This is a genomic window from Nocardiopsis sp. NPDC057823, assembly GCF_042797335.1.
Classification (GTDB): domain Bacteria; phylum Actinomycetota; class Actinomycetes; order Streptosporangiales; family Streptosporangiaceae; genus Nocardiopsis; species Nocardiopsis changdeensis.
In genome coordinates this window covers 143225-322698 of sequence record NZ_JBHVLR010000005.1, presented here as the reverse complement: position 1 = coordinate 322698, position 179474 = coordinate 143225, and the positions used below count along the sequence as shown (strand labels likewise).

Sequence of the window (179474 nt, the reverse complement as noted above, 5' to 3'; positions counted from 1 at the left end):
CCCCCCCCCCCGCGCCCCCCCCCCCGCCCCCCCGCGGCGGGGAGGACGGCCTCCCCTGGAGAAAAGGTACTGCCCGAACCGTCCGGGGGGAGCGATTCGCGTACTTCCGACACGCCTTGTTCACCGACGCGCGGGAGGGCGAACGCGAACGGCCCCCCTCCCCCGCCGCCGACAGGGGAGAAGGGCCGGGTCCAGTGGACCGCCAGGGACTAGTCCCAGTCCAGGCCGCCGCCGGTCTGGTACTCGATCACGCGGGTCTCGAAGAAGTTCTTCTCCTTCTGGAGGTCCATCATCTCGCTCATCCACGGGAACGGGTTCTCCGTCTCGCCGAAGATGGGCGCCAGGCCGATCTGCTCGGCGCGGCGGTCCGTGATGAAGTGCATGTACTTCTCGCACAGCTCCGAGTTGAGGCCGAGGATGCCGCGCGGCATCGTCTCGCGCCCGTAGGCGACCTCCAGCTCGCACGCGTCGGTCAGCATCTGCCGGACCTCCGCCTGGAACTCCTCGGTCCACAGGTGCGGGTTCTCGATCTTGATCTGGTTGATCACGTCGATGCCGAAGTTCAGGTGGATCGACTCGTCGCGCAGGATGTACTGGTACTGCTCGGCGATGCCGACCATCTTGTTCCGGCGGCCCAGCGACAGGATCTGCGCGAAGCCGGTGTAGAACCACATGCCCTCGAAGATCACGTAGAACGCCACCAGGTCGCGCAGGAACGCCTGGTCGGCCTCCGGGGTCCCGGTGCGGAACTCCGGGTCCTCCAGGTTCTGCGTGTACTTGAGCGCCCAGGCGTCCTTCGCCGTGATGGACGGGATCTCCCGGTACATGTTGAAGAGCTCGCCCTCGTCCAGGCCCAGGCTCTCGCAGATGTACTGGAAGGTGTGCGTGTGCACGGCCTCCTCGAACGCCTGGCGCAGCAGGTACTGCCGGCACTCGGGGTTGGTGAGCTGGCGGTACACCGCCAGGACGATGTTGTTCGCCACCAGCGACTCCGCGGTCGCGAAGAACCCCAGGTTCCGCTTGAGCATGAGCCGCTCGTCCTCGGTGAGCCCGTCACGGGACTTCCACAGCGCGATGTCGGCCTGCATGGCGACCTCGGTGGGCATCCAGTGGTTGTTGCACCCGGCGAGGTACTTCTCCCAGGCCCACGTGTACTTGAGCGGGAGGAGCTGGTTGACGTCGGCGCGGGCGTTGATCATCGCCTTGTCGTCGACGTTGACGCGCGCGGCGTCGCGCTCGATCTCGCCGAGGCCGCTGGCGGCGCTCGCGGTGTTCTCAGAGGTCGCGGTCATGTGTCTTTCCTTCTCCGGGAGGGCCCGGAAACGCATCGTGGGGCTTGGGGCGGGCCGCCCTCCCCTGTCGGGGGGAGGGCGGCCCGGATCACGTCGACGGGTCCTACTGGCAGGCCTCGCACTCGGGGTCGTCGATGGAGCAGGCCTGCCCCTCGACGATCTCGAACTCGTCCACCTCGTCCGGCTCCCGCACCGGCTCGGCGACGGGCGCCGGGCGCGCGGCCGTCGCGGGGGCGGGGGTCGGCGCCGGGGCGGCGGCCGGGGTCGGGGTGGCAACCGGGGCCGCCGGGGTGGCCGAAACCGCGTTCAGCCGGCCGTCCGTCCCCTTGATCGTGCTCTTCTCCACGTGGGTGGCGCTCTGCGACCGCAGGTAGTAGGTGGTCTTGAGGCCCGAGCGCCAGGCGCGCCGGTAGAGGGCGTCCAGCTTCTTGCCGCTGGGGGCCGCCATGTACAGGTTGAGCGACTGGGCCTGGTCGATCCACTTCTGGCGGCGGGCGCCGGCGTCGACCAGCCAGTCGGGGTCGACCTCGAACGCGGTGGCGTACAGCGCCTTCAGGTCGTCCGGCACGCGGTCGATCAGCCCGAGGCTGCCGTCGTGCAGCTTGAGCTGGGAGACCATGTCCTCGTCCCACAGGCCGCGGGCCTTGAGGTCGCGGACCAGGTAGTCGTTGACGACGGTGAAGTCGCCGGACATGTTCGACTTGACGAACAGGTTCCGGTACACCGGCTCGATCGACTGGCTCACGCCGGTGATGTTGGCGATGGTCGCGGTGGGCGCGATCGCCATCACGTTGGAGTTGCGCATGCCGGTCTTCTTGACCTTCTCGCGCAGCGAGAACCAGTCGAGGGTCTGGCCGCGGTCCATGTCGAGATCGCCGCCGCGCTCCTTGGCGAGGAGCTTGACGGAGTCGATCGGCAGGATGCCCCGGCTCCACAGCGAGCCCTCGAAGGTCTCGTAGGCGCCGCGCTCGGCGGCCAGCTCCATGGAGGCCTCGATGGCGTGGTAGCTGATCAGCTCCATGCTCTCGTCGGCGAACTCCACGGCGCCCTGGGAGGCGTAGGGCAGGCGCAGCTTGAACAGCGCGTCCTGGAAGCCCATCAGGCCCAGGCCCACGGGGCGGTGGCGCATGTTGGCGCGCTCGGCCTCGGGGATCGTGTAGAAGTTCACGTCGATGACGTTGTCGAGCATTCGCACGGCGGTGCGGACGGTGCGGCGCAGGCGCTCGGTGTCGATGCCGTCGGGGCCGACGTGCTGGGCCAGGTTGACCGAGCCCAGGTTGCAGACCGCGACCTCCTCGGCGTCCGTGTTGAGCGTGATCTCGGTGCACAGGTTGGAGGAGTGCACCACGCCGACGTGCTGCTGCGGGGAGCGCAGGTTGGACGGGTCCTTGAAGGTGATCCAGGGGTGGCCCGTCTCGAACAGCATGGTGAGCATGCGGCGCCACAGGTCGACGGCGCGGACCCGCTTGAAGACCTTGATGCGGCCCTCGTCGGCGGCCTTCTCGTAGGCGGCGTAGGCCTCGGCGAAGGCGGTGCCGTACAGGTCGTGCAGGTCGGGGACCTCGTTGGGGGAGAACAGGGTCCACTGGCCGTCCTGCTCCACCCGCTGCATGAACAGGTCCGGAACCCAGTTCGCGGTGTTCATGTCGTGGGTGCGGCGGCGCTCGTCGCCGGTGTTCTTGCGCAGGTCGAGGAATTCCTCGATGTCGATGTGCCAGGTCTCCAGGTAGGCGCACACCGCGCCCTTGCGCTTGCCGCCCTGGTTGACCGCGACCGCGGTGTCGTTGGCGATCTTCAGGAACGGGACGACGCCCTGGCTCTTGCCGTTGGTGCCCTTGATGTGCGAGCCCAGGCCGCGCACCGGGGTCCAGTCGTTGCCCAGGCCGCCGGAGTACTTGGACAGCATCGCGTTGTTGCTGATGCCGTGGAAGATGGCCTGGAGGTCGTCGCCGATGGTGGTGAGGAAGCAGGACGACAGCTGGGCGCGGACCGTGCCGGAGTTGAACAGGGTGGGCGTGGACGCCATGAAGTCGAACGAGGACAGCAGCTCGTAGAACTCGATGGCGCGGGCCTCGCGGTCGTCCTCGTTCAGGGCCAGGCCCATGGCGACGCGCATGAAGAACGCCTGCGGCAGCTCGTACCGGGTCTCGTCGCTGTGCAGGAAGTACCGGTCGTACAGGGTCTGGAGCCCGAGGAAGGTGAACTGCTCGTCGCGGTCGGCGTGCAGGGCCTTGCCCAGGCGCTCCAGGTCGAACTTGGCCAGGGCCGGGTCGAGCTGGCCCAGGTCGATGCCGCGGCTGATGTACGCGGGCAGGTAGGTGGCGTAGCGCTCGGCCATGTCGGTCTGGGTGGCGGCGTCGGGGGCCCCGGCGATGAAGCTCAGGGCCTCGCTGCGCAGCTTGTCCAGCAGCAGGCGGGCGGCGACGTAGGAGTAGTCGGGGTCGACCTCGACGTAGCTGCGGGCGGCCATGATGAGGGCCAGCTCGACCTCGGAGTCGGGGATGCCGGGGTACAGGCCGCGCCGGGCCTCCGCGAGGACCTTCTCCGCCGAAACACCGGCCAGTCGCGCACAGGCCTCGGTCACCACGTGCTCGATCCGGTCGAGCGCGGCGGGGGGCGCTCCCTCGGTGGCCGGCTCGGGCCGAACGGATGCGGGCGCGGCCTCGACGTCAAGGGTCATACAGCGGCTCCAACCTCGAATTGAAGAAGTCCCGGCGGGGTGGGGACGGTGGCTACTGGGTCGTGCGGCGCCCACTGGGCGACCGGCGCACCGGGTGCGTACGGTCGTCGCGGTGTGTCACGGGTCGCCCTCTCCCAAGCCCCCGTTCCCTACAAGCGCAGCACGGCGATGCGTGCGCGCCGGTGTTCGGTTCTCGTTCGCGCGGGCCGTCGTCCGGCCGCCCGGAAACTCGGGGGTTCCGGGCCGGTCGCGGCGGTCGCGTCCCACTGATCCGGCAGGGCCGTCCCGGGATCTCTCCGGCGTTCCCTGCCACCCCGAAGGGTGAAGCACCAGCGGGAGTTGATACTACATCTAGTGGCTGCCGCCAGGAACCATCCCAAGATAGTGGCGTGTCGTCGTTTTCTCACGTTCTTCGATGAACGTCGAACTCGCCCTCGGAGCGTGGTATGGGGCACGCATCGGGCCACGTGGAACGGCGTCACCGGGGGTCCGGAGCGGGTCCGGCACGGGTGTCCGGGCGACCCGTCGGAGGGCGGTCGTGGCAAGCCTAAGACTCCCGCGGAGCGGTTCGCGCCCGACCCCGCCGCGGCGATGGGCGCCCCGGCCCGGGAAGCCCGCCACCGCGCCGCCGGACGGCCCCGGAGAACCTGGCGTACCCGGTCGGCTCCGGCCGCACGCGCGGGCCCGGGAAGCCCCTGGAGCGACCTAGGTCACCTTCGTCGCGGGCGTTTCGCACACGCACCCGGACACACCCGGACATCCCCTGACGCCGCGCCGCAGGTGTCCCAGGGACGGGTACGGCACGCCGGGGCGTCGGAACACGGCGGCCGGTTCGGGTGGCGGCCCCGAGACACGGCGGCCTGGCCGGGGGCAGCCGGGGGACACCGCACGGCGGGGCCGGGGCGGCGGGGGCACGGCGGCCCGACCGGTGGCTGCCCCAAGACACGGCGGGGCGGAGGGCCACAGCGGCCGGGCCGGGGGGTCGTCCGGGAACACGGCACGGCGGGACCGGATGACGGCCCGGGGACACAGCGGAGGACGGAGGCGCCCCGCCCCCGCTCACTCCTCGTCGAGGCGGCGGTCCAGGTCGTCCTCGGGCAGGCCGCGGTCGGCGCGGATGCGGAAGCGGATCCGTAGCAGCTCCCACAGCAGGTCGTGGACGTAGGGCGTGAGGTCGCGGTCGAGGAACCGGCGCGCCCCCTCGGTGGCCCACCGCTCCGCGCCCTCCAGATCGTCGTGTGCGTACAGCGCCTCGGCGACGTGGAGGTAGGTCTGGAGTCCGCGCGGTTCTTCGCTCTCCAGCCGTTTGAGCTGCGCCCTGGCCTGCTCCATCTCGTCGAGCTGGAGCAGGGCGCCCGCGCTCAGGGCGCGCGCGTCGATGACCGTGGGGCCGCCGTCGTCGATCGCCCGCTGGTACGCGGCGCAGGCGCGCTCGTACTCCTGGGCGATCTCCCACTGCTCGCCCGCCCGGACGAACAGCTCCGCGCGGGAGATCTCGCTCCCGGCGTCGACCCGGTTGGCCAGATCGAGGAGCCGCGCGGCGACCTCGCCGTGTTCGCCCGAGCGGACGGCGTGGAATTCCAGACGGTCGAGCTCGGCCGTCGTCACGCGGGTCACCCGCATCGTCCATCCACCTTCCGCATTCGCACGCGGCGCTAGCGCCTGGCACGCTCCAACGCCTGCCAGAACCCTTGGCGCAGCCCGTCCCGGACCTCGTCGCGCAACAGGTGGTCGATCGGCAGCGAGGACCCCTGGAGCAGACGCGCCTCCAGGTCGGAGGGCATCCGGGGCCTGCGGGCGAGGACGGCCTCGACCCACAGGGCGGGGGCTTCGCGCGCGATCGACTCCGCGAAGTCGTTCCCTTCCCGGCGCGCGACATGCACCGCTTCGTCAACGGTATGCGCGACGGAGGGCGTCTGCTGGGGATATCCGTGACCGGGCCGGGATTCGTGATATCCGGTCGTCCCGAACCCGGTCTCATGGGCGGGACCAGTCGGCGGTGCGCCCCCGTAGGAGCCCACCCCGCCATGGGAGGCGGAGTCAGTTGCCGTACTGGTCCCATAGGTAGGGTTTGCGTCGTTCGCACCCCCGTACCCGGACTCGTTACCGCCCGGGAACCTCGGGTCCTGTGGCTGCCCCGCTCTGGGTGGCGCGTGCCCCTGGCGCCCGTCCTCGGCGAAGGAGCGCTGGGGCCCCGTCCCGTTGGCGAACGACTGCTGGGGTCCGGTGCCCGCGGCGAAGGACTGCTGCGGCCCCGTCCCCGCCGAGAACCCCTGCTGGGGCCCCGACATCGACTGCGGCTGCCGGCCGGGCACGCCGTACCCGCCCTGGTCGCCGCGCAGCGACGGGTGGCTCCCGGTGGCCGGGTAGCCGCCGGTCTGCGGCGGGTACCCGCCGCCCGCGGCGGACGGCTGGCCGCCGGAGGGGAACCCGTTGGCGTCGATGGCGCCGCCGCGCCCCTCGGTGGCCGGTCCGGCGAGGTGGTCGCCGCCGCGCTGCTGGGCCAGGGTGCGGCGCATCGCGCGCAGTTGCTCCATGGCGGTGCCCTGGGCGACCGCCTGTCCGCCGGTCCCGGCGAACATCGCCTCCAGGCCGCCGGTGGAGGTGTCGACCGGCTCCACCCGGGAGCCCCCGGGCTGGGCGGTGGCGACGGGGCGGCGCGGGGTCTCGGGGGCGGAGTGCCCCCGGCCGTTGGCGAACGGGGTGGTGGTCTTGGCCGCGGTCTCCTGAGGGGCGGAGCCGCCCGAGAGCAGGCTGACGTGCGGGCGCAGGTGCCCTGCGCCGATCTCGATGAGGTCGTCGCACTCCCGGCGCAGCGCGCGGGAGATCGTCCAGTTGCCCTCGACCGAGACGTGCACGACGGTGACCCGCACACCCATGTCCTGGACCTCGGCGACCACCGGTGCCATGTCCTCGTCCCCGCTGACCAGGACCACGTCGCACAGGGCGCCGGTCCGGGCCAGGGTGGTGAGGTCGCGCTGGACGTAGCTCTCCACGCCCTCGCGGCGGCCCGGTCTGATCCGCGCGGCCCGGAACTTCACGCCGGGGATGTCCGCGATGCCCTCCTGCTCCTGGGTACGGCGGTCGTCGGAGACCGCCTCGTACCAGTAGCAGCGCAGCAAGGGCAGGCCGGTGCGGTCGCGTGCCACCTCGTTGAGGAACTGCACGAGACCGGAGTAGTCCCAGGAGACGGAGTCCCGGTTGCGGGTTCCGTGCACGGCCATCGCGCCGTCCGCGAGAAGGTATCCCGCGTCGACGAACAACGCGCAACGGTCCACGACATCGCCCCCTTCCCTGTTGACTCTGGGGCCATATCCATGACCGGGGCACAGCCTAGCCAAGTCTGTATGGTTTTGCGTGCTCCTTGCGAACACGGACAGTCACGGTTGGGACAACCGGCTGTGAGGAAACCCGCGGAGAGGCGCCAGCGGGCGCCTCTCCCGGTACCGGGCCCCTTTGCCGGAGCGGGGTTTCAGGTCCGCATCGGGGCCACCAGGGCGACCACTCCGGCCAGCACCGCGTCCTGCTCCGACAGGATTCGGATGTCCGTTTCCCTGCCCAGCACGGGGGCGAACCGGACGATGTCGGTACCGAAGGCCATCGGGTCCCCCGACGCGCCCCGCGCCGACCCCGCGAACACATTGTCGGCCGTCCCGTGGCCGTCCACGGGCACCGCCGTCGCCCCGTCCACCGTCACCCGGTCGCCGCCCAGGTCCGCGTCGCCCTCCCAGGCGACCACGTCCACCTGCGCGGGGACCGACGCGGGCAGCAGGCCCGACACCGGGAAGCGCAGCCCCGACGCGTCGTGGAACACCGCCCCGGTCTCATCCAGGACCATCGCCTGGTTGTAGGAGCCGATCGACGGGTCCTCCAGAACGACCACCAGGCTCCAGCCCGCGTAGAGGGCGCGCCCCTCCATCGCCGGGACGTCCGCGACCCACCACTGGCCGCCGCCCTGTGCCCGCACGATCTCGGTGACGTCGGCGAACGCCTGGTAGGCGGGGAAGCCCGGCAGCTCGGCCGAGCGCACGTCGGTGGCGGTGACCGTGTGGTAGACGTCCTGCGCCGGCCCCTTGATCCGCGCGGTGTGCGAGCCGTGCGAGCCCGCCGCCGAGAAGTACAGGCCCGCCCAGCGCACCCGGCCGCCCTCGGGCAGGGCCCAGGTGGCGGAACTGGAGGCGGTGGTGGTGGGGTTCCAGTCGTCGTCGCGCGGGGCCATCACCCAGTTGTCGTTGTCCCGGGCGTCCCCCAGGCGCTCGCGCGCCTGGGCGCACGGGCCGTCCGCGGGGGGCTCCTCCGGCTCGGGGGTCGGTTCCGGGGTCGGCTCCGGGTCGTAGCCCGGCGGGGTCCGGTCGCCGGATTCCGTGACCGCATCGTCATCGGCCCCGGTCTCCGGCTCCGACGGGGTCACCTCCGGCTCGGAGGGCTCACCGGCCCCTTCCGACCCGGGGGCCTCCGGCGTCCCGGTCAGGGGGCCGTCCGGCCCGAGGCCGGGCAGGCCCGGCGCGGCCGGATCCGGCTCGCGGGGGGCGCGCGCCAGGTCGGCGTCCTCCTCCGGGGGGGCCGTCGGCTCCGGCGAGGGCTCGGGGCCGGGCTCGGCCCCGGGGGCGCCGGGGCGGCCCCACCACGGCCAGGGCCACCGGTCCTCCGGCTCGGTGCAGGTCATCAGGGAGTTGCCGACGGTCTCCACCGTCACCCGGCCGGCCGTCGCGTACCGGGCGGGCACGCCCTCGGCGGTGACGCCCCGCTCCCCGGTGGCGGCCGCGCTCACCGTGCCCGACGACACCGTCGCCGAGGCGGGCACGTCGAGCCGGGCGTCCGGGGAGACGGTCACGTCGAAGAAGTAGGTGCTGTTCTCGCCCGCGCCCATCGCCGGGCGCACGCACTCGCCGCCGTCGGAGTCGGCCGCGCAGCTCCAGTCGCCCTCGCCGTCGGCCATGCGCACCGCGTTGCCCGCGCCGCCCGAGGAGACCATGTCCACGCCGGGGGGCAGGGTGATCATGGCGACGACCTCGGCGAGCGTGGGCGCGCCCAGGTTGCGCACGTCCAGCACCATGATCCCGGAGCCGCCCGGGACCAGCGCGCCCACCGGGTCGATGCCCACCGCGAACAGCGCCTCGGGGGCCTCCTCCGCCGGGACCTCCTCCTCGGGGACGTCCGCGGGCGGCACCGCCGGGGGCGGGTCGGGCTCGCCCGGGCGCGGCGGGGACTGCGGGTCCGGGTCCCGGGGGTCGGCGAGCGGGGCGGCGGGCGGGGCACCCGGAGCCCGGGGCGCCCCGGGCGGGGTGTCCGGGTCGGGCGCGGCGGCGGGCGGCTGCACCACCGGGGACCAGGGGTCCGGGGCGGCCTCGTTCTCGGGCGGGACCGGGGTCTGCCCGGCCACCAGGGCCAGTGCGGCGGCGACCGCCACTCCGGCCGCGGCGACGCCGCCCGCCGTGGCCTGCTGCTGGCGGCGCGACATCCGGCCCCACCAGGCCCCCGTGGCCGCGCCGCCCGGGGTGAGGGCCAGGTAGCCGGTGGCGCCGACGCCGACGACCAGGGGCAGGACCACCCCGCGCAGGCCGACGTTGACGTCCATCAGCTCCGCGTACACCTCGCGGCAGTCCGCGCAGCCGTCCAGGTGCTTGTCGACCTTGCCGGTGTCGCGCTTGGACAGGCCGCCCCGGACGTACCCGCCGAGCAGGCCCACCGTGGGGCGGCAGGCCTCGGCGACGGTGCCGCCCGCCAGGTGCATCTGGAGGTAGGCCTGGCGCAGGCCCTCCCGGGCGCGGTAGGCCAGGGCCGCGACGCCGTTCGGGTTCAGGCCCAGGATCGCGGCGGCCTCCGAGGGTTTGGCCCCCTCGATCTCGGTGTGCCACAGCACCGCCTGCCAGCGTTCGGGCAGCGAGAGGAAGGCGCGGGCGATCAGCGAGCGCTCCAGGCCCTCCAGTGCGGGGTCGACGAAGGGGACGCCCGGGTCGAGGCTCTCCATGTCGTCGGTGACGACCTGGCGCTTCTCCCCGCGTCCGCGGTCGTAGGCGGCGTTGCGGACCGCCGTGAGCAGGTAGGGGCGGAACGAGTCCGTCGGGCCCTTGCCCCGCTGGATGACGCTGAGCACCCGGGTGAACGCCTCGGCGACCGCGTCCTCCACCTCGGCGTCACCGCGCAGCAGCTGCCGGGCCAGGCCGCGGGCGCAGGCGGCATGGCGTTCGTACAGCACGGCGTATGCGGAGGTCTCGCCCTCCCGCACACGGCGAATGTACTCGGCGTCACCCGCCAGTACCTCGGTGTGGTCAGCCTCGGCGTCGGACACCCGAACGTCCCTTTCTCATGTGGGGTGGGGGCCGAAGGAGTAGGGGTTCCCGGCCTGCGAAGAAACACGTCAAAGAAATATCCCGTATCCGCGTCATCACCGCCACCGATCTCCGTAATCAGGGTGAGAGCGCGCGGGAGGGCCTGTTGCGGGGGCACGGGCCCGACCGCGCGCCGGGAGGGGAGGAGAGCATGGCCGAGACGGACACCGTGGCGGTGCGCGGACTGCGCGCCCCGTGGGAGCGCAGGAGCCGGGAGACCGGTTGGATGTCGCCGGAGGACTGGTGGACGCCGACCGTGGACCTGGTGTGCGCGGCGTTCCTCACCGGCGGGGACCTGCCGCAGGCGTGCGCGCGGCTGGGCCAGGCCCGGGCGCGCGCCGGACTGGGGATCGGCGAGAGCCTGACCGACCTGGCGGCGTTCACCGAGGTCGCCGGGTGGTGCGACCCTCCCCTGGAACTGGTCCGGGCGCTGGCCGAGGGCTGGGCCGAGGCGGGTCGGGACCGGGAGACCTGCCTGGACCCGCTCACCGGGCTGGGCACGCCCGAATACCTGCGGACCCGGCTGGGCGAGCTGTACCGGAACACGGACGGGACGGGGCACCGGCTGGTCGTGGTGCTGCTCGACCCGGCGCTGGACCCGTGGCGGCGGGCGGCGCGGATGATCGTGCTCGCGTACGAGCTGTCCCGGTTCTTCACCCGCGGGGAGTCCGTCTGCGTGCTGGGGCGGGGGCGGATCGCGGTCCTCGCCCTGGACCGGCCCGACCTGGACGGCGAACTGGACCGGCTGCGCAGCGGAACGGGCTGGGAGCACGGGGCGGCGGTGTGGGCGACGCCGCTGCCCGCCACGCACCAGGGGGCGCTGGCGCTGATCGACCGGTTGGGGGGTCGGTCGCCGTGACCGTATGAGCGCCGCCCCGTGCCGCGTGGCCCGCCTTGAGGGGGGCTGGGCCCGGCGCGGGGCGGTAGGGCCGACCTGGTTCCGCTGAGGGGACGGACCGGGGCGGCCCCGCCGGGCGACGACCGCGGACCTTCTGGCCCCGAGGGGCGGTCCGCGCCGTCCGGCGACGGGGGCGCCGTCAGGGCGCCCCGGGAGGCGCGTCCACTGGGGAGGTGGGCGCGCCTCCTTCGTCCCGTGAACCGATGACGGGACCTCAGCCGGGGTTGACCCGGCCGCGGGTGACGGCGAAGACGGTGCGCTTCCACACCGAGGTCGGCACGGGCTTGACGGCGGCGAGGCGCTGCTCGTAGCCGCCGGGCGCGGCGTACAGCGAGGCGAAGGACTCCGCGCCCCGCCCGGACAGGAACGCGGACGCCGCGTCGCCGGTCCCGCCGGCCGCACCCCGCTCCGACAGCACCCCGGGGACGCCGAGGTACCCGGCCGCGGACCGGCCGCCCGCCGCCCGCGCGCCGGAGTCCTCGGCGGGCACCGCGGTGTGCGGCCGCACGCCGGCCTCCGCCGCGGGGGCCTCCGGCCCGGGAGGTCCGTCCGCCGCGCCGGGGAGCACGACGGGCGCCTGCGCCGCGGAGGACTCGACCGCCCCGGGCGGTGCGGCCCCCTCGGGACCGCGCGGGTGCGGTGCGACGGAGTCTGGCCCTTCGGCGACCGCGCGGGCGGCGTCGGCGGCGGCGAGGGCCTCGGCGTCCAGCCGCACCGTCTCCCCGGCCGGATCCCCGCCCGGAACCCGGTCGGCCGGTGTCTCCGCAGGAGCGGCCTCAACAGCCGCCAAGCCCTCCACACCCGAACGAGCCGCGTCCTCGACCGGAACCGCGGCGTTCGACACCTCCACCTGGACGACCTCGGCGTCCGGCACAGAAGCCCCGGACTCCCAGGCCACCGCACGAGCGGCCTCAACAGCCGCCAAGCCCTCCACACCCGAACGAGCCACATCCTCATCCGGCACCTGACCGGTCGCCACCTCCGCCCGGGCGGCGTCGGCGGCGGCGAGGGCCTCGGCGTCCAGCCGGACCGTTTCCCCCGCCGGGTCCCCGGTGGCGACCTGCGGCTCGACGGCGGTCTCGGGCTCCTCCGCGACCGCGGGCGCACCGGCGTCCGCCCGGGGGCCGACGGCCTCGGCGCCGGCCGCCGTGTCCTCGACCGGTGCGGCGGCGGGGCTCCCGTCCTCCTCCGGGGCGAACAGCGACACCCCGCGGTACAGCAGGGACTCCTCGCGCTCGGGCTCGGGCGCCTCGGCCGCCGGCTCCTCCTCGGGCGCTGCGCCGTGCCGGGGCTCCTCCTCTTCCCCTTCCTCCTTCTTCTCCGCGCGGGCACGCCGGTCGGCGCCCATGACCAGGAAGACGTCCGTCTCCTCGGCGTCCGGATCGGCGGCCTCCTCCTCACCCCAGACGTTGACGACGCTCGGGTCGGCGGGGCGCGGCGGGCCGACCACGCGTGGAGCGCGGGTCCAGCCCTCGGCCGGGGGCGCTTCCGGCCGTGGTCGTTCCGGAGCGGGGGCCGCAGGCGGCGCGACCGAGGCCTGGGGCCCCGACGCGTCGTACCGGGGCTCCGCCTCGTACCGGGGTTCCGGGCGCGGCGGCTCAAAAGGCCGCTGTTCGGGGCGCGGGGGCTCGGGGGCCCACGGCGGGGCCTCACGTTGGGGCATGGGCGTGCCGCTGAGGAAGGCCTCGGCGACCGAGTCCTGCGCGAAGGTCCGCGGCGGCTGCTGCGGGCCGGACGGCCCCTCGGCGTACGGAGTGGGCGGCAGTCCCTCCCAGGACTGCTCACGCTCGAACTGCTGCCGCCCCGGCACGAAGCCCTGGTGCCCGGTCGCGCCGGGGCCTCCGCCCTGCGCGGCGCCTCCCGGGTAGGGGGTGCCCTGAGCCTGCTGCCCGCCGGAGGGGCCCACCCATCCGGACTGGTCGCCCGAGGGGGAGCCCCGGTCCGCCTGCGCGTGGGGGCGGCCCGGTCCGCCGGGCCCCGCGGGGCGCTGCGCACCGGACGGGTCCCCCCAGCCCGGCTGCCCGCCGGACGGAGCACCCCACCCGGAACGCCCGTCCGAGGGCGCGCCCCACCCCGGCTGCGCGCCGGAAGGAGTGTTCGGCTGCGGGTGGTCGGAGGCGGGGAACCATCCCTGCTGAGCGCCGGAGGCCGGCCCGCCCGGAGGAGCACCCGGCGCCGGTCGGCCGTCGGGGGGCGTGCCCGGGCCTGCGGCCGGTGCCGGCCGACCGCCCGAAGGCGCTCCCCATCCCGGTTGGGCGCCCGAGGGGGTGTTCGGCTGCGGCCGCCCCTGCGCGGGGCCCCGGCCCGGCTGCGCCCCGGAGGGCGTGTGCCCCTGTTCGGCACCCCATCCCTGCTGCGCACCGGAAGGGGCACCCGGGGCCGGTCGGCCGCCCGAGGGCGCGCCCCACCCGGGCTGCGCACCCGAGGAGGCATCCGAACGCGCATGCTCGGACGCCGGGAACCAGCCCGACTGCGCACCAGAGGGCGTGTGCGGGTGTCCCCGGTCGGCGCCCCACCCGGGCTGCGCACCCGAGGAGGCATCCGAACGCGCATGCTCGGACGCCGGGAACCAGCCCGACTGCGCCCCGGAAGACGTGTGCGGGCTCCCCTGTTCGGGACCCCACCCCTGCTGCGCACCCGACGGAGCGCCCGGGGCCGGCCGGCCGCCCGAGGGCGCGCCCCACCCCGGCTGGGCGCCCGAGGGGGCGTTCGGGTCCGGTCGGGCGTAGGCCGGGGGCGGGATGTCGGGTGTCCGGGGACCCGGCTCCCCCTCGTCGGGTTCCGGGTTCTGCTCGTACCGGTTCATCGTCCGCTCCCCGTGCTCGGGCCGCCGTCGATCGCTCGGTCCAGGGCCGCCAGCGCCACCGTCTGCACCAGCCGGTGCGTGCTCTCCGCGATCCGGCGCGGCAGCACCTCCGTCCCCTGCGCCAGGTGGCGGTCGTGCGGCAGGGCGATCACCTCCGCACCGCTCTCGGCGATGATCTTCGCGGTGCGCGCCACGTCCAGTCCCCGGTCCTCGCCGCGTTCCTGGTCGAAGACCACCACCACGGTCCGCTCCGCCTCCCGGGCGCGTCCCTCGGCGGCCATCACGTCCAGTTCCCGGCCGACCCGCAGCACCGCGTCGCGGGTCGCCCGCACCACCCGCACCCGCGCGTGCGCGCCCGGCGCCACCGTCTCCAGGAACCCCCCGCCGCGCTCCCCCACCACGAGGGTCACCCCGAAGAACCGGGACACCGGCAGCAGCCCCGACGCGTAGGCGTCGGCGTCGGCCGGGTCGGTGCGCGCCGTCCACAGCCGGTCGGTGACCTCCCCCAGCCCCTCGCACGCCGTCTCGAAGGTGCCCGGGTCGGCCTGCGCCAGGTCGCCCGGCCCGGCCGCCCCCAGCCGGGTGGCCAGCGACGGCTCCCGCCCGGTGGCGTCCACCGCCAGCACCCGGTCGTGGCGGAAGTGCGCGAGCGCCCGGGCGATCAGCGCCGCCACCACCGCGGCGTCGGCGCCCGTCCCCAGGTCGTCCACCGCGATCCGCCGGCCGGTGGCCGTGGACCGCTGGAGTCCGGCACCCAGGGCGATGGCGCGGGCCACCTCGTCCACCGGCCGGAACGGCCGCAGCACCGCCCGCCCCATCCGGCGTGCCCACCGGTCGCCGGAGACCGGCGCGACGCTCTGCCCGACCTGTTCGGTGTTCATCGGTCCCCCGCTCAGAACGTGCCGAGGAGGCGCTGGTAGGTGCCGAACGCCCCGATGGCCAACGGCACCAGCACCACGACGGCGACGGCCTCGAATCTGCTGGTGACCCCGCGCAGCCGGGCCCGCACGTGCTCCGGCTGCTCCACCGACAGCACCACCACGGGGATGGCGGAGACCGCCACGGCGATGCCCAGCGCCGGCCACACACCCCACGAGTACGCCTGCGTCCAGGAGAACAGGAACGCCGCCAGCACCACCAGGCTCGCGGCGGTGAGCGCGGCCTTCTGCGCCACCAGCGGGAACAGCCGCGCCCGGCTGGCCACCACGATGGCCAGCACCGTGGACAGCCCGGCCGTCCACGGGTCGAAGTGCGTGGCCAGCCCGATGCCCGCGGTCGCGGTGGCCACGGCCACCGCGAGGGTGGCGATGACGAGGCTGCGGTGCGCACCCGCCACGGAGGCGAGCACGTCGCCGCGGGTCACCGGGTCGCCGGAGCTGCGCCTGTCGTCGAGGACGGCCAGCCCGGAGAACATCAGGGCCAGTCGCAGCAGCAGGCTGAGCAGCACCACGCACGCCACGGTCATGACGGCGGCCACCTGGTACGCGGGCAGTCCCAGTGCCGCGGCCGCCGACCACACGACGGCCAGGACCAGGCCGGTGCCGCCGCCGGTGAGCCCGCCCCGGCCCAGGCCGGAGGTGAGGCCGAGCATCAGGACGAGCACGGCGATGAGGGCGGCGAGCCCGCCCCAGCGCGCCCACTCGGGCCATCCGAACAGGTCGCAGGCGAGCCACAGGGTGAGCCCGCCGACGGCGGCCCCGGTGATGGACAGCGCGGTGCCCAGCGCCTCGCGCCAGGTGGGGCCGATGGCGGCCCCGGCCACCATGAGCAGGGCGGCGGCCACGGCGAGCCCGATCATGCCGCCGGTGGAGGGGGCGTACAGGTGCGCGGTCCAGGCGCCGGTGAGGGCGAGCGCGACGAGTGACCCGGTCGCCGTCCACCTGGCGGCCACGGGGTTCCAGCGGCCGCTGTGGTCGTCGATGGCCTTGGACACGGCCTCGGGCACCTCGTGGACGACCGGTGCCGGCACCGGTTCCTCGGCCCGGACCAGCCGCAGCACCGCGCCGTCGGTGATCTGCCGGTCGGCGAGGGTGGCATCGCCGTCCAGAACGGTCCCGGACGCGGTGACCAGGTGGCGCAGTCGCGCCGGGTTCTCGACGGGGTCGCCGAGGAGTTCGAGCACCTCCGGCATGAGCGCGCCCACGGGTTCGCCCGCGGGCAGGACCGCGTCCACCCTGCGCTCCTCACCGACGAGCGTCACGCGGCTCCAAGCGGTCATGGCCTTCCCATCCTGCTGTGTTCGCTGTTCTGCGGCCGCGCCGGGCGCGGTGTCGTTCCGGGCTCCGGGCACGCGGGCCCGGCGGGTCGGGGTCAGGCCGGCACGTCGGTGACGGCGACGCGTTCGACGTAGCCGTTGCCGATGAGCCAGCGGAGGGTCGGCACGGGCGGCACCTCGCCGAACCCGGCCGTGTCGAGGGTGAACTGGAGGCCGCCGCCGGGCGCTCCGCCGTCGGCGGGCGCGGTGGTCGCGGTGACCTGGAAGGGGTGGATCACCCGGTAGCGGTGGTAGAGCGGGGCGCCGTCGGCGTCGGTGCGCGCGTACTCGGGGAGCCCGCGCTCGGCGAAGGGGGTGCCGTCGGGGTAGAGGCGGCGCCCGCTCTCCTGACCGAAGGCGTCCACCACGTCGCCGGGTTCGAGGGTGTGCAGGTAGGAGCCGCCGCTGCGCTGTTCGAGGTTCTCGCGGATCTCGGCGACGAGCTCGGTGGTGGCCTCGGCGATCTCGGCCTCCTCGGCGGTGCCGAGGCGCTGCGGGTCGTCCTCGGTGGTGGCGAGCTCCCGGTGGAGCCAGCGCGCGGCCTCGTCCTCGGTGCTGAACTCGGGCCCGGGGCGGCCCTGGTCATAGTCGATGACGGACACCGCCATGTAGCCCTCCTCGTCCTCGGTGACGAGGTAGTAGCTGTCGACGGTGCCGGGTTCGGGCCGCGGGTCCCCGGGGAGCACGTAGAGGCTCTCGGGGACCCCGGCCGCGTCGAGTTCCGTGCGGAGCTGGTCGAAGCCGACCTCGGCTCCGACCCAGGCGCCCGGCGTGGACGGGAGCGCGCGGTTGGCGGGGCCGGAGGCCTCCTGCTCCCGCTCGATGCGCTGGGCGCCCAGCTGGTGGCTGACGAACGACCAGCCGACCGTCCCGCCGCAGACCACTGCGGCGAGGCAGGCGCTGATCATCACCTTGGCGATGTTCTCGTCGAGGCGGCGCCGGGTGCGCTGCCCGCCGAAGAGCACCGCCTCGCGCAGTCGCTGTCGGCGTACGGCGACGGACTCCAGCAGCTGGCTGTCGTAGTCGCGGGCCACCCGTGCTCCTCGTCGGTTCTCGTTCCCTTCCGGTGCCCGGTTCAGGGGCCCGGATGCGGCGTCAGATGTTCTGGACCGCGGAGTTGGCGCGGCTCAGGGTCTCCTGTGCGGTGGAGTCGTTGGTCTCGAGGGTCTCGCGGACGAGCCGGATGATCTCCCGGACCTCGTTGGCCGCGTTGTGCCACTTGAGCTCCTTGCCGCTGTACTCCTCGGAGACACCGGTGGCCTCGAACTCGGCCATGGCGGCGCTGACGTCGGTGTCGCGCTCGCCGATGATGGCCTCGAGCCTGTTCATGATGGTGTTGATGTTGCCCTGGGCCTCCTGCGAGGCCCCGACGTCGTAAGCGTTCTTCATCTGGAAGCTCCTCGGGGGTTCGGGGACCGGCGGATCAGCGGAACTTGGCGGCGTCGAAGTTGGCCGCGCCCATGTTGGCGTTCGCGTCGTCGGCCATGGTGTCCGAACCGCTGACGAACGCGGTGTTCATGCCCTCCTGGCCGACCTGGATGGAGCCGAGCCCGGCCCGCAGGTCCGCGGTGATCTCGTCGGTCCGGGACTTGAAGGAGTCGAAGGCGCTCTTGCCCGCACCGTCGAACTTGCCGACGAGCGGCTCGGCCGCCTGGACGAGTTGCTGGATCAGCGAGCTGAGCTCATCGCCCGAGCCCGACGTGTTCTGCCCCAGAGTGGCCAGCGTGGTGTCGCCCATTTCCCAACGTGACATCCGTTCACCTGTTCTTTCTCGGGGGTCCTCGCGAAGCTGTCGCCTCGTAGAAGGAGGATGCACACAGCGTGCCGACAGTTCAGAAGAACGACCGCGGAGCCGCACAAGGAACCCGGTAGCCCCTATAGGGAGGATCTGCATACTACAAGCGGTCACGGTCGGGGAAATAGACATGTCGGCGACCTGTGGACAAAGGGGTGGCGGCGGTGAAGTTCGAGGTCGTGGAGCCCGAAGACCAGGACGGGGCTCCGGAGGGCGAAGACGCGGAAGCAGCCGCGGGGCCGCCCGCCCCGGCCGGTAATCCGCGCCGGCGTCCGGGGGACTACTCAGGGGAGCACGCCGGTGCTCTCGGCACGAGTCGCGGACAACGGAGGCAGGCCCGTGGAGGAAGACCCCTGGGATGAAGACGAGGAACAGGGACGGCCGGAGGGGGAGCGCTCCCCGTTCCCGCCCGGCCTCGAAGCGGCGTTCACCGTGTTCCTGATGATCGCCCTCGTCGGCGCAGGCCTGCTCATGGCCTACGAGCCCCCGGAGGCGGTGGTGTTGTGCGGCGCCGAGGCGGGCCCGTACCCGTGCCGCGACCGGCGGCCCGCGTCGTTCAGCGTCCCGGGCGCCGGTGCGCTGGCGGTCGGTGCGGTCGGCATGGCGCTCGTGGTGCGTCTGGGGCACATGCGACGGCGGGCTGCGGGTGGGCGTTGACGGGCTGCCCGGCGGGCTGCGGGTGGGGGATGCGCTGACCGGGACCGTGATCGGGGTGTCGAGGTCCAGAAGCCTGGAGGTCGAACTGGACCGCTTCCCTGAAGGTCCTCGGGGAGAGATCGGGCCTCTGGATCTGAGCTGGGACTTCTCCCGAGAGCGCCCGCAGGCCGAGCCCGGGGCGCGGATCACCGCCGTCGTCACCGCCCCGGATCTCGATCGCGGCCGCATCCACCTGTCCGCGGCCGCCGCCGAGCACCCCGAACTGTGGGCGTTCCTCACCTCCCTCTCCCCCGGCGACCTCCTCGCCGGAGCCGTCGCCGAGATCCGGGGCTTCGGCGTGTTCGTGGCCCTGGACGACGGTCCGCCGCACCCCGCGTTCCCCGGGGTGGAGTGTGTCTGCTCGAACGAAGAGGTGCAGAGGAGCAGGCTGGAGGCCAGGTCCAGGGGTATCCCCCTGTCGGCCGGAGACGGTCTCGTGGGAGCACGCCCTGCGAATGAGGGATCTGTGGGAGCCGTGGGAGGTGCCGCACCTGGTGCTGGACTCGGCGGCCGACTCAGCCGAGGAGAACCTGCGCCGTGTGCTGGACCTGATGCCGAACGGGGTTCGGTGACGGAGGAGGCGCCGGTCGTGGTCTCGGCATCCCCGGCGGGGGACGTGGCCCGGGCGGGCGGCGTCCCCCATCATCGGCCGGGTTCAGGCGGTGCCCCCGGGGCAGGCGGGACGGGCGGGGCGGGTGGGACCGAAGTCGGCCCGGATGTGGTGCCCGAGGTCGCCCCACCGGCACAGCGAAAGATATCCCCAGCCTGTGGACAACTCTTGGACCATCAGCAGACCGCGCTGCCCCTCCGCCCGGTCCCATTCCTCGGCGCCGCGGGCCTTCGGGATCTCCGGGAGCGTGCCGCCGCAGCCCTCGTCGGTGAATCCGAGTCGTACCCCGCCGCGCCCGTCCGTCCACAGGGTGCGAACGACGCGGCCGCCGCGCGCCCCCGACGCCGTGTACCTGACCGCGTTGGCGAACAGCTCACTCCCGCAGAGCACCAGGGTTTCGGTCAGGTCGGAATCGAACCCGGCCAGATCCCTGACCAGGTCGCGGCGCACGGCGGTCAGCCGGGCGAGGTGCCTCTTGTAGACACGGTGGCGCCAGGTCCTCCCGATCGGTGCGCGCTTCACACCCGCACCTCCCGTCGCTCCTGCTGCACCGGCCATCGGCGGGTGACGGCGGCCGGTTCATCGAAGCCCTCCCCCACCTGGAACCCCGGGCCGCGGGTGGGGGCGATAGGGCTGGAGAGGCGCCGGTGTCCTGTGGCCGGGCGGGTGGGGAATTCCGGTTCCGGGGCGAGGAGGTCCCCCGGAGGAGCGGGCCGGGACTGCGGGATGCGGGGGACGGGAGCGGCCGCAGGGGCGGTCGGAGCCGCGGTGGGCATCTGGGGTGCGAGGTGTTCGGGGTGGTCCAGCCCCGGAGGCGGGCGAGGGCCTGCTCCTGGACGCGCACGAGTTCGTGCTCGTCGGCGGCGGCGCGCGGGGCTTCCGAGCGTCGGGCGGCGGAACGCTCGTGGGCGACGAAGTAGGGGCGCACGAGCGGGATCTCATCGGCGGGGAAGACTTCCCGGGGCCGGTCCAGCCCTCGGGGCCGAACCGCGGCGGGAGGCCGGTCCGGGAAGGGTCGAACGGCGGGAGCGGGGTGGGCGGCGTAGCGGCGGACACGCTTCGACCTGCGGCGGAAGGCGGAGAAACCGGTGGGCCGGGCATGCCGGCCACGGGAGACGCGGAACAGCACTCCGAGCAGCCCGAAGGCGCACTCGAGGAGCGCAGCGCTAAACTGGTGCACGCTGGCAATCCTGTTCTTTCAAGGGGTTGAGTTGCTGGCCACGGCCTCGGGTGTTCTTCAAACACCGCGGGGCCCCTATATGCGGTTATGCGGCCAGGTTAGGGCACCGGCCGAGCATCGGGACACGTTTTTCCGTAACGACTTCGAAGAGGCTTGCGACCTTCGGTGTCGTGGCAGCTCAAGGGCACTCCGGCGAGATTCCCGACCGAGGAAGAACGCGCGTCCGAAGTGGCATCTAGGTCCGTTTTCTTCGCTTTTAATGGAAATCGTTCCACACAAAAGGGGCGGCACCTATCCGAAGAAGGTGCCGCCCCTATCTGTCGTTTCCCGCACGGACCGGGCGCTCAGGACCGCTCGACGGTGTCCGCCGGGGCGGCCCACCCGGTGGCCGCGGACTCCAGGCGCCCCGGTTCCAGGCTCCGCACGTCCCGCACACCGGTGGCAGCGCCTTCCGAGGCCTCGACACACCGGCCGCCGGAGCCGGGAGAGCGCCGCCTCCTGCCACCAGGCGCGCAGCGGCTCTCCGTCCGCTCTCAGAACCTCGTCCAGGCGTTCCTTGATGTCGCCGCTCGGGGTTTTCACACCATTTCCGCAGCGGGAGACCAAGGCATCCGTGACACCCACCGCCCGGGCGGGCGCCCGCTGCGCACAGCCGGCGGTCCCGCGGCATTCCGCGAGAATCCGCGGGAGCCCCTTACGCGTCACGCGGAGAAATCCACACGGGTTCCCCGCGCATCGCCTTTCGATCCCGGAAAGCCCGAAGAAGCCGACCGTACGACAATGCCGCAGGTCAGAGAGTTCACGTGGGAAAGCTCACCGGTTCACCCGCGCCACATCCGGTTTTCCACCGCCTGAGAGGGAACGGCTACCCCTGATGAACGGCATCTACCTCGACGACCTGCTGGCCACCGCCGCGGACGTACTCGACCGGGTCGGTACCCGCACCGAACCCGGAACCGCCGACGAACGGTCCGTTCGGGCCGTGCGCGACGCGCTGCGCCACGCGCGGGAGACCGACGACGCCCACGCCGCCGTGACGCTCCTGGACCGGAGGATCTGTGCACGCAAGGAGGCCGCTCCGTGACCACCACCCCTCCCTTTCCCTCTTCCACCCCTTACGTCGCACCGCTGTGCGGAGAGGCCCACCTCGACCATTCCTGTATGCGCCGGACCTGTCTCCTGGAGGCCGGCCACAGCGGCCCGCACGAGGACTCCAAGGGGCAGACCTGGGAACCCCCGGAGCTGACCCTCGAACGCCTGAGATCCACCTGGGGCTCCACCCACCGCATCGCCTGGACGGGGTCGCTGTGGATGGCGACCCACCGGGACCCGAACGCCCCCTGGCGGACGGAAGTGGAACCCACCCCCGAGCAGTTGGAGGAGCGCCTGCGCGCTCACTCCGCCCCATGACCGCAGCGCTACTCCCGCGCCCGGGGTCCGCGGTGCTTGGTAGCGTCCGGCCCATGCAGCAGAACACCCGACACGGCGTCGACGACGGCTACCTGAAGCGCATCGTGGACCCTACAGAGCTACGAGAGCGCATCTTTCTGGATTTCCGCGAAGTGAAGTACTTCTCCTCCCGGGTCAGCACCCTCCAGAAGATGAGCCACACCCTGCTGGACCACCTGGGAGCCTGGTCGGTCACCGACCCCGGCCTGTCCCAGGACCGGAGACGTCTGGACCGGGTGCTGCTCACCGCTGCGGAGACCGCCGAGGGCGTACTGGAGTGCCTCATGGCCCCTGAGGGGGACCTGTGGATCCCGATCTCCCTCATGGGCGACGAGCTGAGCAACATGGAGGAGGTCCACGACGACCTCGACCCGCGGTTTCGACCCGAGGTCGATATGGACCTCACCCCGCGCGTGTGGGTGGAGGCGTTCGTACTGGCTGTGGCCAGCGGCCGGGTGTGGGAGCGGAACCTGGCGATCGGTCCGCGGTACCGGCAGTCCTTCGTGCCCGCACTGCACTTCGCCGCCCGGAGGGCAGGGACGTTTTCGGCGGCCGACCTGGCACAGGTGGACGTGCTGAGCCTGTACCTGACGCCGAGGGTCCACGGCAAGCCCCTCCCCGCGGTGGCGCTGCGCATGCCCACCGAGCCGGAGCGGGCGACCGCGGCACGGACCCTGGACTCCGCCGGGGAGCTGAGCGGGGAGCAGGCCCTGCTGCGCGTCCTGCTCCAAGACGACCAGGCAGCGTTTGAACAGGCTCTGGCGGAGTGCCTGGACCGGTACCGGCGGGACATGGACGCCGCCCGGGACCCGGCGCCGCGCACGCTGCTGCCGATGGGTGTGATCGCGCTGGTCGCGTTGGCGGTCCAGGTGCACGGCTGGCGGGTGGATCTGTCCTCGGACTACCTGCCCGAGGTCCTGGTGCGCGCACACGAGGGCGTTCCGCCTGTGGAGCGCCCGGCACCGTCCGCCGGCTGAGAGCCGGACGGGATCCTCACCGTCCTCGGCACCGGGATCAGATGGGGAAATCGTCGTGCCGGGTGCGCTTGAGGATGTGCTCGGGAAAATAACCCGATTCGAGGTCGGGGTTGAATCCTGGAGCCACTCCAGCCGTGTCATAGGCCAGACAAGCCACCCCGAAGAGGTGCGGAGGGAGGACCCCGTCGAGATCCTTTACCCGTTCCTCCTTTGAGGTGTAGTAGGAGTGGAACAGGAGGACGCCCTGCTCCAGGGCCTCATTGAATTCTTCCGTGTCCTGCTCGGCCAGCCGATAGAAGCTGTGGATCTCTGGGAAAACCAGATGGTCGAGGGCTTCCGGGGTGCTGATCGTGGCGTTCGCCGGAGTGGACAGCTCCATCGCCCGATGCAGGTTGTCCCCCAACGAGGGGCGGTTCAGGATGAAGTCCTGGATCGCCGCGATCCAGGAATAGACGTACTCGTCGTACGCTCCGCCCCGCGCCTGGCTCGCCTGCCGCAGGAACTCCGGGGTGACCTGACACAGGGACGCGACCCGCTTCGCATCCCGGCAGGTCACCGCCAGGAAGAACGCGGTCAGCCAGGTACCCGCGTCGCATTCCGGCCCCGGTGGCAGGTGGTGCAGGGTGCGGGGCTTCTGGTTGATGACCCGCTCGGTGGTCTCCCCCTGCTCCAGCACGCACATCGCGAACGGCGCCTCGGCCACCTGCATCCAGGTGGTCCACGCCTCCCACGTCAGCAGCTCAGTCCCTGCGGGGTCGACGGACAGGCAGACCCGGGCCTCCAGAGCGATGCTGTCCAGGGCCATGCCCGCCATCATCGGCGCATGCACAAGCCAGGAGACCTGATTTTCGATCTCCTCCGGAAAACTCTCCACCCGATCCCGATAATGCGACCTGCCCACATCGTGTCTTGCGATGTCCCTGAGCACCGGAACCCGAGCCTCCTTCGTCACCGTCAGACGGGGAACTCCCCGTACCAGCTCGCCTCGACGATGTGCTCGGGCAGGTACTCCGAGTCGATGCCCAGCGTGAACTCCGGGTCCTGCTGCCGGAACTTGTCATGCCCCAGGCACGCCAACGACAACAGGCTCAAAGGCACGACCCCGTCAACGCGCTCGTTCGCCTCTTCAAACGAGTCGTAGTAGCGCTTGAAGTCCTCCAGAGCCTGCACAAGTGCCTTGACGAACGCCTCCGGGTCACCCATCAGCAGCCGTCGGAACACCTCCATCTCCGGGAAGGACAGCAACGCCACACTCTTCGAACCGAACGGCACCGCCTCGGGATCGCACAGCTCCATGGACCGGCGCAACTTGTCCACCAGATCCGTCCCACCGGCCACGAACTCCTGGAGGGTGTTGATCCATTGATATGTGAACTCCAGATACTCCGACCCGCCGCGGGCAGCCGACTCCCGCAAGCTCTCCACCGAGATCCGGCATAGCGCCCGCACCCGCTCATGGTCCCGACAGGTCACCGCCAGATGGAACGCCGTCAACCAGTCCGCAGGCCGCGCCACCGGCACCACCTCATGGACCTTGATCCGCCGCTCCTCATGATCGACCCGCAGTACCGTCTCCCCGCCCGGCTCCACCTCGGACAGTTGGAACGCCGCGTTGGTGAGCTGCATCGCGAACACCCACGCCTCCCACGTCTCCAACCGCGAGGCCGAAGGATCCACCAACAACTCCTGATAAGCCGTGAAGAGAGCAGCATCCAGCTTCATCATCAGGAACTGCGGATCCCATCGCAGAGTCTGGAGAGCGGACTTCTTCTCCTCTACGCTCTCTCGACGACGGTAGTCGTTGACTTCGAATTCAATCTCATGCCGAGAAACTCGGAAAACCATTACCTTCTAGGCTCCCTGACATCGAAAATCTCGTAGGTGTAACCATTTGCAGTGGAACCGTTCCAACCCGAACCGTTACCTTCTCTCGGGTTGTAACCGTCAACTTCGGAGTCCCTAACGGTGGCATCGAGCGGGTCCCCCTTGAAAACCGCGTATGCCACTCTTCCCTGACGTAGCTTGTCCTCAATTTCACGGGCGAGTGCCGCTTCATCGAGATTTGCGCTCTCTCCGCGCTTCTTCATCTCCTTGAGGATATCTTTCAGGTAATCCAGGTGCCCCTGGCTGACCCTGCGCGGCGGAGTCCCCGGCAAATTTCGGGCTCCCAGTTCAGTACTGGTGCTACTCTTGGCCTCGACGATGACGATGTCACCGTCCTTGGTCCGGTAGATCTGATCGAACTGGTTATTTCCGTTCCACGGAGCATTGTCTGCCGTGGGCAACAGTTCCGCGCCTTCCAAATCCGGGCGGAATTCTACGAGCTTCGGCTTCCCGTTTTCATCGCGGATGGTTTCACCGGTCTCTGGATCGACATCGTGCCGCTCAAGCGGTTTGCCGTTGTTGTCCAGGATGACATCGCCGTTGAATTCGAATCGGGCGCCGACCTGCGCGACCCTCTCGCCGAACTCTTCGCAGATCTTCGTCTTGTAGTCATGCGCGGCTCGGTACTCCTGCTTCGCCTCTTCGAGTTCCGGATGGTTGGGGCCCTTGTCGTTGTACTTGCCATGCTTCAGCTCCATCGCCTCCAGCCTCTCCCCGGCCAGGGTTGAGGCGTCGATGGACATCCGGCGCTCATCTGCGAGCCAGTCGAGGTCGCTCAGGGCCTCCCGGAGGCCCTCCGGGTGACGGGCATCCGGTGAGTCCAGGCGGACATCGGTCGGACCACCCAGGTAGGTAGGCTGTTCCGCTTCCGGTACGACTCCCCAGCGACCGGTCACCTTGTCCTGGACGAGCTGCGGGATCTTCCATCCTTGAGTGCCGATGGTGTCATCCGCGCTCCACCTGTGGCCATCCGATTCCCTATAGAAAGCGTCAAGCAGTTCGGGATGGTTATTCACGCGCTCCACAAAGTCGTCGATGAAAGCTTGCTGAGAGCTCACATCAAGATCTTGCAGATACGGCTCAGCGAGCTCAAGCCTCCCCTCATTGTCCGTCCGGCTACCGGTGACCTTGGGCCTATTAGAGTCGGAGTCCGACGGGTCCGGGCCGTCGGTCCGGTCCGGCGTGAGGTCGTCGGGACCGTCCGGCAGACCGCCCCCGCCGCCTCCGCCACCACCACCGGTGCTGCCACCGCGGCCGGAGCCGGAGTCGATGTCCACCACGGTCGTGCCGCCGCGCGGGGTGTCCAGGGTTCCTGTCCCCCCGGCGCTGTTCTCGACGGTCGTGTCGTGGCGGCCGTTGATCTCGTTGCCCGCGCTGTCGACCTCGACCCGCTCGGTGTCGGCCTCGACCCGGGACGGCTCGGTCTCGTAGCGCTGCACCGGGGTGTCGTTGATCGAGGAGGCGTCGTCGGGCACCTCCTGGGAGGCGACCCAGCGGTCCTGCTCGTTGTTCAGCCCCTCCTCCAGCTCGCGGCGGGACTCCGGGTCGATGCCGTCCAGGAACTCCTGGCCGGCGTCGAGCTGGTCGGCGGTCGGGTCGACCGTCTCGTCGGAGTCGGAGCCGCTGTCGCGCCGGCCGGTGTTCTCCGTCTCCGCGTCCGACCCGTTGGTGGTCGTCCCGCGCGGGGTGGAGCCCGTCTCGCCGCCGGGCTCGGAGCCCGTGTCCGTGGTGCGGCGGTTGTCGGTCCCGTCGGGGAGGTCCGCGGTGGAGTTGTTGAGCCGTTCCAGCGCCTCGTTCATCCGGCCGAGGTCGGCGGCGCTGATGTCGAGGCCCTCCACGTCGCTCAGGTCCAGCGGCTTGAAGGACCCGTCGCCGAAGCGGGGGATCCGCGACAGCAGCGACGGGTCGATGCCGCCGGGGAAGTCCGAGAGGTCGGGCACGTCCGGGGTGCGGCTGCCGCCGACCGCGTTGAGGATCTTGGCGCCGCGCCAGGCCATCAGCGGCACGCCCACGACCGCGCCCACACCGGTGGCGGTGAGCAGCGCGCCGCCCACCACGGCGCCGACGTTCAGCAGCGCGGTGCCGATGGTGTACCAGGGCCGGTCGCCCCACTCCTCCCACGGCACGACCGCGTGGGCCGCCTCCTTCCAGGCGTTGCCCGCGGTCTCCAGGGACCAGCCCCAGTTGCCGTTCTCGTCCTTGCCGACGCCCACCAGCGCGCCCAGGCCCTCGACGGTGCCGCCCCAGTAGTCCCAGAGGTTGTCGCCCCAGTTGCCGGAGAACCACCCGTTCGGCCCGTGCGCGCCGACCATGCCGCCGACGTCCTCGGCGATGCCCACGAAGAAGTCGCCGACGGCGTCGCCGAAGTCGTTGTACCAGGCGTGGTCGGTGGTCTGCGGCGCTCCCCACTCCATGGGGACGCCCTCCAGGGGCGCGTCGAACCCGTAGACGAACTGGCCCTCGCCCGCGGTGACCGACCCGTCGGCCTTCTGCGCGATGAACGTGGTGCCGCCGAACAGCCCGGTGATGGCGTTGGCGCAGGTCCGCTCCGCCTCCTCGAACTCGTACAGCAGGCCGGCGGCCCGGTCGAGCAGGGCGTTGTGCTCGGCGACCTCGGGGCTCTCGGTCTTCCACCACAGGAAGCCGCCGCCGTCGCGCCAGTCCTCGTCGCCCTCGATCTTGTTGAGGAACGCGTAGGAGTCGGACTTGAGGGTGGCCCAGCGCTCCTTGATGCCGCGGACCGTCTCGGCGAAGTCGCTGAGCGCGTCGGAGGCGCTGGACAGCGCCGTGGAGACCTCGTCGCCGTCGCCGGTGAGCGGGTTGAGGACGGTGAAGAGGTCCTGGTCCTCGGGCGCGGAGTAGATGCCCTCCAGCCCGGCCCACGCGCCGGTGATGTCGGCGGCGGTGTCGGTGAGGTCGGTGCCGTCCGTCTTCAGTTTGGCCGCGACCGCGTCAAGGGAGTAGGTGAGGGTCTCGGGAACGGGGAAGCCGCTCGGATCGATCAGGTCGGACAAGGTGACCACCGTTGCCTGTTCCGGGGGAAGGACGCCGGTCGGGGCGGGGGCCGTGGCGCTTCCCGGGGGTCTGGTTCTGAGGGTCGGATCCGCGGGGTGCCCGGTACGGCCCTGGGAGGACCGTGGGAGTCGGGCACTGCGGTTCCGGGTGGCCGGTGGGGACGGCACCGGGCGGGGAAGAGCGGGAGAAGGTCGGGTGCGGAGCGCGCGGCACCGGGAGGGCCTGCCGTCGAGGACGCCGCGGGGGCGGGTGCGGGCGGGCGTCGGCGGTCCGGTGCTAGACGGCCTGGTAGGGGCCGTACTGGGGCGGCGGCTCCGGCTCCGGGATCACGCCCGCGTTGGCCTGGGCCTCCTCGGCCATCTCCAGGTTGCCGTTCATGTAATGGGTGGTGGCCTCGCTGGCGCCGGTGACGGCCGCCATGGTCAGGCCCGCCATGTCGCCCATGATGCCGAAGTAGTGCTCGGCGAACTCGCCCAGGGCCATGCCGATGATGCCGCTCTTGGCGTATTCGCCGCAGTCCATCAGGTGGTCCTCGACGCTCTCCATGACGCCGACCAGGCCTTCGCCGCTGCCCTCTTCACCGAGGTGGCCGGCGACGGCCTGGAGGACACCGCCCACGGCTGCGGGCTGGATGTTCCACTGCGACACGGACTGCTCCTTTCACGTGTGCGCCGGTCGGCGGTCGGCCGGCGGGGGCGGGACCCGGCGGTCCCGGTACGGGTCGGAGGGGGTGGACGGTGCGGCGCCCCGGTCAGGCGTCGCGGGAGGAGAAGGCGCCCGGTCGGAAGTTCGCCGGGGTCACGGCGTCGGCGGGCAGGACCACCGGCTGCCGGGCCTGCGCGGAGGTGATGACCTCCCACATGCGGCCCAGCGTGGTCTGGAGGGCGTCGGCCTGCGTGCGGAAGCGCTCGCGGGCGTGCCCGGCGGCGGCACGGATCGGCCCGGCGGCCGGGACCGGCTCGGGCTCGTCGTGAACGGCCTGCGGCGGGTCCTCCCAGTCGGCGGGCTCGACCAGCTCGAACTTCACGGTGCTTCCTCCTGCGGCGGTTCAGGGCCTCTCAAGATCGTTCGTCCGCCGTTGGGGCCGGACACTGGTATGGGATGTTCGTTCGGCGTTGATGGTTTCACCGCCTGTGGACAGAAGGAAACCGTTTACGTCGGGCGGTTTTCCGGGACGCCGGTGACCTGCGGAAACACCGGGGAGGGTGATGTGCGTCCCTCTCGGAACCGGGTGCCCGGATGTGCCGGGGCGCCCCCGGCGCACGGGAGCGTGAACCTTCCGGACACTCCGCGTATCCCACCCGGTACCCGGCCGCCCACGGTCCCACGAGTGTTCACGAGTGTTGAGGAGACCCCTTGAGCCACGACGCGGTCGCCCTGCTGTCCGGCGCACCCGACCGGCGCGCCCTCATCGCCGCGCTCGCAGCGGCAGGCCCGGACCTGAGGGTGCGGCTGGTCGCCGACGGCGCCGTGGTGGAACTCCGCGACGCCGGCGGCCGGGTGGTCGCCTCCCTCCAGGCCGCCCAGCGGCTGGCGCTGTCCGCCGAGGCCGAGCGCCTGCTGGCCGACGGCATCGCCGACGACCTGCCCGCCCAGCCGTACTGGGTGGAGGCCCGCGGCGCGGAACTGGCCGACGCGGACACCGCCGGCGTGGTCGGCCGGTTCGTCCGCGACCTCGCCGAACGCCTGGGCGGCGAGGTGTGGGAGCCGGCCCCCGCGCTGCTCCGCGGCGACCCCTTCCTGGAGGGCGCCACCGAGCACCCCGCCGTCACCGCGCTCACCGAGCAGGCGGCGGTCGTGGTGCAGGACCGCCCCCTGGTCCCGCTGTCCCCCTGGATCGTGGACGCCATGGCCCGGCACGGCCGCCGCGGCCTGCGCCTCCAGGTGGTCACCCCCTCGGCCTCGCGCCTCACCCACGCGCTGCGGTCGATCCTCCAGACCCCCGCGGCCCGCTGGGTGGTCCAGACCCCCGCGGGCACCTACTACGACGGCTTCTCCGGCGTCCCGCTGCGCTGGGACGAGCGGGCGGCGTTCACCGTCGACGAGGACGCGCGGCCCGGCGGCCCGCCGGAGGAGTTCCGCGCCGACGGCGCCGACCGCGGCTGCCAGCTGCACGTGGACCTGAACGTGGAGCACCCGGCCGACAACGGCCTGGTGCTGGGCGCCTCCGTGGAACTGCTCGCCGAGCACCTGGGCGGCGCCCTCCCCTCGGTCTGGGGCACCGCCGAGCCCTTCGCCCAAGAGTGGCGGCGGACCGTGTTCACCCGGACCGCCCGCAACCGCGCCCCCGGGCAAACCTGGGCGGCGTTCTCCGGCCCGCCCGAGGGCGTGCGCGAGGACGGCGTCCGCCCGTTCGCGGGCACGGTGCGGGTGAGCCGCACCGCGTCGGGGGTGCGCGAGGCGATCACGTTCGCCGTCGGGTACCCCGAGGGCGAGGAGCCGGACCTGTCGGCGGTGCACTCCCTGGTCAAAGAACTCACCGCGCGGGACGTGCTGCGGACCATGACGGTGCGGCGGGCGGGCGGCCGCGCCGACCTCACCTACGCGCCGCACTGGACGGGCCTGCCGCTGCCGGTGGGCATGGCGGTGGGGCAGGAGGCGGTGTCGGTCATCGGCACCGGGCGGGCGCTGGGCGCGCCCGTGCGGCCGCTGCCGTTCGGGCCGCCGCTGACCCCCGCGTTCTGGTACCAGGTGGGCACCGGGGTCGAGGAGGACTCCTGGGTGCGGTTCCGGGAGCTGATGGCCCACCTGCACCCGGACGGGGGGTACGGCGCGGAGCCCGGCGGCGAGGACCGCGACGGGACCGGCGGCACCCCCGGCAGCACCCCCGGCGGGGCTTCCGCGAAGGCCGGCGGGCGGGCTCCCGGCGAGGGCTCCCGCCCCTCTCCGGAACAGGACTCCGAGGAGGGTCCGGCGCCCTCTCCGTGAGTCATCGCGGCCGCACGCACCGAATGGTCAGAGGGGTCCGGTTCGGTAGGGTTCTCCCGAGCCCCTGGCACCCCGCCTCCCCCAGCACCTCCGCCCCCTTGCACCGTCGAGAGGAACGCCGATGAGTCTTCGCGTCGTGCACCGCCCGACCAGGACCGTGCACCCCGCACCGGCGCAGGAGCCCCATGAGGTGGAGGCCCCGCCGACCCTTCCCGACGGCAAGGCGCAGGGCAACCCCCTCATGACCATCCTGCCGATGGTCGGCATGATGGGGTCGATGACCATCATGATGGTCATGCGCAACCCGGCGTTCATCGCTCTGGGCGGCGTCGTCCTGGTGATCGCCCTGCTGGCGGCGCTGGGCATGCTGTTCTCCCGGCGCGGCCAGGTGGGCCGCCAGCGCCGCAACCAGCGCGAGCTGTACCTCCAGTACCTGGAGGAGCTGCGCGAGGAGCTGACCGAGTGGGAGGACTCCACCCGGTCGCACGCCCGCCTGCTGGACCCGCCGCCGGAGGCCCTGTACGACGTCGTCCGCGACCCCACCCGGCTGTGGGAGCGCCGCCGCAGGCACCGCGACTTCCTGCGGGTGCGGGTGGGCACCGGCCTCACCGAGGGGCGCCTGCTGCGGCTGGCCGAGCAGGGCACCGCGCTCACCCCCACCGACCCGTTCATGCTGTCGGAGGCCCAGGCGGCCATCCGCCGGTTCGCGACCATCCCGGAGATGCCGCTCACGCTGCCCCTGGACATGGCCGGGAACGTCAGCGTCGTGGGCGAGCGCGAGGACGTCATGCGGCTGGTGCGGGCGCTCGTCGCCCAGTTCGGCGCGTTCCACGCCCCCGAGGACGCCGGGCTCGCGGTGTCCTACCCGCCCGCGAACGCGGCGGACTGGGAGTGGCTGCCGTGGCTGCCGCAGGTACTGGACCCGCAGCGGCGCGAGGGCGGGGCCGCGGTGCGGCTCATCGCCCCCACCCCCGCCGAGCTGGGCGGCCTGCTCGCCGACGAGCTGCGGGCGCGCACCGACTTCGCGTCGGAGGTGCGCCGGGGCATGGGCAAGCGGGAGGCGTACCAGATGATGCGCCGCCTGCTCGTCGTCCACGACACCCACGGCCAGGTCGCCGCCGAGCTGGTCCGCCCCGACGACGCGGTGGACCCCGGGGCGCTGGCCGTCACCGTGCTGCACCTGGTGTCCCGGCAGGTGGACGAGCCGGGCGACGTGAGCGTGCGCATCACCGTCGAGGGCGACCGGGTGAAGGTGGAGGAGCTGCGCGGCTCCGACCCCGTGGTCACCGTCGGCACCGTCGACGACGTCCCCGCCGCCACCCTCTCGGGCCTGGCCCGGATGCTGGCGCCGCTGCGGCTGTCCCCGGAGTCGGTGGAGGAGACCGCCCAGGAGGGCGGCGCCGTCGACTTCACCGCGATGATGGGCGTCCAGGACCCGGGCGACATGGACGTGCAGCGGCTGTGGGCGCCGCGCAGCGAGCGGGCGTTCCTGCGGGTGCCCATCGGCATGGACGACATGGGCCAGCCGGTGGTCCTGGACCTCAAGGAGTCGGCGCAGCTGGGCATGGGCCCGCACGGGCTGTGCGTGGGCGCGACCGGCTCGGGCAAGAGCGAGATGCTGCGCACCCTGGTGCTGGCGCTGGCGGCCGGGCACTCGCCGGACCGGGTCAGCATGGTGCTGGTCGACTACAAGGGCGGAGCGACGTTCGCGCCGTTCGAGAACATGCCGCACGTCGCCGGCGTGATCACCAACCTGGAGGACGACGCCGCGCTCATCGAGCGGGTGTACGCGAGCCTGTCCGGCGAGGTGCAGCGCCGCCAGCAGGTGCTGCGCGACGCCGGGAACGTCCCCAACATCGGCGACTACACCTACAAGCGGCAGCACGACCCGAGCCTGCCGCCTCTGCCGCACCTGCTGGTGATCATCGACGAGTTCGGCGAGCTGCTGACCGCCCGCCCCGACTTCATCGAGCTGTTCCTGTCGATCGGCCGCATCGGCCGCAGCATCGGCGTGCACCTGCTGCTGTCCAGCCAGCGCATCGAGGGCGGCAAGCTGCGCGGGCTGGAGACGTACCTGTCGTACCGGCTGGGCCTGCGCACGTTCTCCGAGGAGGAGAGCCGCACCGTCCTCAACACGCCCGACGCGTTCCACCTGCCGTCGCTGCCCGGGTTCGGGTACCTCAAGGTGGACACCAGCGTGTACCAGCGCTTCAAGGCCGGGTACGTGTCCGGTCCCTACCGCGGCCCGGTGGCGGAGGAGTCGGAGTCCGACGGGGTCGTGGCTGTGCGCCCCTACACCGCGTACAACACGGCGCCGGAGGGGCCCGGGGCCGTCCGGTCGGGGGGCGAGGAGAGCCCGATGCCGACGCGGACGGTCGGCCCGACCCTGCTCGACGTGATGGTGTCCCAGTTCGACCGGCACGGCGAGCGGACCCGGTCCATCTGGCTGCCGCCGCTGCCCGGCGCCGCCTCCCTGGACACCATGGCGGGCACCCCCGAGAAGACCGACCAGGGGCTGCGGCTGCCCGGCGGGCACGCGCCCATGAGCGTCCCCGTCGGCCTGCTGGACGACGCCACCAAGCAGTGGCAGGGCGTGTGGAAGCTGGACCTGACCGCCTCGGGCGGGCACGTCGCCGTCATCGGCGGCCCGCAGAGCGGCAAGACCACGATGCTGCGCACCCTGGTGCTGTCGCTGGCGCTGACCCACACCCCGCAGCAGGCGGCGGTGTACTGCCTGGACCTGATGGGCGGCGGCCTGCAGTCGCTGTCGTCGCTCCCGCACGTGGGCGGGGTGGCCGCGCGCACCGACGTCGAGCGGGTGCGGCGGACCGTCGAGGAGATCCGGGGCATGCTGGAGCACCGCCAGGAGGTGTTCCGGGAGCGGGGTATCGACTCGGTGGCCCAGCTGCGGCGCATGCACGCCCGCGGCGAGGTGCCCGAGCTGGCCAGCGCCGACGTGCTGCTGGTCATCGACGGGTTCGGGGCCCTGCGCAAGGACTTCGAGGACATCGACGGCATGGTCAACGAGCTGCTCCAGCGCGGCGGCGGGTTCGGTGTGCACGTGGTGGCGGGCATGCTGCGCTGGAACGACGTGCGCATCGCCGTGCAGTCGAACTTCGGACAGAAGGTGGAGCTGCACCTCAACGACCCGTCCGAGTCCACGATCGACCGCAAGCTCGCCGAGACCATCGGCGCCAAGGCCCCCGGGCGGGCGCTCACCGGCGACGAGCTGTTCGGCCAGGTGGCGCTGCCGCGCATCGACGGGGTGGACTCCGACGAGGACCTGGGCGAGGCCGTGGAGAAGGCGGTGCGGACCGTCGACGGCGCCTGGGGCGGCCGCCGGGCGCCGAGCGTCCGGGTGCTGCCGCACCGGCTGTCGGCGCGGACCCTGCCCACCCCCGAGTCGGAGCCCCGGCTGGTGCCGATCGGGGTGGACGAGCGGGCGCTGGACCCGGTGCTGCTGGACCTGTTCGACCGCGACCAGAACCTGCTGGTGCTGGGCGACGGCGAGTGCGGCAAGACCAACCTGCTGCGGCTGGTGGCCGAGGGCCTGGTGGCGCGGTACTCGTCCGACGAGGTGGTGTTCGCGGTGATGGACCCGCGCCGGACACTGCGCAACGTGGTGCCCGAGGAGTACATGGGCGGGTACGCGAGCACCCCCAAGGTGTGCGCCGGGCTGGCCGGGGGCGTGGCCAAGGAGGTGGAGTCGCGCATCCCCGAGGACGGCGACCTCGACTCTCTGGAGCCGGGGTCGTTCAAGGGCCCGCGGATCGTGGTGCTGGCTGACGACTACGACGTGCTCACCACCGCCGGGCAGAAGCCGCTGGCGCCGTTCGTGCCCTTCGTGCCCAACGGCCGGGACATCGGCCTGCACTTCGTGGTGGCCCGCCGGGTCGCCGGCGCCGGGCGCGGGATGTACGAGCCGCTGGTGCAGGCGATCCGGGAGATCGGCACGAGCGCCCTGGTCATGGCCGGCGACCGGTCCGAGGGGCAGATCCTGCCGCGGGTGTACGCGGCGGCGCAGCCGCCCGGCCGGGGCAAGTGGGTGACCCGCGGCGGGGCGACGCAGCTGATCCAGACGGCGCTGAGGGACCGAGGAGAGCAGTGAACGGAGGAGGGCCGACGGGCGGCACCGCCGCGGTCGACGCACTGGCCGCGCGCATCCGCGCGATCGACTGGAACGGGAACCCCGACCACACCCGGTCGCGGGTGGCGCTGATGCGCGAGTACCTGCGGCGGGCGGCGCTGTGGACGCGGGCCGTGCAGGGCAAGGGGTGGCCGTTCTACGACGTCGCGGAGTTCGCCGCGCCGGGCGTGCGCGCCGACGAGGGGGTCGTGAGCGGCGTCCTGGAGAACCCGGCGGTCGTCGACCAGTTCCCGGCGGTGGGCAGGTCCTGCGCCTGGGCGCTGCACCTGGCCGCGGCCCGGGACGCCGGCGTTCCGCTGCCGGACCTGCCGGACCTCTTCGAGCCGCTGATCCGCATGTACGAGCGCGGCGGCGGCTTCTCGCTCTCGGGCACGGGCACGATCGACATCGACGGCGCGGGCCTGTACCGCGGCACCCTCCCGGACCACCTCGGCGACGAGCCCCGGGCCCCCGAGACCGACGCCGGACTGGACGCCCTCGACGGCATCGCGCCGCCGGCCGGAGCGCCGGAGGAGGCGGCCGCGCCGCGCGGGCCGGAACCGGCCGGGGCCGCCGTGTACCCGTCGGCCGCCCACGCGGTGTCCGCTCCCGGGGAAGGCGTTCCCGAGGGGGCCGCGGCCCCCGTCCGGGAGGCGCAGCCCGCTCCTCCGGCGGCGCCCGCCGCGCAGGCCCCGTCGGCGCCGGGTGCGCCGACCATGCTGCCGCCCGCCCCCGCGCACCCGGGGCCCGGACCGCACCCGGGGCCGTACGCGCACGGCGGGTACCCGGTCCACCCGCCCGGCCACCCCGTTCCGCCCGCCGGCTACCCGGTTCACCCCGGGCACCCCGGCTACGGCCCCCCGCCGCGGCCCGCCGGGCTCCGCCACCACACCGAGTGGAACCCGGACGAGCCCTCCGTCGGGCTGGCCGAGCCCGTGCAGCGCTTCGCCGCCCGGTTCCTGGACACCCTCATCGCCGCGGTCCTGTGGTTCCTGCTGATGCTGGCCACGACCTTCACCGCCGTGATCATCGGCGGCGGGGACATCGCCGGGCGGTCCGCCGACCTGGCCTTCCAGATCGGGGCGATCTTCTCGTTCGCCCTGTCCCCGATCCTGTGGGAGTGGTTCCAGGTCGGTGTGTGGGGCCGCTCGGTGGGCAAGATGCTGCTGGGCCTGTGGGTGGTCCGCGCCGAGGGCGGCGGCAGGCTGCCCGCGGGGCGCGCCCTGCTGCGCGCGCTGTGCTTCGCGCCCGGGTTCACCAACCCCGTCAACTGGCTGCTGCCCTGGTCGCTGGCGAACGTGCTCTGGTCCCTGCGCGACAAGGAGCGCAGGCGCTGCCTGCACGACAGGTTCGCACGCTCCGTGGTCGTCCGGGTCGGCTGAACCGCCGTCCCGCCCCGTTCCGGGGCACCGGGGCCGACCGGCGAACGCCCGGGGGCTAGGTTCGCCCCATGCGTCAATTCACAGGTTTCCTCATCGGCGCCGGGTTCGGCCTGGCGTTCGTGCTCGCGAACGCCGGCCCGCCTCTGCCGTCCGCCGTCGGGCTGGTGCTGCGCGTCCTCGCCGTGGCGGCGCTGGTGGCGGTCATCGTGCTCTCGGTGGCCCTCTCCCGCCGGCCGGCCCCGCCGGTGACGGGGACCGGGCCCGGGCCCGCGTTCCGGTTCGGCCCGTTCTACGGGACCGTCGTGCTGGTGGAGGTCGTGCTGATCGTCGGCGGCATCCAGGTGCTGCGGCTGCTGGAGGCGCCCTGGCAGGCCAACATCGCCTGGATCGCCCTGGTCGTGGGGCTGCACTTCCTGCCGCTGGCCTGGTACTGGCGCATGCGGCAGATCCTCGCCGCCGCCCTGTACATCTCCGCGATGGGGGCGGCCGGGCTGGTCCTGGTGGCGCTGGGGGCCGCGGAATGGGCCCCGTTCGTCAGCGGTGTGCTCACCGGCCTGGGCATCCTGACCGGCATGCTCGTGAGCCTGGTCGGGATGCTGCGGGCTCCCCTCCCCGAGGCGGGCCGCGACCAGGACACCACCCTCACCCCCTGACCGGAGCGCCCGGCGCCGTCCGGTACGGGCGACGGGCCCGGCGGGCGGTCACCGAGGGCGGCCGCTCAGGTCCGGCGCGGGTCGGGGACGTCGAACCAGGCGCGGCGGGGGCCGCTGGGGACCGCGCCCGGGCGGGGCTCCCCCGCCAGGAAGGCGGCGGCGACGGCGTCCACCGCGCGGGTCCGGGGCGGCGCGCCCGGAACCGGACCCCGGGCCGGGACCGGTCCGGCGCCCGGGACCGCCCGCTCGGCGCGCGGGGGCGTGCGCCGGGCGGCCGGCGGGGCCTGGGCGCCCGGGTCGAGGCCGGGCCGGGGACCGGTGGGCTCGTTCGGCCCCGGCCGGCCGATCGCGTACGGGAACCGCAGGCCCGGCGGCAGCACGGGGGTCAGCGCCGGAGCGGCGGCGGGACGGTGAGCGTGCAACGGGGGTTCCTTCCGACTAGTCACCGGCCGCCTCACGGCGGTCACGGTGGTTCCGTCGGTTCAGAACCGTACCCGACGAGTGACCGATAAGCCCCGGTACGTCACTCCGGAAGTTCGCCCAGCCCGAAGAACGGCAGGCACGGCTCCAGCCCTGAGAGCGTGACCGGGACGTCGAGGCGGTGCGCCTCCCAGTCCTCGCGGGTCAGCAGGAACCGCAGCTCGCGGGCGGCCTTGCCGCGGACCGCGTACACCCCGACGCCGTCGGCGCGGTAGCCGAGCCTGCGGGACACCCGCTCGGAGCGGACGTTGCCCTCGATGACCCCGGACGCCGCCTCCGCGGCGCCCAGCCCCTCGAAGGCCAGGTGCAGCATCGCGGCGCGCATCTCGGTGCCGATGCCCCGGCCCTGGTGCTTCAGTCCCAGCCAGGAGCCGCTGGCGACCCGGCGGGTGACCGCGAAGTCCTTGGCGAGCATGTCCTGGACGCCCACCACCGCCCCCTCGTGGACGACCACGAGCGGCAGCTGCCAGTCCTCCGGCGTCCAGCGGGCGTAGATCCCGAGGTTGTGCTGGACCACCGACAGCGCGCGCCGGGCCGGGGACAGGTCCGTCCACGGGAAGATGAACGGCATCTCGGCCGGGTCGTGCACGCCCTCGGCGGCGATGTCGGCCAGGTCGGCGAGGTCGTCGAGGGAGGGCGGGCGCAGCTCCAGCCGCGGGGTGCGCACGCGCAGCCCCAGGACCGGGAAATGGTCGGTGATCATGACCTGATGGTCCCGGACGCGGGAGGCGGAGTCATCCCGTTTTCCCCAGCCTGTGGACAACGTGTCGCGCCCACCGGAGCGGCCGGGCCGCCCCGGTCAGGCCGTGCCGCGCAGGTCCCGGAGCAGCACGGCCAGCTCCGCGGCGGCCTCCTCCGGCGCGCACTCGCGCACCTGCCACCCGCGCATCCGTGCGAGCCGGGCGGCGTGCGCGCGGGCCGGGTCGGTGAGCAGGTAGCCGCACGGGGCGTCCGGCCAGTCCGCGGACGGCGGCAGCGTCTCGGTGCGGTACCCCTCCGGCTCCCCGGCGGGGGCGGGCGGGGGCGCGGCGTCCCGCGGGTTCTGGGTCCGGTCCAGGTCCGCGCGGGTGGCGGTGCCCGGCTGCGGCAGCAGCGCGTCCACCAGCACGTACCCGAACACCGGCCGGTGCGCGGCGCGCTGGGCCGCGCCCAGGGCGCCCGCCAGCGGCCCCGCGTCGCCCTCCGCCACCAGGGCGGTCGGGGCGTCCGGGGGGACCAGGCGGCGGATCTCCAGGCTGGCGGCGGCCACGTACCGGGCGGCGTGCGGCGGCAGCTCGTCGCCGCCGACCTCGATCCGGACCGGGGCGATCCCGGCCGCGGCCAGGGCCCCGCCGAGCCCGGGCAGGCGGGTGGGGCGGCCCAGGGTGGGGGGCAGCAGGACGGCGATCACCCGGCGGCGCCCCGCTCGCCGTCCGCGTCGGGACGGGTCTCGTCGATCACCCAGGCCAGGTACGCCGGCTCACCGCCGACGACGGGCACAGCCACCACCTCGGGGACGTCGTAGGGGTGCTCGCGGACGATGTGCGCGACCAGCTCGTCCAGGCGGTCCTGTGCGGTCTTGAACACCACGGTCCACTCCTGGTCGCGGTGCACCTCGCCCTCCCAGCGGTAGTGGCTGGTGACCGGTCCGCCGACCTGGGCGCAGGCGGCGAGGCGGCGCCCGACCGCCGACTCCGCCAGCCGGTCGGCGTTCTCGCGGGTGTCCACGGTGATCTCGACCCGGACGGCTCCCGGGGTGTTCGGCATGGCGGTCCCTCCGCCCGGGCGCCGCGGTGACGTGCGGTGCCGCCCGGTGTTCTACGCTCATGGATCATGAGCGAACGTGATGAACTCCTGCGTCAGATCAACGATAAGGCGGTCGTGCGCGGGAAGGTGACCCTGTCCTCCGGGCAGGAGGCCGACTACTACGTGGACCTGCGCCGCGTGACCCTGGACGGGGAGGCCGCCCCGCTGGTCGGGTCGGTCATGCTGGACAACGTGGCGGACCTGGAGTTCGACGCGGTGGGCGGGCTGACCCTGGGCGCCGACCCGGTCGCCACCGCGATGGTGCACGCCGCCCACGCGCGCGGCCGCAGGCTGGACGCCTTCGTGGTGCGCAAGGCGGGCAAGGCGCACGGCCTCCAGAAGCGCATCGAGGGCCCGGACGTGCGGGGCCGCCGGGTGCTGGCACTGGAGGACACGTCCACCACCGGCAACTCGGTGCTGACGGCGGTGGAGGCGCTGCGCGAGGCCGGGGCCGAGGTGGTCGCGACGGCGCTGATCCTGGACCGCGGGGCGCGCGAGCGCGTGGAGAAGGAGGGCCTGGAGTACCGGGCCGTGTACCAGGTGTCCGACCTGGACATCTGAGGACGTCGTAGCGGCGGGGCGGGGCGTCCCGCCGCCGCGGGGGAACGCGGGGCCGGAACCGGTCAGCCGTCGACGGTGAAGCTGTAGTCGGCGCCGCGGTCGGCGATGTCGCGCTCGATGCCGTTGACGAAGAGTTCCACGGCGGCGGGGTCGCCGATGGTGACCTCGATGCCGCCCTCGGGGATCTCGGCGTAGGTGAGGGAGCTGCCCTGGCGGACCTCTTGGTCGTGCAGGACGTCGCCGCCGGGGATGCGGACGAACACGCGGCTGGACTCGCCGATGACGCGCACGTAGAAGGCACCCTTGGGGGTCTCCTCCTCGTTCGCCGCCCCGGAGGCGTTCGCGCTCACGCTGGAGCCGGAGTTGCCGGGGAGCGAGCGGTACAAGAAGAACCCGCCGAGCGCGAGCATCGCGACCAGGAGCACGACTGCTCCGACGATGGCCACCACCTGGCCAACGCCGCGAGGATCATTCCTATGCCTTCCCACGGCGTTGAATGTAGCGTGTATCACGACAAAAAGCGACAGTGATCTCCCCGAACCTCCCCGCCTCCCACAATCCGGTCACAGTCGCACAAAAATTCACATCGCCCGTGAATCCACCACAGACCCATACAAAGCGCCCATTTCGGCCACTCCGCCGTGCCCGAAGGCCCATCGAATTTGGTCTAGACCTTTCCATCGGCTCCGTGCGTTCGGGATACTTGGGTGACACCTGGTGGACACGTCCGGACGTGCGACCCGAGTCTCGGGCTCCCCCGCCGCCCGGACCCTCCACCGGCAACGCACGTGGGGTGCCGCCGGTGCGACCGGCGGCCGCTCGCTCCAGGTCCGATTCCAGGGAGAGTCAAGCATGCCCATCGCCAGCCCCGAGGTCTACACCGAGATGCTGAGCCGCGCGAAGTCCCAGGGCTTCGCCTACCCGGCCATCAACGTGACCTCCAGCCAGACCCTGCACGCCGCGCTGCGGGGCTTCGCCGAGGCCGAAAGCGACGGCATCGTCCAGATCTCCACCGGCGGCGCCGAGTTCCTGTCGGGTGCCACGGTCAAGGACATGGTCACCGGCTCGGTGGCGTTCGCCGAGTACGCCCGCGTCGTCGCGGACAAGTACCCGGTCAACGTCGCCCTGCACACCGACCACTGCCCCGAGAACAAGCTCGACGGGTTCGTCCGCCCGCTGCTCGAGATCTCCAAGGAGCGCGTGGCCAAGGGCCAGGACCCGCTGTTCCAGTCCCACATGTGGGACGGCTCGGCGGTGGAGCTGGAGGAGAACCTCCGCATCGCCGAGGAGCTGCTGGCGTCCTCCAAGGAGGCCCGCACCATCCTGGAGATCGAGGTGGGCGTCGTCGGCGGCGAGGAGGACGGCATCGTCGGCGAGATCAACGAGAAGCTGTACACCACCCCGGAGGACGCCCTGCGCACCGCCGAGGTCCTCGGCCTCGGGGAGAAGGGCTACTACATGACCGCCCTGACCTTCGGCAACGTGCACGGCTCCTACAAGCCCGGCTTCGTGAAGCTGCGCCCGGAGGTCCTGAAGAAGGCCCAGGAGGCCGTGGCCGAGAAGTACGGCCGGACCAAGGCGTTCGACTTCGTCTTCCACGGCGGCTCCGGCTCCACCCTGGAGGAGATCCACGAGGCCATCGAGTACGGCGTGGTGAAGATGAACATCGACACCGACACGCAGTACGCGTTCACCCGCCCGATCGTGGACCACATGATGAAGAACTACGACGGCGTGCTGAAGATCGACGGCGAGATCGGCAGCAAGAAGGCCTACGACCCGCGCGCCTACGGCAAGGCCGCCGAGGCCGGCATGGCCGCCCGCGTGGTGGAGGCCGCCCAGCAGCTCAAGTCCGCCGGCAACCGGATGAAGTAGTCACCGCGTCCGACGCGCGTGGGCGCCCGGATCCGGCCTGTGGACGACCGGTGCCGGGCCCGGCGGCGGTGGCAGGATGGGATCCATGAACCTGCACCAGAACCTGCTCAACGAGCCGCCCGAGACCCGTCTGCCCGACAACGCCGAGGCCCGCGAGGCGCTGGCCGCGGCCACCGACCCCGCCCCGGTCGCCGGACGGTTCCCGGAGTACTCGGCCGCCTGGGCCCGCCTGGCCGAGAACGCCCTGGCCGCGGGCGAGCCGGTCGCCGCCTACGCCTACGCGCGCACCGGCTACCACCGCGGGCTCGACCAGCTGCGCCGCTCCGGCTGGAAGGGCCACGGCCCCATCCCGTGGGAGCACGAGCCCAACCAGGGCTTCCTGCGCGCGCTGCACGCCCTGGGCAAGGCCGCCGAGCAGATCGGCGAGGCCCAGGAGGCCGAGCGCTGCGCCACCTTCCTGCGCGACTCCAGCGCCGAGGCCGACAAGGCCCTCAACGCCTGACCCGCCGGGCGCCCCTCCCGGGGCGCCCGCGCGGCCGGCGTTCCCGCCCCAGGGGACGGAGACACCCCGCGCTGCCCCCGAGACCGCGCTCGGGAAGGGGCGGCGGGCGGATGGAGGCGGACCGACCGTGCCGGGGTGGACCCGGCGCTGTCGGCGGCGGTCCTGGCGCCGGCCCGGGCCGGGGTCGACGGCGGCCACGCCGATGAGAGCCTCACCTCTCTCCTGCACCTGCCACACCGCGCGTGAGGGAGGACCCGCCCGTGAAACCGGAGCCACCGGCCGCCCCACCCGGTTCGACGTGAGGAAACCCCCTCGTGGGCGCCACTTAACCGGGACGGACGGGTCGTGTACCCTCAATACGCAACGGCCCCTGTCGCTGCCTTGCGCCAGGGGTTCATCCATGTTCGGGGTCGGGAACACCCCGGTCAGGTGTCGAGCGAAAAGGTAGTGACCAATGCCGGCGATCACGCTCGTGGGTGCCCAGTGGGGCGACGAGGGCAAGGGCAAGGCGACCGACCTTGTGGGCGACCGCGTGGACTACGTGGTCCGCTACCAGGGCGGCAACAACGCCGGGCACACGGTGGTCATCGGCGACCAGAAATACGCCCTGCACCTGCTGCCGTCGGGCATCCTCTCGCCGAACGTGGTCCCGGTCATCGCCAACGGCGTCGTGATCGACCCGGGCGTCCTCTTCGAGGAGCTGGACGGGCTCGACGCCCGCGGCGTCGACACCTCGCGCCTGCTCATCTCCGCCAACGCGCACCTGATCATGCCCTACCACCGGGCCCTGGACCGGGTCAGCGAGCGCTTCCTGGGCAAGGGCCGGATCGGCACCACCGGGCGCGGCATCGGCCCGACCTACGCCGACAAGGTGTCCCGCCAGGGCGTGCGCGTGCAGGACATGTTCGACCCCAAGATCCTGCGCAAGAAGATCGAGCTGGCCCTCAACGACAAGAACCAGCTCCTCACCAAGGTCTACAACCGGCGCGCCCTGGAGGCCGAGCCGATCATCGAGGAGTACCTCGGCTACGCCGAGAAGATCCGCCCCTTCGTGGCGGACACCTCGCTGATCCTCAACCGGGCGCTGGACGACGGCAAGACCGTCTACCTGGAGGGCTCTCAGGGCACCCTGCTGGACATCGACCACGGCACCTACCCGTTCGTCACGTCCTCCTCGCCCACCGCGGGCGGCGCGGCCGCCGGGTCGGGCATCGGCCCCACCCGCATCACCAAGGTCGTCGGTATCCTCAAGGCCTACACCACCCGCGTCGGCTCGGGCCCCTTCCCGACCGAACTGCTCGACGAGCAGGGCGACTGGCTGCGCACCCAGGGCCACGAGTACGGGGTCACCACCGGCCGCGACCGCCGCTGCGGCTGGTTCGACGCGCCCATCGCCCGGTACGCGACCCGCGTCAACGGCATCACCGACTTCTTCCTGACCAAGCTCGACGTGCTCACCGGCCTGGAGCGCATCCCGGTCTGCGTCGCCTACGACGTCGACGGGGTCCGGCACGACGAGATCCCGATGACCCAGACCGACTTCCACCACGCGACGCCGGTCTACGAGTACCTCGACGGCTGGTCGGAGGACATCACCGGAGCCCGGGAATTCGACGAACTTCCCAAGAACGCCCAGGCGTACGTGCGTACCCTGGAGGAGATGGCCGGAGCGCCGGTCTCCGCCATCGGGGTGGGCCCCGGCCGCGACCAGACCCTCGAGCTGCGGTCCCTGGTCTGACCGGCGCCCGCCTGTCCGCTGTCCGTCCTCCCACACGAAGAGGCCCCCAGTAGTGAAAGCCCTCGTCCTCGGCGGCGGAGGCCGCGAGCACGCCCTCGTCCGCGCGCTGTCCCTCGACCCGGGTGTCACCGACATCCACTGCGCCCCGGGCAACCCGGGGATCTCGGAGCTGGCCGAGAACCACGTGATCAACGTGACCGACGGGCTGGCGGTGACCGAGCTGGCCGCGCGCATCCGGGCGGAGCTGGTCGTCATCGGCCCGGAGGCGCCGCTGGTGGCCGGGGTGGCCGACGCTCTGCGCGAGCGCGGCATCCCGGTGTTCGGCCCGGACCGGGAGGCCGCCCGGCTGGAGGGCTCCAAGGCGTTCGCCAAGGAGGTCATGGAGGCGGCGGGCGTGCCCACCGCCAAGGCCAGGGTGTGCCGCTCGGCGGGCCAGGTGTCCGAGGCGCTCGACGAGTTCGGCGCCCCCTACGTCGTCAAGAACGACGGCCTGGCGGCGGGCAAGGGCGTCGTCGTCACCGACGACCGGGCGCTGGCCGAGCGGCACGCGCGCGAGTGCGGCCGGGTCGTCATCGAGGAGTACCTCGACGGCCCGGAGGTGTCTCTGTTCGTGCTGAGCGACGGCGTCCACGCGCTGCCGCTGCTGCCGGCCCAGGACTTCAAGCGGGCCTACGACGGCGACCAGGGCCCCAACACCGGCGGCATGGGCGCCTACGCCCCGCTGCCGTGGGCCCCCGCCGGCCTGGTGGACCAGGTCATGGAGTCGGTCGTGCGGCCGACCCTCCAGGAGATGAACCGGCGCGGCACCCGCTACCAGGGCCTGCTGTACGTGGGCCTGGCGCTCACCTCCAAGGGCCCGCGCGTGGTCGAGTTCAACGCGCGCTTCGGCGACCCGGAGACCCAGGTGGTGCTGGACCGGCTGGCCACCCCGATCGGCGCCGTCCTCCAGGCCACCGACACCTCCGGGCTGAAGGGCATCGGCTCCCTCCAGTGGAAGCCGGGCGCCGCGGTCACCGTCGTGGTGTCCGCCGAGAACTACCCGGGCGACCCGGTCAAGGGCGACGCCATCGGCGGCCTGGACGCGGCGAACGCCGTCGAGGGCGCCTACGTGCTGCACGCCGGGACCTCCTGGAGCGGGGCCCGCGACGTGGTCTCCTCGGGCGGCCGGGTGCTCAGCGTGGTGGGCACCGGCGCCGACCTGGCGCGGGCGCGCGAGAGCGCCTACGCCGCGGTGTCCCGGATCGAGCTGCGCGGTTCGTTCCACCGGACCGACATCGCCGAGCGGGCCGCCGCCGAGCTGTAGCGGCGGACCCGCACCGTAGAAACGAAGGACTCCCATGAGCGGTTTCGTCGTCCGGCCCGAGCCGGCCCGGGTCGAGGGCCTGACCCATCTGCACACCGGCAAGGTCCGCGACCTGTACACCACCGGGTCCGGCGAGCTGGTGATGGTGGCCAGCGACCGGCTCTCCGCGTTCGACTGGGTGCTGCCCACCGAGATCCCGGGCAAGGGCCGGCTGCTGACGCAGCTGTCCCTGTGGTGGTTCGACCGGGTCGCCGACCTGGTCCCCAACCACGTGGTGTCGGACGTGCCGCCGCAGGGCGCGCCCGCCGACTGGGCCGGGCGGACCCTGGTGTGCCGCAGGTTGGACATGGTGCCGGTGGAGTGCGTGGCCCGCGGCTACCTGACCGGTTCCGGCCTCGCCGAGTACCGGGTGGACGGCACCGTGTGCGGGGTGCCGCTGCCGGAGGGCCTGGTCGACGGCTCGGAGCTGGCCGAGCCGGTCTTCACCCCGGCCACCAAGGCCGAGGTGGGCGACCACGACGAGAACGTGTCGTTCGAGACGGTCGCGGCCCGGCACGGCGCCGAGCTGGCCGGCGCGCTGCGCGACCTCACCCTGCGCGTGTACACGCGCGGCCGCGAGGTGGCGCGCGAGCGCGGCGTGCTGCTGGCCGACACCAAGTTCGAGTTCGGCCGGGACGCCGACGGCGCGCTGGTGCTGGCCGACGAGGTGTTCACCCCGGACTCGTCCCGGTACTGGCCCGCGGACGAGTGGGCGCCGGGCGGTCCGCAGCCGTCCTTCGACAAGCAGGTGGTCCGCGACTGGCTGACCTCTGCGGAGTCGGGCTGGGACCGCGCCGCGGACGCCCCGCCGCCGGAGCTCCCCGAGTCGGTGGTGGAGCACACGCTCGGCCGCTACACGGAGATCTTCCGTCGGCTCACCGGATCCGAACCGAAGCTTTGATACGGCGCGGGCGAGTGATTCCGGGCACGCTGGTCTCGGAATGGTCGCCTGAAGCGCGTATGGTGGTGGGGTCGTATGCGGCACCTGTCCGGTGTCCGGCCATGCATACGGCCTCCCCACACCTACCCTGGTCTTTTCCGTTGGACGAGTACCTCTTTGGCCGTTTCACGGGACTCTCTGCCCGATCTGCGGGTATACCACGTTCTGGACCGGTCCGGGCCGGAGGGTGCTATAGAGTCATCGCGAACACACCGGTTCGCTGGCCGTGCAGGTCACACACGAGTTCGTCGAACGTTCCAGGGGAAACCCGCGTCTAAAACGCACATAGGCGAAACCCGACGAGGGTGACCTTTTTTCACATCTGCCTCACAAAGGAGCACATGAGCATGGGCCAGGAGGTTCGTTACCGCGTCCGCGGCGGACGCCCCCTCAGTGGTACGGCGTTCATCCAGGGCGCGAAGAACGCCGTCCTGCCGATGATCGGAGCCGCTCTCCTTGCGGCCAAGGGTCGTACGGTGCTGCGCAACGTCCCCGTCATCGAGGATGTCTACCGCTCCCTCGAACTCGCCGAGCACATCGGCGCCAAGGTCGAGTTCCACGAGGCGGAGCGAACCGTGGTCATCGACGCCTCCGGGCTCAACGACCCCGAGCGGGCCGTTCTCCCGGCCGAGATCGCCTCGCGCTTCCGCGGCTCGGTGCTCTTCGTCCCGGCGCTGATGCACCGCACCGGCCGCGCCCGCATCGAGGGCGTCGGCGGGTGCAACCTGGGCAGCCGCAACCTGGACTTCCACTACCGGGGCTTCGCGCGCCTGGGCGCCGAGGTCACCGAGGACCCCGAGCGCAACCACATCAACGTCGAGGCCTCCAACCTCCGCGGCGGTCGTCTGTACCTGGACACCCCGTCCCACACCGGCACCGAGAACCTCATCATGGCCGCGGTCCTGGCCCCCGGCACCACGGTGATCGAGCACGCCGCGCTGGAGCCCGAGGTCCTGGACGTCATCGCGTTCCTCACCGCCATGGGCGCCAAGATCACCGGCGGCGGCACCGGCCTCATCACGGTCGAGGGCGTCGAGGAGCTCACCGCGGTCGAGCACACGATCATGTCGGACCGCATCGACGCGGGCGTGTTCGCGATGACCGTCGCGGCCACCGGCGGCGAGGTCAGCCTGGTCGGGGCCAACCTGGACCACCTGGGCGTGGCCCGCTGGAAGCTCGAGCAGATGGGCGTCGAGTTCTCCCAGGAGGGCGCGGTCCTGCACGTGACCCGCGACCCGTCCGTGCCGCTGCGCCCGATCAACGCGGTCACCTCGCCGTTCCCGGGCTTCGCCACCGACCTGCAGTCGCCGCTCATGGCCCTGGCCACCCTGGCCGAGGGTGAGAGCTACATCCACGAGGCGATCTACGACGGCCGTTTCGCGCTGGCCGACGAGCTCAACAAGATGGGCGCCAAGATCGAGGTCGAGGGCACCCGCGCCATCGTGCACGGACCGACCCACCTGCGCGGCACCGAGGTGATCGCCCACGACCTGCGCACCGGCGCGGCCCTGGTTCTCGCCGGACTGGTCGCCGAAGGTGAGACAATCGTTGCGCCTGGTTATCTGGTGGACCGCGGTCACGCTCAGTTCGCGACGCGACTCGCCGCGCTAGGTGCCGACGTGGAGCGCGTCGTCGTCTCGTAGCGGGTCGAAAGCGCAGTTCAAGCCGGGGTGGGAGCCCGTCTCCCACCCGGGCTTTCGGCGTTGATATGGAAAACGATCTTCTTTGGCCCCGCACAATGGGTACGATCTCGGCAATCATGCCGTGACAGAGATCGGGTCGGGAAACCAGTGGGCGCACATAGTGAAGAGCGTGGAATGGTAGCGGGGAGCAACCCGAGGTGAGTGCCCAGCGTACTGGCGATTTGACGATCGGCGTCATAGGGCCCCATGAGGTGGTCGAACGGGTCATGCTCATGGGTCCTGGGTCCACGGGACCCCTCAACGCCAGACTCATCGCCGCCGCATACCGAGATGAGCAAGAGGCGACGGACAAGGTCGTCAGGCTGGGTTCGGCGATCGACGCGTACCTGTTCGCCAGCCCGGTTCCCTACGAGTTCGCGCGAAAGGCCGGCGTGCTGACGATGCCCGCCACCTACGTGCCGCTCGGGGGCGCCAGCCTGCACGAGGCCCTGCTCCGTGCCACCCTGGACGAGCGCTACGACCCGACCAGAGCCAGTCTGGACGTGCTCAGCCGCGCCGACGTCGTCGAGGCCTACTCCGAGGTCGACCTCCCCGTGGACGGCATCCACGTCCACGAGGAACTGACCAACACCGCCCAGCTCACCTCGTTCCACGAGGGCCTGTGGCGGCGCAAGGCCACCAAGATGGCGATCACCTGCGTGCGCGGGGTCGCCGAGCGGCTGGAGGCGATCGGCGTCCCGGTGATCCGGCTGCGGCCGACCAACGCCGGGGTGCGCAGCGCGCTGCAGACGGCCGGCCTGCTGGGCGCCCACCACCGGCTGGAGGAGGCGCAGCTGGGCGTGGTCGTGGTCGACGTGCCGACGCTGCGGGACTCCTCGCGGCGGTCCACGCCCCGCTACTGGCGGGAGGAGCTACGGCTGTCGCTGCACCGGCTGCTGCTCCAGGAGGCCCACCGGATCAACGCCACGGCGCACCGTCTGGACGATCATTCGTTCATGATCACCGCGACCCGGGGGTCGCTCGTCACGGCGACCGAGGGGTTCCGGCAGCCGCCGTTCGTGGAACGCATCAAGGCGGAGCTCGGGATCGCCATCGAGGTGGGCATCGGCATGGGACGCACCACCCAGGACGCCGAGGCGCACGCCCGTGCGGCCCTGAACCGCGCTCAGGCGTCCCGTCAGAGCTTCGCGGTGGACCGGGAGGGTCGTTCCCTGGTCCCGGCCCAGCGCGCGCCCTCACGGCAGTCCTCCGAACCGCTGCGCACCAAGGGCCGTGAGACTCTGATTCGGCTTTCGGAGAAGATCGCGGAAGAGGACGGCCCCCTCGTCGTCGACGCGGAGAACGCCGGCCGGATGCTCGGCGTCACCTCCCGGACCGCGCGCCGGCTCCTGCGCACCCTCGTGGAGGAGGGGCTCGCCTGGCCCCTGCCCCCCAACCGCACACTCCAGCCGGGGCGCCCCCGCCAGCTGTACCGGCTCATCGTGGAGAAGCTCGACAAGGACGCGGCCGGCAAGTAGCCGCACCGCGGCCCGCACCCCCGTATCGGGGCGCCTTCCCCCCTGGGAGGCGCCCCTCCCGTTCTCCCGCGCCCCGCCGGGGACGCCCTTCGGGAACGGCCGGGGCGCCGCCCGCAGCGGACGACGCCCCGAGGTTCGCACGCCTCAGCGGCGCTTCGGGTACTCGCGGGCGACGCCGAGGAAGACGTCGTTCTCCTCCGGGGTGCCCAGGCTGACGCGGGCGCCCTCGCCCTCGAAGGGGCGCACGGAGACACCGGCCTTCGCGCACTCGGCGGCGAAGTCCAGGGTGTCCCCGTCCAGGCGCAGCCACACGAAGTTGGCCTCGGTGGGCGGCACGGTCCACCCGGCGTCCAGCAGGGCCCCGCGCACGCGCTCGCGCTCGGCGACGGTGGCGTCCACCCGCTCCAGCAGCTCGCCCTCGGCCTCCAGGGAGGCGATGCCCGCGGCCTGTGCCAGGTGGTTGACCGCGAACGGCACCAGGGTCTTGCGGACGGCGGCGACCACCGGCGGGTGGCCGACCAGGAAGCCCAGGCGCACCGCGGCCAGGCCGTAGGCCTTGGAGAAGGTGCGCAGGACGGCCACGTTGGGCCGGTCGCGGTACAGGGAGACGCCGTCGGGCACCTGCGGGTCGCGCACGTACTCGCGGTAGGCCTCGTCGAGGATCACCAGCACGTGCTCGGGGACCCGGTCCAGGAAGGCGGTCAGCTCCGCCTCGCGCACGGTGGTGCCGGTGGGGTTGTTGGGGTTGCAGACCAGCACCATGCGGGTGTTCTCGGTGACGGCGTCGAGGATCGCGTCGAGGTCGTGGGTCTCCTCGCGCAGAGGCACGCGCACCGATGTCACCCCCGCCAGCTCGGCGAGCAGCGGGTAGGCCTCGAAGGAGCGCCAGGCGTAGACGACCTCGGCGCCCGGCTCGCCGACGGCCTCCAGCAGCTGCTGGAGCAGGCCGACCGAGCCCGCGCCCAGTCCGATGTGGTCCTCGGGGACGTCCAGGCGGCGGGCCAGCGCCGCGGTCAGCTCGGCCGCGCCCGGGTCGGGGTAGCGGTTGAGGTCCCCGGCGGCGCGGGCGATCGCCTCGCGCACCGACGGGAGCGGTCCGTACGGGCTCTCGTTGGAGGACAGCTTGATGGATCGCCCGTCGGGCCCGATGACCTTCCTGCCCGGCTTGTAGGCGGGGATGCTCCCCAGCACCGACCGCAGATATGGCGATTTCGACTCCGACACCATTGTCCTTCCTCAATACTTTGTGCTAGCCCCGCGCCACGCTCAGCGATCCCGTGTGCGGGTCGGCCACCGCTCCCAGCGGAAATATCGCACAATTGAGGAGACAACACCATGCGCTCGCGTCCGGAACCCGCCACGACGGTTCAGATCGCCGCTGGTCAGAGCCGCTCACGTGACAGCGGCCGACAGGCCGTCCGATCATGGGGCGTCTTCGCGTGCCTGCCCCTGGTCCTCGCTCTGGGCGCCTGCGGCGGCCCCACCGAGGAGGGCACCGGTGACCAGGCCGAGGCCGCCGCGCTGCTGCACGACGCCCAGCTCGTCTCGTTCGAGGGTGCCGAGATCATGCCCGAGGGCAGCGAGGCCGGCGTCTACTCCGAGCTGGTCACCGTGCAGTACAGCGAGCAGGTGCGGGCCTCCACCGAGCTCGACAAGCCCGACTGCCTGGACGCAGCCAACCGGTGGGCCGACGCCGAGGCGGTGCAGGCCGCACCGGCCTCCCTGACCTCCTACGAGTGGGACCGGGGCTCGCTCACCCACCTCCTGGTCCGGCTGGACGAGGAGGGGGCGGCCGCGGCGATCGCCTCGCGGCCGCCCGCCGACTGCGACACCTACACCGCCACCTACGAGGACGGCACCTCCTCCGGCTACGAGGTGCGCGACCTCGCGGAACTGCCGACGCTGGGCGACGAGTCGCGCGGCTTCGCCGTGGACGTGGACACCGACGGCGAGCGCAACCACATGTACAGCGTCATGTACCGCAACGGCGACCTGGTCGGCACCACCTCGATCATGGGCCCGGGGGCCCTGGAGGACTACGAGGAGATGCTGGTGGAGTTCACCCGCGCCTCCGTGGACCGCCAGCAGGAGAAGCTCGGTTAGCGGGTCACGCCCCGCCGCGGCCGCCGGCCACCTCCGCCTCCAGGTCCTCGCTCGGCCAGGCGTCGGAGCGCCCCGAGGGGTTCTCCAGCGCCTTGCCCAGGCTCGCGGCCTCCCTGGCCTCGTCCCGGCGCCGGGCGTCCAGCCGCGCCGCCCGGCGCGGGCCGGGCAGCCTGCGCGGCGGCCCCTGGAGCTCGCGATCGGACACCGCGCCGAAGGACGCCACGGACGTACCGCTCCCCCGGTCCACCACGGCCGCGCGCACGGCGGTGCGCCGCCGCCCGCCGATGCGCACCGCGAAGACCACGTCCACGCGGGTGCCGTGCCGCAGCCCGTCGTAGCGCAGGAAGCGGTGGCAGCCGTGGCGCCAGGTGTCGAGCGGCTCGGTGTCGAGCAGCAGCGGCCTGTTGGTGCGCCACACGTCGCTGCGGCGGAGCCTGCGCCAGACCGCGCGCTCGGAGACCTCCCGCAGCTCGCAGGGCTCGCGGTGCCGCAGCCGGGCGGCGGTCCCGCGGAGTTCGGGGCTGAGCGCGGCCAGCAGGAGCAGCTCTGCGCCCAGCACGGCGGCGTGCGCCGGGCCCGCGCCCAGGACCGCCTGCCAGGCGGTGGGTTCCAGGCCCAGGGTGAGCAGGGCCGCGACCGACAGCAGCCCGGCCCGGGTCAGGGTGCGCCACCCGATGGGCGCCCGGCTGAGCCCGCCGAAGCACCCGCAGCCCGCCTCCGGGTCGCGGCGGCGGACCAGCAGCAGCACCGCGACGGACGCGGCGAACACCAGGGCGGTGAGCAGCCGGACCGCCTCTCCGGGCACCCCGGAGAGCAGGACCAGCCCCGCGGCCAGTGCGGCCTCCAGCAGCCCGGTGCCGAGCACCGCGGGGCGGCGCAGGCGCGCGGGCAGCAGGACCGAAAGCCCCGAGGACGCGTCCCGGGAGCCGAGCTTGGTGAGCGCGCCGAACAGCAGCAGTACCGCCAGGAGCGGCAGCTGGACCTCTCTCAGCGCCTGGAGGATCTCCGCCGACATGTCACACCTCTCCGTCGTGGACCGTGACGGTCGCGTTGAAGCAGCCGTCCTCCAGCCGCCCGCCCAGGGCGACGAAGGAGGTCATGGTGAGGGAGGCCAGGCGTCCGGCCCCCTGGCCGCCGCAGGTGGGGCACAGGTCGCACACCCAGCTGTCGGCGGCGGCGCAGTCGATGACGGGCAGGGCGGCGGCCTCGCGGGTGCAGTCGTTGCGCAGGCCCACCACGGCCCCGGTGGACAGCAGCGGCAGGGGCACGCAGGAGGTGCGCCGGTCGCAGTCCCGGGTGTGGCCGGCCCGGTCGATCGCCGGGTAGGCCAGGCCGGTGGCGTGGGCGCGCGGGTCCAGGTGCGAAGCGCGCCCCCAGGCGGGGTCGTACCAGGTGGCGATGCCGTTCAGGGTGGCGGAGAACTCGCCGGTGGGCGGGCGCCGGGGCGTCGCGGCCAGCGGGTAGGGCGGCTGGGTGGTGGCCGGGCGCACCGCCCAGACCGCTCCGTCGCGCCAGACACCGACGGCGTCGAACAGGTACCCGGGTTCCAGGCGCGGGTGGCGCACGGAGATGCGGCCCGAGGAGCGGTAGGGGATGACCACGGTGAGGCGGGGGCGGCCGTGCCCGGTGTCGATCTCCAGGGTGTCGTCGTGGTGGTCGGTGATCACGCCGGTGGCGCGGGCCGCCTGCGCCCAGACGCGTTCGGCGACCAGGCGCCCGTCGTGCGAGCAGCGGACGACGGCGTCGTCGCCCGGCCGCAGTTCGGTGGGCCGGACCTCGCCGCCGCGCCAGAACGAGGTGACGCGTTCGTAGAGGAAGCGCTCCTCCCCCGCGGGTGTGGCCAGGCAGAGCATGTAGGACGTGGCGTCGACGACGACGCCGCGGGCCACCCGGCCGCCGAGCGGTGTGGGCTCGGGAGCGGTGTCGGGGCCCAGGAGCGCCGCGGTGAACCGTGCGCGATCTCGGTGTTTGTCCGTCATCACTGACATGTCGTTCGCATCCCCCTGTCGCCCGACTCGTCCTACAGTGCCCATTCTCCGGATGACGGGGCCGAGTCACGGCTCACACGCCGGAACCCGGCGGTTCATGTCGACCGCATGTCCCGTTCATTGCCAAGAGCGACGAATCGGACGCCTTGTGTGACCAAAGAAGAACTCCACGTCAACCGCCCCACAAGTATGGGCACCGCGTGCGATCTTCCGGGTGCAGGCTGTGGCCGCAGGGCCGCAGCGGACCCATGGAACGAGAGAGAGCCCCGAAGATGCACACGAGCCTCCGTGCCGCCACCGTCGCCGTCGCCGTCCCGCTGCTCCTGGTCGGCCTGTCCTCCCCCGCCTCCGCGGCCGAGCTCGCCCCCGTCGCCGCCGCCGTCGACCACCTGGTGGCGGCGACCGCCGACCAGCTCGCCCTGAGCGGGACCCTGGCCTCCCTGGGCCTGTAGCCCCGGGGGCGGGCGCGGCGGGGACGCGGAGGCGGCCCCGCCGCGCCGTTTGTCAGCGCGTGGCACCCAGGTTCCCGGGAGTTTGCGCTCACTGTGTGAGAGTTGTGCCCACAGGCCGATGCCGAGCGAGGCGAAGGGCGGTGGACACGTGGCAGGCACCAAGCAGACCCCCCGGTACGAGGAGTTCAGCAGCTACGTGGCCGAACGCGGCCCCGCCCTGCTGCGCATGGCCCGCTCCATCACCGGCAGCCACAACGATGCCGAGGACCTGCTCCAGGCCGCCCTGGTCAAGACCTTCCTGTCCTGGGACCGCATCAGCGACCCGCGCGCCCGCGACGGGTACGTGCGCCGGGCCATGGTCAACGCCCGGATCTCCGAGTGGCGCCGCAGCAGGCTGGACGTGTACCCCACCGACGAGATCCCCGAGCAGCGGGTGGACGACCCCACCTGGCGCAGCGACCTCGCCGACGTGGTGCGCCGGTCCATCGACAAACTGCCCGACCGCCAGCGCACCACCGTCATCCTCCGCTACTACGAGGACCTCACCGAGGTCCAGATCGCCGAGCGCATGGGCGTCACCCTCGGCACCGTCAAGAGCACCCTCTCGCGTGCCGTGCACCGGCTGCGCAGGGACGCCGACCTCATCATCGAACGCACCACCGGCTGACGCCCGGGACGCTCACCCGCGCTCCCGCGCCGCACCGCCGAGGAAGAGCGCGCTGACGAGCACGCCCACCAGGACGAGCGCCGCGTTCACCCCGATGGCCCAGGTCAGACCGCCGAGCGTCGCGGCGGCGCCGGTGCCGACCATCGCGGAGGCGGCCACGGCGCTCATGATCGGCGTGCCCATGGTGATGCCGATCTGCTGGGTCATGGTGGCCAGCCCGGTGGCCAGCCCCTGCTCGCCGTCGGGCAGCCCGGAGGTGGCGGTGACCATGAACCCGACGATGACCAGCATGTTGCCCACCCCGCCCACGAAGGTCGCGGCCAGGAGCAGGGGCATGCTCCCCTGGTCGGTCCCCAGGAACAGCAGGGCGAAGGTCGCCGCGCTCTGCACCGCTCCGCCGGTGAGCAGTGCGGCCCTGGCGGAGGCCGCGCCGATGACGCGCGGGGCGAGGACGCCGCCCAGGACGGTGCCCGCGCCCAGGACCGCGAAGGACAGGCCCGCCGCCAGCGGGCTGAAGCCCAGCACGTTCTGCAGGTAGAGGGTGAGCAGGAAGACCAGCGAGGTCTCGGTGAGGAACGCTATGAACCCGGCGATGTTGCCCCAGGCCACCGTGCGGCGGCGCAGGATGCGGATCGGCACCAGCGGGGACCGGGCCTTGGACTCCACCAGGGCGAACAGGGCCAGCAGTACCGCGCCGGCCGCCAGGGACCCCCAGGTGAGCGGCGCGGACCAGCCCGCCTCGCCGGCCTGCGAGAAGCCGTGGACCACGGCGAGCAGGCCGAGGGTGACCAGCACGGCGCCCGGGGCGTCGAGCCGGGGCCGCCGCTCCGGCAGGGACTCCCCGATCACGATCGGGGCGACGACCAGCACCACCAGGGCCACCGGGACGTTGACGAAGAACGCCCACCGCCACGACAGCAGGTCGGCGAGCAGGCCGCCCAGGACCGCGCCGGTGGTGAACCCCGCCGACATCAGCGCCCCGTTGAGGCCCAGCGCCCGCTCCCGCAGCGGCCCCTCCGGGAAGGAGGTGGTGAGCAGGGACAGGCCCGCCGGGGTGACCGCGGCGGTGGCCAGGCCCTGGAAGACGCGGGCGGCGATCAGCACCTCGGGGGTGGTGGCGAACCCGCCGGCCAGGGAGGACAGGCCCAGGACGGCGAGGCCGCCCAGGAAGAGGCGCCGGCGCCCGAACAGGTCCGCGATCCGGCCGAAGAGCAGGGTGAAGCCCGCCGCGCACAGCGCGAACGCGGTGGCGATCCACTGGAGGTTCGCGAGCGTGAAGCCCAGTCCGTCGCCGATGACGGGCAGCGCGACGTTGAGAATGGAGAAGTCGACGGCCAGCATGAACTGCGCCGACAGCAGGAGTACCAGGATGACGGTCATGCGCGGTGTCAGCCGCGCCGGTGCGGCCGCTGGCGCGGACGCGCCGGTGTTCACGGACATGGGATCCCTCCTCGGGTTCGCAGCAACCCTCGTCCGCGTGCGGCGGCGGAGCCAGGACACCGCCGTGGGCAGTCCCCGCCAGGGTGGTCACGACGTGACCACCCTGGGGACGCCGCGGGCGGAAGAAGCCCCGGCGGCGGGGGGTTCGGAATGAGCGACCGCGCAGAAACGTCGGAGAGGACGACCATGGCCCCCCGCGCATCCGAACTCGGTGACTTCCTCCGGACCCGCCGCGCCGCGCTGCGGCCCGAGGACGTGGGCCTGACCCCCTACGGCGCACGCCGCCGGGTGCCCGGCCTGCGGCGGGAGGAGCTGTGCCTGCTCGCGGGGGTGAGCGTCACCCACTACACGCGGCTGGAGCAGGGGCGCGGCACCCGGGTGTCGCGCGAGGTCCTGACCGCGATCGCGCGGGCCCTGCGCCTGGACGAGGACGAGACCTCGCACCTGATGGACCTGGCCGCGCCCGCCCGGCGGCCCGCGCAGCCCCGGCCCGAGCACGCCGGGGACTCGGCTCGGCAGCTGATCAACGCGATGGCGCAGGTCCCGGCGCTGATCCTGGACCGCCGCAACGACGTCCTGGCCTGGAACGGGCTCGGCCACGCCCTGCTGGGAGGGCACCTGGACCCCGGGGACCCGGACCTGCCCGCGCACCGCCCCAACCTCACCCGGATGCTGTTCCTGGAGGAGCACATGCGCGACCTCTACGGGGAGCACTGGCCGGAGGAGGCGACGCTGGCGGTGGCCTCGCTGCGGCTGACCGCGGGACGCAACCCCGACGACCGCAGGCTCGCCGAACTGGTCGGCCGGCTCGCCGTGCAGAGCGAGGAGTTCGCCGAGCGCTGGGCCCGGCACCCGGTGCGGACCTGCACGTCGGGGACCAAGCGGATGGACCACCCGGTGGCGGGCCGCCTGGAGCTGGCCTTCGAGACCCTCCAGATCCCCAAGAGCCCCGGACAGCGGCTCATCGCCTACAGCGCGACGCCGGGCAGCCCCTCGGAGCGGGCACTGCGCGACCTGCTGCCGCAGGGCCGCCCGGACGCCGCGGAGCGGCCGCGCGCCGTCCTCTCCGCCGTGTCCGCCCGGGGGTGAGGCGGACCACTCCCCGCCCCTCCACGGATTCGTTTTGCACAGCGGCCCCCCGTGTCTGTACCCTTATGGCAGCCAGGAGGATTCGCCTAGTCAGGTCTATGGCGCCGCACTGCTAATGCGGTTTGGGTTTACGCCCATCCGGGGTTCAAATCCCCGATCCTCCGCGCTCCGGCCCGGGGCCCCTCGCACGAGGGGCCCCGGGTCTTTTGCGTGCCCCGGGCGGCCCGGGGGACGGCCCTGGCCCCGGCGGCGGATTCGCGGCGTCTCGGCTCCCACCGCGTGTGCCGCCCGGTTCTCCGCCGTTCCGCACCCATACTGTGTGCCACCTGCCGATGGCGCCCGAGGCCGCACGGCAGCAGGAGTCCACCGGTCGGTGCGGGGCGCCGACGGCGCCGTGCCGCGACGAGAGAGGTGGTCTCCCGTGCCGTCGAGGGATCCGATCGCAGAGCCCTGGGGGTCGCGCACCCCCTACGGCCCGGGCCGGCGGTGGCCGGCGCGGGTCGACCTCCACCTCGCCGAAGGGGTGGGGCCCGAGGACGTCGACCGCTGGGTCCCGTCCGCGTCGATCCTGCACTCCAACGGCGACGCGCTGGACATCGCTGTGAAGGACGGCCGGATCGTCGGGGTGCGGGGCCGCGGGGAGGACCGGGTGAACCGCGGGCGTCTGGGCCCCAAGGACCTCTACGGCTGGCAGGCCAACCACTCCCCCGACCGGCTCACCCGCCCCCTGGTACGCCGCGGCGGGAAGCTGGTCGAAACCGACTGGGACACCGCGATGGATCTCGTGGTGGAGCGCAGCAGACGGCTGCTCGACGAACAGGGCGCCTCCGCCCTGGGCTTCTACACGAGCGGCCAGCTCTTCTTGGAGGAGTACCTCACCCTCGCCGCCATCGCCCACGGGGCGATCGGGACCAACCACCTGGACGGCAACACGCGGCTGTGCACCGCCACGGCCGCCGCCGCGCTGAAGGCGTCGTTCGGCTGCGACGGGCAGCCCGGGTCCTACGGCGACATCGACCACGCCGACGTCATCGCGCTGTACGGCCACAACATGGCCGAGACGCAGACGGTGCTGTGGTCCCGCGTCCTCGACCGGCTGGCCGGGCCCAACCCGCCCCGGCTGCTGTGCGTGGACCCCAGGCCGACTCCGGTGGCCGCGCACTCGGCGGTGCACCTGGCACCCCGGCCGGGCACCAACGTCGCCCTGATGAACGCGATCCAGCACGAGCTCGTCCGGACCGGCCGGGTGGACCACGACTATGTCAGGGACCACACCGTCGGCTACGGGGAACTGGTCCGGGTGACGGACGACTACCCGCCCGAGCGCGCCGCCGAGATCTGCGGCCTGCCCGCGGAGCGCATCCGGGAGGCCGCCGCGCTGCTGGGCGGCGCCGAACGGCTCCTGTCGACCGTGCTCCAGGGCTTCTACCAGTCGAACCAGGCCACCGCGGCGGCCGTGCAGGTCAACAACGTCCACCTGCTGCGCGGCATGCTGGGCCGACCCGGGGCGGGCGTACTCCAGATGAACGGCCAGCCGACCGCGCAGAACACCCGTGAGTGCGGTGCCGACGGCGACCTGACGGGCTTTCGCAACTGGAACAACGACGCGCACATCTCCGACCTCGCCGCCGCCTGGAACCTGGACCCCATGCGGATCCCGCACTACGCCCCGCCCACGCACGCCATGCAGATCATGCGCTACGCGGAGAAGGGGTCGATCCGCTTCCTGTGGATCAGCGCGACCAACCCGGCGGTGTCGCTGCCCGAGCTGCGCAGGATCCGCGAGACCCTCGCCCGCCGGGAGCTGTTCCTGGTGGTCCAGGACGTCTTCATGACGGAGACGGCCGAGCTCGCCGACGTGGTCCTGCCCGCCGCGACCTGGGGCGAGAAGACCGGTACGTTCACCAACAGCGACCGCACCGTGCACCTGTCCGAGAAGGCCGTGGAGCCGCCGGGCGAGGCGCGGCCGGACCTGGACATCTTCCTCGACTACGCGCGGCGGATGGACTTCCGGGACGCCGACGGGCGGCCCTTCCCGCAGTGGCACGACCCCGTGTCGGCCTTCGAGGCGTGGAAGCGGGTCAGCGCGGGCCGGCCCTGCGACTACTCCGGCCTCACCTACGACCGGCTGCGGGACACCGGCGGCATCCAGTGGCCCTGCGACGCGGAACACCCGGACGGCACCGAGCGGCTCTACACGGACGGCCGGTTCTGGGCCCGCCCCGAGGAGTGCGAGAGCTACGGCCGCGACCTCGTCACGGGGGCGCCGAAGGAGGAGGCGGAGTACCGGGCGGCCAACCCGGAGGGCCTGGCGATGCTCAAGGCGGTGGAGTACGTGCCCCCGCACGAGGAACCGGACGGGGAGTACCCCTTCACGCTGATCACCGGCCGCACCCTCTACCACTTCCACACGCGCACCAAGACGGGGCGCGCCCCGGAGCTCCGGCGGGCCGCCCCCGAGGTGTGGGTGGAGGTCTCCGCCGCCGACGCCCGGGAGGCGGGCGTCCACGAGGGGGACCCGGTGGAGGTGCGCTCGCGGCGCGGGGTGGTCAGGGCCCGGGCCAGGGTCGGCGGGATCCGCCCCGGGGTGCTGTTCGTCCCCTTCCACTACGGCTACTGGGACACCGACGCGGCGGCCCCGGACGGGGAGCGGGACCGGGCGGCCAACGAGCTGTCCGCCACCGACTGGGACCCCGTGTCCAAACAGCCGCTCTTCAAGACAGCCGCCGTCCGGCTGCGCCGCGCGGGCGCGGGCGACGGGCGGCCGTCCCCCGCGCCCACGACGACCGCGTCCGCGCCGGTGGACGCGGAGGTGGCGGCCACGCGGGGCCGACCGGACACTCTTGAGGAGCCCGACGGGGGAGGAACGCGATGAGGATCGGAGTGGCCCTGCGGGAACTCCACCGTTCGGAGAGCGCCATGGCCGTCGAACTGCTGCGGGTGGCCGACCGGCATCCGGAGGAGCACGAGATCCGCCACGTGGCCCGGGACCTGGCGGAGTGGTCCCGGGAGCACGTGCGCGAGATCGAGGGGATCGCGCCCCGCTACGGTATGGACCTCTCCGGGCCGGAGCACCCAGAGCCCTCCGAGGAGGGGGAGCGGGAGCTCCCCGGGGAGGGCTCCGACGCGGACCTGGCGCTGCTCGCGGACCTGAAACGGCTGTACCGGATGGGCGGCGGAGTGGCCCTGGACTGGGACCTGCTCGGGCAGGGCGCCCAGATCATCGCCGACTCCGACCTGCTCGCCGTCACCGAGCGCTGCCATCCCCGCTCGGTCCGCCGGATGCACTGGGCGCGGGGGATGCTCAAAGCGGTCTCCCCGCAGATCCTGGTGGGCTGAGCGGCGGGGAGCGGTCGGCTGTAGGGCGGCTCGACCGCCGTGGAGGGCGGCCCCGCGGGCGGCACGGGCGGCGGGCCGCGCTCCCCCGCGGCGGCACCACCTACCGGTGTTCCAGAGCCGCGTAGTCCGGGAGGCGGACCATGTTGGCCAACCGGTCCATCCCCCTGCCGACCAGTCCCTTGGGCAGGTAGGGCAGCATCCGGACGGTCTGGTTGCGCAGCCAGAGCTGCGCGGGCGAATCGGGCATCAGGCCGCCTCCTCCGGCACCGCGGGCGAACTCGTGCGCCTGCTCCGTGAAGCCGCGCATGCGGTGCTCGTAGACCGCGTAGGCCGGGCCGTGGCGGCCGTCGGCCGCGGCGAGCTCCCCGGCGAGGAGGTAGGCGCCGACGAGCGCCAGGCTGGTGCCGATGCCCGACATCGGGGAGGCGCAGTACGCGGCGTCCCCGAGCAGCACGGTCCGGTGCCGCGCCCACGTCCCCACCCTGACCTGGGCGATCCTGTCGAAGTAGAAGTCGTCGGCGTCACCGATGCCGGACAGCATCCGGGGGATCTCCCACCCCTCGCCCTCGAAGGCGCGCAGGACGACCCGCTTCTGCGCCTCGGTGTCGCGCCTGTCGAACCTCAGCGGTTCGGAGCGCAGGAAGAACCCGGCCCGGGCCTGCCCGGGCTCGCGCTTGGGGGAGAGCGCGGCCGTCCTGCCGGGCCGGCCGCCGCCGGCCGGCATGGTGTACATCAGCTGCCAGCCGCCGAGGTCCAGGTCCGTGGTGATGGAGTAGAGCGCCCCGTAGCAGCCGAGGTCGTGGATGTAGCGCTCGTGCGGGCCGAAGACCAGGCGGCGCACGTTGGAGTGCACGCCGTCCGCGCCGACCAGCAGGTCGAAGCGGCGGGACCCGCCCTTCTCGAAGCCGACCCGGACTCCGTCCTCGTCCTGTTCGACGGCGGTGATCGAATCGCCGAACACGTACTCGACGTCGTCGCGGGTGGTGTCGTAGAGGATCCGGGCCAGGTCGGAGCGGAGGATCGCCATCTCCGCGATGGGGCCGCCGGAGTCGCCGAACACGTCGGTGCCCATCTTCGCGACGGGTCTGCCGTCGCGGTCGACGAAGGCCATGCCGTAGGCGCCGGTGTGCGCCCTGCGGACCATGGGGACGATGCCCGTCAGCTCCGCCACCCGGCGGGCGGTGCCGCGGATGTCGACCGCGTGGCCGCCGGTGCGGAGCACGGGTGCCCGCTCCACCACGGTCGGCCGGAAACCGAACCGGTGCAGCCAGTAGGCCAGGGTCGAACCGGCGATCCCGGCGCCGGAGATGAGAACGCTCCGGTTGTCCATGTCTCCTCCTGAGGTCGCGTACGCCGTATCGAGCGCACGCCACGACGCTATCGAGGAGCCCCGGGAAAGCCTTAGAGAAAACCGTTCAGAGCAACGTTCCGACCGGGAGAAGCGCACTAGTACTACGGAAGCGGACTAGTACACTCACCCCGTACCGAACCGAGGATCGGAGTGCCCCGTGCCGTCGTCGCAGCCGCCGCCCGCCCCGCCCTACCGGCAGATCGCCGGGGAGATACGCTCCTGGATCACGACGGGCGCCCTGCGCCCCGGCGACCGGGTGCCCTCGGTGCGGCAGATCGCCCAGCGGTGGGGCGTCGCGATCGCGACGGCGACCAGGGTGACGGCGGTCCTGCGCGACGAGGGGCTGGTGGAGTCGCGGGTCGGCTCCGGGACGGTGGTCACCGGCCGGGGTGTACGCGCGGGGACCGCCGGGGCGGACGCGCCGGCCCCGGTCGCGGCCGCGCGGCGGCCCGGGGTGGCCCCTCCCCCGCTGAACAGGAGGAACGTTCTGCGGACCGCCATCGCCATCGCCGACGTCGAGGGCATCGACGCGGTGTCGATGCGGCGGCTGGCCTCCGAACTGGGCGTGGGTCCGATGTCGCTCTACCGGCACGTGGCGAACAAGGACGAGCTCGTGCGGCTGATGGCCGACGAGGCCTTCGGCGAGGTCGAGCCGCCCGAGCCGGGGCCGCCGGGGTGGCGGGCCAAGCTGGAGTTGAGCGCCCGCGAGCAGTGGCGCCTGTGCCACCGGCACCTCTGGCTGGCCCGGGCCGTCTCGTTCACCCGCCCGTCGATGGCGCCCGCCATGATGGCGCACACCGAATGGGTGCTACGGGCGCTCGACGGGCTCGGACTGTCCGAGGTGACGCGGTTCCACGAGGCCGTCACGCTGCACTCCCTGGTCCTCGGCTTCGGCGCCTCCCTGGCGGACGAGGCCGAGGCGGAGCAGAGCACCGGTGTCACCCTCGACGGATGGTGGCGGGCCGAGCGGCCGCGCTCCGAGGAGGTCCTCGGCGGCGGACGGTTCCCGCTGCTGGCGCAGGTCCCGAGGCTGACCCCGTCTGACCTCGAGGAGCTGTTCGAGTACGGCCTGGCCCGCCACCTCGACGGGCTCGCCGTCCTGGTGGAGCGGCAGGCCGGGAACGGGGACGCGCGGCCTTGACGGCCCCGGGGAGCGGACGGGACTCACACGGCGGCGAGCACGGCCGCGGCGACGAAGACGACCTGCATGATCGTGCGGGGCAGCAGCGGGGTGGCGGGCTTCCCGGCCAGGGTCACGCCGCGGCGGGCCGCGGAGACGTTGGCCGGGAACATGGCGAGCATCAGCAGGGCGAGGCCGGCCGCCGCGAACGGGGCCGTCGGCGGGTACAGCAGCGCGGCCGCTCCCGCGAGTTCCAGTACGCCGGTGACCGTGACCAGCAGGTGCGGGAACGGGAGCGCCGGAGGGATCATCTCGGCGAAGTCGCGGCGCCAGGACGGCAGGAAGTGCACCACCCCGGTGAGGACGAACATCAGTGCCAGCCCGCCCCGGAGGGAGGTCTGCCAGTCGAGCGCCTCCACACCCGCCAGGCCCAGGAGCCACAGGAGCGCGGTGCCGCCGACGAGGGCGATGAGGGGTGCCATGCGGAGTCTCCGATCCTTGAATCTTGTCAGTGACTAGATTGCGTCACGGCTTGAATCTTGTCAATGGAAAGATAGGCTGGCTCCGCTATGGCCACTCGGGAACAGGAAGGCGGGACGGATGGCCGGCCGGCCCTACCATCACGGCGACCTGCGGCGCGCCGTCATCGACGCCGCCCTGGAGGCGACCCGGGAGTCCGGTCCGGCCGGGTGGAGCCTGCGCGAGCTGGCCCGCCGCGCGGGCGTCTCGCACGCCGCCCCCGCCCACCACTTCGGCGACAAGGCCGGGGTGCTCACCGCCGTGGCCGCCGAGGGGTTCGCGCTGTTCGCCAACGCCCTGGAGGCCGCGGCGGCCCAGGGCCCCCGGGAGGCCGGCCTGGCCTACATCCGCTTCGCCCTCGCGCACCGCGCGCACTTCGAGGTGATGTTCCGCCCCGAGCTGTACCGGCTCGACGACCCCGGGCTGCTGGCCGCGCGCGAACGCGCCGGAGCCGTGCTGGCCGCCAGCGGCGGCACGCTGGCCGCCGACGCCGCCCGGGCCAGGGCGACCACCATCGGCGCCTGGGCGTTCGCGCACGGGTTCGCCGAGCTGTGGCTCAGCGGGTCCCTCCCCGAGAGCGCCGACGGGGACCCGGAGGAGGTCGCCCGCCCGGTCATCGAGGTGCTGTTCGGCCGGTAGCGCCGGGCCCGGGAGCGTGGAGGGGCGGCGCCGGGGCGCGGGGAGATAGGGCGCGAGGAGGCAGGGCGCGGGGTTTGTTTACCGGGTCAACCGAAAATAGGGATTCGGAGATCAGTGCTTTGATCACGGGTTTCTGTAGATCCGGGGGACCGGAACCGAATTCCCACCGTGGATTCCGTAGAATGGCGTCGGGGCGGCGCGGCCCGAACGCCCTCATCCCCCACTCCGGGCCTGGAGGGACGTCCTCTTGCCACATCCCCCGACGGCTCCGGACACGCTCACCGCCACCGCCCCCGAGTCGTATGAGAAGTGGTACGGCCGGCGATTGATGGTCCTCTACTATCTGCTCGGGGCGCACGCGTCGGCCGTGGCCCTGCATTTCGCGGCGAAGCTCCACTACGGCGCCGTGGAGACACTCGAACGCGCCGGTCGTTCGATGCCGGGGTGGGAGGCGGCGCAGGCCGTCGAGGCGGTGACCGGGTACCTCGTGCTCCCCCTGTCCCTGGCAGTGGGCGCGATCCTCTTCTTGGTGCCTTGGCTGAAGCCGCAGGACCTGCCCGCCTGGGTGAGCGCGGCGCACTTCCGCGCCGCCGTAGCCCGGATCCGGGGCGGGGTGGTGGGCGGGGACCCGGCGACCGACCACGTGGCCCGGATCGCCTGCGAATACCTGATCAGCCGGAGCTCCCTCGAGCCGAAGATCCTGTTGCCCCTACAGACCTTCTCCCTCGGCTTCTGGTGCCTCCTGTGCGGCTCCGGCCTGGCGATGAGCGCCGCGGAGGGCGACCTGTTCCTGGTGCTCCTCCAGGCCGGATCGCTCCTCTCCTTCGTGGGCCTGCACGCCGCGCCGTGGCGGCTGGCGCTGCTGCGCTACAGGGCGCTGGAGTACCGGGAACTCCACGAGGCCCTGCTGTGGCGTCTCCACGGGGCGGTCCGGTGAGCGGCGTTCCGCCCCGGCCGCTGCCCGGGCACCTGTTCCCGCTGCCGGTGCAGTGGTACGCCCAGGACCACCCGCGCGTGTACGGCGCGGTCCTCGGGGCGGCGCTGGGCTCCGTGCTCCTGCTGCCCCTGGTGTTCGCGCTGGCCGACGAGCGGTTCGGGATCCCCGTACCGGTACTGGCGGCGATCGGGCTCCTGCTCACCGGGGCGGTCACCGCCCTCGGCGTGTGGAGCGCGGAACGGGACGTGCGGGGGGCGACCGTCGACGGGGACCGGGAGAGGTTCCGGGAGGCACAGCGCCTGGTCCGCGAGGGGCGGCCGGGCGGGGACGCGGAGACCGACCGGATGGCGGGACGGTACGCGCGGCTGGTCACGGCGTCGCCGCTGGGGCACCCCGTACAGGCCGCGGCCCTCGCGGGCCTGCTCGCGATCGCCATCCTCACGGCGGCCCTGCACATCGCCGACGGCCGGTACCCCCTCGCAGTGCCCTACGCGATCACGGCCGCCGCTGCCGCTCTGTACCTGACCGTGGGGATGCCGCTGATCGAGCACCGCAAGAAGCGGGCCCGGTCCCTGCTCGCCCTCATCGACCCCGCGCCCCCCGAGGAGGGCCCTTGACCCACCCCCGACCCCCGGTCTCCTCCGAGCCGGACGCCCCGGCCGGAGGAAGGAGTATGCGAGCTCTGTGGATCGGCTCGGGCCTGTTCGGGATCGCCATGGGGCTGGTCTTCTTCGTAATGCTCTCCGCCATGGAGGCGGGGACGCCACCCGACCAACGGATACCGACGGTGTGGAAGGCGGTGCTCTGCACGGCCTTGGCTCTGGCGGGCGGAACCGCGTTCGGCCTGCTGATGCAGCGGGCCGTACGGCGGATGTCGCCCCTTCCCCGGGGCGCGACCATGGCGACACGGCGGGCGGCCGCCCGGGTGATACGGAGGCGGCGGCTCACCGGGGACCCTCTGGTCGACGAGACCGCCCGGATCGCGGCGCGGAACTCCCTGCGGCGGTCTCCGTGGTCGGCGCTGTACTTCCCCATGATCGTTTTCCTGATCGGATTCACGGCGAACGCCTGGTCCGTCCTCGAGCGGTTTCCGTGGCCGGAGGGGATCCTCGCCGTTCCTTGGATCAACCTCTTCGGTTTCGCCTTCTTTCTGTTCCTGTTGACCGCGACCCTGCCGCTGACGGCACGGGAACGGAAAGCCGCTCTTGCCTTCCTGAACACCCTGGACGGGGCCGGGAGAACCGGATCAGGGACCGAGGAGGGCCGGTGAGCCGCGCGGACGTCGTCGCCGTGCGCTGGGCGGCCGCGGCGGCCTTCGGGGTGGTGCTCGCCCTGTGCGTGCTGCTGGCTCTGCTGCTGTGGTCACTGAACAGGGCGACGCAGGCCGGGGTCCCCTCCGCCGGGTTGGCGCTGGGGACCGCCGCCATGATCGGCCTGCTCGGCGGCGGGTGCCTCGGAGTGGCGATGTCCTGGGCGAAGTGGGAGCCGGCCCCCGGCCGGTCCGCGCTCCGACAGGAGTCCGCACCGGCCCGGGACGCGTACGGCGCGGCGTTCCGGCCCCCGGCCACGGCCGCGCCCTCGTCCTGGAAACGGGCGGCGGGCCATATCGCCTGGGTCGGCGGAGCCGTGCTGGGGCTCTTCTCGGTCCCCGTCCTCTTCCTCCCCCTGTTCGCCTTCTGGTCGGTGCTCCCGTCACCACACGCGAACACGGGTCCGGCCGGCCCCTGCTGTCCGCCCTCCTCGTGAGCGGCGTGCTGGGAACACTTTTCGGCCTGGGGCTGTGGTCCCTCCTGGATGCGCGCCACGCACCGGCACGACCGCTTTCACCGTCCGGTTCGCCGGCGGTGCGACGGCGGGCCGCGCGGGCGGTGCGCCAGGGGAATCCCACCGGGGATCCGACGACCGACCTGGTGGCCCGGGACATCGCGCTGCAGATGGTGAACGAGCGGTGGCCGGCCCCGGCCTTCCTGCTCAGCCTCCCGGGACCGTTCCTGTTGCTGCTCCCCGGGAGCACGCGGGCGTTCCAGGAGGACGGGTTCACGCTGCACTCCCTTGCGCCGGTGGGCTTGCTGGTGTTCTTGGTGCTCACGGGGATCGCGTGCACGGTGCTCGTGGCGAAGCATCGGAAACAGGCGTCCAGGTTCCTGAAGCTGTTCAAAGGGAATGCGGCCCGGGACGGGTATCGGACGCCCTTCCCGTAAAAGGGGACCTCGTGGCGGGGCGTGAATTCCGGCCAGGGGCGGTCGGGAAGAGCAGAGGTGCGCCCGCCACCGTGACCGGGGTTTTCCACAGGAATCCGGGGTGCCTTCCGGCGGGCCGGGAGTGCTGCTTGTATGGGGGAAAGCCCGGAACGAGGTGCGCCTGTGGCGGAGACCGACATCCGATCCACCCGACCGCCCATGACCGGTCCTCCCGGCCGGTCCTCTCTCCCAAAGCGCTCCCGCCCACCCCTGGCGCGGGTGGGCGTCCCCGACACCCGGGGACCGGTGCGGTTCCTGTGGTGGCTGGTGCGGGCGCAGCCCGGACGGGTCGCGCTCGGCTCCTTCTGGGGCATCGTGTGGATGGTCGGCCTGCTGGTCCCGCCCTACCTCCTCTCCCGGGCCGTGGACGAGGGGCTGCGGGCCGGGGACCGGACGGCGCTGCTGGGCTGGACCGGGGTGTTCGCCGGGGTCCTGGTGTTCACCGCGCTCGCCTCGATCCTGCGGCACCGGACCATGGCGATGGTCCGGGCGCACGCCTCCCTGCACTGCACGCGGGTGCTGGCCCGGCACGCCGCCCGGGTGGGGGCGCCGCTGTCGCGGGGCACCTCCTCCGGGGACCTCTCGGTGGTGCAGTCCGCGGACGCGGGCCGCATCTCGCAGATCCTCACCCTGTTCGGCCCGGGGGTCGGCAGCGTGCTGGGCTGTGCCGGAGCGGTGGTGATCCTGTGGGGGTTCGCCCCGGTCCTGGCGGTGGTGGTGCTCCTGGGGCTGCCGGTGACGGCGCTGGTGATGGCCCCGCTGCTGCGGCGGATGCACGACCGGCAGAACACCTACCGGGACCGGGAGGGCGAGGTCACCGCCCTGGCGGCCGACATCGTGGCGGGGCTGCGGGTGCTGTGCGGGATCGGCGGCAGGGAGAGGTTCGCGCGGCGGTACCGCGAGCGCTCGGGCGACCTGGTGCGCGACGGGTACCGGCTGGGGTCGGTGACCAGCTGGTTCGAGGAGGTCGGGCAGTGCGCCCCACTGGTGTTCACCGCCGTGGTCACCTGGTTCGCGGCCCGGCTGGCGGTGTCCGGGGAGCTCACCGTGGGCGAGACGGTGGCGGTGTACGGGTACGTGGCGGTGCTGGCGGTCCCGGTGTTCCAGCTGGTGGAGGTGGCGACCGACTTCAGCAGGGGGCACGTGTCGCTGACACGGCTGCTGGCGCTGCTGCGGACGGTGCCGGACCGGCACGGAAGCGGGGAGGCGCCACCGCCGCCGGGGCCGGGTGAGCTGGCCGACCCGGAGTCGGGGGTGCGGGTGCCCACGGGGGCGATGACCGCCCTGGTGGGCGCGGACCCGGCCGCGTCGGCCCTGGTGGCGGACCGGCTGGGCGGATATGTCGACTCGGCGGTCACCTGGGGCGGGGTGCCGCTGCGGGAGGTCGACCCGGCGGTGGTGCGCGAGCGGATCCTGGTCTCCGACAACGACGTGCACCTGTTCGCCGGGGCCCTGCGGGAGGTCGTGGACGTGCACGGCGAGCGGGACGAGGTGGAGGTCGACCTGGCGCTGCACACCGCGGCCGCCACGGACGTGGCGGAGGCGCTGCCGGACGGGCTCGACTCGGCGGTGGAGGCGCAGGGGCGCGATCTGTCGGGCGGGCAGCGACAGCGGGTGCGTCTGGCCCGCGCGGTGCTGGCCGACCCCGAGGTGCTGATCCTGGTGGAGCCCACCTCGGCGGTGGACGCGCACACCGAGGCCGTGGTCGCGGAGCGGCTGCGCGCCGAACGGCGCGGCGGGACCACCCTGGTCGTCACCGCCTCGCCGCTGGTGGCGGACCGCGCCGACCGGGTGCTGTTCCTGGACGGCGGCCGGGTGGTCGCGGAGGGCACCCACGCGGAGCTGGTGGCGGAGTGCGCCGGCTACCGGTCCCTGGTCCTGCGCGGCGCCGACGAGGAGGACGGCGCGCGGGCCGTACGGCGCACCGCGGCCCCGCCGGGGCCGGCGCGCGGCGCCGGCGGGGGTGCCGGTGGGGGCGCCGCGGAAGGACCCGGGGCCGAGGGCCCGGCGCCACCGGTGGGGCGGCGCCGGACGGGCGCCGGGCCGCGGACGCCGGGAGGTCCGGCGGGCCCGGCCGGGAGCGGCGGCCCGGAGCGGGCGGACGGCGACGGGCCGGGACGGCTCCCGGACGGAGAGGAGGGGCGGTGAGCACGGGGGGAACGGACCCGGCCGCGCTGCCGGTGGCGGGGCGGGGAACGGTGCGGCGGGAGCTGCGGCGGCTCATGGAGGCCGAGCGCGGTCCGCTGCTGCGGATGGTGCTGCTCACCTGTGCCGCCGCGGCGGTCGGGCTGGTCGCGCCCTATCTGGTGGGGCGGATCGTGGACCTGCTGGAGGCGGGTACCGCGACGGTGTCGGCGGTGGACGGGCTGGCGGCCGCCGCGGTGGCGTGCGCGCTGGCGGGCCTGGTGCTCAACCGATACGCCAGGCTGAGCGCGTTCCGGTTCGGCGAACGGGCGCTGGCCCGGCTGCGCGAGGAGTTCGTGGAGCGGGTGCTGGCACTGCCCACCCGTGTGGTGGAGCGGTCCGGCACCGGCGACCTCACCACGCGGGTGACGGCGGACGTCGCCACCGCCGGGGCGACGCTGCGGACGGCGGTGCCCGACATCGTGCCGTCGTCGCTGCGCATCCTGTTCCTGCTCGCGGCCGTGTTCTGGCTCAGCCCCCTGATGGGGGCGGCGGTGCTGCTGGGAGTGCCACCGGCCTGGCTGGCGGTGCGCTGGTACCTGCGCCGGTCCCGGGAGGCGTACCTGGCGGAGGGCGCGGCCGGTTCCGCGGCGGTGGAGGGGGTGACGGCGACCGTGCGGGGCGGCCGCACCGTGGAGGCGTTCGCGCTGGGCGGGCGGCGGGTCGCGGCGGCCGACCACGACGCGGTGGAGGTGTACCGGGCCCGGCGGCGCACCCTGTACCTGAGATCGGTGCTGTACCCGGTCACGGACATCGCGTTCTCGCTGCCCGCGGTGGTGGTGCTGCTGGTGGGCGGGCTGCTGTACCTGGACGGCCGGGTGGCGCTCGGGGTGGTGGTCACCTGCTGCCTGTACATGCTGCGGGTCCAGGAGAGCGCCGGGTGGATCATGATCTGGATCGAGCTGCTCCAGCGCAGCGGGGCGTCGTTCGCCCGGGTGTTCGGGGTGGGCGAGGCCGCCGCTGGACCGCCACCGCCGGGGCCGACGCCGGCGGACGACCTCATCGAGGTCCGCGACGTCCACTACGCCTATGTGGACGGGCGGGACGTGCTGCGCGGGGTCACGCTGAGGGTGCGGCCGGGCGAGCGGTGGGCGATCGTGGGCCCCTCGGGCGCGGGCAAGACCACGCTGGGCCGGTTGCTGGCGGGGGTGGACGCACCGCGTTCGGGCCTGGTGCTGGTGGGCGGGGTGCCGGTCGCGGACCTGGGGCCGCGGGAACTGCGCGAGCGGATCGTGCTGGTGAGCCAGGAGCACCACGTGTTCGCGGGAACGCTGCGGGAGAACCTGGCCATCGCCGCGGAGGAGGCGGACGACGCCGCGCTGGCGGCGGCGCTGGAGACGGTGGACGCCGACTGGGCGTCGGCACTGCCGCGGGGGCTGGACACACCACTGGGCCCGGGCGGGGTCGCGCTGGACCCCGCCCGGGCGCAGCAGGTGGCACTGGCACGGGTGGTGCTGGCCGACCCGCACACGGTGGTCCTGGACGAGGCCACCTCGCTGCTGGACCCGACCACGGCCCGGCAGGCGGAACGCTCGCTGGCTGCGGTGCTGGAGGGGCGGACGGTGATCGCGATCGCGCACCGGCTGCACACCGCGCACGACGCCGACCGGATCGCGGTGGTGGAGGACGGGCGGATCACCGAACTGGGGCCGCACGACGAGCTCGTCGGCGCCGACGGCCCCTACGCGGCCCTGTGGCGGTCCTGGCACGGCGACCGGACGGCGTGAGGCGGGGCGGGCGGCAGGGGGCGGGGCGGTCCCGCCGCGATGCTCACCACCACGTGGTGGGGGCCGGGTCCGGTGGCGGTCACGGCGTTCCTCCCGGCCGGGGGGTGAGGGGGTGGGAGTTCTGGTAGGCGAGGCGCCGGTCGGCGTCGTCGGCCAGCGCGGTGAGGTGGTCGTCCAGGGAGGCGAACACCTCCCAGGCGGCGAGGTCCGCGGCCGCGCCGATCCGGCGGGCGACCAGGGTCTCGAGGTCGCCGAGGCGGGCTCCCTTCCACACCTTGTCGGCGAGTGTGACGAGGAGGTCCTCCAGGGTGCGGTCCTCGGCCTCCCAGTCGCCGTGGGTGGCGCAGAAGCGGGCGAGTCCCTCGGGGACGCCTCGATCGAGGAGGAGGCGCCGCCCGGCCGCCTCGTGCCGGCGCCCGGGGCCGGTGAGCTCCTCGGGATGGGCTGTCTTGCCGATGTCGTGCACGGCGGCGCCGAAGAGCACGGCGTCGGAGTCCACCGGCAGGCCGCGGTACTCCGCCAGGAGCCGGTCGAGGAGGGCGGCCGCGGTGTCGTGGACCAGGAGGCAGTGGGCGTACAGCCGGGCCGGGGCGCGGAGCTCGTCGAACAGCTCTTCCGCACGGGCGGGGAGGGGACGTGGAATGATGGCGGACCCCTTTCCGGGTCGGGGCCACGGTCGGAGTATCTTGACATCGAGATATTCGGACCCTATCCGCGGCCCGATCGACCCGCAAGGGGGTCCCCACCGCGACGAACGGCCGGGGCCGCGGTCGGCGGGGCCCGACCCGCGGGCACGGCCGGACCGCCGCCCCACGACGTAGGAGCACCCATGACCGACCGGCGCTGCGCCTGGGCGCGCAACGCGTCCGAGCTGATGACCGCCTACCACGACCGGGAGTGGGGCCGCCCGTCGCGCGACGACGCCCACCTGTTCGAGATGCTGGTGCTGGAAGGCGCGCAGGCGGGGCTCTCCTGGGCGACGGTGCTCAACAAGCGCGCGAACTACCGCGCGCTGCTGGACGGGTTCGACTACACCAGGATCGCCGCCTACGACGAGGAGCGCGAGAAGGAGCTGCTGGCCGAGCCCGGCATCATCCGCAACCGCCTCAAGATCGCCTCGCTGGCCCGCAACGCCCGGGCGTTCCTGCGGGTGCGCGAGGAGTACGGCACCTTCGCCGACTACCTGTGGTCCTGGACCGACGGCGTGCCGCTGGTCAACCGCTTCACCGAACCCGCCGAGGTCCCGGCGAGCACGCCGCTGTCGGACCGGGTGAGCAAGGACCTGAAGAAGCGCGGGTTCTCGTTCGTGGGCACCACCATCGTCTACTCCTACCTCCAGTCCACGGGGGTCGTCGAGGACCACCTGGTGGACTGCCCCGCCAAACCGAAGGAGGCCGCTGGCGCCGAAGAGGGCCTGCCGGACCGATGAGGCGCCACCGCGGCCGATGGTGCGTCCCCACGCCCCGGGCCGTGGCCGCCGCCGGAGACCCGGGCCTGGCGCTGGGCAACCCACGACGGGGCGCCCGGCGGCCACCTCCGGCGGAGGACCGGGCCCGGCGCTGGGCCGCCCCTGACAGGCGCCGGCGGGCGCCGCCGGGGGCCGGGGCGTGGGGCCCTGCCCCGGGCGGCGCGGCTCCGGGCCGGCCGCGCGCGTCCCGGGCGGCGCGGGCTCCGGGGCCGGGACACGGGACGCCGGCCCCGCCCCGGGGCGGGGTCACACGGGTTCCTCCCAGAGGGGGCGGCCGCGGCGGACCTCCCAGCGGCGGGTCACCCCGATCTCGCGCAGGAACACCGGGTCGTGCCCGGCCACCAGCAGTGCTCCCCGGTAGCCGGCCAGCGCCTCGGTGAGCCGCAGCCTGCTGTCGAGGTCCAGGTGGTTGGTGGGCTCGTCCAGGACGAGCAGCCGGGGCGGCCGCTCGGCCAGCAGCACGCGGGCCAGCGCCACCCGGAACCGCTCACCGCCGGAGAGCCCGCCGACCCGCTGGTCCACCCGCTCGCCGCGAAGGAGGAAGCGCGCCAGCCCGGCCCGGATCCGCTGCGGATCGGTGCCCGGCGCCGCGTCGCGCACGTTGTCGAGCACGCTGCGGTCGTCGTCCAGCACGTCCAGCCGCTGCGGCAGGTACCCGACCCGGTCCACCACGTGGACGACCTCCGCCCCGGGGTGCTCCCCCAGGCCGACGACGGCCCGCAGCAGCGTGGTCTTGCCCGCCCCGTTCGGGCCGGTCAGCGCCACCCGTTCGGGGCCGCGCAGCACCAGCCTCCGGTCCCCGCCGGTGCGCAGCTCCAGCACGTCCTGTCCGGCGGGGACCTCGGTGCCGGGCAGGTCGACGCGGATGACGGCGTCGTCGCGGACGGCCGCCTCGGCCCGGGCCAGCTGCTCCCCCGCCTCGGCCAGCTTCTCCTCGTGCATGATGCGGTGCTTGCCCGCGGCCACCTGCGCCTCGCGCTTGCGCTGGTTCATGATGACCTTGGGTTCGCGCTTGGTCTCGGTCTTCTTGTTCCCGAACCGCACCCGCCGGGCCAGCTTGACGTGGGCCTCGGCGAGCTGGCGCTTCTCCCGGCGCAGGTCGGCCTCGGCCGCGCGGACCGTCCGCCGGGCGGCCTCCTGCTCCGCGGCGAGCTGTTCGGCGTAGGCCGTGTAGTTGCCGCCCCAGGTGCGCAGTTCCCCGTCCCGCAGTTCGGCGATCCGGTCGACGTGCTCCAGCAGCTCGCGGTCGTGGTCGGCGACCACCAGCACACCGGGCCAGGAGTCGACGGCGGCGAACAGCCGCTCCCGGGCCCGCCGGTCGAGGCTGTCCGTGGGCTCGTCGAGCAGGGTGACGGCGGGTCGGCGCAGCGCGATCCCGGCCAGCCCGACCAGGACGGCCTCGCCTCCGGAGAGGGTGCCGACGGTCCGGTCCAGCGGGTCCGGGCCGTCGAGGTCGACACCGAACCGGGTGAGCCGGGCCAGCGCGCGCTCCTCGATGTCCCAGTCGGCACCGATGGCGTCGAAGTGCGCCTGGTCGGTCTCCCCCCGCTCCACGGCGCGCAGGGCGGCGCGGACCGGCTCGATGCCCAGCAGCCCGGCGACGGTGCGCCCGGTGTCCAGGGTGATCCGCTGGTCGAGGTACCCGATGTCGCCGTCCACGGCGAGGGTGCCCGACGCGGGGGCGAGCCGTCCGGCGATGAGGCGCAGCAGCGTGGACTTGCCGCTGCCGTTGCGGCCGATCAGCCCGGTGCGCCCGGGGCCGAAGCAGGCGTCCAGGCCGGAGAAGACGGACGCGCCGTCGGGCCAGGCGAACGCCAGGCCGGCGGCGACGACGGTGTGGGACATGCGGACCTCCCGGAGGTGGGGAACGGGGAACGGACGGCGGAACGCGATACGCGTGCGACGAGGCCCATCGGGATCCCTCCTCCTTCAGAAGGTCATTGGTGCAACTCTTGTTGCGTTAAGGATGATGGCACACGGAACGGGCAAATGCAACTACAGTTGCGTTATGACTTCGACTCCGGAACCCCCGGGCAGTGCCCGCCCGGGCGGGCGCACCGCGCGCAACACCGCCGCCGTCCTGCGGGCCACCCTCGACGAGCTGGGCGAACACGGCTACGCCGGGCTGACCGTCGACCGCGTCGCCGCCCGCTCGGGTGTGCACAAGGCCACCGTCTACCGCCGCTGGGGCGGGGTGGACGGGCTGCTGGCCGCCGCCCTGGAGTGGTCGGCCCGCGAGCACGACTGGGCGCCCACCCGCACCGGCACGCTCGAAGGCGACCTGCTGGCCCTGGCCGAGGACGTGCGCCACGGCTTCACCGACGCCCCGGAGGGGGCGGTGTCGGCGGCCTCGATCGCCGCCGCCCTCGCCTCTCCCGTGGCCGCCGAGGCGCTGCGGGCCTTCATGGCCGACCGGCACGAACGCTCCGCGGCCGTGGTCGCCGAGGCCGTCGAACGCGGCGAGGTGCCCGAGGGCACCGACGCGGTGGAGGTCGTCCGCTGCGCCGTCGCCCCCGTCTACCACCGGCTCCTCGTCGGCCGTGAACCCGTCTCCGACGCGGACCTGCGCCGCGCCGCCCGCATCGCCGCCGACGCCGCCCGCGCCGGGGCCTTCGTCAGCCGGGACTGACCCCGCCCGGACACGGGCCTCCGCCGCCCGCGACCGGGCGGGCCCCGCACCCGCGAGGAACGGCCCCCCGGCAGCGCCACCCCCACGGGCCCGGCACCCCCGGCCGAACCGCCCGCGGACCGTGGACCTCCCCGACCGTGGGGCATACGCACGGAATCGCCGGGAGAATGGGGCGCGGCGCCGCGGAGCGGCTCCGTTGGATACTGGTGAGCGCGCCCGGACCGGGCGCCGGGGAACGACGAGGGGGCCGCCATGGGGGATGCCGCGATCGACCTGTCGCTGATCGGTGACCTGTACCGGAAGTACCGCGATCCGCTGGCGGAGGTGAGAAAGGCCCAGCGCGAGTTCCTGTGGGAGACCCGGGGGAGGATGACCCCGCAGCTGGACGACCTCGAGGCCGAGATCACCTACCTGCTGCTGCGGGAGACCCGGCCCGAGACGGTCATGGAGCTGGGCACCTTCCACGGCTGGTCGACCACCTGGATCCTGTCGGCCCTGCGCGACAACGGGACCGGGACCCTGCACTCGTTCGACATCGTCGACAACGTGCTGTCCAACGTCCCGGCGTCCCTGTCCGAGGGGCGCTGGCACTTCCACCGGGGGGACGTGCGCAGGAACCTCGACGAGGTCCCCGAGGGCATCGGCTACCTCTTCGTGGACGCCGCCCACAACGCCCGGTTCGCGCGCTGGTACCTGGCCGAGCTGTTCCCGCGGGTCGCCCCGGGAACCCCGGTCAGCGTCCACGACGTGTTCCACGGCAGGCGGGCACTGCCCCTGACGGAGGGCGCGGTCGTGCTGGCGTGGCTGCGGCGCAAGGCCGCGGAGTACCTGACCGTCTCCCGCAAGCGGGCGCCCGCCCCGTACACGGCGCTGCTGGAGCTGCGCGAGGACCTGGACCTGGCCGAGCCCGTGCGCGACAGCACGGACAACCCGATGATCTTCTTCCGCATGCCCGAGCACTGAGCCCGGTGCCGGGCACCCGGCACCCGGGCACGGGTCCGCCGGCGCCCGGTACACCGAACGCCCGCACCGCGGTCACGGTGCGGGCGTTCGTCCGTCCTCAGAGCGCCGCGGCCTCCCGGGCCAGGCCGGTGATCCGGTCCCAGTCCCCGGCGGCGACCGCGTCGGCCGGGGTCAGCCAACTGCCGCCCACGCAGCCCACGTTGGGCAGCGCGAGGTAGTCCGGGGCGGACGCGGGCGTGATGCCGCCGGTCGGGCAGAAGCGCACCCCCGGCAGCGGGCCCGACAGGGACTTCAGGAACGCGGCGCCGCCCGCGGCCTCGGCCGGGAAGAACTTCAGCTCGGAGACGCCCCGCTCCAGCATCGCCAGCGCCTCCGAGACCGTGGACACGCCGGGCAGGAAGGGCAGCCCGGTGTCGGTCATGGCGGCGGCCAGGGTGTCGGTGGCGCCGGGGCTGACCAGGAACCGGGCGCCCGCCTCGGCGGCGGCCCCGGCCAGCTCGGGGGTGGTCACGGTGCCCGCGCCCACCACGGCCTCGGGGACCTCGGCGGCGATCCGCTCGATGGCGCCGAGGGCCGCGGGCGTGCGCAGCGTCACCTCGATGCCGGGCAGGCCGCCCGCCACCAGGGCGCGGGCCAGCGGCACGGCCGCCTCGGCGTCGTGCAGGACGACCACCGGCATCACCGGGGCCAGGGCGAGGATGTCGCCGCCCGTGCGGGGCGTCGTCGTCATGGGGAGGTTCTCCTGTTCGATCGCGGTCAGTGGCCGAAGACCCCGGCGCCGGCCTCGGCGGGTCCGACGGCCGCGCGCATGGCGGCGAACAGCTCCCGTCCGGTGCCCTTGGAGGAGTCGACGCTCGGCCGGGCGGGCTCGCGTCCGGCCAGGTCGGCGAGGACCTCCAGTGTGCCCGCGCGGGCGTCCAGGCGGACGACGTCGCCGTCGCGGACGTAGGCGAGCGGGCCGCCGGCCTCGGCCTCCGGGGACACGTGGATGGCGGCGGGCACCTTGCCCGAGGCGCCCGACATGCGGCCGTCGGTCACCAGGGCGACCTTCTGGCCGCGGTCCTGGAGCACCGCCAGCGGCGGGGTGAGCTTGTGCAGTTCGGGCATGCCGTTGGCGCGCGGGCCCTGGAAGCGGACCACCGCGACGAAGTCGCCGGTCAGCTCCCCGGCGGTGAACGCGGCCTGCAGTTCGGCCTGGTCGGCGAAGACCCGGGCGGGCGCCTCGACCACGTGCCGGGAGGCGTCCACGGCGGACACCTTGATGACGGCGCGGCCCAGGTTGCCGTCGAGCATCCGCAGGCCGCCGTCGGGGGCGAAGGGGTCGTCGGCGCCGCGCAGCACCGAGGTGTCGCCGCTCTCCTTGGGGCCGTCCATCCAGCTCAGCACGCCGTCGTCGAGCCTGGGGACCTGGCGGTAGGCGCTCAGGCCGCGGCCCATGACGGTGTGCACGTCCTCGTGCAGCAGCCCGGCGTCGAGCAGGGAGCCGATGAGGAAGGCCATCCCGCCCGCCTCGTGGAAGGCGTTCACGTCGGCGGCGCCGTTGGGGTACATGCGGGTGAGCAGCGGCACGACCTCCGACAGGGCTGCGAAGTCGTCCCAGGTCAGCTCGATGCCCGCGGCGCGGGCGATCGCCACCAGGTGCAGGGTGTGGTTGGTGGAGCCGCCGGTGGCCAGCAGGGCGACGACGGCGTTGACGACGGCGCGCTCGTCGATCTGCTCGCCCAGCGGGACGGGCGAGTCGCCCAGGGCGGTGTTGGCCAGGACGCGGCGTCCGACCTCGGCGGTGAGCGCCTCCCGCAGCTCCGTGCCCGGCTGCTCGAAGCTGGCGCCGGGCAGGTGCAGGCCCATGACCTCCATGAGCATCTGGTTGGAGTTGGCGGTGCCGTAGAACGTGCAGGTGCCCGGCGAGTGGTAGGCGGCCGACTCGGCCTGGAGCAGCTCGCGCCGGTCGGCCTTGCCCTCCGCGAAGCGCTGGCGCACCCGCGCCTTCTCCTTGTTGGGCAGGCCCGAGGGCATCGGCCCGGCCGGGACGAACGCCACCGGCAGGTGGCCGAACGACAGGGAGCCGATGAGCAGGCCCGGCACGATCTTGTCGCAGACGCCCAGCATCAGGGCGCCGTCGAACATGTCGTGGGAGAGCGCCACGGCGGTGGCCATGGCGATGACGTCCCGGCTGAACAGGGACAGCTCCATCCCCGCCCGGCCCTGGGTGACGCCGTCGCACATGGCGGGCACCCCGCCCGCGAACTGGGCGACGCCGCCCGCCTCGCCGACGGCGGCCTTGATGATCGCCGGGTAGGCCTCCAGCGGCTGGTGCGCCGAGAGCATGTCGTTATAGGAGGAGACGATCGCCAGGTTGGGGGTGACGTCCCCGGCCAGGGCGAGCTTGTCGGAGACCCCGCACGCGGCGAACCCGTGGGCGAGGTTGGCGCAGCCCAGGGCCGTGCGGGCGGGCCGGGCCGGGTCCGCCGCCGAGCGGATCCCGTCCAGGTAGGCGGCGCGGGACCGGGCGCTGCGCTCGGCGAGGCGCCCTGTGACCTCGGCGACGACGGGGTGGACTGCGGGGATGTGCGCGGTCATCGGGGTTGCTCCTCTTCGTACCACGTGCGGCCGGTGCGGCCGATGAGCCGGTCGGCGCCCGCGGGGCCGGCGCTCCCGGCCGGATAGGTCTCGGGGACGAGGTCCAGGTCGGCCCAGGCGGCGATGACGGGGTCCGTCCAGCGCCAGGCCGCCTCGACCTCGTCGCGGCGCATGAACAGGGTGGAGTCTCCGGCCAGCACGTCCATGAGCAGCCGCTCGTAGGCCTCGGGCGAGCGGGTGGAGAACGTGTCCGCGAAGCTCAGCTCCAGCGGGACCGGCCGCAGCCGCAGCGCGCCCGCGCCGGGGGCCTTGGCCAGCATGGTGAGGTGGATGCCCTCGTCCGGCTGGAGGCGGATGACGAGGCTGCCGCCGCCGGTGGCGGCGCCGGGGAAGATGGTGTGCGGGACGTCGCGGAAGCGCACCACGATCTCGGAGCGGGCCCGGTCCATGCGCTTGCCGGTGCGCAGGTAGAAGGGCACGCCCGCCCAGCGCCAGTTGGCGATCTCGGCGCGCAGGGCGACGTAGGTCTCGGTGGTGCTGTCGGCGGGGCCGCCCGGCTCCTCCAGGTAGCCGAGGACCTCCGTGCCCTGGACGTCGCCCCGGCCGTAGCGGCCGCGCACGGTGTCCTCGCGCACGTGTTCGCCGGTGAGGGGTTTGAGCGCCTGGAGGACCTTGAGCTTCTCGTCGCGCACGGCCTCGCGGTCGTAGCTGGCGGGGGGCTCCATGGCGGTCAGGCACAGCAGCTGGAGCAGGTGGTTCTGGACCATGTCGCGCATGGCCCCGGCGGTGTCGTAGTAGCCCTTGCGGCCGCCGACGCCGACGGTCTCGGCGGCGGTGATCTGCACGTGGTCGATCCACCGGGAGTTCCACAGCGGTTCGAGGAAGACGTTGGCGAAGCGCAGCACCAGGAGGTTCTGCACCGTCTCCTTCCCGAGGTAGTGGTCGATCCGGTAGGTCTGCTCCTCGGTGAAGATCTCCCCGACCTCGGCGTTGACGGCCCGCGCCGAGGCGAGGTCGCGGCCCAGGGGCTTCTCCATGACGACCCGGGAGTCCGGGGTGACCAGCCCGGCGTCGGCCAGTCCGCGGCAGATGGCGCCGGAGATCATCGGCGGGACGGCGAGGTAGAAGACGCGGTCGCGCCCGGGGTCCAGTGCTGCGGCCAGGTCCGCCCAGCCGGCGGGGTCGCCGCCGACGTCCACGGTGATGTGGGAGAGGCGGTCGAGGAAGCGGCGCAGCACACCGGGTTCGGGGACCCGGACGGCGTGGTGGCCCTGGACCGCGGCTTCGGCCTTGCCGCGCAGGTCGGCGTCGGTGAGGCCGTCGCGGGAGACGGCGATGACACGGGTGCGCGGGTCGAGGTGTCCGTCGCGGTCCAGCAGGTAGAGGGAGGGCAGGAGTTTGCGCATGGACAGGTCGCCGGTGCCCCCGAAGACCACCAGGTCGGTGGGGCGGGGCGCGGACTGCTGCGGCATGTCGGAGTGCTCCAGCGTGCGAGGAATGACGGAAGGGACTGAGGAAAGTGCGGGGTACGCCGGGTTCGGGGGTGTCCCATGAGGCGTGGTCCGTTCGTCCCTTTCGACCTTAAGGCCAGCTATGGTAAAAAACCAAGCACACTTCAGAACACTTCTTTACATAAGATCCCATATTCGGAAACCTGACCGAGTGGTTGAATGAGATATGGCCAGAACCCCGGGACGCCTGTCCTCCGCTGCCACCACGAGCGGCCACATCCTGGAGCTCATCCGCACCGGCGCGGCGACCAACCGGTCCGAACTCTCCCGTGCGACCGGGCTCTCCCGCCCCTCCGTGGCCCTGCGCCTGACCGAGCTCATCGACAGCGGCCTGGTGGTCGAGGGCAGCGGTACCGCCTCCACCGGCGGACGCCCCCCGTCACTGCTGGAGTTCAACGCCGACAGCGGGCTCCTGCTCACCGCCGCGCTGGGCATGGCGCGCAGCCAGGCCGCCGTCTGCGACCTGGCCGGTGAGATCCTCGTGCGCACCCCCGGATCCCCCGACATCGCCTCCGGCCCCGACACCACCGTCCCCTGGCTGCTGGAGACCTGGGCCGACCAGCTCACCTCCCTGGGCCGCGACCCCCGTGAGGTGCGCGGCGCGGGCATCGGCCTGCCCGGCACCGTCGAGTTCCACGCCGGCCGCGCCGACGACCGCCCCCTGCTCGGGAAGTGGGCGGGCGTACCGCTGGCCCCGCTGATCTCCGAACGCTTCCCCGTCCCCGTCATGGTCGACAACGACGTGAACGTGATGGCCCTGGGAGAACACCTGGCGGGCGGGCACGGGCACCCCTCCGACATGGTGTTCGTCAAGGTGTCCACCGGCATCGGAGCCGGGCTGATCTCCGGCGGCAGGCTGCTGCGCGGGTCCCTCGGGGCGGCCGGGGAGATCGGCCACATCCCCGTGCGCGACGGGCAGGGGCTGCCCTGCCGGTGCGGCAACACCGACTGCCTGGAGGCCGTCGCGGGCGGGCCCCGGCTGCTCGAACTCGCCGCGGAGGAGGGCCGGGAGGTCTCCGGCCTCAAGGAGCTGGTGGCCCTGGCGGCCGCCGGGGACCCCGTCGCCGTCACCCTCGTCCGCGGGGCCGGGCGGCGGCTGGGAGAGGCCCTGGCCGGTGCCGTCAACCTGCTCAACCCCGAGGTCGTCGTGCTCGGCGGCGACCTGTCCGAGGCCTACGACCACCTGGTCGCGGGCGTGCGCGAGATGGTGTTCCAGCGGTGCACCGCGCTGGCCACCCGGCAGCTGCGGGTGGTGGCCAGCGCCCTGTGGGACGAGGCGGGCGTGCGCGGCTGCGCCGCCATGGTCGCCGAGGAGATCCTGTCCCCCGAGGCCGTGAACAAGTACCTCGCCGGATAGATCCCGCGCAAGGGGGAACAACCCTCCCGAACCACCTGCGACGACGCCGTCGCGGGCGCGTCGCGTGCCCTCGGCGCACTTGACAAGCACCCCCTTCGTACCGAATAGTCACCCACCACCTGACCCCCGCCCCGCACACCCCCCGGCTCCCACCGTGCGGACCCCCGCCCGGAAAGGTCATCCGAACCGTGCCAGACGCCCTAGAGAACCCGATCGTCCTGATCCTGATCGGCGCCGCGATCAGCCTGGTCGCCAGCGTCGCCGTGACCGGCCTCCAGGCCCGTCTGCTGCGCCGGAACGACGTCCGCGAGGCGTCCCGGGCCTCGGCCCGCAGGCTCACCAGCGTGTTCATCGGCGAGCGCGACTCCGCCGACTCCGCCGACGGCTTCCTGACGGAGGCCGAGATCACGGTCATGTCGATGACCGACCGCAAGACCCGCGAGCGGCTGGCCGCCGTGCTGCGGCTGCTGCGCGAGCGGGCGATGCCCGAGCTCGAGGAGCTGAGCGGGGTCAGGGCCGACCGCGCCCGCCGCCTGCTGTGCGAGCACGCCCTGGAGGTGCTCGGCGCCCACCTGCGTTCGGAGCGGCTGCCGGAGGTGCCCGGAGAGGTCAAGCAGATGCTCCGCGTGGAGGAGGAGGCGCTGAGCATCCGCTCCGGGGACAAGCCGCGCCCGCCGGCCGCCCCGGCCGAGCCCATCAGCAAGAGCCAGGTCACCGCGCGGCCCCGGCACACCGGGAGCAAGGCCTCCGGCGGGACCACGGCGCGCAAGACCACCAAGGCGGCGGGGCGGAGCACCGCCAAGGCCGGGGCCAAGACGGAGGAGGCGCCCGCCAAGGAGGGCAGCGCCTTCTGGGACGACTGACCCCGACGGGACCCGTGGCGGCCCGTCGCCCCGGGCCAAGGCTTGGTCAGGGCGGCGGGTCAGAAGTGTTTTTTACGGGCACCGGTGAGAAAGTCGGACATGCGCGCGCCGACCGGCGGCGCACACCGGCGAAGGAATTGTGCGGCGCAATTGCGGTCACCAGCCCCGTGCTCGGACATGTCGAGCGCGCACTCCGCGGGAACTTCACCTAGGATCTCCACCACACGCGGGATCCCCCGTCGTCCGTGCCCTCCGTGCCGCACACCCCCGTCCCCCCGGGACGCCGCACGCCACGACGCCCCGCCCCACGGCTTCCCGTATCCACACCGCGCGCGACCTCCGCCGTCCCACGAACACGGACCCGTGACCCGTTCCTCCGGGTCGGTGTCCGACCGTTGGCACGTCCCGCCGTCCGAACTCACCGAGATTGCACGATGACCGCTGACGAGAACGCCGCCACCGAAACCGGAGCGGACACCACACCGGAGCCGAGCCCCGAGACGGGTTCGGAGCACACGACCGGGCAGGACGCGGGCGCAGCCGGGCAGCGCGCCGAACCGGCCTGGCGCATCGGCCGTTCCGGCCGCCTGGAGCGCGTCGGCCGCGAGGAGCCGGCCGCGCCGGAGGACGACGACGTGATGGCCCTGGTCAACGCCGTCGCACCGACCCGTTCCGCGCCCCTGATCATCAACACTGCGCCCGTGCCCGCGACCGTGTCCGCCCCGCCCGCCCGGCAGGCGCGGACCGCCGTCGCGGTCACGGCCGCCGGAGCCGCCGCGGGCGGCCCGAGCGGGGGCCCCGCCGTCGCCGAGGCGACGGCCGGCCCGGAGGGGTCCGGGACGGACGGGGGCGACGATCCGGCCGACGACGGCGACGACGCCGGCGGCGCGGACGGTGCCTCCGCGGCGAACGGGGACGACCCCGCGGGAGCGGGCTCCGGAGCCGGCGGAGGCGGAACCGGCGGCGGAGCCGGAGGAGGGGCGGGTGCCGCTGGGGGCGGAGGGCGCCGGAGGCTGCGGCGGGTCGTCGTCTGGACGGCCGCCTGCCTGGCCGTCCTGCTGACCGCCGGGATCGCCACCGCCTACGGCTACTACCACTCGCTGCGTTCGGGGATGGTCCAGCACGACCTGGAGGCGGCCCTCGACGAGGGCGAGCGCCCCGAGAAGATCAGCGACGCGGTCAACATCCTCTTCATGGGCTCCGACGGCTACGAGGAGGGCAGCACCGCCTACACCACCGAGTTCGAGGGCGAGCGCTCGGACTCGATCATGCTGGCGCACATCTCGCCCGACGACCGGGTCTCGGTGATCAGCTTCCCCCGGGACTCCCTGGTGGACCTGCCCCAGTGCGACCCCTACGGGACCGCCGAGGGCACCCACGGCTACTTCGGCATGATCAACGCCGCCATGTACCACGGCGGACCGCCCTGTGTGGTGCGCACCATCGAGTCGCTCACCGACGTCCGCATCGACCACTTCGTGCACCTGAGCTTCATGAGCTTCCGCGACGTGGTGGACGCCATCGGCGGGGTGGACATCTGCATTCCCGAGCCGATGAAGGACGAGCGCTCCAAGCTCGACATCCCCGCCGGGCAGCAGACGCTCACCGGCGACCAGGCGCTGTCGTTCGTCCGCGCCCGCTACGAGATCGGCGACGGCGGCGACATCGGCCGCATCGACCGGCAGCAGATGTTCATGGCCGCCCTGGCCGACCAGGCCATGCGGGGCGAGGTGCTGTCCGACCCGCGGAAACTGCACGGCATGCTGACCGCGGTGACCACGCACAGCGCCACCGACAGCCGGCTGACGCTGGACCGGATGCTGTCGATCGCGGTGTCGCTGTCCGACGTGGACCTCAGCGACATCGAGTTCCACACCGTCCCCTGGTACCAGGCGCCCTTCGACCCCAACCGCATCCTCTGGCACGAGGACCGGGCCGAGGAGCTGTTCACCGCGGTGCGCGAGGACCGCCCGCTGCCGCCGCTGATGGCGGCCGACGAGGCGGCCGTCCCGGCGGAGCCGCCGGGCGCCTCGCCGAGCGCGGTCGACTCCCCCAGCGACTCGCCGTCGCCCGAACCGCACGCGGCCCGCCCCGGCGAGGGGCGCGACGCCACCTCGAACCCGTGCGCGGACGGCCTGGGCTTCGGCACCGGCGAGGAGGCGTACTAGAGGAGCCGCGCACCGGCACCGAACAGAGAGCGGCCCCGGACACCCGTCGGTGTCCGGGGCCGCGGTGCGCCCGGGGCGGCGGATGCCTCCGCGTGCCGCGTGCGCCGAGGAACCCCCACAGTCCTTCGGTGCCGCCGCGCGGACCGGCCCCGCTTCCGCCCCGGGTGCCGCGCGCCCGCCACGACCTGCGGGCGCGCTTCCCGGTGGGGCTTTAGGCGAGGGCGCCGATCGGGGCGCCGTCCACGGTGGGCTCGCCGACGGTGGGCAGGCCGTCGACGCCGACCAGGTCGCCGCCGACGGCGTCGGTGGCGGGCAGGGTCGAGGTCACGTCCTCGACCGCGGGCAGGACCGCGGGCAGCTCGGGCAGGGAGTCGGTGACCGCGGTCTGCGGCAGCACCTCGGCGGGCAGGTCCACCGGCAGTTCCGGCAGGGAGTCGACGGGGGCGCTCTGCCGGGCCACGTCGGCGGGCAGGGGCAGGGGGGCCAGGTCCCCGGCGGGCAGGGTCACCGGCGCTTCGGGCAGCTCGGGCAGCGAGTCCACCGGCGCGGTCTGCGGCAGGGTGGTGGCGGACCCGCCCAGCACCAGGTCGGAGACGACGCCCGCGGCACCGCCGCTGATGTCGGTGTTCTGTCCATTGACCGGCATCACCGGGCCGTTCATGGGGACGGCCTCGCCGAGGGAGGCCGCGTCCAGCTCGGTCAGCCCGGCGGCGGCCTCGTGGGCCCCCAGCTCGGTCACGGCGCCCTCGACCTGCGCGACCGTCTCCTCCAGGGGCAGGGGGCTCTGCGCGGAGTGGCTCAGCGGCAGGGTGCCGCCGGTGCCCAGGCCGACCGCGTCCAGCAGGCCCAGCCCGCCGAGGGCTCCGGTGACCGGGTCGAGGGCGCCGCTCTGCGGGACGGTCGGGGCGTCCACCGGCAGGGCGCCGGTGAGCGTGTCCAGGCCCACGTCGGTGCTGTTGCCGTCCAGGGCCAGCGGGGCCTCGACGGGCAGGCCGTCGGTGAGGCCGCCGGTGGGAGCGGAGTTGTGCTGCACGTCGGGGGTCGCGGAGATCGTGCCGGGCTGCACGCTGGCCAGGTCGCCGACCGGGGAGCCGATGCCCTCGGTGAGGGTCGCGGGCACCTGGCCGCCCAGGTCGTTCAGGGGGAGGCCGTCGGTCACACCGCCGAGGGTGTCGGCCCAGGAGAACCCGTAGCCGAAGGCGATGAATCCCGCCGCGCCGGCTGCCACGAGCAGGGTCTTGGCTGAAGTGCGGGCGGTGGTGTTCATGGGAGTCCTTCCGGGGTGGCCGCGTTCCGCGGCGCGTGGTCTGTCTCTCGATCGGTGAGCCACTCCCCTGGCCAGGAGGGAGGTGCTCGGTTTCTCAGCGGGCGACCTGGCGGGCCGTCGGCTGATGTGAACCGCGCGTTCGGGCGCGCGGCTCACATCAACTCCCAGAGGGTGCGGAAGCGATCACTCGCGAGTACGGGAACGGGGCGTTCCGCCGCTGGGAAGGGTGTGCCAGGAGAGCGGTCGGCGTGCGACCGGGAACGCCGCGCTAGTCGGGCGAGAAGGTGGGCTCGTCGGCGTCCTCGGCCGGAACCGAGCGCAGGACGTGCCGGGCGGCCTCGAACAGGCCGGGGGCCGGGGACGGGGCCCCGGGGGCGGACAGGTAGCCCGCGATGAGCGCGCCCCCCTGGGCGGCGGACCCCGAGGGGGCCGTCGGGGAGGCGGTGGTGCCCGAGGCCGTGGGCGCCGGGGCGACCGCGGTCTCGGTGTCGGCGACGGACCCCGCCTCGGCGGCGGAACGCTCCGCCGCGGTCGGGGCGACCGCCGGAGCGCCCGTCACGGACAGGGCGGGCTCCGCCGGAGCGGCCTCGGCGGCGTCCCGCTGACGCGGGCCGTCCTCGCGGGGCCGCTCGGTGTCCCGGGCGGGGTCGGGCAGAACGGTCTCGGACGGCTCGGGCAGCGGTGCCGCCTCCGCCACGGGGGCGGTGACGACCTGCCGCACGGTCTCGTCGAGGTGGCGGGCCACGTCTTCGGGAGCGGTGGGGGCCTGCTCGGCGGCGGGCTCCTCCAGCGCCTGGCGTGCCCGGTCGACCCCGGTGCCCACGGTCGCGACGGTGTCGGCCAGGGGCGCGCCCAGGTCGGTGACCGCGGTGTCGGGGTCGAGCGCCCCGGCGGGCACCGCGATGTCGGCGCCCGGCTTCTCCGCCGCCCCGGCCGGGGCGGCCCCGGCCAGCCACAGGGCGCACAGCGCGCCGGCCACGAGGGCGGCGAGCATCAGTGCGCGGAGGACCGGTGCGGAGCACACGGCGGTACGGGCGCCGTCGGCGCTCGCATTACCGTGGACTGTGGACACCGGGGTTCCTTCCGCCGTGGACCGGGGGGTTCGGCCGCGACCGGGGCGGGGCCGCCGGTGCGGGAGGCGCCGCGCAGGGCGGGGCCGATCAGGGGTGTGGCGCGGGGATCATCGCGATCGCCCCTGCGCCGAACGAGAGCGACGTTAGCATGCAACGGAGAGACCACGGAGCGTTTCCGCGAGAATTCCCGCCCAGGTGGGATCCCCTCTCCTCCCGCAGATGTAGCAAATCCGGAAAAAAACAACGACAATTCACCTATATAGGCCCGAGGAAAAGCGCGCATTGCGAGACCGCCCGACCGGCTCTGCGGAGGTTGACCGACACATGACCGAGCTCCCCCAGAGCCCCCGGCTGTTCCCCGACTCCCTCGAAGACCTCCTCACCGACGTGCCCGGCCTGCGCCACGGCATGTCCGACCAGGCCCGGACGCGTTCCCTGCTCCAGGCGGTGCTGACCATCGGGGGCGACCTCGACCTGGCGACCGTGCTGCGCAGGCTCACCGAGATGGCCGCCCAACTGGTCGGCGCCCGGTACGCCGGCCTGGGGGTCGTCGACGAGGACGGCGGCTTCAGCGAGTTCATCCCCGTGGGGGTCACCCGCGAGCAGGCCGAACGCATCTCCCGGTTCCCGCACGGCAAGGGGGTCCTGTCGGCCCCGCTGTTCGGGCGCACCGCGCTGCGGCTGGCGGACCTGCGCGACCACCCCGACTTCGGCGGGTTCCCCGAGGGGCACCCGCAGATGACCACCTTCCTCGGGGTGCCGATCCAGGTGCGCGACGAGGTGTTCGGCAACCTCTACCTCACCGAGAAGTCGGACGGCGGCGAGTTCGACGAGGAGGACGAGGCGGTGGTGACCGCCCTGGCCACGGCCGCCGGGGTCGCCATCGAGAACGCGCGCCTGTACGAGGAGGCTCGGCTGCGCGAACGCTGGCTGGCCGCCTCCACCGAGATCACCACGCGGCTGCTGTCGGGCGCGACCGCCGACGACGTCCTGGCCTACCTGGCCGGACAGGCCCGCGAGATCGGCGGCGCCGACACCGCGGTGGTGCTGCTCCCGGACCCGCGCGCCCGGGGTCACCTGTTCGCCGAGATAGCGGACGGCCCCGTCGCGCAGGAGATCCTGGGCACCCCGGTGGAGATCCACGACTCGGTCTGCGGCCAGGTGTACGAGTCGGGCGAGCCGATGGGCATCCCCGACCTGGGCCAGGCCAACTGCCCGATGCTCACCCACCGCGGCTACGGCCCGGGGCTGCTGGTGCCGCTGGGCACCCCGGGCAACACCCGCGGCGTGCTGCTGCTGGGCAAGCTGTCGGAGCGGGCGCCGTTCCCCTCGGCGATCCGGCGGATGCTGCACTCGTTCTCCGTCCAGGCGGGCATAGCGCTGGAGCTGGCCGAGGCCCGGCACGACACCGAGCGCCTGGTGGTGCTGGAGGAGCGCGACCGGATCGCCAAGGACCTGCACGACGTGGTCATCCAGCGGCTGTTCGCGTCGGCGATGACGCTGATGAGCACGATGCGGCTGATCCCCTCCCAGGAGGCGGCCGAGCGGGTGCAGCGCACCATCGACGAGCTGGACTCCACCATCCGGGAGATCCGCTCGACGATCTTCGCGCTGCAGAACCCGCCCAGCCGCCAGGACACCTCGCTGCGCGGGCGCATCCTCAAGCTGGCCGAGAACACCGCCCACAGCCTGGGCTGCCACCCGGGGGTGAGCCTGGACGGGCCGATCGACGCCTCGGTCCCCGACGAGGTCGGCGAGCAGCTGCTGGCCGTGCTCGGCGAGGCTCTGAGCAACGTGGCCCGGCACGCCCGCGCCTCGGAGGTGCACGTGTCGGTGGCGGTGGAGGAGACGGCGACGACCGGTCGGCCCACCACGCTGACGCTGACCGTCACCGACAACGGCGTGGGCCTGCCCGAGGAGGGGCGGCGCAGCGGGCTGCGCAACATGGACGACCGGGCCAGGGCCCTGGGCGGCGGGTTCTCCGCGCGGCGCGCGCGGACCGGCGGCACGGTGCTCACCTGGAAGGTGCCGGTGCCCGACGACGGGACGCCGCCGTTCGACACCTTCCAGTGAGGCGCGCCGTCGGGCCGCACGGCGCCGGCGGGCGCAGGTCCCGTTCTCCGGACGCCCTCCTGTGCCGCCGGGGGCGCGTGAGGCGCCCGGCGGGGTTCCGGAGGCCCGGAGGAGGCGTCCCCGAGGGAGGCCCGTGGCCGCAGGCCGTCCGTTGAGGACCTTCCGCCACTCGACGGACGGGCGGGGGTGTCGGCGCGGGACCGAGGGTCCCCGTCCTCGAAGGACGCCGGGCAAGGCGGCCGGGCTGCGGCCGCAGGCCGTCCGTTGGGGGCGGTGGCGGGCTACGGGCGGGCCGCGATGCGGCGGGAATTCACGAAGGCACGGCCTAGTAGCGGCGGCCTCGAAGCTCGGCGACCAGGACCGCCGCCTGGGTGCGACGCTTGAGGTCGAGCTTGGACAGCAGGGCCGACACGTAGTTCTTGACGGTCTTCTCCGCCAGGTAGAGGCGCTCGCCGATCTGGCGGTTGGTCATGCCCTCGCCGATGAGGTCGAGGATCTGGCGCTCCTGCGGGGTCAGCTCGGCCAGCGGGTCGGGCTCGGCCTGGGCGCCGCGCAGGCGCTCCATCATCGCCCCGGTGCTGCCGGAGTCGAGCAGCGACCCGCCGGAGGCGACGGTGCGCACGGCCCCCACGAGGTCGGCGCCGTGGATCTGCTTGAGCACGTAGCCGGCGGCCCCGGCCATGACGGCGTCGTACAGGGCGTCCTCGTCGGCGAACGAGGTGAGCATGAGGCAGGCGATCTCGGGGTGGTCGGAGCGGATCTCCCGGCACACCTGGACTCCGGATCCGCCGGGCAGGCGCACGTCCAGAACCGCGACGTCGGGGACCACGACCGGGATGCGGGCCAGCGCCTGCTCGGCCGTGCCCGCCTCGCCGACGACGGTCATGTCGTCCTCGGTCTCCAGGAGCGCGGCGACCCCGCGCCGGACCACCTCGTGGTCGTCCACCAGGAACACCCTGATGGGCTTGTGAACGCCCCCGCCGCCACCGCCCGACATGCCGCTCATCCTCATCCCTGTGCCATCCCTGCGTCGCCGCGCCTCGGACACGTCTCCGGCATAGACGGTAGTACGTGCGAGGGGGCGCGCGGGGGCCATATGACACAGAACTCGCCCAACAAAGGTCCTGTATGCGGACATATCACCCAAGTTGCGGGCGAAAACTCTGAGATCGCCCGCCTCCGGGAGCGCGTTCAGCGGCGGTCCCCGGCCAGTTCCAGGGCCCGGCAGGCCGCCAGCACCCGGGCGTCGGCATGGCGGGGGCCCACCACCTGGAGCCCCACCGGCAGCCCCGCCGAGGTGAACCCGCACGGCACGCTCGCCGCCGGCTGCTGGGTCATGTTGAACGGGTGGCTGAACCCCGCCCACACCGTCCACCGCTCCCCCGCCAGACCCGGCGGGCACTCCCGTCCCGCCTCGAACGCCCCGAACGGCGCCGCCGGAGTGAGCAGTAGGTCGTACTCGGTGTGGAAGCGGCCCATCCGGGCGCCCATCTCCATCCGCAGCGCCATCGCCGTCAGGTAGTCCTGCGCCGAATAGGCCAGGCCCTCCTCGATGATCTCCGCTAGGCCCGGGTCGAACAGGTCGCGGTCGGCCCCGGTGACGCGCTCGGTGGCCTTGGCCGCGCCCGAGTACCACAGCACGTGGAACTCCGGCCGGGCGTCGGGCAGGCCGGGGTCGGCCTCCGTCACGTGCGCGCCCAGGTCGGCCAGGGTGTCGGCGGCGGCCGCGACGGCCGCCGACACCTCCGGGTCCACGGCGAGTCCTCCCAGGGTCGGGGAGAGCGCGATGCGCAGCCCGCGCACCAGGTCCTCGGGGTCGGTGCGCAGGCGCACGTCGGCCAGGCCCGGCTCCGGCGGGGCCAGCGCCGCCCAGTCGCGGGGGTCCGGGCGGGCCATGGCCTCCAGCATGAGCGCGGTGTCGCCGACGGTGCGGGTCATCGGCCCGGTGTGCGCCAGCGAGCCGAAGGGGCTGGCGGGGAAGTGCGGGACCAGCCCCCAGGTGGGCTTGATCCCGACGATCCCGCTGAACGCGGCGGGGATGCGGATCGAGCCGCCGCCGTCGGTGCCGGTGGCCATGGGGACCGCGCCCGCGGCCACCGCGGCGGCCGAGCCGCCGCTGGACCCGCCCGGTGTGGTCGCCGGATCCCACGGGTTGCGGGTGACCCCGGTGAGCGGGGAGTCGGTGACGGCCTTCCAGGCCAGCTCGGGTGTGGTGGTCTTGCCGACGAAGACCGCGCCGGCCTCCCGCAGCCGGGCCACCGCCGGGGAGTCCTCGTCCCAGGCGCCGGCGCGCGGGGAGGTCAGGGAGCCCTTGAGGGTGGGGTGGCCGCGCAGCAGGTGGACGTCCTTGACGGCGACCGGCACCCCGTCGAGCGGTCCCAGGGGCTCCCCGCGCTCCCAGCGGGCCGCGGACTCCCGGGCGGCGGCGCGGGCCTCCTCGGCCAGCACCAGGCAGAAGGCGTTGAGGACGGGTTCGGTGCGGTCGATGCGGGCCAGGGCCGCCTCGACCGCCTCCACCGGGGAGGCGTCCCCGGCGGCGTAGGCGGCCAGGAGGTCCTCGGCGGACGCGGCGGACGGGTCGGCCACCGGACCGGCGTGCGCCCGGGCGCCGGCGGGCGCCGATGCGGCCGCGGCGGTCGAGTCGGAACGGATCGTCACTTCGGCCTCCCGGTAGGGGCTCAGCCGGGTACGTAGCCCCGGCGCTTGTCGACGACGTTGCGCGGTTCGCGCCCGTCGAGGTAACGGGAGAGTTCGTCCAGGAACAGGTCGACCAGCGCCTCGCGCCAGCCGATCACGTCCCCCGCCATGTGCGGGGAGACCACCGAGCCCGGCAGTCCCCACAACGGGTCGATGGCCTTGAGGGGCTCGCGCTCGAACACGTCCAGCGCGGCCCCCGCGATGACGCCGGAGTCCAGGGCGACGACCAGGTCCGACTGGTCGACGACGGGTCCGCGCGCCACGTTGATGAGCCGGGCGGTCGGCTTCATCAGGTTCAGGAAGGTGCGGTCGACCAGGCCGCGGGTCGCGTCGGTGAGCGGGGCGGCGACGATCACGTGGTCGGCCGCGGGGAGCTCGCCGAACAGGGTCGGCTCCCCCTGCGGTCCGCGCTCGGCGGTGCTGGAGAGAACCACGTCGCCGAAGTCGGGGTCCCCGGTGCGGGCGCGGCTGCCCGAGGCCCGCACCCGCACGCCCACGGCGGTGAGCAGGCGGGCGGTGGCGCGGGCGATGGGGCCGGTGCCGACGATGAGGGCGCGCGAGCCCGCCACCCGTTCGGTCTCACGGTGCTCCCAGCGGCGTTCGCGCTGGTACTCCAGGGTGCGGGGAAGGTCCTTGGCGAAGGCGATGACCAGGCCCAGGACGTATTCGGCGATGGGCTGCTCGAAGACCCCGCGCGAGTTGGTGACCACCACGTCGGACTCGACCAGGCCGGGGAACATGAGGTTGTCGACCCCGGCGGTGGCCGCGTGGACCCGGGCCAGGGAGTCGGCCTTGGGCCAGGCGGCGGCCAGGGCCTCGGAGAACAGGTCCCAGACCAGCAGGAAGTGCGTGCCCGGCAGCTTGGCGGAGAGGTCGTCGGCGGTGGCGTACACGACCTCGCCCAGGCCCGGGTGCCCGTCGATCCGCTCCCGGCCCGGCGGCAGGTCGTCGCCGTGCAGGATCAGCAGCCGGGGGCTGTCGGGCGGGGAAGGGGCGGCACTGTTCACGGGCCTCGCGCTCTCCGGTCGGCGTCAGGGAAACGCTGGCGGGGCCCACGGCGGTCCCCGCACGGGCCACGCTAGAAAGCGGACCTGGGATTGTCAACAATCGACAAACCGATATCCCTTCGGCGATCCGGACGCCCCCGATCCCGCCCCGACCTCCTTCTTGTATCGAGGGAGCCCTGGATCGTAAGATTGTCGACAATCAACAACCCGGAGGATCCCCGGGTGCCCGGACACCGTCCCGCCGGTCCCGACCCCGTCGCCCGGCCGCCACCGAAGGGACCCCGAACCCCAGTGCCCAGGTACATGAGCATCACCCTGCCCCTCCGCGGGGTGTCCTGTGTCGCGGAACTCCTCGAACAGGACGCGCCGCGCACCTGCGAGGCGGTGTGGGAGTCGCTGCCCCAGGGCGACGCCGTCCAGCACGCCAAGTACGCGCGCAACGAGGTCTACACGATGGTGCCGAGGTTCGCCGCGGCCGAACCCGGCCTGGAGAACCCCACGGTCACACCGATCCCCGGCGACGTCGTCTACTTCTCCTTCGACGGGGGCATGCTCGACCGCGCCTTCAAGGAGGACAAGGGGATCGGCCACCTGCCCGGGGTCATCGACCTCGCCCTCTTCTACGGCCGCAACAACCTGCTGCTCAACGGGGACGTCGGGTGGGTGCCCGGCAACGTGTTCGCCACCGTCGTGGAGAACCTCCCCGCCATGGCGAAGGCGTGCGACGACGTCTGGCGCTCCGGCAGCGTCGGCGAACGCCTCGTCTACGAACGACTGGACCGCTGACGGCGTCCGCGCTGCGGGCCACGACAGGAAGAACCGAGGAGGTGAGCGACCGATGCTCGTCCAGGAGCCCTTCGACGGACCGGCGGCCGAACGCCCGACCCCGCTGCAGACCGGGGTGGGGATCGTGGCGCCCTACGATTTCGCGCTCGACCGCGAACTGTGGCGGTGGACGCCCGACGACGTGTCCCTGCACATGACGCGCCTGCCCTACGTCCACGTCCCGGTGACGGTGGACCAGGCGGCGGCCCTGTGCCTGCCGGAGGGCGTCACGCCCGCGGTCCGCGCGCTGCTCACCCCCGAGCCCTCGGCGGTCGGCTACATGTGCGCCTCCGGGAGCTTCGTCCACGGCGCCGCGGGCGAGAGGGAGCTGCGCCGGACCATGGCCGAGGCCGGCGCGCCCGCCGCGGTCACCACCTCCGGCGCGCTGATCGAGGCGCTGGCCCTCCTGGGCGCCGAACGCGTCGCGGTCGTCACGCCCTACGTCGACGAGGTGACCGACCGCCTCCTGGGCTACCTGGGGGAGCACGGCGTCGGTGTGACCTCCAGCGTGGGCCTGGGGCTGCTGGAGCACATCTGGCGGGTCGCGTACGACGTGATCGCCCGCGCGGTCCACGAGGCCGACCGGCCGGAGGCGCAGGCGGTCTTCGTGAGCTGCACCAACGTGCTCACCTACGACATCATCGCCCCCCTGGAGAGGGAGCTGGGCAAACCGGTGGTCACGGCCAACCAGGTGACCATGTGGGCGCTGCTGCGCGCCGTGGGGCGGCGCCCCGTGGCCCTCGGGCAGAGCCTGGCCGAGACCGCGGCGCCCAGCGCCGCGTGAACCCGTGGCGGGAGGCCACAGTGAGGAGGACACCATGACCCGCGTCGGATTCCTCTACCCGGGGCACAGCGCGGAGAGCGACTACAAGGCCTACGAGGGCCTGCTCGGCGACGGCGTCGAACTGCCCGTGGTGCACACCCTGATGCGCGAGGACGCCCACCGCGTGGACGCGCTGCTCGACATCGGCGGCGAGGACGTGCTGGCCGAGGGCGCCCGGGAGGCGGCGGCGCTGGGGGTGGACGCCACCGTCTGGGCCTGCACCAGCGGGAGCTTCGTGTACGGCCCGGAGGGGTCGCTCCGCCAGGTCGAGTGGGTCCGGCGGGCGGCGGGGACGCCGGCGTCGAGCACCTCGTGGGCCTTCGTGCACGCCCTGGCCGGGCTGCGGGTGTCCCGGGTGGCGGTCGCGGCCACGTACCCCGAGGACGTGGCCGACCGGTTCGTCGGCTTCCTCGCCGCGGCGGGGGTCGAGGTGGTGTCCCTGGCCAGCCACGGCATCGCCACCGCCGCGGAGGTCGCCCACCTCGACCCGGACGAGGTCGTCGACTTCGTCATCTCCAACGACCACCCGCGCGCGGGGGCCGTGCTCGTCCCGGACACCGCCCTGCACAGCGCGCACCTGATCGAGCCGCTGGAGGCCCTGCTCGGCAAGACCGTGCTCACGGCCAACCAGGTGAGCATCTGGGAGGGGCTGCGCCTGGCCGGCGACGCCCGGCCGCGGGCGAACGGTCCGGGGAGGCTCTTCCGTACCGGGGCCGCCGAGGTCGCGAGTATGCTGCCGCAGGTCTGATCCCCGGGCGATCCGCGTGCCCGGAGGTCGGCGAGAACATCGAAAAGGAGGCGGAACATGCCCGCCCACGGTCAACTCACCCCCGTCCCCCGCAGGTCCACCGCCGAACTCATCGCCGAGCAGCTGCGCTCGGCGATCATGTACGGCTCGCTCGCCCCGGGGGACCAGCTCGGCGAGGCCGACCTGGCCGGGAGGCTGGGGGTGAGCCGCGGCCCCCTGCGCGAGGCCATGCAGCGGCTCGTCCAGGAGGGCCTGCTGCGCAGCGAGCGCCACCGCGGGCTGTTCGTGCGCGAGCTGACCCCGGACGACGTGCGCGACATCTACGTGGCGCGGCTGGCCGTGGAGCGCACCGCCTGCGAGCTGATCATGCGCGGCAACCGGGGCGAGGCCGTCGCCCGGCTCACCCCGGTGGTGCAGCGCCTGGCCGATGCCGCCGCCACCGGCGACCGGCGCGCCATGAGCGACGCCGACCAGGAGTTCCACCGGACCCTGGTGAGCTGTTCCGGCAACGGCCGTCTGGAGCGGATGGCGCAGACCCTGCTGGTGGAGACCCGGATGTGCCTCACCGTGATGCAGGAGGTCTACCCCGAGCCCGCCGAGCTGCTGGAGGAGCACCGGCGCATCCTCGACGCCATCGCCGACGGCGCCGAGGAGCGGCTGCTGCACCTCATCGAGACCCACATGACCGACACCGTCGCCCGCATCAACAACGGCGCCCCGCCCGCCCCCTAGGAACGGTCGGCGCCGCCGGACTCCTCCGCGCGGCGCAGGCGGTCGGCGGCGTCGAGGGCCGTGAGGCGCTCGTACTCGGCCGGTGAGATGAGCACGCCCTGCGGTCTGCGGTAGGCGCCGACCACGATCGGTCCGTGCCCGGGGTCCGCGGACAGCTCGGCGAGGAGTTCCGGCAGGCGGGTGCGGGCCTCGGCGACTCCGAGGACGGTGGGGATCTTCGCGCTCATGGATGAGTTGTACAAGAAGTTGTACAACTCTTCACGGGCGAAGATCCCCCGCGCGCTCAGAGGCCGCCGATCCCCACGTACTTGGTGTCGAGGAACTCGTCGATGCCGACGCGGCCGCCCTCGCGGCCCAGGCCGGAGTGCTTGACGCCGCCGAACGGGGCGGCCGGGTTGGAGACCACGCCCTGGTTGAGGCCGACCATGCCGGTCTCCAGGGCCTCGCTCACCCGCAGCGCCCGGTTGAGGTCGCGGGTGTAGAGGTAGCTGACCAGGCCGAACTCGGTGTCGTTGGCGGCGTGCAGCGCCTCCTCCTCGGTCTCGAAGGTGAGCACCGGGGCGACCGGACCGAAGATCTCCGTGGTGGACAGCTCGCTGGCGAACGGCACGTTCGCCAGCACCGTCGGCCGGTAGAAGTGGCCCGGACCGTCGCCCGGACCGCCGCCCACCAGGACGGTGGCGCCGCGTTCGACGGCGTCGTCCACCAGGTGCTGCACCTTCTGGCGGGCCTTGTCGTCGATGAGCGGGCCCACGTCCACCCCGTCGTCCAGGCCGCGCCCCAGGCGCAGGGCGCCCATGCGCTCGCTCAGCCTCCGGGAGAACTCCTCGGCGATCCCCGCCTGGGCGTAGATGCGGTTGGCCGCCGTGCACGCCTCGCCGATGTTGCGCATCTTGGCGAGCATCGCGCCGTCCACCGCCGCGTCCAGGTCGGCGTCGTCGAACACCAGGAAGGGCGCGTTGCCGCCCAGCTCCATGGAGGTGCGCAGCACCTGGCCCGCGCTCTGCTCCAGCAGGCGCCGGCCCACGGCGGTGGAGCCGGTGAACGACAGCTTGCGGATGCGGCCGTCGCTGAGCAGCGGCTCGGTGACCGCCCCCGGGTCGGTGGTGGGGATGACGCTCAGCACGCCCTCGGGCAGCCCCGCCTCGGCGAGGATCCCCGCCAGGGCCAGCGCGGACAGCGGCGTCTGGTGGGCGGGCTTGAGGACCATGGTGCAGCCCGCGGCGACGGCCGGGCCGATCTTGCGGGTGCCCATGGCCATCGGGAAGTTCCACGGGGTGATGAGCATGCACGGCCCGACCGCCTGGCGCATGATCAGGAACCGGGACTTGCCGTCGGGCGAGGTGGCGAACCCGCCCTCGATGCGCACCGCCTCCTCCGAGAACCAGCGCAGGAACTCGGCGGCGTAGGCGATCTCGCCGCGCGCCTCGGCCAGGGGCTTGCCCATCTCCAGGGTCATGAGGACGGCCAGGTCCTCCTGGCGCTCCATGAGCAGCTCGTAGGCGCGGCGCAGGATCTCCCCGCGTTCGCGCGGCGCCGTGCGCGCCCACGACGGCTGGGCCCGGTGCGCGGCCTCCAGCGCGGCCAGCGCGTCCTCCTTGCCCGCGTCCGCGACGGTGCAGAGCACCTCCCGGGTGGAGGGGTCCTCCACCTCGAAGGCCGCCCCGGACGCGGCGTCGCGCCAGTGCCCCCCGATGAACAGGCGCTTCTCCACCTGTGCGACGACCCGTGCTTCCCGATCCGACATGTTCACAGCTCCCGGTTCTCCATCGTGCGGGCCCCGCGGCCGTGCGCCGGCCCGGTGCCGTTGGGGTCAGACCTGCCCGGCGTGCGCCCCCTGGACACCGCCGCGGCCGGATGTTTCCATAGCCGTGTCGATTGTCGACAATCCTACGGAACCGCGCGACAACGAAACGAGGCATCGCATGGCGGAGCTCTCCCCTGTCCTCAAGCAGGCCACCCCGGTGGTCGCGGCACGAGGCGAGGGCGCCCACATCTACGACGAGGACGGCCGCCGCTATCTCGACTTCACCGCCGGCATCGGTGTCACGAGCACCGGCCACTGCCACCCCCGGGTGGTGGCCGCCGCGCAGGAGCAGGTGGCCACACTCGTCCACGGCCAGTACACGACCCTGCTGCACCGCCCGCTGCTGAAGCTCACCGAGCGCCTGGGCGGGGTGCTGCCCGCCGGGATCGACCGGCTGTTCTACGTCAACTCCGGGAGCGAGGCCGTGGAGGCGGCGCTGCGGCTGGCCCGGCAGGCCACCGGGCGCCAGAACGCGGTCGTGTTCCAGGGGTCGTTCCACGGCCGGACCATGGGCGCGGCGTCGCTCACCACTTCCGGGACCAAGATCCGCGCGGGCATCGGGCCGCTGGTGCCCGGCGTGGTCGTCGCCCCCTTCCCCTACGCCTACCGGCTGGGGATGTCGGAGGCGGACGCGGTCGCGTACGCCCTGCGGGAGTTCGACGAGCTGCTCATCACGGTGACCTCGCCGCAGGACATCGCCGCGGTGTTCATCGAACCGGTCCTGGGCGAGGGCGGGTACATCCCCGCCCCCGACGCCTTCCTCCAGGGGCTGCGCGAGCGCGCGGACGCGCACGGGTTCCTGCTGGTCGTCGACGAGGTGCAGACGGGGTTCGGGCGCACCGGGACGTTCTGGGGGCACGAGCCCTCCGGGATCGTCCCCGACATCGTCATCACCGCCAAGGGCCTGGCAAGCGGGTTCCCGCTGTCGGCGATCGCCGCGCCCGAGGCGGTCATGGCCAAGGCCTGGCCCGGCTCCCAGGGCGGGACCTACGGCGGCAACGCCGTCTCGTGCGCCGCCGCGCTGGCCACCCTCGACGTGATCGAGGAGGAGGGGCTGGTGGACAACGCCGCACGCATGGGCGAGCGGCTCCGCCAGGGCCTGGAGAAGGTGGCGGCGGCCTCGCCGCTGATCGGCGACGTGCGCGGCCGGGGGCTGATGCTGGCCAGCGAGTTCACCACCGACGGCCGCCCCGACGGCGCCGCGGCGCTGCGCGCCCAGCAGGCCGCCGTCCGCAACGGGCTGCTGCTGCTGACCTGCGGTCCGGCGGGGAACGTGGTGCGGATGATCCCGCCGCTCATCGTCGACGGCGAGCAGGTCGACGCGGCGCTCGCCGTCTGGGAGGCGTCGGTGGCCGAGGCCTCGGCGTAGCCGGGGCGGGGGCGGGTGTCAGGCCATGAGCGCGAGGTCGACCAGCATGAAGAACCCGAGCCCGAGCGGGACCAGGACGGCGAACACCGCCAGCGCCCGCGCCCGGTCCGCCCACCCGCGCCCGCCCAGCAGCAGGGGGACGGCCAGGCCCAGCAGCGCCTGGGACCAGGCCGTCCCGAGCATGTGCGTGAAGTGCTCCCAGTTCACGAGCTTGAAGACGCCCTCGGCGGCCAGGACCGCGCCGAGCAGCCCCACCGCGGCCGCCCGCCACCAGCCGCCCCGGTTCCGCCACACGGCCCCGGCCAGCCCGAACACCGGCCCGGACAGCGCGCCGCAGGCCATCCACACCAGCGGCGCGTGAAGCTCCTGGGCGCCCAGCCACAGCAGCGAGGCGGATCCGTAGTAGCCGATCACCGCTCCCCACTGGGTGAGCAGCCCGGCCACGGCGCACGCCCACGGGCGGGCGGCGGCGCCGGCCGCCCCCGCGGCGAACGCGGCGGCCGACCAGACCGCGGCGGAGTTGCCGAGCCACGCCACGGCGTCGGGCAGCAGACCCTGGGCGACCATGGTGGCGAGGCCGATGATCAGGCCGCCCATCCCGGACAGGAGGAGCAGGGCCCAAAGGGGGATCGCCTGCTCGGGGGCGGGGTCCTGCACGGGCGCGGTTTCGGTGCTCATACACGGCCTATCGCGTCCGCCCCGCCCGCTGGTTCCCGGCCTCCGGCGGGCCCGCGCCCATCGGTGGATCCACTCGTTCTCGCCCGGCGGCGGTGGACGGCGTCCAACACTCCTTGTCCGGCCGGGGGGCCGGTCCTAGCCTTTCCGGCATCATCGGGCTACTCGGAGGTCGTCACACGGATGAGTTCTCGCACCCCCCTGCGCATCGGCGCGGCCGCGACCGGGATGGCCGTCGCCTCGACCCTGCTCCTCGCCCAGCCCGCCCGGTCCGAACCCGCCGACGAGCCCGCCGGGGGACCCGCCGCGACGGTGTCCGGCCCGGTCCCCGTCACCGACGACTCCTACCCGTTCATGTCCGCCGACGGACCCCAGGCGCCCCCGATCGAGGCGGGCGAGCCCGTCGAGGTCGACCTCGACGCGTACGGCTACGTCGAGGAGGAGTTCCTCCTGGAGGGCACCGCCGAGCACTACGACCCCGCCACCGGCGAGGTGACCGGCGTATCCCCCTACACCACACGGATGGTGGTCCGCCGCCCCGAGGACGCCCGTGACTCCAGCGGCACCGCGTTCCTGGAGTGGAACAACGTGAGTTTCGGCCAGGACATCGAGATCGACTGGTTCCTGTCCAACGACTACTTCATGCGGGAGGGGCACGTCTGGGTCGGCCTCTCCGTCCAGCGGGTCGGGGTCGACGCGCTCCGCGCGTGGGACCCCCGGCGCTACGGCGACCTGAGCGTCGGCGACCCCGGGCTCGTCGACGCTCCAGCGTTCGACATCTACTCCCAGACCGCGCGGACCCTGCGCTCGCCGGAGGGCGTCGACCCGCTGCCCGGCGTCGACGTCGACACGGTCATCGCCACCGGACACTCCCAGTCGGCCAGGTACCTCATCGGCTACCACAACGCGGTCCACCCCGCCCACGGGGCCGTCGACGGCTTCATGATCCACGGCGCCCCCGGCAGGCTCGCCCAGGGCACCACGCCGGTCATGCGGCTCATGGCGGAGACCGACGTGCGACTGCGCTCCGAGAGCCTCGAACCGGACTCGGAGTTCTACCGCCGGTGGGAGGTCGCCGGGACCGCGCATGTCGGCGCCCACGAGTACCTGACCTTCGCCCCGCTGATCGCCCGTGACAACCCGGGCACCGAACCGCAGCGGTGCGACCGCCCGCCGCTGAGCCGGATCCCGTTCCACCACGTGCTGAACTCGGCCTACGACCACCTGGTCGACTGGGTCGAGGACGGCACGGCGCCCCCGGCCGCTCCGCGGCTGGAGTGGGCGGACGCCACGACCCCGAGCCGCGACGAGCACGGCAACCGGCTCGGCGGGATCCGCCTGTCCGAGCACGAGGTCGCCACGGCGCTCAACCAGGGGACGAACACCGGCGACCCGTTCTGTGTGCTGATGGGCGCCCACGTGCCCTTCTCCGAGGAGACCCTCGCGGAGCTGTACCCGCGGCGCGGCGGATACCTGCGGTGGGTGAACCGGGCCGTGCACGAGGCCCGGCACGACGGCTACCTGCTGGCCGAGGACGCCCGTGCGTCCCGCGTCGCCGCGCTGAGGACGGACCACCCGTGGTGGTAGCCCGGCCCACCGGACCCTGACGGTGCCGGGACCGGCGCGGCCCCTCGGCCCCACCGGTCCCGACCGTCCCGCACACAGAACGGCCCCGAACCGCGTTTCCGCGCTTCGAGGCCGTAATGCCACTGTCTCATGGTGGCGCACTCGGGAGGATTCGAACCCCCAACCTTCTGATCCGTAGTCAGATGCTCTATCCATTGAGCTACGAGTGCAGGTTGTTCAGTTGTCGTCGCCCTGGCGGACCGTGTCCTCCCTGGCGACGTCTCCGACTCTATCACGGCGCAGGAGTGGCTTCGCGCCATTTATGCGTGTGACCCCCGCCATCCGGGCCCGACCCCGCGCTCGGGGCGAACGGGGCCGGGGCCCGGTCGGCGACCGGGCCCTTCGGCGGGTGCGGCCGGAGGCCGGTCAGGAGGCGTCGGCCGTGGCCGGGGCCTGCCAGGCGAAGCCGTCCGGGTCGGCGCAGGGGCCGATGTCGCCGCCGATCAGCAGCCCGTGCGGGCCGCTGCCCTGCGGGTCGACGCCGATGGTCTTGGCGAGGGCGCGGCGCCGGTAGAGCGACAGCTTGACCGAGCCCGGGTCGGTGGCGAACTCGGCGTAGGAGCGGCCGAAGCTCTTGGACACGGTCAGGCCGCGGCCGGCGTAGAACCTCTTGGTGGCGGCCACGTCCTCCACCCCCAGCAGGAGCACGACCTCGTCCGCCTTCCCGGTGGCCGGCCCGGTGTTCTTCTTGGCGGAGGTGGCCAGCTGCCAGATCGCCCCGTCCGGGGCCTGGACGATGCCGCCGTATCCCCACATCGACTTGTCGGCGGGCTTGAGGACCGTGGCGCCCGCGGCGAGCGCGGACTCGAAGAGGACGTCGACGTCGGCGGGCTGGGACGTGATCAGCGACAGGGTGAACCCGCGGAAGCCCGAGGCGGGCTCGGCGGCGGTGCGCGTGCGGACCAGTTCGCCCAGGTCGAAGGCGGTGGCGTAGAAGCGGTCGGCGGCCTCGGTGTCGGCCGCGTCGAGGGTGATGGAAGCGATGTTCGTCATGGTCACAACGCTAGAAGCCGGCCCCCTCCCGTCGCTTCTCGATTCCTGACCGGTCGTCCGGCGGCCCCTTGGGCCGCCCCTGGCCGCGCGCACGGCGGGGCGGTGCGAGAACGTGGGTCCACGCCGTTCGTGTGACCCCCGTCGCACACGGGCGCGCGACCCCCGGATGCGACGGGAACACAGGGAGAGACATGTCCACACCAGCCACCGTGATCATCTCCGGAGCCCGCGTGTTCGACGGAGAGGGCTTCCTGCCGCGGGCGGACGTCGCGTTCGCCGGGGACACCGTGCTCGAGGTCGGCCCGGACCTGGCCGCCCGGTACCCGGACGCGCGCACGGTCGACGCGACCGGCAGCACCGTCCTGCCCGGCATCATCGACCTCCACGTGCACATGACGACGCAGCACGCGGGCTCGCTCAACGCGTTCGCCGAGCCGTTCTCGCTCCAGTTCTACAACTCGGCCGCGTACCTGAAGCGCACGCTGGAGGCCGGGGTGACGACCGTGCGCGACGCGGGCGGCACCGACCTGGGGGCCAAGGTCGCCGTCGAGTCGGGTGTCATCCCCGGGCCGCGGCTGCGGATCGCGGTCACGATCATGAGCCAGACCGGCGGGCACGGCGACACGCGGCTGCCGTCCGGGGCCGACGGCCCGATGCTGGCCCCGCACCCCGGGCGCCCCTCCGGAGTGGCCGACGGCGTCGAGGAGGTCCGCAAGACCGTGCGCACGATCCTGCGGGCGGGCGCCGACCAGATCAAGATCTGCTCCACGGGCGGGGTGCTCTCGCCCGCGGACGACCCGCGGCACTCCCAGTTCACCGAGGACGAGATCCGCGTGATCGTGGAGGAGGCCGCGGCGCAGGGGACCTACGTCATGGCGCACGCGCAGGGCAGCGAGGGCATCAAGAGCGCCCTGCGGGCCGGGGTGCGCTCCATCGAGCACGGCATCTACCTCGACGAGGAGGCGATCGGGCTCTTCCTCGACCGGGACGCCTACCTCGTGCCGACGCTGGCCGCCCCGCTGGCGGTGATCGAGCGCGCGCAGCAGCCGGGTTCGGGGCTGTCCCAGGCCGTCATCGACAAGGCCCACCGGGTGGTGGACACGCACCGGGAGTCGGTGGCCAAGGCGATCGCGGCCGGGGTGAAGGTCGCCATGGGCACCGACTCGGGGGTGGGCCCGCACGGGGCCAACCTCCAGGAGCTCGCTCTGCTGGCCGACCTGGGCATGGGCCTGGTGGACGTGCTGCGGGCGAGCACGTCCGTGGCCGGGGAGCTCATCCGCGGGGCGGAGGTCGGCCGGCTGGCACCGGGGTACGCCGCCGACGCGGTCGTGCTCGACGGGGAGCTCACCGAGGCCGACCAGCTGGCGCTGCTGCCGTCGCTGGTGCGGCAGGTGTGGAAGGACGGGGCGGAGGCGTTCACCCGGTCCTGACGGCGGGGGCCGGGGCGCCGTCGAGCCAGCGGCCGTCGCGCATGAGCGTGCGCCCCGGCATCTCGTTCACCTCGCGCCAGGCCTGGACGCGGTGCGGCCGGATCAGGAAGTACCCGTATCCGTCCAGTTCGCGCGGGTCGAACCCGGTCCGCTCCGCGAACGCGTCACCCGTTCCCGGAGGGAGGTCGGCGAGGTCCACCCGTGCCACGGTGCCGTCGATCATGACGACGTCGCGGGTGAGGCCGAGGCCGACCCGCACCCGGCCGCCGGCCGACAGGTTGCGGCCGGTCACCGAGGCGAGGGACGTGGAGACCAGCAGCGCGGAGCCGTCCCACAGGTAGGAGAGCGGGAGGAGGTGGGCTCCGTCCTCTCCCGCCGTCGCGAGCCAGAGGTCGATGTCGCCCTCCAGCCTCGCCCGGGTGTCCCGGATCCTGTCCCGGGGGCTGCGCGGCGGCGTGTTCGTCAAGGTTCTCTCCCCGGTTCCGGGTCGGGCCCCTCCCGGCGGGGAGGGGCCTGTCTTTCGTGTCGGTCGAAGGCGCGGCGCCGGCCGGGCCTCAGGCGGCCGGCGGCCCCGAGGGGGGCTCCGCCCGGCGCCTGACCGGCCGCGTGACCTGCTTGGCCACGCACTGCGGAAGCCCCTGCGCCGAGTCGGCGGCCGCGGTCCGGTAGGCGCTGGGCGACATGCCGAACAGCTCGGTGAAGCGGGTGCTGAAGGTGCCCAGCGACGAGCAGCCGACCACGAAGCAGACCTCGGTGACGCTGAGGTCGCCGCGGCGCAGCAGGGCCGCCGCGCGTTCGATGCGGCGCGTCATCAGGTACGAGTACGGGGACTCGCCGTAGGCCTGCCGGAAGCTGCGGCTGAGGTGGCCCGCGGACATGTGCACGCCGCGGGCGAGCTCCTCGACGTTGAGCGGCTGCGCGTACTCCCGGTCGATCCGGTCCCGGACGCGGCGCATCAGGGCGAGGTCGGCCAGGCGCTGCGCCTCGGCCCGGGCGTTGCCCCAGGCGGGACGGCACATGGGGGGCTCCTTTCCGCCGGTGTCCGGCTCAGCGGACCTCTTGGATGCGGACCAGGTTGCCCGCGGGGTCGCGGAAGGCGCAGTCGCGCACGCCGTACGGCTGCTCGGTCGGCTCCTGGACGACCTCCGCGTCCTGGGCCTGCACCTTGTCGAAGGTGCCGTCGAGGTCCCGGGTGGCCAGCAGGATCCAGCCGTAGGTGCCCTTGGCCATCATCTCCGCGATGGTGCGGCGCTCGTCCTCGCTGATCCCGGGGTCGGCGGCCGGGGGCGCCAGGAGGATCGACGTGTCGGGCCGGCCGGCGGGGCCGACGGTGATCCAGCGCATCCGGCCCTGGCCGACGTCGCTGCGCACCTCGAATCCGAGGATGTCGCGGTAGAAGGCCAGGGACGCGTCCGGGTCCTCGTGCGGGAGGAAACTGGTGTGAATCGTCAGGTCCATGGCGTCAGACTAGGCCCGCTGCTCCGGGCCGCGCTTCTCGATTCCTGACCGGCTCCGGCCGGAGCGCGGCGGCGGGGGGCTCAAGCCGCGGAGCGGGCGGCGTAGCCGGCGAGCGAGGGCTCCAGCGCGCCGAACGCGGTCTCGGCGTGTCCCTCGGCGATCCGCGCGATCTCGTCGTTGTCGCGCCCGTCGAGTGTCAGGGCCAGGATCTCTTCGAACAGCAGCCGCAGGACGCCGATGAGCTGTACCGCTGCCGCCTTCGGCCGGATGTCGTCGGCGTCGGCGCCGGTCTCCTCCGCGAGCAGCCCGGCCAGGGCCTTCTCTCGTTCGTCGTGGAACTCGCGCAGCCGGGCGACCAGGGCGGGGCTGCCGGTGATCATCCGGGCGAACACGGGGCCGGAGAAGCCGATGACGGGGTCGTGCGCGCGGACCGCGGCCAGGTGGGCGCGGCGCAGCGCGGCGAGCGCCGACTCCCCCGGCCCGCGCTCCCGGACGGCCTCGACGGGGCCGCCGACGAAGGCGTCCCGGAGGTCCAGCGCGAGGTCCTCCTTGCGCGGGAAGTAGTTGGTGACGGTCATCTTCGACACCTGGGCGGCGGCGGCCACCTCGGCGATGGTCACGTTGTCGAAGCCCCGCTCCAGGAACAGGCCGGTGGCCTTGTTGGAGATGTTCTCCCTGGTCTGAAGCTTTTTGAGGGCCCGCAGGCCCAGGTTCCGGTCGCTCATGGGGCCACTATACCTAGACTCGACCAAAATTTGTTGTTGACATATTTCTTGGTCGGTCATAAGTTTAGGTCGCACCAACGGCGGGGACGATCCCGTCGGACGCCGGGGCGGACGGCCCGGTCACGGCCGACGCACCGGGACCCCGCCTCCGGCGGATCCCCGCCCCCGAACCGGACCACGACAGGAGACATCCCTGACGACACCGCGCCGCGCGACGGCCTCCCCTTCCTCCCCCGTTTCCGAGCCGACCGCCGAGGAGCAGCGCATGACCGCCCGAACCGCCCTTTCCACCGTGGGAACCGCCGCCGCCACCGGCCGGGTGCTGCCGCCCGCCGCCCCGCCCGACGCGTCCCGCCCCGATCCCCTCCGGGGCCGGCGGGAGCCCGGGTACCGGGCCCGCGGGCGCCGGGACCCCGGAGCCGACCGGCACGGGCACCGGCGCACCCGCTTCCAGCGGGGGCGGTGAGCCGCGGCTCACCAGCACCTTCCGACCATCCGACACGAGCGAGGAGACGACACCATGGAACAGAACACCTTCGACGCGGGCGCGGAGTTCGACCGCCAGGTCGCCACCCTGGTCGGACTCGGCTACCCGGAGCAGGCCGGGCTCGACGCGGAGCGGTTCGAGAAGTCGCTCGCGCCGTTGCGCGCGGTCGCGATGGAGCACGGCACGGACCCGGGCGACCCCGGGGCCGGCCGGGCGCCCTTCCTGCTCGTGCCCGGCCGCGGCACCGCGCCGATCGAGTGGGCGATGACCCGCACCGCGCTGGCCGGCGGCCGCAAGCCCGGATTCGTGGACCATTCCTTCGAGCCGGGTGCGCTGGAGCGGTTCACCGCCACCCCCGGGAGCGCCCCTCCCGACGGGGACGCCCACCTGGTGTTCGGCGTCGAGCGCGGTGAGGAGTTCTGCGGCGCGGTTCCCGCCGAGGCCATGGCGGTCATCGACGGGCGGGGCCGGAGCACGCTCACCATCGAGGAGGGGATCGCCCTGGTCACGCAGTTCCCGGAGGTACTGGTCAAGAACAAGTGCTTCTCCCTGGGCGGCTCGCGCTGCGGCGACCGCCGGGTGCCGGCCCTGTGGATCAGCCAGCGGGCCCCCAAGCTCGGCTGGTGCTGGGAGGGCAACCCGCACACCTGGCTCGGCATGGCCTCCGCGGCCGCGCGCCGCGGGGCCTGAGCGGGTGCGGGCCCGGACGGGCCCGCACCCGTCGGGTCAGAGGTCGACCCGGAAGAGGGTGGTGGTGCCGGAGACCTCGTTGGCGACGGCCAGCAGCGGCGTCCCGGGGATCGGCGAGTCCCCGGCCGCGATGAAGGTCAGGCCCTCGGGGCCCAGGTCCAGGGCCTCGGGGGTGCCCGGCTCCGCGGAGAAGTCGCGGTTGTTCACGTAGTCCACGAAGGAGGCGCCGGCCGGGTCGGTGACGTCGTAGATCATGATGCCGCCGACCCGCTCCAGGCCGATGAAGGCGTAGACGCGGCCGCCGACCTCGCCGAGGGTGAGGCCCTCGGGCTCCGGGCCCTTGTCGTCGCTGCGGCCGTCGAACTGGTTCTCGGTGTGGTTCGAGTTGAAGAAGTCCGGGTTCTCCTCGGCGATGACGCGCTCGAACTCGGAGCCGGAGTCGAAGACCAGGTCGCCGCCGGTGGTGAAGATCGAGAAGGAGCGGCCGCCGAAGGAGTACAGCTCGTCGTGGCAGTCCTCCCCCTCGCGCAGGCCCTCGGCGGCCGAGACCGTCAGGCGGCCGAGGGCCTCGTCGCGCTGGAGGTCGGCGGTGGTGAGGCCGTTGGCGTCGAGGTAGGGCCGCAGGCGCGGGGAGTCCTCGCACAGTTCGAGGTCCTTGACGCGGGCCTCCTCCGAGTAGCCGTCCCAGTCGCGGACATCGCCCTCGTTGGCGGTGACCAGGAGGCTGCGGCCCCGGTGGCGGTACATGTCGAAGCCGTCGGGCTGGTACATGCCGTACACCGGGACCCCGCGCAGGTCGATGCCGCCGTCGCGGTTGGAGGGGTCCAGTTCGTTGCCCGGCTCCAGGTGGTCCTTGACGCCGAACGGGACGATGTCCGTGACCTCCGCGGTGCGCAGGTCGACCACCGCGAACGCGTTGGCCTCCTGGAGCACCACGTGGGCGCTGTAGGCGGTGTCCGCGACGATGTACTCGGGCTCCAGGCTGCGGGCGACCCGGCCCGGGGTGCCCGGCTCCCCGGTCGACAGGTCCGGACCGAACACCCGGACCCCCTCGGGGAGCTCGCGGTCGCCGTCCCAGGCGCGGAAGTCGGCGGTGCGCACGTCCCGCTGGGTGACCGCGGCCGGACGGCGGTTCACCTTGACGATGCTGACGGAGCCCTCGGGGTCGACCGTGTAGTCGTCGTTCGGCTCGCCCTCGTTGGCGACCAGGAGGAGGCGCCCGTCCGGGGTGAAGGTCGCCATGTCGGGCAGGGCGCCCACGCGCACGGCGTTGAGGGCGTTGCCGCGGGTGTCGTAGAAGACCACCCAGCCGGGGTCGGTCTTGTCCGCGGCCTCCACGGCGACGGCGACGGTGTCGCCGTGGACCGCGACGGAGTTGGCGACCGCTCCCTCCTCCACCACGGAGCCGTCGGCCGCCCGGACGCCCGGGGCGACCAGGTCGAAGAGCTTGACCGGCGCGGCGGGGTCGGAGATGTCGAGGACTTCGACGGTCGCGGCCAGGGCGTTGACCACGTACAGGCGCTGGGTGCGCGGGTCGTGGGCGACGATCTCGGCGGCCGCCTGGTCGAAGGCGCCGGTGGAGTAGGTGCCGAGCGGGGCGAGGGGGGCACCGTCGGCGCGTTCGCCTGCGTGGGCCGCCGTGCCGGTGAGGGCGACGGACAGGGCCGCCGCCACCGCCGTGGTCTTGCGCATGGTGGTTCCTTCCGGGGGACGGGCGCGGACGCGCCCGGCGGAAGCCAACCAGGTACGTCCGAACGGCCGGTGTCGCCCCGGTGAAGCGCCGGGGGTCAGGACCAGGTGAGACGGCGGGCGGTGGAGGCGTCCTCCAGCGGTGAGGCGCCGTAGTGGGCGGCCAGCAGGGCCGCGCCCGGTTCGGTGGAGGTGCCGATCGCGCGGGTCGGGGCGATCCAGTGCCCCCAGGCGTCCTCGAACGCCCGGAGGTGGGCGCGGTTGCGGCCGAACAGCGCCGGGACGACGTGGTGGACGACCGGGTTGTCCGGCGGCGTTCCGTCGAGGAGGGCGCGGGCGTTCGCCTCCGTGGGGGCGGGCGGCAGCGGCCGGGGGATCAGGTACCCGGGTTCGCCGAAGACCGGGCCGAGCAGCTCCTCCAGGGCGGTGGCGAAGTCCTCGGCGGCGTCGGGGAGGGTGAACCGGTACACGCCGTCGGTGTCGATGTGGACCCGCACCCCCGAGGCGCCGGTCGCGGAACGCCCCATCCCCCGGAGGGTGTCGGCGACCGCGCAGGCGTAGTGGACCGCGTCGTCGGGGCCGACCGCCTCGGCGATCAGTTCGCGGGCCCGGCGCACGCGGGCGGCCCCGCGGACCCGGAACAGGACGGGTATCACGGCCGCGGTCGCCGCCGCCGCGAGCAGGAACCAGAGCGGTGCGATCCCCGAGAACACGACCAGCAGGACGATGAGGGCCGCCAGGGGCAGGACCGCGCCCGGGAACCGGGCCGGCAATGCCCCGGACAGGCCCGCGCCCGGCAGGAACACGCCCCGGTCCCCCGGCAGCACCCGGGGCGGGTCCGGCAGGGCGACGTCCACGCCGCGGACGGCGGGGGCGTGCCGCCTCCGCACGCGCAGGGTGGGGACCAGGGAGTCCTCGTAGGGCTCGCCGAGGCGCCAGCGCTCGCGGGTGAGGTCGCGGCGCCCGATCCGGTCGAGCATGCGGCGGTTCAGCCCGCCGGGGTCGTCGGGCGGCGCGTACGGGGACAGGGAGGGGTCGATGTGGGCGACGCCGCTCATCACCTCGCCGTCGGCGTCCACGCCCAGGTAACCCTCGTGCTTGCGGACGAACCGGTCCCAGTCGGCGTCCCCGCGCGGGTGCTCGCCGGAGACGCACACGACCGTCCAGGTGTGCGCGGTCTTCTCCGGCCAGGACGGGTCCAGGCGCAGCGCGCGTCCGCGGCTCTGGACGACGGCGGTGGGCGTGGTCGCGGTGGTCAGGTCCACGACGGTGTTCACGCCGCGCGCGTCCCAGCCCTCGCCGAGCAGGGCGCGGGTGCCGACCAGGACGCGCGAGCCGCCGGACTCGAAGAACCGGGTGACGGCGCCCACCCTGACGCGGGGCGACCAGGAGCCCTCGATGTCGCACAGCCCGTCCGGGCGGTCGACGGCGGCGAGGTCGGCGCCGGGGAGTTCGGCGCGGGCGTACTCCAGGAAGACCATGGCCGTGCCCGGCGCCATGGCCACGGTGCGGCCGGTGAGCAGCACCGGGTCGAGGAGGTCGGTGCGGGGGTCCCCGGCCAGGGTGGTGAGCTGGAGCCGGGCCGACCCGGCGTCGGCGTCGAGGATGCCGCGCAGGGCGGCGGGCGGCCGGGACGAGGCGTGCTCGTGGTCGCACAGGACGAGGGCGCGCAGCCGCTCCCCCAGGGCCGCGTTCTCGGCGGCGAGGATCTCGACGGTGGCGTGGGCCTTGGAGTCGCTGCGGGCCAGCACCCGGTCCACCGGCGAGACGCCGCGCCGGACGCCGTTGCGGGTGAGGTGGTGGCCGATCGCGGGCAGGGCCGCGCGCAGGCGCTCGCGGGCCTCGCGGTCGCGCTCGGAGGCGGTGTCCGGGGGCAGGCAGCGCTTGGCGTAGTCGTCGATGAGGGCGATCCAGTCGGCCGCGGTCGGCGGGCGGCGGTGCGCCTCGAAGGGGCGGGCGCCCTCCGGGAGGTCGCACAGGCCGACGTGGTGCAGGCGCAGGACGGCGTCGGACAGGGCGGGCTCGGCCGCGGCGATCCGCGACCAGGGCACGCGTCCGCCCTCCGCGGCGTCCCGGTTCACGAACCGGGCGTCGATCCAGGGCAGCAGGTCGGTGGTGGCGAAGCCCGGCGCGAGCAGCTCGTCGCACATCCGGGAGAAGCGCTCGCCCTGGTCCTTGAGGTAGGCGAGCTCGGTGGGCGTGGGCGTGGTGAGGTAGGCCAGTTCCGCGAAGGGGGCGAGGTAGCCGGCGCGGACCAGGGCGGGGATGGAGGCCCCGGTGACGGGCTCGCCGAAGAGGCGGTCCACCAGGGCACGCTCGGCGGCGGTGAGGTTCGTGGCCGGGGTCCCGGTCAGGCCGATGACGTGGGCGTCGGGGAGGTCGTCCAGGACCTCGGAGAGCAGGCGCCCCCACACCTGGAGCAGGTGGTGGCACTCGTCGAGCAGCACGGCGAGGGGGCCGGCGTCGTGCAGGGCGTCGACGAGCGCGCGGCCGTTGGGGTGCAGCCGGTCGCGCACGGAGGCGCGGCCACCGCCCTCCTCGTCGGTCTCGGCGTCGGGGTCGAACACCGCCAGGGACTGGTAGGTCAGGACGGTGACGTGGTGGGAGAGGTCGCGCTCGACCCCGGCGGTGCGGTCGTCGCCCTCGGGGCGCAGGGAGTCCCAGGTCCGGATCCACTGGCCCTGGATGGCGGTGTTGGGCACGAGGACGACGGTCCGGCGGTCGAGACGGCGGGCGGCCGCCAGGCCGACGAGGGTCTTGCCCGCGCCCGGCGGGAGCACGATCCACGTGCGCCGCTCCCCGGCGTCCCAGCGCGCGGCGACCGCCTCCAGCGCCTCGCGCTGGTAGGGCCGGAGGTCGGGGGGATCCGTGACTGAGGACACCCGTCCACGGTAGCGGCGGCACGCCCCGCCCACGGGGGCGAGGGGTGGCGGTGGCCGCCGCGGGTCCGGGACCGCGGTGCCGGAGACCGGCGTTCCCGCGCACACGTCGCGGAGGACCGCCTCGGGGCCGCTCAGGGACCCGAGGACCCGGGATGGCCGACAGGGCCGAGGTCAGCGGGCGGCGGCGTCGCGGACGCGGTGCCAGGCGGTGACCCAGCGGCGGCGTTCGGCCTCGTCCTCGCCGGCGCAGGCGGTGACGAAGGCCATCAGGAACACGTAACGGGGCAGCCGGTCCCCCTCCAGGACCTGGCAGAAGGTGGAGTGCTTGACGGCTCCGCCGCACAGGTACTCGAGCTCCCGGTAGGACCAGTCGCCGGCCCACACCACGTAGCGGCGCATGGTGAGGAGGAACTCGGCGGTGGTGCGGGCGTGCAGGGGGTTGGGGCGGTGCTCGTACCCGTCGATGTCGCGCAGGGGGCGCGAGCGCTCGACGGGGGCGGCCACGGGGGTGGAGAGGAGGCGGTCCAGCCATCCGGTGCCGTTGAGGGCGCGGTTCGGGCCGGTCGGTTCAAGGACGCCCGTGGGGGTCACTCCGCCTCCATTTCTTGTTCCGAGAAGGATCGTCAATCGCTGCTTCCGTGCAGGGGACACCTGGGGGTGCACAAGTGAACAGGGGGTTCAGAGAGAACACCGAAGCCGTGCGAGGACGTTGTGGAGTAACCCCGACTGTTCGGTTACCGGGAAATCTACCGGATGAACACGACAGGCGAAAGCGCCTGTGGCGTGGGCGTCCCGGCGTTCTCCGCCACACAGAGGTGTGACGCGCGGGGATCTCTACGGAGGCTCGGGAATTTTTCTCGACAAATCCATCGAATGTCATCTGAATCGCCGGGAGAAACGTCGTTGACGGCCAATGGGCGTGACGCACTTCCCACCTGGTGACACCACTCCCCGCCCCCAGGGGCCACCACGAGAGATATCCGAATACCCGGATTAAGGCCAACCGAAATAGCGATTGTGAGGCCCGGGAGGCGGTCCGCCGCCGGAGCGGCCGACGGGACCGGGGCGCGGACGATGCCTCCCCCGCACCCGTGGGCCGTCCGCGATCGCCTAAGGCGCAAGGACCTCCGGCGCCCAGGACACGACGGTCGCGTCGTCGCGGACCTTGCCGCGGGGGTGGGCGCGCCCCTGCGGGTCGGCGTCCTCCAGGGCGCGCACCCGCTCGATCAACGCCCCCGGCCCCTTGTCCGAAACCAGGGAGAAAGCCTGTCCCCAATCCAGGTCGCCGAAGACCTCCACCGCGCGGGTGGCACCGTCGGTCATGAGCGCGAACCGGTCCAGGCGGGCCGTCCCGGTGAGCGCCTCGTCGGCGGCCCGCGGGTCGGAGCCCGCAGTCCAGAACCCGCCGGGGACACCGCGCAGCGCCCGGATCGCCCCCGCCGCCTCACCGCGGCCGCGCAGCTCGGCCCGCAGGACGTCCAGCCGGGTGTCGGCCACCAGACCGACCCCGTCCACCTCCCGGAGCACGCCGCTGCGCGCGTCCGGCCCCGGAGCCCGAACCGATCCGGGCTCCGGCACGCCCCGACCGGGACGTGGATCCGGCGCCGCACCGGCGGGAGCGCGCGGCTCCGGCGGCACGCGCACGGAAGCGCGCGGGTCGGACTGCGCGCCCGGAAGGGGGCGGGGGTCGGCGACCAGGAGCACGGAGTCGGACAGCACCAGGTACTCCAGCCACCCGGGCCCGGCCGTGCCCTCCGTCGGGAGCGCCCCGGTTCCGGGCATGCCGTCCGGTACCGCCGCGCCGCCCGTGTCCGGGCCGGACGGGTCGCCGCCGGGGTGGAGGCGGACGGCCACGACGGTGGCGGAGGGGGTGTCCCGGTGGGCGAGGTCGCAGGTGTCGGCGTGCAGGGCGGCCGCCGCCCCGATCGCCTCGGCCAGCGCGGTGCGCGGCGGCAGCCCGGCGTCCATGCCCGCCAGCAGCAGGGCGCCCAGCCGCCGGACGTGCCGGGCCACGCCGTGGGAGCAGCCGTCGTCGCCGTCGGGCGGCCCGCTCACCCCGTCCAGCAGCACCGCGCAGTGCGCGGACACCGCGGCGAAGTCCTCGTTGGGGCGGTCGGCGCGGCCGGGCGCGGTGGCGATCAGGAAAGGCATCACGGTTCCCTTCGCGGACCGGGCGGTCCCTCCGCCCGCAGTCTGCACTCCTTCCCGCGGACGTCGGCGGCCACCGGTGGGATGGGCGACCCCGGACGGGCGGTCGCCGCAGGTGGGTCCCCGGGGCGGGGCGGGCCCGCCCCGGGAGGCGGTCAGCGGACGACGACGGTGGTGCCCACCGCGATGTGCCCCTCCTCCCGCAGCCAGTCCATGGCCGACAGGCTCACCCGCGCGCAGCCGTGCGAGGCCGGCTGCGCCGGCACGCTCGGGTACCCGTGGACGGCGATGCCGCCGTTGAAGTACATCGGCGCGTACAGCGCACCGTAGGGGCCCGGGTCCCAGCCGGACACCTGCCGGAACACCGTGTAGGTGCCGGTGGGGGTGACCGCGATCCGCTCGGAGCCGTCGGAGCCGAGGTAGGGCCTGCCGGATCCGGTGGAGGTGTTGAGCGTGTACTCCACCTCCCCGCCGGAGACCACCAGCAGCAGCTGGCGCTCCAGGTCGATCTCCAGCGCGTCGCCGGAGGAGGTCGCCGATGGTCGGACCCCGTCGGCCAGGGCGGCCCGGGTGTCGGGGCCGACCACGCCGTCGCGGTCGATCCCGGCGGCCTTCTGGAGGGCGAGCACGGCCTGGGCGGTGTGGGGCCCGAACTCGCCGTCGGCGCCGTCGAGCCAGTAGCCGAGGTCGAGCAGCTGCTCCTGGAGCGCCGCGACGGCCCGCCCGGAGTCGCCGTTGCGCAGCTCGCGGACGGCGGCGTCGGCGGGCGGAGGGGCGAGCAGGAGGGCGCCCAGCAGCGCGGCGGTCAGCACCGCCAGGAGCCGGGCCGGTCGTCGGAGGAACGGGACGGAGGGTGTTCGGGGGGTTGCCATACGTCTCTTTTACCCGCCTGGGACGGATCATGGGGGATTTTCCACAGCCTGTGGAAAAAAGCGCGGGCCCGAAACCGGATCCCCGGCCGCGGGCCCGCGTTCCGCCGCGGGGGTCAGATGAAGTACGAGCTGCGCACCGGCCCCGGCGTGTCCGCACGCCAGCGCCGGCCGGTCCGCGCCCACCCCCCGGCCACGGCCCCGACGAACCCGGCGAGCACGTCCACCGTGTCCGGCGGCCCCTCCTCGCCGTTCTCCCCGGTCACGGCCTCGGCGGCGAGGACCTCCTCGGCCAGCTCGGCCTCCGGGCGCCCGTCCGCCGGGACCGTCTCCACACCGCGGGAGGGGTCCTGCACGTCCACCATCCGCATCCGCTCGCCCCACGGGCGGTGCGCGTTCTGGTGGAGCAGCGTCACCACGTCGGCCGCCGGGCCCTCGGGGCGGACCCAGCTCGCGGCGTGCTCGAAGAGGATCTGCCCCTCGGGCCGCTCGAACAGCGCCCCGCGCAGCTCCGGGTCGGCGTCGTCGAGGTCGTAGGCCACCACCAGTGCGCCCGGCCGGGCCGGATCCACCGGCAGCAGCGGCAGGCCGAGCAGCCGGGACGCGGCCAGCCCCAGGACCGTGCTGTCCCGGTCGGGCAGAGCCATGACGCCGTCCACCGCGCGCCCGGCGGTCTCCAGCACCAGCCGCAGCCGTTCCAGCCCGGTGCGGCAGTACGAGTAGTCGTCCGAGACGAACGCGTAGCGCCCCCGCATGGGCTCCTCGAACCCGTGCGGGGACAGGTGCGCGACCACTCCCCCGTGCAGCACGAAGTGCCATCCGCGCAGGTCGGAGCCGTCCAGCGGGCCGACGGCGGCGGCCACCGCGGCCCGCTCGGCCATGGCCGCGACCCGGGCGCGGGCCGGGCCCCAGTCCGGGTCCTCGGGTTCGGGCAGGTCCGCCAGGGCCTCCCGGGCCCCGGCGAGGTCCCCGGCGGCCAGGGAGTTGTAGGCGATCAGGTACCGGCCGGGCCAGGCGGGCAGCTCGCCGTCCCACCCGCGCAGGGCGTCGGCGGCCTCCCGGTGCCGGTGGGAGTCCTCCAGCGCGGAGGCCAGCTCCCACAGGACCGGCAGGACGTCGGGGGCCAGGCCGCGGGCCCGGCGCAGCGCGGGGACGCCGACGAAGGGGATCCCGGACCCGGTCGCGGCGTATCCGAAGTCGTAGAGGGCCTTGGGGCCGTCGATGTCGGCGAGCAGGTCGGCGGCGGCCCCGGCCAGGTCGTCCGCGCCCAGGGCGCGGGAGGCGTCGCGCACCAGCGCGACCAGGTCGGGCAGCGGCAGGTCGTCGGCGTACGGGCGCAGGGAGAGGACGGCGCGCGAGGGCTCGCCCTTCGCCAGGCTCGCCCGGGCGGCGGCCAGCGGATCGTTGTCGGTCATGCTCCTCCAGGGGGTGGGGCGGACCCGTGCGGCCCGCCCCCGGTGCGACGCGCTCGCGGACCCCCTGGTTCTCATCCGCCCCTTCAGGCGCCGCCGGTCCGGCTGCCCAGGGTGGCGGCGACCTGTGCGAGCGCCCGGCAGCGGGCGAACTCCACCGGCGTGAACGGTGTTCCGGAGCGCCGGACGACCAGCACCCGGCCGTCGGGGGCGGGCAGTGTCATCACGGTGCCGGACAGGTCCTCGCGCCCCAGGCCGGCGGGCGGCGCGTCCGCCGTCTCGACCACGCGGGCGGCGGCCAGGGACAGCAGCGAGTCCTCCAGGGTCGTGTCCCCGGACGCGAGCGCCCCGACCAGGGCCAGGGTCCGGCTGGTGGTGTCGCTGAGCTCGTGCGGGTCGGCGGTGCGCACGATGGCGTCGCGGCCGCCCGCCTCCCGGACGGCGGCGTGCAGGGCGTGCGCCCCCACCCTGGCGGGCGCGCTGACGAAGAACTCGTCGACGGCCTCGGCCCCGGCGGGGTGGACGTGCATGAGGCGGATGTCCACGCCCAGGGCCGCGAACCCCGCGGTGAGGGCGGCGAGCCCGCCGGGGACGTCCGCGACGGTGACGCGCACGCTCCACAGGCGGTCGCCGAGCGGCTCGTGGACGGGTGCGGCACCGTGCGGGCGGCGGGTCTCCACCCGGTGCGCGGCCGGGGCCGCGGGCCTCCGGTGGCGGTACCAGCGGTGCAGGCCGGAGGCCAGGACGAGCAGCGTCCCGACCGCGAGCAGGGCGCGGGCCCCGTCGTCGCTGTGGCCCAGGGAGAGCACCACCAGGTGCGCCGCCCCGGCGGCGGTCAGCAGAACCCCGAAGTCGAGGGCCTCCCTGCCGAGGAAGCCGGTGCGCCGGTCGTCGGTTCCGTCGTGGGCATCGGTAGCGTCCATGGGTCCGACGGTGCCAAGCCGACGTTGCGCCCGTGCTCCGTCCGATGACGGGGCGGTAAAGGCGGGGCGTGAGTCCCGTCACCGCCCCGCCCGCACCGCCGGTCCCGCGTGAGCGTTCTCCCTGCTCAGTCGGACTCGATCAGCCCGACGACCTCGATGTCGATCCGGACGACCGGGAGTCCCAGCCGGTGTTCCAGGATGTCGCGCACGGTGCGGCGCACGTCCTCGGCCGCCCCGGCGATGGGGGTGCCGTGGGCGACCCGCGCCGTCAGGGAGACCGCGAGCCCGTCCGGCCCCCGCTCCACCCGGCAGCGGCCGACGAGCACCCCGGGGACCCTCCGGGACGCGTAGCGCGCCATGGCCGCGACGGCGGACTCCCGTATCCGGGTCGTTCCGGGGCCGGGTCCGCCGAGCAGCAGCGAGCGTCGGTTCCCGCGTTCGGCGCGGATGGCGCGCATGACGTCCTCGACGAGCCCGGCGGGGGCCTTGACCGCCTCCGTCTCGGGCTCGCGCAGCGCGGACACCAGCGGGGCGAGGTCGCGCGCGGTGGCCTGGCAGTGGGGGCAGCGGGCCTCGTGTTCGGTGGTGCGGCCCTCCATCAGGTTCCGCACCAGCACGTCCTCCTCGTTCCCGCAGGGGAGGAGGCCGTCAGCGCCGTCGTCGGGCGGTTCTAGCGCCATGGTGCAAGAGCCTTCACGAGATGGGTGCGGGCGCGGTGGATCCGCCCACGCACGGCGGTCGGGGTCGCGTCGACGACTTCTGCTATCTCTTCATATCCCCATCCTTCCATTTCCCTCAGGACCCAGCAGGTGCGCTGTCCCGGGGGCAGTCCGGCCAGGGCCTGCATCAGCGCGCCCCGCAGGTCGCCGGCCAGCGCCTCGGCGTCCGGCCCGGCGTCGCGGGGGTCCGGCGCGGCCTGCTCGTCGATCGGTTCGGTGTCCGCCCTGGAGCGCAGGAGGTTCAGGGCGCGCCGCCCCGCGATGCGCTTCAGCCAGGGGCCGAACGCCCCGGGGTCCCGCAGTTCGGGGAGTTTGCGCCAGGCCGTGATGAGGGCCTCCTGGGCGGCGTCCCGGGCGTCGCCCGGGTCCCTCAGGATGCGCAGCGCGATGCGGTAGACCGCGTCCTGGTGCCGCGTCAGCAGGATCTCGAACGCCGTGTCGTCGCCGTCCTGCGCACGCTCGACCAGGACGGCCTCGGGGACGGCGTCCTCCGGCCCGGCCGGTGCCGCGGACTCCTCCCGGAGCTCATCTGACACGGATCACCCACTCACGGTATTCGGACAGGTACATTCAGTATCCATTCCAGCACTGAAAAAACGTGATCCGCATCACGTGAAATCCACCGTGAGCCCAGCGCGGGCTCCCGTGTCTTCACGGACGACGGCACCGGAACGGGCGTGCCGCACACGAGGACACGGAGGACCGGCCATGGCAGAAGCCAGGACACCGACGCGGCGGGAGGCCCCGGCGAACGCGCCCGGGCGGGCCGGGGACGGCGCGTCCCCCGCGCCCGGCGGCCCCCTCCCCCGTCCGGCGGACGCGGTGACCGGCGCGAGGCTGCGCCTCTCCCGCCTCCGGTCCGCGGCGCACCGCGTCGCGGCCCCCGGCGCCCCGCCGCGCTGATCAGGCGCCGTCGGCCCGAGCACGAACCCGAAGCAGAGCCACCCGAAGCAGGAACAGAAGCAGAGACAGAGGAGACGGACATGGCAGCCGAGAACCCCCAGGGCACCGGAACCGCCGGCACCGACCTGCGCCGCGTCACCACCGCCACGGACGGCGACGCGCAGGGCCGCACCGTGATCGCCGACCACGTGGTCGCCAAGATCTCCGGCATGGCCGCCCGGCAGGTCCGCGGCGTCCACCGGATGGGCGGCAACGCCTCCCGCGCCTTCGACGCGGTCCGCGAGCGCATCCCCGGTTCGACCTCCTCGGCCGCCGCGGACCGGGGGGTCGCGGTCGAGGTCGGGGAGCGCCAGGCGGCGGTCGACATCAACCTGGTCGTCGAGTACGGCGCCGTCATCCCCGACCTGGCCGCCGAGGTCCGGCGCAACGTGGTCTCGGCCGTGGAGCGGATGACGGGGCTGGAGGTCACCGAGGTGAACGTGGCCGTCGACGACATCCACCTCCCCGGCGAGGGCGAGGACGCCTCCGGCAACGAGCCCCGTGTGCAGTGAGGGGCCCGTCGTGACCACCCGTGAGACCGAGCACGAAGACCGGAGATGAGCAGTCATGTGGCCGATCGTCGGACTCGCCTTCGGCGTCGTCCTGGGACTCACCGCCGCGTTCGGCGGGTTCTGGGCGTTCCTGCTGGTCCTGCTGTTCGGGGCGCTGGGGTTCCTCCTCGGCAGGGCCTACGCGGGCGAGGTGGACCTCGCCGCCCTGTTCACACCGAGGGACCGGAGGGACGTGCGGTGAGCGCGCCCACCCCCGGCCGGACCGTCGTCGCCGACCGCGTGATCGAGCGCCTGGTACGCCACGAAGCGCTGCGCCACGAGGCGGTGCGCCCCCTGGAGGGGGCGCTGCGCGGTGCGATCGCGGGCTCCCCGGTGCGGGTCGAGGTGAGCCGCGGGGGCTCTCGCGTCGCCCTGCGCGTGGAGGTCGCGATGGCCTACCCCCGCCCTTTGGAGGCGGCCGCGGCGGACCTGCGCGTGCGGCTCGTCGCCGCGGTGGAACGGACCACGGGACTGCGCGTCCACACGGCGGACGTCAGCATCGTCCGCCTCGTCCTCCCACCGGTCGTTCGCTGACACGGAAGGCCTTCCATGTGTCCCGAGAAGAACTCGGAGAAGAACTCCGAGAAGAAGCGGTCCCGGTCCGCGCGGCGCACCGCGCTGCGCCTGCTGCGTCCGCGCCGGACCGGCACCGCGGTGCTGTGCGCCGTATCCCTGGTCCTGGCCGGGGCGGCGGCGGGGGCGGTCGCCCCGGCCCGGGCCCTCGTTCCGGACCACCCGGCCGTCCGGACCGTCGGCGACCTGTCCGCCGCGGTGTCGGGCGTCGGCGCGACGGCCGTCCTGTCGGCCGCCGCGCTGGTCGTCGGCACCGCCCTGGTCGTGTCCTCCCTCGCGCGCGGCGGCCGGGGGCCGCTGGCGCTGGTGACCGGCGACCCGCTGTTCGTGTGCGGCCTCACCCGCGGCGCGGCCGCCCGGCTGTTCGCCGAGGAGGCACGGGAGGTGGACGGTGTGAGCGGTGCCCGCGTGCGGGTGGGGAGGCGGCGCGTGCGTGTCCTGGTCTCCACCCGTATGCGGGGGTCCTCCGGCGCCCTGCGCGGCCGGGTGGAGGAATCTGTGCGCCGCAGGGCCGGGGAGCTCGGGGTGCTGCCCCGTCCGGCGGTCCGGGCGCGCGTGCGCGAGGTGGGTCCGGCATGACGGCGATCCGTGAGAACCGTACGCAGGAAGAGGGCCGCGTGCAGAAGGCGGTGAGCGCGGAGCGGGGGCCCGCGCGCCGCCCCTTCCGCGGGGCGACGCGCCGGTCGCGCCTGAACCGCGCGCTCTCGTTCGCCCTGGGTGCCGCGCTGATCGCCGCGGGCGCCCTGGGGGCCGCCGGGGCCGCCGCCCGGGCCGGCCTCCCCGCGGCCGGGGGCCTGGACCTCCGGCCGCGGCTCGCACCACCGGTCCCACCGCAGCTGCTGCCCTACGCCGTCGCCGCCGTCGGGCTGGCCGCCGTCCTGCTGGGCGTGTGGTGGCTGCTGGCCCAGCGGGACACCGGGCGGCTGCGCCGGCTGGTGCGGGGCGCGGACTCGGCCGCGGGCCTGACCGTCCTGTCCGGGAACGCCCTGGGGGACGCGGTGGCCGAAGCCGTGGAGAGAGTGCCCGGGGCGGTGCGGGCGCGCGCCCGGCTCCACGGTCCGGAGAACGCCCCGTGGCTGCGGCTGGAGGCGGTCGTGTCCCCGGACACCGATCTCCGCGAGTTCCTGGACGGCTGCCGGGAGACGGCGGTCGAGCCGCTGCGGATGTCCCTGGGCGTCCCGGCGGTGCCGACGCTCGCCGTGGTGGCGGTGGGCGGGGAGTCCACCAGAAAGGTGCTGTGAACAGCGGTGATGCAACCCCCTCGCAACCCTTGGGCGACTATTGGTGAACGTAAAATCACCGTCCGAGGTAGATTTTTTTCCTCCGAGGGGGAAAGTGAACTAGATCACATAGATTAGGGCGTGAGTTGATCAAGCCCGATCTCGTCCTCAGGACGAGCGGCAAGAACAGAGTGACGGAACACGGGAGATCACATGAGAATCCCTGCCGGGCTCACCTCGACGGGCATGACGACCAGCACCACGGCCTCCCCCATCCCGGAGGCCGAAGACATCGGAACGACCACGGGGCGGAGCGAGGACACCCCCGCCACCGTGCTGATGCGGGCGCCCCGCTTCACCGCCGCGACCGGCGTGTTCGCCGTCGTCGGCGTCGTGGCCGGGTTCACCGTGGTGGCGGTGCTCCTCCTGGCGCACCCGACCCCTCCCACCCTCCTCGGCGGCTTCGGACCGGAGGCGGTCTGGACGATGCCCGCCACCGCCGTCGCCTCCGCGCTGGGGCTGACCTTCCTGATCGCCGCCTTCCTCGCTGACCGGCGCGCGGAGGAGGACCTCCGCCACTCCTTCCAGGAGCGGGAACCCGGGTCCCCCGAGGGGGCGGACGGCGCACGCACCGCGCCCTGAGCCCGACCTCCACCGCGGCGACACCGGCCGCACCGGGTCCCGCCCCGACACCGGGGGCCGGGACGGGACCCGTCCGCCCCTTCCCCGGCCGCCGCGCGGACGTGTTATGTTCACCCTTCGCGGCGACCCGGACCTGAGCCCCTCGCGCGTCAGGGACGTGCCGGACACACCGCGCCTTTCGGGCGCGAAGTTCCCATCCAGCACGTAGTGCACACAGAGCACGTCCCAGGGGGTCTTCCTTCGTGCGCGTCTATCCGGCCGTGTACATCAGAGGGCTGCGCAGGTACTCCACCTATCGCGCGGCCACGATCGCCGGCATCTTCACCAACTCCGTCTTCGGCTGCATCAACGCCGCCGTCCTCCTCGCCCTCTTCTCGGTGCGCCCCGAGATCAACGGGTACGACGCGGCCGACGCCGTCACCCAGGTGTTCGTCTGCCAGGCGCTGATCGCGACCGTCGCGATCATGGGTCCCCCGCTGGACCTGGGCGAGCGCATCCGCAGCGGGGCCGTCGGCACCGACCTGCTGCGCCCGGTCCCGCTGCTCGGCTGGTGGCTGGCCGAGGACCTGGGCCGGGCCACGTTCAGCATCGTCTTCCGGGGCGTCCCGACCTTCCTCGTCGGGGTGCTCCTGTTCGACCTGCTGCTGCCGGGGACGCTCGGGCACTGGACGCTGGTCCTCGCCTCCGTCGCCCTGGCCGCGGTCATCGGGTTCGCCCTGCGCTACCTGTACGAGGTGGCCGGGTTCTGGATCCTGGACACCCGGGGGATCTGGGCGGTCGTCGGCCTGGTCGGCCCGGTGGCCGCCGGGATGCTGCTGCCCCTCCCCCTCTTCCCGCCGGCCGTGGCCGACGTCCTGCGCGTCCTGCCCTGGGCGGCGACCGTCCAGATCCCCGCCGAGGTCATGCTGGGCAAGGAGAGCCTGCCGGGCGGGACCGCCGTAGGCGGACTGGCCCTCCAGGCCGGGTGGGCGGCCGCCCTGCTGCTGCTCGGCGCGTGGCTCACCTCCCTCGCCACCCGCAAGGTGGTGGTCCAGGGTGGCTGACCTCCTCCCGCGCACCCCCGACCGGCCCGTCGAACGCCTGACCCGGCCGGTCCGCACCTACCTCCTGCTGGCCTGGACCTGGAGCCGCGCGCTCGCCCAGTACCCGGCCTCCCTGGCCCTGATGACCTTCGGGACCTCCCTGGGCGCGATCGCGGAGATCTCCGCCGTGTTCGTCGTATTCGGGCACGCCGGGGCGCTGGACGGCTTCTCCCTGGCCGAGGGCCTGCTCATCGCGTCCCTGTCCAACCTGGTGTTCGCCACCGCCGACATGCTCATGGGCATGGTGGAGGGGCTGGGCCAGCACATCCGCAACGGCTCCCTGGACGTCATGATGGTGCGGCCGGTCTCCCCGCTCATCCAGATCGCCACCGACCGGTTCGCGCTGCGCCGCCTGGGCCGGGTGGTCCCGGCGACCGTGGTCATGGGGGTGGCGCTGTACCACTGCGACATCGACTGGACCCCCGGCAAGGTCCTGATGCTGCCGGTCCTGCTGGTGTCGGGGGTGGCGATCGCCGCCGCCGTCTGGACCGCGAGCGGGTGCCTGCAGTTCTTCGTCGCCGACGCCCGCGAGGCCGCCAACTCCCTCACCTACGGCGGGCAGGCGCTCACCGAGTACCCGCTGTCCATCTACGGCAAGGGGGTCGTGTACGCCGTCACCTTCACGGTCCCGCTGGCGTTCGTCTGCTGGCAGCCGGTCCTGTACCTGCTGGACCGCCCGGACCCGACCGGGCTGCCCGGCCTCCTCCGCTACGCCCCGCCGTTCGTCGCCGCCCTGTCGTGCGCGGCCGCCGCCCTGCTGTGGCGGCTGGGCCTGCGCCACTACCGATCCACCGGGAGCTGAAGATGACCCGTGCACACTCCGACGAGACCGTCATCGAGGCGGTCGGCCTGGGCCGCGACTTCGTGCTGTCCGAGGGCCCGCTGTTCCGCCGCACCAGGCGCACCGTGTCCGCCGTGCGCGGCATCGACCTCATCGTCAGGGCCGGGGAGATCGTCGGCTACCTGGGCCCCAACGGCGCGGGCAAGAGCAGCACCATGAAGATGCTGACCGGCATCCTCTCCCCCACCGCCGGGCGCCTGCGGGTGCTGGGCGTGGAGCCGTCCCGGGAGCGGACCCGCCTGGCCGCCCGGATCGGGGTGGTGTTCGGCCAGCGCACCACCCTGTGGTGGGACCTGCCGCTCAAGGACAGCCTGGAGCTGACCCGGCACATGTACCGGGTGCCGGCCGCCGACCACGCCCGGCGGCTGGCCGAGCTCACCGAACTCCTGGAGCTGGGGCCCTTCCTCCGGACCCCGGTGCGCCAGCTCAGCCTGGGCCAGCGGATGCGCGGCGACCTCACCGCCGCCCTCCTGCACGGGCCCCGGCTGCTGGTCCTGGACGAGCCCACCATCGGCCTGGACGTGGTGAGCAAGTCGACCATCCGCGAGTTCCTGCTGCGGCTGAACGCCGAGGAAGGCACCACCATCCTGCTCACCACCCACGACCTGGGCGACGTGGAGCGCCTGTGCGAGCGGGTGGTGGTGATCGACCACGGCTCCCTGGCCTACGACGGCGACCTGGACGGACTGCGCGCGGCCGTGCCCACGCCCCGGGTGCTGGTGGTGGACCTGGCCGAGCCCGCCCCGCCGCTGGAGGTGGCGGGCGCGCGGTGCGTACGGACCGAGGGGCCCCGCCAGTGGCTGGAACTGGCGGACAACCCGTCGGCGGTGATCGGGCGGGTCGCGGCGGGGCACGACATCGCCGACCTGACCCTCCAGGAGCCCGACATCGAGGGCGTGGTGGCGGCCCTGTACCGGGGCGCCGAACCGCGGCCCGCCTGAGCCGGACCCCGCCGGGGCGCCGCCGACGCCTTTCGTTGGCGGCGCCCCGGGCGTGTCGGCCGTCGCCCGCGGTGACGAAAACCCGCCCCGCGGGCGGCAGCGCTTTCGTTGCGTAGTTGCGTCACCGCCCGAATGCGTCACCCTCCACGGCCGGGAAGCCGACCGTGACGGTGAGGCCGCCCCCGGGCCGTTCCCGCGGTTCAGGCCCCGGGGACGGCCCAGGGGTCCACCGGGACCCCGCCGGTGCGGTAGCCCCGCTGGTCCAGGCGCTGCCCCAGGAGCTTGGCCTGCCACAGGCCGATCGCCCGGTCGCCCACGACCAGTTCGGGCACCACCCGCATCAGGTCGGCCTCGAACCTCTGGGAGTCCTCCACCGACCGGCTCCACGCGGCGATCAGCAGGTTGTGCCGCCCCGTCACGCCGGCGCACAGCCGCACCTCGCGCATGGCCGTGATGCGCTGGGCCGCCTCGGTGATGGCGTCGGCCGGGACGCCCGCCCACAGCAGGACGACGGACGGCCAGTCCGACAGCGGCCGGGCCACCTCGCAGCGGGCCTGCACCATGCGGGCGGCGAACAGGTGGCGGACCCGGCGCCTCACCGTGTCGGGGCTGCTGTCGCAGCGTTCGGCCAGGGCGGTGTACGGCATGCGCCCGTCCATGGACAGCTCCACCATGATCCGGCGGTCCAGCTCGTCGGGCAGGTCCGCGGCCTCCACCGGGAACGCCTCGGCGGACAGGCGCTCCACCTGGGCGGGGGTGAGCGCGCGCAGCCTCCAGCGACTGCCCTCCGTGAAGACCGCCCCCGCCAGGTGGGTGCGGCTGGCGCGGACCCCCTCCATGGTGTCCAGGGAGCCCACCACCCAGCGGGACAGCGCCCCCACGTCCTCGGTCATCACCGTGAGCAGCAGGTCCCGGTCCCCGGTGACGTGCTCGACGGTGGACACGTGCGGCAGCTCCGTGAAGGCGCGGGCCACCGGCAGCAGGTGGCCGCCGGCGCAGTCCACCTCGATGAACGCCAGGCAGCCGCCCGCCCCCGCCAGCGCGGCCCCCGGGTAGCAGGTGATCCACGCCGCCCCGGAGTCCCGCAGCCGCTGCCAGCGCCGGGCGACCGTGGCCGCGTCTACCCCCAGGACCCGGCCCAGCACGGTCCAGGAGGCGCGCGGGGAGATCTGGAGGGCGTGGACCAGCTGCTGGTCCACATCGTCCAGGATGCGGTTTTCCGGCATGGATCTCCCCCGACCTGCGATTTTCCGATGAAATCGGCGCCCCTACAGGTATACCGCCCCATCCTGGCCCGGTCGGAGAACGTGAACGACGGGGGGACCCGAGCATGCGGATGGTGGAACGGGCGGAGAAGCACCGCGAGGACCTGGTGGAGCTCCGCCGGGCCCTGCACCGCGAACCGGAGATCGGCCTGGCGCTGCCGCTGACCAAGGCCAAGGTCCTGGCCGCCCTGGAGGGCCTGCCCCTGGAGATCACCGAGGGCCGGGCGCTCGGCTCGGTCACCGCCGTCCTGCGCGGCGGCCGCCCCGGAGGCGCCGTCCTGCTGCGCGGTGACATGGACGCCCTGCCGGTCCGGGAGGACACCGGCCTGGAGTACGCCTCCCGGTTCGACGGCGTCATGCACGGCTGCGGCCACGACCTGCACGTCGCCGGCCTGGTGGGCGCCGCCCGTCTGCTGTGCGAGGTGCGGGACGAGCTGCCCGGCGACGTGGTGTTCATGTTCCAGCCCGGCGAGGAGGGGCACGACGGCGCCCGGATGATGATCGAGGAGGGCGTGCTCGACGCGGCGGGCAGGCCCCTCGACGCCGCCTACGCCGTGCACGTGGCCGCCAACATGCTGCCCGCGGGGTTCTGGGCGACCAAGCCGGACGTGGTCATGAGCGCTTCCGACGTGCTCAGGGTGACCGTGCGCGGCGAGGGCGGCCACGGCTCGTCGCCGCACCGGGGCAAGGACCCGGTGCCCGCCGCCTGCGAGATGGTGCTGGCGCTGCAGAGCCACGTGACCCGCACCTACGACATCTTCGACCCGGTGGTCGTCACCGTGGGCCGCCTGGCCGCCGGGACCCAACAGAACGTGCTGGCGCACGAGGCCGAGTTCGAGGCGACCGTGCGCAGCTACTCCCCCGCCAACCAGGAGCGCCTCAGGGAGGCCCTGCCCGCCCTGGTCCGCGGGATCGCCGCGGCCCACGGGCTGGAGGCCGACGTGGAGTACCGGGTGCTGTACCCGGTGACCGTCAACGACGCCGCCGAGGCGGCCTTCGCCATGGACACGGTGCACGACCTGTTCGGCGGGAACGCCGGGTTCGTGTCGCCGGTGCCCGCCTCGGGTTCGGAGGACTTCTCCCTCGTGCTGCGCGAGGTGCCCGGGGCGATGCTCATGCTCGGCGCCACCCCTGCCGGCGCCGACCCCGGCTCCGCGCCCGCCAACCACTCCCCGCAGGCCCGCTACGACGACGCGGTGCTGCCCGCCCAGGCCGCGCTGCTGGCCGAGCTGGCGGTGCGCCGCCTGTCGCGCGGCGACGCCTGACCCCGGCCGCCGGCCCGCGGCCGTGCGCCGTCCCGCCCATCCCCTCACCCCGTACGGAAGGCCTGCCATGAGCGTTCCCCCCTCGTCGCCCGACAGCACGGCGGCGCCCGGTGCCACCACCGGTGTGGTGGCCGTCGTGGGCCTGCTGGTGTTCTTCGAGCTCACCAGCGGCCTGCTCCAGGGCTCCATCACCCCGCTGCTGCCGCCTCTGCGCGAGGAACTGGACATCTCCGGCGCCGACCTGCACTGGATCCACGCCGTGCAGTACCTGTCGGCCGCGGTGAGCGTCCCCGTGTTCGGCCGCCTGGGCGACCTGTACGGGTACCGCCGCATGCTCCGGGTGTCGCTGGCCTGTATCGCCGTGGGCAGCGTGGTCGTCGCGCTGGCGCCCACCCTGGGCGTGCTGCTGGTGGGCCGGGCCCTGCTGGGCCCGCTGGCCGCCCTGCTGCCGCTGGAGATCGGGCTGGTCCGGGACCGCCTCTCCCCCGAGCAGGGGCGCAGGGCCATCGGCATGCTGGTCGGCTCGCTGACCCTGGGCTCGCTGCTGGGGGTCCTGCTGGTGGGCGTGCTCCAGACCGCCCTCGGCGACGTGCGCGTCACCCTGGGGATCCTGGCCGTGCTGGCCGCGGGCTGCCTGGCGCTGTCGTACTTCAAGGTGCCCGAGTCGCGGAACCGGGCCTCGGGCCGGATGGACCGGGCGGGCGGCATCCTGCTGGGCCTGGCGCTGGTCAGCCTGCTGGGCGGCGTGTCCCAGGGCAACGAGCTGGGGTGGACGTCGCCGGTGGTGCTCGGCGGCGCGGTGCTGGCGGTCGTGCTGCTGGTCCTGTGGGTGCGGGTGGAGCTGCGCAGCGAGAACCCGCTGGTGGACGTGCGGGCCGTGGCGCACCCGCGGATCGCGCCCCAGTACCTGGGCGGATTCACGCTGGGCGTGATCATGCTCGGCGGGCAGAGCATCGCGGTGACCTACCTGTCCAGCGACCCGGAGCGGACCGGCTACGGGTTCGGGCTGGACGTGATGAGCATCGGCCTGGTCATCGCGGTGCCGACGGTGCTGGCGTTCATCGGGGCGAGCGGCATCGCGCCGATCGCGACCCGGCTGGGGTACCGGCGGACGGTGGGCCTGTCGTTCGTCCTCATGGCGGCGGGAACGGTGGGGCTGGCCGCGGCGTGGGCGTCGCTGCCCGCCTTCGTCTCCTGCTTCGCCGTGGCCGGGCTCGGGTTCGGCCTGGCGCTGGGCGCCCTGCCCACGGTGATCGTGGAGGACAGCGCCGAGGACCGCTCGGGCAGCGCGACCGCGTTCTACAACAACCTCAAGACGCTGGGCGGCAGCGTCGGCGGGGCGCTGACCGCTTCGCTGCTGGGCATGCTCCTGATCCAGGGCACCGACCTGCCCTCACTGGACGCCTACCGGGCGGTGTGGGGGATCAGCGCCGCCCTGGCGGTGGTCACCGCCGTCCTGGCCGGGCGGAGCGGGCGGGCCGGGCGGCGGGTCGGGGCCGACGCCTGACCCGCGGCCCGACGGGCCCCGGGACCGCGTTCAGGGTCCCGGGGCCCGTCCCGTGTGCGCGGATGAAGAAAACCTCATGTGCGTTTCATCGCGCCTTCGCCCCGTCCGGGCAGGCTCGGGGAGTATGAGATCACCATGGGTGTTGCCGGCGGCGGTGGCCGCCGCCGCGGCGGTCCTGCTCGGGGGGGCGGGGCTCGCCTGGAACCTGTCGTCGGGTGACGCCGCCCCGGTGCCCCCGGGCGAGGTCGTCGTGGGCGAGTCCCCCGGCGCCGTGCCCGAGGCCGAGGTATCGGCGGGAGGGGATAACGTCGTTCCGCCCCCACCGCCTGTGACCGACCGGGAAGAGCCGTCCGAGACGTCCGCGCCGCCGAGCGAGGAGCCGTCCCCGACCCCCTCCCCCACAGCCTGCGTCGGCGACGACGATGACGGCTGCGACGATGACGACGACGGGGACGACGATGACGACTGACGGGCCCGACTCCCCCACACAGGACCTGGGCACCGACGCCCACCGGGTCCACCGGGCGTCCTCCGGCAACACCGCGGTGTTCCCCACCATGGTGCTCCGGGACATGGCGGCCGAGGAGCACCACGGGCACAGGAGGATCCTGCCGGCCCGGCTCATCATCATGGCGTGGGTGATCCTGCTCATGGCCCTGACCCTGGCCCTGGTCGTGCTCGTCACCTGGAGCGCGCTGAGCGGCGGGGTGGGCGACCGGGCCGACCGGGCCCTGGAGCAGGAGCTCGGCGAGTTCAACGAGTTCGCCAGGGTCGGGAAGGACCCCGACACCGGGGCCGCCTTCACCGAGGTCTCCGAGCTCATGGAGGTCCACCTGGCCCGGCAGTTCCCGTACCCGTCGGAGATCCTGTTCGGCTGGGTCGAGGGCTCCTCCGGCCCCGCGGGCGCGGCCCCGGGCGGGGGCGCCGCCGGGGGGGCGGCCTCCCGGGAGGCCGGGCGCATCCGCCAGGCCCAGGAGCCGCTCTTCGACGTGTCCGCGGACCCCGAACTGGTCGCCGAGATCCTCGACGACCCGAACGGCCGCGGCACCCTCCAGACCCCGGCGGGCCCCATGGAGTGGGTCAAGGTCCGGGTGCGCTCACCCGACGCCGCCGGGGCGGACGGCTGGTTCGTCACCGGCTACTTCACCGACCCCGACCAGGAGTCCGTCGCCGAGACCGTACGGACGATCGCCCTGGTCAGCCTGATCGGCCTGGTCGCCGCCGGCGGCGCCGCCTGGTGGGTGGCCGGACGCATACTCGCCCCCGTCAGGCTGGTGCGCCAGACCGCCGCGGAGATCACCGAGGAGGACCTGACCCGGCGCATCGAGGTGTCCGGGCGCGACGACATCGCCGCCCTGGCCCAGCAGTTCAACAGCATGCTGGACCGGCTGGAGGGGGCGTTCACCGAGCAGCGGCGGTTCGTCGACGACGCCGGGCACGAGCTGCGCACCCCCATCACCATCGTGCGCGGGCACCTGGAGCTCATGGGCGACGACCCGCAGGAGCGGCGCGAGGTGATCCGGCTGGTCACCGACGAGCTGGACCGCATGGGCCGCATCGTCGAGGACCTGCTGCTGCTCGCCAAGTCCCAGCAGCCCGACTTCGTGCGCGCCGAGCCCGTGTCGCTGGCCGAACTGACCAGCGACATCGACGCCCACGTGCGGCGGCTGGGCGACCGCGACTGGCGGCTGGACGCCATGGCCGAAGGGGACTGGCGGCTCGACCCGCAGCGCGTCACCCAGGCGATGGTGCAGCTGGCGGCCAACGCGGTCCGGTACAGCGAACCCGGGTCCACCATCAGGATCGGGTCCATGGTCGACGGCCCCGACGTGCTGTTCTGGGTCACCGACCAGGGCCCCGGCATCGCCCCCGAGGAACAGGGGCGCATCTTCGGCCGGTTCTCCCGCGGCGGGGCGGCCCGCGCGGGCGGGGGCGGCGCCGGGCTGGGCCTGGCGATCGTCCGGGCCATCGCCGAGGCGCACCGGGGCAGGGTGGACCTGCGTTCGGCGCTCGGCCAGGGGTCCACGTTCACCCTCGTCATCCCCCAGGGAAGGGAGCAGCTGTGAGCCGCATCCTCATCGTCGAGGACGAGGAGAGGATCGCCTCGTTCATCCGCAAGGGGCTGACCGCGGGCGGGTTCACCACGACCGTGGTGGGCACCGGCGCGGAGGCCGTGGACTACGCCGTGACCGGCGGGTTCGACCTCATGCTGCTGGACCTGGGGCTGCCCGACACCGACGGGTTCGACGTGCTGCGGCGGGTGCGCTCGATGGGGGTGGACACCCCGGTCGTGATCTTGACCGCCCGCGACGGGGTGCGGGACACGGTGACCGGCCTGGAGATCGGGGCGGACGACTACGTCACCAAACCGTTCCGGTTCGAGGAGCTGCTGGCACGGGTGCGCCTGCGGATGCGCCGTGAGCGGAGCGGCGAGCTGACCGTGCTCCAGGCCGGGGGGCTGGCCCTGGACCTGAGGACCCGGAGGGTCGCGGTGGACGGCGACACCGTGGACCTGACCGCGCGGGAGTTCGCGCTGCTGGAGCTGCTGATGCGGCACCCCGGACAGGTGCTGAGCAGGCAGCAGATGCTGTCCCACGTGTGGGGTTACGACTACGATCCCGGGTCGAACGTGGTCGACGTGTTCGTGCGGGCGCTGCGCCGCAAGGTGGGCTCGGACCGGATCGTGACGGTGCGCGGCATGGGGTACCGGCTGATGGACTGAGGCCGCCGGAGGCGGGGCCGGAGATGGGGCCGGGGACGGGCGTCCCCGGCCCTTCGCGCGTCCGGGGCGGGGTGGACGGCGGGTGGCGGACCCGTGTCCCCCGCATGAGGATTCCCTCATGCGGCGCTCATGACCGCCTCACCCGTGCGGCACACGATGGTCACCATGTTCTGGTTCGCGTTGGCGATCGACATGATCGCGATCACCCTGCTGTCGTACGTCCTCTACTTCCGCCGCCACGGCCGGCGGGACCTCCTGCTGGCCTACGTGGCGCTCAACACCGGCATCTTCGCGGTGGTGTCGATGATGACCGGCCAGGAAGTGGCGCTGGCGGTCGGGTTCGGGCTGTTCGGTGTGCTGTCGATCCTGCGCCTGCGCTCCGACCTCATCAGCCAGGGCGAGATCGGGTACTACTTCACGGCCATCGCGCTGGGGCTGATCAACGCGGTGGCGATGTCGGCGCCGTGGGTGCTGCTGGGGCTCAACGCCCTGCTGCTGACCGTGATGTACGTGGGCGACCACCCCAGACTGCTGTCCCGGCACGAACGGCGGATGCTCACCCTGGACGCGGTGCACGAGGACCCGGTGGCGCTGCGCCAGGACCTGGCCGCGCGGCTGCGCGCGCAGGTGATCCGGGTGGACGTGGTCGAGGTGGACTACGTGCGGGACCTGATGGTCGTGGACGTGCGGTTCCGGGTCCCGGCGCCGGGCGCGGCGCCCGCCCGCAGCGGCGCGGCCTCCCGGTGGGAGGGCCGATGAGCGCTCCGGCGGGGCTGCCCGCGCTCTCCCTGGAGGAGATCAACGAGCGTGCCGCGCTGGTGACGCGGACCTGCCGCAAGTACCTGGTGCCGGAGGAGGTGGTCGACGACCTGTTCTCCCCCGCCCGGTTCGGAGTGCTGACCATCGGCGGACGGACGTCGTTCCGGTACTCCTCCACCTACCTGGACACCCCGGACCTGCGGTGCTTCCGGGACCACCGGCAGGGCCGGCGGCTCCGGTACAAGGTGCGGGTGCGGACCTACGAGGACACCGGGACGCGGATGTTCGAGGTCAAGCTCAAGGGCGCGCGCGGGATCACCGACAAGGTGCGGATGGAGCACGACGGCTCCCCGGAACGGCTCACCCCGGCCACCCGGCGCTTCCTGGACGACTCCCTCACCGCGTACGGGATCGAGCCGCCGGACGTGCTGGCGCCGAGCGCGGTGACGGACTACCGCCGGGCGACCGCGGTGGCCCTGTCGGGCGAGGAGCGGGTCACCGTGGACACCGAACTGGTCGGGCGGCGCGGGGGCTGGTCGGTCGCCATGCGGCCGGGTCGGGCACTGCTGGAGGTCAAGACGCGCGGCGGGCTCACGGAGACCGAGCGGCGGCTGCACGCGCTCGGGTTCCGCGAGGTGGCGTTCACCAAGTACGCGTCGACCCTGGCGGCGCTGGAGCCGGGGTTCCGCGGCAACAAGTGGCACCGTGCGATGGCCGCCTGCCTGGACCACCCGACGCTGGAGCGCGCCGCGGCATGACGGCGGCCCGTTGTTTCACGTGAAACAACGGGCCTGACCAGGGAACATGTCGACACCTCGACCGGGCCCCGCCCCCGGGCCCGGTCGGGACGGGCCTGGAGCGCCGGCGTCCTACCGCGCGGCGCGTTCGCCGCGCCCGGCGCGCTCGTCCTGCTCCTCGTCGCCGCGCGCGAGGATGTTCCCGCTCTCCCAGAGCGGGCCGAACACGAACCACAGGCCCACCACGACCCACACCCGGCCGATCCACCACAGCAGCGCCTCCCGCCCCTCCGGGGCGGCGAACAGGACCACGAGGACGAGCAGGGTGACCGAGGTGATCACGGCGGCGTTCACCACGCGGTACCACTCGCGCATCAGGTGGGCGCGCCGCCCCGGCCCCCGCTTCGGCGACCTGACCGGGGCGGGCCCGCCCGCGAACCGGTGCGCGAACCGCACGTCGGCCCACCGCACGATCGCGGGCCCGAAGGCGACGCTGAACCCCAGGTACACGGCGGCCAGCCCGTGGATCATCCCCGCCTCCGCGCCGCCGCGCAGGTCCAGCGCGGTGGCCACCACCAGCACCACGTCCAGCAGGGGGATGGACCACAGCACCAGCGTGCTCAGGGCGCGCCACCGGAGCAGGTAGCGCAGCGCAAGTCCCGCCCCCAGCAGCACCCACAGTCCGAACTCGCACATCACGATCACCGCGGCGATCGGGTTCTCCGAGACCAACTCGAACACGGGACTCCCCTCCGGTTTTAGTAGCACGACCGTACCAGGACAGTAGCACAGTCGTGCTAGCATGTCTCCATGCCCAAGTTGATCGACCACGAGCAGCGCAAGGAGGAGATCGCCGAGGCGGTCTGGCGCGTGATCCTCCGCGACGGCGTCGCGGCCGTCTCCGTGCGCACCGTCGCCGCGGAGGCGGGACTGGCCGTCGGGTCCGTGCGGCACGTCTTCCCCAGCAAGGCCGAACTGCTGGAGTTCTCCATGGCCCTGGTCTACGAGCGCGCCAGGTCCCGGGTCGTGCGGCACGTCGGGCTGCACGACCCCCGCGAGATGGCCGAGCGCATGCTCCACGAGTTCCTCCCGCTGGACGACACCCGCCGCGCGGAGATGGAGCTCGACGTGGCGATCATCGCCGAGATGCCCGCCCACCGGGGACTGCGCGCCATCCGCGACAAGGCCCACCAGGGCCTGCGCGAAGCCTGCCGGCTGGTGCTCGAGCACCTGCGCGAGACCGGGCAGGTCCGCCCCGACGCCGACCCCGACCTGGAGACGACCCGCCTGCACGCCCTCGTGGACGGCCTCGCCCTGCACGGCCTGGTCGGCGCCACGGACCGGCGGGCCGCCGCGGAGCGGGCCGTCCGCGTGCTGGCCGGACACCTGGACTCACTGCGACCGCCCGAACAGGGGAGCTGACATGGGCAAGGCGGAGAAGAGGCTCGAACACTTCATCAGGGCCAGGATCGGCGAGGCGCCGCCCGGCGACCCCGTCGCCCGGTCCCACCGCGCACTGGTCTCCACACTGGACGCCCTGCGCCGGGAGGCCTCGGCCGACGAGGACTGGGCCTGGGTCGAAGCCGTCTCCGGGTGGTTCGGCGACTGGTTCGACGACGGGGGCTCCCCGTCCGTGTCGGACTCCGGCCTGTGGGAGGAGAGCGCCGAGAAGACCGCGGCCGCCGTCGCCGCCCGCGTGCTCGCCTGCATGGCGCTGGTGTACGCCGACCACCCGGACTACGACCCGGCCTGGGAGAAGACCGCCGCGGTGCGGTGAGGAGCGGGCCGCCGCCCCGTATCCGAAGCGGGGCGGTGGCCCTCGCCGACCGCCCCTTCCCGCTACGTCAGGGAGGACCGGCCCTCCGATCCTCCCCTCCGCACCGCTTTCGCGCCACCCCTCCCCGGTGCCGTGGTCCGGTTTACGGTCGCCCCTAATCGGCCGGGGACAGGTCCACCCCGCGCAGCAACTGGGCGTTGAGCGCCACGATGACCGTCGACAGGCTCATCAGCACCGCGCCCACCGCCGGGGCCAGCACGATCCCGACCGGCGCCAGCACACCCGCCGCCAGCGGCACCGCGAGCACGTTGTACCCCGCCGCCCAGACCAGGTTCTGGATCATCTTGCGGTAGCTCGCCCGCGACAGCCTGCGCACCGCCACCACACCCCGCGGGTCGTCGGAGGCCAGGACCACACCCGCCGACTCGATGGCCACGTCGGTGCCCGCGCCGATCGCGATGCCGACGTCGGCCCGGGCCAGCGCGGGGGCGTCGTTGACGCCGTCGCCGACCATCGCGACCGTGCGGCCGCGCTCCTGGAGGTCGCGCACCACCGCGTCCTTCTGGTCCGGCAGGACCTGGGCGAACACCTCGTCCAGCCCCAGGTCGGCGGCGACCGCGTCGGCCACGTTGCGGGCGTCGCCGGTGACCATCGCCACCGAGATCCCCTGACCCCTGAGCCGCCGGACGGCCTCACGCGACTCCGGCCGCACCTCGTCGGCCAGGGCCAGCGCCCCGGCGACCTCCTCCCCCGCGATCACGTGCAGCACCGTCGCGCCCCGCTCGCGCCAGGGCCGGGTGCGCTCCTCCAGCTCCCGCGGCTCGGTCAGCTCCAGGGACTCCAGCAGTGCGGGACCGCCCACGTGCACGGTCCGGCCGTCCACCTCGGCCCGCACCCCGCGCCCGGTCAGCGACCGGAAGCCGGTGGCGGCCGGCACCCCGCCGGCGTCCTCGGCGGCCCGCACGACGGCCCTGGCCAGCGGGTGCTCGGAGTCGGCCTCGACCGCCCCCGCCAGGGCCAGCACCCGGGCGGCGTCCCCGCCGGGGACCGCGGCGTGGTCGACGACGGCCGGGGCGCCCTTGGTCAGGGTGCCGGTCTTGTCGAACAGGACGGTGTCCACCAGGCGGGTGCGCTCCAGGGCCAGCCGGTCCTTGACGAGGATGCCGTTGCGCGCCGACAGCGCCGTGGAGATCGCGATGACCAGCGGGATCGCCAGCCCCAGCGCGTGGGGGCAGGCGATGACCAGCACCGTCACGGTCCGCTCGACGGCCTCGGTGGCCTCGCCCAGCGCCGACCAGACGACGGCGGTGACGATCGCGGCGCCCAGCGCGAACCAGAACAGCAGCCCCGCGGCGCGGTCGGCCAGCACCTGGGAGCGGGAGGTGGAGGACTGCGCCTCGGCGACCAGCCGCTGGATGCCCGCCAGCGCGGTGTCCTCCCCGACCGCGTCCACCCGGACGCGGACCGCGGAGTCGGTGGCCACGGTCCCGGCGACCACCCGGTCGCCCTCGCCGCGGGTGACGGTGCGGGACTCGCCGGTGATCATGGACTCGTCCACGGCCGCCGCGCCCTGTACGACGGTGCCGTCCGCGGGCACCCGGCCGCCGGAGCGGACCAGCACGGTGTCGCCGGTGCGCAGGTCGGCGATGGCGACCTCCTCGACCGCGCCGTCGGCGCCGACGCGCTCGGCGCGGTCCGGCAGCAGCGCGGCCAGCGCCTCCAGGGCGCCGGACGCCTGGCCCAGCGCGCGCATCTCCAGCCAGTGGCCGAGCAGCATCACCACGACCAGCAGGACCAGCTCCCACCAGAAGTCGAGCGCCATGCCCACCACGCCGAAGGTGGCCAGCAGGCTGGAGCCGAAGGCGACGGTGATGGCCATCGCGACCAGGGTCATCATCCCCGGCCTGCGCGCTTTGAGCTCGTCCGCGACCCCGGACAGGAACGGCCAGCCGCCGTAGAGGTAGACGACGGTGCCCAGCACCGGCGGGATCCAGGTCAGGGGCTCGGCCACGTGGTAGCCCAGCCACCCGGAGACCATGTGGCTGGTGAACACCACGGGGAGGCTGAGCAGCAGGCTCCACCAGAACCGCGTCCGGAACACCGCCGCGTGGTCCCCGTGCCCGCCGCCGTGCCCCATGTGCCCGGAGTGGCCGCCGTGACCCGTGTGCCCGGCGTGTTCACCCTCGTCGGCGTGCCCCTCACCATGGCCGGAACGGCCCGCGTGGCCGACGTGTCCGCGGTGTTCGGTGTGGCCTGAGGGCTCTGAGGGCTCGGGGTGGTCCGAGCCGGCGTCGGATTCGGCGTGACCGGTGTGGGCGGTGGCGCCGTGGTCCGGGCGGGGCGCGGGGACGCCGGGCGGGGCGGGGGCGTCGCGGCGCCCGCCGGAGCGGTGGCCGTCGTGGTCGTGTGCGCTCATGTCACTCTCCTCTCCCCCGGAACATACCCAGGAGGGGTATCCTCCGAACGGATCGCCGCGCCGCATGGCCTTCACCCCCCGCAAGCGATATACCCCCTGCCGGTATTCCCGCCGGAGACGGCGCGGACCGGGACCGCCGGCGCCCGGGCCGGAAAAAGGGGGGCGCGGACCGTTCCGGTCCGCGCCCCCCGCCGGGGCCTCAGGAGGCGGTCGCCGCCTCCTCGCCCTCGTGCCCGTACCAGGGCCACCACTCGGCGGTGCGCCCGTGCGGGAACATCCGGTCCAGCCGGATCGTCAGCCGCAGCACGAACCCGCCCGCGATCATCCCGGCCACCAGGTCCGAGAACCAGTGGAAGTGCAGATAGATCGACACCGCCGACTGCAGCAGCGCGATCGCGACGATGGTGTATCCCAGCCGCCGGATGACGTGCGGCCGGGCCGCGCCGAAGCTGATGATCATGTACAGGACGAGCCCGTAGATGAGGATCGCGTTGGACCCGTGCCCCGAGGGGAACGCCACGTTCCCCGCCCCGGCGAAGAAGTCCGGGTCGTAGTGCTTGGCGTGGCCGCGGTTGATGGCCAGCTTCATGATCGAGACCATCGACATGACGCCGACCACGCCCACGGCGCTCAGCACGATCGGCCGCCAGCTGCGGTGCCAGTAGGCCAGCTGGAGCGCCACCACCCCCAGCACCGGCAGGGCCACGTAACGGGAGGCCACGTTGTCGGGCCAGTGGATCAGGGGCTCGCGCAGCACCTCGAAGTAGGGCCGGTGGAACTCGTTGAGGAAGTTGTCCAGCGGGTGCAGCGGCCCCGCGGCGAGCATCGTCACCACGATGAGCGCGACCGCGAGGATGATCGCGATGCGGTCCGAGGCCAGACCCCATGCGATCTCGCTCACGCTGGGCCACTTGACCGCGCGGACGACCGGGAGCCCCGGCTTGGGCGGGACCTCGCGCACGACGGGGATGGAGCCGCTGTAGGGCCCCGCCACCGGAGTGGTCCTCTTTTCCCTGTCGTGCGTCGTGGTCACGTGTCTCGCCCTCGGATGCCGGGTCCTTGAAGAGTGCGTCATGTGCTCAGTGCTGTCTCACGTGTCGTGGGCTCGCCTGTGGCACTTGGCCGGGGGAAGGGCTGGCCGCGGATTGCCGGAAACGGGGTTCCCCGGATCCTCGGGTCGATCGTTCGGCGGGGGACCTTCCCCCACCCTCCGTTCGACGGCCGAACCTTCGGGCCGGTTCACGGAGGTTCCGTGAACACCGCCCCTGGGCAGGTCCGGCGCGCGAGGACCGCAGAGGGCTCGTCTGCGATTCTGCGATTCGTCGTCTACTCCAGCGGTGCCCCCGCACCGCTTCATGTCCCGAGCGCGGTTCACGGCGCTCTCGGTCGGTCCTTCGCCGTCGCTCGTGTCATGCCCGCGCGACTTGGTGTGAACATTGCCGACAGACGAGCCTACCTGGACACTTCCCCCCGTTGGTGGTGCGGACGGTCAAGTGTGATCCTTCTACCTCGGACTTTGCCTCACGCCCGGATACTGGACGCGGGCGGTTCACCGCCATGCGACATGTTCGTGAGCTTTCTGTTAGCAGTTCGAGTCCGCTCGGCGAGGCGGCTCCCGCGCGTGTGGCAATCTTCAAGGAGTTTCCAGACGACGAGTGGAGCGGCCGCGGCGCACGCGGCCGCGGACGGGAAGGGCCCTGGATGGTCGACCTGCCGAGGTTGCCGGATGATCCCTCGAAGCTGGCGCGCGAGCCGCTGCGGGAGCAGATCCGGCAGGTCCTGGTCGAGGGCCTGTTGTCCGGCCGCTGGCAGCCGGGCGAGCGCATCGTCGAGCGCCGGATCGCCACGGAGCTGCGGGTCAGCCAGGCCCCGGTGCGCGAGGCGCTGCGCGAGCTGGAGACGCTGCGGCTGATCGAGACGGTGCCCAACAAGGGCGCCCGGGTGCGCGACTTCGGCGTCCGGGACATGGCCGAGATCTATCCGGTGCGCGCCGGGCTGGAGCTGGTGGCCGCCGAGCTGGCGGCCCCGCGCCTGCGGGCGGACCCCTCCCCCCTGGAGCGCGAGGTGGGCCTGCTCAAGCGGGCGACCGCCGAGGGCGACGTGTCCGGGCAGATCAAGCACAGTGTGGAGTTCCACCGGGAGGTCGTGCGAGCGGCCGACAACAGCGTGCTGCTGCACACCTGGGAGTCGCTGGGCGTGGAGGTGTGGACGGCGCTGTCGGTGCGCTGGCTGAACATGGAGCTGCACGCCAAGGCCGCCGACCACGACCAGATCACCAAGGCGTTCCGCGAAGGGGACTCCCAGGTGGGGCGGATGCTGAGCGACCACGTGCTGAACTACGTCGAGGCCGCCCTGAGGTCGAACGAGGGCGCGCACTGACCCCGGGCGCCCGCGCCCCGGCCCCCGGCCCGTCCGGGGGGACCCCGCCCGACATGGGCCTTTACCGTCGATGACCGCCCCTCTCGGGTCAAGGTTCCGGTATCTGGCGTAAAGTCTTATTGATCGATCATCGATCAGACCGTAGAGTGTGGCGCGACGCACGTCACAGTGAACACCGACCCTTACGGGCGTCCGGAATCGTTCATCCGGCCGGTGAACGAACCCGGGACTCCCGACGCCGCACCCCTTCCCCACCTCATGCTTAGCGCGCAGGAGACCGGGAAGCATGCGATGAGGGGTCCGGTGACAACCGCATACGAGACCCCGCGAGCCTTCGCGTCCGGGGGAGGACGAGCCACGCTCCCCAGGACGCACCCCGACAGCCACAGGAGCGCCGCCGCCGTTGAGCCCGGCGGTGGCGCACGTCCGGAGCCGCGCCCGACAGCGCGGCCCCGGCGGGCCCTCGCACCGCGGCCCACAGGCCGTGGTGCCGGGCCTCTCGTACGTAGAAAGGCACACCATGGCTGACACCACGGCCAAGCCGAAGGGCGCCGCCGCCAGGTCCTCCGGGACCCGGCGCCGAGGCCGCAAGAACACCTCCCCCGGCCTCGGCGACGAGAAGCCCGAGGAGCTCCTGGACTACTACCGCCGGATGCTCTTCATCCGCCGCTTCGAGGAGCGCACCGCCCAGGCCTACACGCAGGCGCGGATCGGCGGCTACTGCCACCTCAACCTGGGCGAGGAGGCGACCGTCGTCGGCCTGCTCGACGCGCTCCGCCCGGACGACTACCTCTTCACGAACTACCGCGACCACGGGTACGCGATCGAGAAGGGCATGGACCCCAAGAAGGTCATGGCCGAGCTCTACGGGCGCGCCGACGGCGTCTCCAAGGGCTGGGGCGGGTCCATGCACATGTACGACACCGCCACCCGGATGCTCGGCGGCTACGGCATCGTCGGCGGGCAGCTGCCGCTGGCCACCGGTGCCGCGCTGGCCATCTCCTACCGCGGCGGCGACGAGGTCGTCATGTGCCAGATGGGCGACGGCACCACCAACATCGGCGCCTGGCACGAGTCGCTCAACATCGCCAAGCTGTGGAACCTGCCGATCGTGTTCGTGGTGATCAACAACTTCACCGGCATGGGCACCACCGTCGAGATGTCCTCCGCCGAGCCCGAGCTGTACAAGCGCGGCTCCGCCTTCCGCATCGAGGGCGTGCGCGTGGACGGCCGCGACGTGCTCGCGGTCCGCGACACCGCCGCCGAGCTGGTCGAGCGGGCCCGCAAGGAGCAGACCCCGTTCCTGCTGGAGGCGTGGAGCTACCGGCAGAAGGGCCACTCCGTCGTGGACCCCGCCAAGTACCGCACCGAGGAGCAGTGGGAGCAGGCGCGGGCCGACGAGAACGACCCGATCACCCTCTTCGAGGCGAAGCTGGCCGAGGCCGGCGTGCTCACCGACGAGCTGCGGGAGGAGATCGCCGCCTCGGTGAAGGCCGAGGTCGCCGAGGCCGCGGACTTCGCCGAGAACAGCCCGCACCCGGACGTGTCGACCCTCTTCGACTACACGTACGCCACCCCGGTCCCGAACGAGTCGCGGCGCATGCCGGCCGACCCGGTGTTCGCAGAGTAGAGAAGGACGACGACACATGTCTGTGATCACCTACCGTCAGGCCCTGCGCGACACGCTGCGCGCCGAGATGGTCCGTGACGAGAACGTCCTCGTCATGGGCGAGGAGATCGGCGTCTTCGAGGGGTCGTACAAGATCACCGAGGGCCTGCTCAAGGAGTTCGGCCCCCGCCGGGTCAAGGACACCCCCATCGCCGAGGAGGGGTTCGTCGGCGCCGCCATCGGTGCGGCGATGCTGGGCCTGCGCCCGGTCGTCGAGCTGATGACCATCAACTTCTCGCTGATCGCGATCGACCAGATCATCAACCACGCCGCCAAGATCTACGGCATGTTCGGCGGGCAGACCAGCGTTCCCATGGTCATCCGCACGCCGGGCGGCGGCGGCCAGCAGCTCGGCGCGACCCACTCGCAGAACATCGAGCTGTTCTACTCCTTCATCCCGGGCCTGAAGGTGCTCGCCCCGAGCACCCCCGCCGAGGCCTCGTCGATGCTGCGCGCGGCCATCCGCGACGACGACCCGGTGCTGTTCCTGGAGAACCTGGGCCTGTACAACACCAAGGGCGAGGTCCCCGAGGACTACGCCCAGCCGGAGAACGACGACGTCGCGACCATCGGCCGCGCCGCCGTCACCCGCGAGGGCTCCGACATCACCCTCATCGGCTACTCCCGGATGGCCATGGTCGCCACCCAGGTCGCCGAGAAGCTCGCCCAGGAGGACATCAGCGTCGAGGTCGTCGACCTGCGCAGCCTCCGCCCCCTCGACCGCCAGACCTTCGTGGACTCGGTCAAGAAGACCGGCGCCGCCGTCATCTGCGAGGACGACTGGCTCACCTACGGGATCGGCGCGGAGATCGCCGCGTCCATCCAGGAGGGCGCCTTCGACTACCTGGACGCCCCCGTGCGACGGGTGGCCATGGCGGAGGTCCCGATGCCCTACGCCAAGCCGCTCGAGACCGCGGCCCTGCCGTCCGTCGAGTCGATCAGCACCGCCATCAAGGAGACCCTGAGCGCCGTCGGCAAGCGGGTCGGGTAGAGGGAGTTCCAGTCCATGAGCGAGATCTACATGCCGCGCCTCTCCGACACCATGGAGGAAGGCGTCATCAGCACCTGGGTCAAGAAGGTGGGCGACAAGGTCGCCTCCGGTGACGTCCTGGTCGAGATCGAGACCGACAAGGCCGTCATGGAGTACGAGGCCTACGAGGACGGCTTCCTGGTCAAGCAGGCGGTGTCCGAGGGCGAGACGGTACCGATCGGCGCCGTCATCGGTGTGATCGCCGATTCCCCGGACGCCGTGCCCGACGACTCCGGAGCCCCCGCGGCCGAGGAGGGGTCCGGCGAGCAGGCCGAGGAGAAGCCCGCCGAGCCCGCGGCCGCCGCCCCGAAGGAGCCCGCCGCGGAGGAGGCCCCGGCCCCCGCCGGGACCCCGTCCGGTGACGGTGAGCGTCCGCGCACCTCCCCGCTGGCCCGCCGGCTGGCCAAGGAGTACGGCCTGGACATCACCAAGATCAAGGGCTCCGGCCCGCGCGGCCGCATCGTGCGCGCCGACATCGAGGCCGCCGCCAAGGAGGGCGCCGGCGCCGAGGCGGCGGCCCCCGCCGCCCAGGCCGCCCCCGCACCCGCGGCTCCGGCCGCCCCGGCGGCGCAGGCCCCGTCCTTCGACGACGGCCGCGCCTCCGAGGAGGTGCCGGTCGGCAACGTGCGCAAGGTGATCGCGCGCCGCCTGACCGAGAGCAAGCAGCAGGTCCCGCACTTCTACCTGCGCCGGACCATCGACGCCGAGGCGCTGAAGACCTTCCGCGGGCAGATCAACGAGCAGTTGGCGAGCACCGGGGCGAAGATCAGCTTCAACGACCTCATCGTCAAGGCGAGCGCCACGGCGCTGAAGCTGCACCCGGCGGTCAACTCCTCGTGGGTCGACGGCAGGCTGCTCAAGCACGGGCGGATCAACGTCGGCGTCGCCGTCGCGGTCGACGCCGGGCTGGTGGTGCCGGTCCTGCACGACACCGACAAGGCCACCCTGTCGGAGATCTCGTCCCGCACCCGCGAGCTGGCGGGCAAGGCCCGGGACGGCAAGCTCAAGCCGCAGGAGATGAGCGGCGGCACGTTCAGCGTGTCCAACCTGGGCATGTTCGGCGTGGACAGCTTCTCCGCCGTGATCAACCCGCCGGAGGCGGCGATCCTGGCGGTCGGCGCGATGCGCCAGGAGGCCGTGGTCGTGGACGGCGAGATCGCCGTCCGCAACCGGATCTCCCTGGAGCTGTCGGTGGACCACCGCGCGGTGGACGGCGCCGTCGGCGCCGCGTTCCTCAAGGACCTCGCGGAGATCCTCGAGGAGCCGATGCGGATCATCCTCTAGCAGTGCAGAGCACGGACGCCCCGGCCGGGTCCTCCCGGCCGGGGCGTCTGCGGATAGTCTGCTCGGGTGTTCGAGACAACGGCGTGGAGGGAGCGCGCGCCCCGCCTCGTGCGAAGCGCGAGGGCCGTCGACGCCCTGCTCCCCGCGGCACTCGTGGCCCTGTCCTTCGTCCCCGGGATCGCCCACCAGGGGGTCGACCTGGCGGAACTGCCGGACGACCGGACCCTGGACCCCCTGGGCCTGGCCCTCATCGCCGCCCAGGCCGCACCCCTCGTCCTCCGGCGCCGGTTCCCCGTCGCCTGCCTGGTCGCGGTCGCCGCCGCGTTCACCGCCTTCCAGCTGCTGCGCTACCCCGACGCCTTCGCCTCCCTCGCGCTGCTCGTGGCCCTGTACACCGTCGGCACGCGCCCGCCGCGCCGCCCCGCTCCGGTGGCCGCGGGCGCGCTCGCCGCCTACGCGCTCGTCTGCTGCTGCCTGTACCTCTCGGGCTCGCCCACCACCGCGGCCGACTACCTCGCCTTCGGCCTCGTCCTGGCCGCGTGCTGCGCCCTCGGCCGGTGGGTGCGCGCCCGCGCCCTGGACGCCGAGGAGCGCCGCCGCCGCGCGGAGGCGGACGCCGCAGCCGCCGAACGGGCCCGTATCGCCCGCGACCTGCACGACGTCGTCACCCACCACGTCACCTCGATGGTGGTCCAGGCCGACACCGCGGGCTATCTGCTCGGCCGCTCCGACGGAGTGGGGAGCACCCTGGCCGGCATCGGGGAGACGGGGCGGCGCGCCCTGGACGACCTCCGGCACCTGCTCGGCGTCCTGGACCCGCGCGAGGACCCGGCCGGCCCCTCCCTCGGTGGGCTCGCCGGCCTCGTCGAGCGCTCCCGCGGCGCGGGGCAGAGCGTGGACCTGGTCGAGGACGGCGAGCCCCGGCCGATGCTCCCCCGGCAGGAGGAGGCCCTGTACCGCGTCGTCCAGGAGTCCGTCACGAACGCGCTCAAGCACGCGCCCGGCGAGCACGTCGTCGTCCGCATCGAGCACGGGGACGAGGCGGTCGGCGCCCGGATCACCACCGGGGGCGGCGCGCCCCCGGCCGAGGGGGCCGGTCCGCCCCGCCCCCGCTCCGGCGGCGGCCGCGGCCTGACGGGCCTGCGGGAGAGGGTCGGCGCCGTCGGCGGGGAACTGCGCGCGGGCCCCTCCGACGACGGGGGCTTCACAGTGCACGCCATCGTCCCCCGGGGGGAAACGTGAACGGTTCGCCCATCCGCGTCGTGGTCTGCGAGGACGACGAGGCGGTGCGCACCGGGTACGCCGCGGTGCTCGACGCCCAGCCCGACATGGCCGTGGTGGGACAGGCCGGTGACGGCGCCGAAGCGGTGAACGTCATCCGGGACCTGCGCCCCGACGTCGCGGTGATGGACGTCCACATGCCCCGCCTGAGCGGCATCGAGGCGACCGCCCTCCTGGCGGGCCCGCCGGACCCCCACCCGGTGCGGATCCTGGTGGTGACGACCTTCAACCTGGACGAGTACGTCTACGAGGCGCTGCGGGCGGGCGCCAGCGGGTTCCTGCTGAAGGACGCCCCGCTGCACGAGCTGATCGCGGGCGTGCGCACGGTCGCCCGGGGGGAGGCGCTGCTGTCACCGGCGGTGACCCGGCGGCTCATCGGCGAGTACGCCCTGCGCGTCCGCCCCGCCGACCCGGCCCCGCCCGCGGTGCTCCCCGAGCCGCTGACCGAGCGCGAGCACGAGGTGCTGCTCCTCATGGCGGAGGGGCTGTCCAACGGGGAGATCGCCGAGCGGATGACGGTCGCGCACGAGACCGTCAAGACCCACGTGTCGCGGATCCTCACCAAGCTCCGGCTGCGCGACCGGGTCCAGGCCGTCGTGTTCGCCTACCGCTCGGGACTGGTGCGCCAGGGCTGAGGGGCGGATCCCCCTCGAGAGCCACCGGATCGCGCTCGCGCGGGTGATGTGGCCGCCGGGTCCCCCTTCCTAGCCTGGAAGCCGGTCGGAGCGCCCCCGCGCCCCGCGTTCCAGGAAGTGGTCCCGACATGTCCCCTGACGCCGTACCCGCGTCCAACCCCAGCAGATTCCGGCCGACGGTCCTGCGCTCGGTGCTCCTCCTGCTCCTGGTCGGAGCCCTGGCCGCGCTCCTCTCGGGCGTGACGGACGCGGTGGGCGCGTCGGTGTGGGCGCTGCCCCTCGGAGTCGCGGCGGCGGCCCTCGGCCTATGGGCCTACCGGCTCGCGATCCGCCGGATCGAGGGGAGGGAGCCGCTGGAGCTCTCCCGGAAGGGGGCGGTCCGCGGCCTCGGATGGGGGACGGCGGCCGGGTTCGGCGTGTTCGCCGCGACCATCGCGGCCATCGCCGTCCTCGGGGGCTACCGGGTCACCGGCTGGGGGTCGTTCGAGGCGTTCCTCGCCGTGTGCGGGCTGATGTGCGCGGTCGCGGTGGCGGAGGAGCTGCTGTTCCGCGGGGTCGTCTTCCGCCTCGTGGAGGAGGCCGCCGGGACCTGGGGCGCGCTCGCCGTGAGCTCCGTGCTCTTCGGCGGGCTCCACCTGGTGAACCCGAACGCGACCCTGTGGGGAGCGCTGGCCATCACCCTGCAGGCCGGCCTCATGCTGGGCGCCGCCTACGCCGCCACGCGTTCCCTGTGGCTGCCGATCGGCCTGCACTTCGGCTGGAACACGACGCAGGCGGGGGTCTTCGGCACCGCCGTCTCCGGTAGCGAGGACGCGTTCGCCGGGCTGTTGACCGGGGAGGCGGGCGGGCCCGCCGCGATCAGCGGGGGCGCCTTCGGTCCCGAGGGCAGTGTCTTCGCCGTGTTGTTCTGTGGCGCGGTCACGGTGTACCTCCTGCGCGTGGCCCACCGCAGGGGCCACATCGTGCCCCGGCGCTCCCGCCGGGCCTGAAGCGCGGTGCCGCCGACCGGTCGCGTCCGGCGGTCCCCGGCCGGGTAGGGTCCGCGCATGGCCCACATCCTGCACATGACCGAGCTGGAACGCTGGAAGGCCGGCGGCGACGTCGAGGCCGACTCCCTGGCGGAGGAGGGCTTCGTGCACGCCTCGCCCGACGAGAAGACCCTGCTGGCGGTCGCCGACGCCTTCTACGCCGCGGCGACCGGTCCCCTGGTCGCGCTGGTCGTGGACACCGGCGTGCTGGACTCGCTGGGGGTGGAGACCCGCTGGGAGGCCGCCGCCCCGGCACCGCCGCCCGGGGCGGACGACGGCGTCCTGTTCCCCCACGTGTACGGCGCGATCCCCCGGGAGGCGGTGGTGGCGGTCCGCCACCTGCGGCGCGCCCCCGACGGCCGGTTCACCGTTGTCCGGGAGCACCCGGCGGCCGCGGAGGCACCGGATCCGCTCCCCCGCCCCGAGGGCGGGTGACACCGGCGGTCCCGGACCGCGTCGGCGCGGTTCCGCCCCGACGGGCGGTCCGGCCCCGGCGGCCGGAACCGTGGGGTGCCCGACCGTTGCGGCCGCGGGGCCCCGGCTACCGTGGGTTCTCCGACGGACGGCGCGGAATCCACGGGGGGACGATGGCGGGGGCTGCGGAGCGGATGCCCGAGGCGGCGGGAGCGGTGCCGGCCGCAGCGACCTGGGGGCTGCTCGCCGCCTGGGCCGTCCACGACCTGGAGGAGCTGGTCGCCATCCCCGGCTGGTCCCGCCGCGCCCGTCCGCGCCTGCGGCGCGAGCTGCCGTGGGTCCCGGAGCGGGTCTGGGACCGGCTGGACGTCTCCCCCGCGCACAACGCCGCCGCCATCGGACTGATGGGCGCGGTGGTGGCCGCCGCCGCGGCCGACGGGGCGCGCACCGGCGGACGGAGCGGTTTCTACCAGACGGTGCTCCTGGGCTTCGGCGTGCACGCCGTGGTCCACGTGGCGCAGTCCGCCGCCACACGCGGGTACACACCCGGAGCGGTGACGGCGCCGCTGGTGGTCGCGCCCTTCTCGCTGTGGGCGTGGTCGCGGCTGCGCGCGGCCGGGGTGCCCGCCGCACGGGGCGGTGGGCCCGCCGCGATCGCCGCGCTCCCGGCGGCACTGGGCGCGGTGCACGGGCTGGCCGCGCTGCTCACGCGCGGCCGCCGCGGGAAGGAGTAGGAACAGGGGGTACGGCGCCGTCCGGTCAGATGCGGCCGGACTGCTGCGGCCCCGCCGACTGGTGGGACCCCATCGACTGCTGCGGTCCCATCGGCTGCTGCGGTCCCGTCGGGTACCGCCCCTGGCCGGGGTCGTGCTCCACGCCCGGACGCGGGATCGGACCGGTGTCGCGCAGGTCGCTGTGGTTGCCGACGCTGGGCGGGCTGGTGTGCCGGACCTTGCCCTTGTCGATGCCCAGGATCCGGTTCAGGTAGCCCTTCTTGCCGACCACGAACCAGGCGATCGCCCCGAAGAACGGGAACCAGAGGATGAAGATCACCCACAGGAGCTTGCCCCCCGCGGTGGTGTTGCCGTCGACGACCGCCGAGATGACGGCGGCGACCAGCAGGACCAGGAGCGCCAGGGCCACGGCGGCGATCACGATGCCCGTGACGCCGGCCATCCAGCCGAAGGCCGTGTCGACCGGGTCCGTCACCGTGTTCGCCAGGGCCATGCGTTCCATGAGGTGCTCGACCATGTCTCCCCCAAGCATGTCGTGAGCATGTCAACACGTAGCGTAATCACCATGGGTGCATACTCACCCTCATTTCACGGTTTTCGGGCGTTTCCTTGGAACGGGATCGGCGGGCTACTCATCGGTACCACCCCCCACCAGCGCTTTCCGCTGCTTTACTGAGAGGCATGGGCTCTCCTCCCCTCGCAGCGCTCCCGATCCGTCACCCTCTCCCGGCGGTCGCACAAGGTCCGCGGGGCTCCGGGATCGCGCGGTCGTGACCAGGAAACCCCGCTACGTCTGGCTGGCCGACCAACTCCGCGCCCCCATCCTGCGCGGCGACATGCCCCCCGGGACCAGGCTGCCCTCGCGCACCCGCCTGGCCCGGAGCTACCGGGTGAGCGAGCAGATCTCCCGCACCGCGCTGCGGCTGCTGGTCACCGAGGGCCTGGTGGAGGCCCGCCCCGGTTCCGGCTACTACGTCCGCGACGTCCCCGACGTCTTCCGGATCTGCCGCACCGACTCCACCTCCGGATCCGGCCTGGGCCGCCTGGCCCGCGAACCCCTGGGCACCGAGCAGGAGCCAGGCACGACGCCGATCGTCGAGCGGCTCGGCCTGCGCGAGGGCGAACCGGTGTACACCACCACGTCGCGCGGGCTGTCCGCGGACCGGCCCATCACCCTGCACCGCTCCTGGGAGCCCGCCTCGCTCACCGTCGGGACACTGCGCACCCCCTACGACGCCTCCCCCGACGCGGGCCTGCTCGAACGCCTCGGGTCGGCCGGACACCCCGTCGACCGGGTCGTGGAGGAGGTCGGGGTGCGGGTGCTGCGCGACTCCGAGGCCGCCCTGCTCGGCTCCGCCCCGGGCATCCCCGTCCTGGTCGTGGAGCGCACCCACTACAGCGGCAACCGCCCGGTGGAGACCTCCGACCTCATCGGCACCGCCGACCAGTGTCGACTCCTCTACAAACTGACACTGGCCCGGCCCCGCCCGCCGCGCGGGCGCGCCTGACCCCGGCCCCGGACACGCGAAAGGGGCGGCCGCCGCGGCGACCGCCCCCGAAGAACCGTCAGCGGCTCAGGAGGTGAACTCCTGCGCGACGACCTCCGCGATCTGCGCGGTGTTGAGCGCGGCGCCCTTGCGCAGGTTGTCCCCGCACAGGAACAGGTCCAGCGACGTCGGGTCGTCCAGCGACTGCCGGATGCGGCCCACCCAGGTCGGGTCGGTGCCCACCACGTCGGCCGGCGTCGGGAACTCGCCCTTGGCCGGGTCGTCCAGGACGGCCACGCCCTCGGCCTTGCCCAGCAGCTCGCGGGCGGCGTCGGCGGTGACCTCCTGGGAGAAGGTGGCGTGCACGGTCAGCGAGTGGGTGGTGATGACCGGGACGCGGACACAGGTGGCGGTGACCCGCAGGTCGGGCAGGCCCAGGATCTTGCGGGACTCGTTGCGGACCTTCAGCTCCTCGGAGGACCAGCCGTCGTCCTTGAGCGAGCCCGCCCACGGCACGACGTTGTAGGCCAGCGGCGCCGGGAACGGGCCCAGCTCCGCCACGGCGCCGCGGACGTCGCCGGCCTTCTCGCCCAGGGTGCGGTCCGCGGCGACCGCGGCCATCTGGTCGCGCAGGACGTCGATGCCCTCCTGGCCGGCGCCGGACGCCGCCTGGTAGGAGGAGACCACCAGGTCGGTGACGCCGTAGGTGCGGTGCAGCGCGCCGATGGCGACGATCATCGACAGGGTGGTGCAGTTGGGGTTGCTGATGATGCCGCGCGGCCGGTTGCGGACCTGCTCGGCGTTGACCTCGGGCACCACGAGCGGGACGTCGGGGTCCATGCGGAAGGCGCCGGAGTTGTCGACGGCGACCGCGCCGCGGGCGGCGGCGATCGGCGCCCACTCCTTGGAGACCTCGTCGGGCACGTCGAACATGGCGACGTCGACGCCGTCGAAGACCTCCGGGGCCAGGGCCTGGACCACGACCTCCTCGCCGCGCACCCGCAGCACCTTGCCGGCGCTGCGCGCGGAGGCGATGAGGCGGATCTCGCCCCAGACGTTCTCGCGCTGGGTGAGGATGTCGAGCATGACGGTGCCGACGGCGCCGGTCGCGCCGACGACGGCCAGGGTGGGAAGACGGTTGCTCATCGGCCGGTACCTCCGTAGACGACGGCCTCGACCTGGTCTGCGTCGAGCTGGAACTCGGTGTGGGCGGCCTGGACGGCCGAGTCGATCTGGTCCTCCGTCACGATGACGGAGATGCGGATCTCCGAGGTGGAGATCATCTCGATGTTGGTGCCCGACCCCGCGATGGCGTCGAAGAAGCGGGCGGTGACCCCGGGGTAGGAGCGCATGCCGGCGCCGACCAGGGAGACCTTGCCGATCTTGTCGTCGTAGCGCAGCGCCTCGAAGCCGACCTTGTCCTGGACCTTCTTCAGGGCGGCCAGGGCCTGCTTGCCGAAGTCCTTGGGGACCGTGAAGGAGATGTCGGTGCGGGAGGTCGAGACCGCCGACACGTTCTGCACGATCATGTCGATGTTGATCTCGGCGTCGGCGAGGGCCTTGAAGATCGTCGCGGCCTCACCGACCTTGTCCGGGACCCCGACGACGGTGACCTTGGCTTCGCTCCGGTCGTGGGAGACCCCGGAGATGATCGGCTGTTCCATGCCTTCGCTTTCCTCGACTTCCGAAACGATCCAGGTCCCGGGCTTCTGGCTGAACGACGAGCGGACGTGCAGGGGGATGTTGTACCGCCGCGCGTACTCCACGCAGCGCAGGTGCAGGATCTTGGTCCCGCTGGCGGCCATCTCCAGCATCTCCTCGTAGGAGACCTGGGGGATGCGCCGGGCGCTGGGGACGATGCGCGGGTCGGCGGTGAACACGCCGTCCACGTCCGAGTAGATCTCGCAGGCGTCCGCCTCCAGGGCGGCGGCCAGGGCCACGGCGGTGGTGTCCGAGCCCCCGCGCCCCAGGGTGGTGATGTCCTTGCTGTCCTGGGAGACGCCCTGGAACCCGGCGACGATGCAGATCGCGCCCTCGTCCACGGCCTCCTTGATACGGCCGGGCGTGACGTCGATGATCTTGGCGTTGCCGTGCAGGGACGTGGTGATCACGCCCGCCTGCGAGCCCGTGAACGACCGCGCCTCGAAGCCCAGGTTGGCGATGGCCATGGCGACCAGGGACATGGACATGCGCTCACCCGCGGTGAGGAGCATGTCGAGTTCGCGCGCCGGCGGCATCGGGGACACCTGCTCGGCGAGGTCGATCAGCTCGTCGGTGGTGTCGCCCATGGCCGAGACCACGACGACGACGTCATATCCCGCTTTTTTCTGAGCGACGATCCGCTGGGCTACTCGCTTGATGGCTTCCGCGTCGGCCACGGAAGACCCACCGTACTTCTGCACGATCAAGGCCACGGTCGATGCTCCTGAGGAGTTGGGTTCACAGAGGATTGCAATGGAGTGTAACCGGCGGCGCCCTCGTCACCCCGTCCCACCTGGGACGTAGCGGTTCGGGCGTACCGGCGCACCGGGCACGGGTTACCCGATGATCCGGAGAGTACTCATATTTCAGCTCGGTTACGGCGAAATGTGAGCTAGAACTCCAGGCTGCGGCGCCCCTCGAAGGCGCGTCCCAGAGTGACCTCGTCGGCGTATTCGAGATCGCCGCCGACGGGAAGGCCGCTGGCCAACCGGGTCACTGTGAGACCCATGGGTTTGACCAGGCGGGCGAGGTAGGTGGCGGTCGCCTCCCCCTCGAGATTGGGGTCGGTCGCCAGGATCAGCTCGGTGACCTCGCCGTCGGCGAGGCGTTTCATGAGCTCCTTGATGCGCAGGTCGTCCGGGCCGACGCCCTCGATCGGGCTGATGGCCCCGCCCAGGACGTGGTAGCGGCCGCGGAACTCGCGGGTGCGCTCGATGGCGACGACGTCCTTGGACTCCTCGACCACGCAGATGACGGCGGGGTCGCGGCGGGGGTCACGGCAGATCCGGCACTGCTCCTCTTCTGCGACGTTGCCGCAGACGGAGCAGAAGCGCACCTTCTCCTTGACCTCGACCAGCGCGCCGACCAGGCGCTTGACGTCCGCGTGCTCGGCGGAGAGCAGGTGGAAGGCGATGCGCTGCGCGCTTTTCGGACCGACGCCGGGCAGCCGCCCGAGCTCGTCGATCAGATTCTGCACCGCGCCTTCGTACATCGCCCGCTCACTTCGGTCGGACCGTGTTCGACGGGGCGGTCCGTCACCCCTCTACCACCACCGTATAGGGAACGACGACCTTCCGCGTACGCGTCGGGTCGCCGTCGTGCGATGCCGGGTCCGTTCCGGCCCGCCCGCCCGAACCCGGTCCCCCGTCCCCGGCGGGCGTCCCGGGGCCGCGGGCCGTCGGCCGGGGGCGGCGGGCCGGCGTCGAACAGGGTCCGGGCGGGCCGGAGCGGGGGTGCGGTGAGGCGCGGCCTAGAAGCCGGGCAGGCCGGGCATGCCGCCGCCCAGGCCCTGGGTGAGCGGGCCCATCTTCTCCTGCTGGAGCCGCTCGACCTGCGCCTCGGCGTCGCGGATGGCCGCCAGGACCAGGTCCGCGATGGTCTCGACGGTCTCCGAGGCGTCGTCGGCGTCCACGGCGTCGGGGGAGATGGTGATGTTCTCGACCTGTCCGCGCCCGCTCAGCTTGACCTTGACCAGGCCGCCGCCGGAGGTGCCCTCCACCTCGGCGTCCTCCAGGGCCTGCTGGGCCTCCACGAGCTGCTGCTGCATCTGCTGGGCCTGCTGGAGCAGGGCCTGCATGTCCATTCCGCCAGGGTTCACGGCCGTCTCCTCGTCGCACCCGCGGTACCGGGTCTCGGTGTCATGTCCGTATGTCCGTTGCCTGTGAGGGTAACCGGTTCCGGGGCGGTGGGCGGGCGCGTGGCGGCCCGGGCCGCGACGGCCTCGCCGATGACCGCGTCCAGGGAGGCGCGGGTCTTCTCCAGGGAGCGGATGGCCGCCTCGATGCGCTCGCGCTCCGCCCAGAACATGTCGATCAGGTCGGGGGCGGGCTCACCGATCTCGTTGGCGTACATGCAGGGCAGGATGCCGCGGACGGTGTCGCTGTTGAGCCCGGCCGCGTACAGGCAGCGGATGCGCTCGACGCGTTCGACGCTCTCCTCGGCGTACTCCCGGTGACCGCCCGGGGAGCGGGTGGAGGCCAGCAGGCCCTGGTCCTCGTAGTAGCGCAGGGAGCGGGGGCTGGCCCCGGTCCGCCGGGCGAGTTCACCGATCCTCATCGCGCCCCCTCTTGTGAGTCGTGACACAAAGACTTGAATCTGACATCCGTGTCAGATTTTACGCTCACGGCATGACGACGACAACGACTCGGACCGAAGCGGCCGCCCTCCCGACCGGCCACCCGCTGCTCGCCTCCTACGACCTGTCCGGCCTGGCCCTGCCCAACCGGGTGCTCATGGCCCCCATGACCCGGCTGCGCGCCGACGCGCACGGGGTCCCCACCCCGCTCATGGCCGAGTACTACCGCCAGCGCGCCGGGGCCGGGCTCATCGTCTCGGAGGGGATCGCCCCGGTGGCCGGCGGGCGCATCCACCCCCTCCAGCCCGGGCTGGACACCGCCGGGCAGATCGACGGGTGGCGAACGGTGACCGGGGCCGTGCACGCGGCCGGCGGACGGATCTTCGCGCAGCTCATGCACGGCGGACGCAACTCCCACCCCGCGAACCTCCCCGGCGGGGGGACCCCGGTCGCGCCCTCGGCGGTCGCCGCCGCCGACCGGGTGCACACCCTGGACGGCAAGGCGGACCCGGTGGTCCCGCGGGCGCTGACCGAGGAGGAGGTGCGCGGGCTGGCGGAGGGCCACGCGGAGGCGGCCCTCCGTGCGGTGAGCGCCGGGTTCGACGGGGTCGAGATCCACGGGGCGAACAGCTACCTCGTCCACCAGTTCCTGGCCGACGGCACCAACCTGCGCGCCGACCGGTACGGCGGGTCCGTCGCGGGGCGCATCCGGTTCGCGGTGGAGGCGGTCGAGGCGGCCGCCGGGGCGATCGGCGCCCACCGGGTGGGGTTGCGCATCTCCCCCGGCAACACGGAGGGTGGAATGGTGGAGCGGGACCCCGCGCCGGTGTACCACGCGCTGCTGGCGGCCCTGGCCCCGCTGGGACTGGCCTACCTGCACGTCACCGACGATCCGCGGTACCCGGCCCTGGACGACCTGCGGCCCCGGTGGGCGGGGACCCTGGTGGGCAACACCGGGGAGCACGCCGAGACCACGCAGGAGAGCGCGACCGCGCTCGTCGCCTCGGGCCGGGCCGACCTGGTGTCGGTGGGGCGGCCCTACATCTTCAACCCCGACGTGGTGGAACGCATCGCCGCCGGGGTGGCATGGACGCCGATTCTGGGAAAGGACTACCACTACGGCAGTGGTCCGCACGGATACGTGGACCTGCCCCGGCACGATGCGGTTGCGACTCTCCGATCGCCCGTTTCCACCAGGGGTAATATCGAAGAGTAGCGATAACATCACTGCCGGTTGAAATCGTGCCTCCCGGGGCACAACCGTCCCGGCGGTGCGCGCGAGCACCGCCGGTCACCGCAACAGGCACGGGGGTCGAGGACGTGTTGACCGCACGAGAGCGCCATTCGGCGCTGATCGAGGCGATGATCGCGGACGGCACCCTGGTCGACGCCTCGCTGATCGAGGCGTTCCGATCGGTGCCCCGACACCGGTTCATCCCCGAGACCGGGGCCCTGACCGCACACGGCACAGCGCTCAACGCGGCCAGCGACCCCGACCTGTGGCTGTCGGCCGTCTATGCCGACAACGCGATCGTCACCAGGGTCGACGAACCCGGCGTCCTCGCCCCCCGCGACGAGAAGCAGGACCGCGAGGAGCGGCGCGACCGGGGGGCCGGGGTGCCCGAGCAGCGGCGGTCGGCCTCCCGGGCCACCTCCTCCAGCGCGGCGCCCACAGTCCTGGCCCGGATGCTGGAGCTGGCCGACCTGGCCCGCGGGCAGAAGGTGCTGGAGGTCGGCACCGGCACCGGGTGGAACACGGCGCTGCTGGCGCACCGCCTGGGCGACTCCTCGGTGGTGTCCGTGGAGATCGACGAACGCCTGGCCCGGACCGCGCGCGAGACCCTGCGCGCCGAGGGCCGGGCCCCGGCGGTGGTCGACGGCGACGGGTACGGGGGCTGGCCGGCGGAGTCCCCCTACGACCGGATCGTCTCCTCCTGCGGGGTGCGGCGCGTCCCGCCCGCCTGGATCGACCAGCTCGTCCCCGGCGGGCTGGCCGTGTGCCCCTGGGGCCTGCTGGAGGGCACCGGCGTGCTCGCCCGCCTGGTGTGCCCCGGCGACGGGACGGCGCGGGCGACCTTCCACGGCGGCGTGGGGTTCGTGCCGCTGCGCACGCCCGGCCCCCGGCTCCCGCCGGTGCGCGACGCCGGCCAGCAGCCCGACGAGTACCGGCTCACCCAGACGGACCCGGTGGCGCCGCTGATGGCGTTCCCGTCGGCGTTCGCGCTGTCGGTGATGGTCCCCGACTGGCGGCTGCGCCGCCGCTGGATCGGGACCGGGTCCGGGGTGTGGGTGTGCGACGGCGGGGAGTCCTGGGTCCGCGTGTACCCCTACGGCACCTCGTGGATGATCGAACAGGGCGGGCCGCGCAGCATCTGGGACGAGTTCGAGGACGCCCTGGCGGAGTGGGAGCGGCTGGGGACGCCCGACCCCGACCGGTTCGGGCTGTCGGTGGACAAGGACGGGGCGCACCGGGTGTGGCTGGACTCGCCGGACCACCCCGGCTGGCCGGTCTGAGCCCGGAGCCCGTGCGGAGCGGAACGTCCGGGGACGGGATCCGCGCACGGGCGCGCTGAGCACGGGCGCCCCCGGACCGTGGCCGGTCCGGGGGCGCTCCTCTGTGTCCGGGGCGTCCGGGGAGCTCGCGCTCCCGCGGGTCCCCGGCTACTCCTTGTTCTCGCCCGAGTCCTCGGACCCGTCGGAGCCGTCCGCCTTGCTGCGCTCCTTGATCTTGCGCAGCAGGTCCTCCTTGCGGCGCTGGGCGTCGGCGCTGGGGCCGCTGGGGCCGCCCCTGCCGCCCTTGGCGGTGGAGCGGGAGACGCCCCGCCCGCCGCCCAGGCCGAGGAGATTGTCGTTGTTGCGGGCCATGGGACCTCCCCCTGGGCGAGTCCGGGCTCGCCCTGTACTGTTCCGGTCTCCAGCAGATTACCTTCAGCAAGACGATACGTCTCGTCATTTTCTGGGGCTACCGTGGGAGGTATGGCACAGACCAGCACCCCGGAGGAACCGGCCCGGCCCGCACCCGATCCCCGGCGTCGCAGCGAGCGGGCGCGCAAGGCCATCCTCGCAGCCGCGGGAGAGCTGCTGGGCGAGGTCGGGTACGCCCGGCTGACCATGGAGGCGATCGCGGCCCGGGCCCGGGTCGGGAAGCAGACCATCTACCGCTGGTGGCCGACCAAGGCCGCGGTGGTGTTCGACGTGTTCACGGAGCTGACCGGCGGGACCGCGGGCGAGCCGCTGCCGGACACCGGCGATCTCGACGCCGACCTGCGCACGGTACTCCACGCCATCGTCGACGAGTACGCCGACCCTCTCATGGACCGCGTCAACAGGGCGTTCATCGCCGAGATGCAGACCGACCCGGAACTGGCCCGAAGCGTGGCGGACCGGCTGCTGCTCCCCAACATGCGGGCGTTCCAGGACCGGCTGCTGGCGGCGCGCGAGGCCGGGCAGCTGGACGCCGGAACGGACCCCGCCCTGGCGGTGGACCTGCTGCTGGCGCCGGTGCAGCAGCGCTGGCTCATGCGGTCCGGGGAGCTGACGCACCCGTACGTGGACGCCCTGGTCGACACCGTGCTGCGGGTGCTGGGCCCCCGGGGCTGACCCGCCCGGCCGGGCCGCCGGGGCGGGTCCGTCCGGGCCGGTCCGGCCGGGTCACAGGGAGGCGTCCGGGGCCTCGTGCTCGATCTCCTCGATGACCCTGCCGCCCAGGTGCGTCTCGATGAGGGCGGCGCCCACTCCCGGGGGGAGCCGGGCGTCGGCGGCGGGTGCCCGCTCGGGCGCCCCGGCGCCCTGGGCGGGCTCCGGCTTCGGCGCCGGTGCGGCCGGGCGCGCGGCGGGGGCGGCCGGCTCGGGCCCGAAGTCCTCCGGCGGCGGGGCCGCGGCGGCGTCCTCGTAGGGGTCCGGCGGCGGCTCCTGGAGGCCGGTGACGATCCTGTCCGGCGGCGGTCCCGCCGGAGCCTGCGGCGCCGGCCGCTCCTGATGTCCGGACTGCGGCTGCGCGGGCTGCTCCCGGACCTCCTGGGGGCCGGCCGGACGCTCCGGGGCCGGGGCCGGGGGCTGGGCCGGGGGCTGGGCCGCCGGGGCGGGGGCGTCCCACCCCGCGGGCTCGGCCGGCCGGGCGGGAGCGGGCGCCGGGGCCGGAGTGCCGCCCCCGGAGACGGCGGTCACCCGCACCTCCATGCCCAGCACCTGCTGGACGGCCGAGGCCACCACCTGGTCGCTGCCGCTGTTGCCGAAGCCCCGGGCCTCGTTGGGCCGGGAGAAGCCGAGGACGACGGCGTTGCCCTCCACTCCGACCGGGCGCACGTCGCTGCCGGTCAGCACCATCCAGGTGAAGCGGCGCAGGCGCTTGACCGCGTCCAGGATCTGCGGCCAGGAGGCCTGGATCCGGCCCAGGTCCACCGCCCCGCCGCCCTGGGGCGCGGGAGCGGACGCGGCGGGCGCGGGCGCCGCCGGGGCGGGTTCGCGCCGGGCCGGTGCGGCGTCCCAGCCGTCTGGCTCGGCGGCCCTGGGCTGCGGCTGCGGCTGCTGTGCCTGCGACGGCCGGCGGTGCTCCTGCGGCGCGGGCTGCGGCTGCCGGGGCTGTTCCGGGGCCGCGGACGCGGCGGGGGCCGGGGCGGGCTGCGGCGCCTGGACGGGTGCCGCCGGCGCGGCGGGCGCGGCGGGCGCCACCGGACCCGCGGCGATCCGCCGCTCCATCTGCTCCAGCCGGGCCAGCAGCGCGCCCTGGTCGCCGTCGGCCGACGGCAGCAGGATGCGCGAGCACATCAGCTCCAGCACCAGCCGGGGCGCCGTCGCCCCGCGCATCTCCGTCAGGCCCTGGTTGAGGATGTCCGCGCCGCGGGTCAGCTCGGCCGGGCCCAGCCGGGTCGCCTGGGCCTTCATCTGGTCGGCGGCCTCGGCGGCCACGTTCACCAGGCCCTTGTCCAGGGCGTCCGGGACCGCGGCCAGCACCACCAGGTCGCGGAACCGCTCCAGCAGGTCCGTGGCGAACCGCCGGGGGTCGTGGCCGCCCTCCACCATCCGGTCGATCAGGGAGAACACCGCGGCGCCGTCGCGCGCGCCCAGCGCGTCCACCATCTCGCCCAGCAGGCTGGAGTCGGTGTACCCCAGCAGGGACACCGCGCCCTCACGGGTGATGCCCTGGTCGTCCGAGCCCGCGATGAGCTGGTCCAGCACCGACAGGGTGTCGCGGGCCGAACCCGCGCCCGCCCGCACCACCAGCGGCAGCGCCGCCGGGTCGTAGGCCACCTTCTCCTGCTCCAACAGGTCCTCCATGAGCTCCCGGAGGGTGCTCGGCGGGATCAGCCGGAACGGGTAGTGGTGGGTGCGCGACCGGATGGTGCCGATGACCTTCTCCGGCTCGGTGGTCGCGAACACGAACTTCAGGTGCGGCGGGGGCTCCTCCACCAGTTTCAGCAGCGCGTTGAAGCCCTCGCGGGTCACCATGTGCGCCTCGTCGATGATGTACACCTTGTAGCGCGAGCTGACCGGCGCGAAGAACGCGCGTTCGCGCAGGTCGCGGGCGTCGTCCACACCGCCGTGGGAGGCCGCGTCGATCTCGATGACGTCGATGCTGCCGCCGCCGTCGGGGGCCAGCGCCACACAGGAGTCGCACTCGCCGCACGGGTCGGGGGTGGGGCCCTGGGCGCAGTTGAGGGAGCGGGCCAGGATGCGCGCGCTGGTGGTCTTGCCGCAGCCCCGGGGGCCGCTGAACAGGTACGCGTGGTTGATCCGGCCGCTGCGCAGCGCCTGGCGCAGCGGTTCGGTCACGTGCTCCTGTCCGCGCACCTCGGCGAACGTCGCGGGACGGTACTTGCGGTACAGCGCGATGCTCACGGCGTGATCACTCCCCTGGTCCCTGCCACGGGTCCATTCAACCCGCGAGCACCGACAGCTCGCGCCGGTTCCGGGGAGAAACCTGGGGTGGACCGGGCCGGAGAAAACAGAAAGGACCCCCCGCGCACCCGCCAGAGCCCACTTATCCTTGCTGCCTTCCGGCCCTGGGGAGGTTCATGGGATGACGCCGCACGAGGGGTCTGCCCCGAAGTCTATCCGAACACGGGGGTGCTCGGGCAACCGGCCGGGACCGGCCACCGCGTGGCCCCGCGGCGCGCGCCGGGGGATGATGGTCGCATGTTCGACCCCCACTCCCCGGTCGACCGGTCCCCAGGGCGCCGCGACCTCATCGTCTCCGTGCTGGAGGACGCCTTCGCCGACCTGATGTCGGCGGCGCCCGCGGCGTTCCGGTTCAAGTTCCGCAGGATGGCGGCCGACCCCTTCGCCTTCTACCGGGGCAGCGCCGCCCTGTTCTACGCCGACGTCGGCGACGCCGAGGACCCGTGGGCCGACGCGCGCACCTCCCGGGTGTGGATCCAGGGCGATCTGCACAGCGAGAACTTCGGCACCTACATGGACGCGACCGGGCGTTTCGTGTTCGACGTCAACGACTTCGACGAGGCCTACCCGGGCCACTTCACCTGGGACGTGCTGCGGCTGTCGGCGAGCATCGCCCTGACCGCCTGGCGCAAGGCCCTGTCCGACGACGACATCGACGCGCTCGTGCGCCGCTGCGTCGGCTCCTACGTCTCCCAGGTGGCGGCGTTCGCCCAGGACGGCGGCGACCGCGACTTCTCCCTCAAGCTCGGCACCACCGACGGCACCGTCCACGACGTCCTGCAGCGGGCCCGGTCCAACAGCCGCTCCGCCATGCTCCTGTCGATGACCCGGCGCCAGGGGTACGCCCGGCTGTTCCGCGAGGGGCCCAAGGTGCGCCGGCTCGACGACCCGGAGCGCGAACGGGTCCTGGCCGCCTACCGCGCCTACCTGGGCACCATCCCGTCCGACCGGCGGCACGGCTCCCTCAGCTACGAGGTCAAGGACGTGGTGGGCAGCGGCGGGTTCGGCATCGGCTCGGCGGGGCTGCCCGCGTACACGTTCCTGGTGGAGGGCCCCTCCGAGGCCTGGGAGAACGACCTGGTGCTGTCGATGAAGCAGGGCAACGTCGCCGCCCCGTCCCGGGTGGTGCGCGACCCCGAGATCATGGACGCGTTCGAGCACCACGGGCACCGCACCGCCGTGTCCCAGCGGGCGCTCCAGGCCCACACCGACCCGCTGCTCGGCCACACCGAGATGGACGGTCGCGGGTTCGTGGTGAGCGAGGTGTCGCCCTACACCACCGACCTGGACTGGGACGGGCTCACCGAGCCCGCCGACATCGCGCCGGTGCTCGAATACCTGGGCCGGGCCGCCGCCAAGGCGCACTGCGTGTCCGACTCCCACGCCGACGACTCCCTCGTGGACTGGCAGGTGGAGGAGGCGCTGATGAACGTGCTGGCCGGGCGCGAGACGGAGTTCGTGGACTGGTGCGCCGCGTTCGCGCACGCCTACGCCGCCCAGGTGCGCGCGGACCACGCGCTGTTCGTCGACGCGTTCCGCAACAACGCCATCTCCGGGGTCCGCTCCAGCCACGGCTGAGGGGCCCGGAGAAACCCGTTCGAAGCACACTCCGACAACCTGTAGAGTTGTTCGCGGAGGATTCGCCTAGTGGCCTAGGGCGCACGCTTGGAAAGCGTGTTGGTGGCAACGCCTCAGGGGTTCGAATCCCCTATCCTCCGCCGCCGCCCACCAGGGCAGACGCAAGGCCCCGACCGGACACCGGTCGGGGCCTTCGTCGTCCGTAGTCTCAGTTTTAGTCTCAGTTGGCTTCTGCGGAGCCGTCTCCGGCTTCCTGGGGAGACTCCCAGATCAGTCCCCCGACGCGGTCCGCGACGTCCGTGCGGACCTCATCGAAGCACCTGGGTCCCTCACCGTGGCGAGCGAGGCCAAGCCATGCCGCACCACCGTGCACTCCGCCGTCTCCGCAGGGGGGCAGCACGGCCAACGCGACGTTCCGCGCGCCGCTCGAACGGGACTCCTCTACACCGGCCTCACAGAGGATGTGCCCCCGTCTTCGACGACCGCCGCAACCACGTGTCGAGAGTGCGTCCAGACCCGTCACCGGGGATCTACAAAGCCGACCCCACGTGTCGATGAACCCCAAACAGGAATCCGTACACCTCGAAGGTCCTGATCGTAGATGGCTCATCCCGCCTCATCAATGACCAGCCCATCTTGGATCGCTGACACGGAACCTTCCCATCCATTGATTCCCTTCCATACCACTGCGATTCCAAGGGACTCAAGGAACCCTACATACCCGTCACCCACCTCCTCGGTGAAAAGCGCAACGAGTTTGGGAAACGGCGGGTATGGGTGCAGGAAATGTCTATAGGACAGCAACTGACCCACTGCCTCTCGGACTGCCCCAGTCGCATTTCCCTCATATACGACCTTCGCCTCCACGAGCCACTCAGAACCATCCTTCTTAAGCATGAGGTCCCTCGGATGAACGTTGGTAGCCGGAGTGAATCCCGCTTTCGCCAAGGCCGTCCCATAGTCTCGAATCAAAGTTTCATGTCGACGCTGCTTATTGAGCGTACGGCCAGCGAGGTGGGTCACATACTCAGAATCATCCTTAGGACGAAACTCCATGAAGAGATCGTCAATGAGCTTGGGAGCGACCGGATCAACCAGAACATCCCCAGTAGCCGTGCCGTGCTTCCGTGCCAGACAAGCCCTCTGGTAGAGATCGGTGATCTCCCAAAGGTCCCGCCTAAGCTCGTCCTCAGATGGCAATCCATCGACTAGAGAGTACCGCCGTGACACAATGTTGCCCGCTTCGTAAGCCTTCTGCCGCCAGCCACTAGATCCCAAATTGACGTCAGTGTCCCACCCCTTCAGCGAAGACTTCGTGAGCTCCTTTCTGAATTCGTTTGCCGCACTCAGAAGCAACGGCCGAAGTTCAGATACTCTCCCCTCCTTACGAAGCTTCTCTCTCAGATCTGTCACCCCCTGAAGAAGCATCAGGGTAACAGAGTCCATCTCCTTGGCAAAGAGGTAAACAACGTACAGACCCTGACCGGGCTTCGTCGTTTCATCAGGATCAAAAAGACCCACCCAAGGAGTGAAAGTTGGAGTGCCCATACCCCCACTCCCATGAATCACCAGACCAGCTGGAGCTAGATGCCCTAGGTGCCGATCGGCTTGCCGGAGCATTTTTTGAGCCTTAGAATCCATCGGGGCTGCAAAGTCAAACTCGTCAGCCACCGTTCTAAGGTATGTCCTCAGATCCATGTGTGTTCCTCTCCGCCTAAACGTTAGATACCTTCCTACCGGAGCTCCGGTCGCCGAAGGAACAGAAACCGTCTAGGAATCTGAGCCGTCCTCTCCCTCCTGGGGAGACTCCCAGATCAGCCCCCCGATGCGGTCGGCGACGTCCGTGCGAACCTCGTGCACCACGTGCTGGTAGCGCTTGGCCATCGAGGATGAAGACCAGCCCATGATCCCCATGACGGCGCGCTCTGGCACTCCCAGGATCAGCAGCACTGTGGCGGCGGTGTGCCGGGCGTCGTGAAGGCGTGCCTCCCGCAGTCCAGCCTCTCGAAGCAGGGCCTTCCACTCGTGGTGGTCGGTGTTGGGGCTGAGCGGCCGGCCGAACTCGTCGGCGAACACCCAACCTCCCTCCTCCCAGAGGTCTCCAGCGGCGTCCCGTTCCCGTTCCTGGGTGGCCCGGTGCTCCCGCAGAAGTGCGGCCAGGGGCCCAGGAAGACCGATCGGACGCCTTCCCGCGGTCGACTTGGTGTTCTTGGTCAGCGGGTTCGTGCGGACCTTCTCCGGGCAGAATCCCGGCTTGCGTCCGCACGTGTCCCCACACCCGTGCGCGTACTTTGGCCGAAGCAGGTTCCGGCGTACCCGCAGACCACCGGAAACGAGATCGACGTCAGGCCAGCGCAGTCCCAATGCCTCTCCCTGCCGGAGTCCGAGAGCCAGCGCGACAGCCCATCGTGCGCCGTTGCGCCGTTCGGTGGCCAGCTTCATCAGGCGCCGGACCTCCCCCACTGAGTAGGGCTCCACTTCTTCCTCCGAGACCCGCGGCGCTTTGGCCAGCACCACCGGATTCTTCGCCAGGTGACCGCGTCGCACTGCCTCGTTGAGAGCGGCCCGGATGGTGCGGTGGGCGTGGTGGGCGGTCGCGGGCTTGCTGCCGTTCGCCTGCATCTTGGCGTAGAAGCGTTCCAGGTGTTCGGGCTGGAGCTTGTCCAGCCAGTGACCACCGAGTCCGGGGATGAGGTGAACGCGGACATCCACGCGGTAGCCGGAATAGGTGTACTCGCTCACCGAGGCCGCGGCGATGTTCTCCAGCCAGTGTGTGAGCCAGTCGGCGACCCGCCACCGCTGTCCGGCCTTGGGCACGCTTCCGTTCTCCCGCTTGCGCTCCAGCTCCCGAACGGCCTTGGTGATGTCCTTCCGGGTCTTGCGCATCACGTGGCGCCGGTCCGGCTTGCCGTCGTCTTTGACCCCCACGGTCACGCGCCCGTGCCAGTAGCCGTCCTTTCCGAGGTAGATGGAGGAGGCTCCGTTGGGCTGCCGGGTGCGCTTGGAGTTGTCCGTCATGTGTTCCGCTCCTGAGAAGTCCGGAGCGGGGCCGCGTCGGTGCGGCCCCGCGAGGGGGTCACGCCGCGCGGTCGTGGGCGCTCTCGGAGAGCAGCAGGTCCACGTACTCGTCAAGGGCGACGGCGGGCACCAGGCGGGAGGTGCCGATCTTGACGGAGCGCAGGCGTCCGAGCCGGATCTGTTCGAAGGCGCGGGTGCGGCCGATGCCGAGCAGTGCGGCGGCTTCCTCGACTCGCAGGAGCTTCTTCTGAGTGGTCATGGGCAGTGCTTCCTTTCTTGGGGTGCGATCCCGGCTGGTTGCTTGGCGGCTATGCGCCGGGGCCGCTGAACTGCGGATGAACCTGGTAGGCGGGTGAGGGCGGGCGTCCACCCTTCGGGTTCCGTGGTGGTGGGGGTTCCATGGCGATCCAGCCGTAGCCCTCCAGCAGTTCCAGGGACGGCAGGACGTCGGCGACCTTGGGGAAGGTCCCGCGCGGCAGACCGGAGAACGCCTCGCGCACGGTGAACCGTGCGAGCTTCTTACGGGTAATCCAGTCCAGGACCAGGCGGGCGCGCTCCATCTCCGGATCGGCGCCCATGTGGTCGAAGGCCGCTTCGGCATGGACGGTGAAGTACTCACCGATCCGGACCGCCGCGGCCATGGTGTCCGCGCTGATGGGGAGCCGGTAACCGTCTACGGGATTGTCGGCCAGATGCAGCAGCGCCGCGATCCGCACGGTCGCTCCGACCGACTTGCCTGCCCAGTCGGACATGTGCCCCAGATCGCCGGTCTTCGGGTGAAGCCGCGGCTCCAGCTCGCGGGCGTAGTCGAGCCGGAGCTGGTCGGCTTTGGGCGAGAGCTGGAGGCGCTGGGGGTCGGTCCAGTCGAACAGGTGCACCACCATGCGGGCCAGCCGCTCGTTGTAGGTGGCGGCTACCTGCTCGGGGATCGGTTCGGGTTCCTGGTTGCGAGTCCCGATGTTGGACTCGGGCAGCGAGTACAGGAACCGCCCCAGCAGGCCCTTGCCGCGGAATCCGGGGCCGGTGGCGATCTCGCGGATGACGTCCGGCTGCACCGACAACCCCAAGGTCAAGATGGCGCTGTCGACGTGCTCGGAGCGGTCCTTGCGGTCCACGCGCAGCATGTCGCCGGCGTGGCCTTTCAGGAACAGGTCGAAGTTCGGGGAGCCGCTGTAGCGGCCCGCGAGGATCTGGAAGATGCCGCCTTCCGCGCTCAACACGGCGAGCCTGCCGCCTTGGTCGGCCAGGATCGTGGCCGCAGTCTCGGGGGTGGCGTCGTCCACGAAAAGCTGCGGGATGGCCGGGACCTTGATGTCTTCAATCGCGGAAGCGGCGTCGGTGGCGTCGGCCACTGCGTCCGGTGCGCCCTTGGAGGCGATGGCTTTGGCCTTGGCCTTCTCCGCGACCCCGGCGGCGATCGAGCGGGCCAGTTCGGCTTCCACAATCTGTGGACGCACCCGTTCGGCCAGTTCCTTCTCCACTGCCAGGATCGGCGCGGTGATGGCCCGGAACACCGCCGACTTACGCGAGGCGGGTGGCAGGGCGACCACGGTGAACAGGTTCACCGGCTCGGTGTAGGTGCCGCGCACCTGAACGATCGCGCGACCGCCGGCCGCAGTGGACAGGGCGGCCAGGACGATGCATCCGGCCGCGTCCACCGGGGTCTGGGTTTCCTCGGCCAGCGCCAGGACGAACGCGCGGATCCACTCGGGCAGGCACTCGGCGGGGAAGGTCGGGAGCTTGCCGCGGGTGCCGAGCGGAGTGGGAGCCTCCCACTCCGGCTCGGTCCCGGGGGCGTCGTGAACGGCGCTCACGCGGCGGCTCCTCGCGGGCGTCGGATCCCGGCTTGGAGGCCGCTGCGCACGGTCGCCTCACACTCGGTGGGGTCCAACCCGATGCGCTCACCGGCGGCCGTCAGGGCGTCTTCGGCCAGGTGCTTGGGGAGCATCCCGGCCCCGACCAGGGTGCCCACGGCAAACGCGGCCTTGTTCAGGGTGTGGTTGCGGCTGCCCTCCCTTGAGGCGAGCACGCGGTCGACCTCTCCGCGCAGGGCTCGGGTGACGTAGGTGGCCGCTCCAGGGTGGGAGGCCAGCATGGAGTGCACCTGGCCCGAGGTGACCGGGCGCCGGCGTGCGGGCTCCAGCAGGGTGGCCAACCACTCGGGCAGCGGCGCCACGGGTGCGGGGTTGGTGACCTCGTAGGGGCCGCGTCCGTCGACGTCGGCCACGTACGACCCGGGGCCGACGACGTACCCGCCCGTGGCGCGGGTGTCGATCAGCCACCCCAACCGGCCTGAGGTGTTGCGGTAGGCCGCGCCGTCCGGGGCCGCGTAGTACAGGTGAGTACCGCCCCGGCGGGTTGTGACGGTGAACGTGCCCAGGAACGAGGTGTCGCCGTCTGCGTGTTCCTCAGCCAGTGCGGCGAGCACGTCGGCGCCGTTGGTGATGCCGGGCCGTGCCCACTCCGGCGGAGGCGTCTCGCTGTCTTTGGGGGTGTCCAGGTCGATGACCACCAGTCCGGAGGGTCCGCACGCGATGGCGAGGTTGTGGGCGGGGTGTGCTCCCCAGTGGGCAGTGATGGCGTCCGCATCGCGGGTGGCGTGCCGCTCCCAGTCGGTGAAGTTGCGCACGGGCCGCTTGGCGCGGGTGCGCAGCGGGAACACGTGCCACCCGCGACGTGCGGCTGCGAGGGCGTAGGGCAGGACGTTCGTAGGGGTGCTCATGCCGCCACCGCCCCGACAGTCAAGGCCGTGGCCAGGCGGGCGCCGATCCACTGCGTGTACGCCGGCGGGATCGCCTCGCACACCTCACGGATCCCCAGCTTCACGTCACCGCCCGCGGGTGCCTTCATCCACGGGACGCCCATCGCGTCGCACGCGGCGAGCTGCCACGCCCGGGAGTGAGCGCCACCGCTGATCGTCATGAACGATCGCTCGACGGTGGGCAGGTACCCGTTGCGAGCGCACAGCGCGACGTGACGGGCGTGCTCGGGCTGCGGCAGGGTGAACCTTCCGCCGGTCTCGAAGCCGCGGTGCCGGTACACGGTGAGCCCGAACATAGGCCCGCACAAGACAACCGGGTCCCGGAGCGGTGCTTGGGGGACGTTCTCCATCACCCACGGCCGGCCGGACGTCTCCAACAGCTCACGCACCGGGGCGATGAGGTCGGGGTAGCTCTTCTTGTTGTAGGCGTTCAGGGTCGAAAAGGACTGGCAGGGAGGGGAGGCGTGGATCGCGTCGAACTCATGGCCGTGCGAGAGAGCGAAGCCGATGGCGTCGGCGACGTGGTGCTCGAACGGGTACCGGGGCTGGGGTGAGATGTCCACACCGACGACCTCGAATCCGGCACGGTAGTAGCCCATGGCGGCCCCGCCGGCGCAGGAGAACAGGTCCAGGATCCGCAGACGCCGCGTCATGCCGCCACCTCCAGTTCCCACGCCTCGGGGCTGTCGCCCTCGTGGCAGGCCGGGCACTCACCCAGTGAGGTGGGGATGCAGCAGATGAAGACCTGGTGGCAGGTCGGGCAGGTGCGGCGGGCGCGCATCGCCGCAGCCAGGGAACGAGCCTTGGCCTCGGTGACCGGCTGCTTCGGCAGAGCCTCGCTGATCCGGTACAGAGCAGCGGTACGGACGCCGTTCTTGGCGCGTCGGGAGCGCCACATCACCTGTGCAGCGGGGTGAGTGCTGCCGGGGCGCAGGCCCATGGCGGCCAGCTGCTTGCGGGTGGCCATGTCGTCGTCGGCCAGCCATGCCATGCCCCATGGGTAGGTGGGGAGGCCGTGCCGGGAGCCGTCAGGGTCGAGGAAGCGGAGGTTCGTCACGGCGTGACCTCCGCGCGGGCGTGCTGCATGATGGGAGTGCTCCTCGCAGTGATGTGTGGAGTGCTTCTTTGGGAGCGCGGTCCCGGTGGGTTGCTTGGCGGCTATGCACCGGGGCCGCTTTTTCGTGCGTTCACAGAATGCCGACGACGGGACTGAAACCCGACATCGTGGCTGGTCACCTGCGGTTTTGGGTGATGTCGGCCCCGAAACCGGTTTCGGGGCCGGTGAAGCCGTCCGGGCGGGCTATGCACCCTCCGTCAGGGCGCCGGAGCGGGCCAGAGCGGCATCCAGGTCGACGCGCTTGACGCCCTTGCGGGACCCTCCGTCGCCACGCTTGGTGACCTGTCCGGTGTGCACTCCGAACGGCGCCAGCGCGTTCGACAGGGTGGTGGCCATCCGGGTCTCATGGGCGCGCTGTTCCTCGCGCGACATCTCGCCCACCGGAACCTCGGACTCGGTCCAGGGGCCGTAGGTGTCGGGCCGGTAGGACGCCAGGGCTTGGACCAGGCGCACGGAGTGCATCGTGTCCTCACCCGCCGGCCAGACCGCTGCGAGGTGATCGAGCAGCGTCGTGGTGTCCTCTGCGGCGATGCTCTCCCCAGCAGCCTCACCCGACAGGGTTCCCGCGGCGGTGCGCAGCGCCAGCGCGCGCTTGCTGATGTCGATCGCTTCGGCCTGCTCGATGAACGCGGCCTTGACGATCTGGGTGTCGTGGCTGGACTTGACCAGCCAACCGGTGCCTGGTTCCTTCTTGGGGTCGAACATCGTGGCGCGCACGCCGTTCTTGTACATCGACGTGCCGAGCACCATGTCGTTGGCCTGCTGACCGACCACGGCCAGGCAGAACCGAGTCGAGACGTTGTCGCTGATCACCTTGGGCAGGGACTTGGCGTCGGGCCGCTGGGTCGTGACGACCAGGATGATCCCGTACGCACGGGCCTTGCGGACCAGGCGTCCGGCGATCTCGGCGGCTTCCTTGCCGTACTCCTCGTGCTCGAAGAGGGTGTGTGCCTCATCGAAGATCGCCAGCAGCGGGTGCAGCCCCAGCTTCCTGTTCTTCGCCAGGTGGGGGTAGACCTTGCGGCCCTTGGGCACCTGGTCGGAAGGGAGCCCGGCGATGATCTTCTTGCGGCGCTTCAGCTCCTTCTCCAGCTTGCGCAGCGCGTCCAATCCCGAAGCGCAGTGTTCGTCGTCGTCCCCGGACACGTACCGGTGACAGACCGGCTGGAGGGCGTCAAGGTCGCCGGAGCCCTTCATCTCGTACACCCACATCTCGCAGGTGGGATCGAGCGCGCCGGCCAGCGCGACCACCATGACGCCCGACGTCTTCCCGGAACCGGGCACACCGCCCATCAGCAGGTTGGTGTACATCAGGTTGAGCGGGATCACGCGCCCGCGCGGGTCGAACCCGAAGGGGATATCGGCGAACAGGTCGGTCTGGCCATCCGTCATCAGCGGCCACAGGCGGCGCTTGGCCTTGGCCGGGTCCTTCTTGGCCACCCACAGCACCAAGCGGCCCGGGTGCGCCTCGGAGTCGGACTCGGGCCACACGGTGGTCAGCGGCCGGCGCATCGCTCCGGCCAGCTTGGCGCGCTCCTCCAGCACCTTCTCCGTCAGGTAGCCCGGGGGCAGGTCGACCTCCGCACGCCAGCCGGGGCCGTCGGTCTGGATGGGGTTGACGAAGTCCACGCGACCCTTGACCCCGATCGCTTCCAGGGCGGCCACGACCTCGGTCGAGGTCAGCTCCCGCTGGATGTGCGGGGAGGTCCACCGGTCGATGATGGGCTTGGAGTCCGCCTTGCGTCCGGCGGCCCCGAACAAGGCCAGCATCGCGATGATGCCGGACATCGACGCCCACGCCGGAGCGCTGGCCAGCGCGACCGCCCCGACCGTGGTCACACCGAGCGCGACCACAAGGGAGCTGAGCAGGCGGGCACGCACTCGGGCGGTGTGCTGGCGGGAGAGCATCATGTACTCGGCCGTGCTTCCGCGACCCGTGGTCTCGCCCCGACCGGCAGCGGCCTTGCGCAGTTCTCGGGCTTCGGTGTCGAACGCCCACTGTCCCCAGACCGCGACCGCTCGGCCGGCGCCGCGTGGGGAGCGCGACATGAGCTTGAGCAGGTAGATGGGTGAGCGGGTGGCGCGGTAGGCGCTTATGCGGGCGTAGTACTCCACGATGAAGCGGGCGTTCTCGGCGAACTCCTGCTTGTCGCGCAGATAGGACGGCACCAGGGCGGGCGCGGTGTCGAGCAGCGCGCGGCGGTCGTCCATCCATCCACCGACGCGGGTGGTGGGCAGTGCGTCCACGGGCCGGGCCGCGGCTGTGTCCTCCATGTCGAGGACTTCGACGTCGGCGGGGTCGACACGTTCGATGGTCGACGGCTTGGGTTCAGGCTCGGTTCCGATCGCGGGGCGGGTGGGGAAGGCCACGACGTTCTCGCTGTCGGTGCGGTCGCTACGGGGTTCGGGGTGGCTCATGCTGGAAGCTCCTCACTGCTGGTGGGGTGGGGCGGCAGCCGTGTTCTTGGCGGAGTGGGGCTGCCGCCCCGTAAGCTGTCGAGGTCACTGGTGGGTGACGGCGTGGTTCTCCCGCAGGTCCTCCACAAAGCCCTGGTCGTGGAGGTAGACGTCGGAGAAGTAGCCGCACGCGCACCGGGCTTGGTAGGCGTAGCTGCCGTCAACCAGGGCGTAGGACTGAACGAAGGACTCATAGGTCTGGGGACCGAACAGCCAGCCGAGCATCAGGCGGCCTCCTGATCGCGGTCGCGGACCACGGACAGCACCGCTTCGGTGCTCTCCTCTCGCTTCGACAGCACGCGCTTGGCGCGGTCGAAACTGCATCCGAGTGCGGTCTGCACTCGACGCACGGAAGCACCCTCGGGCAGCTCTCCGGCAGCGATGATCTGGTCAAGGCGCTCGGCCAGGTCCTCATCCGAAAGCGCTCGCGTGGTGGACTTGTTAGCGGTCGGCACGGCGCTCTTGGGGAGCTTTCGGCCCTTGTCCGAGCGCGGCTTGGCGGGTGCTTTCGAACCCTGCTGTTCGCCCTGTTCAGGAGTCGAACGGCGCCCGGTCTCGGAAGCGCTCTCGGTGGTGGTGCGGGCACTCTTCCCAGGGGCAGGGCGGGAACACCGGACCACAGGCAGCCGGACCGCTCCTGCGGGCACTTCCAGAGCGCGCTCGGGGAACCGAGAGCGGTCGACCACTGTCACGAGCGGAGCGGGTTCGGCAGCGCTCTCGGAAGCACTGCCGGGGGCGCTCTCGTGGGTGCTGTCGTCGGTCAGTTCAGCGAGGGTCTTGACCCCCGGCCCCTCGGTGGGGCGCGCGTTGGTGATGCCCTTCTCGATGACACCGATCAGGTGCGCGGTCATCGCCGCTCCGACCGGCCCCAGCGAGTGAGCGAACAGCCCGCCCACGGCCGTGCCGGTCCACTCCGTGGGCCAGTGTCCGACGGTGTTGAGCAGAATGCTCACGGCCAGACAGCCCCACATGATCCTGTCGGCTTCCTCGGGCAGGGAGCCGCCCGAGGACTCCAGCCGGGAGCGGCACAAGATCACCCATCCGACGATGCCGATCAGGGCGGGCTCCAGCAGCCAGAGCATCCACCACATCGCGGTGAACGGTTCGGCGCCGGTCATGGCGGCGGCGCCGGCGTGCACACCCGCGGTCGACCATCCGGCGAAGGCCACGAGCACGGGCATCAGTGCGGCCAGGGTCAGGGTGCGGGTGCGCTGGACTCGCAGCGCGCGGGCTTCCGCGGACTGGGAGATGTCGGCGGCCAGCTTGGCGCGCTCCAGATCGGCAGCGGTGCGGTCGCGGGTCAGGTCCTGACGGATGGCGCGGGCGTCCATCGCACGCCGGGCCTTGTCACGGAAGCGCTCCAGGCGGTCATCCTTGCGGGCGGCAACCCGGTGGCGCTTGGCCGCGAGGTCCTGCCGGATCTGCTCGGGAGTGCGCTCCTGTCCGGGGGCGGGAGTGGCGTCCTGCTGGGAAGTCACCGGGCGCCTCCTTCCGGGTGCGGGGAGCGGACGGGCATCGGCGGCAGAGGACGGGCGACCAGTGCGGCGGTGTGGTCAAGGGCCAGGGCCGCTCCGGCCAGCGGCAGGGCCGCCAACCGGAGCACGACTACGAGCAGGGCCAGCAGCAGCACCGCGCACAGGGTGAGGACGCCGGCGGCCTGGATCATGTGGGTGGTGGTCACCGGGACTCCTTCCGGGCCTTGTCGCGGCGGGCACGGCGGGCGCTGATCTCGGCAATGGCTTCCATGTCGGCGCGGATACCAGCGAAGAACAACCACCACAGGCCAGCGAGCACGCCGAAGGTGATCAGCAGAGTGAGCAGAGACGTCATGGTTCAGCCCTTCCTGAGCCGGTGGGGCGTCCGGCGACGGGTGCGGGAGACGGTCTTAGGTCCCACAGCGGCGCGCAGTCGGCGGGCTACCGAGCGGCGGCGGGCGCGGATCTTCTTTCGGACCTTGGCCAGTTGGGTGGTGGTGCCGGAGACAGCGAGCAGCACCAGGACGGTCAGCGCGAGGGCAGCGACGGTCGGACCTGCGATCATGGAAGCGCTCCTTTCTGGGAGTAGCGGCCCCACCGGTTGGCTTGGCGGTTGAGCGGTGGGGCCGCGTCATGCGGTGGTCCGTGGCCCCTGCTGGCGGCTATGAAGCAGGGGCTACGAACAGGGCGTCAGGCGTAGACGCGGTCGCGTCCGTTGGTGGTGCTGGTGGTCGCGTCGACCCGGTGTCCGGCCTTGTGCACGGAGACGTTGCCGTTGGTCGTGCGAGCGCTGATGCGTCCGGGGCAACCCGCGTGCACCAGCACGTTGCCGTTGGTGGATCGGACCTTGGTGAGCGGCCCGGAGCGCCCGATGGAGACGGAGCCGTTCGTGGTGCTCACGTCGATCTCGCCGTGAGCGCGACCGACGGAGACAGAGCCGTTCGTGCCGTCGGAGACCAGGTCACCGACCATGTCCACACTCAGACCGGAGTTGCGGCCCTGGTGGTGCACACCAGCCAGCGCCCCGCGGGTGTCCACTGAGCCGTTGTCGATACGGGTCCCGAGCAGCGAGCCCGCGGGAACTCGCAGCAGGCCGGTAACCGGTTCGGTCACGTCCCTGACGGTGCCGTTGGTGACCGTCGCGCCGTTGATGAAGGTCGTGCCGCCACTCATGACAACGCTGCCGAAGACGTCTCCGCTGATGACGGTGGCGCCGCGTCCGTTGATCACGGTCGGGGCCGGGGCGGGCACGTTGATCACCCACGCGCTCTCAACGCTGGTGGCGGTGGCCTGCCGAACGGTCTCGTCAGGGCCGCTCAGTTCCAAGGTGGCTTCGGTCAGTCCGGGGACGGCTTCCACGGTCAACTGCACGCCGGGAGCGGTCAGGGCGACGGTGATCGGCGCGGTGGTGGGAGTGCGCATCGTCAGCTTGGTCATGTCAGGCGGCCTCTCGCAGGTAGTCACCTATGTCGGTCAGTTCGTCAGCGGTGTATCCGGCCCAGACCCCGGCGGCGGGCGACTCCCGCAGCGCCAGCTCCAGGCACATCTCCCGGGCGGGGCAGCGCTCGCACAGGGTCCTGGCGGACCGTTCGCGTAGCTCCTTGGCCGCAGGCTTCTCCCCGAACAGGTCACTGCTGTCGGGCTCGAAGAACAGCTCCGGCTGGGACATGCAAGGAAGCGTGTGCTCTGCCAAAGCGGCACGCAGACGCTCCGTGCTCTGGTTCTGCAAGCGGTTCATCGGGCCTCCTCTCGTGGTGGTTGGTGTGAAGCCCGCTCCTGCTAGCGGCTACGAAGCAGGGCGTCGGGCTGCTGTGTCTCCGACGGTACGCACTTATGCCATAAGCGTCAAGACATATGCAATAAGTTGCTTCGAGGGGGTGTCGCGGCCACGCAGGTGGCGGCGATGGAGAACCGACTACGGTGGGGAGACCACACTTATGTCAGAAGACGGAGGCCTAATGAGCAGCCTCGAAGCACCGAAGGCCCGGTACAAGCAGGTGGCTGAGCTGCTGCGCGATGCCATCAAGCGCGGTGACTACGCGGCGGGCTCGACGCTCCCCAGCCAGCCGGAGCTAGCGCGCGAGTACGACCTGAACCAGAGTTCGATCAGTCGCGCCATGGCCATGCTCCGTGCCGAAGGGTTGATCCGCACCGAGCACGGCAAGGGCTCCGTCGTCCTGGAGGTGCCCACGGTCAAGCGGGTTCGGCGCATCGACAGGGACTACAGGACCCGCCCCACCGGCAGCAGCTTCGCAGAGGAGCTGAACAAGGCCGGGCGTACCTCCCGTACGGAGCTGGTCGTATGCGATGCGGTCGAGGCGCCCGCCGACATCGCCCAGGTCCTCCGACTGGATGAATCCGAGCAGGCACTGCTGCGCAAGCGTCACATGTATGCGGAGGACAAGCCGGTACAGATCGCCTCCTCCTACATCCCGATGAGCGTGGCCGGCAGCGTCGACATCGCCATGCCGGACACCGGACCCAGCGGCATGTACGCCCGGATCGCGGAGCGAGGGTTCGGCCCGGTGCGCTTCACCGAGGACATCGAAGTCCGCGGAGCCAAACAGGAAGAGGCGGACTTCCTGAACATCACACCCGGACAACCAGTGTTCGCCATCCTCCGCACTGCCTTCGACAAGGATGACCGGCCAGTAGAGACCTGCCTGAACGTCTTGGCGGCCCTCCAGTGGAAGCTCACCTATGCATGGGAACAGGACGTGAAGTCATGAACAGCGAAACGCCCCGACACAGCGTGAGTGTGACAGGCGTGGTGGTCCGACCCGAGGACGGCAAGGTCCTCGTAATCAAACGGACCGACGACGGCCGTTGGGTACCGCCCGGTGGCGTAATGGAGCTGGACGAGACCCTTGAACAGTGTGTGATTCGGGAAGTCCGGGAAGAAACTGGGATCGAGGCCAAACCGATCCGCCTAACAGGCGTCTACAAGAACATGAAGCTTGGCGTGGTCTCTCTAGCCTTCCTATGCCAGCCCGTAGGCGGTGAACTACGGACAAGCGATGAATCGACCGTTGCCATCTGGCTACCATTCGACGAAGCCATCGCGCTCTGCCCAGAGGCGAGGGGAATACGAATCTCTGACGCCCTGGCTACCGGCGGCCCTTTCACCCGAGCACACGATGGTTCAGCAATCATATTGAATAGCGACTAATTGCCCTCAAGCCACCTTGGATGCATACCTAGAATCAAATCAGGAACCTCATAGTCAAATTCGAAATCGATACTCTTACTGGCACCATCAGCCGAGACAAAAGCGACAGACTTGAAGAATGATGTACAACTCCTCGCATCGAGCTTTCTTATTTCAGGATTCTTCGGAATCTTCCCCAAGTCTTCAACTCTGAATGAGCCAATTACTACGCACTCATCGAACTCCTTATTCCCATGCGCCACTTTATGCCTCACATCCAGCCACTGCCTCATGACCTCCGCAACATGGTGCGGTTTTACAGTCACCCCTGGCCGCCCAAAGGAACCCCGGTGTTCCCAGGTCCAAAATTTCCATGGATCAAAATTAGCGTACTTTAGCAAGTTCCTACAGTTATCCGGACTAGGGGTGCTGAAATCACCAACCTTTTTATTAAAATCGGAAGTCCAACGGCTTGACGCAACATCGTAGACTCCCCCCGTATTACTCTTCAATTGCTCGACCTGGTGATTCCATAAGGCTCTAGCCAGATCTTCGACAAATGCCTGCCACGCAGCGACAGCGAGAACGACCGAACCCCTAGTTAATGCAGCCTCTCGATGGCGCCTTCCTCGCCCTTTCCCCAGGGCATCGTGGATTTCCATCATGTTGTCACAATGCACGATAGCGCGCTTAAACTCTTCATAAGCAGAATTGACAATCATGGATGACACCAATGACCCCTACGGTAGGGATAGTATTCCTCAAAGGATATTGTCGGACAATTCTGTCCACAGTGCGACACAGTAGAGTCAAAATACTGGCAAAAATATTGACGAGCCCAAGCGGAAAAGCCAAACTGGATTTGACGGACGCGGACATGGCAAAGGCCGGAGTAGTGACAAGCCACCCCCGGCCTTCAGTAGCGCATTGCTACTTCTTCTTCGTCGGCTTCTCGACCACAGTCGTCTTCGGGTGACGAACAGCGGTCGCCTTACTGACGTAGCGGCCAGTGATGGCGCTACGAGCCTTACCCGAGCCCTTGCCCGCGTTAGACGGCTTCCCCTTGGCCATAGGAGACTTCACCCCCGTTCCAAGCTGGACACCAGCCATTGACGGGGCCCTCAACTTGCCTTGAAAGCTCGTCGTGTAGGGTCAAGGTCTCCACCAAGAGAACAGAACCCCAGCACTGGCATCGTCCCCAGACGGTCAACCCGTGCTGGGGTTTTCAGCTTGTGGGGATGTTATCAGCTACTTCGGCCACACCACCATGCTCGACACAACATGAGCAACCATGCCCTCCTCGGCACCCCAAGATCTAGGGTGCCAGAACCGAAGTCGAGCCACGTTGCCAAGAGCTCGACGGCAGCCTCTGTGCTGGAAGCGCCGCAGAACCTGCAGAACCTACAGAACTGGCGTTGACGCAGGTCAGAGCGACACGCCACGGAACCGCAGAACGCCGCGAAACCTCCGCAGAACTGCGGAACCCCCTGCGCGGAGGGTTCTGCGGTTCTGCGGAGGTTCTGCGAGGTAGTGCGGATCTGGCGTCCATGGCGTTGACCTGCCGTGACAGGGGTTCTGTAGGTTGTGCAGGTTCTGCGGCGGGGTTCTGAGGGCTCCCCATGGGGCGGTGCCACGCGATGCACGTGCATGGTCGGAAACCGGCCCTCTCAGACGGCGGCTGTGGACCGAACGCGGACACCCGAAGGTGATCCATCGTGGGCGCGCGACGGCTTCTCACGGGCGTTCTGAGGGCCGTCTCATAGTCTCAGTTTTAGTCTCATTCACTGCCGTCCGGGGCCGTTCGGAGCTGTCCATCCGGGGGCGGGGAGCGCTGGTCAAGACGCTGCTGGCCAGCGGCGAACGCCCCTACGCGGGATTGGAAAGCGTGTTGAGGGCAACCTCTCAGGGGTTCGAATCCCCTATCCTCCGCCACCGCCCACCAGGGCGAACGGAAGGCCCCGACCGGACACCGGTCGGGGCCTTCGTCGTTGGCGGTCCCCTTCGTGGAAGTGGTACCCCGCGTCGAGGAGGCCGGGGCCCTCGGGCCGCCCTCGTCGTCTGGCGGGTCGCGGCGGAGGCAGTCCCGGTCGAGCGCGGAGAGCCGGTTGTCGGGACGGCCGCGCCTCGGACCGCGGCGGCCCGGGGGTACGGCGGTCGCCGACGCGGGCCTCCCCGGTCAGTGCGCCCGGCGCCCGCCGTCCCAGGGGGTCGTGGGCTGGAGGACCGCCTCCGCCAGGGCGCGTGAGCGCAGGGCGGTGATCTCTCGGTAACCGGGGTCGGCGATCATGCGGCCGAACGCCTCCCTGCTGGGATAGCGCACCAGCAGCACCGCGTCCCACGCCTGCCCCTCCTCGGCCACCAGGGGCGTCGCCCCGTCCCCGGCGTAGAGGAGTTCACCGCCGTATTCGGCCAGGAAGCGGGACGCGAGCCGCGAGTACTCCTGGTAGGAGGCACGCCCGCCCGGGGCGAAGCGCAGCAGGTTCAGCATGACGACGGGACCGCCGGGGTCCTCGTCCAGCAGGGTCTCGAGATCGGTTCCGGAGGGGTCGACGGCCATCGGGAACTCCTTGCCCGTGGGGGGTGGATGGCGCGGCCGCGCCACGGCCGCCATGGTAACCGACCAGTCGGTATGCCGCCGCGGACCGCCCCGGTCAGGCGTAGGGGTCGGTGACGGCGCGCAGGCGGGTGAGGATGCGGCGGAGGGCCGCCATGTCGCGGGCGCCCAGGTGGGCGGTCCACTCGGCCTCGACACGGGCGACGATCCCGGAGGCCGCGGCGATGACGCGTTCGCCTCGGGGGGCGGCGCGGATGAGGCGGGCGCGGGCGTCGGTGGGATCGGGGACGCGCTCGACGTAGCCGGCCTCTTCGAGGCGGTCGACGAGGAAGCCCGCGCTCTGCTTGGTGATGCGGGCCTGCTCGGCGAGGTCGGTGAGGCGGCTGCCGCCCGGGGCCACGCGCTGGAACACCCGCCCCTGGGCGTGGGTGATGTCGTCGTAGCCCAGGGCGGCGAGCTCGGCGAAGACGCGGCGTTCCATCTCCCGGTAGGGGATGAAGAGCAGCAGACCCGTGTTGAGCTCGGATTCTTCGGCGCCCATTCGCGCCACCCCCTGGAATACCGTCAGTTTTTCTGATCTTATTGGTCAGAGAAGCTTACCGATATCGCGCCACCGGGAGGCCGCGATGGACCGGGACGACAGTTGGCGGGTCATCGAGCGGGAGCGGCTCGCACTCGCCGATCTCCTGGAGGGGCTCACCGAAGGGCAGTGGGAGGCGCCCTCCCTGTGCACGCGGTGGCGGGTGCGCGATGTGGCGGGCCACGTGGCCTTCACTCCGCAACTCACCTCCCTGTCCACGGTGTTCAAGGAATTCGTGCGGGCGGGCGGCTCGTACGACCGGATGATCCGCGACGTGTCGATCAGGCACGCCAGCGAACCCGGTGTCGACCTGGTGGGCGAGTTGCGCGAGTACGCGTCGTCGCGGGACCTCGTGGCGCTGACCAACTACGAGAACATCCTGTTCGACACCCTGGTGCACGCCCAGGACATCGCGGTGCCGCTGGGCATCGACCACCCGGCCCCCGTGGACGCGGTCCGGGCCGGGGCGGACCGGGTGTGGTCGATGGGGTGGCCGTTCCATGCCGCGAAGAGGCTGGCCGGCCTGCGCCTGGTGGCGACCGACACCGACTGGGCGGTCGGCGCGGGCGAGCGGGTGGAGGGTCCGATCCTGGCGTTCCTGCTGCTGCTCACCGGGCGGACGGCGATGCTGGAGCGGCTGTCGGGACCCGGTCTTCCGGCGCTCGTCCGAGTGACCGGTACATAAGTCGACTAATCACTTTGTGGAATAGGATGCCCCCAGGCCACGAGACGAGGAGTCCGGAATGGGTCCTGGGGACGGGGTGCGCTACGTCGCGCTCGGGGACAGCCACACCGAGGGCGTCGGGGACGGGGACGACGTCACCGGGGTGCGCGGCTGGGCGGACAGGCTGGCCGAGAAGATGGCGGCGACCGGGGCGCGGGTGGAGTACGCGAACCTCGCGATCCGCGGCCGGCTGTCCGCACAGGTGCGGGCCGAGCAGCTGGAGCCCGCGCTGGCCCTGGAGCCGACCGTGGCCACGGTGTTCGCCGGCGTCAACGACGTGATCCGCTCCGGGTACGACGCCGACGCGGTCGTCGGCGACCTGGAGGCGATGTTCGCCGCCCTGACCGGGGCGGGCGCCCGGGTGGCCACGCTGACCTTCCCCGACATCGCCAAGGTGGCCCCGCTGGTGCGCCCCCTGGTGCCGCGGGTGCTGGACTTCAACGAGCGGATCCGCGCGGCGGCCGCGCGCCACGGCGTGGTGGTGGCCGATGTCGCGCGGTACGAGATCTCCACCGACCGCCGGCTGTGGGCGACCGACCGGCTGCACTGCACCCCGCTGGGGCACGCCAGGATCGCCGGGGCGCTGGCCTCGGCGCTGGAGCTGCCCGGGGCGGACGGTTCGTGGGCGGAGCCGCTGCCCGCGATGCCCCGGCCGGGCGCGCTGCTGACGGTGGCCGACGAGGTCCGCTGGCTGGGCACCTTCCTGGGTCCGTGGGTGATGCGGCGGCTGCGCGGGCGCTCCTCCGGTGACGGCCGCACCGCCAAGCGCCCGGTGCCGACCCTCGTCGAGGCCGCCTGACCCGGGCCGCCCCCGCCTCCGGGGGCGGCCCGCGACCCATTTTGCAACTTGTTGCATAATGAGGGTGCGGGCCGCCCGGACAACGGT

168 protein-coding genes, 3 tRNA genes, 1 other RNA gene and 2 pseudogenes are annotated in these 179474 nt (G+C 72.8%); 86 read left to right on the top strand and 88 right to left on the bottom strand.

Translation table 11 applies throughout. From position 1 onward, the window contains the following. Positions 1 to 209: 209 nt before the first annotated feature. From ACFVNO_RS12060 to ACFVNO_RS12040, 5 genes are all read right to left on the bottom strand, one after another. Positions 210 to 1292 (bottom strand): ribonucleotide-diphosphate reductase subunit beta, encoded by a 1083-nt coding sequence (locus tag ACFVNO_RS12060; RefSeq protein WP_220563818.1) that lies wholly within the window; start codon positions 1290 to 1292, stop codon positions 210 to 212. Positions 1293 to 1395: 103 nt separating this feature from the next. Further along, positions 1396 to 3972, bottom strand: a complete 2577-nt coding sequence (locus ACFVNO_RS12055; protein ID WP_378891889.1) for a ribonucleoside-diphosphate reductase subunit alpha — start codon at positions 3970 to 3972, stop codon at positions 1396 to 1398. A 1059-nt stretch (positions 3973 to 5031) separates the two neighbouring features. Next, a complete protein-coding gene (locus tag ACFVNO_RS12050) occupies positions 5032 to 5595 on the bottom strand; it encodes a hypothetical protein (RefSeq protein ID WP_355263347.1) in 564 nt (187 codons plus the stop codon). Between the two features lie 32 nt (positions 5596 to 5627). Then, positions 5628 to 7250, bottom strand: a complete 1623-nt coding sequence (locus ACFVNO_RS12045; RefSeq protein WP_378891887.1) for an NYN domain-containing protein — start codon at positions 7248 to 7250, stop codon at positions 5628 to 5630. A 194-nt stretch (positions 7251 to 7444) separates the two neighbouring features. After that, positions 7445 to 10264, bottom strand: a complete 2820-nt coding sequence (locus ACFVNO_RS12040; protein WP_355263341.1) for a sigma-70 family RNA polymerase sigma factor — start codon at positions 10262 to 10264, stop codon at positions 7445 to 7447. A 191-nt stretch (positions 10265 to 10455) separates the two neighbouring features. Here ACFVNO_RS12040 and ACFVNO_RS12035 point away from each other — a divergent pair, with 191 nt between their 5' ends. Beyond that, entirely contained in the window at positions 10456 to 11163 is a 708-nt protein-coding gene (locus ACFVNO_RS12035; RefSeq protein WP_355263338.1) for a hypothetical protein, read from the top strand. Positions 11164 to 11416: 253 nt separating this feature from the next. On the opposite strand, the gene ACFVNO_RS12030 is transcribed toward ACFVNO_RS12035, so the two are convergent. The 6 genes from ACFVNO_RS12030 to ACFVNO_RS12005 form a co-directional block, all read right to left on the bottom strand. Next, the gene (locus ACFVNO_RS12030) at positions 11417 to 13108 is read right to left on the bottom strand and encodes a hypothetical protein (protein WP_378891883.1); all 1692 of its coding nucleotides are present in this window, start codon (positions 13106 to 13108) and stop codon (positions 11417 to 11419) included. An 896-nt stretch (positions 13109 to 14004) separates the two neighbouring features. Beyond that, positions 14005 to 14889 (bottom strand): ATPase, encoded by an 885-nt coding sequence (locus tag ACFVNO_RS12025; protein ID WP_355263332.1) that lies wholly within the window; start codon positions 14887 to 14889, stop codon positions 14005 to 14007. Positions 14890 to 14900: 11 nt separating this feature from the next. Beyond that, complete coding sequence (gene eccD / locus ACFVNO_RS12020) at positions 14901 to 16226, bottom strand: type VII secretion integral membrane protein EccD (RefSeq protein WP_378891880.1); 1326 nt, start codon at positions 16224 to 16226, stop codon at positions 14901 to 14903. 92 nt (positions 16227 to 16318) lie between these two features. Continuing rightward, positions 16319 to 17296, bottom strand: coding sequence for a TNT domain-containing protein (locus tag ACFVNO_RS12015; RefSeq protein ID WP_355263326.1), 978 nt, complete (start codon positions 17294 to 17296; stop codon positions 16319 to 16321). Between the two features lie 61 nt (positions 17297 to 17357). After that, on the bottom strand, positions 17358 to 17651 hold the full coding sequence (locus ACFVNO_RS12010) for a pore-forming ESAT-6 family protein (protein ID WP_220563828.1): 294 nt from the start codon (positions 17649 to 17651) through the stop codon (positions 17358 to 17360). 34 nt (positions 17652 to 17685) lie between these two features. Next, entirely contained in the window at positions 17686 to 18015 is a 330-nt protein-coding gene (locus tag ACFVNO_RS12005; protein WP_220563829.1) for a hypothetical protein, read from the bottom strand. 381 nt (positions 18016 to 18396) lie between these two features. On the opposite strand from ACFVNO_RS12005, the gene ACFVNO_RS12000 reads away from it, so the two are divergent. Next, positions 18397 to 18714 carry a hypothetical protein gene (locus tag ACFVNO_RS12000; protein WP_355263322.1) on the top strand — a complete coding sequence of 106 codons (318 nt, stop codon included), beginning with the start codon at positions 18397 to 18399 and terminating at the stop codon, positions 18712 to 18714. A gap of 694 nt (positions 18715 to 19408) precedes the next feature. Here the strand turns inward: ACFVNO_RS12000 and ACFVNO_RS11995 are convergent. Next, a complete protein-coding gene (locus tag ACFVNO_RS11995; RefSeq protein ID WP_378891874.1) occupies positions 19409 to 19885 on the bottom strand; it encodes an ATP-binding protein in 477 nt (158 codons plus the stop codon). 1174 nt (positions 19886 to 21059) lie between these two features. Continuing rightward, positions 21060 to 21248, bottom strand: a pseudogene (locus ACFVNO_RS11990) (helix-turn-helix domain-containing protein); the annotation flags it as partial. A 169-nt stretch (positions 21249 to 21417) separates the two neighbouring features. Here ACFVNO_RS11990 and ACFVNO_RS11985 point away from each other — a divergent pair. From ACFVNO_RS11985 to ACFVNO_RS11975, 3 genes are all read left to right on the top strand, one after another. Beyond that, a complete protein-coding gene (locus tag ACFVNO_RS11985) occupies positions 21418 to 21627 on the top strand; it encodes a hypothetical protein (protein ID WP_355263314.1) in 210 nt (69 codons plus the stop codon). A 77-nt stretch (positions 21628 to 21704) separates the two neighbouring features. Continuing rightward, entirely contained in the window at positions 21705 to 21953 is a 249-nt protein-coding gene (locus ACFVNO_RS11980) for a hypothetical protein (RefSeq protein ID WP_355263311.1), read from the top strand. A 53-nt stretch (positions 21954 to 22006) separates the two neighbouring features. Continuing rightward, the gene (locus ACFVNO_RS11975) at positions 22007 to 22969 is read left to right on the top strand and encodes an immunity 49 family protein (protein WP_355263308.1); all 963 of its coding nucleotides are present in this window, start codon (positions 22007 to 22009) and stop codon (positions 22967 to 22969) included. A 37-nt stretch (positions 22970 to 23006) separates the two neighbouring features. Here ACFVNO_RS11975 and ACFVNO_RS11970 read toward each other — a convergent pair whose 3' ends face one another. From ACFVNO_RS11970 to ACFVNO_RS11950, 5 genes are all read right to left on the bottom strand, one after another. Beyond that, positions 23007 to 23897: an immunity 49 family protein gene (locus tag ACFVNO_RS11970; protein ID WP_378891870.1), complete on the bottom strand. Its 891-nt coding sequence runs from the start codon at positions 23895 to 23897 to the stop codon at positions 23007 to 23009. Positions 23898 to 23923: 26 nt separating this feature from the next. Continuing rightward, positions 23924 to 24814 (bottom strand): immunity 49 family protein, encoded by an 891-nt coding sequence (locus ACFVNO_RS11965; protein ID WP_355263302.1) that lies wholly within the window; start codon positions 24812 to 24814, stop codon positions 23924 to 23926. Then, positions 24814 to 27867, bottom strand: a complete 3054-nt coding sequence (locus ACFVNO_RS11960) for a hypothetical protein (protein ID WP_355263300.1) — start codon at positions 27865 to 27867, stop codon at positions 24814 to 24816. Before ACFVNO_RS11960 ends, ACFVNO_RS11965 begins: the two co-directional genes overlap by 1 nt. 277 nt (positions 27868 to 28144) lie before the next feature. Further along, positions 28145 to 28516, bottom strand: coding sequence for a DUF6507 family protein (locus ACFVNO_RS11955; protein ID WP_220563840.1), 372 nt, complete (start codon positions 28514 to 28516; stop codon positions 28145 to 28147). 103 nt (positions 28517 to 28619) lie between these two features. Then, positions 28620 to 28895 carry a hypothetical protein gene (locus ACFVNO_RS11950; protein ID WP_378891865.1) on the bottom strand — a complete coding sequence of 92 codons (276 nt, stop codon included), beginning with the start codon at positions 28893 to 28895 and terminating at the stop codon, positions 28620 to 28622. 329 nt (positions 28896 to 29224) lie between these two features. Between ACFVNO_RS11950 and ACFVNO_RS11945 the strand changes: the two genes are divergently transcribed. From ACFVNO_RS11945 to ACFVNO_RS11930, 4 genes are all read left to right on the top strand, one after another. Then, positions 29225 to 30796, top strand: a complete 1572-nt coding sequence (locus tag ACFVNO_RS11945) for a DUF6177 family protein (protein WP_378891862.1) — start codon at positions 29225 to 29227, stop codon at positions 30794 to 30796. Between the two features lie 121 nt (positions 30797 to 30917). Then, the gene (gene eccCa / locus ACFVNO_RS11940) at positions 30918 to 34904 is read left to right on the top strand and encodes a type VII secretion protein EccCa (protein WP_378891859.1); all 3987 of its coding nucleotides are present in this window, start codon (positions 30918 to 30920) and stop codon (positions 34902 to 34904) included. Further along, positions 34901 to 36304, top strand: coding sequence for an RDD family protein (locus ACFVNO_RS11935; RefSeq protein WP_378891856.1), 1404 nt, complete (start codon positions 34901 to 34903; stop codon positions 36302 to 36304). The genes eccCa and ACFVNO_RS11935 overlap by 4 nt, the downstream gene beginning before the upstream one ends. 68 nt (positions 36305 to 36372) lie before the next feature. Further along, positions 36373 to 36957 (top strand): hypothetical protein, encoded by a 585-nt coding sequence (locus ACFVNO_RS11930; protein WP_355263285.1) that lies wholly within the window; start codon positions 36373 to 36375, stop codon positions 36955 to 36957. 65 nt (positions 36958 to 37022) lie between these two features. Here ACFVNO_RS11930 and ACFVNO_RS11925 read toward each other — a convergent pair whose 3' ends face one another. The 4 genes from ACFVNO_RS11925 to cutA all read right to left on the bottom strand — a co-directional run bounded on the left by ACFVNO_RS11925 (position 37023) and on the right by cutA (position 39183). Next, positions 37023 to 37379 carry a hypothetical protein gene (locus tag ACFVNO_RS11925; protein ID WP_355263282.1) on the bottom strand — a complete coding sequence of 119 codons (357 nt, stop codon included), beginning with the start codon at positions 37377 to 37379 and terminating at the stop codon, positions 37023 to 37025. A gap of 101 nt (positions 37380 to 37480) precedes the next feature. Beyond that, positions 37481 to 38140 carry a GNAT family protein gene (locus tag ACFVNO_RS11920; protein ID WP_355263279.1) on the bottom strand — a complete coding sequence of 220 codons (660 nt, stop codon included), beginning with the start codon at positions 38138 to 38140 and terminating at the stop codon, positions 37481 to 37483. A gap of 96 nt (positions 38141 to 38236) precedes the next feature. After that, entirely contained in the window at positions 38237 to 38827 is a 591-nt protein-coding gene (locus ACFVNO_RS11915; protein ID WP_378891852.1) for a hypothetical protein, read from the bottom strand. Continuing rightward, positions 38824 to 39183 carry a divalent-cation tolerance protein CutA gene (gene cutA / locus ACFVNO_RS11910; RefSeq protein ID WP_378891849.1) on the bottom strand — a complete coding sequence of 120 codons (360 nt, stop codon included), beginning with the start codon at positions 39181 to 39183 and terminating at the stop codon, positions 38824 to 38826. The genes ACFVNO_RS11915 and cutA overlap by 4 nt, the downstream gene beginning before the upstream one ends. 66 nt (positions 39184 to 39249) lie before the next feature. Here cutA and pyrE point away from each other — a divergent pair, with 66 nt between their 5' ends. Next, complete coding sequence (gene pyrE, locus ACFVNO_RS11905) at positions 39250 to 39783, top strand: orotate phosphoribosyltransferase (RefSeq protein ID WP_220563850.1); 534 nt, start codon at positions 39250 to 39252, stop codon at positions 39781 to 39783. A 62-nt stretch (positions 39784 to 39845) separates the two neighbouring features. Here pyrE and ACFVNO_RS11900 read toward each other — a convergent pair whose 3' ends face one another. Next, the gene (locus ACFVNO_RS11900) at positions 39846 to 40229 is read right to left on the bottom strand and encodes a DUF4115 domain-containing protein (RefSeq protein ID WP_220563851.1); all 384 of its coding nucleotides are present in this window, start codon (positions 40227 to 40229) and stop codon (positions 39846 to 39848) included. Between the two features lie 406 nt (positions 40230 to 40635). Between ACFVNO_RS11900 and fbaA the strand changes: the two genes are divergently transcribed. The 7 genes from fbaA (at position 40636) to ACFVNO_RS11865 (ending at position 49340) form a co-directional block, all read left to right on the top strand. Next, positions 40636 to 41658 (top strand): class II fructose-bisphosphate aldolase, encoded by a 1023-nt coding sequence (fbaA, locus tag ACFVNO_RS11895; RefSeq protein WP_355263269.1) that lies wholly within the window; start codon positions 40636 to 40638, stop codon positions 41656 to 41658. An 85-nt stretch (positions 41659 to 41743) separates the two neighbouring features. Continuing rightward, positions 41744 to 42160 carry a DUF3151 domain-containing protein gene (locus tag ACFVNO_RS11890; RefSeq protein WP_220563853.1) on the top strand — a complete coding sequence of 139 codons (417 nt, stop codon included), beginning with the start codon at positions 41744 to 41746 and terminating at the stop codon, positions 42158 to 42160. Between the two features lie 454 nt (positions 42161 to 42614). Then, positions 42615 to 43898, top strand: a complete 1284-nt coding sequence (locus tag ACFVNO_RS11885) for an adenylosuccinate synthase (RefSeq protein WP_355263263.1) — start codon at positions 42615 to 42617, stop codon at positions 43896 to 43898. Positions 43899 to 43950: 52 nt separating this feature from the next. After that, positions 43951 to 45201, top strand: a complete 1251-nt coding sequence (gene purD, locus ACFVNO_RS11880; RefSeq protein ID WP_355263260.1) for a phosphoribosylamine--glycine ligase — start codon at positions 43951 to 43953, stop codon at positions 45199 to 45201. Between the two features lie 34 nt (positions 45202 to 45235). After that, positions 45236 to 46141 (top strand): phosphoribosylaminoimidazolesuccinocarboxamide synthase, encoded by a 906-nt coding sequence (locus ACFVNO_RS11875; protein ID WP_355263257.1) that lies wholly within the window; start codon positions 45236 to 45238, stop codon positions 46139 to 46141. A 386-nt stretch (positions 46142 to 46527) separates the two neighbouring features. Then, positions 46528 to 47823 carry a UDP-N-acetylglucosamine 1-carboxyvinyltransferase gene (murA, locus tag ACFVNO_RS11870; protein ID WP_355263511.1) on the top strand — a complete coding sequence of 432 codons (1296 nt, stop codon included), beginning with the start codon at positions 46528 to 46530 and terminating at the stop codon, positions 47821 to 47823. A 266-nt stretch (positions 47824 to 48089) separates the two neighbouring features. Further along, positions 48090 to 49340 (top strand): transcriptional regulator, encoded by a 1251-nt coding sequence (locus ACFVNO_RS11865; protein ID WP_245833275.1) that lies wholly within the window; start codon positions 48090 to 48092, stop codon positions 49338 to 49340. Between the two features lie 144 nt (positions 49341 to 49484). Here ACFVNO_RS11865 and hisC read toward each other — a convergent pair whose 3' ends face one another. After that, a complete protein-coding gene (gene hisC, locus ACFVNO_RS11860; protein ID WP_220563859.1) occupies positions 49485 to 50567 on the bottom strand; it encodes a histidinol-phosphate transaminase in 1083 nt (360 codons plus the stop codon). A 108-nt stretch (positions 50568 to 50675) separates the two neighbouring features. Here hisC and ACFVNO_RS11855 point away from each other — a divergent pair, with 108 nt between their 5' ends. Continuing rightward, positions 50676 to 51443 (top strand): hypothetical protein, encoded by a 768-nt coding sequence (locus ACFVNO_RS11855; protein ID WP_355263253.1) that lies wholly within the window; start codon positions 50676 to 50678, stop codon positions 51441 to 51443. 4 nt (positions 51444 to 51447) lie between these two features. Here ACFVNO_RS11855 and ACFVNO_RS11850 read toward each other — a convergent pair whose 3' ends face one another. Next, positions 51448 to 52458, bottom strand: coding sequence for a MauE/DoxX family redox-associated membrane protein (locus tag ACFVNO_RS11850; protein ID WP_378891840.1), 1011 nt, complete (start codon positions 52456 to 52458; stop codon positions 51448 to 51450). A 1-nt stretch (position 52459) separates the two neighbouring features. After that, positions 52460 to 53431, bottom strand: a complete 972-nt coding sequence (locus ACFVNO_RS11845; protein WP_378891837.1) for a hypothetical protein — start codon at positions 53429 to 53431, stop codon at positions 52460 to 52462. 272 nt (positions 53432 to 53703) lie between these two features. Between ACFVNO_RS11845 and ACFVNO_RS11840 the strand changes: the two genes are divergently transcribed. Then, a complete protein-coding gene (locus ACFVNO_RS11840) occupies positions 53704 to 53883 on the top strand; it encodes a hypothetical protein (RefSeq protein WP_220563861.1) in 180 nt (59 codons plus the stop codon). A gap of 148 nt (positions 53884 to 54031) precedes the next feature. Then, on the top strand, positions 54032 to 54550 hold the full coding sequence (locus tag ACFVNO_RS11835) for a SigE family RNA polymerase sigma factor (protein ID WP_355263244.1): 519 nt from the start codon (positions 54032 to 54034) through the stop codon (positions 54548 to 54550). A gap of 12 nt (positions 54551 to 54562) precedes the next feature. Here ACFVNO_RS11835 and ACFVNO_RS11830 read toward each other — a convergent pair whose 3' ends face one another. After that, positions 54563 to 55990 carry an MFS transporter gene (locus ACFVNO_RS11830; RefSeq protein WP_378891833.1) on the bottom strand — a complete coding sequence of 476 codons (1428 nt, stop codon included), beginning with the start codon at positions 55988 to 55990 and terminating at the stop codon, positions 54563 to 54565. 186 nt (positions 55991 to 56176) lie between these two features. Between ACFVNO_RS11830 and ACFVNO_RS11825 the strand changes: the two genes are divergently transcribed. The 4 genes from ACFVNO_RS11825 (at position 56177) to ACFVNO_RS11810 (ending at position 60418) form a co-directional block, all read left to right on the top strand. Further along, positions 56177 to 57079, top strand: a complete 903-nt coding sequence (locus ACFVNO_RS11825) for a helix-turn-helix transcriptional regulator (RefSeq protein WP_378891830.1) — start codon at positions 56177 to 56179, stop codon at positions 57077 to 57079. A gap of 75 nt (positions 57080 to 57154) precedes the next feature. After that, positions 57155 to 57243: transfer RNA gene (locus tag ACFVNO_RS11820), tRNA-Ser, on the top strand. A gap of 257 nt (positions 57244 to 57500) precedes the next feature. Beyond that, positions 57501 to 59954, top strand: a complete 2454-nt coding sequence (locus tag ACFVNO_RS11815) for a molybdopterin oxidoreductase family protein (RefSeq protein WP_378891827.1) — start codon at positions 57501 to 57503, stop codon at positions 59952 to 59954. After that, the gene (locus ACFVNO_RS11810) at positions 59951 to 60418 is read left to right on the top strand and encodes a hypothetical protein (protein ID WP_355263232.1); all 468 of its coding nucleotides are present in this window, start codon (positions 59951 to 59953) and stop codon (positions 60416 to 60418) included. The genes ACFVNO_RS11815 and ACFVNO_RS11810 overlap by 4 nt, the downstream gene beginning before the upstream one ends. A 100-nt stretch (positions 60419 to 60518) precedes the next feature. Here the strand turns inward: ACFVNO_RS11810 and ACFVNO_RS11805 are convergent, their stop codons facing one another. Beyond that, the gene (locus ACFVNO_RS11805; protein ID WP_355263229.1) at positions 60519 to 61748 is read right to left on the bottom strand and encodes an FAD-dependent monooxygenase; all 1230 of its coding nucleotides are present in this window, start codon (positions 61746 to 61748) and stop codon (positions 60519 to 60521) included. Between the two features lie 178 nt (positions 61749 to 61926). Here ACFVNO_RS11805 and ACFVNO_RS11800 point away from each other — a divergent pair, with 178 nt between their 5' ends. Then, the gene (locus tag ACFVNO_RS11800) at positions 61927 to 62910 is read left to right on the top strand and encodes a TetR/AcrR family transcriptional regulator C-terminal domain-containing protein (RefSeq protein WP_378891823.1); all 984 of its coding nucleotides are present in this window, start codon (positions 61927 to 61929) and stop codon (positions 62908 to 62910) included. Between the two features lie 23 nt (positions 62911 to 62933). Here ACFVNO_RS11800 and ACFVNO_RS11795 read toward each other — a convergent pair whose 3' ends face one another. Beyond that, positions 62934 to 63371 carry a DoxX family protein gene (locus tag ACFVNO_RS11795; protein WP_378891820.1) on the bottom strand — a complete coding sequence of 146 codons (438 nt, stop codon included), beginning with the start codon at positions 63369 to 63371 and terminating at the stop codon, positions 62934 to 62936. Between the two features lie 118 nt (positions 63372 to 63489). On the opposite strand from ACFVNO_RS11795, the gene ACFVNO_RS11790 reads away from it, so the two are divergent. From ACFVNO_RS11790 to ACFVNO_RS11755, 8 genes are all read left to right on the top strand, one after another. Then, entirely contained in the window at positions 63490 to 64047 is a 558-nt protein-coding gene (locus ACFVNO_RS11790) for a TetR/AcrR family transcriptional regulator (protein ID WP_378891817.1), read from the top strand. 247 nt (positions 64048 to 64294) lie between these two features. Then, on the top strand, positions 64295 to 64984 hold the full coding sequence (locus ACFVNO_RS11785; protein ID WP_378891813.1) for a hypothetical protein: 690 nt from the start codon (positions 64295 to 64297) through the stop codon (positions 64982 to 64984). Then, the gene (locus ACFVNO_RS11780; protein WP_378891810.1) at positions 64981 to 65601 is read left to right on the top strand and encodes a hypothetical protein; all 621 of its coding nucleotides are present in this window, start codon (positions 64981 to 64983) and stop codon (positions 65599 to 65601) included. The genes ACFVNO_RS11785 and ACFVNO_RS11780 overlap by 4 nt, the downstream gene beginning before the upstream one ends. Positions 65602 to 65699: 98 nt before the next feature. Next, the gene (locus ACFVNO_RS11775) at positions 65700 to 66254 is read left to right on the top strand and encodes a hypothetical protein (RefSeq protein WP_378891807.1); all 555 of its coding nucleotides are present in this window, start codon (positions 65700 to 65702) and stop codon (positions 66252 to 66254) included. Continuing rightward, on the top strand, positions 66251 to 66730 hold the full coding sequence (locus tag ACFVNO_RS11770) for a hypothetical protein (protein WP_378891804.1): 480 nt from the start codon (positions 66251 to 66253) through the stop codon (positions 66728 to 66730). Before ACFVNO_RS11775 ends, ACFVNO_RS11770 begins: the two co-directional genes overlap by 4 nt. Further along, positions 66727 to 67185: a hypothetical protein gene (locus ACFVNO_RS11765; protein ID WP_378891801.1), complete on the top strand. Its 459-nt coding sequence runs from the start codon at positions 66727 to 66729 to the stop codon at positions 67183 to 67185. Before ACFVNO_RS11770 ends, ACFVNO_RS11765 begins: the two co-directional genes overlap by 4 nt. Positions 67186 to 67443: 258 nt before the next feature. After that, complete coding sequence (locus ACFVNO_RS11760) at positions 67444 to 69372, top strand: ABC transporter ATP-binding protein (protein WP_378891798.1); 1929 nt, start codon at positions 67444 to 67446, stop codon at positions 69370 to 69372. Between the two features lie 74 nt (positions 69373 to 69446). Next, the gene (locus ACFVNO_RS11755; protein ID WP_378892023.1) at positions 69447 to 71135 is read left to right on the top strand and encodes an ABC transporter ATP-binding protein; all 1689 of its coding nucleotides are present in this window, start codon (positions 69447 to 69449) and stop codon (positions 71133 to 71135) included. A 79-nt stretch (positions 71136 to 71214) separates the two neighbouring features. Here ACFVNO_RS11755 and ACFVNO_RS11750 read toward each other — a convergent pair whose 3' ends face one another. Then, positions 71215 to 71949 (bottom strand): HD domain-containing protein, encoded by a 735-nt coding sequence (locus tag ACFVNO_RS11750; protein ID WP_378891795.1) that lies wholly within the window; start codon positions 71947 to 71949, stop codon positions 71215 to 71217. Positions 71950 to 71964: 15 nt separating this feature from the next. Between ACFVNO_RS11750 and ACFVNO_RS11745 the strand changes: the two genes are divergently transcribed. Continuing rightward, positions 71965 to 72564, top strand: coding sequence for a DNA-3-methyladenine glycosylase I (locus ACFVNO_RS11745; protein WP_378891792.1), 600 nt, complete (start codon positions 71965 to 71967; stop codon positions 72562 to 72564). 285 nt (positions 72565 to 72849) lie between these two features. On the opposite strand, the gene ACFVNO_RS11740 is transcribed toward ACFVNO_RS11745, so the two are convergent. Continuing rightward, positions 72850 to 74448 carry an ABC-F family ATP-binding cassette domain-containing protein gene (locus ACFVNO_RS11740; RefSeq protein ID WP_355263197.1) on the bottom strand — a complete coding sequence of 533 codons (1599 nt, stop codon included), beginning with the start codon at positions 74446 to 74448 and terminating at the stop codon, positions 72850 to 72852. A 163-nt stretch (positions 74449 to 74611) separates the two neighbouring features. On the opposite strand from ACFVNO_RS11740, the gene ACFVNO_RS11735 reads away from it, so the two are divergent. Beyond that, positions 74612 to 75232 carry a TetR/AcrR family transcriptional regulator gene (locus tag ACFVNO_RS11735; RefSeq protein ID WP_378891787.1) on the top strand — a complete coding sequence of 207 codons (621 nt, stop codon included), beginning with the start codon at positions 74612 to 74614 and terminating at the stop codon, positions 75230 to 75232. Between the two features lie 252 nt (positions 75233 to 75484). Next, entirely contained in the window at positions 75485 to 76195 is a 711-nt protein-coding gene (locus ACFVNO_RS11730) for a class I SAM-dependent methyltransferase (protein WP_355263192.1), read from the top strand. A 97-nt stretch (positions 76196 to 76292) separates the two neighbouring features. Here ACFVNO_RS11730 and eda read toward each other — a convergent pair whose 3' ends face one another. From eda to zwf, 3 genes are read right to left on the bottom strand one after another with little or no spacing between them, the layout of a single operon-like run. Beyond that, positions 76293 to 76925, bottom strand: coding sequence for a bifunctional 4-hydroxy-2-oxoglutarate aldolase/2-dehydro-3-deoxy-phosphogluconate aldolase (gene eda, locus ACFVNO_RS11725; RefSeq protein WP_355263189.1), 633 nt, complete (start codon positions 76923 to 76925; stop codon positions 76293 to 76295). Between the two features lie 26 nt (positions 76926 to 76951). Further along, the gene (gene edd / locus ACFVNO_RS11720) at positions 76952 to 78775 is read right to left on the bottom strand and encodes a phosphogluconate dehydratase (protein WP_355263186.1); all 1824 of its coding nucleotides are present in this window, start codon (positions 78773 to 78775) and stop codon (positions 76952 to 76954) included. After that, a complete protein-coding gene (gene zwf / locus ACFVNO_RS11715) occupies positions 78772 to 80247 on the bottom strand; it encodes a glucose-6-phosphate dehydrogenase (protein ID WP_220563883.1) in 1476 nt (491 codons plus the stop codon). Before zwf ends, edd begins: the two co-directional genes overlap by 4 nt. Before the next feature lie 205 nt (positions 80248 to 80452). Here zwf and ACFVNO_RS11710 point away from each other — a divergent pair, with 205 nt between their 5' ends. The 3 genes from ACFVNO_RS11710 (at position 80453) to ACFVNO_RS11700 (ending at position 84674) form a co-directional block, all read left to right on the top strand. Beyond that, positions 80453 to 81643, top strand: a complete 1191-nt coding sequence (locus ACFVNO_RS11710) for an ROK family transcriptional regulator (protein ID WP_355263183.1) — start codon at positions 80453 to 80455, stop codon at positions 81641 to 81643. Between the two features lie 188 nt (positions 81644 to 81831). Beyond that, positions 81832 to 82506, top strand: a complete 675-nt coding sequence (locus ACFVNO_RS11705) for a hypothetical protein (RefSeq protein WP_378891780.1) — start codon at positions 81832 to 81834, stop codon at positions 82504 to 82506. 434 nt (positions 82507 to 82940) lie between these two features. After that, positions 82941 to 84674 (top strand): LCP family protein, encoded by a 1734-nt coding sequence (locus tag ACFVNO_RS11700; protein ID WP_378891777.1) that lies wholly within the window; start codon positions 82941 to 82943, stop codon positions 84672 to 84674. 211 nt (positions 84675 to 84885) lie between these two features. Here ACFVNO_RS11700 and ACFVNO_RS11695 read toward each other — a convergent pair whose 3' ends face one another. Next, positions 84886 to 85941, bottom strand: a complete 1056-nt coding sequence (locus ACFVNO_RS11695) for a hypothetical protein (RefSeq protein WP_378891774.1) — start codon at positions 85939 to 85941, stop codon at positions 84886 to 84888. A 268-nt stretch (positions 85942 to 86209) separates the two neighbouring features. After that, complete coding sequence (locus ACFVNO_RS11690) at positions 86210 to 87013, bottom strand: hypothetical protein (RefSeq protein ID WP_355263171.1); 804 nt, start codon at positions 87011 to 87013, stop codon at positions 86210 to 86212. A 325-nt stretch (positions 87014 to 87338) separates the two neighbouring features. On the opposite strand from ACFVNO_RS11690, the gene ACFVNO_RS11685 reads away from it, so the two are divergent. Further along, positions 87339 to 89087: a GAF domain-containing sensor histidine kinase gene (locus ACFVNO_RS11685; RefSeq protein WP_220563889.1), complete on the top strand. Its 1749-nt coding sequence runs from the start codon at positions 87339 to 87341 to the stop codon at positions 89085 to 89087. Between the two features lie 325 nt (positions 89088 to 89412). Here the strand turns inward: ACFVNO_RS11685 and ACFVNO_RS11680 are convergent, their stop codons facing one another. From ACFVNO_RS11680 to ACFVNO_RS11670, 3 genes are all read right to left on the bottom strand, one after another. Then, positions 89413 to 90084, bottom strand: a complete 672-nt coding sequence (locus tag ACFVNO_RS11680; protein ID WP_220565410.1) for a response regulator transcription factor — start codon at positions 90082 to 90084, stop codon at positions 89413 to 89415. A 194-nt stretch (positions 90085 to 90278) separates the two neighbouring features. Further along, positions 90279 to 91745 carry an amidase gene (locus ACFVNO_RS11675; RefSeq protein WP_378891769.1) on the bottom strand — a complete coding sequence of 489 codons (1467 nt, stop codon included), beginning with the start codon at positions 91743 to 91745 and terminating at the stop codon, positions 90279 to 90281. 20 nt (positions 91746 to 91765) lie between these two features. Beyond that, a complete protein-coding gene (locus ACFVNO_RS11670) occupies positions 91766 to 92791 on the bottom strand; it encodes a D-2-hydroxyacid dehydrogenase (protein WP_378891765.1) in 1026 nt (341 codons plus the stop codon). A gap of 303 nt (positions 92792 to 93094) precedes the next feature. On the opposite strand from ACFVNO_RS11670, the gene ACFVNO_RS11665 reads away from it, so the two are divergent. Genes ACFVNO_RS11665 through ACFVNO_RS11650 form a run of 4 tightly spaced genes read left to right on the top strand, consistent with a single transcriptional unit; the run spans position 93095 to position 95919 of the window. Then, on the top strand, positions 93095 to 93577 hold the full coding sequence (locus ACFVNO_RS11665) for a DUF3830 family protein (protein WP_355263162.1): 483 nt from the start codon (positions 93095 to 93097) through the stop codon (positions 93575 to 93577). Between the two features lie 52 nt (positions 93578 to 93629). After that, positions 93630 to 94400 carry an Asp/Glu racemase gene (locus ACFVNO_RS11660; protein ID WP_220563892.1) on the top strand — a complete coding sequence of 257 codons (771 nt, stop codon included), beginning with the start codon at positions 93630 to 93632 and terminating at the stop codon, positions 94398 to 94400. Between the two features lie 34 nt (positions 94401 to 94434). Next, positions 94435 to 95187 carry a maleate cis-trans isomerase gene (locus tag ACFVNO_RS11655; RefSeq protein ID WP_355263159.1) on the top strand — a complete coding sequence of 251 codons (753 nt, stop codon included), beginning with the start codon at positions 94435 to 94437 and terminating at the stop codon, positions 95185 to 95187. A 57-nt stretch (positions 95188 to 95244) separates the two neighbouring features. Then, positions 95245 to 95919, top strand: a complete 675-nt coding sequence (locus ACFVNO_RS11650; RefSeq protein ID WP_355263156.1) for a GntR family transcriptional regulator — start codon at positions 95245 to 95247, stop codon at positions 95917 to 95919. Here the strand turns inward: ACFVNO_RS11650 and ACFVNO_RS11645 are convergent. After that, the gene (locus ACFVNO_RS11645) at positions 95916 to 96146 is read right to left on the bottom strand and encodes a hypothetical protein (protein WP_355263153.1); all 231 of its coding nucleotides are present in this window, start codon (positions 96144 to 96146) and stop codon (positions 95916 to 95918) included. The two genes, ACFVNO_RS11650 and ACFVNO_RS11645, sit on opposite strands and share 4 nt — an antisense overlap. A 56-nt stretch (positions 96147 to 96202) precedes the next feature. Further along, positions 96203 to 97666 (bottom strand): NAD-dependent succinate-semialdehyde dehydrogenase, encoded by a 1464-nt coding sequence (locus ACFVNO_RS11640; protein WP_355263150.1) that lies wholly within the window; start codon positions 97664 to 97666, stop codon positions 96203 to 96205. A 178-nt stretch (positions 97667 to 97844) separates the two neighbouring features. Here ACFVNO_RS11640 and ACFVNO_RS11635 point away from each other — a divergent pair, with 178 nt between their 5' ends. Beyond that, positions 97845 to 99095, top strand: coding sequence for an aspartate aminotransferase family protein (locus ACFVNO_RS11635; protein WP_355263147.1), 1251 nt, complete (start codon positions 97845 to 97847; stop codon positions 99093 to 99095). Between the two features lie 18 nt (positions 99096 to 99113). Here the strand turns inward: ACFVNO_RS11635 and ACFVNO_RS11630 are convergent, their stop codons facing one another. Beyond that, the gene (locus ACFVNO_RS11630; RefSeq protein ID WP_355263144.1) at positions 99114 to 99773 is read right to left on the bottom strand and encodes a DUF6518 family protein; all 660 of its coding nucleotides are present in this window, start codon (positions 99771 to 99773) and stop codon (positions 99114 to 99116) included. 180 nt (positions 99774 to 99953) lie between these two features. Here ACFVNO_RS11630 and ACFVNO_RS11625 point away from each other — a divergent pair, with 180 nt between their 5' ends. Then, positions 99954 to 101357, top strand: coding sequence for an alpha/beta hydrolase domain-containing protein (locus tag ACFVNO_RS11625; protein ID WP_378891757.1), 1404 nt, complete (start codon positions 99954 to 99956; stop codon positions 101355 to 101357). Positions 101358 to 101490: 133 nt separating this feature from the next. Here the strand turns inward: ACFVNO_RS11625 and ACFVNO_RS11620 are convergent. Further along, positions 101491 to 101566, bottom strand: a tRNA-Arg gene (locus ACFVNO_RS11620). 196 nt (positions 101567 to 101762) lie between these two features. Beyond that, positions 101763 to 102389 (bottom strand): glyoxalase, encoded by a 627-nt coding sequence (locus ACFVNO_RS11615; protein ID WP_378891754.1) that lies wholly within the window; start codon positions 102387 to 102389, stop codon positions 101763 to 101765. A gap of 191 nt (positions 102390 to 102580) precedes the next feature. Between ACFVNO_RS11615 and ACFVNO_RS11610 the strand changes: the two genes are divergently transcribed. Next, a complete protein-coding gene (locus ACFVNO_RS11610) occupies positions 102581 to 103819 on the top strand; it encodes an amidohydrolase family protein (RefSeq protein WP_220563901.1) in 1239 nt (412 codons plus the stop codon). Here ACFVNO_RS11610 and ACFVNO_RS11605 read toward each other — a convergent pair. The 4 genes from ACFVNO_RS11605 to ACFVNO_RS11590 form a co-directional block, all read right to left on the bottom strand. Then, positions 103806 to 104285 (bottom strand): pyridoxamine 5'-phosphate oxidase family protein, encoded by a 480-nt coding sequence (locus ACFVNO_RS11605; protein WP_378891750.1) that lies wholly within the window; start codon positions 104283 to 104285, stop codon positions 103806 to 103808. The genes ACFVNO_RS11610 and ACFVNO_RS11605 overlap by 14 nt on opposite strands. A gap of 88 nt (positions 104286 to 104373) precedes the next feature. Beyond that, entirely contained in the window at positions 104374 to 104838 is a 465-nt protein-coding gene (locus ACFVNO_RS11600; RefSeq protein ID WP_378891747.1) for a helix-turn-helix transcriptional regulator, read from the bottom strand. Between the two features lie 28 nt (positions 104839 to 104866). After that, positions 104867 to 105277 carry a VOC family protein gene (locus tag ACFVNO_RS11595; protein WP_355260764.1) on the bottom strand — a complete coding sequence of 137 codons (411 nt, stop codon included), beginning with the start codon at positions 105275 to 105277 and terminating at the stop codon, positions 104867 to 104869. Positions 105278 to 105357: 80 nt separating this feature from the next. After that, on the bottom strand, positions 105358 to 106002 hold the full coding sequence (locus tag ACFVNO_RS11590) for a TetR/AcrR family transcriptional regulator (RefSeq protein ID WP_355260761.1): 645 nt from the start codon (positions 106000 to 106002) through the stop codon (positions 105358 to 105360). 265 nt (positions 106003 to 106267) lie between these two features. Between ACFVNO_RS11590 and ACFVNO_RS11585 the strand changes: the two genes are divergently transcribed. Beyond that, a complete protein-coding gene (locus ACFVNO_RS11585) occupies positions 106268 to 106468 on the top strand; it encodes a hypothetical protein (RefSeq protein WP_355260758.1) in 201 nt (66 codons plus the stop codon). Positions 106469 to 106522: 54 nt separating this feature from the next. Next, the gene (locus ACFVNO_RS11580) at positions 106523 to 107179 is read left to right on the top strand and encodes a DUF5701 family protein (protein WP_378891742.1); all 657 of its coding nucleotides are present in this window, start codon (positions 106523 to 106525) and stop codon (positions 107177 to 107179) included. Positions 107180 to 107215: 36 nt separating this feature from the next. On the opposite strand, the gene ACFVNO_RS11575 is transcribed toward ACFVNO_RS11580, so the two are convergent. The 9 genes from ACFVNO_RS11575 to ACFVNO_RS11535 form a co-directional block, all read right to left on the bottom strand. Continuing rightward, positions 107216 to 108871, bottom strand: a complete 1656-nt coding sequence (locus ACFVNO_RS11575) for a choice-of-anchor I family protein (protein WP_378891739.1) — start codon at positions 108869 to 108871, stop codon at positions 107216 to 107218. A gap of 95 nt (positions 108872 to 108966) precedes the next feature. Continuing rightward, on the bottom strand, positions 108967 to 111750 hold the full coding sequence (locus ACFVNO_RS11570; RefSeq protein WP_378891736.1) for a DEAD/DEAH box helicase family protein: 2784 nt from the start codon (positions 111748 to 111750) through the stop codon (positions 108967 to 108969). Positions 111751 to 111921: 171 nt separating this feature from the next. Further along, positions 111922 to 112341 carry a hypothetical protein gene (locus ACFVNO_RS11565; protein ID WP_355260746.1) on the bottom strand — a complete coding sequence of 140 codons (420 nt, stop codon included), beginning with the start codon at positions 112339 to 112341 and terminating at the stop codon, positions 111922 to 111924. Positions 112342 to 112860: 519 nt separating this feature from the next. Then, positions 112861 to 113901, bottom strand: a complete 1041-nt coding sequence (locus ACFVNO_RS11560; RefSeq protein ID WP_378891733.1) for a hypothetical protein — start codon at positions 113899 to 113901, stop codon at positions 112861 to 112863. A 152-nt stretch (positions 113902 to 114053) separates the two neighbouring features. Then, the gene (locus ACFVNO_RS11555) at positions 114054 to 114770 is read right to left on the bottom strand and encodes a L,D-transpeptidase family protein (RefSeq protein ID WP_220563907.1); all 717 of its coding nucleotides are present in this window, start codon (positions 114768 to 114770) and stop codon (positions 114054 to 114056) included. A 113-nt stretch (positions 114771 to 114883) separates the two neighbouring features. Continuing rightward, positions 114884 to 116182, bottom strand: a complete 1299-nt coding sequence (locus tag ACFVNO_RS11550) for a hypothetical protein (protein ID WP_378891729.1) — start codon at positions 116180 to 116182, stop codon at positions 114884 to 114886. A gap of 83 nt (positions 116183 to 116265) precedes the next feature. Next, the gene (locus tag ACFVNO_RS11545; protein WP_378891726.1) at positions 116266 to 117102 is read right to left on the bottom strand and encodes an ACT domain-containing protein; all 837 of its coding nucleotides are present in this window, start codon (positions 117100 to 117102) and stop codon (positions 116266 to 116268) included. Between the two features lie 125 nt (positions 117103 to 117227). Beyond that, positions 117228 to 117782 carry a hypothetical protein gene (locus ACFVNO_RS11540; RefSeq protein WP_378891723.1) on the bottom strand — a complete coding sequence of 185 codons (555 nt, stop codon included), beginning with the start codon at positions 117780 to 117782 and terminating at the stop codon, positions 117228 to 117230. After that, complete coding sequence (locus ACFVNO_RS11535) at positions 117773 to 118357, bottom strand: RNA polymerase sigma factor (RefSeq protein ID WP_378891720.1); 585 nt, start codon at positions 118355 to 118357, stop codon at positions 117773 to 117775. The genes ACFVNO_RS11540 and ACFVNO_RS11535 overlap by 10 nt, the downstream gene beginning before the upstream one ends. A 447-nt stretch (positions 118358 to 118804) precedes the next feature. On the opposite strand from ACFVNO_RS11535, the gene ACFVNO_RS11530 reads away from it, so the two are divergent. The 9 genes from ACFVNO_RS11530 (at position 118805) to ACFVNO_RS11490 (ending at position 124613) form a co-directional block, all read left to right on the top strand. Then, positions 118805 to 119275, top strand: coding sequence for an Asp23/Gls24 family envelope stress response protein (locus tag ACFVNO_RS11530; RefSeq protein ID WP_355260731.1), 471 nt, complete (start codon positions 118805 to 118807; stop codon positions 119273 to 119275). A gap of 55 nt (positions 119276 to 119330) precedes the next feature. Next, positions 119331 to 119516, top strand: coding sequence for a DUF2273 domain-containing protein (locus ACFVNO_RS11525; protein WP_220563913.1), 186 nt, complete (start codon positions 119331 to 119333; stop codon positions 119514 to 119516). Further along, positions 119513 to 119848, top strand: coding sequence for an Asp23/Gls24 family envelope stress response protein (locus ACFVNO_RS11520; RefSeq protein ID WP_355260727.1), 336 nt, complete (start codon positions 119513 to 119515; stop codon positions 119846 to 119848). The genes ACFVNO_RS11525 and ACFVNO_RS11520 overlap by 4 nt, the downstream gene beginning before the upstream one ends. Positions 119849 to 119863: 15 nt before the next feature. Further along, positions 119864 to 120466 (top strand): DUF6286 domain-containing protein, encoded by a 603-nt coding sequence (locus ACFVNO_RS11515; protein ID WP_355260724.1) that lies wholly within the window; start codon positions 119864 to 119866, stop codon positions 120464 to 120466. Continuing rightward, positions 120463 to 121128, top strand: coding sequence for a hypothetical protein (locus ACFVNO_RS11510; RefSeq protein ID WP_378891715.1), 666 nt, complete (start codon positions 120463 to 120465; stop codon positions 121126 to 121128). Before ACFVNO_RS11515 ends, ACFVNO_RS11510 begins: the two co-directional genes overlap by 4 nt. Before the next feature lie 192 nt (positions 121129 to 121320). Beyond that, positions 121321 to 121749: a hypothetical protein gene (locus ACFVNO_RS11505; RefSeq protein ID WP_378891712.1), complete on the top strand. Its 429-nt coding sequence runs from the start codon at positions 121321 to 121323 to the stop codon at positions 121747 to 121749. A gap of 242 nt (positions 121750 to 121991) precedes the next feature. Continuing rightward, positions 121992 to 122792: an ABC-2 family transporter protein gene (locus ACFVNO_RS11500; protein ID WP_355260715.1), complete on the top strand. Its 801-nt coding sequence runs from the start codon at positions 121992 to 121994 to the stop codon at positions 122790 to 122792. Further along, entirely contained in the window at positions 122785 to 123633 is an 849-nt protein-coding gene (locus ACFVNO_RS11495) for an ABC-2 family transporter protein (RefSeq protein WP_355260712.1), read from the top strand. Before ACFVNO_RS11500 ends, ACFVNO_RS11495 begins: the two co-directional genes overlap by 8 nt. 2 nt (positions 123634 to 123635) lie before the next feature. After that, a complete protein-coding gene (locus ACFVNO_RS11490; protein ID WP_378891708.1) occupies positions 123636 to 124613 on the top strand; it encodes an ATP-binding cassette domain-containing protein in 978 nt (325 codons plus the stop codon). A 200-nt stretch (positions 124614 to 124813) separates the two neighbouring features. Here ACFVNO_RS11490 and ACFVNO_RS11485 read toward each other — a convergent pair whose 3' ends face one another. Then, positions 124814 to 125839, bottom strand: coding sequence for an Lrp/AsnC family transcriptional regulator (locus tag ACFVNO_RS11485; RefSeq protein WP_378891705.1), 1026 nt, complete (start codon positions 125837 to 125839; stop codon positions 124814 to 124816). 104 nt (positions 125840 to 125943) lie between these two features. Here ACFVNO_RS11485 and ACFVNO_RS11480 point away from each other — a divergent pair, with 104 nt between their 5' ends. From ACFVNO_RS11480 to ACFVNO_RS11450, 7 genes are all read left to right on the top strand, one after another. Further along, positions 125944 to 127143 carry a M20 family metallopeptidase gene (locus ACFVNO_RS11480; protein WP_378891701.1) on the top strand — a complete coding sequence of 400 codons (1200 nt, stop codon included), beginning with the start codon at positions 125944 to 125946 and terminating at the stop codon, positions 127141 to 127143. 67 nt (positions 127144 to 127210) lie between these two features. Beyond that, positions 127211 to 128650 (top strand): MFS transporter, encoded by a 1440-nt coding sequence (locus tag ACFVNO_RS11475; RefSeq protein WP_355260703.1) that lies wholly within the window; start codon positions 127211 to 127213, stop codon positions 128648 to 128650. Between the two features lie 124 nt (positions 128651 to 128774). Then, the gene (locus ACFVNO_RS11470) at positions 128775 to 129119 is read left to right on the top strand and encodes a hypothetical protein (RefSeq protein WP_378891698.1); all 345 of its coding nucleotides are present in this window, start codon (positions 128775 to 128777) and stop codon (positions 129117 to 129119) included. Then, complete coding sequence (locus tag ACFVNO_RS11465) at positions 129109 to 130716, top strand: ATP-binding protein (protein WP_378891695.1); 1608 nt, start codon at positions 129109 to 129111, stop codon at positions 130714 to 130716. The genes ACFVNO_RS11470 and ACFVNO_RS11465 overlap by 11 nt, the downstream gene beginning before the upstream one ends. Continuing rightward, positions 130713 to 131372: a response regulator transcription factor gene (locus ACFVNO_RS11460; RefSeq protein WP_378891692.1), complete on the top strand. Its 660-nt coding sequence runs from the start codon at positions 130713 to 130715 to the stop codon at positions 131370 to 131372. The genes ACFVNO_RS11465 and ACFVNO_RS11460 overlap by 4 nt, the downstream gene beginning before the upstream one ends. A gap of 165 nt (positions 131373 to 131537) precedes the next feature. Beyond that, complete coding sequence (locus ACFVNO_RS11455; protein ID WP_378892019.1) at positions 131538 to 132131, top strand: DUF4956 domain-containing protein; 594 nt, start codon at positions 131538 to 131540, stop codon at positions 132129 to 132131. Beyond that, a complete protein-coding gene (locus ACFVNO_RS11450) occupies positions 132128 to 132889 on the top strand; it encodes a polyphosphate polymerase domain-containing protein (protein WP_378891689.1) in 762 nt (253 codons plus the stop codon). Before ACFVNO_RS11455 ends, ACFVNO_RS11450 begins: the two co-directional genes overlap by 4 nt. A 111-nt stretch (positions 132890 to 133000) precedes the next feature. Here the strand turns inward: ACFVNO_RS11450 and ACFVNO_RS11445 are convergent, their stop codons facing one another. Next, a complete protein-coding gene (locus tag ACFVNO_RS11445) occupies positions 133001 to 133609 on the bottom strand; it encodes a hypothetical protein (protein WP_378891686.1) in 609 nt (202 codons plus the stop codon). A gap of 69 nt (positions 133610 to 133678) precedes the next feature. Here ACFVNO_RS11445 and ACFVNO_RS11440 point away from each other — a divergent pair, with 69 nt between their 5' ends. Both ACFVNO_RS11440 and ACFVNO_RS11435 read left to right on the top strand, forming a co-directional pair. After that, positions 133679 to 134290: a TetR/AcrR family transcriptional regulator gene (locus ACFVNO_RS11440; RefSeq protein ID WP_220563933.1), complete on the top strand. Its 612-nt coding sequence runs from the start codon at positions 133679 to 133681 to the stop codon at positions 134288 to 134290. 1 nt (position 134291) lies between these two features. Then, entirely contained in the window at positions 134292 to 134645 is a 354-nt protein-coding gene (locus ACFVNO_RS11435; RefSeq protein WP_378891683.1) for a hypothetical protein, read from the top strand. A gap of 154 nt (positions 134646 to 134799) precedes the next feature. Here the strand turns inward: ACFVNO_RS11435 and ACFVNO_RS11430 are convergent, their stop codons facing one another. Together ACFVNO_RS11430 and ACFVNO_RS11425 are read right to left on the bottom strand one after the other, a co-directional pair. Continuing rightward, positions 134800 to 136782, bottom strand: a complete 1983-nt coding sequence (locus tag ACFVNO_RS11430; protein WP_378892016.1) for a heavy metal translocating P-type ATPase — start codon at positions 136780 to 136782, stop codon at positions 134800 to 134802. A gap of 478 nt (positions 136783 to 137260) precedes the next feature. Continuing rightward, positions 137261 to 138022, bottom strand: a complete 762-nt coding sequence (locus ACFVNO_RS11425; RefSeq protein ID WP_370634674.1) for a phosphatase PAP2 family protein — start codon at positions 138020 to 138022, stop codon at positions 137261 to 137263. Positions 138023 to 138762: 740 nt separating this feature from the next. Between ACFVNO_RS11425 and ACFVNO_RS11420 the strand changes: the two genes are divergently transcribed. From ACFVNO_RS11420 to ACFVNO_RS11380, 9 genes are all read left to right on the top strand, one after another. Next, positions 138763 to 139440 carry a GntR family transcriptional regulator gene (locus tag ACFVNO_RS11420; protein ID WP_220563937.1) on the top strand — a complete coding sequence of 226 codons (678 nt, stop codon included), beginning with the start codon at positions 138763 to 138765 and terminating at the stop codon, positions 139438 to 139440. 520 nt (positions 139441 to 139960) lie between these two features. Next, the gene (gene pdhA, locus ACFVNO_RS11415; protein ID WP_355260682.1) at positions 139961 to 141070 is read left to right on the top strand and encodes a pyruvate dehydrogenase (acetyl-transferring) E1 component subunit alpha; all 1110 of its coding nucleotides are present in this window, start codon (positions 139961 to 139963) and stop codon (positions 141068 to 141070) included. Between the two features lie 16 nt (positions 141071 to 141086). Further along, positions 141087 to 142100 carry an alpha-ketoacid dehydrogenase subunit beta gene (locus ACFVNO_RS11410; RefSeq protein ID WP_220563939.1) on the top strand — a complete coding sequence of 338 codons (1014 nt, stop codon included), beginning with the start codon at positions 141087 to 141089 and terminating at the stop codon, positions 142098 to 142100. Between the two features lie 15 nt (positions 142101 to 142115). After that, on the top strand, positions 142116 to 143423 hold the full coding sequence (locus ACFVNO_RS11405) for a dihydrolipoamide acetyltransferase family protein (RefSeq protein WP_378891678.1): 1308 nt from the start codon (positions 142116 to 142118) through the stop codon (positions 143421 to 143423). A 66-nt stretch (positions 143424 to 143489) separates the two neighbouring features. Next, positions 143490 to 144665 (top strand): sensor histidine kinase, encoded by a 1176-nt coding sequence (locus tag ACFVNO_RS11400; RefSeq protein WP_378891675.1) that lies wholly within the window; start codon positions 143490 to 143492, stop codon positions 144663 to 144665. Then, positions 144662 to 145339, top strand: a complete 678-nt coding sequence (locus tag ACFVNO_RS11395; protein ID WP_378891672.1) for a response regulator — start codon at positions 144662 to 144664, stop codon at positions 145337 to 145339. The genes ACFVNO_RS11400 and ACFVNO_RS11395 overlap by 4 nt, the downstream gene beginning before the upstream one ends. 128 nt (positions 145340 to 145467) lie before the next feature. Next, positions 145468 to 146328, top strand: a complete 861-nt coding sequence (locus ACFVNO_RS11390; RefSeq protein WP_378891669.1) for a CPBP family intramembrane glutamic endopeptidase — start codon at positions 145468 to 145470, stop codon at positions 146326 to 146328. 57 nt (positions 146329 to 146385) lie between these two features. After that, a complete protein-coding gene (locus tag ACFVNO_RS11385) occupies positions 146386 to 146802 on the top strand; it encodes a DUF952 domain-containing protein (protein WP_355260667.1) in 417 nt (138 codons plus the stop codon). 152 nt (positions 146803 to 146954) lie between these two features. Then, entirely contained in the window at positions 146955 to 147515 is a 561-nt protein-coding gene (locus tag ACFVNO_RS11380; protein WP_355260664.1) for an HXXEE domain-containing protein, read from the top strand. A gap of 172 nt (positions 147516 to 147687) precedes the next feature. Here the strand turns inward: ACFVNO_RS11380 and ACFVNO_RS11375 are convergent. Further along, positions 147688 to 147957, bottom strand: a pseudogene (locus ACFVNO_RS11375) (PLD nuclease N-terminal domain-containing protein); the annotation flags it as partial. A gap of 328 nt (positions 147958 to 148285) precedes the next feature. Between ACFVNO_RS11375 and ACFVNO_RS11370 the strand changes: the two are divergent. Then, entirely contained in the window at positions 148286 to 149023 is a 738-nt protein-coding gene (locus tag ACFVNO_RS11370; protein ID WP_355260661.1) for a GntR family transcriptional regulator, read from the top strand. A gap of 66 nt (positions 149024 to 149089) precedes the next feature. On the opposite strand, the gene ACFVNO_RS11365 is transcribed toward ACFVNO_RS11370, so the two are convergent. From ACFVNO_RS11365 to ACFVNO_RS11345, 5 genes are all read right to left on the bottom strand, one after another. Then, a complete protein-coding gene (locus ACFVNO_RS11365; RefSeq protein WP_220563946.1) occupies positions 149090 to 150148 on the bottom strand; it encodes an aspartate-semialdehyde dehydrogenase in 1059 nt (352 codons plus the stop codon). After that, positions 150145 to 151416: an aspartate kinase gene (locus tag ACFVNO_RS11360; protein ID WP_220563947.1), complete on the bottom strand. Its 1272-nt coding sequence runs from the start codon at positions 151414 to 151416 to the stop codon at positions 150145 to 150147. The genes ACFVNO_RS11365 and ACFVNO_RS11360 overlap by 4 nt, the downstream gene beginning before the upstream one ends. A gap of 179 nt (positions 151417 to 151595) precedes the next feature. After that, complete coding sequence (recR, locus tag ACFVNO_RS11355) at positions 151596 to 152195, bottom strand: recombination mediator RecR (protein WP_220563948.1); 600 nt, start codon at positions 152193 to 152195, stop codon at positions 151596 to 151598. Positions 152196 to 152453: 258 nt separating this feature from the next. Next, positions 152454 to 152786 (bottom strand): YbaB/EbfC family nucleoid-associated protein, encoded by a 333-nt coding sequence (locus ACFVNO_RS11350; protein ID WP_378892012.1) that lies wholly within the window; start codon positions 152784 to 152786, stop codon positions 152454 to 152456. A gap of 11 nt (positions 152787 to 152797) precedes the next feature. After that, positions 152798 to 153259, bottom strand: a complete 462-nt coding sequence (locus ACFVNO_RS11345; RefSeq protein ID WP_355260654.1) for a MerR family transcriptional regulator — start codon at positions 153257 to 153259, stop codon at positions 152798 to 152800. A gap of 71 nt (positions 153260 to 153330) precedes the next feature. Between ACFVNO_RS11345 and ACFVNO_RS11340 the strand changes: the two genes are divergently transcribed. Both ACFVNO_RS11340 and ACFVNO_RS11335 read left to right on the top strand, forming a co-directional pair. Continuing rightward, a complete protein-coding gene (locus ACFVNO_RS11340) occupies positions 153331 to 154494 on the top strand; it encodes an alkene reductase (protein ID WP_355260651.1) in 1164 nt (387 codons plus the stop codon). 107 nt (positions 154495 to 154601) lie between these two features. Further along, complete coding sequence (locus tag ACFVNO_RS11335) at positions 154602 to 155792, top strand: rRNA adenine N-6-methyltransferase family protein (protein WP_355260648.1); 1191 nt, start codon at positions 154602 to 154604, stop codon at positions 155790 to 155792. Between the two features lie 147 nt (positions 155793 to 155939). Here ACFVNO_RS11335 and ACFVNO_RS11330 read toward each other — a convergent pair whose 3' ends face one another. Continuing rightward, positions 155940 to 156143 carry a DUF6243 family protein gene (locus tag ACFVNO_RS11330; protein WP_355260645.1) on the bottom strand — a complete coding sequence of 68 codons (204 nt, stop codon included), beginning with the start codon at positions 156141 to 156143 and terminating at the stop codon, positions 155940 to 155942. A 111-nt stretch (positions 156144 to 156254) separates the two neighbouring features. Between ACFVNO_RS11330 and ACFVNO_RS11325 the strand changes: the two genes are divergently transcribed. Beyond that, positions 156255 to 156878: a TetR/AcrR family transcriptional regulator gene (locus ACFVNO_RS11325; protein WP_355260642.1), complete on the top strand. Its 624-nt coding sequence runs from the start codon at positions 156255 to 156257 to the stop codon at positions 156876 to 156878. Positions 156879 to 156929: 51 nt separating this feature from the next. Here ACFVNO_RS11325 and ACFVNO_RS11320 read toward each other — a convergent pair whose 3' ends face one another. Further along, positions 156930 to 159116 carry a DNA polymerase III subunit gamma and tau gene (locus tag ACFVNO_RS11320; RefSeq protein WP_378891658.1) on the bottom strand — a complete coding sequence of 729 codons (2187 nt, stop codon included), beginning with the start codon at positions 159114 to 159116 and terminating at the stop codon, positions 156930 to 156932. 108 nt (positions 159117 to 159224) lie between these two features. Beyond that, positions 159225 to 159320, bottom strand: an RNA gene (gene ffs, locus ACFVNO_RS11315) — signal recognition particle sRNA small type. 93 nt (positions 159321 to 159413) lie between these two features. Here ffs and ACFVNO_RS11310 point away from each other — a divergent pair. Together ACFVNO_RS11310 and ACFVNO_RS11305 are read left to right on the top strand one after the other, a co-directional pair. Beyond that, positions 159414 to 160754, top strand: a complete 1341-nt coding sequence (locus ACFVNO_RS11310) for a DUF2252 domain-containing protein (protein WP_355260636.1) — start codon at positions 159414 to 159416, stop codon at positions 160752 to 160754. Between the two features lie 55 nt (positions 160755 to 160809). Beyond that, positions 160810 to 160894: transfer RNA gene (locus tag ACFVNO_RS11305), tRNA-Ser, on the top strand. 466 nt (positions 160895 to 161360) lie between these two features. Here the strand turns inward: ACFVNO_RS11305 and ACFVNO_RS11300 are convergent. From ACFVNO_RS11300 to ACFVNO_RS11230, 15 genes are all read right to left on the bottom strand, one after another. Then, positions 161361 to 162452, bottom strand: a complete 1092-nt coding sequence (locus ACFVNO_RS11300) for an MrcB family domain-containing protein (protein ID WP_378891653.1) — start codon at positions 162450 to 162452, stop codon at positions 161361 to 161363. A 72-nt stretch (positions 162453 to 162524) separates the two neighbouring features. After that, positions 162525 to 163772 carry a tyrosine-type recombinase/integrase gene (locus ACFVNO_RS11295; protein WP_378891650.1) on the bottom strand — a complete coding sequence of 416 codons (1248 nt, stop codon included), beginning with the start codon at positions 163770 to 163772 and terminating at the stop codon, positions 162525 to 162527. A gap of 58 nt (positions 163773 to 163830) precedes the next feature. Beyond that, on the bottom strand, positions 163831 to 164031 hold the full coding sequence (locus ACFVNO_RS11290; protein ID WP_121181709.1) for a helix-turn-helix domain-containing protein: 201 nt from the start codon (positions 164029 to 164031) through the stop codon (positions 163831 to 163833). 49 nt (positions 164032 to 164080) lie between these two features. Then, a complete protein-coding gene (locus ACFVNO_RS11285) occupies positions 164081 to 165586 on the bottom strand; it encodes a YfjI family protein (protein WP_378891647.1) in 1506 nt (501 codons plus the stop codon). Further along, positions 165583 to 166494, bottom strand: coding sequence for a bifunctional DNA primase/polymerase (locus ACFVNO_RS11280; RefSeq protein WP_378891644.1), 912 nt, complete (start codon positions 166492 to 166494; stop codon positions 165583 to 165585). The genes ACFVNO_RS11285 and ACFVNO_RS11280 overlap by 4 nt, the downstream gene beginning before the upstream one ends. Continuing rightward, on the bottom strand, positions 166491 to 167186 hold the full coding sequence (locus tag ACFVNO_RS11275; RefSeq protein WP_378891641.1) for a DNA cytosine methyltransferase: 696 nt from the start codon (positions 167184 to 167186) through the stop codon (positions 166491 to 166493). Before ACFVNO_RS11275 ends, ACFVNO_RS11280 begins: the two co-directional genes overlap by 4 nt. Further along, a complete protein-coding gene (locus tag ACFVNO_RS11270; protein WP_378891638.1) occupies positions 167183 to 167590 on the bottom strand; it encodes an RRQRL motif-containing zinc-binding protein in 408 nt (135 codons plus the stop codon). Before ACFVNO_RS11270 ends, ACFVNO_RS11275 begins: the two co-directional genes overlap by 4 nt. A gap of 243 nt (positions 167591 to 167833) precedes the next feature. Continuing rightward, positions 167834 to 170068, bottom strand: a complete 2235-nt coding sequence (locus ACFVNO_RS11265; protein WP_378891635.1) for an FtsK/SpoIIIE domain-containing protein — start codon at positions 170066 to 170068, stop codon at positions 167834 to 167836. An 84-nt stretch (positions 170069 to 170152) separates the two neighbouring features. Further along, a complete protein-coding gene (locus ACFVNO_RS11260; RefSeq protein WP_378891632.1) occupies positions 170153 to 170332 on the bottom strand; it encodes a hypothetical protein in 180 nt (59 codons plus the stop codon). Beyond that, positions 170332 to 171585 (bottom strand): hypothetical protein, encoded by a 1254-nt coding sequence (locus ACFVNO_RS11255; protein WP_378891630.1) that lies wholly within the window; start codon positions 171583 to 171585, stop codon positions 170332 to 170334. The genes ACFVNO_RS11260 and ACFVNO_RS11255 overlap by 1 nt, the downstream gene beginning before the upstream one ends. Continuing rightward, positions 171582 to 171788: a hypothetical protein gene (locus ACFVNO_RS11250; protein ID WP_378891627.1), complete on the bottom strand. Its 207-nt coding sequence runs from the start codon at positions 171786 to 171788 to the stop codon at positions 171582 to 171584. The genes ACFVNO_RS11255 and ACFVNO_RS11250 overlap by 4 nt, the downstream gene beginning before the upstream one ends. After that, entirely contained in the window at positions 171785 to 171937 is a 153-nt protein-coding gene (locus tag ACFVNO_RS11245) for a hypothetical protein (RefSeq protein ID WP_378891624.1), read from the bottom strand. The genes ACFVNO_RS11250 and ACFVNO_RS11245 overlap by 4 nt, the downstream gene beginning before the upstream one ends. Before the next feature lie 3 nt (positions 171938 to 171940). Continuing rightward, positions 171941 to 172147 (bottom strand): hypothetical protein, encoded by a 207-nt coding sequence (locus tag ACFVNO_RS11240; protein WP_378891621.1) that lies wholly within the window; start codon positions 172145 to 172147, stop codon positions 171941 to 171943. A gap of 125 nt (positions 172148 to 172272) precedes the next feature. After that, positions 172273 to 173019: a hypothetical protein gene (locus tag ACFVNO_RS11235; RefSeq protein WP_378891618.1), complete on the bottom strand. Its 747-nt coding sequence runs from the start codon at positions 173017 to 173019 to the stop codon at positions 172273 to 172275. 1 nt (position 173020) lies between these two features. Next, positions 173021 to 173251: a WhiB family transcriptional regulator gene (locus tag ACFVNO_RS11230; RefSeq protein WP_378891615.1), complete on the bottom strand. Its 231-nt coding sequence runs from the start codon at positions 173249 to 173251 to the stop codon at positions 173021 to 173023. A gap of 289 nt (positions 173252 to 173540) precedes the next feature. Between ACFVNO_RS11230 and ACFVNO_RS11225 the strand changes: the two genes are divergently transcribed. Both ACFVNO_RS11225 and ACFVNO_RS11220 read left to right on the top strand, forming a co-directional pair. After that, on the top strand, positions 173541 to 174311 hold the full coding sequence (locus tag ACFVNO_RS11225; protein ID WP_378891612.1) for a GntR family transcriptional regulator: 771 nt from the start codon (positions 173541 to 173543) through the stop codon (positions 174309 to 174311). After that, positions 174308 to 174751 carry an NUDIX hydrolase gene (locus ACFVNO_RS11220; RefSeq protein WP_378891609.1) on the top strand — a complete coding sequence of 148 codons (444 nt, stop codon included), beginning with the start codon at positions 174308 to 174310 and terminating at the stop codon, positions 174749 to 174751. Before ACFVNO_RS11225 ends, ACFVNO_RS11220 begins: the two co-directional genes overlap by 4 nt. Here ACFVNO_RS11220 and ACFVNO_RS11215 read toward each other — a convergent pair. The 3 genes from ACFVNO_RS11215 to ACFVNO_RS11205 form a co-directional block, all read right to left on the bottom strand. Further along, on the bottom strand, positions 174748 to 175452 hold the full coding sequence (locus ACFVNO_RS11215) for a HEPN domain-containing protein (RefSeq protein ID WP_378892009.1): 705 nt from the start codon (positions 175450 to 175452) through the stop codon (positions 174748 to 174750). The two genes, ACFVNO_RS11220 and ACFVNO_RS11215, sit on opposite strands and share 4 nt — an antisense overlap. A gap of 1454 nt (positions 175453 to 176906) precedes the next feature. Then, positions 176907 to 177287 carry a DUF1330 domain-containing protein gene (locus ACFVNO_RS11210; RefSeq protein ID WP_378891606.1) on the bottom strand — a complete coding sequence of 127 codons (381 nt, stop codon included), beginning with the start codon at positions 177285 to 177287 and terminating at the stop codon, positions 176907 to 176909. A gap of 94 nt (positions 177288 to 177381) precedes the next feature. Beyond that, positions 177382 to 177825, bottom strand: coding sequence for a MarR family winged helix-turn-helix transcriptional regulator (locus ACFVNO_RS11205; RefSeq protein ID WP_355260630.1), 444 nt, complete (start codon positions 177823 to 177825; stop codon positions 177382 to 177384). A gap of 85 nt (positions 177826 to 177910) precedes the next feature. Here ACFVNO_RS11205 and ACFVNO_RS11200 point away from each other — a divergent pair, with 85 nt between their 5' ends. Both ACFVNO_RS11200 and ACFVNO_RS11195 read left to right on the top strand, forming a co-directional pair. Next, a complete protein-coding gene (locus ACFVNO_RS11200) occupies positions 177911 to 178549 on the top strand; it encodes a maleylpyruvate isomerase family mycothiol-dependent enzyme (RefSeq protein ID WP_355260627.1) in 639 nt (212 codons plus the stop codon). Between the two features lie 58 nt (positions 178550 to 178607). Next, positions 178608 to 179387, top strand: a complete 780-nt coding sequence (locus ACFVNO_RS11195) for an SGNH/GDSL hydrolase family protein (RefSeq protein WP_220563957.1) — start codon at positions 178608 to 178610, stop codon at positions 179385 to 179387. The last annotated feature ends 87 nt before the right edge of the window (positions 179388 to 179474 follow it).

Excerpts from the sequence above, each read along its gene's own strand:
- ACFVNO_RS12060 (WP_220563818.1), bottom strand. The coding sequence starts at position 1,292 with ATGACCGCGACCTCTGAGAACACCGCGAGCGCCGCCAGCGGCCTCGGC.
- ACFVNO_RS12055 (WP_378891889.1), bottom strand. The coding sequence starts at position 3,972 with ATGACCCTTGACGTCGAGGCCGCGCCCGCATCCGTTCGGCCCGAGCCG.
- ACFVNO_RS12050 (WP_355263347.1), bottom strand. The coding sequence starts at position 5,595 with ATGCGGGTGACCCGCGTGACGACGGCCGAGCTCGACCGTCTGGAATTC.
- ACFVNO_RS12035 (WP_355263338.1), top strand. The coding sequence starts at position 10,456 with ATGGCCGAGACGGACACCGTGGCGGTGCGCGGACTGCGCGCCCCGTGG.
- ACFVNO_RS12025 (WP_355263332.1), bottom strand. The coding sequence starts at position 14,889 with ATGAACACCGAACAGGTCGGGCAGAGCGTCGCGCCGGTCTCCGGCGAC.
- eccD (WP_378891880.1), bottom strand. The coding sequence starts at position 16,226 with ATGACCGCTTGGAGCCGCGTGACGCTCGTCGGTGAGGAGCGCAGGGTG.
- ACFVNO_RS12010 (WP_220563828.1), bottom strand. The coding sequence starts at position 17,651 with ATGAAGAACGCTTACGACGTCGGGGCCTCGCAGGAGGCCCAGGGCAAC.
- ACFVNO_RS12005 (WP_220563829.1), bottom strand. The coding sequence starts at position 18,015 with ATGTCACGTTGGGAAATGGGCGACACCACGCTGGCCACTCTGGGGCAG.
- ACFVNO_RS11985 (WP_355263314.1), top strand. The coding sequence starts at position 21,418 with ATGAACGGCATCTACCTCGACGACCTGCTGGCCACCGCCGCGGACGTA.
- ACFVNO_RS11980 (WP_355263311.1), top strand. The coding sequence starts at position 21,705 with ATGCGCCGGACCTGTCTCCTGGAGGCCGGCCACAGCGGCCCGCACGAG.
- ACFVNO_RS11975 (WP_355263308.1), top strand. The coding sequence starts at position 22,007 with ATGCAGCAGAACACCCGACACGGCGTCGACGACGGCTACCTGAAGCGC.
- ACFVNO_RS11965 (WP_355263302.1), bottom strand. The coding sequence starts at position 24,814 with ATGGTTTTCCGAGTTTCTCGGCATGAGATTGAATTCGAAGTCAACGAC.
- eccCa (WP_378891859.1), top strand. The coding sequence starts at position 30,918 with ATGAGTCTTCGCGTCGTGCACCGCCCGACCAGGACCGTGCACCCCGCA.
- ACFVNO_RS11930 (WP_355263285.1), top strand. The coding sequence starts at position 36,373 with ATGCGTCAATTCACAGGTTTCCTCATCGGCGCCGGGTTCGGCCTGGCG.
- ACFVNO_RS11920 (WP_355263279.1), bottom strand. The coding sequence starts at position 38,140 with ATGATCACCGACCATTTCCCGGTCCTGGGGCTGCGCGTGCGCACCCCG.
- cutA (WP_378891849.1), bottom strand. The coding sequence starts at position 39,183 with ATGCCGAACACCCCGGGAGCCGTCCGGGTCGAGATCACCGTGGACACC.
- pyrE (WP_220563850.1), top strand. The coding sequence starts at position 39,250 with ATGAGCGAACGTGATGAACTCCTGCGTCAGATCAACGATAAGGCGGTC.
- fbaA (WP_355263269.1), top strand. The coding sequence starts at position 40,636 with ATGCCCATCGCCAGCCCCGAGGTCTACACCGAGATGCTGAGCCGCGCG.
- ACFVNO_RS11890 (WP_220563853.1), top strand. The coding sequence starts at position 41,744 with ATGAACCTGCACCAGAACCTGCTCAACGAGCCGCCCGAGACCCGTCTG.
- ACFVNO_RS11885 (WP_355263263.1), top strand. The coding sequence starts at position 42,615 with ATGCCGGCGATCACGCTCGTGGGTGCCCAGTGGGGCGACGAGGGCAAG.
- ACFVNO_RS11875 (WP_355263257.1), top strand. The coding sequence starts at position 45,236 with ATGAGCGGTTTCGTCGTCCGGCCCGAGCCGGCCCGGGTCGAGGGCCTG.
- murA (WP_355263511.1), top strand. The coding sequence starts at position 46,528 with ATGGGCCAGGAGGTTCGTTACCGCGTCCGCGGCGGACGCCCCCTCAGT.
- ACFVNO_RS11865 (WP_245833275.1), top strand. The coding sequence starts at position 48,090 with ATGCTCATGGGTCCTGGGTCCACGGGACCCCTCAACGCCAGACTCATC.
- hisC (WP_220563859.1), bottom strand. The coding sequence starts at position 50,567 with ATGGTGTCGGAGTCGAAATCGCCATATCTGCGGTCGGTGCTGGGGAGC.
- ACFVNO_RS11855 (WP_355263253.1), top strand. The coding sequence starts at position 50,676 with ATGCGCTCGCGTCCGGAACCCGCCACGACGGTTCAGATCGCCGCTGGT.
- ACFVNO_RS11850 (WP_378891840.1), bottom strand. The coding sequence starts at position 52,458 with ATGTCGGCGGAGATCCTCCAGGCGCTGAGAGAGGTCCAGCTGCCGCTC.
- ACFVNO_RS11845 (WP_378891837.1), bottom strand. The coding sequence starts at position 53,431 with ATGTCAGTGATGACGGACAAACACCGAGATCGCGCACGGTTCACCGCG.
- ACFVNO_RS11840 (WP_220563861.1), top strand. The coding sequence starts at position 53,704 with ATGCACACGAGCCTCCGTGCCGCCACCGTCGCCGTCGCCGTCCCGCTG.
- ACFVNO_RS11830 (WP_378891833.1), bottom strand. The coding sequence starts at position 55,990 with ATGTCCGTGAACACCGGCGCGTCCGCGCCAGCGGCCGCACCGGCGCGG.
- ACFVNO_RS11825 (WP_378891830.1), top strand. The coding sequence starts at position 56,177 with ATGGCCCCCCGCGCATCCGAACTCGGTGACTTCCTCCGGACCCGCCGC.
- ACFVNO_RS11810 (WP_355263232.1), top strand. The coding sequence starts at position 59,951 with ATGAGGATCGGAGTGGCCCTGCGGGAACTCCACCGTTCGGAGAGCGCC.
- ACFVNO_RS11805 (WP_355263229.1), bottom strand. The coding sequence starts at position 61,748 with ATGGACAACCGGAGCGTTCTCATCTCCGGCGCCGGGATCGCCGGTTCG.
- ACFVNO_RS11795 (WP_378891820.1), bottom strand. The coding sequence starts at position 63,371 with ATGGCACCCCTCATCGCCCTCGTCGGCGGCACCGCGCTCCTGTGGCTC.
- ACFVNO_RS11790 (WP_378891817.1), top strand. The coding sequence starts at position 63,490 with ATGGCCGGCCGGCCCTACCATCACGGCGACCTGCGGCGCGCCGTCATC.
- ACFVNO_RS11775 (WP_378891807.1), top strand. The coding sequence starts at position 65,700 with ATGGGGCTGGTCTTCTTCGTAATGCTCTCCGCCATGGAGGCGGGGACG.
- ACFVNO_RS11755 (WP_378892023.1), top strand. The coding sequence starts at position 69,447 with ATGGAGGCCGAGCGCGGTCCGCTGCTGCGGATGGTGCTGCTCACCTGT.
- ACFVNO_RS11745 (WP_378891792.1), top strand. The coding sequence starts at position 71,965 with ATGACCGACCGGCGCTGCGCCTGGGCGCGCAACGCGTCCGAGCTGATG.
- ACFVNO_RS11740 (WP_355263197.1), bottom strand. The coding sequence starts at position 74,448 with ATGTCCCACACCGTCGTCGCCGCCGGCCTGGCGTTCGCCTGGCCCGAC.
- ACFVNO_RS11735 (WP_378891787.1), top strand. The coding sequence starts at position 74,612 with ATGACTTCGACTCCGGAACCCCCGGGCAGTGCCCGCCCGGGCGGGCGC.
- ACFVNO_RS11730 (WP_355263192.1), top strand. The coding sequence starts at position 75,485 with ATGGGGGATGCCGCGATCGACCTGTCGCTGATCGGTGACCTGTACCGG.
- eda (WP_355263189.1), bottom strand. The coding sequence starts at position 76,925 with ATGACGACGACGCCCCGCACGGGCGGCGACATCCTCGCCCTGGCCCCG.
- edd (WP_355263186.1), bottom strand. The coding sequence starts at position 78,775 with ATGACCGCGCACATCCCCGCAGTCCACCCCGTCGTCGCCGAGGTCACA.
- zwf (WP_220563883.1), bottom strand. The coding sequence starts at position 80,247 with ATGCCGCAGCAGTCCGCGCCCCGCCCCACCGACCTGGTGGTCTTCGGG.
- ACFVNO_RS11710 (WP_355263183.1), top strand. The coding sequence starts at position 80,453 with ATGGCCAGAACCCCGGGACGCCTGTCCTCCGCTGCCACCACGAGCGGC.
- ACFVNO_RS11700 (WP_378891777.1), top strand. The coding sequence starts at position 82,941 with ATGACCGCTGACGAGAACGCCGCCACCGAAACCGGAGCGGACACCACA.
- ACFVNO_RS11695 (WP_378891774.1), bottom strand. The coding sequence starts at position 85,941 with ATGAACACCACCGCCCGCACTTCAGCCAAGACCCTGCTCGTGGCAGCC.
- ACFVNO_RS11685 (WP_220563889.1), top strand. The coding sequence starts at position 87,339 with ATGACCGAGCTCCCCCAGAGCCCCCGGCTGTTCCCCGACTCCCTCGAA.
- ACFVNO_RS11680 (WP_220565410.1), bottom strand. The coding sequence starts at position 90,084 with ATGTCGGGCGGTGGCGGCGGGGGCGTTCACAAGCCCATCAGGGTGTTC.
- ACFVNO_RS11665 (WP_355263162.1), top strand. The coding sequence starts at position 93,095 with ATGAGCATCACCCTGCCCCTCCGCGGGGTGTCCTGTGTCGCGGAACTC.
- ACFVNO_RS11660 (WP_220563892.1), top strand. The coding sequence starts at position 93,630 with ATGCTCGTCCAGGAGCCCTTCGACGGACCGGCGGCCGAACGCCCGACC.
- ACFVNO_RS11655 (WP_355263159.1), top strand. The coding sequence starts at position 94,435 with ATGACCCGCGTCGGATTCCTCTACCCGGGGCACAGCGCGGAGAGCGAC.
- ACFVNO_RS11650 (WP_355263156.1), top strand. The coding sequence starts at position 95,245 with ATGCCCGCCCACGGTCAACTCACCCCCGTCCCCCGCAGGTCCACCGCC.
- ACFVNO_RS11645 (WP_355263153.1), bottom strand. The coding sequence starts at position 96,146 with ATGAGCGCGAAGATCCCCACCGTCCTCGGAGTCGCCGAGGCCCGCACC.
- ACFVNO_RS11640 (WP_355263150.1), bottom strand. The coding sequence starts at position 97,666 with ATGTCGGATCGGGAAGCACGGGTCGTCGCACAGGTGGAGAAGCGCCTG.
- ACFVNO_RS11635 (WP_355263147.1), top strand. The coding sequence starts at position 97,845 with ATGGCGGAGCTCTCCCCTGTCCTCAAGCAGGCCACCCCGGTGGTCGCG.
- ACFVNO_RS11630 (WP_355263144.1), bottom strand. The coding sequence starts at position 99,773 with ATGAGCACCGAAACCGCGCCCGTGCAGGACCCCGCCCCCGAGCAGGCG.
- ACFVNO_RS11625 (WP_378891757.1), top strand. The coding sequence starts at position 99,954 with ATGAGTTCTCGCACCCCCCTGCGCATCGGCGCGGCCGCGACCGGGATG.
- ACFVNO_RS11615 (WP_378891754.1), bottom strand. The coding sequence starts at position 102,389 with ATGACGAACATCGCTTCCATCACCCTCGACGCGGCCGACACCGAGGCC.
- ACFVNO_RS11610 (WP_220563901.1), top strand. The coding sequence starts at position 102,581 with ATGTCCACACCAGCCACCGTGATCATCTCCGGAGCCCGCGTGTTCGAC.
- ACFVNO_RS11600 (WP_378891747.1), bottom strand. The coding sequence starts at position 104,838 with ATGTGCCGTCCCGCCTGGGGCAACGCCCGGGCCGAGGCGCAGCGCCTG.
- ACFVNO_RS11595 (WP_355260764.1), bottom strand. The coding sequence starts at position 105,277 with ATGGACCTGACGATTCACACCAGTTTCCTCCCGCACGAGGACCCGGAC.
- ACFVNO_RS11590 (WP_355260761.1), bottom strand. The coding sequence starts at position 106,002 with ATGAGCGACCGGAACCTGGGCCTGCGGGCCCTCAAAAAGCTTCAGACC.
- ACFVNO_RS11585 (WP_355260758.1), top strand. The coding sequence starts at position 106,268 with ATGACCGCCCGAACCGCCCTTTCCACCGTGGGAACCGCCGCCGCCACC.
- ACFVNO_RS11580 (WP_378891742.1), top strand. The coding sequence starts at position 106,523 with ATGGAACAGAACACCTTCGACGCGGGCGCGGAGTTCGACCGCCAGGTC.
- ACFVNO_RS11575 (WP_378891739.1), bottom strand. The coding sequence starts at position 108,871 with ATGCGCAAGACCACGGCGGTGGCGGCGGCCCTGTCCGTCGCCCTCACC.
- ACFVNO_RS11560 (WP_378891733.1), bottom strand. The coding sequence starts at position 113,901 with ATGCCTTTCCTGATCGCCACCGCGCCCGGCCGCGCCGACCGCCCCAAC.
- ACFVNO_RS11555 (WP_220563907.1), bottom strand. The coding sequence starts at position 114,770 with ATGGCAACCCCCCGAACACCCTCCGTCCCGTTCCTCCGACGACCGGCC.
- ACFVNO_RS11550 (WP_378891729.1), bottom strand. The coding sequence starts at position 116,182 with ATGACCGACAACGATCCGCTGGCCGCCGCCCGGGCGAGCCTGGCGAAG.
- ACFVNO_RS11545 (WP_378891726.1), bottom strand. The coding sequence starts at position 117,102 with ATGGACGCTACCGATGCCCACGACGGAACCGACGACCGGCGCACCGGC.
- ACFVNO_RS11540 (WP_378891723.1), bottom strand. The coding sequence starts at position 117,782 with ATGGCGCTAGAACCGCCCGACGACGGCGCTGACGGCCTCCTCCCCTGC.
- ACFVNO_RS11530 (WP_355260731.1), top strand. The coding sequence starts at position 118,805 with ATGGCAGCCGAGAACCCCCAGGGCACCGGAACCGCCGGCACCGACCTG.
- ACFVNO_RS11525 (WP_220563913.1), top strand. The coding sequence starts at position 119,331 with ATGTGGCCGATCGTCGGACTCGCCTTCGGCGTCGTCCTGGGACTCACC.
- ACFVNO_RS11515 (WP_355260724.1), top strand. The coding sequence starts at position 119,864 with ATGTGTCCCGAGAAGAACTCGGAGAAGAACTCCGAGAAGAAGCGGTCC.
- ACFVNO_RS11510 (WP_378891715.1), top strand. The coding sequence starts at position 120,463 with ATGACGGCGATCCGTGAGAACCGTACGCAGGAAGAGGGCCGCGTGCAG.
- ACFVNO_RS11505 (WP_378891712.1), top strand. The coding sequence starts at position 121,321 with ATGAGAATCCCTGCCGGGCTCACCTCGACGGGCATGACGACCAGCACC.
- ACFVNO_RS11490 (WP_378891708.1), top strand. The coding sequence starts at position 123,636 with ATGACCCGTGCACACTCCGACGAGACCGTCATCGAGGCGGTCGGCCTG.
- ACFVNO_RS11485 (WP_378891705.1), bottom strand. The coding sequence starts at position 125,839 with ATGCCGGAAAACCGCATCCTGGACGATGTGGACCAGCAGCTGGTCCAC.
- ACFVNO_RS11480 (WP_378891701.1), top strand. The coding sequence starts at position 125,944 with ATGCGGATGGTGGAACGGGCGGAGAAGCACCGCGAGGACCTGGTGGAG.
- ACFVNO_RS11475 (WP_355260703.1), top strand. The coding sequence starts at position 127,211 with ATGAGCGTTCCCCCCTCGTCGCCCGACAGCACGGCGGCGCCCGGTGCC.
- ACFVNO_RS11470 (WP_378891698.1), top strand. The coding sequence starts at position 128,775 with ATGAGATCACCATGGGTGTTGCCGGCGGCGGTGGCCGCCGCCGCGGCG.
- ACFVNO_RS11465 (WP_378891695.1), top strand. The coding sequence starts at position 129,109 with ATGACGACTGACGGGCCCGACTCCCCCACACAGGACCTGGGCACCGAC.
- ACFVNO_RS11455 (WP_378892019.1), top strand. The coding sequence starts at position 131,538 with ATGTTCTGGTTCGCGTTGGCGATCGACATGATCGCGATCACCCTGCTG.
- ACFVNO_RS11450 (WP_378891689.1), top strand. The coding sequence starts at position 132,128 with ATGAGCGCTCCGGCGGGGCTGCCCGCGCTCTCCCTGGAGGAGATCAAC.
- ACFVNO_RS11440 (WP_220563933.1), top strand. The coding sequence starts at position 133,679 with ATGCCCAAGTTGATCGACCACGAGCAGCGCAAGGAGGAGATCGCCGAG.
- ACFVNO_RS11435 (WP_378891683.1), top strand. The coding sequence starts at position 134,292 with ATGGGCAAGGCGGAGAAGAGGCTCGAACACTTCATCAGGGCCAGGATC.
- ACFVNO_RS11430 (WP_378892016.1), bottom strand. The coding sequence starts at position 136,782 with ATGGGGCACGGCGGCGGGCACGGGGACCACGCGGCGGTGTTCCGGACG.
- ACFVNO_RS11420 (WP_220563937.1), top strand. The coding sequence starts at position 138,763 with ATGGTCGACCTGCCGAGGTTGCCGGATGATCCCTCGAAGCTGGCGCGC.
- pdhA (WP_355260682.1), top strand. The coding sequence starts at position 139,961 with ATGGCTGACACCACGGCCAAGCCGAAGGGCGCCGCCGCCAGGTCCTCC.
- ACFVNO_RS11410 (WP_220563939.1), top strand. The coding sequence starts at position 141,087 with ATGTCTGTGATCACCTACCGTCAGGCCCTGCGCGACACGCTGCGCGCC.
- ACFVNO_RS11405 (WP_378891678.1), top strand. The coding sequence starts at position 142,116 with ATGAGCGAGATCTACATGCCGCGCCTCTCCGACACCATGGAGGAAGGC.
- ACFVNO_RS11390 (WP_378891669.1), top strand. The coding sequence starts at position 145,468 with ATGTCCCCTGACGCCGTACCCGCGTCCAACCCCAGCAGATTCCGGCCG.
- ACFVNO_RS11385 (WP_355260667.1), top strand. The coding sequence starts at position 146,386 with ATGGCCCACATCCTGCACATGACCGAGCTGGAACGCTGGAAGGCCGGC.
- ACFVNO_RS11380 (WP_355260664.1), top strand. The coding sequence starts at position 146,955 with ATGGCGGGGGCTGCGGAGCGGATGCCCGAGGCGGCGGGAGCGGTGCCG.
- ACFVNO_RS11365 (WP_220563946.1), bottom strand. The coding sequence starts at position 150,148 with ATGAGCAACCGTCTTCCCACCCTGGCCGTCGTCGGCGCGACCGGCGCC.
- recR (WP_220563948.1), bottom strand. The coding sequence starts at position 152,195 with ATGTACGAAGGCGCGGTGCAGAATCTGATCGACGAGCTCGGGCGGCTG.
- ACFVNO_RS11350 (WP_378892012.1), bottom strand. The coding sequence starts at position 152,786 with ATGGACATGCAGGCCCTGCTCCAGCAGGCCCAGCAGATGCAGCAGCAG.
- ACFVNO_RS11345 (WP_355260654.1), bottom strand. The coding sequence starts at position 153,259 with ATGAGGATCGGTGAACTCGCCCGGCGGACCGGGGCCAGCCCCCGCTCC.
- ACFVNO_RS11340 (WP_355260651.1), top strand. The coding sequence starts at position 153,331 with ATGACGACGACAACGACTCGGACCGAAGCGGCCGCCCTCCCGACCGGC.
- ACFVNO_RS11330 (WP_355260645.1), bottom strand. The coding sequence starts at position 156,143 with ATGGCCCGCAACAACGACAATCTCCTCGGCCTGGGCGGCGGGCGGGGC.
- ACFVNO_RS11325 (WP_355260642.1), top strand. The coding sequence starts at position 156,255 with ATGGCACAGACCAGCACCCCGGAGGAACCGGCCCGGCCCGCACCCGAT.
- ACFVNO_RS11310 (WP_355260636.1), top strand. The coding sequence starts at position 159,414 with ATGTTCGACCCCCACTCCCCGGTCGACCGGTCCCCAGGGCGCCGCGAC.
- ACFVNO_RS11300 (WP_378891653.1), bottom strand. The coding sequence starts at position 162,452 with ATGGATCTGAGGACATACCTTAGAACGGTGGCTGACGAGTTTGACTTT.
- ACFVNO_RS11295 (WP_378891650.1), bottom strand. The coding sequence starts at position 163,772 with ATGACGGACAACTCCAAGCGCACCCGGCAGCCCAACGGAGCCTCCTCC.
- ACFVNO_RS11290 (WP_121181709.1), bottom strand. The coding sequence starts at position 164,031 with ATGACCACTCAGAAGAAGCTCCTGCGAGTCGAGGAAGCCGCCGCACTG.
- ACFVNO_RS11280 (WP_378891644.1), bottom strand. The coding sequence starts at position 166,494 with ATGAGCACCCCTACGAACGTCCTGCCCTACGCCCTCGCAGCCGCACGT.
- ACFVNO_RS11275 (WP_378891641.1), bottom strand. The coding sequence starts at position 167,186 with ATGACGCGGCGTCTGCGGATCCTGGACCTGTTCTCCTGCGCCGGCGGG.
- ACFVNO_RS11265 (WP_378891635.1), bottom strand. The coding sequence starts at position 170,068 with ATGAGCCACCCCGAACCCCGTAGCGACCGCACCGACAGCGAGAACGTC.
- ACFVNO_RS11260 (WP_378891632.1), bottom strand. The coding sequence starts at position 170,332 with ATGCTCGGCTGGCTGTTCGGTCCCCAGACCTATGAGTCCTTCGTTCAG.
- ACFVNO_RS11245 (WP_378891624.1), bottom strand. The coding sequence starts at position 171,937 with ATGACGTCTCTGCTCACTCTGCTGATCACCTTCGGCGTGCTCGCTGGC.
- ACFVNO_RS11240 (WP_378891621.1), bottom strand. The coding sequence starts at position 172,147 with ATGATCGCAGGTCCGACCGTCGCTGCCCTCGCGCTGACCGTCCTGGTG.
- ACFVNO_RS11235 (WP_378891618.1), bottom strand. The coding sequence starts at position 173,019 with ATGACCAAGCTGACGATGCGCACTCCCACCACCGCGCCGATCACCGTC.
- ACFVNO_RS11230 (WP_378891615.1), bottom strand. The coding sequence starts at position 173,251 with ATGTCCCAGCCGGAGCTGTTCTTCGAGCCCGACAGCAGTGACCTGTTC.
- ACFVNO_RS11225 (WP_378891612.1), top strand. The coding sequence starts at position 173,541 with ATGAGCAGCCTCGAAGCACCGAAGGCCCGGTACAAGCAGGTGGCTGAG.
- ACFVNO_RS11220 (WP_378891609.1), top strand. The coding sequence starts at position 174,308 with ATGAACAGCGAAACGCCCCGACACAGCGTGAGTGTGACAGGCGTGGTG.
- ACFVNO_RS11215 (WP_378892009.1), bottom strand. The coding sequence starts at position 175,452 with ATGATTGTCAATTCTGCTTATGAAGAGTTTAAGCGCGCTATCGTGCAT.
- ACFVNO_RS11210 (WP_378891606.1), bottom strand. The coding sequence starts at position 177,287 with ATGGCCGTCGACCCCTCCGGAACCGATCTCGAGACCCTGCTGGACGAG.
- ACFVNO_RS11205 (WP_355260630.1), bottom strand. The coding sequence starts at position 177,825 with ATGGGCGCCGAAGAATCCGAGCTCAACACGGGTCTGCTGCTCTTCATC.
- ACFVNO_RS11200 (WP_355260627.1), top strand. The coding sequence starts at position 177,911 with ATGGACCGGGACGACAGTTGGCGGGTCATCGAGCGGGAGCGGCTCGCA.
- ACFVNO_RS11195 (WP_220563957.1), top strand. The coding sequence starts at position 178,608 with ATGGGTCCTGGGGACGGGGTGCGCTACGTCGCGCTCGGGGACAGCCAC.